Here is a 230,686-nt window from a genome sequence, read left to right on the forward strand (position 1 = left end):
ACGCAAAGATAGAAGAATATGCACGTGCGATGACTACACCGGAGTCAGAAGACGTTAAAGCTCTTGTAGCGTCTTCTGATGCAGAGTTGGAATATATCGACATGTTGAGCGGAAATTTGGTGGGTCAAATGTTGCGAATGCTGATTCAGGTAAGCGGAGCAAAGCGGATTCTGGAGATCGGAACCTTTACGGGTTATTCCGCTATCGTGATGGCAGAAGCTCTGCCTGATGACGGAGAAATCATTACGATAGAAATGAACATCCGCTATCAGGAGCTTGCGTCAAAGCACTTCCGGCAGTTTGATCATCAGAACAAGATAAAGCTGCTGGAAGGAAATGCCCGGGAATTGGTTTCGGGACTTAGTGGGGATTTCGATCTGATTTTTATTGATGCAGATAAGTTGAGTTATGAAGATTACTTCAGCCAAACACTACCGCTGTTAAAGCAGGGTGGACTCATGGTAGTAGATAACGTGCTGTGGGACGGAACGGTTTTAGATCCTGAAGATCACAAAGCACAAGCGCTGCATGAATTTAATAAGATAGTCTCACAAGATAATCGGGTAGAGCAAGTGCTACTCCCTGTTCGGGATGGGATTACTATTATCAGGAAGAAATGATTCCCGCACATAAAAAAAAGCCGGGAAATAATCGCTTAGATTCCCGGCCTTTTTAATAATTAACTAAGGGCTTTAAAGAGCTCTATACCACTGCAGGAATGGAAAGGGGAATGGTAATAACTCGCCTTCTGCTGCTACACCGGCGAAGCCAAGCTGGAATGCTTTCTGGGGTCCGGAATGTAATCTAACCGCGGGAATAATTAACGCGGCGGCTTCATTATTTTCCATGACTACGAAGGAATCGAAAACCAAGCTCACTCGATCACTAATTCGGTTCATTCCAGCTATGGAAAAAAGAGCTGAGCCGCCTGAACTTCCCGGGCCAAATACAGCTCCATAACCAACAGAAAGGGATATATTTTTATCCATTTCTCCTAAGGTAACTGAGCCAAATGGAAGAGCAATACCATAATCAGGTGATGCCCAAGAGCCGGTTCCTAAAAGGGTGCCTAATGCAACTCCGACATTATTCTTTTTCAAAAGGCTGTATTTTGCAGATCCAACAATCGGAGACCCGAACCAGGTTGTCATCAGGCCAACACCAAAGTCGTCACTGATGCCAAATTGAATATCCGGCCCATACAGGTTCCATATAATATAATTTTCACCTTTTGAAATGGGATTCGCGTTTGTGGAAATGTAATAACGGGTGGCAAAGGTATTTTCCCTTCTAAGGCGACCATCGTCAGTTATTTCCTCGCTGGTCAGCTCTCTCATTTCTTTTATTTCATGCTTGGGAATAGCTATTTCTCCGAGCTCTTTCGTTAACAGGATTACTTCCCGGGCATCCTGTGAAATGATTTGCCCGACATATCTTGACCCGTCATTTTTTATGATGAGGTATGTTTTTGTGGTCTCAGTCTCTGTTTGAGCCTGAATTTGAGTTGCTAATCCTACAAACAGAAAAAGTGAAAGAAAAGCGACCCACAGTTTAGATGATTTCATAATGTTCTCTGATTATTTTATTTGTACCTACTCAACCGACATTTTTGTACCGCTCGAGTTATTGTCAGTAACTTAAACGACCAGTAAATGTCATAAATTATGCAATGAATAAAAATAGCCGGACAAATTATATTTTATGAACACCAGCTCTCTCAAGGTATTGATAATTGGTAAAGTATGGCCGGAACCGGCTTCCTCGGCAGCAGGCTCGCGGATGATGGAACTGATCGAGGTGTTTCAGTCTGAGGATTGGCAAGTGACCTTTGCTTCAGCAGCTTCTGAAAGTCAATTTGCTGTAGATCTGAAATCGTGTGGGGTAGAATGTGCATCTGTAAGCATAAACAGCTCTTCCTTTGATCACTTTGCAGGTGAGTTAAATCCGGATATTGTGGTTTTTGACCGGTTTATGACTGAAGAGCAATTTGGCTGGCGGGTGGCGGAACAATGCCCGGGTGCCCTTCGGGTGCTTGATACCGAAGATCTTCATTTTTTACGGGAAGGCAGGTATCAGGCATGGAAGAAGGGTAAAGAGTTTGAGACTTCAGATCTGTTTAATGACAAGGCGAAACGAGAGATCGCCAGCATCCTTCGGTGCGACCTTTCCCTGATCATTTCCGAGTTTGAAATGGATCTTCTTGAGGAAACTTTCCGGATTGATAAACAACTGCTTCTGTATTTACCTTTTCTTCTCGATCAGATTTCCGAGAAAGGTGCAACAAATTGGGAGTCATATAATAACAGGGATTACTTTATTTCTATTGGGAACTTTCTACATGAGCCGAACTGGAATGCGGTGTTGTATCTTAAAGAAGAAATATGGCCTTTGATTCGGGCAGAAATACCCAAAGCGGAACTTCATGTTTATGGTGCTTATGCTTCACAAAAAGTAGATGATTTACATAATCCGGATGAAGGCTTTCTGATTAAAGGAAGGGCAGAAAGTGCAACGGATGTTGTGGGTGCCTCAAGGGTGTTGCTGGCACCGCTACGTTTTGGGGCCGGACTAAAAGGAAAACTAGTTGAAGCCATGCAATGCGGCACGCCCAGCGTGAGCACTACCATTGGCGCTGAAGGAATGAACGGAAATCTGCCCTGGCCCGGATTTATATCCGATGATCCGCAGGAATTTGCAGACCGTGCTATTCAGCTTTATAAGAACGAGGAGCTTTGGAAGAATAAGCAGGAAAAGGGCCTGGAGATTATCCATAGCAGATTTGATAAAGAGACTCATTCAGTCCGTTTGATCAAGAGGTTACAAGAAGTTCGAGAAAACCTGGAATCCCATCGTCACCAGAATTTTATGGGATCTATCTTACAGCATCATACGGTAGCCAGTACCAAATTTATGGGGAAGTGGATAGAGGCGAAAAACAGGATCACAGATTGAAGTATTGTTGGATTTCGCTGATTACTTCCGAGGCAGATAGTATTCTTCAAACTTTGATTTCGTGAACAGATACTTCAAGCTTAGGTAGTTCAATCTCAATGGTCCAATCTCTAATGGTTCAAGCGTCCGCTTGGACCTTTGGTTGTATCTAAAGCAGAGTACCAATCTCGACTACAGAATCAAATCAGTAAAGCTCATATTCCAGCAGCCGGGCATCGATGGTAGAGTTATAGAACTCAATACGCTGGTTGGTTCTCAGCCCGATGTGTTTGGCCAGATCAAAGTTTCCGGTAAAAACATATCCCCACCAACCGGTTGCTTCCTGCTTAAAATAATCGCCGATACCGGCATACACCGGCTCTAATTCTTTCTCATTTCCAATGCGATCACCGTAGGGAGGGTTTAACATAATCACTCCCGGGTCGCCCCCCGGAATTTCTGTTTCGCTGAAGTCACATTTTTTAACCTCAATCAAATGATCCAGTCCGGCCGTACGGGCATTCTTCCGGGTGGCATTCACCGCTCGTACATCGTGATCGGTGGCTATAATTCTGCCTTCAAAGTCTTTGTTCGACTTATTCTTTAAATCTGAGCGCAAATCATTCCAGCGGTCTTCATCAAAGCCGAGAATGTGTTTGATTCCGTAATTAGGCCTGAGCAGTCCCGGAGCTTTATTCAGGGCTTGCAGAGCCGCTTCAATGGCAATGGTTCCGCTCCCGCACATGGGATTGATAAAGTGATTGCCGGGTTTCCACTTACTGGCCAGAATCAGCGAAGCAGCCAGCGTTTCCTGCATGGGAGCAGTACTGGTTTCGGTACGATAGCCACGCCGTGATACGGATTCCCCGGAAGTATCCAGGTAGATCTGTGCCCGGTCGTTTTTCCAGAATACAAATACAACGCTTTTGTTCAGGTTAGGTCCTGAATCGGGTCGGGTGCCGGTTTTTTTCCGAATGCGATCCACGATGGCATCCTTCACCTTCATGTTGGCGAACTGCGTGTTGGTCACCGTCTTGTTTTTGATAAAGGAGGTAACACTTACATAGCCGTGCTTGTCGATATAGTCTTCCCAGGGAATTTTCACCAGCTCCCGGTATAGTTGATCTGCATTTTGCGGGCGGCAGTCTTTAAGCCTATAATGAACCCGATGTGCGGTTCTAAGCGAGAGGTTCAAAATCATACAGTCGTTCAGAGACCCCTCTGTTTCAATGCCTGCATGCCGGACTTTATGAATGGGGAATCCCAGATCTTCCAGCTCTTTTTTAAGATAAGGGGTGATACGCTTGGGGCAAGTGATGGAAATGGTGCTTTTTTGGGAAAAATCGGCCATAGTAATGTTTGGTGATTAAGAGCAGATATAAAAAATGGAGTCCTTCTCTCGAAGAACTCCATCAATTACGTTTAAAAGAAGCGAAATCAGTTTATGATTTCAACCAATTCGATATCAAAAGTCAGGTCTTTACCTGCAAGAGGGTGGTTTGCATCAATAATGATGTTTTCCTCTTCTACTTTAGTAATCTGTACAGGTACAGGCTGTCCGTTTGGTTGGTTCAGTTGAAGCTGCATTCCAACTTCAGGCTCAATATCTTCAGGAAGTTGTTCACGCTCAATAGTTACTTCCAGGTCTTCTCTGCGCTCTCCATATGCATCGGCAGATTCAATATTAGCTGTGGTCTTATCTCCAACTTCTAAACCAACAACAGCTTTCTCAAAACCTGGAATCAATTTTCCTTCACCCAGTGTTACTTCTAATGGGTCTCTTGATACAGAAGAATCAAAAACAGATCCGTCTTCTAATTTTCCAGTGTAGTGGACTTTTACGGTGTCACCGTCTTTTACTTTAGACAAAATAAATCGTTTTGTTTTAGTTTATAGTGATTAAGTGCCTAAAGATAAGGATATTTGAATACAATTGACGGCTATCGAGACAGGTTTTAATGATTGAAACAATTAGTAATATCAATGAGGTGCTTTCAGAGGCTGAAACTATAGCTATTATTGGCTGCTCAGAGAACGTCTATCGCACCAGCAACTACGCAGCTCGGTTTCTGCAGGAGAGAGGATATCGGGTGATACCGGTTAATCCGGGACCGGAAGAAATCTACGGAGAAAAATGCTACGATTCCCTCACCGACATACCCAAAGACATACAAATTGACATCGTGAATGTATTCCGCAATTCAGATTATGCTGCTGATGCAGCCCGTGATGTTGCCGAATGGAAAAAGCAAACCGGACAAAACCCTGTTGTATGGACTCAGCTTGATGTCTCATCCCCGGAAGCCGAGAAAATCGCTGATGAACAGGAGCTGCCGTACATCCGTAACAAATGCATCATGGTAGAGTGGGATCGGTATTTTAAGTGATTAGGTGATAGGGTGATAGGGTGATAGGGTGGTACGGTGATTATGGATTTTTTGTAAGGAATTTGGTTTTGGTTGCTCTTACTGTTCGAATAGCAACTAATTTTGTGTGATGAGATTTAAAGAATGGGAGCAAGAGGTGCCAAAAGAGATAAGGAATGACATAGTCTGGAGAATTGAGGCTTACCGGTTAGGGCTTTTTCTTTCTGATGTATGTTGGGAGGATTCTCATAAAATAATTGCACAAAAACGATTTGCGTTAGCAGACCAATTGTACAGATCTGTTGGGTCCATCAGTGCAAATATAACGGAAGGTTATTCAAGACTTTCGAATAAAGAAAAGGCTCGGTTTTGTGAGATAGCCCTAGGGTCAACAAGGGAGGCAAGAGACTGGTACTTCAAAAGCAGACATATCATTGGAGAAGAAGTATCACAAGCGCGAATTTATATGCTCACATCAATTGCAAAGTTGCTTCAAAAAATGATTTCAAATTATAGAACCCACTATTAAACCCGACATCACCCCATCACCTAATCACTTTATCACCATATCACTTCATATTCACAAACTGGAGGGGGACGCCGAAGTCTTTGGCTTTCAGGTTTTTGATAACGGCCTGTAAGTCGTCAATTTTCTTGCCAACCACACGAACCTGGTCTTCCTGAATCTGAGGTTGTACTTTCACGCCCATTCCTTTAATCTCTTTGGTGATTTTCTTTGCTGTTTCACGGTCAATTCCCTCTTTCAGCATCACATCCATTTTCAGGTGTCCCTGGGATGTTCCTTCCGGCTCTCCGTATTCCAGCACTTTAGAACTGATTCCCCGCTTTATAAAATTCTTGGCCAGCATATCTTTAACGGCTTCAAGCTTCATGCTTTCAGCTGCTACGAGGTAAATCCGGTTTTCCTTTTTATGAAATTCAACTTCGGTGTGGAGGCCACGAAAATCGTAGCGGCTGTTAATCTCTTTCAGGGTATTGTTGATGGCATTATCAACTTCCTGTGTATTTACTTTATTAACAATATCAAAAGAGGCCATAGGTATTCAGTTTATTATTTTTAAAAGGAGTGATGAAGTGATGAGTAGTTTATTTTAACTCACTTTATCACTCCAACTCTTCATATTCATCAAATTCGTCTTTCTCCAGCTTTTCGGCAATCTTTTCAGACAGAATTTTTTCTACAAACAGGTGATCTTCATTGGGGATCATAGTTTTAAAGCTGCGGATTTTCTCATCCCGCTTATATTCAATTTCAATAACGCCTTCAGAAAACCAGGAATAGGTAAAAAATTGTTCCCAGCTTATTTTACGATCCAGCAGTATTAACCCATTTTTTCTCAACTCCGGAACCAGCCGGATGGTAAAGCTGTAAGCCCCGATGGCGATGATGGATAGACCTGAAGTCACTCTAATGGGAGTGAAGGGAAGGTCCGAAAACAACGAAGTTCTTTGTATCCCAAAAAGGATAATACCTATAGTTACCATACTCGGGAAAATATCCGTCCAGAAAGAACGGTTCACATATACAATTTCACCACAATTAGTTTTTTGCTGAAATTGCTGAACGGCCGCTCCCATAAAAAACCCAAACAGTGAAGAATACACGTTGGCCATAACGGTTCCGGCAATGGCTTCCGGAAAGTACCCGATTTGGTGCATCCATTGAAGAATCAGGAAAAGGGTGAGTACCCCAATCAGGGTGTAGGATATATTTCTGGCCGTGAGTTGATCGAGATAAATGAGCCGTTTATAACCCAGCCAGGTACTGATGGCGGCTGTCGCAATTGCTGATACAACTATCCAGATCATTGGTTAATTTTGGTTAGATATTTAAACAGAAAATACAGATTTGATGGACGCATCCACAACGCCAACGGGCATTGAAGTTAGTAATAAAGATCAGGTTCTGGAAATTTCCTGGGAAGATGGACATACTACTGTTTTTCCACTATATGGACTCCGAAAAAACTGCCCCTGTGTGATGTGCCGAGGGGGACATGGAAGCATGGGCGACTTTGAGCCGGAAGCTTTTTTTGAAGAAAATCCTTCCCGCATCGAAATCCGGAACTTAGAACAGGTTGGGAATCATGCCATACAGATTACCTGGGGAGACGGGCATAATTCCGGGATGTATCAATGGAAAACCTTAAGATGGCTGGATCCCGAAAATCACCGGCCGGGTGACAACAAAGAATAGAAGAGACTACAATTTCTGAACCGCTTTCCTGAACTCTTTTTTAAGCAGGCTCTGAAAGTGATAAACTCCCTGTTCCCGTTTCACTGAAAATCGCCCCTGATCATAAGCGCTGGATTTAAGTCCGCGCTGAACGGCTTCGCATATCTCAACATCCTCAAGCTGAATATCGTGGCTGTATGCAATGTCTTCATCGATGAGACCTGAATTTTGCTTTGCCTGTACATTATCATAAAAATAGCTGAAGATGACTTTGCATTTTTTCGGTGATACCGGCACCACCTTGTTTATTTGTAACCGGCCGGGTAAAATGTTCAGCATCATATTGGGGAAGATGAAGTAGTAAAAGGCTTCTCCGCCGTCCTGAGAATACACACTTTCTTTGGCTTTAAAGGGACTGTGTTGCAGAGAATGCCACGTTTCCGTTTCAGTGACGTACGCTCGGTAGTCGAGCAGATTGGCGAGTTCAGGGTGCACAATCTGGATGTGATAACCTTCCAGGTAATTATCTACATATACTTTCCAGTTGCATTCTACATCATAAATGTGCTCCGAATGAAATTGCAATGCTCCCAGGTTAATAGGGGCAATTCGTTCTTCAATCCCTGATAAAAGAGAAGAAAGCTTCGGAGTTTGAGGGTTTATTTTTGCAAATATAAGTCCCTGCCAGATTTTGATTTCTACAGCTTCAAGCCCGAATTCCTTTTTATCAAACAGCTCAACCAGGTTCCAGTCAGGAATTCCACGGAGTGAACCGTCATCCAGATAGGTCCATCCATGATACTGACACTGCAAAACGGTTTTGGTCCCTTTTTTTACGGCAAGCGGTCCGCCACGATGCTTACACACATTGAAGAAAGCCTTTACCTCATGATCAGCGGTTCTAAAAATTAAAACAGGATTTTGGGCAATGTCGGTGGTATAGGTATCTCCGGGTTCCTGAATCCGGGCCTCGTGGCAAATAAACTGCCAGTGATTTTTAAACAGATGATCCTGTTCAAAGTCGAAGAACTCTGGTTCATAGTACCATCGGGAAGGAATAGTGCTGGCTCTCTCAATGGGTTCGATATCCAGATTTTCTTTGCCAAATAGATTTTTACTGTTTTTTGCCATCATCTGTTTAGAATAAATCTAAATAAAGGTTAATTTAGGGCTCATCAAATATATAACTACCAACAATAAAACCAATCTTATGAAATCCACCATTTTTTCTCTCGTTGCACTGGCAATGATTTTTGCTTCCTGTACGGGACAGGAAGAAGTAAATGTGTATTCAGCGCGTCACTATGATACAGATCAGGCGTTGTATGAAGAATTTACCGAGCAAACCGGAATTGAAGTTAACCTGATTGAAGGTGGCTCTGACGAGCTTATTGAGCGCGTGAAAAGTGAAGGAATTAATTCCCCGGCAGATATTCTCATCACTGTTGATGCCGGCCGGCTTTGGAGAGCCGAAGAAGCAGATATCCTGCAGCCGCTTGAATCTGAAACATTGGAAGAGCGCATTCCTTCTTCTTTCCGACATCCTGATGGACTTTGGGTAGGCCTTTCCAAGCGCGTGCGTGGACTAGTAGTTAATCCTGATGCCGTGGAAAATCATGAAGAACTTACCTATGAAGATTTAGCCGATCCAAGATTTGAAGGTCGTGTATGTATTCGATCTTCCAATAACATCTACAATCAGTCGCTGGTTGCTTCTATGATCGAAACTATTGGTGCAGAAGCTACTGAAGAATGGGCCGAAGGACTGGTATCTAATTTTGCGCGGGATCCCCAGGGTGGAGACAGAGATCAAATCAGAGGAGTTGCTGCCGGTGTATGTGATGTAGCGGTTGCTAATCACTATTACCTTGCCGTAATGATTACCGGCGATGACGAAGCAGACCTCGAAGCGGCTTCCAAGGTTGAATTTGTATTCCCTAACCAAGGAGAAGATGGGCGTGGATCTCACGTTAACATCAGCGGTGCCGGTATCCTGAAAAACGCACCAAACAAAGATAATGCGATTAAATTTTTGGAATACCTGACCACAACGGAAGCTCAGAAATATTATATCGGCGGAAACAACGAATATCCCATCAACGAGAATGCAGAGATTGCTGACGTTCTTAAGGAATTCGGGGAATTTAAAAGCGATGCGGTAAATGTATCCGCTTTAGGAAGAAACAACCCGGAAGCCATCCAAATTATGGACCGGGCCGGCTGGAAATAAACCGCCTTCGGAATAACGAATATTGAACAAGGAACATTGAATGTTGAAGTAAACACTTCGGGGTTTGGTGTTCCTTTTTTTGTTTGGTGAAAATCCGGAAACGATGCTTGCCTGATTGCATAGGAAGGTTCATCATTTCGTCTCGTTTTCTGCTCCGAGTAACTATTCGCTCAGCCGTGAACGGCATGCTTGTGTACTTGAATGCATGGTAATCACTACCAAATAGGGTACCACAATTCTTGATCTATTCCGGTACACAAGCATGGGGTTCAGCCCTGCGCTGCCTGCCAGATGTAAAACTTAAGACCCATCTTATCCATCATTCCGTTTCCCAAAATCAGGTATCTATGCAAGATAGGACAGAAACGGGGTGATGGATGTTTTGAATGGAGGCCGGAACGTTAAACGTTCTTTGTTCGCCATTCGGTGTTCGCTGTTCTACTGCGTTTCAGACTTCCGGGATTTGGCAATCGTACGGCTGATGATGATCACCGGAATAATCCCCACCAGCACAATCATCAAAGCGGCTCCGGCTGATTCTGCCAAGCGCTCATCGGAGGCATAGCGGTACACCTGAACGGCCAGGGTGTCGAAATTGAAAGGGCGGACGATCAGGGTAGCCGGCAGTTCTTTCATCACATCTACAAAAACCAGCAATCCGGCGGTAAGCAACCCTCCCGACATCATGGGGATGTGAATCTTCCGCAACACTTTACTAAAGGTATAACCCATTCCACGGGCGGCTTCATCCATGTTTGGGGTGATTTTTTCCATGCTCGCTTCAACCCCTCCAAACGAAACAGATAGAAACCGAACGAGATAGGCAAACACCATCGCAAAAATCGTCCCACTTAGTAGCAGGCCGGTTGAAAAGCCGAGGTTTTCTCTGAAGAAGGCATCAACGGAATTATCGAAAAGCCCGAAGGGGATAAGGACGCCAACTGCAATCACCGATCCGGGGATGGCATAGCCCAGCGAACTGATCCGGTTAAACAATTTGACGGGTTTTGTAGGGTTAAGTCGCGCCGAATAAGCCATGATAAGCGCAATGCCTACGGCAAGAAACCCGGTTATGGCTGAAACGGTAAAAGAATTAAAAGCCAGCTCAATAAATTCAAAATCAAGATGATTCAGGTTTGAAAAGAACATATCCAGCAGCAGTATTACCGGAAGTATGAATCCCGCTAAAACAGGCAGAAAACAAACCGTGAATGCAGTCCACGATTTAAAACCTTTTAGTTTAAACCGGTTTAGCCTTTTGAAACGACTGGAATTGGCTTTTTCATTACTGATTTTATTTCGAGACCAGCGCTCCAGAATGAGGAGTACGACAATAAAGCCCATCAAAAATGCTGCGAGCTGTGCTGCAGCAGGCCGTTCACCCAGCCCAAACCAGGTGCGATAGATGCCGGTTGTAAAGGTTTGAACACCAAAATACTGTACGGTCCCAAAGTCATTCAGGGTTTCCATCAGGGCAAGGGCGAGTCCGGCCGCAATACCGGGTCGCGCGACAGGCAGAGCCACTTTAAAAAAGCTTTGCCATGTGGAATACCCCATAATCCGGCTGGCTTCGAGGAGGGAGGTGGATTGTTCCAAAAAGGATGAACGCGCCAGCATATAAACATATGGATAGAACGCCAGCGACATAATCAAAACAGCTCCTTCAATAGAACGGATGTTTGGAAACCAGTAAGCATCAATCCCCAAACCAAAGAGGTTACGAATGGTGGTTTGCAGCGGACCGGCAATATCCAGAAAGTCGGTATAGATATAGGCCATCAGGTAGGCGGGAATAGCAAAAGGAAGGATGGAAGCCCACTCGAAGATCCTGCGTCCCGGAAATTCGCACATGGTAATCAGCCAGGCTGATGATACCCCAATCACAATCACCCCAAACGAAACGCCGAAAATAAGTAAGAGGGAGTTTTGGATGTAGTCGCCCAAAACGGTTTCTGCAAGGTGACTCCAAATCTCTCCTGAAGGAGTAAAAATAGAGAATACAACCGTGAGTATAGGTACGGAAATCAACAAAGCGATGACCATGCTGAAGATGGTCCACTTGGGAGATTTCTGCCTGATTTTGGAGGAACCGGGCCGCAAATTTTGAATAGTCGTATGTAGCGCTTTAAGCATGCCTTAAGATACGCTTATCTTAGCTTTTATCAGATGAGATTCCGAAATCATTTTTGAGAACAGATTGCGCTGCATTATATCCACACATCCCGTGAACACCGCCACCCGGAGGAGTTGAAGAGGAGCAGATGTACATGCCGTTGGCAGGAATTTTATAGGGATTCCATTTCAAAACCGGGCGGCCAAAAAGTTGTTTAAAAAACTGTGCTCCTCCATTAATATCTCCACCCACATAATTCGGATTGTACCGTTCAAATCCCTGGGCCGTCATGGTGTGTTTACTAATGATCGTATCTTTGAAGCCCGGTGCAAACCGCTCAATCTGGGTTTCAATTTCTTGTGTCATATCTTTGGTGGAACCGTTCGGCACATGGCAATAAGCCCAAAGCGTGTGTTTACCCTCAGGTGCTCTTGTATCATCAAATAGGCTGGGCTGTGATAACAGTACATACGGTTTATGGTGGTGTTTTCCTTCCCAAACGGCCTTTTCTCCTTCAGCTATTTCATCAAAGGTCCCGCCAAGGTGAAGCGTTCCGGCTTTCCTGCATTCCTCATTAAGCCAGGGAACCGGTTCTGACAACGCCCAATCCATTTTGAAAGCACCCGGCCCGTATTGGTATCGCCGAAGTTTATTGCGGTATGTTTTTGGGAGATGATCGCCGGCAATTTCAACAATTTGATGCGGAGTTAAATCAAAGAGAATGATTTTAGAAGAAGGAATATCAGACAGTGATTTTACTTCCGTATCGGTCTGAATTTCTCCGCCTTGTTTTTTGAAAAGGTTAGCCAGGGCGGTAGTCACAGAAGCCGATCCGCCTTTGGCGATAGGCCAGCCAACCGAGTGAGCAGAACTCCCAAGAACCAAACCAAAAGAAGCACTGAATGCTTTTTCAAGAGGAATGATGCTGTGCGCCGCACAACCCGCAAACAGGGCTTTGGCTTTTCGGGTTTTGAAAAGGGAGTTGCTCAGATGCCTGGCCGAGAACTGCCCGTACCAACCAAAACGAGCCATTAACAGCGGATGTTTGGGGATTCTCAGCGTTCCGAAAATATCCTCAGAAAGGTAATCCCAGTGGTCGACAAACTCGCTGAAAAGCCGGGTGTAGTTTTTCTGATCAGCTCCCAAAGACTCTGCTGTTTCTTCTAACGACCGATAGCAGACGGCCGCATCTCCTTCAGCCAAAGGGTGCGCATAGGGAATTTCGGGGTGAATAAATTCGAGCCCGTGCTCCCTCAGGTTCAAGGTGTTCAGGAAAGGGGAGCCGGCCGTTGTTGGTAAAACGGCCGCACAAATATCATGCAAAAAGCCCGGCTCGGTGATTTCCTGTGTTCGGGTACCACCGCCGATGGTCGGCTTGGCTTCTAAAACCAACACTTTCAATCCTTCCTGCGAAAGCCGAACGGCGGCGCTCAGTCCGTTTGGACCTGATCCGACAATGACGGCATCGTATTCTGGATTGGGTGTATTCAACGGTTATGGGTTTACTCTTTCCTCAGCCATTTTAAGGGCATCGTAGGCATTGATAATGCCGCCGGTTGCTGAAAGTTCAGAGAAATGAATGGGTTCATCGGATCCGGGCTTGTAAACCACCTGATCTACTTTGGTGACGGTTTTCAGCATAATTTCTTTAACCTCAGTAGCGGTTAATTCCGGGTAGTACGACATGATTAAAGCCGCAACTCCCGCTACCACCGGAGAAGCCATACTGGTTCCGCTTTCCATTTTATATTCATCATCCGGGTAGGTAGAATATACATCAACGCCGGGGGCAAAAAGATCAACGGTTTCTTTTCCATAGTTGCTGAAGCTGGCGACCAGTGTTGAATCGGACTCCCAGGAGGTAGCCCCCACACTCAGGTAGTTTTTGGCAAAACCGCCATTCTCGTAAAATCGGGTGGGGTAGGAGTCAGTGCTGTCCACATTGTCACTGCCATTACCGGAACCTGAAATCATCAGAACTCCCATGCTGTCGGCAAATTGCATAGCATCATCTACGTAAAATTTTTGAGGAGAATATCCTTTTCCAAAGCTCATATTAATGACATCTGCTCCGTTTTCGGCTGCATACCGGATGGCGTTGGCTACATCTTTATCACGCTCGTCACCATCGGGTACGGTTCGCAGTATCATCAATTCGATATCGGCAATTCCCATTGCACCCAGGTTGTTATCCCGAATGGCGCCTACAATACCGGCTACATGAGTGCCGTGCTCGCTGCCTGGACCGGTAACGTCATTGTTGCCATAAAACCGGTTGCTGAGGTCATCATAATCATCACCTACAATATCCCGGGGATTGAAATCGGGATTCAAACCGTAATCAGCTAATCCCTGCACATGCTCATAATAATCTTCAAGGTCTTGTATATCAGATTCGGTTGCGCCGTTGCTTTTCAGGTAGTTCATGATCTGCTTGGCTTGCTGAACCTGTTGGGTATCGCTTGATTTGATTTCCAGGTCTTTTGCACTTAACGAATCGATGTTGGACACCCCAAGTGCCTGCTTGGCAAACATGATGGCTTGTCTGGATTGGCCAACCTGAGTAAGTTCACGATCGTTTTGTTCTTTACGACGCTCAAAAGCAGCTTTTATCTCCTGGTAATAGTCAAATTCATCCTGATTTTCTTCAGCTACGGAGTCTTCACTCATTCCGGCATACTTATCACTAAGCTTGGCAAATAGCCGGGTAACTTCGTAAGTATCTTTATCAACATGGGTACTGTCGGGGCCTCCAATAAAATTCCAGCCGTAAATATCATCCACATATCCGTTTCCGTCATCATCGGCGTTATTGCCGGGAATTTCGTCCTCATTCACCCATACATTTTCCTGCAAATCCTCATGGTCGATATCGGTGCCCGAATCAATAATGGCAACAATCACTTTTTGCTTTGGCGATTTGCCGGCCAGGATATCAGCGTAGGCGCGTTCCACTCCGGTTCCGTAATAAGGAGTAGCGTCGGAGGGAGTGAGATGCCAGGTTTCCGTGGCGGTGATTTTCTCTGCTTCTGATTCAGAAACCATTTCTGTATCGGTTTCTTTCTCTGATGAAGAAGTAGTTTCCGTGGTTGATTTAGTTCCGGCACAACTCACGGTAAAGAGTGTGACAAAAAGAAGGGTGAAGAGCTTGGATGTAAGGTTCATAAAGGTATTGCTGTAGATATAATTGAATTTTGAATTAACAACGATCAGGAAGTCTGTTTCATTCTCAGGATCAGAGAATCTGCAACCACCGTTGACCCGATAATAAACGTCAATACCATGATACTCGCAACAGGTTCCCAAATAATGAAACCGCCGAAGGTACCTAACACAGCTCCCAGATACTGAATATACTGGAGCTGGTCGTTACTGGCGTTCTTAATCAATTGCTCGAGTTTCTTTTCATCATACTGGCGCAGATTGTCTTCAACCAGAGCGTGCACGTCAAGTTGGTTGATGAGTTTATACAACAGGTTGGTAACCATTTCTTCTATCACCGAACCGTGTTCGTCCAGTTTATCGGGAAGGTCATCCAGGAACACATCCATTTTATTAAGCCCGTTTTCGATACCGGTAGGGAGCTTAACCAGCGCACTTTCCACGAGGTCCTGCATTTCACGTCCTTTCAGAAAGCTATAGGCTTTGATGGCCACTTTCTCGAAGGAATTCTCATCAATGGCATCATCAATTTGTTGAATCAGTTTTTTAGCGATGGATGATCGCACTTCGGGGTCGGCAATCATTTCATCCACATAACTGACAACCAGGGCTTTCAGGTTTTCACGAAATTCGGGGTCGTCAATAATATTACGGACGTAAATGGTGGCTTTTTCACGGTACTTGGCAATAGCCTGAGACTCGTGAATTTTTCGCTTGATGATTTCCGGGTTAATCAGGTCTTCGGAAACAGCTCGGGCCAGTCGATAGGCAATACGGTCTTTTTGAGCGGGGATAAGTCCCTGCCCAAGAATAGGTCGCTTGTGAGTGGGCCTGAATAACATGGTGATAGCCAGCCAGTTGGTCAAAAAACCAATGAGCCCGCTAATACTGATAATTCGCAGCAATCCTTCAAAGGAAAAGGTATGTCCGAACAGTTCTGCCGACATTCCGTTGAAATCCCAGAAAAAAGAGGTAATAAATACAGCTAACAGCAGGTAAGGAACAGCGAAAAGCAGGTTCATTAACCACCGGTGTTCGGTTACTTTTTTTGGAGGGATGGCAAGTTCGCCCTTTTTTTCGGGCAGGGTAGAGTGTTTATCCACCTGATTGCGGATGAGCTCCCAGAGCCGGGAACCGTATTGCTTGCTTCGCTCTTTAATAATGTCTGTATTGTCCTGTTTATTCATCCGTAGTTTTGGACTGATGTACGCAGAAATTCCCTATTTGTTGGCTTCGGCAAGGGCTAAATATTTATTCTCAAGCTCGGTCATGGCCTCTTTTTCCTTATCTGAGGAATCTTCATAACCAATCAGGTGAAGGAGCCCGTGAATAAAAATTCGCTGAAATTCTCTTTCCACCGGTTCTTTGAATTCAGCTGATTGTTCAATAATTCTCGGAGCACAACAAAAAAGGGTGCCTTCAATGGCTTCATTACCTTTCGAGCCGGGCTCATCATCATACCGAAAAGAAATTATATCGGTAACGTAGTATCGGTTCAGGTGCTCTTTATTGATCCTGACAATTTCCTGCTCACTCACAAAAACAAGTTCAACCAGGGAGAAAGAGACACCTTCTTTATCTGAAATTATCTTCAGGATGGATTCTGCCTTCGAGCGGCTTAACGGAACCTTCTCATCGCTTTCATTAAAAAGTTGAAGGATGGAAGAATCTGTTTTCAAGTGGGTGGTTTTAGAAGGTGAAATCGTCGTCCATCGACTCGGTGAGGGAGAGGGCAATGCCACACATCATCAAATCTTCGGGAAGCTGGGTGAAGTCGCCGCTCAGGATGGAATGATCCACATTGGCGTATAAACTACAGCCGGCTGTTTTTTCAACAATAAGGCCCGATGTTTTTTCGCCGGATTTACCGAAGAAGGTAACCTGCTGAAGCATCTCACTGGCAACAAAAGCCGTACAGTTGTGAAGCTGTAAAAAGGTATTGTACGCATACACAGATACCATGTTCATCTGTTCGTCATTCACATCCAGCCCGAGATGAATTTCAAGGGCCAGTTTTCGAGGCTCTTCCTCATTTTTAACCTCGAACCTGAACACGTCGTTACCCAGGGGTTTTGGTTTGGTTCCCAAAACCTTACCGATGGCATCAATATTTTCTTTTGTAAACTGGTGAATCATAGCTGGCTCATTAATTGTGCCGAAATATACGGCACCTTCTCATAAGTTTAAATGAAAGAGTTAATCGATTCCGTAACGTTGAATTTCCTGCTCACTGGCTTCTTTTGTAGCCGGCATAGGAGGGAAACTGCTGCCCATCAACATATTTACTTCTTCAGAAAGCGCATTGGCTTCTTCGGTGTTGCCACCCTGATAATAAGTGTACTGAATTAATACCAGTGATTGACGTGCCGTTCGAACCGCAGTCAGGTATTGCTGAGCATCACTATTCAGCTGCTCCAGTTGCGGACGAATTTCACGCTGTGTGCGAATGTCGCCACGTGATTGTGCGCTTTGAAGTTGCTGATTCAGCTCGTTGAATTCAGCCTCTATATCAGAGAAACGATTCAGGTTCTTCTCAAGCTTTTCCTTGATGTCTTCTACAGCTGTACCGGCAAGACGCATGGCATCATCATGAAGATCAACCTGAGCGTATCTTACGGCATAAAGTAATTTAAGCGACTCATTGGTTTCCGAAGGACGGAAAGGGATTTTTTCTTCTCCCCACTTCAGCCAGTATTGAGCACTGTCAATCTTACCTTCCTCACGGTAGGTCATCGCCAGCGACATAAAGTTAAAGCGGTAGTTGCTGAGCATACGGCGGATGTTCTCATCGAAATAAACATCCGGGTTATTCCATTCGCGGAATTTGAAATTCTCAACACGATCGGTGAAGATTTTTGGATTGATGTGTCCTTCGCGTCCGGCTCCGAAATTTTTAGGAACTACGCGATAGGCTTTTCCTTCCGTTCGGAAGTAATCCTGCAGGTTAAGCTGGCTTTCACCGGAAACCGTGTTTGCAAAGTAAACAGGACGCAACCAGTTGTTGTTTTGCAGGATATCCAGAATCAACCGATCCTGTACCTGCAGGTAATAAATGCGGTCACCTTGTTGGTTTTGCCCGTAAAAACGGCCATTTAAATTCCATGTTACTTCATTATCGAGGGAATCAACCGGCATTTCGAAGTCAACACCTTTCTGCAAAAGAGGCAGAGAGGTATCCGGTTTAACGCCGATGGCTTCTTTGTAATTCATGTCTTCTGAAAATGCATTCTTCAGCATTTCCTTATCCACCGGGATGGTAATATCCTGTGGCTGCCACTGGCTGATGCCGGCGGTAACCCGGTCCACTTCCTCATCTGAAAGAGAGATAGGCAGCGGAGCTGATTCGTGCGACCATTGGTCTCTGAGCTGCTTAATATACCAGTCGGTATTCAACAGGCTCAGACAAACGATTCGCACATCGGTACGAACGCCTTCCACTTCCTGCGCATACCAGAGCGGGAAGGTGTCATTATCACCATTCGTAAATAAAATAGCATTTGGAGCTACGGACTCCAGCAGGTTTCGGGCATAGTCAGGAGCTACGTACCGGTTGCTACGGTCGTGGTCATCCCAGTTCTGATAGCCCATCCACACAGGGGAGGCAAGCAGGCATAAAACAACGGCTGCATATCCCAATATTCTGTTGTTGGCGTATTGTTTGATGAGTTCAATAATCCCTGTTACTCCAAGCCCGAGCCATATCGAAAAGGCAAAGAAGGAGCCCACGTAGGCATAATCCCGCTCACGCGGCTGATATGGAGGTTGATTCAGGAACACAATAATCGCCAACCCCGTGACAATAAAGAGTGCGAGTATAGCGAGTGCCCGTTTCCAGTCGGAGCTGAAGTGGAAAATCATCCCAAATAAACCCAGCAAAAACGGGATAAAGAAATAGGCATTGCTGGCGGGGTTATCGGGATAGGCCGGCTCCTCAAATCCGGACCGCCAACCCGTATCCTGAATATCAGCCTCACGACCTATGAAGTTCCAGTTGAAGTAACGGATGTACATGTGGTTAACCTGGTAATCCCAGAAGAAAGCCCAGTCAGAATTATAACGCCCGTAGTAATCAAGGTGATTGGGGGCCGGAGAATAACGGCGCGGGAAAAACTCTTCTTCAGAGCGGTCAATTTGTCCGGTTTGGTCGTTGTAATTGTTGCCCTTTAAAATAGGTGTAGCTCCGTACTGCTCACGCTTCAGATAACTGATAAAAGCTTCAACGGTTTCAGGGTCATTCTCGTCAATGGGGGGATCGGCGATGGAGCGGATCATAATCACGGAATAGGAGGAGAACCCGATCAAAATCATCGCGTAACTGATGGCAATGATATTAGCTATGCGCATTTTGTGTTTATGCGTGTAGTAAATAGCATAAGCTACAGCGGCCATAAACAGAAAGATGAACAACATGGGGCCGATAAGTCCATAGGATGCTTCATCCACACTGTTGGCCATGGTTGGAATCATCTGAATGGTAAACGGATACACCGAGAAGAAGGCGATGACGGCTCCAACACCCATCAATAAAAACGACTTCCACTCAAATTCCTTAAGCTTGAAGTACACTATCAGGGCTACAAAGAACAGGGCAAGCAAGTTCAAGAGGTGAACACCAATCGCTATACCAAACATATAGGCAATCAAAACCAGCCAGCGTTCATTATAAGGTTTGTCGAAATTTTCAGCCCACTTCAACGCCATCCAAACTACAATAGAGGTAAAAAACATGGACATGGCATACACTTCGGCTTCCACAGCGCTAAACCAGAAGGTATCGGTTACGGCAAAGGTGAGGGCTCCGACCAAAGCACCTCCATACATCCCGATTTTATCCATCATTTCCATGGAATCAGGATTACCTTTCCATTCGCGAACCAGGCGAACCACAATCAGGTACAAAAACATCACCGTGAAGGCAGATGTAAGCGCACTTATAAAGTTGATGCTAACGGCAATGTATTCAGCCGGCATAAACATGGAGAAAAGTCGCCCAACGATGGAATAAAAGGGAGCGCCCGGAGGGTGATTTACCTGCAAGCCGTGTGCAACGGCAATGAACTCACCGGCATCCCAAAAACTGGCGGTGGGCGCGAGGGTTAGCGTGTATATAACAAGTGAAACAAAAAAGGTAAAAAGAGCGAGATATCTGTTGGTCGTTTTATGATCTGAAAGCATGTAAAATTGGTTAGCTGCTCAAAAAAGTTTTTGGATATTCGTAGATAACATTTTATGATAGGCTCGCAATTATAAGCACAGCCTTATACTAATCAAAATGTAAGATACATAAGAATTTAAACTTCTCGCAGCTAAAACGGGAAAGTTCGAATCGTATTTTCAACTTTAAATATTTTTGCATGTCAGCGAATACAAAAGAACGTTTTTCTTCAAAGCTGGGATTGATTTTAAGCGTGCTCGGGATCGCCATTGGAACGGGTAATATCTGGCGGTTTCCCCGAATAGCAGCTCAGAACGGAGGAGAGGAAGGAGCCGGGGCTTTCCTCTTTGCCTGGATTTGCTTTCTGATCCTGTGGTCTATTCCCCTCATTATTGCGGAATATGGAATGGGGCGAAATGGCCGAAAAGGCGTGGTTGGTTCTTTTGTTGAACTTATTGGTGAGAAGAAAGGCTGGCTGGGTGGATTTGTAGGCTTTGTAGCCACAGCTATCATGTTTTACTACAGTGTGGTAGCTGGCTGGTGTCTGTACTATTTAATTACCAGCATCACCGAAGCCTTACCGGCAAACCTGCAGCAGGCCAATGCTATTTGGGATGGATTCCAGGGTTCCAGCTGGCCGCTTATTGCTCATGCCTTTGTGATGTGCGTGGGGGGCTTTATCGTTATTAAGGGCATTTCCTCCATCGAGAAAGTAAATAAAGTATTGATTCCTTCCTTGTTGCTGGTACTGATTGTTTCCCTGTTTAAAGCCCTTTCGCTTGAAGGCAGCGGACTTGGTATAGAATATCTCTTTACCCCGGATTGGTCAACATTGAAGAAGCCGGAGATCTGGCTGGAAGCACTCACACAAAATGCCTGGGATACCGGTGCTGCCTGGGGACTGATTTTGACCTATGCCGCATACATGCGCAAGACCGATGACGTTACCATTACTGCGTTCCAGACCGGAATTGGTAATAACATGGTTTCGTTGCTGGCGGCCATCATCATTTTCTCAACCGTGTTTGGTACGTTGAGCCCACAGATGGGAAGTGGTGAAATTCTGGATGTGATGAAGACCTCCGGACCTGCTTCAACGGGACTGACCTTTATCTGGATGCCTCAGCTATTTGCAACTATGGGAGGCGGAGGTATTTTTGCCATCCTGTTTTTCCTGGGTTTGACGTTTGCCGCTTTCAGTTCACTGATTTCCATGATTGAACTGGCTGTAAAAGTATTTGTGGATATGGGAGCCGAGCGAAAACGAGCTACTTTAATCATATGTGCTGCTGGTTTCGGATTCGGAATTCCTTCTGCGTTAAACCTGACATTCTTCGCCAATCAGGACTTTGTTTGGGGCGTTGGATTGATGGTTTCCGGTGCACTCATTTCCTATGCCGTCATTAAATACGGAACCCAAAAGTTCCGAGAAGAGCTTATCAATACAGAAGACCGTTCAACGACTTTAGGCTCCTGGTGGGAAATCTTCATCAAGTATGTGGTGCCGATTGAAGTGGTTACCCTGCTGGGTTGGTGGATGTATCTCTCTGCTACTACTTATGCTCCGGACACCTGGTACAATCCGTTGAGTCCTTTTTCTGTGATGACAGTTGTGCTTCAATGGGGGCTTGCGCTTCTTCTTGTGTGGTTTTTCCGCAAGCGATTGATGAAGAGCAATAAGTAAGTAAAAAGCCCCGAGACATTGCCGGGGCGTATTTCTTAGTTCGTTTCTTGTGAGTCGTTCTTTTTATTGCTCTTCATTTTGTCTATTGCGATAGGAATTATAAATAACGAGAACGCAATAACAACGACCACAATTGAAAACAGATCGATTTCCATCTTGATATAAATTTAAATATGAAATTGATTTTCATGAGCAACAGGCTCATGATTTTTGATAAACGAAACAGCCCTGGGTCGGGCCGATATCAGGATGGCTTATAGAAATGAGTGGAAAGGGAAGAGTAGTATTTTGTTGGTCTGACTTTCATCTATCAGGGCAGAGAATTTTAAATAGGTTGAATCGGGCGAACAACTGAAAGTGTGTTGACGAGAGGAGAAAGCAAGTAATTCGTGATCTTCTTCAGTATTAGAATCAGATAGCCGCTCCCTGAAACTACCCCCGCTCTCCCCAGATGCAGCTGATGAAAATAATAAAGCTTGACCGGATGCCCATGTATTCCCAAATTCAATACTTTCGGTTTGCTTTATTTCTACACTTGAGCTGGAATTGGTAGTACCGGCAAGGATTTGATTAATCCCGCTGTTAAGCAATACTACTAAAAAAGGAAGCAAAAATTTCATGCTCAAAATATACATCAATTTACCCTGAGAATTTGTACAAAAAGGGTGGGGTCAACTTCAGGATTTATAAATCATACCCGACTTCTGAATCCTTAATCGGAACCCAAACTTCTTCTTCTGCTTCGGGATCAGTGGGATCATAGTCTTCTTTCATGACTTCAAAATGAGGACGGTTATCCAGTTCGTAGAAGGTGCCCGGCAGCCATTCGCTGTGAATGTATTGACTGGTTTTTGGGAAATCGGAGGGCAGACCTTTATGGATGAACACGGCATATTTACCGCCGGCCAGTGTAAAATTCTCCATTCCATTTGTCAGTTCCCCAAAATCATTAACCTCCACAGCCGCCCACTTCTCGAAAGGGGTATCCGGAGTAAAGCTTTCTGAACTCAAATCATCATCAAAAACCTGCACCGAATATAAACCGGACCCGGTCATATTTTCTATTTGGTGGACATGAGGATGAAACGACTTCCACAACTCACCGGTCTGATCTTTAGCCAGAGAAGTGCGAATACGTTTTCCCACAAGTTTTATATCCGAGATGGTGACAATACGGGGTTCCTGCATAGCATTATTATTTAGGGGTGAGTGAGGAGGTGAATGATAAACAGGTATGCAGCCACAATTCTAAATCCTGATCTTTTTGTACTCCTTGTGGTGATACATAGATCATTCCTTTCATGGGCCGGCCGGTAAAATCCATTTTATGGGCATGAGGTTTAGAAAGACTTTCTTCATAACGGTCGGGACCCACTCTGGCCATAAGTTTATCGTTAACAATGCCAAATGCCATGTGACCGGAAACCATGAAGCAGAGCCCGCCAAACATTTTCTTCTCTACTACATTATTCTGATCCTGCAGCAGGTTCCGAATCCGCTCCGCTAAACCCTCGTCAAAAGCCATATTCTATATATGAATTACAAACCCAAAAGGAATTAGCGCAAATAATAGATTAGAAACAAGAGGGAATAGTCAGCTCTGATGCAAAACCTTTGGGTAAGAATAACTCACATTTATGAGGCATAAAGTGGTCATCCTGAACCTGAATAGTATGACTCAATCAAGGTAATCTTTCAATCCCTTTAATCAAGGTTCAAAAATTAAGGAACCTTGATTGGCTTGATTTAATGATTGCTATGATTGCTAATCAAAACGGGACAATGAAGAATTACTTACCCAGCATTTCTTGGTAAAGATTTTTAGCTATCGCTTAGATTCACGTTTACCACTCATGGGACCTAACCAACAAATAGCAGCTCACAACCTTTTCTGCCAATACCCCACATCCAGCCATTGCCCGAATTTGTACCCGATTTCTTTGAAATGTGCCACTTTCTCCATCCCAAACTTCTCGTGGAGGGCGATGCTGGCATCATTCGGTAAGGTGATGCCGCCAATGGCAAGATGAATATCCTTCTTTTGAAGTTCGGTGAATAAAGCCTGGTAGAGTTTGGTTCCCCATCCATTTCCCTGCCGGTTATGGTCCACATACACCGATATCTCTACCGAATGCCGGTAAGCAGATCGCTCTTTCCATTTGGTGGCATAGGCATAACCTACTTTCTTGTCCTGTTCTTCAGCAACCAGCCAGGGAAGTGCAGATGATTCTACTTTATGTATGCGGGATTGGATTTCTTCGGGGGTGATTTTCTCCTCTTCAAAAGTAACGGTCGTATCCAGTATGTAGTAATTGTAGATATCGGTTAAGGCATAAGTATCTTCAGGCTGAACAGGACGAATCATTATTCTTCAATTTCGAACATCCGCACGGCATTATCCCATAGAATGTCGTCTTTCTGGTTTTGACTTAGATATGGAGCTTCCCGTATGGTTTGCACCGATTTCCCGATGAGTTGCGGCCAGGCCATTTGCAGAGTGCCGAATAAAATTTTGTCGCTTCCTGCCGTAGCTACCGCCTCTTTTAATAACCGGTTGAAAAGTTCATCTCCCAAAAGCCAAACGGCAACGGAAGTTTCCATATACACATTGGGGTAAGTACTTAGCATATACAGACCCTCATCAAAAAAGGGCCAGCCCATATGCATCATCACGATCTGCAGGTCGGGAAAATCCATGACCACATCCTCGACCAGCAGCGGGTTGGCTGTTCCAATCCTGAAGGCCGGACTCAAGACTTGCTGAGGGTTTGGACCCGAAAAGCCGGTATGTATTAACACCGGAACTCCGTGCTTTTGCGCTACTTCGTAATAGGGATAGAGGTCAGGTGTATTAAGCGGAATCCCCTCATAAACAAGCCCGAGTTCTCCTAATGCTGCATATTTTCCTGAAAGTACATCTTCTTCAAACTGTCGTGCAGCCCCTGTATGATCTTCAAGTGATAAGTCTGGCTCATAAGAAAGCATAAATCGTTCTGGTTGTTCTTGGAGGAATGATTCTTTGTATACGCCATGGCTCAGCAATCCGTACCGGATGTTGTGAGCATCCATTTCTTCAAAACTCTGGCGGAAAAGTGCAGCACTGTCGGCCGCCATTTCCCCATATTTTTCCACCCGGTGAATACCATAATCAACATCCTTCATCGCTCTTTCAAACCAGGCAGGATTTACTCCCTGCATGGCCACATCGAAAACAGGGTCTTGCATATCAGGTGCTTTTTGGTCTTTAGAAATGCATCCCGAAACAAAGAAAAGGAGAGCAGTAAGAAGGAAATTTAGGTGAGAACTCATACAATTAATTTTCAGGGAAATAGCGAAATTATATCTTTAGAAACAAGAGGGTAAGGTCATAATCGGATGCATTCAAGCGGTATATTCGTTACCATAGTTTGATGGAAGAGCGCAAACCAAAACGATCTAAAAAGCCCTGGCCCACCAAAGATGCCATGGAGCAGGTATATCAAAAGAATTTATGGGGTGGAGGGCATGCGGATTTCTATTCCGGAACCGGTTCGCATCATCCCGAGTTGGTTGAACCTTATGTAGAGGCTGTGGCTTCTTTTCTGCTTTCTTTTGAAGAACCCCCGGTGGTTTGTGATATGGGATGTGGCGACTTCAACGTAGGCAAGGAGTTGGTAAAGCATACCAAGAAGTATGTGGGGGTAGATATCGTACCGGATCTTATTGAACGAAACAGAGAGAAATTTGAGGCCGACCACCTGGAATTCCGTTGTCTGGATATTGCCGAAGATGAATGGCCGCCGGCAGATTGTGTGATCCTAAGGCAGGTGTTGCAGCATCTTTCGAATGCAGAGATTCAGCGTATTGTGAGTAAGCTGTATAACTATGAGTATATCATTTTAACCGAACACCTGCCCGAAGGCGATTTTGAACCCAATAAAGACATCATTTCAGGTCAGGGAACCCGGCTAAAAAAGGGGAGCGGAGTTGATTTGTTGGCACTACCATTTAACCTTCGGGTTCAAAAAAAAGAACAATGGCTGGCTGTTCCCGCAAAGGAATGGGGCGGGGTTCTGGTGACTACGCTTTACAGAATACAGGCCGTGGCTCATGAGGGCAACTAGCCCTCTTTAGCCCTCGTCCAGCTGTCGGAGATGGATCTTAGCCCTCGTTCCCAACATCCCTGTTGGGAACGCCCGCCCGGACCTCCCGGTCCTGATTTAGAATTATTTTGTAAGGAGTTCCATTCTTAGCCCTCTAACTGTTAAAAAAGAAACAATGGGACGAAGCCGATACAAATTTTATGAATCACACTACCCGTACTTTGTCAGCAGCACCTTACTGGAAGAGCTTCCGCTATTTTCAAAACCTCAAGTTGCACAGGTATTACTTGAACAGTTTATGGTGCTGTAAAATATGAGGTCGGTTAAGGTATATGCGTATGTAATCATGCCTAATCATTTTCATGCGATGGTACAGGGAGAGCAATTATCAAAAAAGCTCAGGCTTACAAAATCCTATGCTGCGCGACAGATACTGGAGGTGTTAAAGAGGAATGGACATACCCGGTGGCTGCAGAAGTTGAAAGAATGCAAACGGTCTTATAAAAGACACCGCACCTTTCAAGTGTGGGAAGAGGGGCTGCATCCAAAGCAACTCAGTACGACGGTAATGATGGCTCAGAAGATTGCATACATTCATCAGAATCCTGTAAAGGCGGGTTGGGTGATTGCTCCGGATGACTGGAGGTATTCATCTGCAGGAAATTACCTGGGCTGGCAGGGATTGATTCCGGTTACCTTATTTGCTGGTTAAAGGTTTGGTTAGCTTACATGCTTTTGCACGGGCGGACCGGGTGGTCCACTATAGCATTCCCAACAGGGAAATATTATCCGAACGAGGGTATTATTAGGAAGAACGAGTCAAAACCGCTTTTGCAATCTTTTCTGACCCTTCTTATTCGGATAATACCCCGTTCAATTATAAGCGAAGGTGCGAAAAATCTTTCTAAAAGTACAAACCCATTATTTACAAGTGGCTGAAATGTAAAGGAGTAGGGTATGAGCAGTCTTTGATGGTAGGCAGGTGCTTTCGCTCGGAATGACTTTGGTGAAGCCGTAAGAGAAAGCTAATCTAATGTCATCCCGCGGCGAATGCCCGGGATCTGGTTGTATTACAAGTGCAGAAGCTTAAACATGATACCGGATTCCTGCCTTCGCAGGAATGACATGCTATTTATCCAAATGATACCGCAGCGCCATCTGTATGCAAATTCGAAGTTCTTTTTCTGGGAGTTCGGTATCGGCTGGTAAAAGAATGGCGCGGTTTCCCTCAAACTCAAGCTCATCACCAAACATGCTTCGGTAGGTTTCAATTAAAGAGGTATTACAGCTTACATACATCCCAATCTGATCCGGGCTTTTCTCTTTCCAGTCTATGCGTACGGTGGTTCCGCTCTTGGGTCGTTTGGTAAGGTAAGCCGGCTCACTCCATTTCAGCGTTTCCTCCAGTTCACCTACGCCCTCCGTGCTACCGGCCACCTCATAAATCAGCCCCCGCAACCGCTCCATCTTAACCCTGATATGCTCCGGGTACGCCTCAAACTTTTCCTTTACACCATTATCCATTTCCGGTCATTTTTAATCGCTAATCGTCACTGGTAACTGGTAACTGGTAACTGGTAACTGGTAACTGGTAACTGGTCACTGGTCACTGGTCACTGGTCCAACATCCCAAACTCATACTCCTTCGGCGGGTCCACACCCTTTAAATGTTCCACAAAATAATCCCAACGCTTTCGCATCATATAATCCTCGCTGTAATAGCCGTGTCCGCGGTTCGGAAACATGATCATGTCAAAGTCTTTGTTAGCTTCAATCAGAGCGTTTACGACCAGCAGTGTGTTGTAAGGAGGGACGTTACTGTCGAGCGTACCATGGGTGATCAGCAGCTTGCCTTCCAGGCTGTCGGCCAGTAATTGGTTGGCCTGATTGTCGTAGTTGGTGGACTGATCGTCAGTAGCTCCATCAATATTGGTGGCTTTAAGCAGTCCCTGCCATTTCTCTCCCCATGGATCGGCATAGTTTCGGTTGTCATGGTTACCGGCGCCTGAAACTGCGACATCATAAAAACCGGGATAGGCGAAAAGGGCACGGGTAGAGGCAAACCCACCTCCGGAATGACCGAAAATCCCCACACGGCTGATGTCCATCCAGGAATGACGATCACCAAGCTGTTCAATCATGGTAATTTGATCGGGGAGGCCATTGTCGCCCATGTTGCCATAATAGAAGTCATGAAATTCTTTAGAGCGGCCAGGCGTACCCATCGCATCCACTTCAACCACAATAAAGCCGAGTTCTGCCAGGGCTTGCTTATCGGAACGGGCGGCACGGAAAGCACGACTGCCTACGCTTCCGGTTTGCGGGCCGGGGTAAATGTAATTCAACACAGGGTACGACTCCGATGAGCTGAAATTGGACGGCTTATACATCAATCCGTATAAATCAGTGACCCCGTCTCTGGCTTTAACAGAAAACGGAACCGGCGGTACCCAGCCGTTGGCCTGCAGTTCTGAAATATCAGCGGATGCAAGTTCAACGAGCACCTCACCATCCATGTTTCGGATAACGGAAGTGGGGGGAGTGGTTGGGGTAGACCGGGTATCTACAAAGTAGTTTCCGGATTCAGAGACTTCGATTTCGTGATGCGCTTCCTCAGGTGTTAGCAGGCGGAGCTCGGTTCCGTCAAAGTTCACCCTGTAAAAATATTCGAAATAGGGATCGCCTTCCTCACGTACCGCACCGGTGAAATAGATAGTTCGGGAATCTTCATCCACGTGACGAACCTGATTCACATTCCAGTCTCCGGAGGTGATCTGGTTCTTGAGCTTGCCGGATTGAAGGTCATAGAGATATAAATGTCCCCAGTTATCCCGCTGTGAATACCAAATCACTTCTTTGCTTTCGTTCAGCACGTGCCAGTTCACCATGTCGTTACCGGATTCGAAAAAGGTGTCGGTTTCTTCAGTCAGCACAGACCGAACACTGCCGGTAGTTGGATTAGCGGTTTGAAGGTGTACATCCTGATGATCCCGGGATACAGTTACAAAAGCCAGCGTATTGCTGTCGTTACTCCATTCATTATCCAGGAAGGAACCGCTCCAGTCCGCAATATGATCGGTGATGGTTGAACGCTGAGGGTCAGGAGATTTGCGCAGCCTGACTACTTTCGGTGCAGGTTCCAGGTTAATAACCACCCGGTGAATGCGGAAAATTACACTGTCGCCCGGTAAGGGATATTTCCAGGCTTCCAGCTCAGGGTGGCCCACTTTTGTGGAAGCGAGGTACATTTCTCCAACTCCGCGTGCATCCTGTTGAAAGGTCGAAATTCGTTTTGAATCGGGTGACCATAACACCACAGGGCCGTCTCTTTTCACCCAACCGGCATTGTTGGTGGCGTAGCCGAAGTTCTCGCGGCCGTCATAAGTAAGCTGAGTAACCCGGTCGGTTTCGAGATTCCTCATAAAGAGATTATGCTCCCTGATAAACACCGATTTCTTTCCATCGGGAGAAACCGATTCATTCCAATAATTGCGCACCTCATCGCGGGTGACTTCACAATCGTAGCCTGTTAGTTCACACCGGTATTCTTTGCTGTCTGCAGAAAAAGTGATAGCTTCGCCACCGTCGGTAAAGTCAAAACTCCGGAAGGGCAGGTCAAGCGGTTCCACATCTTCGCCCATCATTCCTGATAAAACATCAGCAAGCCGGTCGTGGTCAAAGGCCCGTTCTTTGGTTCCGGCTTTGGGATCAGCCATCATAAATTCAGTTCCGTCCGCTAAAGAATGGCGGTAAATAAGGCGGTCATCATCCAGCCATTCCTCGCCGGCAATAGTTCCGTGAACCAGATCATTGGTATGTCCCGAAAGCATTTTCTCGGCTCTCTGGTAGTCTTCTTCGGAAACTTTTTCGGAGTAAATTTTACAGCCTGAAGCTATCAGTATTAAAGAGGACAGGAGAATGAGGAGGGGGAAAGAGCGATAGGGTAAAAATCTCATAGGGAAATTTAGTTGGTTGTGTTTGGTGTTGCGAATATAGAGAATCGTGAGATTTCTACAAGTAAAAGGTTGTGGTAACATTTGTTTGTAACAAAGAATCAAAATGCTAAGCTATTAAATGAAAGACCGTTGAAATGGGTATTTGTGACAAAATAGGTTGCCGGTGTTTTAGTCTTCCTGAAAATGCATAAGTTCAACCCATGAAATTTCTACGATCTATCTTCGATTTTTATCTGCAAAGCAGTATTCATGTAGGGCTTGCCGTAATGGCTCTTGCTGCGCTTTCGGTGATGCAATTTGGTTTTGTGCCGGAGCCAACGTTATTGCTTTTCATTTGGCTGGGAACCATCTGCGGGTATAATTTTGTGAAGTATGCCGGTATCTCAAATCGTCATCACCTGGAAATCACCAAGAACGTATTGTTGATCCGGATTTTTACGGTCTGCTGTTTTGCCGGATTCTTATACTTCGGCAGGTTGCTTCCGGTTTATATTTGGTACCCAACAGGCATCGTAGGAGTGCTTACCGTTTTATACACCGTACCGTTCTTCAGGCAAAAAAATTTGAGGAGCTTTAAAGGATTCAAAGTGTTGGTGATTGCGGCGGTGTGGGTTGGGTTTACCGTAGTTCTGCCACTTCAGTACCATTACATGAATTTTTGGAGTGAACGCGTACTTCTGCAGAGTACAGAGGTTTTCCTTTTTGTTATCGTGTTAATGTTGCCTTTTGAAATCAGAGATTTGAAATACGACAAACCCGGTCTTTCAACCATTCCTCAAATATTTGGGATTACGAAAACCAAGTGGCTGGGAACAGCTTTGGCGGGGGTTATTGCTCTACTTATTTACCTGCAGAAATATGTGTATGCTTCTTATCTGCCGGTGAATGTTTGTGTTTTAGGATTACTTCTTTTGGCAGTCTGGTTTAGCCGTGAGAATCAGGGGAGGTATTATGCTTCTTTTTGGGTGGAGAGTATTCCCATCATTTGGCTGGTTGCTTATATCACTATTTGATTGTAGCTATCAAAAAATATTTTTGATTACATCTGGATGGATATTGTCAATTTTTTTTAATGCATCCATTGCATAAAAAGAAGAAATAACCCCTGAAGGAATCATTGGTTCTATTGTCGGTCTGTTACCAGAAATATCAGGAATTCTTATTGGTTCCGTTTCCTTATTTAAATTGTATGGAATAGAGATTGCATTAAGGTAGTTCTTGTCAAAGTTAAATAGTTTTACTTGTCCTTCTTTCCAACTAACATTCCCTCCTTTAAGTAATGTTTCAAAAAAATCAAGCATATGTTTTGCTGTAGCATGATATTCATCATGCTTTTGATAATTCCTTAAGGTTTTAGTCACTTTGTCTTGATCTAAAACTAAAGTAACTAAAATACCCCCGCTTCCAATGTAGAGGTCAATGCCAAATGCTTGGGCTTTACACAAAATGGATTCATTACATATTTGCTCTGTAATCTTAAAAGCAGGCGTCTTGATGTCTTTGATGTTTGCTTCATCAAGCTTATCTAAGTTAAATAGCTCCTCACCTAGCTCTCTTATAAGAGAAAATTTCCAATCAACTCTTTTAGCGATTTCCTGTTCCGGAATATTCTCTTTGTTTTTTTTATCAATACCTGGTTGATATGCTCCACTTGGTATGGTCATTGTAAAGTTTGGATATTCAGCAACTGAATTATTCCGAAAAATGATTGGAATTCTGGGATTTGCAAACATTCCAGAATCATTCTTTTTAACCAGAATAGTACTTGTCTCAATGCCTGTTTTTAAAACTCTCTTTTTCAAATATTTCTTTATAACATCATGTCTTCTGGTATTACTATGCATTACATTTTGGCGGTAGGGAAGATTGAAAGCATCGTCATCCTTTATGACTATTTTATGTTCAATTTCATTTCTTATTACGCCACAGGTAGCCTGAAATTCGAAATAGCCACAATCATCGCTGGTAAGTAATTTAAGCGGTAACTCAAGATTTTCAGAATAATCATAAACTCTAAAAACAGTGCCATCATGGATGTTCTTTTTAGGATCTTTTTCCTGTTCCTGATAGTAAGTGATTACATTTTCATCGATTTCTAATTCATTCTTGTTTATATGACCTTTAATCAATTCTGTTGTCAGATCTTGATTTCCGGTTTCCCTGATAATTTGAAAAGGCACTCCGGTTGACCGATGATTTACCTCTGTCTTCCAAATGACAGTTTGATATTTTTTTTGCAAGTAACTAATGATATCGGAAAGTCTGTTAGAACGTATTTCTTCTGGAGCTTTCTCAAGTATAAACTTCATGAGTTCTACTCTGTCTAGTATCTCATGAGATCTTTTATTCTTTGCGGCAGACCTGATTGAATCCCAGTTTCTTGCAATAATCTTAGTTGCTCTTTTAATACCCTTTGGATCAGTTAATCGATATTCAGAATCGTTGTTATGAGTTTTGATAAGCTTTTTCTTCATTAGCTTAGGCAGTTCTTTCAGAATCTCCTGATCTTCATAGGATTCTTCATAGACATGTCTAGTAAGAACGTTTACTTTCTCTGCAATTTTTTTGTCAGTTTTAGCCTCGAGTATATAAATAGCCAGTAGAATATTATTCTCTAACGAATTCTGGAAAAATCCTCTTCTTTTGTCATTTTTTTCAGAAAGCCACTTAAAAAATTTAATCACATAAGGTATTACACCAATAATAGAAGCAATACTCGCAATTATACCCAGTATCCCTAGTAAACTCATTTTGTCCGACCGTATTTAAATTGAGTTAAACAGTAAATTTCTGCTGAAATAATTCAAATAATTTCTTATTTGCAAACCCAATCCAATCAATATCTAAAGATGTAGATAAATTATAATTAAGGTTTTTATCCTTAGGTGAACTAATAATGCAGCCTGCTTCTCTGGCTATCAAAAAAGTGCATAAATCGTAGGGATGGCAGCAAAGAATGTTATCAAGGTCATGTTGAGAAGAAATTGAGTTTCTTAAATCAGCTACCATGCGATATTTACCAGAAGCAAGAAGAAATATTTGTCCACCGGTGGATAAATATTGATCCGAAAAGACTAGTGCGTTTCCCTGTTCTTCTATTAAGACTTTAGAAAGAAACTGTTCTTCAATTTGAGATATGTGGGTTTTGGCTCCCGGAAAAAAATTAACGAAAACAGCATAGCCATGACTTAAATCGGCAGCCGAAGAAGAAGTTAGCTTCTTGCGGTCACTGACTGGTTCAAGCGTATTAGCATTATAAACTTCTTCGAATGCTCCTTTGTTCTTCTCAGCACTTACAAATGAGAATAAATCCTGTTTGATGACTGGTATTTCTGTCTGAATGGATAAAAAAATGTCTTCGAGGTTGGTTTCAGGTCCTTTATTAGGAGCAACACCGGTCAGTATCCAGGCACTTCTCTTGTCATACATTATCTCCCTTGTACCGTCAATAGGATCGATGATCAATTTATATTTCGGAGTAGTTCCTACCTTTGTAAATATTTTTTCACCAATTCCTTCGCCAACCAGTATACATCCACCGGGAAATGGATTTCTCTTGAAGAAATCTATTACAATATTTATGGCCTTTACATCGATAGAATAGGATATATCACCATGTTTGTGAATCCCATCTGTATCTTGTGAATTGTCTTGAAGGTTCAGATTATCCCGTAAGCTTGACAAAATCTCAAACTGAAGAAGTTTTATAAAACTAAATATTTCTTCTATATCATTATCATAACTCATTATGCAGGCACCCTTAATTTTAGCTTTGCTACGGCTTCAATGTGATACGTTTGAGGAAACATATCAACGGGCTGCACTTCTTCGATTTCATATACTTCTTTCAACTCTTTGAGGTCGCGGGCCATGGTGGAACTGTTACAGCTTACATAAACGATTCGCGGTACTTTCAGCTCGCAAAGTCGCTCTACCACATCGGGGTGCATACCTGCACGGGGAGGATCAGTAATCAATACATTCGGAGCTCCATATTCATCCACCACATCCTGGGTAAAAACATCTTTCATGTCACCTTTGATGAAAGAAACATTCCCGACTTCATTTTCTTTTGCGTTGAACCGCGCATTTTCAACGGCTACATCCACCAGTTCGATTCCTAAAACGTGTTTGGCCGGTTTGCTCATAAATAAACTGAGCGTTCCGACTCCGCAATACAGGTCATACACCACATCACCGTCTTCCAGTTCGGCATAATCCCGGGCAATTTCGTACAGCTTCTCTGCTTGTGCCGTATTGGTTTGGAAGAATGCATTGGGGTGAATCTTGAAGGTAAATTCCCCGATTTTATCGACAATGTAACCCGGGCCGTGTAGTACTTTCTCAAAACGCCCGACTGCCGTTGGGCTTTTCGTGTCGTTCACATTATTCACAATGGTGGTGATGAAGGAGAATTCCTCAAGCAAGGCTTTTGTCATCTTTTGCATTACCTCCTGATCATCCTGATACGTCACCAGGTTCACCATAAAGTCATCGGTGTGATGGGAGTTTCGGATCATCACATGCCGCATAAAGCCGGTATTTTCAAAGGTATCATACGGTTCAATGCCATGCTCAATGCAGTAGCTTCTCACAAAATCCAGAATCTCAAACGACTCTTTTACCTGCAGGTGACATTCCTTCAAGTTCAGGATTTTATCAAAACGCCCCGGGGCATGAAGTCCGGCTGCAAAGGCAGAATCATCCACATACTCATCGCTCCGGATTTCTTCTTCCGTGAGCCACCGGCGTGAACTGATGCTGTACTCCATCTTATTCCGGTAGTAGAATTCCTGATCGGCACCCACAGCTTCTTTGACGATTGAACCATCCAGCCCGCCAATCCGCTCGATGTGATCCCGAACCTGCTGGCTTTTGAACTCAATTTGTTTCTGGTAGGGGATATGTTGCCAGCTGCAACCGCCACACACTTTCGCATGCTGGCATTTAGGCTCAATGCGGTGTGGACTGGGTTCCAGCACTTCCAGCAGTTTTGCCTCCCGGTGTTTCTTTTTCTTTTTAACGATCCGGGCTTTTACTTTATCTCCCGGTGTGGTGCCAGGTACGAAAACGGCAAGTCCGTCCAGCTTTGCCAAACCCTTGCCTTTAAACGCCGCATCTATAATTTCGAGTTCTACTTCCTGACCTTTTTTAAGCGACATATTTATACTTTCTCTTCTCTGTTTGCTTCGTAATACGTTTGAAATTGAATGTTAAGGGCCAGCTGTTCACTTGAAACTTCGGCAAGTTTCCGGGCCGTTGTTTCCAGTTGACGTAAAGCGATATTGGTAAGTGTTTGCAAAAATTTAACGGCTATTTGAGGATGTCGGTCCCTCAGAACTTCAAAATCCGGTTTAAAAAATCCGAGCAAGTCACAATCGGTGACGCAACGTGCAGAAGATTTTCTCCTCAAATTATATCCAATGGAAAGCGCTCCGAAACTATCCGGCGATTCCAGCTCAAGTTCAGAAATAATATCCTCTGCTGTTTCCTCATCCGGGTTTCCAATGGTGAGTTGTATTTTCCCTTTTTCGATGAAGTACATGCCGGTGCCGGGATCGTTCTTGTAGAAAACGTATTCGCCCTCTTTGTAGCTTCGGCGGTGGCACAGTTGCAGAAACTCATAGCGTTCAGCCGGGTTGAGGTTTGCCAGGAACTTCGACTTGAAGACGATATTCGACTGATCTTTTAAGCGACTTAATTTATCAAACATAGCACCTTTGATTGAGGTTAAAAGGAGTGACCGATCCCAAAACTGAAATATAGCTGCTTGTTGTTTAACCAGCCATCCTGAAGGTCGTGCAGGCGGAAGGCAAAATCAAACCGAACTACCACATATTCCCAATCTAAACGTAAACCCGGTCCGCTGCCCACGGCAATTTGGTTATAAAAATTGTCAAAACGAAAACGACCTTGTTCCAGCCTGTCCTGGTTGTTTTCATCGCGGAAATCATTTTCAGGACCGTACCACACATTGCCGGCATCCACGAATAGGGCAGCCATCCAGTTGGCTCCCAAAAAATCACGGATGAAAGTCTGCCGTACTTCGCTAAAGGCAGCGAGTTTAATCTCACCGCCGGGAATGTTCACGTTGTCGGTAGAGATATCACCCGGCCCAAGCTGAAATGGAGCCCAGCCACGAATATCATTACTTCCTCCGGCAAAAAACCGACGGTTAAGCGGGATAGAGGTGGAGCCTCCGTAAGGTTGGGCAAAACCACCAAAAAGTCTCCAGGCAAAAACTCCGGAATTTGAGATGGTGATGTAGCGCCGATAATCCGCAGAAAGTTTTACAAAACGGCTGTAGCTTAAATCGTTATCACTCAAACCAAACAGGGAGGGGAGGTTGCCTTCCAGCGTGTCCGGTGTTGAAATATGATTGTCGATGAGGTAGGGGATATTTCCACCCACCGAAATGGAATACTCGCTGAAATACCCGCGATTTCTTTTTATAAGATCCGTGTTTTGGCTTCGGAATGTATATCGGATGATGGATGATACCTGCGGCTCAAAATCCTCCAGAATACGCTGCAGTTCAAAGGCATCCACGATAGTGCCATCCTGCAGGGTGTCGGTGCCAAATTCATTGCGAAGGTTTCGGATGTAGGCATCGGATGGGTTGGTATCCACCAAATCCAGTTCAATTAAGTCCAGGAAACTGGAATAATTAGGGGTGTGATTAACTTCATACCGCATGTTAAAACCCACGTCAGAGTTTATATCGAATAACAGCTGATCGGAACGACTATAGGATAACAAGTATCGGGTTACACCACTGGTAAAGCCCGGGCGGTTATCAAGAGTTCGGAATGGGAAGTTCAAGCGGGGAACTGAGTACTCGGCTCTCAATTCGTAGCTTCGGAATACGGAAGATTGAGTGGCAGTGGTGTCAATTTCTTCCAAAACAGCCGGGCTCACAAACTCGAAACTGGCATTGGCACCAATAATCAGGTTCTCTGCATTTCCGAATACATTGTTGTTGTTGTAATCGATTCCAAAACCGGTACCGTAACCATATCGCTTCATCCCAAACAGCTCGGTAGAAATACTGTGTTTGGTAAGGGTTTGAAGGTCAAAGTAGACCGGTATTTCTTCACGGCTGAAGTCCGGCAGGGCCTGGTTTTCGTTCTGCCCGAAGCGTTGTATGTAAAGCATCCCAAGATTCTGAAACTCATTAACCGTCTCCAGGTACAAGGAATGATTATAAATAGACCCCGGCTTAAACAGCAGCTGACTGGAAAGCAAGCTAAAGTGAGATTGCGTGCCCGGTTCTTTCTGCAGATATATCACATTCGAAGAATCCACGGTATGCGGAGGGCCGATCAGGGTATCTTTTTGGGTATAGTTGACGGGAGGTTCTTCGTCGCTTAAACGAACTCTTATGTTCCCAAAGCGGTAGATCTCTCCGGGATTCACCTGGTACAATACATCCAGCGTGTTGGGGGTTGTAGTGTCGGGTTTGACCAAAGCAATGACGGAATCCCGCTGAACAGAGGCATACCCATTATTTTTCAGGAAGGTGATGATCCGTTGCTGCTCATTACTGAGCTCCTGTGAACTGTACTGACGGTTTACACGGTAAGTGTTTTCATCAATACGTCCTTTGGTAAGGATGCTTTGTTCCAGGAAGTTCACCCTCTTTTGAGGATCTGAAAATCCCGGTATTCCCCGGTACGAAATGGTATTGATGAAATAAGGCTCACCTTCATCTATAATAAAAGAGACCTCAATTTTATCGGTCCGGTACTCTACAATGGTTGTATCTACCGCCACGTCCAGAAAACCCAGTGATTCATAATACAGGGCAATCCGCTCCATATCGTTGCCCACGGTTTGCAGATTCAGGTAGGCGGGGTCTTCACCAAACCTTCCATTCGACATGTTCCAGATAAAGTACCAGGGGGTAAACCGTGGTATTCCAAGGAATTCACGGTTGGTGCGGGTTCTCACCAGCGTTTCTAAGGTGCGGTCTTTGACGTTTTCATTTCCTGAAAACCGGATGCGGCGCACTACATCTTCGGTGTTAGTGCTTTCCTGGCTTTGTTGGGCATAAATTTCGGCAGGATGAATGATATCCACCCATGCAAAAATACATAGCAGAAATGTGATTCTAAGTAGGCTGTAGATAGATGCAAGCAAGGTAATACAGAAAAAACGGCTGATCTTTACAGAACAACCGCAGCCTCTGTTGAGGATTAGTTATTAAACGTCGTCGTAATCGAATCCTTCGTCTTCTTCATTATGAAAGAAGTCTTCTTTACGAATGTAATCGGGCCAGATATCTTCAATGCCTTCATATACAGGCTCTTCACCTTGTTCGATTTCTTCAAGCTCTTCGAGATTTACAATAACCTGGTTAGGCAAGCCATTGCGTTCTGCCCATTCAATAAGTTCTTCCCGGGTGGCCGGGAAAGGGGCATCATCTAAAGCTGCGGCTAATTCAACGGTCCAAATCATAGTTAAGTAATTATTTTAGAATGAATGAGTGTAATAAACACATGTGTTGATAAAACACAAGTGAATAAATAAAATTTTTGTTCCAAATTCGTGCCGAAAATATTGTTATCTTCGCACAAATACATCAACTAAATCCTGAGAGGATTATTTTATGTTTAACAGTTTAGGTGCACCTGAAATTCTCATTATTGCCATCATGGTTTTGGTACTTTTCGGAGCAAAACGCATTCCGGAATTGGCTCGTGGATTAGGGCAGGGAATTAAAGAATTCCGCCAGGCTTCAAAAGACATTAAAAAAGAAATTGAAGACAGTTCCCGCGATATAAATGATGCGGCTAATCACGAAGAAACCTCTTCTAAAAGCAAATAAACCCAGAAATTGAACTACATGACTATTACAGAGACTCGAGAAAAAGTCTTATCAGGAGAACTAAAACTTCGAGAACTTGTAGAGCAGTACAGAAAAGAAATTGAAGCCCGTAACTCGGAAATTAATGCCTATGTAGCCACCGATTTTGAGGGGGCTCTTGCCCGGGCCGATGAGGTTCAAAAAAAGGTTGATAACGGTACCGCCGGAAAGCTTGCCGGGGTGGTGATGGGAATCAAAGACGTGATTTCTGAGCGAGGAAAGAAGCTAACCTGTGCGTCAAAGATACTTGAGAACTTCGAAAGCGTCTATGATGCCACCGTAATTGAACGACTTCGGGAAGAAGACGCGATCTTTATCGGGCGACTTAATATGGATGAATTTGCCATGGGCTCCACTAACGAGTACAGCAATTTTGGTCCTGTTAAGAATCCCCAAAATACCGATAAAGTGCCCGGTGGTTCGTCTGGCGGGAGTGCAGCTGCTGTAGCTTCCGGAATGGCCATGACCACCTTAGGTTCAGATACCGGTGGTTCCATTCGTCAGCCGGCTTCGTATTGTGGTGTGGTTGGGTTGAAGCCTACCTACGGAAGGGTTTCACGGTATGGACTGGTAGCATTTGCTTCTTCATTTGATTGTATCGGTCCTCTGGCTAATTCAGTGGAAGACACCGCCCGCATATTGGATGTCATCGCCGGCTTTGATGAACGAGATAACACTTCATCTCACCGTGAGAAAGATGACTATGTGGGTGCGGTACAAAATCCGAACAAGAAAATTAAGATCGGTGTACCTGAGGAATTTTTTGGCGAAGGTCTTGATGCAGAGATTAAAAAAGGTATCGAAGAAGTACTGGATAAGCTGGAAGCAGATGGAGCCGATCTGGTTCCCATTCATCTGCCGCATACCAAGTATGGAATCGCCACTTATTACATTTTAGCCACTGCCGAAGCCTCCAGTAACCTGGCCCGGTATGATGGAATTCGGTACGGGCATCGCGCTGATAAGGATGAGATGCGTGATGAGCTCAAAAAAGAAGAGAAGGCTTTAAAAGAAGCATTCGAACAGGCCAAAGGCGAAGAAAAAATTGAGCTACAGGAAAAATTATCAAAGCTGGATTCTCCGCTCATTCGCTTGTATAAAAAATCCAGAACCGAAGGCTTCGGAACGGAAGTAAAGCGACGGATTATGCTGGGGACCTACGTATTGAGTGCGGGTTATTATGATGCTTACTACGGTAAAGCCCAAAAGGTGCGCCGACTCATACAGAACGATTATAAGGAAGCTTTCAAGAAAGTGGATGTAATCGTAAGCCCTACGGCACCAACCACGGCTTTCGACTTAGGATCTAAAATGGATGATCCCGTGCAAATGTACCTGAACGATGTATATACCATTACAGCTAACCTGGCCGGTATATGCGGAATCAGTGTTCCAGCGGGCACACACAGTAACGGACTTCCTTACGGCATTCAGTTTATGGGAGACAGCTTCCAGGAAACTAAGGTTCTGAATGCTGCACGACTTGTAGAACTCCAATCATAAAATTTTACCATACTTATGAACAGGCTGAAAGGTAAAACGGCAATTGTAACCGGGGCTACCGCAGGTATTGGTTACAAAACTGCGGAGCTTTTGGCTGAACAAGGGGTACATCTCGTAGTTACCGGTCGCCGTGAGGAAAGGCTGGAGGAGATCAAAGAAAAGCTCGAATCAGAGTATGAGGTAAAGGTTCAAACAGCCGCTTTTGATATACGTGATGCTGATGCCTGTCGGTCTTTTGTAGAATCACTAACAGCCAACATAGATATTCTGGTGAATAACGCCGGCCTTGCCAAAGGAACCGACCCGGTTTATGATGCGGAGTTTGATGACTGGAATACTATGATCGATACGAATGTCAAAGGACTGCTGTATTTGTCCCGGCTTATCATCCCGCAAATGAAAGAACGAAACACCGGGCATATTATAAATGTGGGTTCTACGGCGGGACATGAATCTTATGCCGGAGGAGTGGTTTACACCGCCACAAAACATGCCGTAAAGGCCATTACCGAATCGACCAAGAAAGACCTGCACGGGACAGAAGTTCGTGTGAGTATGGTGTCGCCCGGACTGGTGGAAACTGAGTTCAGCGAAGTTCGGTTTAAAGACGACAAAGAAAAAGCGGCAGAGGTTTACAAAGGAATGAAGCCGCTGGTTGCTCAGGATATTGCCGAAATCATCGTTTTTGTAGCGAACCGTCCGGCCCACGTGAATATTATGGACACCATTATTTATCCTACCGCCCAATCTTCAGCAACAATGGTACACCGAGATGTATAAATGGCTTTTCGTAGCTCTGGCACTTCTATTAACCGGCTGTTCAGATTCTGATAAATCAGGCCTTCAATTTTCCGAAAAAGGGCGAGAGGTTCCTGAATTCAATGCAGATTCCGCCTATAAGTTTGTTCAGCAACAGGTAGATTTTGGTCCCCGTGTACCGAACACGGAAGCTCACCGGCAAGCGGAGGCTTATTTTGTGGAGAAGCTCAAGGAATATGCCGGCCCCAATGCCGTTTTTGTTCAGGAATTTACTGCCGAGGGTTATGATGAACAGCTGGAACTTGGCAATGTGATCGCAGCTTTTAACCTAAGTGCCCGGGATCGGATAATGATCTGCGCACACTGGGATAGCCGTCCACGTGCTGATATGGACTCAACCCGACAAGATGAAGGCATAGTTGGTGCAGATGATGGTGGAAGCGGAGTAGCCGTTTTGCTGGAGCTGGCACGGATGTTCAGCGAGAATCCTCCGCCAATTGGAGTAGATATTGTATTGTTTGACGGTGAAGATTACGGAGAATCGGGAAGCCTGGAGAAATATTTCCTCGGTTCCCGGTATTGGTCAAACAATCCTCCGGTTCCGGGATACAGCCCCCGTTTTGGGATTTTATTGGATATGGTTGGAGCCGAGGGAGCTCAATTCCCAAAAGAGCGGTATTCACTGAATTATGCTCCAAATCTGGTGGAAGAGGTATGGAATATCGCTTCCGAGAAAGGCTACGAAGATTATTTTTTGAATGAAGAAGGCGCCGCTGTTTCCGATGATCATGTAATCGTGAATGAACAAGCCCGGATTCCCATTATAAATGTCATAAATCATAGCCGGACACCCCGGGGTAATGCGCAGTTTGCCCCTCACTGGCACACCCATAATGATAACATGGATATCATTAGCAGGGAAACACTGCAAGCGGTGGGTGATGTAATGGCTGAACTTATTTACAATCGATTATAATGGAATATGTTGAACTTCGGATTTCACTTAATGATGACTTTCACGAACTGCTGATCGCCGAACTTTTTGATCTTGATTTTGAAGGTTTTGAGCAGGATGATGATTTGCTCATTGCTACTATTCCCACTCAGCGGTTTGACGATTCCAAACGGGAGGAAATTGAGAAGCTGCTGATGAAATTCGGAGGGGAGTCATCCATTCTAAGCGAAAAAATTATACCCGATCAAAACTGGAACGAGACTTGGGAACGAACAATACAGCCCCAGGCTATTGGCCGGTTTTATGTGCATCCTACCTGGTCAACAACCGATGCCGACATCAGTGATAAAATAGAGCTGATGATTGACCCAAAGATGGCTTTTGGAACCGGCTATCATGCAACCACAAGGGTAATGCTGGAATGGCTCCCGGAGGTTATCAGTGAGGGGGACAAAGTACTTGACGCCGGAACTGGAACGGGGATTTTAGCTATTGCCGCGCTTAAACTGGGAGCTGAATCCGCCTTCGGTTTTGATATAGATGAGTGGAGCGAGACCAATGCAAGGGAAAACGTTCTTCTTAATAAAGTAGAGAACTTTGAAGTTAAACTTGGTTCCACAGAAGTAATTCCAAAGGGTGAGAAATTCGATGTGATTTTAGCCAACATCAATCGGAATGCATTGATTGAATTAATTCCTGAATTACTGGGCTTTTTGAATGAGGACGGAAAACTGCTCCTATCCGGGCTACTGGAAGAGGATGAGCCGGTGATGTTAAAACAAGAGGCTCTTGAAAAACTTACTCACCTTGATACCCGACGGCATAAAGAATGGATAGCTATATTATTTGAAGCATGAAAGCAGCGATAGACATTGGTACAAATACGGTTTTACTGTTAGTGGCTGAATATGAAAATGGGGTGATTAAAAATGTTCATGAAGAACATCGTGTGCCCCGCCTCGGGAAAGGAGTTGATGCCGATAAAAATATCAATGAAGCGGCTACCGAAAGAGTAATAGATGCCTTAAGTGCCTACCGGAAAATTTTAGCTGCCGACTTCCCTAAAGTAGATCAAATCATAGTTACCGCTACCAGTGCCGTTCGTGATGCCAACAACCGGGACGAATTTATGGCAAGGGTGAAAGAGGAAACCGACTTTGAGATTCGCTTGCTTTCGGGAAGAGAAGAAGCGGAGTGCACAGCTTCAGGAGCGTTATCGGTTTTGGAGATTCTAGAGGACGAAGAAACACTGATTCTGGATATCGGTGGCGGAAGTACCGAGATCGCTCAGGTTAAGGGTGGAAAGGTTCTGGACGGTCATTCTTTTGATATGGGCTCTGTTCGGTTTACGGAACGCTTCTTGTCCGGTAATCCGCCTTCCTCCGAAGAAATTGAGACTTGCAGAAAAAAGATAACCGAGTTATATAAGAGCAGGAAATTTGAGGTCAGCGAAAAAGTAAAAGCTGTGGGTGTAGCCGGAACGGTAACCACGCTGGCAGCCATGGCTCTGGATATCACAAATTACGAGCCGGAGAAATTAAACGGCTATTCCCTAAAGCTTGACACCGTTAGGCACTATATCGATATGTTTTCAGAGAATACCCATGAAGATATGCTGGCTCAGAATCCGGTTTTTCTAAAGGGCAGGGAAGATATTTTTATGGGAGGGATGCTGATTCTGGAAGGCTTTATGAAGCATTTTAATTTTGACGAACTTCTCGTTTCTACCGGAGGCATTCGTCATGGGGCAATTATAATGCTATAAAAAAAGCGCCCCTTACTGACAGGGCGCTTAATCTAGTAAGTAGCTTAATAATTAATTACCGCCGAGTGGGATACGCAGACCAGCAGCAATATTAACCTGATCAGCATCACCAATCACATATTTTAATTCACCAAACAATTTTCCGAAGCTCAGTGGGTAAGATGCTCCGCCTCCGATATTCAGACCCAGTTCACTGTCAGAGTCGCTTCCGCTTACATTAGGACCGCTGAAACTGGTATTAATTCCGAGAATATTAATTCCCGCCAGTGCATGAGCAGAAAACCCTGATTCTTCATCGGAATATAAACTGTAATGCCCGTTTACATTAACTTCCCAATAGGTTGCGGTGAATTCATTGCCACCACCCAAATCTGTATTATCTGGTAAGTAAAAACCAATATTGGCATTTATATCGATGTCGTCATTTATCATGTATGACCCGTCTGCTCTCAAACCAATTTGTTCGACTTCATCTCCATACATAAGCGCACCACCAACAGTTATCTGAGCCTGCGTGGTTTGGAATGTGGCAAATGTTAGTACCGCTGTAAAAATCAATAAAGTTGTTTTCTTCATGTTGATTGTTTTTTGTTAGAGTTGTTTAAAAGCTTAATTCTGCCGTAGTCAATAAGCTCATTATCATATGCGTGAAGTTTCAGAAAAAAGGTTCAAAAAAGACGTTTTCATTTGTCTCAGGCTTTGTATTTTAAGGGCTGAATAATTGTTGATATGTCTGAAGAAAATTCCGAAATCAAAAATACCTCACCGCGCGAAAATGCGTCTGCAAGTAGTCTCGAAGATGACAAATTTGTGGCGGAAGCATTAGCCGGTAAAGAAGATTCCTACAAAAAATTAGTAGATAAGTATCAGAAGCCCCTTTATTTCCATATCCGCAAAATGATTAAAGAGGTGGAGCTTGTTGAAGACCTGGTACAGGAAGTTTTCATGAAGGCCTTTCATAATCTTTCTTCATACAGCAACGAGTATGCATTCTCCACCTGGCTGTATCGCATTGCCACTAATCACACCATCGATTATTTAAGGAAGAAAAAGCTCCAAACGCTTTCCATTAACGAGCCTTACAAAACCAAGGACGGTGATATGGAAATTCAGCTGCCGGATGAAAGCTTTTCAACCGACACCCCGGTGATGAAGAAGGAGAGAAAAGCAATTGTTCAGCATGCAATCGAAAATCTCCCCGAAAAATATAAAGCCGTTATTGAAATGCGGCACATGGAAGAGAAGTCGTACCAGGAAATAGCGGACGTCCTGGATTTACCCCTCGGTACGGTTAAAGCCCATATCTTCAGAGCAAGGGAGCTGCTCTACAAAGCCCTGAAAGATAAAAGAGAGCAGTTCTAAATATTTCTGAGCCTTTTTCGGGCAATTTTACGCATAGGTAAGTGAACACCTAAACATAATTTCAGAACTATGCGTAATTCAAGAGTAATAACACTATTCTCGGTTGTACTTCTTTTTTCGTTTGCATTGATTTCCTGTGGGGACGATCCCGCTTCAGCGAATGAAGATCCCCCCACATTGCCTACATTTGAGAATATAGAGCCTGACCTTTCTTATTTCGAGTCAAACCAGCCTCAGCAAAGTAGTTCCAATTATTCAGAGGCCTATTACTACGGGCTGGGACTGGGTAGCATTGCCTTTACTTCACAAGCCTACGTCAGCTTCTTTTCGCTGGCAGATTCAGAAAATGCCGACTTTAAGAACGGTAAATGGGTTTGGGAATACAGCTATTCTTATGAAGGAGAGTCTGTATCTATAAAACTAACGGCCGAACCCGATGGTGACTTTATTAACTGGGAAATGCTTTGGTCTTTTGATGACGGGCAGGGTAATTCCATCACAGATTACTCAGTGGTAACCGGCCGTATAGCCTCTGATGGAAATTCAGGCAGCTGGACATTTAATACTCTAAACCCGGATACCAATGAAGAGGAGCCGATTCTTATTTCTGAATGGTCCACCTCCGGTGAGAATAATCTTGAAATCGAAACGGATTATTACGATTCGGGAAGTGTGGTAACTACCTATACCTATACTCAGAATGACAATGAATTCATGGTTTTCTTAAGCGATACGGATGAAGAAAACGACATCACTGTTTTCTGGGATGATGAGGCCATGACCGGTTACTACCAACTGGGATCGGACACTGCAAACAGATATTGCTGGGATAGTAATTATGAGGATGTTGCCTGTGGCAGCGTTGGGTATTAATGTACTTACCAGGTAGCTATAGGGCCGGCCGGTTTTTTAATCGGTCGGCTTTTTTAGTTTGAGATATTCCCCGAAACGATCTCCACGTTCGACTTAAACTTGTCATACTTGGCACGACGGATAGCGCTGCCTTCAAACGTCTCATCATATTGTTGGGGAGTCAGGTTTTCCCAGAAATCAAGATCTCTTTCTACCACATAATCTCTTGGGTACAGGTCTTCAAATTGCGCGGTTATCGATTTACTGTTCCAGGGACATACATCCTGACAGATATCACAGCCATACACCCAGTTTTCAATATCCGTTTGGTACTGCTTGTCTATTTCTTCTTTCAGCTCAATGGTCAGGTAGGAGATGCACTTAGTCGCATCCACTCTGTAAGGCTCATAAATTGCGTCTGTGGGGCAGGCATCAAGGCAGCGGGTACACGAGCCGCAATGATCGGTTACGGGGGAGTCGTAGCTCAATTCCGCATCAATGATCATTTCCCCAATAAATACAAACGAACCAATATCTTTATTCAGCAGGTTTGAATTTTTGCCGATCCAGCCCAGTCCGGCTCGTTTTGCCCAAACTTTATCCAGAACCGGGGCAGAGTCCACAAAAATACGTCCTTCAAGTCCGCCCAACAGTTCCTTACTGAAGTTAAAGAGTTTCTTGAGCTTCTTTTTCAGCACTTTGTGGTAATCACGTCCCTGAGCATATTTGGCAATCAGCGGTTCGTTCTTTTCCCCGATTTGTTGATGATGAGAAGGATGATAGTAGCTGGCTAAAACAGAAACTACGGTTTTTGAACCGGGAACCAACAGCGTGGGATCAACCCGTTTTTCAAAATAATTGCCCATCCAGTCCATGGTGCCATTACGATTCTGCTTGAGCCATTCTTCCAGCCGGCGGGCTTCGTGGGGGAGGTGTTGAGCTTCGGCAAATCCACAGGCATCAAACCCCAGTTGAAGGGCGTGCGAACGGATTTGTTCTGTGAATTTCTTCTGTTGAAGCATTCCGAATTATGTTTTTTCCGGAACCAGTTTCTCGCCTTTCCAGATTAAATTCTGAGTTTTACCATTTACCATCCTGACGGTTCGGGCGCGGTATTTCTTAACTACGGCATAATCGTGTGTTACCATTAAAACCGCCATTCCCCGGTTATTAATACTCCGAAGCAGCTCCATGATATCTTTGGTGGCTTTGGGGTCAAGATTTCCGGTGGGTTCGTCGGCAAGTAAAATTCGGGGTTCGTTAGCCAATGCTCTTGCAATAACAACGCGTTGTTGTTCACCTCCGGAAAGATCCTTCGGCATATGTTTTCTGCGGTGACTGAGCCCAACCATGGTTAGTACTTCAAGCACGCGCTGTTTAATAAACTTGGGTTTCTCTCCGGTTACCTGAAGGGCAAAGGCTACATTGTCGTGTACATTGCGATCTTGTAGCAGCTGGAAATCCTGGAACACAATGCCGAGCCGTCGCCGCAGCATGGGTACTTCCCGCTCGGATATTTTATTTACCGGGTATTCGGTTACACGTACCGTTCCGGTATCGGGTACAACATCCCGGTACAAAAGCTTCAGAAAAGAGCTTTTCCCGATACCCGTTGGACCAATCAGATAGGCAAATTCGCCATTATGAAGCTTGAAGTTAACATCATCCAATACCCTGGTATGATCATATCTCAGGGTTACATTTTTAAGTTCAATTACTGCTGTTTCTGACATCGAAGTACCATCGTTACGCGTGTGCTTTTTTCGTCTGCTTCCACCAAATCAAAACCCTCATATTTGGCTACCTGATGATAGGAGGTTTGTTCCAAAATTGATAGCATTTCCTTGAGTGAATAAATTCGCTGCTTGTGAATTTCATGATAACTTTCCAGAACGGTTTTGCCGTCGTCAGCCATCTTATCTATTTCAAATTCGTTAAAGTGAAAATGCTCTCCCGGTTCATACCGGCTTTCTCTGAAATATCGATAACTGCCAAAGCTTCCTTCTTCGTTGTTGAGGTAGTCAACAGCTTCCAGGGAGTTCTGCGGAGTGGAAAAGTCGAAGATCAATAATCCACCCGAATTCAGAATATCACGGCATCCATCCAGCATTTTGTGGATTTCTTCTTTGGAGTGAAGGTAATTCACACTGTCGAAAACCGAGAAGATAATATCATAAGTGTCTTCACTTCTGATGTCCCGGAAATCCATGGTATGGAAATCGACCATTACTTCCTGTTGGGCTGCTTTTAGTCTTGCCTTTTCAATCATAGCAGCAGAAAGGTCGGTAGCGGTCAGCTCATACTCATCAAGTTGAGCGAGATTCAGGGAAATAGCACCGGTTCCACAGGCAAGCTCCAACACATCAACGGGATCGGGGTGGTGAGTTTGGATTACTTCATCAATAAAATCTGCCCACATTTCGTAATCTACATCCTTCATCAGGGTATCGTAAAGCTCGGCCAATACAGTGTAGATGTTGGCTTTTTCAGTCTTCACTAATTCGTTTGTTTGCAAGTTCAACCGCCTGTTTATACGCTTCTTTAAAAGAAGATGGATTAGCAACACCTTTGCCAGCTATATCAAAGGCAGTGCCATGATCCGGAGAAGTGCGGATGATAGGAAGTCCGGCCGTAAAATTCACCCCTTTACCAAAAGACAGCAGTTTAAACGGAGCCAGTCCCTGATCGTGATACATGGCTAAAATCGCATCGTGATGTTTGTGGAGCTGTTGCCCGAAAAATCCATCAGCAGGGAATGGGCCATGAAGGGTTATATCCTTTCGTTCCTCTCTGATCATCTTGAGCGTTGGAGTAATAACGTCGATTTCTTCCTTGCCAATTACACCACCATCTCCGGCATGCGGGTTTAACCCAAACACGGCAATTTTAGGGTTGGTGATACCAAAGTCATGAATCAGGCTCGAGGAAAGAATCTTAACTTTTTCTTTGATGACATCCGGTGTGATGGCTTCTGAAACATCTTTAACCGGTATATGTGTGGTAGCCAACGCTACCCGCAGATCTCCGCTAACCAGCATCATCAGCACAGAATCGGTACCTGTTTGGGTGGCCAGGAATTCAGTATGTCCCGGAATTTCGTAACCGGCCAGGTTTACGGCCTCTTTGGATATGGGAGCGGTTACCATTGCATCTACCTCATGGCTCATGCAAAGATGAATGCATTGCTCAATAGATTGCATGGCTGCCTTTCCGCTTAGGGCAGACTGTATGCCCGGAGTCATTTTCAGATTATCCACAGCAAAGGTCAGAACGTTAATGGTTCCCGACTGTAAACCGGTGACGTCATCTGAATAATTAACATCTAAATCATAAGGAAGGTAGGAGAGAACGGATGTTATGATCTCTTTCGGGGAAATGATCACAGGAGTGGATGTTCCCAAATCCAAATCGGACAATGACTTCATGATGATCTCCGGGCCAATCCCGTTAAAATCACCAATCGAAATAGCTATGCGTGGAATTTCTTTATTAAGCATGACACGCCTAAAATAAGGCGATTAATGGGCAATACACAGCGTTATCGAGTTCCAACCAGCATAAAGTCGCCGAAGCCGGAAGTGGCCTCAAATACAAACGTTCGACTCGGGTACTTCCAAAGTTCAATGGTTTTTCCGCTTTCAGGAAACCGGCGTTCTTTTTCCGAGGGCGGCCCGTATTTGATATACACTTCACCCTGATCGCTTTCGTGACCCATGGGGTTTTCCTGGCTTCCAAACTCTTTAAAAGCAAAATCGATTCGGCGGTAGTATTCAGCCATTAACTCATTGTAAACCGTGTTAAGAGTTGGATCTTTGCTTTCCCAGAATTCCCTGAATTTTCGTTCTCGTTCACGGTTATTTCCACTGTTTATTTGCTTGAGTTCTTTCTCAGAAATAATGTATTTCAGATTATTAATGGCTACATCTAAATTGTATAAACTGGCAGGCATATTTGGCCAGTAGGACCGGAAAAAGGATCTTGCCACCGGTTCCTCTTGCCCTTCTTTGGTCAGTTTCAATAAATAGGGAGCATTCTCAAAAGTGCTTCCGGGAATAGATACCAGGGCGTAGGTATAGGGCTGATTGCCCTGAACGAGATTTAACGCCGGGTTTTGGGATTTAACAAGCTTGATCGTAGAATTTTGGAATACATCGTCAGACTTAAGTTCTGCGGAATAGATATTCTCAATGGAGGAGGTATCCCGTCGGGAAGTTTTTGCCTTATCAACTTTTATGGAATAGTTAGCAGAGCCGTCATAGCCGGGAATGCGGATTAGGGCAAGGAAGTCTTCCCCGAACAGCACATTTTGTTCCATGTTCATGAGCTCTAACCTGTTTCCATTCCGCTTCTTCACTAAAATGACTTCCCCGGTTTCTTTTGTAGATAAATCGGGCACATAAATTTCACGCCGTCGTGTATTTCGCTCATTTACTTCCTGCATCATAGCGAGCTGAAGAATGAAGTTGTAGTGACCGGGATTCAGATTGGTGGAAACTGAACCCGAAGCATACATTTTTGAGGATTGTGTTTGCTCAAAGTTGGAAGTGAACAGGGTGTCTTTCCACACATCCCGGGAAGCTGAATTAGCTGATGGATCCTCGCGACGGTTTAATTTCCCCTCAAAGATTTCCGTACTAAGCCTGATAGTGGAATAGAATTCAGCATTCTCCGGAGCCTTCAGGTTATGATTGAGCGGGATCTTTTTGAATGGGATAAAATCATTATTAAACCTGAAAATAAAGGCCAGGGTTGTTTTACCGTCTTCTCCGGGAAGGATAATATCTTCAATAAAAATGGTTGGGCTTTGCGACTGCATGACCAGCTGTCGGTAATTAACCCGTTGTGCAAGTATGGAGGTAGAAAAACCTAAAAGGAGAAGGATGGCTAAAAGTCGCTTACTCATGGAAGTCATTTTTTTGAATGATTTAAATCAATATCGGGGTTTACACATTAAATATAATCCCTATTTTCAACGCAGCATTCGAATCAACATTATACAAACAAAAAAGATAACAGAATATGAGCAGTGAATCTGGAAGCGCTACCAAACATTGGTTACATAAAATCATCGAAGAATTTGGAGAAATTGAAGACGAGATAAAGCTAGGTGGCGGACAAAAACGAATCGATAAAGAGCATGGTAAAGGAAAACTGACCGCACGTGAGCGGATTGAAAAGCTCACTGATGAGGATTCCCGCTTTTATGAACTTGGGCTTTGGGCCGGATACGAAATGTATGAAGAGCAAGGCGGATGTCCCTCAGGTGGGGTGGTAACCGGAATCGGGATGGTAAGCGGAAGAAAGTGCATGATTGTAGCCAATGATGCTACTGTTAAAGCCGGTGCCTGGTTTCCGATCACGGCCAAGAAGAACCTGAGAGCTCAGGAAATTGCCATCGAAAATCATATTCCGTTGATCTATCTGGTTGACTCTGCCGGGGTTTACCTGCCTATGCAGGATCAAATATTTCCTGATAAAGATCACTTCGGGCGAATGTTCAGAAACAATGCCATCATATCCGCAAAAGGGATTCCGCAAATTGCGGCTATCATGGGAAGTTGTGTGGCCGGTGGAGCTTACCTGCCTATTATGAGCGATGAAGCCTTGATTGTAGATGGTACCGGAAGTGTGTTTTTGGCCGGAAGTTATCTGGTAAAAGCAGCCATCGGGGAAGATGTGGATAATGAAACGCTGGGAGGTGCTACCACGCACACCGAAATTTCGGGAGTAACCGATTACAAGATGGAAGACGATGAAGAATGCTTATCGACCATCCGGGATTTGGTAGATAAATTTGGTCCTTTTGAAACCGCCGGCTTCAACCGAAAAGAGAGTAAAGACCCCAAACGTCCGGTCAGCGATGTGTTCGATATTATCCCGGAATCCAGAACCAGTCCGTATGATATGAATGATGTTTTAGACTGCATTGTGGATGAGGATAGCTTCACTGAATTCAAAAAAGGATATGGGCAAACGCTTATCACCGGCTTTGCGAGGGTGGATGGCTGGAGTGTTGGTATTGTTGCCAATCAGCGAACCGTTAAGCGAACCAAGAAAGGAGAGATGCAGATCGGTGGTGTTATCTACTCGGACAGTGCTGATAAAGCCGCGCGGTTTATAATGAACTGTAATCAAAAGAAGATCCCTCTGATTTTTTTGCAGGATGTTACCGGGTTTATGATTGGGAAACGAAGTGAGCATGGCGGCATTATCAAAGACGGTGCCAAAATGGTAAATGCAATGAGCAACAGTACGGTTCCTAAAATAACCATTGTGGTAGGCAACAGTTACGGAGCCGGAAATTATGCCATGTGCGGCCGCGCTTATGATCCCCGCTTTATGTACGCCTGGCCAACGGCCAAGATTGCTGTGATGAGCGGAGCGTCGGCCTCAAAAACCCTGATGCAGATACAGGTTGCAGCGATGAAGAAGAAAGGAAAAGAGGTGAGTGAGGAAGAACAGGAGCGGATTATGAAAGAAATCAGCGACCGTTATGATACGCAAACAGATGTCCGCTATGCAGCCTCACGACTATGGGTAGATGGCATTATAAATCCACTTGATACGCGCGACCGAATTTCTAAAGCGATAGAATGCGCCAATCTGAACCCTGAGATTGAGGAGTTCAAAACAGGGGTCATGCAAACCTAAAAAGTAGCCCACCAACCGGCCACTATAGCCAAACTAAAGCTGAGCAGAGTTCCAATCATAATATATTCGGTTTGTTTTCTCTGCTCGGCCTTTTGAAGGTCGCTGAATCTGAAAACCGATTTAGCTGCCAGCAAAAACCCGATGCCGCTCCAGTTGTTGGTAAGTATAAAGCCCAAAATCAACAAGCGCTCCAGGATGCCGATATACTCACCGGCATTTTCCAGTCCATTGTCATCTTGCGAAGGTTTTATTTCTTTTGATCGGGGCTGTGGTCCCCAGTCATCAGGCAAAAGTTGAGTAATAAGTATAGAAGCAGGCTTTGTTACAAATACGAAAGCCACGATCACCTTCCATTCTACCGAACCCAGGGATATCTCAGGAAAGTTAAAATTACTAATGACGAGAGTGGTAAGTGCAATAACCAATAAGTGGATCAACTGATCAAGGAAAAAAGATAACCGCTTCTTTTTAGCAAACGCTTTGATGGGATCAATCAGAATGTGTGTACCCCCAATCAAAAAAGCCAGGTACCAGAAAACCGAAAACCCGGCCATCCATAAAGCGCCAAAGGCGAGGGCTATATGAACAAAGCCGTGAAGGTACAGAGGACCTGCCTTCCATTTCTTTTGCCGTCGCTCTTCTATCCAGCGGGAGGGTTGAAGAAGGAAATCTCCGAGCAGATGAGCTAGAACCAGCATCAAAAATAAATCATCCATTATCACATGTATTTGGTTTTGGTTTCAAACCGGTTCAACAATAGTTCAAACTCATCAATATGAGCTCTTTTTTTTCGTTTTGATACAGCCGGCTGTGAAATATTCAGCTCTTTGGCAATCTCAGATTGAGTCAAATCCTCCATCCAGATGTACCATGCAATTTCAGCATCAGCCTGCGACCAGTTTTTGATGAACATATCCGCAAAGGTAAGGCTTACGTACATTTCGCTGTCAAAGTCAGCACTGTCGGACGATAAAGCAAGCCGGTCATCCGTATTTTTCATTTCATCGAGGGCGTGACCGGAACGGGTAAAAGCATCTCCGAACGATTCATTTACACTATTCTCCAGATAAGCATATTCTCCGATACCAATGGCAATGCGGGTATCCATTTTGAGACCGGTTTTGGTTGATTTAATAAGTCCGGCTCTTATAATAAAGGCAACTCTTAGTGCCTGCCGGGGATCATGGAGTCCAAGCTGGAATCCGTCTCCACGATGCATTTCCGCACCATTTCCTGTTAATTCAAAACGATCTTCTATACGCGCAAAAATCTCTTTCAGATCAGGAAGCCAGGTTTCTGAGCTGTCAGCTGAAGTCGAATAGACAATATCTCCCGTTAGCACTGCGATCATATCATTCCAAGAATTAATTCGATAAACATTACTTAATTAAGTTATAAATAGCAAATATAACCTAATTAAGTTAAAATAGACTTGCTAACTAACAGCAAGGCCACTGTTGCAATCAGGTCAGGCAGATGATATTATCAAAGAGACAGAATTCAACTCAACAAACCATTTTTTGAACTACGAGTTAACCAAAGAGTATAACCTGATTTTTCTGGGTGTAGAAGCCAGCTTTACATTAATCGACTTTCTGCTATTCTTTTCCAGCTTTTTATTAGGCTTTGTGTTTGCTCTGTTCTTCCTGATTTTTGCGGTGGCCGTACTCCAGAAAATTTTCTCACGGTATGAGTTTGAGTTTAACACCGATGAGTACACCATCACCAAGTATTATAAATTTTTCAGTTATTTCAGGTTCAGGTTGCGAACTATAAGTTTTGGGGAAGTGGAAGAATTTTTACTCTCCAATCATGAAACCGGGAAAGCCCTCTTCAGCAAGGGTATGGAGAATAAGGAGTGGTTTACCTTCGATATCATGACAGAAAATGGATATATCAGGTTGGTTAAGTCAGACAGGGAAGAGTTAGATGAAGTGTATGAGATTTTCCAGGAGCTGGAAGAAAAACTAGATATTTATTTCAAATTCAAAGTGGAATTTATAGACCACTGAAATGATTAGTGATTCATTATATATGTTAGCATAGCGAAAAGTTAAAACTCATGATATCACATACCCAGGTCATTATTTTACGGGTTATCGATTACCAGGAGTCGAGCAAGATTCTTACGGTACTTTCTGCAGAGCACGGCAAGATTGCCCTGATAGCTAAAGGAGCGAAGAAGCCAAAAAGTAAACTGGCAGGCATTCTCGAAATTGGCGCTGTTCTGGATGTGGTTTACTATTACAAACCGAACCGGGGCGTACAAACTCTTACCGAAGCTTCGGTTCAGTATTCAACCGATCGGTTTCGCAAAGACTTTGAGAAAGCGGCCATTTTATACTCCACCCTGGAAATTGTATCACAATTAGTTCACGATAATGAGGTTAACAAACCAGTATTTGAATTCAGTAGAAATTTTATTGAATGGCTGGGTGATTCCAAGGAAACTTATCCTTCCGTATTTGCGTACGTTCAGCTCCGTTTGGCAGAAATTTCAGGAATTGGTTTAATCAGTGGATTGACCGAGATTCCTGATCAGGCTTACTTGAATGTGTCGAGCGGAAAAATTTCGGAACAGTCGGAAGATGAATTGTCTTATAAACTTACAGCAGCCCAAACGCGGTTTTTAATTTTAGGAATGTCCACAAAAAGTAAGAATATTTTTAAAGTAGGTTTAGAGAATGGAGAGCTCAGGCAACTTGTTCACCATTTAGATGTTTATTTTAAATACCACATTGAAGGATATCAGGAACGAAGATCGGATTCCATTTTTGAACAGATGCTATAGGTGACACTATGAAACGTAAAGATTTAATACTCACTGCCATTTTACTGATAATGATCGGGATTACGGCTGGTACGCTTATCGCGTTATACACCATCAACGAAGAATTAGCTCCTCTGGCAGAAGTTCGGACTACTGAAATCACCCAAGGCAACGAACCTTTCATCACTGATGAAGAGCTGGAGGGTGCCGATGCCAGGTTCCTCTTCAAAAAAATTGCAGAAGAAGTCACGCCAACAGTTGTTTATATAGAAGCTATTGTTCCCATTGACGAAGCCGTACCTCAAGACGAAAACCACGAATTTGATGGGGAAGAAAATGATGGTGAGAGCATTTGGGATCGGTTGATGCCCCGCCGGGCCCGGACAGTGGGCTCGGGTGTATTGATTACCACCGATGGATATATACTCACCAACTATCACGTTATTGAAGGGGCGGTAGAGAAAGGGCTTAGGGTAGTATTAAATGACAAAAGAGAATACCCCGCAAAAGTAGTAGGCATTGATTCGAGTACGGATTTAGCGGTTATCAAAATTAATGGTGAGAATTTACCCAAGGTAACAATCGGAGATTCAGAGACGCTGGATGTGGGGGAATGGGTGTTGGCGATTGGAAATCCATTCAGGTTAAGATCTACGGTAACGGCCGGTATTGTAAGTGCCCTCAGCCGGGATGTGCAGATTATTGATGACCGAATGAGAATCGAAAGTTTTATTCAAACGGATGCCGCCATTAATAAAGGAAACAGTGGCGGGGCGTTGGTCAATACCAGCGGACAGCTGATTGGTATCAATACGGCGATAGCTTCTCAAACCGGCGCCTATCAGGGATATGGATTTGCGGTACCCAGCAACCTGGCGATTAAAGTAGCCAAAGACCTGATTGAATATGGGCAGGTTCGTCGCGCGCTATTGGGAGTATCTATCGCTGGTGTGGATTATGACCGAGCTATAGAAAAAGGAATGGAAACCGTAAGAGGAGTTGAAATACTGGGAACATCAGAAGAAGGGGCAGCATCCCAAGCCGGTATTATTCCGGGCGATGTGGTACTCAGCGTAAATGGGAAAGAAGTTTATGAAGCCAATCAACTTCAGCAACAGGTTGCTGTAATGAGCCCGGGAGAAGTGGTAACTCTGAACATTCTTAGGGATGGAAGAGAAATGGAAAAAGACGTAACGCTGAAGTTACTGGAGCCCGATCCCATTCCCGAAATATCGGCCAGCGAAATTCCGATTGATCCCCCTGAGATTCCGGAGGGTAATAACGAGGGGGTAATGTACCAGGAGTTTGATTTAGGATTCCGGGTGATGGCCCTTGCTAAAGCCGAAGATGTTCAGAAATTTGATTTAATCATTGATCAGGTTTACAAATATTCAGAGGCCTGGAACAGGGGACTTCGGCAAGATCAACAGATTATAAAAATAGAAGAAGAAAAGGTTGAAGATCTCTCCAGTTTAGAAGAACTTATGCGCCGATATTTAAATGAAAAAGGATCGGTGACGCTGGAGATCTTAAACGAAGAAGATGCCCGCGGTTTCATCGAGTTAAAAAGAAATTAAATGGCTCATTTTTTTAAGGTTTCAGTATTCATATCTGCTCTTTTAATTGGCTCTACAGCCTGTTCTTCCTCAGAAAAAGCTGCTTCTACATCATCACCGGCTATGTACCCGGCCTGGTACAGCACTGCAGCCTTTGACGCTTATTCTACATCTTTTCATGGTTTTGCCACTGCTATCTCAGCCGATTCTGTAGTAGCCATTGCAAACGCAGAACTCCAGGCCCGAACAAATCTTGAAAGTGCCATAGCCTATAAAATGGAAGAAGTGCGAACCGCATTGGAGGAGGAAGGTAATTCAACCGTAACGAATTCTGACTTTATACTCACCTTGCGTAACGCTCACAATCAGGTTCAGGAAACAGCAAGTCTTTCGAATGGGGCCTCCCGTTCGGATGAAGGCTACTACAGAGGGTATGCCAAAGTTTCGATTACCAAATCGGATTTTGATCAACTATTGAAATCAGCTTTTTCCGGAAAACCAGACTACTGGCAATTATTCAGCTCTTCTGCCGCTTATGCTGATGAGATGAATTAAGAGGTTTATTATTTACAAAATTTAGATCGGCCCGCCTTTTTTAATACCTAATTAATTCAGTTATTTCGGCACCTAAAACCATAATCAGTACAGGTGCTATGAGAAAACACATTCTATTATTGGCGTTGTTGTTCTTGGGTACGAGTATGCAGGCAACTTTTGCCCAGACTACACCCGCACACGCGCTAAAAAATATTACTATTCATAATGCTGATGGTTCTGTAACCGAGTCTGCCACTATTGTATGGCGAAATGGAGTTATAGAAGCTGTTGGTACCAACGTTAACATTCCTTTCGATGCTTTTGAGATAGATGGAGGAGACAGTCTCCATGTATATCCGGGCTTTATCGATGGATTTTCTATTTGGGGAAGTCCTGATTTGCCTCGAAATCTTGAAGAGCTTGATAATCCCGGCGACCCTCCCTATGACCGTGCCGGAATTCAACCCGAAAGGAAGCCAAGTCTCTTATTAAAAGAAGACAAAGCTTTTGAAGCAGGTATGAAAGCCGGTTTTACCACAGCAGCCCTTTATCCGAACGGCTATATGCTGCCCGGGCAGGTAGAAGCTTTTTACCTTGCACCTGAATCAGATAAGGTAAGTTTATTGAAGGAAAGCACGGCTCTTGCCGGTTCCTTTGATGAAGCTCCCGGTGGATGGGGCAACGGAGCCTATCCATCTACGATGATGGGAGTGATGGCTCAGTTCAGGCAGCTTATGTTTGAAGCCACGGCTCTGCAGCAGCACATCAAGTACTACTCTCAGAATCCTGAAATGCCGGCTCCAAACCGTGATAAAGTACTGGAAGCTTTATTTCCACTGGTAAATAAAGCAACACCGCTTTATTTCGAGGTGGATTCCAAAGAGCATATGGAACGGCTATTCAAATTACAGGATGAATTTGGGTTTAAAGCCGTCATTGTTTCCGGTAAGGAAGCCTATGCAAAGTCAGCTGAACTGAAGCGGAGAAATATTCCTGTACTGGCAAGTATCGATTTTACTGAAGCCCAGGAGTGGTACTCCAAGATGAAGAAAGCCGAAGAAAAATCGGAGGATGAAAAGGAAGACTCCGATGAATCTGAAGAGAAAGAAGAAGAGATTTCGGAAGAGGAACAGCAGTATCGTGATAAGCGACTGGCTGCATGGAAAGCTGAAGTCACGAACATCAGGAAGCTGATGGATGCCGGTGTATCTGTAGGATATGCTTCAGCCGGGCTTGAGTTGAAAGACCTTTCAAAAAACATAGAGATTTTAATGGATGAAGGCGGACTTTCTGAGGCTGATGTTGTCAAACTCATGACAATGAATACAGCTTCCATCCTTGGTTTAAACAACACATTGGGAAGTTTGGCTAAAGGAAAGAATGCCAGCTTCACTGTTTTTGATAAAGCCATGTCGGAAGATAAAGTTAAAGTGCTGCACAGCATTTCGAATGGCACTATTCACGAATTTAACGGAGAGTAAAGATGAAGAAACTAATTACACTTTTTGTGCTCCTTGGTTTCTGTATCTCAGCTGAAGCTCAGGAAAAAGGCTCGGTGCTGATACAGAATGCAACGGTTATCACGATTACTGCCGGAGATCTCGAGGATACGGATGTGCTCATTCGTGACGGTATTATTCGCGAAATAGGAAAAGACCTGCGTGCCCCCCGAGGCGTTGAAACTATTGATGCGTCCGGAAAATATCTGATGCCGGGTATTATCGATGCCCATTCTCACCTGAATGGAGTTGACATCAATGAAGGCCGAAATCCGGTTACTGCAGAAGTCACCATGGAAGAATCGGTAGATCCTAATGAAGTGGGAATCTATCACGCATTAGCCGGCGGTGCTACTTCCATTCACCTGATGCACGGCTCTGCAAATGTAATAGGAGGTCAGGGCGAAACGCTTAAACTTCGCTACGGTGCTTCACAGGAAGGCATGAAGTTTGAAGATGCTCCAAGAACCATCAAGTTTGCTTTGGGTGAAAACCCAACTCGTGTCCACGGACAGGGCAATGGCATTCAGCCCCGAACCCGAATGGGGGTTGAGCAGGTTATCAGAGGCCACTTCGATGAAGCGATCGACTACAAACGTAAACGAGAGGCTTACCTGAAGGCAAAAGAACAATACGACCGAAGAGGTCGTGGAACTCCTCCAGTGCCGGTAGCAAAAAACCTTCGGTACGAAGTGTTAAATGATATCATCGAAGGGGAGATTCTGGTTCATTGCCATTCGTACCGCTCTGATGAGATTCTCATGCTGATGCGTGTTTTCAATGATTATGGGGTTAAGAATTATACCTTCCAGCATGCCAACGAGGCGTTCAAGGTAGCACCTGAACTGGCAAAAAACGGAGCACACACTTCGGTATTCTCTGACTGGTGGGCGTATAAGTTTGAAGTGTATTATTCTACTGCTTACAACGCTTCTATTTTGAATGCCAATGGAGTGATTAATTCAATCAATAGTGATAACGATCAGTTGCTCCGAACGCTGAATCATGAAGCAGCAAAGGTAGTCCGATATGGAAATACATCCGTAAACGATGCCCTGAAAATGATCACCTTGCATCCGGCTATTCAACTGGGTATTGATGATCGTGTGGGAAGTATCGAAGAAGGGAAGCACGGTGATGTTGTAATCTGGGATGGACACCCTTTCAGCATTTACAGCAAGGCGGTAATGACTTTCGTGGACGGTAAAAAGTACTTCGATCTTGAAAATGATCCTGACGACATGCGTATCCAAATAAATCCGGGAACGGATTTTGAGGACGGTGCTAACCACCGCGAAATCATATCAAGACGAAAAGATGATTCCTGCCTGCAGGATGCATTCATTCTATTTCAAAACTAAACAGGAGACAGAATCATGAAGAAACTAAATATTTTTGTTTTTACAGTTGCTCTGCTGTTTGGATTGAATGCCACAGCGGAAGCACAAATCACCGAAAAACCTGAATTTGGTAAATTCGCCATTACAGGAGCCACCATTCATACCGTAACTAATGGAACCATTGAAGGTGGAGTCATTTTGATTGACGGAGAAAAGATTGTCCAGGTAGGTCAAAATGTGAAAGTAACCAATGATTACCAGCGTATTGATGCCTCCGGTAAACACGTTTACCCAGGGTTCATTGACGGCTGGTCAGCTTTAGGATTGGTTGAGGTTTCTGCTGTTGCGGTAACCGTAGATAACCGTGAATTAGGGCGTTTCAACCCCCATATGTATGCATTTACAGCCTTCAACCCGCATAGTGCTTCCGTTCCTGTAACCAGAGTGAGCGGAGTCACAACGGTGATGACCCACCCAAGTTCGGGAAGTATTGCCGGTAAAGGAGCGGTTATGGATTTGTGGGGATATTCTCCGGATTCAATGGCCGTAAAGAAAAGCGGTGCACTGATTCTCAACCTTCCATCTTCGCAAGGCGGAGGCTGGTGGGATGACCGGTCAGAAAAAGAGATCAGGAAACAATATGAGCAGAACATCAAAGAGATCAATGAGTTCATTGACAAAGCTAAATTCTATCATGAAATGATGGAAGCTTACAATGCAAATCCCTCTGGCAAAACAAAGCCTGACTTTGATCCGCGTATGCATGCCATGCAAGAGGTGCTTTCAGGAGATGTTCCGGTTGTGATTCCCGTAAATCGCGAGCAGGAGATACTTGATGCCATAGAATGGACGAAGTCTCATGAGAACATGAACTTTGTTTTTGCGGGCGTTGAAGAAGGCTGGCGGATAGCGGATGAAATTGCTGAAGCCGGCATCCCGGTTTTAACAACCACTCTTTACACTCCGGCCCGTGACTACGATAACTATCAGCGGCCCTATCAAAACCCCGGTTTGATGGCTGCAGCAGGAGTGAAGGTAGCTATCGTTTCTGATGACACAGAAAACTCCCGGAACGCGCCATTCGAAGCCGGATATGCCGCTGCATATGGCTTGGGCAAAGAAGAAGCGATCAAAGCTTTAACTATTAACCCGGCGGAGATTTTTGGCGTGGATGATGTACTCGGATCATTGGAAGCAGGTAAACAAGCGAACTTGTTCATCTCTGATGGCGACCCGCTGGAGCCTATGACCAATATTGAGCAAGTATTTATAAAAGGGTATAAAATCCCTATGACAAGCCGCCACACTCAGCTTTATGATGAATTTTTGAATCGTGATGCTGTGAATAAGTAAGCTTTTTAAGCTTTCGTTATAGTCTCCTTATGCCCGTTCCAAAATTTGGGACGGGCTTTTTTATATCATAGTCACTTATGAAGGTACTTTTTTATAAGGTTGATTTTGTTATTTTCTGCTGTTTAAAAATTCTAAGGGTGTTTTTTTACCACATTAAGTCTGATGAACGCGGATTGACATCCAATCCGGAGATTATTGGTTATCAGATTAATTCTGAAATGGAAGCAGGCATTGAGTATGAAATTGAAGGTTAGTAGTTTTTTCGCAGCTGTACTTTTTTTACTGCCGGTTTTGATATTTGCTCAACAGCGTACACCATCCATCAGCCTGCATGAAATTAAAAAGGAAATAGAGCAGCTGGAATCTCAGGATGATAAACTGAGAACCTATATTGAAATGAGTAACCGGTATTTCCGGAATGCTCCGGACTCATTGCTGGTCATTGCAGACGAAATTAATGGGCTCGAAGGTGTTGAAGGAGAAAAGAAGGAAGCATTTATATCATTTCTGAATGCAAATGCCTACAGGCTGATGAATGCTGATTCAGCTATTTTCTATGCATCCAAAGCGTCCGGCATCCTGCGGGAACTGAAGGAACACGATTCTTACCTGATGATGGAAAACCTTCAGGCTATGCAATACGCCCGAAAAGATCAGTACCTGGAAGCGGAGTCGTTATATCTGGATGCCATTACTTATCGGAGTGAACTTGAGGATCAAATTGAGTATCCCGTACAATTTTTCTATGGAAATCTCGGGAACTTATATGTTACCGTTGGGGCACATGATTTGGCGATAGAGATGTTTGAAAATTTTTTGGAATATGAAGACAGTCCCCCAAACCGATGCAATATCCTTTCTAAGCTGGCAAACAGCTTTATGGAGCTTGAAAATACGGACAAGGCCATTTCTACCTTAAGTCCATGCCTGGAGTACGAAAACCTGCCACCGCCTATAAAAGCTATAGTTCGTTCCAATTTAAGCACGATGTACAAACAAAAGAACGATATTGACCGTGCCACACAACTAATGGAAGAAGCTACAGCAATCAGTTCCCGGTATCGGATACCTAATATTGGGAACGGGCATTTATACCGTCTCGGTGAGCTTTATTTAGAGCAAGGAATGGTTACAAAAGCGGATTCTGTGGGAAATATCATAAACACTGCTCCGCCAACTGCTTTTTCCAGACCCAATGAGGACATTGTAAAGCATGAGTTTCTTTCAAGATTACATTTTGCCAAAGGGGATTATGAAAAAAGCCTGGAATATTCAGACCGGGCCATTGAATTGGCAAACACCCATAATCTCTTCCAAATGATGAGGAATGTTTATGCCCTGAAAGCCGAAGCCTATGAGGAAATGGGTGATCTGAATAATGCCCTTGTGAATGAGCGGCTTCAACGAAAGCATGAAAAAGAAGTTAACGACAGGAGGAAAGAGCGTAACGATGCCATGCTTTCTGTACGTTATCAGCTGCAGAATAAAGAAGCTCAGCTAATGGACGCCAACCTGGAGATAGAAAACATCAGGCTTAGAAATATGCTGATTATCGTCGGGTTGATATTGATTACCGGCTATATTTTCTATCGATACCGGTTGTACTATCTACTGAAGGAAGAGAAGACAAGGAATCAGATTGCGCGTGATTTACATGATGATTTGAGTGGGACATTGAGCAGTATCAGTTTTTTCAGCGAAGCGGCACATCGGGTCAATAAAGATCGGGGAGACTCCGAAAGGTTTCTCAATATCATCACCAAAAGTGCTGTTGAGGCCAAGGAAAAAATTAATGACATCATTTGGGCGATCGATCCATCCAAAGATGACTGGTCGGTATTTCTGAAAAAGTGCAAGCGCTTTGCCGCTGATGTGCTGGATAGCAACGACATTGAGTATAGCTTTGATATGGATGATGATTTCAGTTTCCCCGTAGAACTTCAATTTCGTCAGAATTTGTGGCTCATTTATAAAGAGTGTATTACTAACCTGAGTAAGCATGCCCAAGCCACAAAGGTTGAAATCTGCTTAAGAGAGAAAGGGGATCATGTGTTTCTTAGTATTTCTGATGATGGCTCCGGTTTTGATCAGGAAAGTCTGAAATAAGGCAATGGAATAGATAACATCCGGTATAGGGCTGAACAAATACAGGGTTCAGCCGATCTTAAATCAGCTCCCGGAGAGGGCACGAAATGGACCTTTACGTTCAGTTTATCCTGATAGTACCATAGAACTGCCTGATCAGGTAGTTACTTTTTCTGATTTAATGGCTATATAGCATTAAAAATCCGGCACATGATCAACATTGTAATAATCGAAGACAACAAGTATATGAGGGAAGGGTGGAAAACCATCCTCGACTTTGAGCAAGACTTGTGTGTAATAGCTGAGTATGAAAGTTGTGAAGATGCCTTTGAAGGTGCACAGCTTGCAAAAGCCAACGTTGTTCTACTTGATATTCAGTTGCCGGGGATTCATGGCACAGAAGGAGTGAAGATCATCAGGAACAAATTTCCGGAACTTTCTGTGCTGATGGTTACCATTCACGATGATGACGAACGTATATTTAAAGCACTCAAAAATGGGGCGATCGGCTACTTATCCAAGAAAATATCCCCTGATGAATTAATTGAGGCCGTTCATATTGCACAAAATGGTGGATCTCCCATGAGTCCGAATATTGCTCGAAAGGTCATCAATTCTTTTCAGGCTTCGGGAGACGTTGATATTGAACTCTCAGATACCGAGACTCAAATTCTCACCTTACTTGCTGAGGGCTGTTCCTATAAAGGCATATCCAAAGAGGTTTACCTCTCTGTTGATGGAGTGCGCTATCACATCCGTAATATTTACAATAAGCTGGAAGTGAGCAATAAAAGCGAAGCCGTTGCGAAAGCTCTTCGTGATAAACTTATTTGAAGCAAATCTTAGGTTTATTAAAAAAACCTAATAACTCGAATACTGCATAAGTATGTAGTGTTTGATGAAGAAAAAATATCGATCATAGTGTCGTATCAGAGTTAAAACTGGTTTGGGTTTTTCGGGGTACAATTTACCAAACCGAGTTTTTCTGATTTACTAACCTAAAGAACTGCTAAAGGCCTGTCTTTGAAATGACGGGCCTTTTTGTTTGTATAGCTTATCTATTAAAAGCAGTGAGGGTCAAAGAAAACTGAGTTCTTACCATCAGTTGCATTCATAACGGGCCGGCAATAGGTTGGTTCTTGCTACAATCACCCCGCCATTTTCTGATGTTATACCTGGATAATATTACCCTGATATAAAGACATAAAAAGGGCTGCCCGAAAGCAGCCCTTTAAAGTTACTATGTGTTTAACTAAACGCTGAGTTCTATTTGATCAGCATCAGTTTCTTCGTTTGAACGAAGTCACCGGCTACGATTCGGTATATATACATACCACTTGCAAGGGTAGCGGCATCGAACTGTACTTTGTACGTTCCGGCACTCTTACGATCGTTAACCAGGGTCATTACTTCCTGCCCAAGTGTATTGTACACTTTCATTATAACATCACTTGCTTCCGGGATGCCATATTGAATAGTGGTTGTTGGGTTGAATGGATTCGGGTAGTTCTGATCCATATGGAATTTTTCAGGAATAACGTTTTCCTCTTCATTCGAAGTAACGGTAGGGTCAATTCCAACAGTGAATGAAACCGCATTCGCCTGGTTGGAGGCTCTGTCCATGATACCGCCTTCGTGATAATTCTCGATTTCGAAATCATCTTCTCTACATACGGTTTCACATGTTTTCAGAGAATCCTCATCGAAAACAAAGTCACCGTTATGCACTACGAACTCGTAACCGGAAACTTCCAGTTCCTGATTAAAGACAACTTCGAAATACAAGCCCATTGAATCGCTTCGGCTTCCGTCGCCCATCATGAAATCACCTTCGCTATACTGCTTAAAGTATCGCTTGAAGACATCCTGACGGTAGTGCCATGTACCTGAGGCAGTATCATAGGCTCCATAACGCTTGTCAGGTTCAATCAGGTAAACATCTACAAAGATTTCGTCCAGAGCTACTCCGGATCCGGGCTGGTCGCCGGCCATTGCATCTCTTACTTTGAACGAAAGGGTGTTTTTATGACCGGATTGAATCATATCTACGAACTGAATATCCTGAGAAATTACAGGCTTTTTCTTATCAACTATGAAATCGTAGGTTACATCAAGGCGGTTGCCATTGTCGTTGGTTATTACAAACCGTACGGTATGCAGACCTTCATTTAGGTTCAGGTCTTCGATATCATAATCTGATTCAAGTCTGAGTCCGTTTTCTAATCCATCAGGGAAGTTAGTGTCATACTCCACAATTGAGCCATCAACTATCACCCAGTATTCATCAAAGCTATTTACTTTATCATCTGAAACGGTGATAGAAAGTAAATGATCTTCGTTTACATAAGGCGAATCACTGTCAATGGAAGTATTTACTACTCTCATTGACCCCGGATTATTGACAATTGCTCCTTCAAGTACCAGGGCAAATCGCATGGCATTGGTAGGGAGGTAGTCCATTGTGAAATGGAACATATTATTGTCAGTATCAATCTGCTTATCAAGAATACCCTGGAAGCTGATATCGGTGTCTCCTACATCGGTAAATCCAACGCAGAGGGCAGCGATTTCATCATCAGTGGATCCATTCTCATTAAGGTCCATGATGTCAGCCGGGTTGTAAGCAATAGAGAAGTTCACTCTACGTCCTTCACGTACAGCATTACTTGTAAATGAATTCAGGTAATAAGCCGTGCCGATCTGGCCGTATTGAGCTTCACTGTCGTGCGTAAAGAACAAACTTGAAGGATCTTCTTCAATCATAAGATTGGCATTTCTGTCAAGCGTATTCTCCTGTATGTCAATCATGAAGTTACCATCTTGCGAAGTAACTGTACCGCCATTTTGGGCAGCTACTCGCTGTACTTCAATGATTTCGCGTGTCATGATGGTTTCTCCGGTTGGTAGTACCGTAGTTACGTAAGCAAAAAACTTACCGCCACCGGTAATATCAATGTCATCATCCAAACGAATGGTATTTCCATCAGCTTTGAATCCAAGATAGTTACCATCTATTGCCTCAAGCGGGCTGGAAATTCCAAACCACTCTGTATCGGTATAACCGGCCCAGCGTGGGAAAATAGCCCATTCCAGATCATTTAGCGTAGAGAATGTATTCTCATCGGCTAAAAGGAACAGACTTACATTGTCGTTAGTATTGATTGGCGCGATTTCCACTCGTATGTCATTGATCTCACCTTTAGCTCTGTAGAGAGAAAGATCGATATCATCCGAGGTAATAGGGGTAAAAACGCCCTGCATTTGATTTACCTCAGGCCCGGCTTTAGCTCGTACATCTGAGCTTTCGGAATGGTTAATCATGATGGTGGTAGAGTTTTGATACTCTGACTCGTACAACTCTTCATTTTCACCGGCTGTTAATCGGAACATCAGGTTACCTAACGGTAACTGGAAATCTTCCAGGTTCATCATGGCTTGTTTGAAGCCATCATAACTTGCGCTGGTGTAATAATCGAAATCACCGTCTTCAATCACAGACACCTGCTCATAGGTAGCTCCACTATCGGTAGAAACTTCCAGAATGGCCGTTTGTGTATGTGGAGTAGCCTGTACGTAAATATCACCGTGTTCGTCACTTAAACCGGTAATGTGAGCTCTTGGACCAACAGCTGTAAACTCGACTGTTCCCGCTTCGTAGCGGTTTCCAAAGTCATCGATCAGGTACATGGTAAGTACATAAACAGCACCCGGATCTAAATCATCCACGTCCAGTTCATATGTTGCTCCGGCACCTGTCAGAGTGGCTATAGTTTGGTCCTGAGAAGAACGGAAGGCATCATAATCGCCCGGTTCTCTTGCAGCTCCTCTTCGGATATCCAAAACAGCCCGGTTGAAGTCGTTTTCTTCTTCATCCAGCTCAAAACCGATCGTTACCATACCGCTCCATACGTTGAAGTCTGTGAAAGACTGAGTACCCCAGTCATCAGAATTAACAGGAGAGGAAGGGTGCTCAATCGACATGCCGTTAACAGCAATGGTTCCGGACGGGGAGATATCGTCGTAGAAAACTTCGATAGTGGCTACCGCCATCGGGTCATCCATATTACCGGTGATATTCTGAAAAATTCCTGCGGAGTCAAAACCGACTGCACGGAAAGTAAATACCCCCTCCACATTGTCGATATCGAACAAGGTTTCCAGTGTAGCCTCATCTACATCGGTAGTGAAGATGCCATCCGTTGTTTCCACAATCACAGAATCAATAACAACCCAATTGGTGTCTGCGTCTTCTTCCACCATAGGGTTGGTGGCAACGAATTTACCTTCGAAAAGGGTACCGTAGGCATCTCCGCCATTTTCTGCTGATAACGTAATATCCTCGCTGCCGTGCAAGGTATTGTCCGGCTGTTCAAGAATAGCCACACGTTCGGTTGTGCCATTATGTGTGTTGTCAATACGAAGGGCATAGGAGGTATCCGCAACGGTTACCTGGGTGCCATCAAATCGATCATATTCAAAACCGTATGTGACGGTTCGGAGGAGGTAATCACCATCTGCCAAACCTGAAGTCAGGAATGGATAGGTATAATCACCGGCTCCATCCAGAGAATCTACTGGCAACGTCACCAGCTCAGAATAAGTAGTATCCGTTTCGGTATAGGTACCATACTGGATCATGACGCTGTCCACCAACTCGCGGTTGCTTTGCAGATCAAGGTCGAGCTCCAGCGTATCGCGAACGGTGTTATTGGCGAACCCGTCAAGTAAGGCTACCCAGGGTACTTCATTATTGAAGATCTGGATAGTTCCAACATTTGGAGTACCAATGTAGTTTTCATTCTCATTCCCAAATACATCGGTAAAGTTTACGGTTATATCACCTGATCCGGGAGTCAGATCCACATCTACGTCCATATCATTATCCGGGATTGCAAACTCTACAGTATAGGTATCAGATGTTTGAGCGGTTATTTCACCGACAATTATATCACCACCGTAATCTAATTCAAATTCGGCACCATCAGCGGCTATGTCATCCGCATAATGGGTGAATTCAAGCGTAAGAACTCCACCGGCATTAATCGGAGGGTAATTGCCATCGGCGTTATCGGCAAGGATGTCAATACCGTTTACTTCCGATAGAATATAGTCGGCCGATACGTTATCTACGTTGACCGGGAAGTACATAGGCATGCTGTTATTGCCCAGATTATCAGTAGAGATAACTCGGAATACGACCATGCCATCAAACAACTCATTGGTCAGATCTCCGTCATAATCCTCCGAGTCGAAAGCAAACCGGAAGGGATATTCGGTGAGAGAAGTTACATTGAAGAAGTTGGTGGTTGAATCAATAAGTACCCGTTGTACATCTACATCCAATTCGTTCAGATCATCATCTGTTGAGTTGAATTGAACTCTGGTGTTGTCACCGGTTATGTAGTCGGTTCCTCCAAAATCAATAGCATCAAGAAGAGCCATTGTGAGTGAGGGTGCAGTAGTGTCGTAAAAAACCGGATTGGCCCTGGTGTTAAATGTAGAACCATCGGCATCGGAAACGACCGCCCGCACATAATACATGCTGCCATCGATAAGTCCGAGGCTCGCCGGAGTATCAAACACATCACTAAGAACGGCATCATCCAGCGTGTAGGTTGTATCAATATTACCTGCACCAAAGTTTGGATCGGATGAAAGCTGAATGGTTGCTCCGGTGTATTCACCTTCTTTGTCCGGAGTAAGCTGAACTGTAAGATTATTGTTGAAAGCTGTATGCGGATAAGGCTCCATCAGGAAGTAGTCATCGGTATTGAAATCGATGATATCCACATTGTCGGTATCAGATCCGCTGTTTCCGGCAGCATCGGTAACCTCCAGTGTAATGTTGCCATTACTTTGAGAATAAGGCTTAAGGTTTACACTGAAGATAAATAAGGTATCTCCCTGAACGGTTAGCCGGCCGGCATCATCATGTTCCTGAATAGTGCCTGAGAAAAGATCGCCAAAGAGAGTTAAATCCACATTATAATCGTCTCTTAAGCTATCTTCGCTTAGATATGTATCTCGCACATCATAGATAAGGGTATTCACACCTGTATTCGCATTCGGAACAACATTAGCCGTAGGAGCGGCACCATCTATGGTTAGTAATTGTACGGTGGGTGCGGTGTTGTCATTAACAGTTGGAGAAACTTGTGCCTGAGTTTCATTACCAGCACCATCTGTAATATCAACATCAATAGTTGGCGATGTAGGTGAAGAAGGGACAAATTCTGTCAAATCAACCAAAAAAGTAAAGGTATAATCTAAAGAGTCATTTCTGGTGGTATCTACGAGAGTACCGGCATTGAAATGATCAGTTATTGATCCAACAGCATTGAATGTTGTATCAACACCATCTAAAACAGACAAGTCAAATACAAAATCATCATTAGAGTACTCAAGAAAATCATCCTGAACCTGTACCCTAAGAGTATCTCCTCCAATTCTTGGTTCATCATCTACCGAATAATTATCTAAAGTGATTGATGCTACAGTCGGAGCATCATCATCTATATAAATATCAACATAGATCTCTCCGTCAAGAACAGATGCATTATTCGGATCATTATCATCATCTATATAGGCTCTTGCCCGGATGGTATAGAAATTTGTGGCATTGGGAGCGAAAGTACCTTCATAGGTATTCTCAATCGCCAAACCTGTTGTTGAAAAAGATTCATTTGCAGCAAATGTATCATAGGCACCATCAGCATCAGTACCTTTTTGATATATCTGAACTGAATTTACTGTATCACCTTGAGCGAATACATCAACTTCGATGTAATCCAGGCTGTCGGTTAAAACGCCCGGATCGATGTCAAATTCAAATACCGTAGTACTTGTGCCGAGAATGTCAGCAGAATCTGGTGTAACAAATGTATCTTGAAAAACTCCACTTTGAGCATACGCATACTGCGTTCCCAAAAAGAGCATAAGAATTGCATACAGAAATGGTAGAAATCTGGATCTCATGATTACCCCTTGTATTATTTATTGTTTGTTTAGTAACCCCTAATCAGTTGAGATAAGCGTACCCACTTATTTATTCGCTCCCCGTAAAAATGACTAGATGTATTTAGTAAGTACCGAAAAAAAAATTAATTGATCACCGCCTGTTTATGCAGTTTTCAATTAAGAATGAGCCTAATGTGTGAATCTTATCTTAATGAGTCAAATTATATTTGTGTTACTGCTACTTCAAGTAATATAAAGCAGGAATCAACTTTGGGAACTCATGCATGTTTCTCTTTCTCTTGATTTATTGATGATTTACAGCTTACTTCAAACAACATACCTATGCGGTGTTTCGGGTGCGAAAATCTCGTTATTTCCTTTACATTTTTAATTTAAATCGGGTAAGCAATATGAAAGTAATACAAAAAGCATTTTTTGTGCTATTTATTTTGGGATGGGCATTTATTAATCGAGCTTCAGCACAATCAGAACCTGAATGTAAACAAGGTGTCAATACATGCATCAATAATAATTTGGATTATGATGTAAACGTATTTGTTGAGATTGATACCACTGCAAGACAAGGAGCGGGGCGACAACAGAGTCAGAGCAACAGAATTAATCACATTCCTAAAAAATCAAATATCCGATATGACCTTCAGAACCGGTTGCCAAAGGATGAAATAAAATTTGTGGTTGTACTTGATAGTGTCAAAATGGACAGTTCTAAAGCATTTGGAGTAAAAATAGCATTAGGCAAACCTGGCGATATAACTGGAACCAGAGGAAATATCAGGTTTAATATCCCACATCATTTTGAGTTTGGAAAATCTTCAGAAAGAGGAAAGTATGAGGCTGTGGTTCACTATAAAAAAATACATTCGGTAAAGCGTAATCAGATTGCTCCACAGCTTGCAGAAATAGCATTTGAGGAAAAATCATGCGAAATGAAAGATGGGGAAAGTTTTACATGTTCGGGATCAGGAAATAAAAGTCTCAACTTTACATCTAGAGATAGTGAGGACTTTATAGATTTTATTCTTCAAGAATATGATGAAGTGATAAATCATTATATAAAGTCATATTTCACTGATGTTGATCCGAATATTGAACACCCGGAAACTGATCCTGGAGGGGGATGAAAATAAGTAAGTTTATTTTTTTTCTTTCTCTAACAAGTTTGTCAATGTCCGGTTTAGTCCAATCTCAGGGATTACCGGACATTAACTTTTACGGTGTTGAAGACTTTCCGGGAAGCAGGCAAAACTGGGCAATGGCACAGGATAGTACTGGAACTTTATTTTTTGGAAATAGTTCAGGCATTTTAAGATTCGACGGTATTGAATGGACTTTTATCCATCTTCCGATCAATGATGTTGTACGCGCATTATTGAAAAGTACCGATGGAGACATCTATTATACTTCTTTAAATGATTTTGGGGTTTTGAAATCAGATTCATTGTCTAATTTTTATGCCGAAAGTTTTATTTCGAAGTTACCGGAAGATCAACAGACTGGCTTTGGTACTGTTTGGGATGTAAAGGAATATCAAGGCGCTATTTTCTTTCAGGCTGACCACCATATTTTTGTATTAGAGGGTGATTCTTTACGAGTAATTGAGTCTGACACTTACCTGAGACGCCTTCATTTTTTTGAAGACAAATTAATCACTACAAAGAGAGGAACAGGATTAGTCAGTGTAGAGAAAGATACACTATTGCCGATTTTAGAGCCGAATCCTTTTAGTGAAGTATCGCCCTATGTTGTAGAAAAAGTGGGTGATAATTATTTGTTTCTTAGCAGGGAACAAGGAGTACATTTATATACGGGTGGAGAATTTCGATTATTGAACAGCTCTTTAACAGATTCTCTTATTAAACATTGGCCATACCGGGCCACCAATATTAATGATAATGAAATAGCTGTTGCCACAGTTTCAGGGGGAGTCTATTTCATTGGTGAGGAGGGTAAAATAAATGATGTGTTCACAACTAAAGAAGGGTTGAATACCAATGTTACCTACGATGTTTTTTTAGATGATGAAGAAAATTTATGGGTTACACTAGATAACGGTTTATCTCACCTCTTGATAAATAAACCCAATTACAGGATTGATGAAAGAAAAGGTTATCAGGGTTTAAGTACAGGAATTATAGAGTTCCGGGGAAAATTATATGCGGGTACAACTGAAGGGTTATTTGAAATAGACTTTAACACTGGGGATATAAAAAAGCTCAATACACCTTTCACAAGAGTGATGAGTTTGAAAACAAACGGAAGTTCTTTGATAGTCAATACAGAGAATGGAATCTATTTTAAAGAAAACGAGAATTTTATAAATACGGGTATATCAGGAGTTCATAGTGTAAGATTAGATCCATCAGAAACAGACTTTTTTTACATTTCTCAGGGAAATTTGATATCCAAAGTGTTCTATTCCGGTTTAGAGAGCGAAATTTTTATAGAAGCTGATTCAGAGTACGATATCGAAGACTTTATTTTCTTTAATAACGAACTCTGGTACACTACAGCTGACAGGCAAATTTTTAGAAACAGAAACTTCAATAAAAAAAATACCAAGTATCTTGTGAGATTGGCTGAAAGGGGAGGGTTTGAATTCTTTGAAGTTTTAAAAGACCAATTGACAGTAGGCACCACGAATGGTCTTTTCTACTTTGACGAATCAGCAGATAAATTTAGAAAAGATTCGACCTTCAATGATATAGAGTTTGTAAGAGATCAAGTAAATGCATTCGAAGTTTGTGGGGCGGACTCGATTTGGTTCAGGGTGAATCGAAAAGTAAAACTTGCGACTCGAAAAGATGATAAATGGGAAACTATATCAACTCCATTTCAGTCAATAGGCTTTGAAGAAACTGTAAGTCATATTTCTTGCATCAATGATAAGGTTTGGTTTGGTACCTCAAACGGTATTGATATTCTGGAAATTAACTCGAAGAATGCGGTAAGTGCTTTCAAAACCAATATCACCGGTATTTACATCAACCGAGACTCGCTGATTTATGGAGGCTTCGGCGAACCGCAGCAGCCCATTGTTTTACCTTATGCCAATAACGAGCTCAGGTTTAGTTATGCAGCTGCCAGTTATGTGGCCCCTGACCGCAACCAGTACCAGGTGAAGCTGGAAGGATTTGATTCAGACTGGAGCACATGGACGTCCGAAACCCAGAAAGATTATACCAACATCCCGGAAGGGAAATATATGTTCAGGGTCCGCAGTAAGAATGTGTATGATGTAGCTGGGATTAGTGATGCTATCCCGTTTGAAATCCTCCCGCCCTGGTACCGAACCTGGTGGGCCTATTTGTTATACACGTTTACCATTGCCGGGATTTTATACCTGGCTTATAAAATCAGGATTAACCAGATTCTTCGGGTACAGCGAATACGGAATAATATTGCCAGCGATCTGCACGATGAAGTAAGCGCCACGCTTAGCAGTATCAGTTACTTTGCAGAGGCTATTAAAAGCGACAAACTGAAAAAAGACAAAAGTCGGTTTGTTAACTTAATTGCCAACAGCGCGGATGACGCCAAAGAAAAAATCACTGACATCGTGTGGGCTATAAACCCGGAGCATGATGATTGGCTGTCTTTTCTTTCAAAGTGCCGCCGTTTTACCTCAGACCTGCTGGAAAGTAAAGAGATGGATTACAGCCTCAAGATTGATGAGTTCATTCCCGGTAAGCTGGACATGCAATTACGTCAACATCTGTGGCTGATCTTCAAGGAAATGGTAACCAATGCCGTGCGTCATTCCCAAGCTACTCAGCTGGATGTAATCATGAAGTATGAAAACGGCGAGTTAAAACTGGTAGTTCAGGATAATGGAGAAGGTATGGATGTGGATAGCATTCGAAAAGGGAACGGGCTGGTAAACATCCACAAACGGGCTGAGCAGATAAACGGAGAGATCTCTCTGAAAACATCCGAAGGTTTCGGAACCCGATGGATGTTAAAAGTTCCTCTTTAACCAAGACCACATAAGTATGTAGTATGTTTTTCAGTGGAACGGGCTATATTTAAAGCAGTAAACATCTTACAAAGTAACAAGGGCTTATCGTGATAAAAGTTGGTATCGTAGAAGACAATGAGTACATGCGGGAAGGGTGGGAAACCTTCATCGATCATGAAAGGGATTTAACGGTAATTGGAAGTTTTGGTTCGTGTGAAGAAGCCTTTGAATCAGATGCCATCAATAAAGTGGATTTGATGATTATGGATATTGGTCTGCCGGGAATGACCGGCATTGAAGGAGTTAAGTACATGAGAGAAAATCATCCCGATGTGAATATCATTATGGCAACGGTTCATGATGATGACGACCACATTTTCGATGCTTTGAAAGCAGGGGCCGTTGGTTACCTGATGAAAAAAGTTACTCCTGACGAAATGGTTCATGCTATTCGGGATGCTCATGAAGGCGGTTCTCCAATCACCCCAAACATAGCGCGAAAAGTGATAGCCACCTTTCAAAAGGCAGCCGACCTGGAAGAGGAACTGTCGGATCGGGAAATACAAATCCTCAAAGAACTGGCTACAGGCCGCTCGTATGCCGCCATAGGGAAAAAGATATTCTTATCGGTGGATGGCGTCCGGCATCATATCCGCAACATTTACCAAAAACTGGAAGTGCATTCCCGTTCCGAAGCCATCGCCAAAGGTATTACCCGTCATATCATTGACCCTGACAACGACTAACAGCCCTGTATTCTGTCAGAACCACATTGTCATGCGGTTACATTTAGAGCATCCCTTTTTAGTTTGGGCGCAGTTAGTCCTTCCAGACTATACTAACCTAATACACTAAAGCTCTGTCTTTTGATAAAGACGGGGCTTTTTTAATTTCACATGCAGCGAAAATATCCCGATATTCAGCGCGAATTTCAGATGTACAAACCACGCAGCTTTTTATGAAAGATTTTATTCGCATCGCATCGGGACAAGGCTTTTGGGGCGATCTGCCCAACGCACCCGTCAATCAGGCAAAAAAAGGGCCCATTGATTACCTGGTGATGGATTACCTGGCGGAAGTAACCATGTCGATCATGCAAAAACAACGCATGAGAAATGCTGATTGGGGATATGCCCGCGATTTCGTGAATGTTGTGGAACAGGTTCTTCCTGAAATCAAAAACGATGGAATTAAAGTAATCAGCAATGCCGGGGGAGTAAATCCCATGGCTTGTAAGGATGAAATCCTGAAAGTAGCCAAAGAAAAAGGCTATACCGGCTTGAAAGTTGCCGTTGTAAACGGGGATGATATTCTCAGCAATATTGATGAATTGATAGCAGACGGCCATGAGCTGAAAAATATGGACGACGGGCGTCCTATTTCTGAAATAAAGGATGATCTGCTCAGTGCAAACGTATATTTTGGCTGCCAGCCTATCGTAGAAGCTTTAGAAGCCGGGGCTGATGTGATCATCACCGGAAGAGTAACCGACACCGGACTTACGCTCGCGCCCATGATCCATGAATTTGGATGGAAAGCGGACGATTTTGATAAAATGGCGGTAGGAACCATTGCCGGACATATAATAGAATGCGGAGCTCAGGTTTCGGGCGGTAACTTCACCGATTGGGAAAAGGTGGATGATTTCACAGATATCGGATTCCCCATTATTGAAGCCTATCCGAACGGGGATTTCTTTGTTACCAAGCATGAAAATACCGGCGGCCTTGTAAGTGAGATGACGGTAAAAGAGCAGTTGTTGTATGAAATCGGAGATCCTTCAGAATATATTACTCCGGATGTAATTGCTGATTTTACTTCCGTGAAGGTAGAAGAAACCGGAGCGAACCGGGTTAAAGTGACCGGTATCAAAGGCCGACCCGATACACCCACATACAAAGTTTCAGCAAGTTATAATGACGGATTTAAACTGTCCTCAACCTTGGTTTACTGCTGGCCGGATGCCCTAAAGAAAGCCATTAAAGGTGCTGAAATCCTAGAGAAAAGAGCCGAAGTACTTGGTCTCAATTTCGATGAATTCAACAAAGAGTACATTGGCTATAACGGAAACACAGAGGCTCCGGTCACGGAAGAAGCGCTTAATACGGAGTTCGATGAGATACAGATGCGGGTCTCGGTTTCTGGAAAAAGCAAAAATGATTTAAATCGCTTTGGGATGGAAATAGCACCCCTTATCTTAACAGGCCCAAGCGGTGTAACCGGTTTTGCGGGAGGTCGGCCCAAGGCAAGCGATGTGGTAGCTTACTGGCCGGCTTTGTTAGACAAGGATGCTGTGAGTCCTAAAGTCACCTTATTCGAAATTAAATAATTAATCATCATCAAAGCGCAAAATCTGACGGTTTTGTGCAAGAGTTAAAAAAGAAAAATAATGAAGATTGCGGTTATTGGAGCAGGAATCTCAGGATTAACAGCCGGACGAGAATTGGCAAATGCCGGCCACGAAGTTGTTGTATTTGAAAAGAGCGGAGGCTATGGAGGCAGGCTGGCTACTCGTTATGCCGGTAAAGATAATGCCCAAAAGCTGGATCACGGAGTATCATTCTTTACAGCTGAGTCTTCGGAATTCAAGAAACTGGTTACCGAACTGGCAGCGAAAGATATAATTACAACCTGGGAAGGAAGCTATGCTACCAGAAATGCAAACGGTAAGGTAACTTTTCGGGAGAATAATTCGCCTTATTACTACGCGCCCAAAGGAATGAACACCGTAGGCAAATATCTGGGAAGAAATCTCGATATCCGATTAAATGAAAAGGTGGGTGGGCTTACACATATTGGTGAAAACCGCCGCAAGAAGAAAAGCTGGATGCTGAATTTCCCCACCGCATTAACAGAAAGTGCGGATGCGGTTATCATATCAGCACCGGCCCGCCAGGCTTATGCACTCCTTAATACCACCATCGATGAAATCGAAACGCTGAAACTGGTTCGTGAAATTGATGAAGTGGAATACGAGTCTCAGTTTACTTTGATGGCCGGTTTCGAAGAAGCAGACATGCCTGAATGGAATGCGCTGGATTGTGAAGATGATGTAATTGAATTCATTTCCAATGAAACTACCAAGAGAAATGAGGGAGAGGTGAAAACACTGGTTGTTCATACTACCTCGGAATTTGCGAAGAAGCATATGCATGGCGACCGTGAAGTGGTTGAAGAGCTGATTACGGATAGACTGACAGAAATATTAGGAGGCTGGGCAGCCCTTGCTGACTGGAAACAAGTGCATTTTTGGAGATACAGCCGGGCTGTAAATCCGTTGCCGCACGACTTTATGGAAATTAGAGGAAACGACACTCCATTAGCTTTGGTTGGGGCTTATATGAACGGTAACACCGTTGAATCGGCATACCTTTCAGGTTTGAAACTCGGAAAACACTGGGTTCAGCAATTCGCCGAATAATTAAATTTAAAGCCATTAAACCGGATTAGGTTTGGGTGCTATAAAACAACTTAACAGGTACCTTAAAAAGTACAAGGGCACGATGATACTGGGCGCCCTCTTCCTGACTGCATCTAATGCATTTCTTGTTTGGATACCGGTGCTCATCCGGCAAACCATGGATGAAGTAGAGAGAATAGGAGCAGAGGGATTTGATGTACCCTCCAGCATTGTGCAAACCCTCTTTACCACCGAAGCGTCCAAGCTGCTAGCAACCAATTCCCTGATTCTTATTGGTGCGGTTGTGATGTACGGTATTCTGCTATTTGCTACCCGTCAAACCCTCATTGTTACTTCACGAAGGGTGGAGTTCGATATTCGCAACGATATAGTCCAAAAGCTGATGAAGCTCCCTCAGCGTTATTTTGCGGAGAACTCTTCCGGTGAAACCTATGTGCGGGCAACGGAGGATGTTGGAAAAGTCCGCGATTACTACGGGCCGGTTATCATGTATAGTATCAACACTATTACACGTGCCGGATTTGTATTGACCATGATGTTTCTGGTGAATCCAACTCTTACATTGTGGGCACTGATCCCGCTTCCGCTTATTTCAATTTTTGCTTACTGGATTACCGGGTTCATCCACACACATTCAACCATTATTCAGGAGCAGTATTCTTCCTTAGCCGGAAGGGCAAAGGAAACTTTTTCAGCCATCAGGCTCATAAAAGCGTATAACCGCATTGATAATGAGCAAAAGCTATTTGAGGATGAAAGCGAGAAATACCGGAAGAAAAAACTCCGGTTAGATATGATTGAGTCCATGTTTCATCCCGCGCTCAACTTCCTTATCGGGATCTCTTTACTTATTGTGATATGGAAGGGAGGGGAAATGGTGATTGCCGGAACAATTACCGTTGGTAATATCGCTGAGTTCTTGATTTATGTGGCCTATCTGATTTGGCCGGTTGCAGCTCTGGGTTATACCACCAATCGTTTTCAGCGTTCACTGGCATCCTGGAACCGTATTGAAGAGCTCATGAATGAACCGATTGAAATTAAGAGTTCGGACGATCAGATTGATCGTGAAATGGAAGGACATATTGAGTTCAAAAACATAGGTTTCAAATATCCGGATACCGATGAAATGGTGCTCAGGAATGTCAGCTTCGAGATTAAACCCGGGGAGAACATTGCCATTGTAGGCCGAACCGGTTCAGGTAAAACAAGTTTGGTGCAGCTGATCCCCAGACTTTTCGATCCCGTGGAAGGAGAAATTTTGATCGACGGCGTTAACTTGAAAAACTGGTCGCTTGGTCGTTTGAGGGAGGCCATTGGTTTTGTTCCTCAGGAAACATTTTTATTTTCGGACACCATCGGAGAAAATATAGCCTTTGGGGTAGATAACGCTTCGGATGAGCAGATTGAAACGGCTGCAGAAAAAGCGCAGGTTAAAGAGAATATTTTGGATTTTGAGAAAAAATTTAAGACTATGCTTGGCGAGAGGGGTATCACATTGTCAGGTGGTCAAAAGCAAAGGACAGCAATAGCAAGAGCACTGATTAAAGACCCCAGGATTTTAATTTTTGATGACTCACTGAGTGCGGTAGATACAAAAACAGAAGACGCAATATTAAAACACCTCAGGCAAGAGTTAAGCGGACGCACAACCATCATGATTAGTCATCGTATTTCCACTATAAAGGATGCCGACAAAATATATTACATAGAGGAAGGACACATTGTAGAGGAAGGCACACACGAAGAATTGTTGGCTAAAGATGGCAGATATACCGCTATGTACAACAAACAGATATTAGAACAAGAATTGGCAGAAATATAAGTTATCAACCGGGGCCAATTGTATGAAAGCAACGCCCCAATAAAGAAAACATACATTACGGGAGATCAGAAAAATGATTGTAGTACCTTTAGGAGTAGCTTCAGCAACCCCAACCGCTGTAAGACACTTACCCTCAGTAGCTTTATGGAGAGAAGGAAGTGTATTCCTTTTCGATTGCGGTGAAAATGCACAAATGCGCATGCTTCAGGCAGGGATAAAGCGTTCAAAAATTGAAGCCATTTTCATTTCACACTTTGACGTGGATCACTTTTCAGGCTTACTTGGCCTGTTGGCAACCCTTCAGCTTCAACGTCGGGATAAGCCCCTTACCATTGTTGGCCCGAAAGGCATTAAGGAATATGTGGAATGGAATCTCAAGTTCTCACAAATCGATCCGGTTTATGAAATCAACTTCCATGAAATTGAAGAAGATATTGAAGTGGACCGGGTATTTGATGCAGATGAGTACTATGTAGAAGCTCGTCCGTTGAACCATACCAAATTTTGTGTGGGTTTCCGTTTCCAGGAAAAAGATCGTCCCGGAAAGGTTGACGCCGATAAAGCAGAGAAAATGGGCATCTCCAAAGATGAGCAGTACAAAGCTCTGAAAGCAGGAGAGGATGTAACCCTGGAAGATGGCACTGTGGTGAAGTCTCATGATATTGTTGGACACCCGCGCCCGGGTGATAGCTTTGCATATGTAACGGATACGGAATACACACCCAATGCCGTGAAGCTGGCAATGAACACCAACATTTTATATCACGAAGCGACCTTTGGTAAAGACCTGGACGACAAAGCCCGTGAAACCGGTCACTCGTCAACAGCTGACGCTGCCCGGGTAGCAACAGAAGCACAAACCAAGCTTCTGGTAATTGGACACTTCTCTGCCCGATATACAAATGCACACGATTTACTTCAGGAAGCTCGTGACGGATTTTATCCGGCCTGGTTGGCTAATGAGTTACGTCCGATTTTTACAGATCCAACCCATGAGCGTGGAATTATTACGCCAAAGGTGGAGATCAACGAGCTGAATAAGAAGTCCGGTGGCGGCGGTAAAAATTACAAAGGCCGCAAGAGCAGCAAAGGCGGTGGGAAGAAGAATTTCCGAAGTCGAAAAGGCGGAAGTTCCAGCCGTGGAAAAAGCAGTTCGCGTGGGAACCGAAGCAGCAGCTCAAATCGTTCTAATAGCGGAAAAAGCAATTATAAGCGCAAAACGTACGGAAGCAGTACGTACAGCGCGAACATTAAAGACAAAAAAGACGACTCTGATTCAAGCTCAAGGCGGAAGATCACTCCGAGATCTTCCTATGATGACTTTGACAGATTCTAATCAACATAGCTTGTGAGCAATAAATCAAATTCTGAAGCCGTCGATACCACACTGATTCGGCGGCTTTATTTTTTTCTAAAACCCTACCGTTGGTACGTATTACTCGCCATTGGCCTTACGCTTTCGGCTTCCTACCTGGGGACTATCCGGCCCAAACTTACCCAAATAGCCGTTGATGAGTATATTGCTACCGAAGATTTTGAAGGTTTATGGTGGATTATCACGCTTCTGGCCGGGGCTTTGCTGGGTGAATTCATCCTTCTGGTTTTTAATACCTACCTGACCAGATGGTTTGGGCAAAATTCACTGTACTCCCTTCGTAATACGGTGTTCAAAAAAATACAGACGCTCAATGTTCAGTTCTTTGATAAAAATCCCATTGGCCGGCTAATTACCCGAACTACCAGTGATATTGAAGCCCTCAGTGAACTTCTTTCAGACGGTGTGGTTACCATAATCGGGGATATGTTTCGGATTATCTTCATCCTCTATTTCATGTTTAGCATGAACTGGGAGCTAACGCTCGTTACATTAACGGTACTCCCCATACTTTTCTATGCCACCTTTTGGTTCAAGGCCAAAGTCCGGGTTACGTTTCTGGAAGTGCGAGACAAAATCGCCCAGCTGAATTCTTTTGTCCAGGAACATATCAACGGGATGGATGTAGTTCAGCTTTTTAACCGGGAGGAAAAGCAGCAGGAAAAATTTAGAAAAATCAATGCTGGTCACCGGGACGCGTACATTGAAACCATTTTCTACTTTGCCATATTCTGGCCCATTGTTGAAGTAACAGCCAGTTTGGCTATGGCCCTCATTGTATGGTATGGTGGTGCGAGGGCGTTAATGGATGGGGTAACCTTTGGTGTGCTGGTAGCTTTCATTCAGTATGCCCGTCAGTTTTTCCGGCCTATTCAGGGATTGTCTGAGAAGTTTAATACGCTTCAATCGGCACTGGCTTCATCGGAACGCATATTCAGCGTACTGGATACGGAAACCAAAGTGAAGGAGACCGATAATCCCAAACAGATTGAGAATCCGCAGGGTAAAATTGAATTTGAAAATGTTTGGTTTAAATACAACGAAGATGAAGAATGGATTCTCAAAGACATTTCGTTTGTGGCTGAACCCGGAGATGATATTGCCCTTGTTGGCGCCACTGGAGCCGGGAAAACGACCATCATAAACATTCTTATGAGGTTCTATGATATCCAGAAAGGCAGCATAAAACTGGACGGAGTAGATATCCGAGATCTGACCCTTCATGATCTGAGATCGCATTTTGGGTTAGTGCTTCAGGATAATGCGCTGTTTTCAGGTTCCATACTGGATAACATCACTTTGGGACATCCGGATATTACCAGAGAGCAAGTAATTGAAGCCGCTCACAAAGTGGAGGCCCACCGCTTCATAGAAAAACTACCTGAAACATACGATTATGTACTGCAGGAACGGGGAGCTTCACTTTCAATGGGACAAAGGCAGCTAATTTGCTTTGTTCGTGCTCTGGTGTACGATCCTGAAATTTTAATTCTGGACGAGGCAACCTCCAGCGTGGATTCAGAAACCGAAGCACTGGTTACCGAATCGAGCCGCTTGATGATGGAAGGGCGAACTTCGATTGTTGTGGCCCACCGCCTGTCCACCATACAACATGCCGACCGCATTTTGGTAATGCATAAAGGGGTGATCAGAGAATCCGGCAGTCATCAGGAGCTTATCCTTCAGGAAAATGGTATCTATAAAAAGCTGTATGAGCTTCAGTATAAAGATCAGTTGGTGACCGGTTAACGATCCAACGGAACATCAGGTTTTATAAATTGTTCATAAATATAGGCGGTCGAAATAAGGCCGTAAATCACTCGAAAATTAAGCACGCGAATTTGTATTTTCAGAAAAACCAAAGGAGGTAATATTATGGCTGCTTCAAAGAAAAATTCTAAGACCAAACGCGATATCGAAGAGACTATTTATGACACTACGGAAGCTCTTCAGAATAAAGCAGAAGAAACATACGACGTTTTGCTCGATCGTTTAAAGTATGAGCGCGACGGCCTCGAACGAGAATTAAAGCATGAATACCGCAACGCCCGCAGATACGTACGTGCCCACCCGGAGCAAGGGTTAGGGATCGCATTTGTAGCCGGGTTGCTGGTTGGCGCGCTGCTTACCAGAGGCGGTAAATAAAATATATTCAACAACACAGATGGCAATAAATACAGATCACCTTAATGAACTCTACGAGCGTGTGGACGCGCTCAGGGGGTATCTTTGACTACGAAAAAAGAAAAGTCCGAATAATAGAACTTACCGAACAAACCCAGGATTCTAACTTTTGGAACGACCCGGATAAAGCTCAATCTGTAATGAAAGAGCTGAATCATGAAAAAAGCCTGGTGGAAGGCTGGGATAACCTGAATGACCTGCGTGAAAGCATTAACGTATATCTCGAATTTCAGGAGATGGGCGAAGAGGTGGAAGATGACCTGCAAGCTGAGTATAAAAAGCTTGAGAAAGCCCTGGAAGACATGGAGCTTCGCAATATGCTCAGTGGACCTGATGACCATCGTGATGCGATTGTCACATTCAACCCGGGAGCTGGTGGTACGGAAAGTCAGGATTGGGGTGAAATGCTCTACCGCATGTACACGCGTTGGGCCGACAAAGCCGGATTCAAGGTATCGGTTGTCGATTATCAGGATGGCGATGTAGCCGGACTGAAAAGTGCCACCATCGAGGTGCAGGGAGATAACGCCTATGGGTTTTTGAAAGCAGAGAGTGGTGTTCATCGCCTGGTACGGGTTTCTCCATTCGACAGCAATGCACGCAGGCATACCTCATTTTGCTCCGTTTTTGTAGCTCCACTGATTGATGATACAATCGAGTTAGATATCAACGAAAGTGATGTGGAGTTGCAGCGTTTCCATTCAAGTGGAGCCGGTGGGCAGAACGTTAATAAAGTAGAAACCGGAGTTCGGCTGATTTGGGAAGGTGAACTTTCAGACGGAAGGACCGAACGGGTAGTAGCTGAATGTCAGCAAGAGCGGTCTCAGCTTCAGAATCGTGAAAAAGCCATGGTTTTGTTGAAGTCCCGAATCTATGAGCTGGAAAAAGAAATTCAGGAAGCGGAAAAAGCAAAGCTGGAAGGTTCCAAAAGTAAAAACGAGTGGGGATCACAAATCCGCAGCTATGTTTTTGATGATCAGCGGGTTAAAGATCACCGTACCAACTACGAAACCAGTGATGTAAGTGGGGTGATGGATGGTGATCTGGATGAATTCATAAAAGCTTATCTCTTACAGGATGCCGAAGTTTAGCTACGATTTCCTGGTGATAGGCAGTGGAATTGCAGGGCTTAGCTTTGCACTGAAGGCTGCTGAACACGGAACCGTAGCCATCATCACAAAAAAAGAGATGATGGAAGCCAACACGGCTTATGCCCAGGGTGGCATTGCCGGCGTCCTCAACAAGAAAGATTCCTTTGAGAAACATATATCGGATACGCTGGAAGCCGGAGCAGGTCTGTGCAATCGTGAAGCTGTTGAATTAGTGGTTAAAGAAGGCCCGAGGCTTATTCAGGAACTGATTGATTACGGGGTTCAGTTCACCCATAAGAATGGAGAGCTTGATTTAGGCAGGGAAGGAGGTCACTCCGAAAACCGCATTGTCCATGCTGCCGATGCGACCGGTTTCGAGATTGCATCGGTCATGGTGAATCAGGCACGGAATCATCCGAATATTGAGATTTTTGAGCACCATTTTGCGATGGAGCTGCTGACCGAGCATCACCTGGGTCAAAAGGTGAAGACACTGGATAAAATCCATTGTTACGGGGCTTACGTGCTGGACGAAAAGGGAGACCAGGTAAAACGGATGCTCTCCAAAGTGACCATTTTGGCTTCCGGGGGTGCCGGTGAAGTGTACCTTCATACCACCAATCCACCGGTAGCCACAGGAGATGGAATAGCGATGGCGTACCGGGCAAAAGCACGAATCGAGAATATGGAGTTTGTCCAATTTCATCCTACCAGTTTGGCTGTTCCTGAAGCCGGTTCATTTCTTATTTCTGAAGCTGTTCGTGGTTTTGGGGGGATTTTGAGGAATTCGGACGGCGAGGCCTTTATGGAAAAGTATGATGACCGAAAGGAATTAGCACCCCGCGATATTGTAGCCCGCGCTATCGATGATCAGCTTAAGAAAAGAGGGGATGATCATGTTTTTCTGGATGTCACTCATTTGGATTCAGAGTCGCTCAAAGAAGAATTCCCAACTATATATGATACTTGCCTGAAGTATGGTATTGATATCACAAAGGAGCAAATTCCCGTGGTTCCTGCCACCCATTACACTTGCGGAGGCGTTGCCACTGATCTTGACGGACAAACTACCATAGAAAGGCTTTTTGCCTGCGGCGAAACAGCCTGTACGGGATTACACGGGGCTAATCGGCTGGCATCGAACAGTCTGTTAGAGTCACTCGTATTCGCGGACCAGGCATTTAAGCGATCTGTTCAGCTTTTTAAAGAGCTGGATTTGAACGATGAGATTCCCGAGTGGGATGAAAGCGGTACGGCCAATACCGAAGAGTGGGTGTTGGTTTCTCACAACCGGCAGGAATTGCGACAGGTGATGTGGAATTATGTAGGAATTGTTCGCAGCGACTTAAGGCTTGAAAGAGCTGCGCGGAGAACAGAATTACTTTACAAGGAAACGGAAGATTTCTATCACCGAACCAAGGTAAGTGTACCGCTATGTGAACTCAGAAACCTGGTGTGTGTGGGCTATCTGATTGTCAGATCAGCGATGCAACGCAAAGAAAGCCGGGGGCTGCATTACACAACCGACTATCCGGGAACCTCTGAACAGAGAATAACAACGGTGATTGATTAGCTTTTTTACTTGCCCTGAGAGTGAATAAATGTTTACTTCCGTTATGGATAGAAATAAACTTCTGGCACATCTGAAAAAAAGAGTCCAACAACTCTCTGGTGAGGAGCTAAACCTTGCCTCAATGTTTTTATACAATTGGACTAAGGGGCCATGGACTCCGGCTTCCCTGTCTGATGAACAATTATCTGTTCTTAAGAAAAGGGTGAAAGAATTTGAAGATGGTGAAGTTGAGCCGGTTTCAATGGAAGAAGTCTGGCAAAAGTTTGAAGAGAAGTATGGGTACGTCAGTGAAGGGAAAGAGTCATACGAAGCTGAAAGAGAAAGATATCTGCTCAATGAACTTACTGAAATGTTAGATCAAATCAGTACCCAAGACCTAACTTGTTTCGACATATTTCTTCGGAGTTATACAAGAAAAGATAATTTACAAACTCTTAGACCTGAAGAACGAGCATCTATTGAGAGAGGGTTGGAAGATGCCAAAGCCGGCCGGCTTACAGATGCATTTGAGTTCTTAAGGGCTAATGGCTGATATGACTTTTCTTGTTAAGCTTACCGATGAAGCCAAACAAAATTATACTCAAATAAAATACTATCTAACGCAGGAGTTTGGAGAAAACGTAGTCCGTGACTTCGCACAAAGGCTTGAGCACTGTTTTTCTTTGATAGGGAAGAACCCTCATTTATTTCCAATCTTTGATGAAAAGCTTGATATCAGACGAGCTGTGTTAAGTAAAGAAGTTTCTATCTATTATATCATCAAGGAAAGTGAAGTACATATTTTGAGTATTTTTGACAACAGAAAAGCTCCCAGGAATTTTTCATAATGATTAAAGCAGGCATAACCGGAGGCATAGGATCAGGAAAAACTACTTTTTGCAAGGAATGGGAAAAGCTCGGGGCTTTTGTACTGTTTGCGGATGATTTTGCCAAAAAGCTGATGCAGGAGGATGAGGAACTTCAGCATAAAATAAAGCAGGTTTTTGGGAATGAATCATATGATGCCAACGGAAACTTGAATCGCCCATATCTTGCTCAGGAATCATTTCAAAAGGGAAGGGTTGAGGAATTGAATAACTTGGTTCACCCTGTATTGTGGGACCGTGCCGCCGTACTGGCCAAAGAAAAAGAGCGCGAAGGTGTGGAGGTATTTGCCAAAGAAGCGGCTATACTTCTATCCAATGGCCGGCCCAAGGATTTGGATTATGTGATCATCGTAATGGCTGATGAGGACGAAAGAATAGAGCGGACTTTGGAGCGTGATCATGCAACGGAGCAGGAGATCAGAAACCGTATGGATAAACAACCTGATTTTGAATCATTGACGCACCTTGCTGATTTTGTAGTTTTCAATAACGGTTCTGAAGATGAGTTGAAAGATAAGGCGGTACAAATCTTGGAAGAGATTAAATCGGTTGGCTGATTAGAATTTCAAAAAACGGGAGATTTTCTCTCATAAACATTCTTATCTTTTAAAAAAGCGCTTCCAACAAGAAAAGAAATATGGTGAGTACAAAAGAATCCAGACTCGTAACCTTAGAAGAGTACATTATTCAATCTCAGAACAGGTTTCCGGGTGCAACAGGAGAACTTTCACAATTATTAAGGGATATTGGTCTGGCCGCAAAGATTATTTCCCGCGAAGTGAATAAAGCCGGTATTACCAACATCCTTGGCTACGAGGGGTCCACCAATGTTCATGGAGAATCGGTTAAAAAGCTGGATCTTTTTGCTGACCAACAGCTTATCTCTGCCCTCGATCGCTCACTGATCACGTGCATGGTGATTTCTGAAGAAAATGACGGCGTCGTGAAACTGGGCAGCAAAGGCGGGAAATACATTGTGTATCTCGATCCCCTCGACGGCTCCTCCAACATCGATGTGAACGTATCGATCGGGAGTATTTTTTCTGTCTATATGCGGGAGCCTCGATTTGATCCGGCTGTTCGTGAAGAAGATGCCTTGCAGGCAGGTGTACGTCAGGTAGCGGCCGGTTATGTGCTATACGGTTCCAGTACCATTCTGGCTTATACTACAGGACTGGGAGTATCGATTTTTACCTTAGACCCAAGCATCGGTGAATTTATATTGAGTGATCGTGGAATTAAAATGCCGGAACATGGGGCTATTTACAGCATCAATGAGGGAAGCTATAATTCCTGGGATGAAGGTCTTAAAAAATACATCAAATATTGCCAGGAGGAAGATTCTGAAACCAATCGCCCGTATTCGGCCCGATACATCGGCTCTATGGTGGCTGATATCCACCGAACGCTGATAAAGGGCGGGATTTTTATCTATCCTCACAGTAAAAGATACCCTAAGGGTAAACTGCGGCTAATGTATGAGTGTAACCCGCTAAGTTTTATTATTGAACAGGCCGGCGGTATGGCCACGGATGGACAAACGCGGATCATGGAATTACAGCCCAAAGCTATTCATGAGCAAACTCCAATTTACATCGGCTCAAAAAAGAATGTACAAACCGTGATGGAATTCCTGGAAGAGCACGCAACTGTTGAACAGTAGGAGTTTCTATTTGTAAAGGGCTGTACCCTTTTACTCATTAACTCTTAACCCTTCCAGAGTTAAACCCATATGCTCGAATCAAACTAATTGCGGTAACTCTGGAAGGGTTATAGTATAAAAAAGCTTTTTCTATTGGTGGGTTATTTGGAAAAAAGTTCGATGTATTCCAGTACGCAAGCGAGTCGTTCAGGGCATCACGTTTGGTAAATTTGAGTATAGTTCTTCCCATATCAGGTACTTTAAAGTTCATTCTTAATTCAGATTAATTATGAGAATCATAGCCATTCAAAAAGAAGCGCAAGGTCTTTCTAAGAGGGATTTTGTTCCTCATTTAAGGGACGAAGCCCGGCGGGGATGGGAGTTATATAAGGAAGGGGTAATCAGGGAAATGTATTTTCGGGATGATAAACCTGAAGCCGTGCTTATCCTGGAATGCAAAGATACTGAAGAAGCTGAAGAAAAACTTTCAACGCTTCCCCTTGTTCAAAAAGGACTGATTTCTTTTGAGCTGATTCCACTTCGCCCTTATCATGGGTATGAGCGGTTGTTTGAAAAAGAGTAGCCTGAAAACCTCTTAGAACCGAATTCGCATTCCTTCCTGAATATCGTTGGAAACGCAATACCCGCCATTGGTTTCAACCACAAACCTGGCAGGCTTTTCGGAAGGCAGCTGTTCACTGTTGAAAGGGGTGGTGTTATGATGAATTCTCACAATGGTGCTGTCGGCATTCACAAAAATGATATCGAGCGGTAGAGGAGTGTTAGCCATATAGAAGCTTCGAGGCGCTTCATTGGGGAAAATGAAAAGCATGCCGGCATCGGGAGCCATTTCGGTGACGTCCATCAGCCCTTGATTTCGCTCTTCAGGTTCATCAGCCAGAGCTACTTTCACCGTAGAAATCGCTTCACCCTCGGGGGTGAGAAAAGTAACCTCTTCCACTAAATCCAATTGCCTTCCCTGATTAGGAATTTCTTTCTTCTTGTTGGAATCTTTTTGGGAGCAGGAAAGCACAAATAGCGAGCAAAATATGGTGCAAAACAAGAGAGTTGACAATGAGTACTTCATGAATAATAATCAGGTTGGTGGATAAACTTGGTATGTGTCAGTTTTTAAGGCAGTCAGGAAATTAACTCCAAAAACATTGAATCAAAAATGAATCTATCTTCAATCGGTTTGTTTCATTGAAATTTAGACGAAATAGAGCTACCTTTGAAAAGCAGTGAGCGTCGCAAGGCACTCGCTTTTTTTTGTTTCAGAATTTGATAGAAATGCAAATAGATATCACCCAAAATATTATAGACTTAGCGGCTCCTCTTGCCGAGGAACACGATTTGTTTGTGGTGGATGTGGAATTAAAAACACATTCCGGTCAAACCGAAGTATGGGTTCTTTTGGACACTGAGAAAGGCGGAGTTAATATAGATCATTGCTCTGAAATTAGCCGCGAACTCGGATTTTTGATTGAAGCTCATGAGCTTTTTGATAAAAAATATCGGTTAAATGTTTCATCTCCGGGATTGAGTCGACCACTGAGCGATCTCCGGCAATACAAAAAAAATGAAGGCAGGGTGGCTACTATCAAATTTAAGAATACAGACGGTGAGTATAAAAAAATAGAAGGAGTCATCACCGGCATTGAAGACCAAGTGGTGGCTATAACGGATGAAGAAGAAGTAGAAACTCAGATCCCGTTCGACAACATCGTTGAAACCAAAATAATCCCCGTAATTTAATAAGCTATACTGATGCAGAACGAATTATCAAAACAGATTATCTCCTCGTTTGCTGAAATTGCACACGAGAAAGGCATTGAGCGTGATATGCTTCTTTCCATTCTGGAAGATGTTTTCCGTACCATGATTCGCAAGAAATATGAGTCGGATGATTCATTTGAGGTAATCCTGAATGCTGACCGGGGAGAGATACAGATCTTACACGTACAGGAAGTTGTTCCTGCCGATGAGCTCACCGATGAAGTTGCTGAAATTACCTTGGAAAATGCCCAAAAAGTAGATCCTGATATTGAGCTATACGACGAACTTGCTCAGGAAATTCAGATTACAGATTTCGGCCGCAGAGCCGTTACGATGGCCCGCCAGCAGCTGGCGCAGCGAATCCGCGAGATCGAGAAAGATAATATTTATGAAGATTACACCGATCGCGTTGGGGAAATTATTCTTGGTGATGTGTACCAGGTTCGCCACAATAAAGACATTCTTGTAAATCACAATGGAGTTGAGCTGCTGCTCCCCAAAAGTGAGCAGATTTATAAAGATCGATACCGCAAAGGTGATACAATCCGCGCAGTAGTGACGGGTGTTCATATGCGTAATGGTAACCCGACGGTGATTATTTCAAGGACTTCCGAATTATTCCTGGAGCGATTATTTGAAAACGAAATTCCTGAAGTATTTGACGGCATCATTGAATTGGTGCGAATTGCACGTGCACCGGGCGATCGTTCTAAAGTTGCTGTTCTCTCACATGATGAGCGCGTTGACCCTGTTGGCGCCTGTGTAGGGATGAAAGGAATTCGTATTCACGCTATTGTGCGTGAATTACAGAACGAAAATATTGACGTGATCAACTTCACCCCGGATAAGATTGACTTCATAAAACGTGCACTTCAGCCTGCAGAAGTATTGAAGGTTGAACTGAACGAAGAAGCCAAACACGCCAATGTACTGGTTCCGGCCGATGAAGTATCAAAAGCCATTGGTAAGGGAGGGGTTAACATTCGCCTTGCTTCCAAGCTGGCTGAGGTCGAAATCGATGTATATCGTGAAGTTGAAGCAGAAGATGATATCGATATCGACGAGTTTGAAGTTGATTTCGGAGCAGAAGTAATCCAGATGCTTCATGATATTGGCTGCGACACTGCACGCGCAGTTCTGGAGTTAGATGCAGATGAATTAGTAAGCAGAACGAACGAAGAAATAGATCCCGAGCTTGCTGAGAAGATTATGAGTGTAATTGCCTACGAATTCGAAGACGAGGCTTAAGTCGGCAATTCCATTTAAAAATTCTTAGTTTAACAAGCTCACATTCAAATATTCTATATGTCTAAAAGACCCAAACCATTATTTAAAGTAGCATCAGAGTTTAATGTATCTACACAAAGTATTGTGGATACCTTAAGTGAAGATGGTTTTGACGTAGCCAATCGTCCTAACTTCAAAATAACGCCTGAAATGTATGAGGCGCTGGATGAGGTGTATGGCGAAGACCGGGCAAAGAGTGCAGATCACGAAAAAGCCCGCGAAGAATATGAGAGTCGCCGAAGCCAGATGATGAACCAACGCAACGACAGCGTTACTCTGGACAACGTGTTGGAACCTATTGAAGATGAAGTAGGGTTGGAGCCGGAAGACGACGATACTGAAGACCTTGAGCCACAAGATGATGAAAGTGGTGATGAGCTTGATTTAGAGCCTATCGAAGAGGAAGATGAGGCGGATGAGCAAGCCGAAGAAGAAGCTGAAGCTAAGAAGAAAGCTGAAGCAGAAGCTAAGGCAAAGAAAGAGGAAGAAGAAGCAGAGGCCAAGAAGAAAGAAGAAGCTGAAGCTAAGAAAAAAGCTGAGGCAGAGGCTAAAGCCAAGAAAGAGGAAGAAGAGGCTGAGAAAGCTGAGAAGAAAGAAGCCGAAGCAGAAGCTAAAGAATCCGAGAAAGTGGAGGGTAAAGACGACGAGGACGACGAGGAAGATGAAGACACTGAATCCAAGAAGTCTGAAGATGATGAGGACGAAGAGGATGAAGATGTCATCCGCGGATCTGCCGGTAAACTAAAAGGAACTAAAGTATTAGGTAAAGCATCTTTCACTACCGAGCGTAAACCTCGTAAGAAGAGAAAGCGTCGTAAAGACCGTAAAGATGATTCTTCAAGCTCAAAATCTGATTCGGATAACAAATCCAAAAAGTCTCGCAAGAAGAGAAAGAAGAAGACAGAAATTGACGAGACTGATGTAGATAAGATGATGCGCGAAACCATGAAGAAGATGCAGTCTTCTAAAACCGTGGGGAGTAAGCGTCAGAAACGTCGTAGAGAGCGTAAAGAAGAACGTGAGGAGGAACTGCAAAAGCAGGCGGAACTCGAGGAGCTCGAATCAGATGTTGTCGAGACAACCGAGTTCATTACAGCTAATGAGCTGGCCGATCTGCTTGGTGTAGGTGTAAATGATATTATTTCGGTATGTATGTCTATCGGGTTGATGATTACCATTAACCAGCGACTGGATGCCGGTACCATCGAATTGGTTGCTGAAGAGTATGGTAAGGAAGTTAAGTTCATCGAAGCAGAAGAGATGGATGAAGACCTGACCATCCCTGAAGATGAGGAAGAAGATCTTAAACCACGTGCTCCGATCATTACGGTAATGGGTCACGTTGATCACGGGAAAACATCATTGCTTGATTACATCCGTGAAGAGAAAGTAGCAGCCGGTGAGGCCGGGGGTATTACCCAGCACGTTGGTGCGTATCAGGTAGTACATAATGATAACGAAATTACCTTCCTGGATACTCCGGGTCACGAGGCCTTTACCGCTATGCGTTCTCGTGGGGCACAAGCTACCGATATTGTAATTCTGGTAGTAGCCGCTGATGATTCCGTGATGCCGCAGACTATTGAGGCGATTAATCACGCGAAAGCAGCAGGCGTACCTATTGTTGTAGCTATTAACAAGATTGATAAAGAGGGAGTAAATCCCGATAAAATTAAAACGCAGCTTTCTGAGCACGACGTTATTGTTGAAGAATACGGCGGTAAGGTTCAGTATGCTGAAGTTTCGGCTCATACCGGACAGGGAATTGAAGACCTGCTCGAAAAAGTACTGATTGAAGCCGAACTGCTTGAATTGAAAGCGAATCCTGACCGACGCGCTGATGGTGTTGTACTTGAAGCCCGTCTGGATAAAGGAAAAGGTATTGTGTCCAACATCCTTGTTCAGGGTGGTACACTTCGGGTTGGAGACCCGTTTGTAGCCGGTCCTTGCTTTGGACGTGTACGAGCCATGGAGAATGACCGTGGCCAACGTGTGAAAGAAGCCGGACCATCTACCCCGGTACAGCTCATGGGCTTTGACGAAATGCCGCAAGCCGGTGATAAATTGATTGCCGCAGAAGACGAGAAACTGGCTAAAGAAGTAGCTAACGAGCGAATGCAAATCCGCCGTGAGCAAGCCATGCGAACAACCAAGCACATGACGCTGGACGATATTTCACGCCGACTTGCCCTTGGGGAGGTTTCCGAGCTGAATATCATTATCAAAGCCGATGTGGACGGTTCTATTGAGGCTCTTTCAGGTTCACTTCAGAAGTTGAGTACCGATGAAGTAGCGGTTAATATTATTCACACCGGAGCAGGAGCCATTTCTGAATCCGATGTGCTTCTGGCATCTGCATCCGATGCGATTATTATCGGTTTCCAGGTACGGCCAACTACAAGTGCCCGTAAACTGGCTGAGAATGAAGAGATTGACATCCGACTGTTCAGCGTTATTTATGACGCTGTTGATGAAGTTCGGGATGCCCTTGAGGGTCTGTTATCACCTGAGATTAAAGAGCAGATGATGGGTGTTGTTGATGTTCGTGAAACCTTCAAAGTTTCCAAAGTGGGAACCATTGCCGGTTGTTATGTAACTGAAGGTAAGATTGAGCGAAATAACCCAATCCGACTAGTTCGCGACGGTGTCGTTATTTACGATGGCGAAATTGATGCTCTCAAGCGTTTCAAAGATGATGTGAAAGAAGTTACGTCCGGCTATGAATGTGGTATCAGTATCCAGGGATATAACGACATCAAGGTTGGCGATCAGATTGAGAGTTACAAGATTACTGAGCAGAAACGTACTCTTGAAGATTCTGCCGGATAATCGATATCTGACGGAATTATAAGTCTAATTTTTTACTTACCTGATTATGGGTTTCAGACCAGAGCGATTGGCGGCGGTTATTAAGCGTGACCTCGGCCAAATTATACAGCGATCTTACCAGCCTAGCGGAACTTTTGTGACCGTAACCAATGTGGTTATGACCGATGATCTTTCCATTGCGAAGGTCTATTTAAGTGTGTTCTCACCCGGTCGCGACGATAAACCGGTATATGAATTTATTGACGAGCACATAGATCAGATTCGGTACGACCTGGCTTCCAAAATTAAGAACCAGGTACGTAAGATTCCTGAGCTCCATTTCTACGAAGACGATACTGCTGAGTATGTCAACAAAATGGAGCAGCTGCTTAAAAAGGTAGATATACCTGAAGAAGACCCTGACTCACCCTCCGAAGACTAAAAATGGCCCGAACTCTTCCTTTGGATGAAATTCCGGTTTTCGGTAAAAATAATTTACCGGATAAGGATACTAATTTATCTGACGGAGCTATTTTCCTGATCGATAAGCCCCTTGAGTGGTCCAGTTTTGATGTGGTCAAGTTCCTGCGAAAACGCATCCGTGTAAAAAAAGTAGGGCATGCAGGTACGCTGGATCCTCTGGCAACAGGAATGCTGATTTTGTGTTGCGGAAAGGCGACCAAATCCATTTCTATGATTCAGGATTTACCTAAAGTATATACAGGTGAAATCACCTTCGGTAAAGCTACAACTACCTATGATGCAGAGGGAGAAGTGACCGAAGAAGCTAGCTGGGATCACATCACCAAAGAGAAGATTGTTGCCGTTCTTGATAAAGAATTCACCGGTACGGTAGAGCAAATTCCGCCGATGTATTCAGCTCTTAAATATGGTGGCAAGAAGCTGTATGAGTTAGCCCGAAAAGGAGAAGAAGTGGTTCGGCTGCCACGGCAGGTTACTTTTCATGATCATGAGATCCTCAACTTTGAACCGCCCAGGCTTACCTTGAAAATTAAGTGCAGTAAAGGAACTTATATCCGGTCTTTGGCACGAGATTTGGGAGAAGCTCTTGGCTCAAAAGCATATCTGAGTGGGCTGGAACGAACGGCCATCGGCGATTTTTTAGTGGACGATGCGCTAACGCCTCATGAAATGGGAGATCAATTAAAAGAAATATGGCAGAGTTAATTGAACTGAAAAATATTACCCGTGATCCCAATACCGTAGTAACCGTCGGTACTTTTGATGGTGTGCATCAGGGGCACCGGGCACTAATGGAAGCGGTAGTTACCAAAGCCCGTGAACGAAATGCTCGTAGTGTGGTGGTCACGTTTGATCCTCACCCGAGAGAGATCATTAATCCGGGAAAAGAAGGAGTCAAGCTTCTTACAACGCTTAAAGAAAGAGCGGAGATTTTGGAAGATCTCGGCGTGGATGTATTACTGGTTATTCCGTTTGACCGGGATTTTTCCCTTCTATCATCCGAGGAATTTGTACGCGATATTATTTTCAGCAAAGTGGGCGTATCTGAGTTTGTAATTGGCTATGACCATCATTTTGGCCGCGACCGGAAAGGTACCATAGAGACTATAGAGAAGCTGGGGGAGGAGTTAGGATTTGATTCTTATGTGGTTTCAAAGCAGGAAATGGGAGACGTAACCATCAGCAGTACCGTAATTAGGAATACCCTGGCTGAGGAAGGCGATGTTAAACAAGCCGCTGAATATCTGAACCGTCATTATTTACTAAACGGAATAGTGATGCACGGGGATGAACGCGGCCGCACCATCGGTTACCCAACGGCCAACCTGAAGCCGGAACATGAGAATAAAGTGATTCCAAAAAACGGGGTCTATGCTGTCAAAGTTCGGGTGAATAAAAAATGGTATGGCGGAATGATGAACATCGGTGTTCGTCCAACTTTCGGGGAAGACCTGAGAACACTGGAAGTCAATATCTTTGATTTTGACCGGGAGATTTATGGAGATACGATACAAGTCCGGTTCATTGATCGCATTCGGGATGAGAAGAAGTTTGATGGGGTGGACGAGTTAAAAGCCCAATTGGGAGCGGACAAGCATACAGCACTGCAAATTTTATCAGACTGAATCAATTCGGGTATTACTACGTAGGTCTTGGTTAGCCCATTTTCTTTCAGGCGACTAAACCACAACCAATCCCGAACCCATGCGATTACTGATTACTATTCTTTTCCTTAGCCTTTCCACCACAGCTTTTTCCCAGCAATATATTGTTGATGAACTTGCCTCAGATATGGAAAGAAGTAAAGCCATGTCTCTTTCCTACATAGAAGCTATGCCTGCTGATAAATACAGTTTCAGACCTAATGAAGAAGTCCGCACTTTTGCAGAACAATATTTGCACCTTGCCCAAGGTCTTATCGGACTTTCATCAAATGGAACAGGTGCTGCGGGTATCTTTCCAGGAGAGAATCTGGAAGCAACCGAAGCTTATCACACCAAAGCCGAAGTTCAACGAATAGTTACTGTGAGTTATGATTTTGCCATAAACAGTATCAAAGAAATGGATGCCGATAAGTTAACGGAGATCGTACAAAGAGGACAATTTGAAGTAACCAGAAGAGGGTGGATTCACAAAGCACTGGAGCATAACACTCATCACAAAGGGCAAACAACTATTTACTTAAGAATGAGTGGGATTACGCCACCACAGTACCAGTTATTTTAACAGGCTTATTGAGTCTTTTTATATTCTTTGCCGTTTTTAAATACGGAGACCACGGTTCTGATATTTTCGATGTTTTCTAAGGGGTTACCAGATAGAACAACAAGGTTAGCTGTCTTTCCAATGGCTATAGAGCCGTGAGTATGCTCAATTCCAATGGCCTTAGCATTATTCAACGTTGCAGCTTTAATTGCATCTATATTTGACAAGCCGGATTTTGTAAGCAGGATGATTTCATCCTGTACCCATTTGATACTTAGGCTGAAATCGGTGCCTGCCGCTATTGTAACTCCATTTTGATAGGCTGCTTTTGTAATTCTGTATGCCCAATCGTTCAGAGCTTTCGGGTCGAGCCTGCCTGCTGCTCCTGACAGATGTTTAGTCGGATTCTCTTTTTGATTTTCTGAACTGATTATAGCCACCTCACTACGTTCTTGCGTTTCCCAGGCTGAAAGTGTTGGCTCAAAGATCACGTTTCTTGATTTCATTTCTTCAAACAAGGACAAAAACTCTGACGCTGTAGCATCGGTGTTTTTAAAGTCTTGAAGAGGTACAGATTCAAGAATGGCCTCATTGAAGGAGGCAGGCATATTCTCTTCCAATTCAAAAATCATTCCTACACTATGGGATAATACATCCACTTGAGCTTTGACAGCATCAGAAGGCCGGCTGGGAAATATGCTGGAATGACTCCACATTTTAAGCCCGTTTTCGCGGGCAATTTCACTTAGCTTTAATAATAATTCAGGATTAACATTTGAATAGACCTTCACCCCTGTTACCCCGGCTTCCTTGGCACTGATAACTACTCTTGTTAAATCAGTTTCTTCAGTAATCAGCCGCATCCAGGGAGCTGAACCCGGGTCAAAACCCAGTGCTGCAAATTTGGTTCTGGGATCTTTTAAGAAAGCTGGGCCAAATACATTTGCTGAGTAGTATATATCCGGACCCATTAGATTTCCCTTGCTGATTTCCTGATTCAGAGATTGGTACATTCTTGCATCTCCACCCATATCACGCACAGCAGTAACTCCTGAGTAAAGCAATTCCGATAAAATGTCATTGCGATTCTTTGGTCTGAAAAGGTGAACATGGGAATCAATTAACCCCGGGATGATGTAGCTTCCATTTACGTCAACTATGCGTTCAATCCATTCTAAACTCACAGAATCACTATGCAGAATTGATTTAATTATGCCATTCTCAATAAGTATGGTTCTGTTTTCAATTTGTTGAGAACGCTCAACATCAATTATTGTGGCATTCGTTATCGCAAAAGATTCCCCTGAACTTGTTTGAGAAATCACGCCATTAAAAAGAGTAGTAAAAAGTAGAAGTGTTATAGTAGCTATTGTCTTTTTCATTGTCCTGCTTTCCCGAATTTTTTTAACAACAGAATAAAATGAAGAAAGCGGATTCAATATCAAAGCAAAAAGATGGGTGCAGTTATACTTTATATGAACCACATTTTCTCTTCTGAGCAGGAAGTTTTTAAAGTTGCTCAATTATAAAAATAGGGCAGGATGATAATCCCTGCATTCTTAGGTTAAAAATCATACATCCAAACATTGTCCATTTCAACAAAAACCCCTATCTTTCAAAACTATAAATCGATTTATATAAGTACTAATTAAACCATTGCAATGAGCATAACCGCAGAAGAAAAGAAAGAAATCTTTAAGAAGTTTGGAAAAAGTGAAACCGATACGGGTTCCACAGAAGGACAAGTTGCCCTTCTTACCAAAAGAATTAATGACCTGACTGACCACCTGAAAGATAATCAACTGGATCACGCATCACGACGAGGATTGTTGAAAATGGTAGGTAAAAGAAGAAGGTTGTTGAACTACCTCATGAAAAACGATATCGAGAAGTACAGAGAACTTATCAAAGAACTCGGTATCCGTAAGTAAGTTTATTCGTTTAAAGGCTCCATTGTGGAGCCTTTTCTAATTTATCCTGCCGCTATTTTCCTATCTGTTATTGGCGGGATTTCGCAAATCAATAAAGACAAAGAAGACAAATGAAAGAAGAAATAAGAAGTGTAGAATTTGCACCGGGTAAGGTGCTTTCAGTAGAAACAGGCCGGATTGCCAAGCAAGCCGATGGCGCTGTAGTGGTTCGAATGGGTGATACCCAGGTACTTTGTACCGCCGTAAGTGCTAAAGAACCAAAACCGGGACAGAATTTTTTCCCATTAGTTGTTGACCACAGAGAAAGTTTTTCAGCCGGCGGACGTTTCCCCGGTGGTTTTATGAAACGTGAAGGACGTCCTTCAGAAAAAGAAATTTTAGCGAGTCGTCTCATTGACCGTAGCTTGCGTCCTTTGTTCCCAAAAGGATACTTATGTGAAACCCAAATCATCTCAAGCGTTGTTTCTTCAGACGGAGAAAACGATGGTGATGTTCTGGGTGGATTTGGTGCATCAGCTGCGCTACATATGTCCGACGTACCTTTTGACGGACCGATGGCTGAAGTTAGAGTAGGTCGCGTTGATGGCGAGTTTGTTATCAACCCAACCCTGTCTGAACTGGAGAAAAGTGATATCGACATGATTGTTGGTGGTACAGCCGACTCAGTATTGATGATGGAAGGAGAGATGGATGAAATCTCTGAAGATGAGATGTTAGGAGCTATTAAAGCTGCCCACGCTTCTATTATCACATTATGCGAATTTCAGGAAGAACTTCGTGAAGAATATGGACGCGAAAAAAGAGATTTCACTCCGGAATCAAATCCTGAAGAAATTGAGAATAAAGTCCGTGAATTAGCTACCGACAAAATTAAAGAAGTAGTTAACATCGGCCTTGGGAAAGAAGAATATTCTGCCAAGCTTCAGGAAGCCAAAGACAGCGTGATTGCTGAGCTTGAAGAAGAGTTTGAAGAGGAAATGGATGTCGTTAAGGATATTCTGAGTACTGTTGAGAAAGAAGAGCTTCGCAACATGATTCTGGAGAAAAAACGCCGAATCGACGGTCGTGCTCCTGAAGACATTCGCGATATCTGGACACAAGCCGGATACCTCGCACGTACACACGGTTCCTCTATTTTCACCCGTGGCGAAACACAGGCTCTTGTATCTGTGACCTTAGGTACCAAAAAAGATGCTCAGGCAGTAGATACTCTGTTCGATGAGGAAGAGAAGAAATTCTACCTGCATTACAACTTCCCTCCATATTCTGTAGGTGAAGCCGGTTTCCTGAGAGGTCCTGGCCGACGTGAAATTGGTCACGGTCACCTTGCCGAGCGTGCACTCCGTATGATGATGCCATCCTTTGATGACTTTGGATATGTAATCCGGGTTATTTCTGATATCACGGAATCGAATGGTTCATCTTCCATGGCTTCCGTTTGCGGTGGTTCTATGGCGCTGATGGATGCCGGTGTGCCTCTGAAAAAACCGGTTGCAGGTATTGCAATGGGTATGATTGTTGGAGAAAACAACTCTGTTGTTCTTTCTGATATCCGTGGTGAAGAAGATTTCATGGGCGACATGGACTTCAAAACAGCCGGTACCGCAGATGGTATCACGGCTTGCCAAATGGACATGAAAGTTAAGGGCATTTCTTTTGAAGTTATGGAAGAAGCCCTTAAGCAAGCTCATACCGGAAGAATGCACATTCTTGGCAAAATGGCTGAAACCATTTCAACTCCAAGAGAAAGCTTATCTGAATACGCACCTCAGTTTGTTAATATGACTATTGATGGCGACATGATTGGTGCTGTGATTGGGCCGGGTGGTAAAGTGATTCAGACTCTTCAGAAAGAAACAGATACTGAAATCTGGATTGAAGAAGATGATGAAACCGGCAAAGGTAAAATCACTATTTCAGCTGACAGCCTCGACAAAGCAAAAGATGCTGAAGACAGAATTAAAGCAATTACAGGTCAGCTTGAAGAAGGCGCGACTTATAAAGGTACGGTTAAAACCATCAAAGACTTTGGTGCTTTCGTAGAGATCGCTCCGGGACGAGATGGGCTCCTACACATTTCTGAAATTGATCACAAACATGTCAAAGATGTAACAAACTACATGAGTGTGGGCGATGAGATTGAAGTTAAGCTCCTCAAAATTGAGCCAGGCAATAAGCTTCGATTATCCAGAAAAGCATTGTTGGAAAACGACGAAGAAGAGTAAGTCTTTGCCAACAAAGCTGTTTATATTAGGCGCTCTTTCTTCGCGAAAGAGCGCCATTTTTTTGAGATTAAAATCGTGAATTAGAAGTAGAACTTTTCCAAAGTTAAGAGGATCGAAAAGGATAAACGATATCGTTGTAACATTGGAAAAGTTACTATAAAGAAGAGGAAGAGATAAAAGGATTGGAAAACGTGAAAGAAATTGATTTTGTAAGCAAGAGCACGCTGCCTAACGGACTTCGAATTGTTACCGAAAAGATTGAGTCTGTAAAAAGCGTATCGGTTGGAATTTGGGTAAAAACAGGAGGGAGACATGAAACAGCTAAACAAGCCGGAATTACTCACTTCCTTGAACACATGCTGTTTAAAGGAACTGATAAGCGTTCTTCTTTTGACATTGCGCTGAGTATGGAATCGGTAGGAGGATACCTTAACGCCTTTACTTCATCCGAATATACCTGCTATTACTCACGGTGTTTGAATACCCAATTAGATCGTGCACTGGATGTACTTTCCGATATGGTACTTCATCCCGCTTTCCCCGAAGAAGAAATTGAGAAGGAGAAGAAAGTGGTGATAGAAGAGATGAAGATGTACCGTGATTCTCCGGATGATTTCCTTTTTGAAGAATTCAATTCTAAGATCTTTAATGGACATGAATTAGGACGGCCGGTTTTGGGATACGAGGAAACGGTATCTGACTTTTCGCGCCAGGATCTTTACGATTATATGAAAGATCGATATTACCCGGGCAACTTACTGGTTTCAGTTGCCGGAAATGTAGATCACGACAAAGTAGTGCAGCTGGTTACTGAGTATTTCGAAAACCTTGAGGCCAAAGACCACGATGAATCGGAGCAACCACTGCCTGAGTTCAAACCGGAAGATGTCACGCTGACCAAAGCCATAGAACAAACCCATTACATTTATGGCCGCAGAGGGCTGAATTTTGATCACAAGGACAAATACCTGCTCCTTTTGGCGAATACTATTCTGGGTGGAGGAATGAGTTCCAGGCTGCATCAAAACGTCCGTGAGAAATACGGGTATTGCTACTCCATTCAAACTTTTAACCAGTCGTACACCGACACCGGGTTATGGGGAATTTATGTGGGAACCGATAAGGAATATGTTGATCACGTTCGTGAACTGATCAAGAAAGAACTCAAACAAATGCAGGATGAACAGGTTCCTGAAAAAGAGCTGGCCGAAGCCAAGTCGCAGTTAAAAGGGAAGTTGCTGCTGTCTCAGGAAAGTACCAGTAATCGCATGACCCGATTGGCTAAGAGCGAGCTATATTTTGGCCGATTTGTAACTTTGGACGAACTCGTTGAAAACATCGATTCGGTAACCGCAGAAGAAATTCAACGCTTCGTAAAAGACTTCTTCACTGAAGAAGATTTCATGGAAGCAATCCTGTTACCAGAGTAAGAATTACCTTTAGAATCACATTTAACATTTAGCATTTAATAATTCAAAATTTCCAATGACCTACATCAAGAAACTCGCAGATCACGTTGATAAAGAAGTAACCCTGAAAGGGTGGGTATATAATTTCAGAAGCAGCGGAAGTTTAGTTTTTATCGAGATGAGAGACGGAACCGGCATCACACAATGTGTGGTAGCTAAAGATGATGTTTCTGAATATGTATGGGAGGCAGCAACCTCTCTCAAACAAGAAAGCTCGCTGGAAGTGGTTGGAACCGTTAAAGCCGATGAAAGAAGTATTGGCGGCCACGAAATTCATGTATCAAATGTGAAGGTGTATCAGGTGGCGGAGAACTATCCCATCACCCCAAAAGAACACGGCGTTGAGTTTCTGATGAACAACCGCCACCTGTGGTTGAGAAGCCAGAAGCAGTGGGCGGCTATGCGTGTTCGGAATGAGATTATTTATGCTATCCATACTTTTTTCCAGAAACGGGATTTTGTGCAGATGGATTCTCCGATTTTTACCGGCAATGCAGCTGAGGGTAGTACAACCCTTTTTGAAACGGACTATTTTGAAGATAAAGCCTACCTGGCTCAAACCGGTCAGCTTTATGGCGAGGCCATGGCAATGGCTCACGGTCTGATTTATACTTTTGGCCCAACCTTCCGGGCAGAGAAGTCCAAAACACGCCGGCATTTAACAGAGTTCTGGATGATTGAGCCGGAAATGGCTTATTACGACCTGGATATGAATATGGATCTGGCCGAGGATATGATCAAAGCCATCGTATCTACCGTGCTGGAGAAGAGAAAGGATGAGCTGGAGATTCTGGAACGGGATACTTCATCCCTTGAAAAAACGGCCACTGAACCTTTCGAAAGAATGACTTATGACGAGGCAGTTAAAATCCTTAAGAGCGATGAAACTGCAGACATGCTGGATGAAATGGCTGAGTCGCGCAGACAGGAGCAGGTGGATCTCGAGAAAGAGTGGGAAGAAATTAAAAAAGAACACGGATCAGCTAAAAAGTGGCGTAAAGCCCAGATTGATCAGCGCATAAAAGAAATTTCAGCTCGCATTGATCAGATTGAAGAAGATCTTCGAAACATCCCAGGCTGGAAAGAATCGGCTCGTAACTTTGAGTGGGGCAATGATCTCGGTGGCAGTGATGAAACCGTTTTGATGATGCAATACGATGTACCCCTGATTGTAACACATTGGCCGGCTGAAATTAAAGCCTTCTATATGAAGCGAGATGACACCAATAAACTTGCTCTTGGAATGGATGTTCTGGCTCCTGAAGGATACGGAGAGATTATCGGGGGAAGTCAACGTGAGGACGATCTCGAAGTGATGGAAGAGCGCATCAAAGAAGAAGGGCTGGATAAAGAAGTATTTGAATGGTACCTCGACCTACGCCGCTTTGGCTCTGTTCCGCATTCCGGTTATGGTCTTGGTTTAGAGCGAACCGTAGCGTGGCTGTGTGGCTTATCTCACGTGCGTGAGACGATTCCATTCCCGAGAATGATGGGTCGGTTGACGCCTTAATTTCCTACATAAGAATAAACCCGGGCAGGACTGCTCACCAATTCTGCATCTTTCTTTAAAGCCGCTTGCAGCTGTTCGGGTACTATTTCTACGGCAATGCTTTGTACGTCGTCTTCTACCTGCTGAACCAGGACGATATTTCCCAGGATGACTGCAAACTCATCAAATTGCTTGAAAAACTGAACCAGATTATCTGCTGCGTTTTGCAGTGATGAGTTGGCATCAGTATTTCCTTTGTTGAGTAACGATGTTTCCAGGCTTTCTTTTCCTTTTATGTACAAATCCCTGATGTTATTTTCCGTGTCAGAGCTTTTTCTTACGTAAGTCAGTTTTTGGAAGAAGGAATCCAGTACCGGTTCGTCAAAGATTTCGAGTTCAAATCCAAGTTCCTGCATAAAGTTTTCGCAGGTTGACTTAATTTCATCAGCTTGATTTTTGTCCGTATCAGCAGAAGGAATTCCAATATATACGTTCCCTATAAAACGAGATTGAGGAGCTTTTTTCTCTTCCTGCCCAAAAGGAGAGGTGGTTTCAGATGCTTCTTTATCTTCACCGTTTGTCTCTGAATCCGAGATGGCTTCTTTTGCTTTCTTAACGGCCTGTTTGATTTCAGGACGCTTTGGCTCTTTGGTGAGCTTGGCGTTCATTACATCCACATCAGGCCCAACGCTTACAATCCCGATTACCTCAGCATCCTCGTTTACTGAAATTTTCTTGGAAAATATAAATCCATCAATCACAGCTGTGGATGTCACCTTAATATGATCTTTAATTCGGAGTTCTCCGGTAAAGCGCCCTTCAAGAATAGCTTCCTGTGCAACCACAGTCCCTGTTATTCGCCCGGTATCGGTTAGAATCAGTTTTCTCTTAGCATTAATATCGCCGTCTACAGTTCCGGCAATACGGATATCTGATTCTGTCTGAATGTTAGCTGAAACGCTGGTGCCCTTCGTAATATTAGTTACCGATCCCACCTTGTTTTGTTCGTCCACGAAATACCAATTAGTTAACCTTGATCGAATCCTTAAAATATTGAATACAGATCAATTTATTTATATAGAAAACAAAAAAATAAACCGGGTCTAAGTATTGGTTTCTTCTTTGTTTTTATCGCCAGCCCCTTCTTTTCTAACAATTTGTGAATCATTAGCAGGGATTGATACATTCGGGCCAACCTGAAAGGAACCTTTTACCTGTGCACCGTTCTCGATAGTGAGCTTTTGGGTAAATATTTTTCCATCAACAATGGCTGAGGCCCGCAGCACCAATGATTCAGTAGCTTTTACATCTCCGGATACGGAACCGGAAATATCGGCATAAGGGGAATGAATACTGCCATTCACTTTACCTGATTCAGTCAGCATCACTTTCTTTTTGGATTCAATCTTACCATCTACGGCGCCGGCAATACGCACGTCATCCTCACAAAACATATCGGCCGTTATTTCGGTGGACTTTGTAATGTAGGTGATGGAAGGGGCGGAACCGCTTTTGGAATTAGAGTTATTGTTCGATGTGTTTTTCACGGGGGTAGATTTTCTCTTAAGCATAGTAACTATTCCAACCATACACTAAGGTAAATGTTCCCGCATATCAATTAAGTTTTTGGTGCAATAAACAGACGAACGCGCAAACCTCTGTTGGTCTCTTGTAGGTTCTTTCTTCAAAAGAAAACACCATTTTGATAGTCATGATTTTGAGCTCAAAACCGAAGAAAAAATCAAAAAAATCCACAGTATCCGTTTTATCCGTGTTCCATTAACTAAAGCCGGAATAAGGAATACAGCACTAAAAAAACTCAAAAACAAAATGGAATTTGGTGCATGTTATTTGGAATTTCCACCGCGATGGCACGAAAACCAAACAGTAACCAGATTTATCAACAGGTAGTCGGAGAAATTAACTCCGGTAACCTCAAACCCATCTACTATCTATACGGGGAAGAGGATTTTTATCTGGACCAGCTGCTGGAACGGTTCTCGAAAATCATTCCGCCTGAGCAAAAAGATTTTAATTTCGATTTGCTATACGGACAGGAAGTGACGCCGGCACAAGCTCTTTCCATTGCCCGCAGCTTCCCAATGATGGCCGAACGAAGAGTCCTTATTATCCGCAACTTCCTGCAATTAAGTAAGGGCGGGAGTGAAGACGGCTCACCGGCGGGGCACATAAATGATTTTATCCCTTATATAGAACAACCCAATCCCTCCACAATCCTGGTTTGTTTTGATACAAAGAAACCGGCAGGAAACACCAACATCGGTAAGGCCCTGAAAAAAGATAAGAAGGTTGGGTTCCATGAATTTGAACGCATGGCCGATTACCTGATCCCGGATTGGGTGATTGATTGGGTTCGAAGCCATCATTCCAAAGAAATTGAGCCGGCAGCAGCCCAGTTGTTGTCTCAGTTTGTGGGTAATAACCTGCAGTTACTGTCCACAGAAATAGATAAAGTGTGCACTTTTGTGGACACTTCTGATACCGTTTCAGAGACCGATGTAAAAAAAATAATCGGCTCATATCGCGAATTTACTGCCATAGAGCTCAAAGAGGCCATTGTTAAGCGAAATCTGGAACAATCCTTATATATCTCGGAACAGATGTTGCAACACACTAAATCAGACACGGGAGAATTAATTCGTCTCGTGGGGTTCTTTAACAGTGTGTTTGTAAATGTCTGGCAGATTTTGAGGCTCTCCGAAAAGGGGTTTGCTAAAAATCAGATCCAGAGCGAGTTAGGGATCGGCAGCAGCTGGTACTTTAACAAACTCTGGGAAGATGCCTCAAACTTTCGCTACAGCGATATGCCCCGGATATTTGAAGCCTTGCTGGATGCAGATCGCTCCATCAAAGGGTTCAGCACTTTAGACTCCACTTCGATTTTATTCTTCCTGGTCAAGCGAATCATCGGGTAGTATCGATTCGCTCATCATAAGAATCGAAACTAAAATTGTGGAGTTTACTAATGGAAGCGTTTCAAGCGGCATCGGTCAAAAACTATGACGACGAAGATTTAATGGAGTATTTCCAAAACGGAAAAGAACTGGCTTTTAATGAATTGGTGTACCGGTACCAGGATCGTCTTCACAACTTTTTGTATCGCTATACTCATAACCATCAGGACTGTGAAGACCTGGTGCAGGAAACGTTCCTGAGAGTTCACAAGAGCAAGCATTCTTACGAGCGTATTGCCAAATTTTCGACCTGGATGTACACCATTGCGCTAAACCTTGCCAAAAGTTTGTATAAAAAGAAGCAACGAATGTATAAGGTGTCAATTCACAAAGATGAATCTGACCCCGATGATCGAGAGCTTCTCCTGGAGGATGCTACTATCCTTCAGGACGATGCTCTTCATGAGAAATTATGCATGGAGCAGTTGGAGAAAGCCCTGATGGAACTACCGGAAGATTTCCGCGAAGTAATCATACTCAGAGACCTTCAGCAACTTTCCTATGAAGAAATCTCTGATATCACGGACATCCCGATGGGAACCGTGAAATCACGAATTAACCGCGGAAGGGCTCAAATCCAGGCTTTAATCAAAGATTATGTGCAGCTGGGAACAAACGCCGCATAATTGAATTAAAGGGGAGTGAAGACTCATTTAGCAAACTCCCCTTATGGATAATTTTTTAGATAAAGAATACCATCCGGTAATAGAAGATTTCATCACCGATTATGTGGACGGTGAAATGGGCTCGGTCGAGAGAGCTACTTTTGAAGAAGTGCTGGTTCATGATGATGACCTTCGTGAACTGGCATTTTCTGCGAAAGAGGGAAAAAAGCTGCTTTCACAATTCAGGGAAGTGAAAGCCGGAGATGGTTTCATGGAAAAGCTGATAAAGAAAATCAGTTAATCAAAAGCTCAGGGATACACTTATTCCCGGAGCTTTTTGTTTTGGGAAATAAGTGGGAGCGAAGGTGAAAAAAGGCTTTTCATATTCACCATTGTACTCTCGTACATTCTCAGCTGATTTAAAATAATCGTATACCCAGCTGTAGAGAATAATTCCTGCTCCGCCGATTATCAGACTTTTCGGGAAAAAACCGATACTACGGTCTCCATCATCCGAATGAGGGGAAAAGATATATTCAAAAAGTCCTAAATAAGTTCCTACTACCATCAGTCCAAAGCCACCAGAACGGAGGCTTATTCCCTTAACTACAGATTCAAAGTTTTCGGCATATACGTTTCCTGCTGAAGGGCCAAAGACAATTCCTGTTGTAATCATGATAAAGCCGAAGTCTGATTTTCTGAAAACAGAACCAATCAAAATGGCTGTTGATGGAACAGCAACGGTTAACATTTTTGCTGTTTTTTCACTCTTAGGCTTAAATGATATTAATTCATCCGGATGAGGAGGGGGAATTTGATTAACACTGGGTTTTTCATCAACAAGAGGATTGTATTGTGCAGTTGCTAAAACAGGCAGAAGTATTGCAACAAGTAAAGGGATTATAAGTCTCTCCATAACATCACCATGTTGTTTAAATCATTACCAAGATATTAATTCACAGAAAAGAATCCACCCGGTAATAGAAGATTTCATCAGCGATTATATGGACGATGAAATGGGCTCGGTCGAGAGAGCTACTTTTGAAGAAGTGCTGGTTCACGATGATGACCTTCGTGAGCTGGCATTTTCTGCGAAAGAAGGAAAAAAACTGCTTTCACAGTTCATGGAAGTGAAGGCCGGAGATGATTTCATGGAAAAGCTGATGAAGAAAATCAGTTGATCAAAAGCTCAGGGATACACTTATTCCCGGGGCTTTTTCTTTTGGGAAATAAGTGGGAGCGAAGGTAAACTCCACAGGTTGCTTTTCCTCATTGTATTTTCTCACATTCGCCATGGAGTTGAATAGATCATAAAAGGTACTGTAAACAAGCAAAGCAGAACCTCCAAAGAATAGTGCAGCAGCAGTAATCTCGCTAAAGCCATCTAAGTCTTTTCTAACTCCACCATAAGGTTCATTGCCTAACTGATTTAATAAACCCATATAAGCACCAACAGTAATCATTCCTCCACTTATAGCTCTTGTTACAATACCTTTACCTACAGCTTTGGGATTTTCGGCGTACATATTTCCTGCGGATGGTCCGATGATAATCCCGCCTACGGCTAAAACCGCTCCAGGCATATTACTGTCATTTTTAAGTAAGGCCTGTCCGGCAATAAATGAAACAGTTGGTACCGCCGCTGACAAAAGAAATGCAACTCCTTCTTTTTTAGGTTTAAACTCCTCCGTGGAAAAGCGGATAAAATTTTTATCAATATTCGTATTGGTAGGTGAGGAAGTTGCTAATGGGTTGTATTGAGCAGCAACCACAGTGGGAATGAAAACGATGAGAAGAAAATGAAATGTAAATCTCTTCATAATAAGGCCTTACTGATTAAATGTTATTTAAGATATTAATTCACTGAAAAGAATCCACCAAATCCGGGAAATTATTGGATGGTGAAACTCTGCTTAAAATCACTTTACTTAGAGCCAATCATTAACAAAAAAATATTCCCTTGGCCTCAGGTTCAAAAAAAGTAATTTATGCCGCTCTCATCGGTAACGGACTCATTTCAATCACTAAATTTATCGCTGCTGTAATTACCGGCAGTTCGGCCATGATGTCGGAAGGGATCCACTCAGTGGTAGATACCGGAAATCAGGTTCTGCTGTTAATGGGATTGAAGAAAGCCGAAAAACCGGCCGACGCCGACTTTCCTTTTGGTCATGGTAAGGAAGTCTATTTCTGGAGTTTTGTGGTGGCTATAATGATTTTTGCAGTGGGTTCCGGTATTTCCATTTATGAAGGGATTCACAGCCTGTCCGATCCCCATGAAATCACCAACCCTATGGTGAATTACATTGTACTGGGGCTGGCCATGATTTTTGAAGCCTTCGCCTGGTATTTTGCCTGGAAAGAGTTTAATAAGACCAAAGGCGACCGAAGTTATTACGAAGCCGTACGCAAAGAAAAAGACCCAACTACTTTTGTGGTTCTCTTTGAAGACTCAGCCGCTATGCTGGGACTCATGGTGGCTTTCGTCGGGGTATTTCTTTCACAGTTGACCGGAATCCTCATTTTTGATGGAATTGCGTCTATCGTTATTGGGGTGATTTTAGGCGGAACTGCAATCTGGCTGGCCCATGAAACCAAAGGGCTCCTCATTGGTGAGAGTGCCGACCGTGAAATAATTGAAAGCATACAGAAAATGGGGAATACCATGGAGTCCATCCACATGGTGAAAGAGGTGCTGACGTTACACATGGGGCCTCAGTACATTTTGGTAACGATTAACGCTGATTTTGTATCTGAGTTGAATTCGGATCAGGTTGAGTGGGGTACGGCAGAACTATCTGCGGAGATTAAGAAAACGTACCCACGTGTGAAGCGGGTTTTTATTGAAGCTGAAGGGGATTCTAAATAAGTACAATAAAGAAAAAGATAATCTGCACACAAAGGGTGTAGAAGGAATAATTATAGTATCGGTATTTCTTGTTGGCTATAGAAGAAATTTCATAAATCTGATGGAGCAGGTCGCTTTGCAATTCTTCATCCGAAGCTTCCCGAAAATCAGCTGCATAGGCCGCTCGGTTCGGCCTTGAGATAATATCCTGATGATATACAAGCCTTGAGGTATCATCACCGCCGTGAGTGGTTTTTCGGGGTTTGATGGTCAGCGAGGCAAAAGCCAAAAAGAGCACAAAAGAACCCATAAACAAAATTTCGGAAATATTGATGGTTTCCAGCGTTTTGGATTCAGTAAGTATAAAAGTAGCAGCCACACTACTTACCAGGAATAAATACCGGATTTTGTTATCCGCTAATTTGATGAGCTCTTGTTGGTGAAGGAAAATATTCCAGCTGTAATTGAGTCGGTCAATGCTCTTTGTATTTTCCATAATGTTGGATCCCTGTTTAGTATTCAATGAGTTTACTAATCAACTTGTCCAGTTTTGAAAGGGCCATGTAGCCGTCTTCAAGTCCTTTATCGTGGGGGATGGGCATGTCTAAGGAAGCACAACGCATTACAGGTGCATCCAGCCATTCAAAACATTCCTCAGAAATAATGGCCGAAATTTCACTCAATGGCCCCAGCGTCAGTGAAGGTTCCTGCAACAGTAACACTTTTCCTGTTTTCTGAACCGATTCCCGAACAGCCTCTTTATCCAGAGGAAGGAGGGTGCGTAAATCAAGCACTTCCAGTGAAATACCTTTTTTGGTATATGATTCAGCCACAGAAAGTGCCCATTGAACACCCATTCCATACGTGATGATGGTTGTATCAGAACCCTCATTCCGGACTTTCGCTTTCCCGAGCGGTTCGTAGTTAGCGGTATCAGGGATGTGTGCCTTTAAGCTTCGGTATAGCTTTTTATGCTCAAAAAACAACACCGGATTCGGGTCGTGAAGGGAGCTGTACATTAAATTCATGGCATCTTCCACCGTGCCGGGCACCACAACTTTCAGCCCCGGAATTTGCATGAACCAGCCTTCAACCGATTGAGAATGAAAAGGACCGGCTCCAACGCCTCCGCCATGTGGCGCACGAATGGTGATATTTAGCGGTGGAGACCAGCGATAATGTGTTTTTGCGATGTTGTTTACAATTTGATTGAATCCACAGGAAATGAAATCGGCAAATTGCATTTCTACCACGGGTTTGAAATCTGCCAGCGCCAATCCCAGGGCAGCGCCTAAAGCACCGGATTCAATGATCGGCGTATTTCTGACTCTCTGATGCCCAAACTGCTCTAAAAAACCTTCCGTAATTTTAAACACGCCACCATACTCGGCAATATCCTGTCCCATGATGACGAACTTACTGTCTTCTTCAAAAGCTTGACGTAGTGATGCCTGAATAGCATCCACAAAGCGATGTTCGTAGGTAACACCGTCTTTATGCGGAGGGGGATCATCGGGCTGTGGGGCATACACTCTTTCAAGTTCCCGCTCTTCGTCAAATTCCGGATCAGGTGCTGCCAAAGCTTTGTTAAGATCCTCCTTAAAGGACTCGTCAATTTCTTTGGTAACCTTTTCAAGCTCGCCCTGGGTGAACAAGCCTTCGGATTCCATATACAGCTCAAACCGATGAATCGGGTCTTTTTCTGCCCAATTTTCAAATAATACATCCGGTACATAATGCGTCCCTGAAGCTTCTTCATGTCCACGCATACGAAATGTTTTGGCTTCAATGAGTACCGGTTCACCCTTTAATGCCAATTCCCTTGCCTTACCAACCGTATCCATGACCTCAAAGATATTGTTGCCATCAATATTGAAACCATGCATGCCATAGCCTTTTGCACGATCAGATAAATGCTCACAGGCAAATTGTTCGGAAGTCGGAGTTGAAAGTCCGTACCCGTTATTCTCAATAATAAATACCACCGGAAGTTTCCATACGGCTGCTAAGTTCAGGGCTTCATGAAAATCACCTTCACTTGTGGCGCCATCCCCACAGAATGAAAATGCAACCGATTTCTCATTCCTCATTTTCATTGCCAGGGCTAGTCCGTCAGCAACGGGCATCATGGCGGCCAGGTGAGATATCATCCCAATGATTTTGTGGTCGGGAATTCCAAAATGGAAGGAACGATCCCGTCCTTGCGTAAATCCGTCAGCCTTACCAAATAACTGGCAGAAAAGAGGGTAGAAGGGCACATTGCGGGCCGTAAAAACTCCCAGGTTTCGGTGCATGGGTAGGATATAGTCATCAGGCTCTGAGGAGAGTGAAACTCCAACCCCAACCGCTTCCTGTCCAATTCCCGAGAACCACTTGCTGATTTTATTTTGCCGGAGCAGCATCAGCATTCGTTCTTCGATGCGCCTGGGCAGCATCAGGTTTTTATAGATGTATAAAGCTGTTTCTGCAGAGATCTTTTTGTCAGTAATAGCCACGCAGTAAGATGATTAATTAGCAGGTTACCAACCCAACAGATAAGCAAAAATAAGCGGAGCTACAATAGTTGCATCAGATTCTATTATGAACTTTGGCGTGTCTATTCCAAGTTTGCCCCAGGTTATTTTTTCGTTGGGAACGGCTCCTGAGTATGAACCGTAACTGGTGGTGGAATCACTGATCTGGCAAAAGTAGGACCAAAGCGGTACATCTGATTTCCCTAAATCCTGCTCAATCATAGGTACTACACAAATGGGGAAGTCTCCGGCGATTCCACCTCCGATTTGGAAAAACCCAACCCCGTTGTCCGAATTATTCAGGTACCAATCAGACAAATACATCATGTATTCTATGCCTGACTTCATCGCGTTTGGCTTTGTGCGGCCCTCAATACAGTGAGAGGCAAAGAAATTACCGCAGGTGGAATCTTCCCAACCGGGAACAATCACAGGGATATTCTTCTCCGCAGCAGCCATAAGCCACGAATCTTTAGGATCAATCTGGTAGGAATCTTCAAGGTCTCCGCTTAAAAGCAGATCATAAAAATACTCATGGGGAAAGTGCCGGTTTCCTTCTTCTGTTGCCTTTACCCAGCGCTTCACCAAATGCTCTTCAATACGGCGCATAGCTTCTTCTTCGGGGATGCAGGTATCGGTGACGCGGTTAAAATGTTGATCGAGGAGCTCTTGCTCATCCTGTGGACTCAAATCCCGGTAATTGGGAATGCGTTTGTAATGATCATGAGCCACCAGATTGAATACATCTTCTTCCAGGTTAGCTCCTGTGCAGGTGATGATATGCACCTTATCTTCCCGAATCATTTCAGCCAGAGAAAGGCCTAATTCTGCAGAACTCATAGCTCCGGCAAGGGTGATCATCATCTTTGAGCCGGACTGTAGCTGATCTTCATAGGCTTTGGCTGCATCAACTACAGAAGCGGAGTTAAAGTGCCGGAAATGATGGGTTAGGAATTCAGAAACGGGTCCTTTGTTACTCATGAGTTAGAAAATTTATAGCTTAGCATTTTATAGAAAAGTTTGGCTGCCAAAAACTGCGGTGCTGACAGGCCTTCAATAGGGGCAAGTTCCACAATATCGAAGCCCAGTACATTTTTTTGCTGAAATACTTTCTTGAGATAACGGATTGTCGTGTTCCAGTCCAGCCCGCCGGGCTCTGGAGTTCCGGTTGCCGGCATGATGGAGGGATCAAATACATCAAGGTCTAAGGTGATGTACACTTTATCAGTAATTTTGGCAATAGAATCATCCATCCAGTCGGTCTGACCATACATATCTTCAGCAAAATAGCATTTATTGCGATCCAGGTATTTAAGTTCTTCCGAATCCATACTTCGGATGCCCACCTGAACCAGGTTTGCATTTTGGGACGCATCATATACTGCACAAGCATGATTATAAGGCGAGCCGTGAAATTTGGGACGCAGATCGGTATGGGCATCCAGCTGCAGGATGGTGATATCGGGGTGAGCTTCGTAAAAAGCTTTGATGATCCCGATGCTGACCGAATGTTCTCCACCGAAGAAGGTGAGAAATTTTTCTTTTGTCAGAAGTTCTTTTGTGCTCTTATAAACGGCTTCAAACATCGCTTCCGGGGAGGAATCCTCCAGTATAGGGTCGATGATGTGAACGCCTTGCTTATAGACCTCACTATCCGTCTCGATATCATAAATCTCCATGTTCTCTGCGGCATCCAGAAAGGCTTCAAAGCCCTGATCGGCTCCTTTCCCCCAGGTACTGGTTCCATCGTAAGGGATAGACTGTAAAAGTACGTTGGCCCGATCAAAGGCATTATGATTTCCTTCAATTCCAGCAAAAATTGGGTTATTCTTAGTCATTGTATCCCAGAATGTTAAGCATGTTATCTACCGTTTGTTCATCGCGATACACGTAGTCGAATAAATTTCCGTCTTCATCAATATCCACCACAATGTGCTTGGGCGAAGGGATGAGGCAGTGTTTGATGCCGCCATATCCGCTTATGGAATCCTGGTAGGCCCCCGTGTGGAAGAACCCAATGTAAAGCGGTTCGGAGTCATCATCCGAAAAAGTGGGGAGAAGTACCTGCTGGTTCAGCTCCTCAGAATTGTAGTAATCGGAATGATCGCAGCTGATACCGCCAATATTAATTCGCTTGTATTGGTTTTCCCATTTATTGAGGGGGAGAAGGATGAATTTTTCGTTGATGGACCAGGCGTCTGGTATGGTATTCATCAGGCTGTTATCAACCAGGTACCAAAGCTCGGCGTCATTTTGTTGTTTTTGTTCCAGCACCTGGAAGATGACCGCACCGCTTTCTCCAACGGTATATTTCCCAAATTCGGTATAGATGTTCGGTTCCTCAACGTTTTCATCCTTGCAGGCTTCCTGAATATTTCGCACAATTTCGCCGGTGATGTATTCATAGTCAAAATCAAAACTGAGGCTATTCTGGATAGGGAATCCACCCCCGATATTTAAAGCATTTACCGAGGGAGCAATTTTCTTGATTTTTGTGAACTGACTCAAAGCCTTCTTAAATTCATTCCAGTAATACATATTATCGCTTACGCCGGAATCCACGAAAAAGTGAACCATAACCAGTTCAACCTGGTCGTTGCCAATAATGCGCTCCTTTACAAAGTCAAGAATTTCACGCTTGTTGATACCCAATCTTGAGGTGTAATAAGCAGCTTTAGGGTCTTCCTCAATCGATATCCGCAATCCAATTTTGATGGGATGATCAAGGTTAAGCTCCATCAGCTGATCCAGCTCCCGGGCATTATCCAGCACACAAATCGAGTTTTTGAAACCTTCTTTATTGAGCCGGCCAATTTTTTTGATATAATCGTCGGTTTTATAGCCATTGTGAACAATGGTTTTATCATTTGAGAAAACCCCTTTGTTATACAGGTTTTCAATCAGGTCGATATCAAAAGAAGAAGAGGTTTCCAGGGAAACATTTTCTTTTAGGGCTGTTCTTACTACATGATTGAAGTGACAGCATTTGGTGCAATAACAAAACTCATAGCTGCCGGTGTAGTTGTTTTCAGCAATGGCTTTATTGAAATATTCCCGGGAGTGCTTAATTTTTTCTCTGATCTTGGGAAGGTAAGCCAGCTTAAAGGGGGTGCCATATTTCTCAATAAGATAGTGTAGATCTACATTGTTGAAATTCAGCGTGCCATCAACCAGACTAAAGCCGTTTTGTGGGAAGTGATAAGTCTGGTCAATAAGTTCGTGATAGGTATTTTTCATTAAATAATGTGGGATTAAGAACGAAAGAAGAAAATAATTGGACGACTAATATAAAATATATTTGACTGTATTTTTTTAGAACGAAAGCATGCCTTTCCATTCATCAAAGATGAAATTACGACTTTTTCAATGATTACTAAACGAAGAGGTCGTTTAATTTTTATTAAATAGAAAGTTTTAAAATGGGCTTTGTAAATATGAATTGAGGGATTTCGTGCCTATATCATCCAATCGATTCAATGCACAAGTTTAAAAAAGAGTGTAGATTCAGGCATGTCCTTGAAAACAGGTGTTACCCTTATATTTCTTTTAATCCCGGTTCTGGCGTTTACACAAAACCGATCTGCGGAATTTCGTGTTTACGAAAACGGGGAAGAAGTTGTCATTCCGGATAGTCTGGATGCGGAACTGGCTAAGAATTCAACTCAAATTGAGCAAAAACTTCTTCGATGGTTTGTCTCGGAGGGATTATTTGATGCGGCTGTGACATCAACTACCGATTCGACTGCACAGGTGACCAAAGGCTGTAAATATCGGCTCGACAAAATGAACGTGCTTTATTCCGGCCAGATTGACTCATCCTCAACAATTGAACCTGATAAGTTTTACACAGATCAGAACTTACGCGCAGAAATTGCTGAGCTTATTTATGGGATGGAAGAGGATGGATTTCCTTTTGCTGAAGCTATTATCAAGTCGATTACCCCCATAAAAGAAGAGTGTTTGGTTGATGTGGAAATTGAAATCCTAACCGGTGATAAAGTGACCCGGCCGGATATATACTTCTCCGGAGCAAGAACAAACTCACAGGATTACCTGAGAAAGATTTCGAGGTTTAATTCAAACAGACAGGTTTCACCTGATTATCTTCGTATTCTTCGCTCGAATTTGAATTCAAGTGGTCTTTTCAACGTCGTTGAACCGGCCCGTATTTATCTTCGTCAGGGGGAGCCGGTTATCGTTTTCAGCGTGGAGGAGCGGTCGCTGAACCAGTTTGATGGTTTACTCGGTTATGTACCTGATGCTGCCGGAAACGGGCAAATTGCAGGGGATGTGGAGCTGTCGCTATGGAATGTACTTACCCAGGGAAACGGCATTGATTTTCGTTATCAACGACTGCGACCGGAAACCAGTCAGCTGAATCTGAAAGCTTCTCAGGATTGGATAGGTGAAATTCCGGTGGGCATTTCAGCCGGAATGCAGCTCTACCAGAACGATACCACCTACCAAAGCCGGGATGTTGATCTGGACGGATACTACCTGGTGGGCTCAGGCGTAAAACTGATAGGAGGAGTGGGTTTCCAAAGTACTACGTCGGGCAGTAATCTGCCTCAGGTTGTGGAGCCGGATGGACAAAAAAGAACCGCCCGTTTAGGTTTTGAATTCACCAATGTAGATCGGTTCGATGTGCCGACCAAAGGCAGTTCTATTCGACTGATACTTGGTATCGCAAATAAAGATTTAAGCGATGATTCCCTCACGTCATTCACGCAAAATTCTCTTGAATTCACTGCCCGTAACTACGTACCTGTGTTTGATAAAAGCGTAATTGCCACTTCTTTACATGGCTTTTTGCTGGAATCTGATAAAGTAACCACCAACGACTTAATCCGGTTTGGAGGAGCAAATTCCTTTCGCGGCTATGCCGAACAGCAGTTCCGGGCCGGAACCATGCTTTGGGGAGATGTGGAGTATCGCTTCTTGTTGAACCGTAGATCGTTTTTGTTTGGTTTTGCTGCTGCGGGAGTTTTCGAACGACCGAAGTTGCTCACCGAAACAGATAACACCTTCCAAATAACAAAATACCTTTTCTCCACAGGTTTTGGGCTGAGTTACCAAACCCAAATCGGCCGATTGAAATTTACCTATGCTATTTCTCCAGAAGAGTCTATAGGCAATGGGAAGGTGCACTTTGGGATAAGGACGGAGTTGTAGATTATTATTAGCGAACGGTTTGGAGGTATTTCAAAAATAATTTCAGGCCCTTAGGCTTACTGGCTATTATGGTAATCCTGAAATTATGCTAATCAAGTTTTCATAATTCTGAACCTTGATTTATGGGATTGAAGAATTTGCTTGATTAAATAATAAGTATAGCATTTTGAGGAAGAGCTATCCCATAAATAATTGGTCCACATTTACCGATAAAAATTCTTCCTTCCGGTAAGCGTTGTTCTCTGAATAAGACCATTCTCTTCTGCGAAAATCCATTCTATCCGTCTCATCAGTGTTCGGCTATTGTTTGATTTTAAATTTCCGATAAACCAAAAAATCTATATCTATTCACTCATTTTTATTACTTTAAAGTGTCCATATAATCTGAGTGATATGAATAAAAAAGTAAAAGAAGTCACAGAAAAGTTAGAGGAACTTCCAAAAGAGGAGCGGGAGTCATTTGCTGCTTTCGTATTGGAGGAACTTGAAAGTGAAGAGAGATGGTCGCAATTATTTAAGAAGTCTGAATCGGTTCTTACTAATTTAGCCAACGAAGCTATCGAGGAATATCAAGCCGGTAAAACAAAGAAACTGGATCAAGACAAGTTATGATTTCCAGAACAACTAATAAGTTTTGGAAATGTTACGATCAACTTCCTCACAGTATTAAAGAAAAGGCGCAAAAAGCGTACCGATTCTTTGAAGAGAACCCCGCTCACCCCAGCTTAAGGTTCAAAAAAATCAATGAGGATCCTAAAGTATACTCTGTAAGGATAACAATAGATTATCGTGCACTCGGAGTAATGGAAAAAGATAAGATTATTTGGTTTTGGATTGGGTCTCACGATGATTATGAGGCACTTATAAATCAATTATAATTAGTAATTCAGATTCGGTTAATATCTAATCAAACTATCAGGCTTTTAAATTTATCCTCTCTTTGCCTGCAGTCAGCCCATTCAAAAAACCATCCTATTCTATCCTTGTCATCCGTGTCCCATTCTTATAAGTTGCTCAGCGGCTCAACAACCATTATATTCATTTCGAATTTATTGAATGCTTATAAAGAAAGACCGAGGGATGGGCCCGATGACGTCTTGGCAACCACTACTGAAAAGGGGCAGGTGCCAAATCCCACTAAGCACATAACTCGTTATGTGCTTAGAAAGATAAGCGAGCTAATCACTCACGCTCTTTCTGTATAAGCTAACCCAACATCGAAAGAGTGAATATAGAACAAGCATTACAAGACCGAATCCTGATTCTTGACGGAGCCATGGGTACCATGATTCAGCGCTATAAGCTGACAGAAGAGGATTTCCGGGGCGAGCAGTTCAAAGATCATGCAGACGACCTGAAAGGGAATAACGATTTATTAAGCCTTACCCGTCCGGATATTATTCAGGCCATCCATGAAGAGTACCTGGAAGCGGGAGCGGATATCGTGGAAACCAACACTTTCAGCGGAACCACCATCGCTCAGGCTGATTACAACCTGGAGCACATCGTGTATGAACTGAACCGGAAGTCGGCTGAAATAGCGAAGAAAGCCACAGGCAAATTCACCAGGCAAAACCCTGATAAACCACGATTTGTTGCCGGTTCGATGGGGCCAACCAATAAAACGGCTTCTATTTCGCCTGAAGTCACCGATCCCGGCTATCGCGCTGTTACTTTCGATGAACTGGCGGAAGCTTACAAAGAACAAGCCAAAGGACTTATGGATGGCGGTGCGGATTTACTACTTATAGAAACTGTTTTCGACACACTGAATGCCAAGGCAGCTCTCTTTGCGATACAGGAATTATTTGATGAACGGGGAGATAAGTTACCCATCATGGTTTCAGGAACTATTACCGATGCTTCTGGACGAACGCTATCCGGGCAAACGGTAGAAGCGTTTTTGATCTCTGTTTCACACGCTCCAATTCTTAGTGTTGGATTCAATTGCGCCCTGGGGGCAAAGCAACTACAGCCTTACCTCCAAAATTTGGCTGATAAATCAGATTTTTATGTTAGTGCCTACCCGAATGCGGGGCTTCCGAATGAGTTCGGGGAATATGATCAGGGGCCGGAACTAATGGGGCAGGAAGTGGAGAAATATTTGGAAGATAACCTGGTGAATATACTCGGCGGTTGTTGTGGAACGACTCCCGCACATATCTCAAAGATGGCTGAACTTGCCCGGAATTTTGAACCCAGAATTGTTAATCGCAAAAGCGCAAAGTTCGCAAAGGATATCAATTAAACATGGAGAATTCAGGCAGAAATATACACCTAACATACCAACCGGTAAGTAATCTTTTCGTTAATCCTTTAATCTTTGTGCAAGGCAGCGCGCTCTGCGATTAATTATGCAATCATTACCTCTAAAGTTAAGCGGACTTGAACCTCTGATCATAACAAAAAACTCCAATTTTGTAAATGTAGGAGAGCGTACAAATGTAACGGGTTCAAGAACTTTTCTTAATTACATAAAAAATAATGAATATGATAATGCGCTGAAGGTAGCCCTTGATCAGGTGCAGGGCGGGGCACAGATCCTGGACGTCAATGTGGATGAAGGAATGCTGGATAGTGCACAGGAAATGACTCACTTTCTGAACCTGATTGCCTCCGATCCGGATATTGCCCGAATTCCGATTATGGTGGATTCCTCAAAGTGGGAAGTAATCCTGGCCGGACTCAAATGCCTGCAGGGGAAAGGTGTCGTAAATTCTATCAGCCTTAAGGATGGTGAAGAGGAGTTCCTTCGCAGGGCAAAAATTATTCGCCGTTTTGGAGCGGCTGTAATTTGTATGGCTTTTGATGAAGAGGGGCAGGCCGATACTTTACCCAGACGTAAGGAGATCTGTGGGCGTGCATATAAATTACTGACGGAAGAAGTAGGATTTGATCAGTCAGACATTATTCTTGATCCGAACATCTTTCCTGTTGCAACAGGAATGGATGAGCATCGCCGGAATGCCATTGACTTTTTTCTGGCTGCCAAATGGATTCGTGAAAACCTCCCCGGAGCTCATGTAATAGGTGGGGTCAGCAATGTATCGTTCTCTTTCCGAGGGAATAACCGGGTTCGTGAAGCTATTCACTCCGCTTTTCTGTATCACGGCATTCAGCACGGTATGGACATGGGAATTGTGAATCCGACTCAGCTTGAAGTATATGATGATATTCCGAAAGAGTTGCTTGAACGAGTGGAAGACGTGCTCTTTGACAGAAGAGATGATGCCACCGAGCGCCTGCTTGAAATTGCCGAAGAATACAAAGGTGAATCTACCTCAACCCAAAAGAAAACCAGTGATGAATGGCGAAATAAGCCGGTTGAAGAGCGTCTGAGTCATTCACTGGTAAAAGGGATTAATGAATATGTGGAAGAGGATGCAGAGGAAGCTCGTGTGAAATATGGGAGTCCGCTGGAAGTAATCGAAGGCCCGCTTATGGATGGTATGAATGTAGTGGGCGATCTGTTTGGTTCCGGTAAAATGTTTCTCCCGCAGGTTGTGAAAAGTGCCCGGGTGATGAAGCAGGCCGTTGCCTATCTGACGCCATACCTGGAAGAGGAAAAGGCTAAAAATAAAGACACCAGTGAGCAACCCAAGATTCTTTTAGCCACGGTTAAGGGAGATGTGCATGACATTGGTAAGAATATCGTAAGCGTGGTTTTGGCGTGTAATAACTACAATGTGGTGGACCTTGGGGTTATGGTTCCGGCTGACAAGATTCTTGATGAAGCCGAGAAACATAATGTTGATGCCATTGGTCTAAGTGGATTGATCACGCCTTCGCTGGATGAAATGATCCATGTAGCCCGGGAGATGAAGAAAAGAAAGATGGATCTGCCCTTGCTCATTGGCGGAGCGACGACCTCACGACTCCATACGGCTGTTAAGATTGATCCAGAGTATGATGGCTCCATTATTCACGTACTGGATGCTTCAAGAGCGGTTTCGATTGCCGGAGACGTGATCAGTAAAAAACGTAGGAATGGCGTTCGGTTGGAGGTGAAGAAAGAGTATGAGGAACTTCGGAAACAGCATGAAAGCCGGCAGAACCGAAAAGAACTGCTCAGCTATGAAGAAGCTAAAGCCAACAAGGTTGATATTGACTGGGACGGTTATAAGCCTCCAAAACCCTCATTCTTGGGTACTAAGACATTTGAGGATTACCCGATTTCAGAGTTAAGGAATTACATTGACTGGTCTCCCTTTTTTAGGACGTGGATGCTTACCGGAAAATATCCGGATATCCTTAAAGATGAAGAAGTGGGAGAACAGGCACAGTCTCTTTTTGATGATGCTCAAGTACTCATCGATCGCATTGTGGAAGAAGATTTATTACAAGCAAAAGCTGTTATAGGCTTCTATCCTGCAAATAGTTACGGAGATGATATAAAGCTGTATGAAGATGAGAATCGATCTAAGCAGAAAAGCGCATTCCACTTTTTAAGGCAGCAAAGCAAGAAGAGAACGGGGCAATCCAATTCTTGTCTTTCGGATTTTATCGTACCGGAACAAACAGGAATCCCTGACTACATTGGGTTCTTTGCTGTTACGGCCGGGCTGGGTATTGAAGCCATCATCGATGAATACAAAAAAGTGAATGATGATTACAATGTGATCTTGGTTAAAGCTGTCGCTGATCGACTCGCTGAAGCATTCGCCGAACGGATGCATGAACGAGTCCGAAAAGAATTTTGGGGCTATTCAGACGAAGAGAACTTCAGTAATGAGGAACTAATCGCTGAATCGTATTCTGGAATTCGACCTGCGCCCGGGTATCCCGCCTGTCCTGATCACACCGAAAAACGCATTTTATTTGATTTGCTGGAGGTAGAAAAAAATGCAGAAATCGAACTCACCGAATCATTTGCTATGTATCCGGCATCCTCGGTAAGCGGTATTTACTTCTCTCATCCTGATTCCCGGTATTTCCGTGTGGGAAACATTGGTGAAGACCAGGTTATTGATTACGCTGAACGAAAATCATCTACAAAAGAGGAAGTCGAAAAGTGGCTTTCTCCAATTTTAGACTACGAGCCTACGAAAGAATGAAAGTAACTGAACACATTGAAAAAGCGAACGGTGATACGCTGTTCTCATTTGAAGTTTTACCGCCACTGAAGGGGCAAAATATCCGGTCCTTATTTGATCATATGGATCCGTTGATGGAGTTTAATCCACCTTTTGTGGATGTAACCTACCACCGCGAAGAGTTTGTGTACAAGAAGCGGGAAAACGGGCTTCTAGAGCGAAAAACAGTTCGTAAACGTCCTGGTACTGTAGGGATTTGTGCTGCCATTCAAAATCATTATAAGGTGGATGCCGTGCCGCATATCATCTGTGGTGGCTTCACTAAAGAAGATACCGAGAACGCACTGATAGACCTGAATTTTCTGGGAATAGATAATGTGCTGCTTATTCAGGGTGATACCCGCAAGCCGGAAAGGGAGTTCAAACCGGAGCCGGGCGGACATGCCTACGCATCAGAATTGATAGAGCAGGTAGTGGATTTGAATAACGGGGTTTACCTGGATGAAGAGCTGGAAAACGCCAAGCCCTCGGATTTCTGTATCGGGGTTGCCGGCTATCCGGAAAAACATTTTGCGGCTCCAAACATGCAAACAGATTTAAAATACCTGAAGCTGAAACAGGATATCGGGGGAGATTACATTGTTACCCAAATGTTCTTCGATAACAAGTGCTATTTCGACTTTGTGGAAAAATGCAGGGAAGCCGGTATCACCTTACCAATTATCCCGGGGCTAAAGCCTATTACTTCCAAAAAGCAGCTCACCATCTTACCTCAGCTCTTTCATGTGGATTTACCCATGGAGCTTTCCAAAGCCATTGAAGAGTGTAAAACTAAAGAAGAGGTTGTTCAGGTTGGGATTGAGTGGACCATTCAGCAGTCCAGGGAATTGATGGCGTTTGGTGTTCCCAGTCTCCACTACTATTCCATGGGGAAATCAACTTCGGTGTATGAGGTGGCTAAAGAGTTGTTTTGAGTACAGATTCAGGGATCGTGAGATTTCACAGATTTCTTTTATTCTTTTCTTATGGATCAGAACCAATTCCTGAGGGTTATAGTGATTATAGCTTCGATGTATTCCAGTACACAAGCATGGGTTTCAACCCTAGCGCTAAAATATTCCAAGGGGAAATCAACTTCGGTGTATGAGGTGGCTAAAGAGTTGTTTTAAACTAATCTGCTTCAATCTTCTGCTCCAGGCACTCTTCGATAAACCGATGAATGTTACCCATCTGCTTATGTCCCAGCTTTTGCCCGAAATAAGCAACCAGGTACAAGCTTAAAAACAACAGAAGTAAAACCGGAAACAGCCACAGAATGGTAGCCGGATTCCCCAAACTCCACAACGAAAGGCCTGCCATCAAAATAATCATAGTGGCAAAACCGATTACCGAGTAAAAGAAAACAAACATGGTCCACACCGATGGTTTAGGGCCGTATAATCCCCTCACCAAATTACCGTCTTCGTTTTCTTCCACGGTGATGGTGAGCTGTGGTGACCAAAAATGCTGGTCTTTATGAGGGGGATAAATAGTGGCAAAACCTTTGGTCGTTTGCCCTTCGCAGGCAGCATTATCGGAATTTAATTGGGCTCTGATTCGTCTATGGATGTCCTCGGAACTCAAGGCGGTTTTTACACGGATGCGGGGCCGAATTCTACGAAAATGTATCTGCTCATCCATGACCGGTCGGGTAGCTTAAATCCACTCTTGATCTTCTACAGCTACCGAACCTTCTGCCTTGGTTGAACCGGTGTGCAAAGTTGATTTAGATTCAATCAACATCACCCAGCATTCTTGTTCGGCAACAGGGAAGTGCTCAACCCCGGCCGGTACAATGTACAATTCACCTTCTTTGAGAATGACTTCTTTATTGTCTCTGAATTTAAGCTTGAGCTGTCCCTTAACGATATAGAATAACTCGTCTTCATGGTCATGGCTGTGCCACACAAATTCGCCTTTCAGCTTAGCCAGTTTGATATATTGATCATTCAACTCTCCGACAATCTTGGGTGTCCAGTACTCATCAAATAGCTTGAACTTATCAGTAAGGTTTACAGGTAGTTTCATTTCAGAATCTCAGCTAAAGTGCGGTTGAAGTTTTTTTCCAGTAGCGGTTCAAATTTGCTACCCGTCAGCATTTCGAACAGCTCGGCATACCGATGATAAACTTCCATACGGAATTCATCAGGGAGGTCGGGGAGGGTTTGTCCATCCAGTCCCTGAAAATCATGTTCCATCAACCATTCGCGTAAAAATTCTTTAGATAACTGTTTTTGCGGTTCGCCGTTAGCCTGTCGCTCCTCATACCCGTCTTTATAAAAATACCGGGAGGAGTCGGTGGTATGCACCTCGTCAATCAATGTCAGTTCGCCGTTATACAGGCCAAATTCATATTTGGTGTCTACAAGAATAAGCCCCTGTTCGGCTGCTACTTGGGTTCCGCGCTCAAACAGTCGGAATGCTGCTTCCTTGATTTCATTCCAAAGATCAGGTTCAACAATTTTGCGCGAAAGGATTTCATCTTCAGAAATATCCTCATCATGGCCTTCCTGTGCTTTGGTGGCCGGAGTTAGGATGGGGGCAGGGAATTTGTCGTGCTCTTTCAGTCCGTCGGGCATTTCTACTCCACAAAGGCTTCGCTCACCGGCTTTATACACTCGCCATGCATGTCCTGTCAAGTAACCGCGGACGACCACTTCTATGGGAACCGTTTCGCATTTTTTGGCGATGGTCACATTAGGGTGTGGAACGTCAATGATATGAGTGGCTACAATATCCTTTACCTTCTCAAAAGAAAAAGCCGCAAGTTGGTTTAGAATCTGTCCTTTAAAAGGAATAGCCTGCTTCATGATGTAATCAAAAGCTGAAATTCGGTCGGTAACCACAATTCCAAGCCTGTCATTTCCTAAAGGATACACTTCACGAACTTTGCCTTTGTATGGTTCGGGAAGTTCAGGTACTTCTGTTTGGGTGATGCAATGGTCCAGGGCTTCCCGGGTAGTAAAATCAGAACTCAACTTATTTTGCCTTTTTATTTTCTGTTGAACCTCGCGTAACCAGCACCGGATTTATAGTAGTTTGATATAACTCATCACCCGGCTTCTTGATGATCTCTGCCAACCGCTTGGTCGCCTGAACACCAATGGTATACATTTTCTGGTCAATGGTCGTCAGCTCAAGGTATTTACTTAGTTTGATGTTATCATACCCCATAATAGCCACGTCATCCGGAACTTTCATCCCAAGTTTTGATAGGGCATAAATAGCACCCACGGCCTGCGTATCATTCGAGCAGAAAATAGCATCCGGAAACTTACCCTGTTTATCAAATTTGTAGATGGCTTCGAAACCGGATTCTTCGGTAAATCCACCATGCTTGGTTGAATCTCCGCTCTTGAACAGGGATTTGTCAATCTTCATCTTATAATTTTTCAGGGCATCTTTAAAACCTTGAATACGTTGTAAGGATGCTCTCGACTCAACCACGCTGGTAATCATGCCTAATTTCTCAAAGCCTTGCTTCACCAGATGTTCTCCGGCCAGGTATCCACCCTTGTAGTCATTTAGCATAAAATAATCGTAGGAGGGATGGGAGGCATTCACCAACACAGCCGGGGTTCGGGTAGCCTGAATGAGTTTATGTACCTTATCGCTCACATCAATAGATAAAAGAATTACAGCATCAGCGGTACCCCGGTCAAAAAAGTTTTGAACGGCTTCTTCAGGCTCTTTCGACCCGGTGTTATACATAATGATATCAAGATCCATTTTCTTGATCTCATCTTTAACGCCTTTCAATACCTCATTAAAGTATGGTGTTGTAAAAGAGGGAACCGCAATAGCAAGCATCTGGGGCTCTTTACTGGCAAGCTTCCGGGCATTAACCTGCGGGCGAAAATTGAGGTCTTCAATGGCTTTTTCAACTTTCTCTTTCGTTACTTTCGATACATTCTCCGAACCGTTAAGTACCCTCGAAACGGTAGAAATCGCAACCTCCGCACGTTTGGCAACCTCATAAATTGTAACTTTTTTATTCATTGCATCTCAATTATTTAGCAGTATAAACTCGTATAGCTTAAAAGATAATAGAATAGAATTAACCCAATATAAACAAATAGAAGCCTGAAGTATAAACATCTTCTTTTGAAAATGTCATAATGGCTAAAAGATAAATATTTAATTACGGCGGGAACTTTTTCAGATTAATTAAAGCTTTAGCAGAAGAGAAAGAAATTATTATGATTACCAATATCTTCCGCATACCATATTATGTAATACGCCCGCTGTACGAGCGAACTTCATTCCACAAGTCTGTGATTGAAGATCTGCAAGACGATCAGCTAAAGGGAGCTTACTCCCATTGCAGGCGTATCACAAAAAAGCATGCCAAGACTTTTTATATGGCTACACGCTTTCTGCCAAATGAGAAGCAGCGGGGAATTTTTGCCATCTATGGCTTATGCCGGTATCTCGATGATTTGGTTGATGAAGCTGAAGATCTGATTCACAACCAAAGGATTACAGTAGATCAGGTGGATGAAAAGCTGGAGATGTTTAAACAACGCCTGATCGATGTGTATGAAGGAAGGATTGTGGACGACCCGATTCTTACCGCTTTTTCTGACACGCTCAAGAAATATCAAATTTCAATGGATCTCCCTTTTCTGCTGATGGACGGGGTGAAGACAGATTTAGTAAAAAGCCGATTCAAGGATTTTGAGGAAGTATATGATTACTCCTACAAAGTAGCCTCCGTAGTTGGATTGATGACCAGCGAGGTTTTCGGATATGTGGACGACAAAGCTTTGGATTATGCGGTTGATCTTGGTATTGCCATGCAGCTGACCAATATTTTACGTGACATTGGGGAAGATTTACGTCGCGGCCGCATATACATCCCGCAAAATGAGCTTGAGGAATATGGGATAAAGGAAGATGACCTGTTCTCTTATTCGCTCGATAAAAAATTCAAAAGCCTGATGGAATTCCAGATTAAGAGGGCACGGGAATATTATGCTAAGGCCGACAAAGGAATTGCACTGCTCTCAAGCGACAGCCGGTTGCCGGTATATCTCGCCCGTCACAACTATGGCCGCATCCTCGACAAAATTGAGCAGAACGATTACAATGTGTTTGATCATCGCGCCTTCCTCAATTACACCGAAAAACTCTCCATTTTACCCAAGGCTTTCATTGATTTGAATACAGCCGGTTAAAATCTGCTTTTTGCTTGGAGAATCTTTCCGTAAAGTCCTATCATTAGGCAAAAAGTAAACAGGATTTTATGGCGGATATAAAAAAAGTACTGATAGCTAATCGTGGAGAAATTGCACTTCGGGTAATTCACACCTGTAAAGAACTTGGAATAAAAACGGTGGCGGTCTATTCTCGCCCCGATGCCCATTCGCCACATGTGCTTCACGCAGACGAAGCGGTATTTATCGGGGAAGCTGCTTCCTCGGAAAGTTACCTGGTGATCGACAAGATTATTGATGCTGTAAAGCAGACCGGTGCCGACGCGGTGCATCCCGGGTATGGATTTTTGAGTGAAAACGCAGCTTTTGCAGAACGCTGTAAAAAAGAAAACATCATTTTTATAGGTCCTGAGCCCAAAGCAATCCGCCTGATGGGCGACAAAACCGAAGCCCGGGAATTGGTTACCCAAGCCGGAATTCCTACGCCTCCGGGACTTAAAAGTGAATTGAAGGATATTGAGGAAGCCCGAAGCGTAGCCGACGACATCGGCTACCCGATCCTGGTTAAAGCTGCCGCCGGTGGTGGTGGAAAAGGGATGCGCATCGTTCATAAGAAAGAAGAGTTTGAAGCGAGCATCAAAGCTGCAAAATCAGAAGCCCGAAATGCTTTTGGTGACGACCGTATCTACATAGAGAAATATCTCGAGGAACCTCGTCATGTTGAGTTCCAGATTATGGCCGACACTCACGGAAACGTGCTCCATGTGTACGACCGAGAATGCTCGGTTCAGCGTCGTCACCAAAAGGTAATAGAAGAAGCTCCATGTGCGCTATTGACTGATGAACTTAGGGCTGATATGGCCGAAGCTGCCATTGGCGCCGCCAAAGCCGTGGATTATGTGGGAGCCGGAACCATTGAATTCCTGGTAGATAAGCACCTCAATTTCTACTTCCTTGAAATGAATACGCGCCTTCAGGTAGAGCATCCGGTTACGGAAATGATTACAGGAGTAGATTTAGTTGCCCTTCAAATATTGGTAGCTGAAGGAAAAGAGCTTCCGATCAAACAGGAAGATTTAGCTATAAACGGGCATGCTATTGAGTGCAGGATTTACGCGGAAGATCCCACCGAAAACTTCCTGCCAAGTACCGGCCTTCTAAAGAAACACCGGGTACCTACCGGCTCAGGCATTCGCGTGGATGCCGGAGTGGAAGAGGGGCAGCAAATTACCATTAACTATGACCCTATGATTTCCAAGTTGAGTGTACACGGACCGGACAGGGAAATAGCCAGAAAAAGAATGCTCCGCGCGCTGGATGAATACGAGATTGCGGGATGCAGAACCACCATTCCGTTCTGTGAATTTACCCTTAAGCATCCGGCCTTCATTGAGGCAAAATATGATACACATTTTGTGCAGGATCACTTTAAGCCGGAAAACATGCAGGAAGATCAGCCTGCAGAGGATGTAGCCCTTGCCGCATCATTACTGAAATTCAAAAACCAATCAGAACCGGAGAGCGAAGCTTTGTTGGAGAACGGAACGGGAGAGTCGGCCCTTTGGTGGAAAAACAGAAAAGGAAACTAAGACATTGAATTCTACAGAAGAGAAGAAAAAGCTATTCAAGAAACTCGAAAACTTAGCTACAGAGAAGAGAAATTCGTCAACACTAGAAATTGACTTGGCTTCAGCCGGCGAAATTGCCCGATTGATAAATGCTGAAGACCAGAAAGTGGCCCTTCAGGTCGAAAAAAAGCTGGATGTAATTGCTGATGTCATAGAGTTGGTTAGCGATGCATTCCAGATGGGAGGGCGTTTGCTTTATTTCGGAGCCGGCACCAGTGGAAGGCTGGGAGTGCTTGATGCAGCTGAATGTCCGCCTACTTTTGGTACACCGCCTGAGCAGGTTGAAGGGTTTATAGCCGGGGGAGAAGCCGCTATGTTTGTAGCTCAGGAGGGTGCGGAAGATTCAGAGGAGATCGGAGCTGAAGCTGTTGAAGAGGCCAAAGTTGCTCCACCTGATGTAATTTGTGGTCTGGCGGCCAGTGGCCGCACTCCCTATGTACACGGAGCCATTAAAGAAGCAGCGAAGCGCGGATGTAAAACTATTTTGGTGACCACCGTGCCGGCCGAACAAATTGATCTTGATGTAGATTATCTGATTGACGTACCGGTTGGACCTGAAGTGATTATGGGAAGCACCCGTATGAAAAGCGGAACGGCTCAAAAGATGGTGCTTAATATGATTACAACCGGGGCGATGATCAGACAGGGGAAAATTTATGAGAACGTGATGGTTGATCTTATGCTTTCCAATAAGAAATTGGAAGAGCGTGCAAAACGCATCTTAATGATTTTCTCGGAAGTTGATTACGAAACCGCTGAAGCGCTTTTGAATGAGGCAGATGGGCATGTAAAAACGGCCTTATTGATGGCTTTGGGTAACCTTAATGCGGAGGATGCCAAAAAGCTGCTAAAACAAAACGACGGATTTGTTAGAAAAGCACTTTTAGGTATCAGTGAAGGATGATGAGACGGTTATTCAGCATCTGGGTATTCAGTTATTTTACGCTGCTTTTCCTTGTTTTTTTTGTCATCATTCTGGCTGTTTTTATCATCACATTTCCATTCGATAAATACAGGAAAGCCCCGAACTTCACCCTTTCGTTAATGGCCAGATGCATGATGAAAGCCAGCCCGGCCTGGAAAATGGAGTTTGAGGGAACCGAAAAATACGATCCGTCCGAGCCGACTATTTTTGTTTCCAACCACCAGAGCTTTCTGGATATGGCCTTTATCTATCATTTGCCCTGGAAAATGAAATGGGTTTCCAAAAAAAGTCTCACCTATATTCCCGTCATGGGCTGGCTGGTTTGGCTTACGGGACACCTCACGATCAACCGTTCAAGCAAAACCGCCCTGAAGAAACTTGATAATTTGGTTGAGCCACTGAAAGACCTGATACCGGTGATGATATTTCCGGAAGGAACCCGCACAATGGATGGGGAACTTAAACCGTTCAAGAACGGGCCGTTTCTTCTTGCAAAAGAATATGGTTTCAAATTACAGCCCATGGTAATTGATGGTGGTTTCGAGGCTATGCCATCCGGTTCAAAACATTTAAAACCAAATGTTCGGTTTAAACTTAGAGTACTGGATGCCCTTGATCCTTCTGATTTTGAAGATATGAGGGAACTAAAAGACCACATCAGATTGCTTATGCAACAACAGTTAACAGAACTCAAACCTACTTGATCGACAAATTTCGCGACATCTATTATGGTGAGCTTGAGCATGAACACCGTTTCATGTTATCACTGATATGTGCGGAATTACTGATTATCTGCTTGTTAAAGTTTTGGCCCATCCCGGAAGGTCCGCCTAAAGAATATGTAGACACCTTCACCGATGAAGTCATTTACGTGGAGAATTCAATTATCACTAAACAGACTTCAGCACCGGCTGCCCCCCCAAGACCGCGCGTTCCTGTTCCTGTACCAAACGATGAAGTGATAGAGGAAGAAATCGATTTTCCTGACTTCGAAGATCTGCTCTCAAAATATGAAGCGGACGGAGAGGAGGGATTTTCTGACGCTCAGGGTGAGGGGGAGTTTGTGGGCAGCCCCGAACAGCCAGCCGGTTTGGTTCGGATTGTAGAGCCTACCGTTCCGGAAGCTGCACAGAGAGCGAATATCAAAGCCCGTGTTAAGGTTACTTTTTTGGTAGGCACAAAAGGGCAGGTGGAAGACTATTATATCTCAGAAATACGAGTGTATGATAGAGAAGGAAATTATGAAGTGGTAAACCAAATAGGGTATGGGATAATGGAAGCCGTACTGCAGGCGGCAGCCAAGTGGCGTTTTACGCCGGCTAAAGACGATGGAAGGCCCGTTAAAACCTATGTTGAAAATAGTTTTAATATTGGCTTCTAAATACGTTGATATAGGGTATAAATACTTCTATCTTAGGCGCCCTTCGATAAGGCTTTTCATCTATTTTCAAACGGAGAGGTGCCAGAGCGGTCGAACGGGCTCGCCTGGAAAGCGAGTGTGCCCCTTCCGGGGTACCGAGGGTTCGAATCCCTCCCTCTCCGCATTAAGTACTATACAAACTGCTAGCCATTCACCCAGCGTTATTTTAATAAAGAAGAGGGATGAGAAGCCTGTCCCGCTTTTAACCCGGATTTAGAAAACGGAAACAGTCCTGCGGGAAATCCCTCCCTCTCCGCCATTTTTTCCCATCTGAACTCTTCTAAGCATAGTCTCCTTCCTCTAAAAATTCTTATACTTGCTTCATGAAAAGATTAGAGACGAAACACATCGATTTTTGGCCCGATGATGTACTACTCGGGGAAGCTGAAATTGGCGCTTCGGATTCCACAAACATCCTTAGTAAGGAAGAGTTGGAAGAGTATCAGGGGTTTGCCAGTGCCAACAGGAAAGCTGAATATCTGGCGGCTCGTCACCTGTTCAGACATCTGCTTCATAGTTTAAACATTGCACCGGACGAAGTTGACCTGGTAAAAGAAGAAATGGGGAAGCCATATGCCCAACATCACAACGAACTTATCTATGTGAGCTTTTCACACTCACCCCAAAAAGTGTACTGTGCTCTTTCACTCTCAATAAATATTGGCCTGGATGTTGAACTTGCAGATCGGAAAATCAATCCGGCAGTAGTAAAAAGAATATTGAACGATGAAGAGCAGGGGACATTGGCTTCAGAAGAACCGGTGAAATTATGGACCGTAAAAGAAGCCGCCGTTAAATGCCTGGGCACCGGGTTGAGAACCAATCTGAACGACCTCACTATATTAAAGAATCAAAAAAACCGCTTTTCTGTAAGATTTAACAATGATAAATTATTTGAAATTTGTAGTTTCAGGCTAACAAATCATCAGATAGCATTAGCTTATCAAAGCAAACATATTTGACTAAAAGCTCGGAAATATCATTTCTCCCGGTAAGAGGGAAGGTATCTCCGGGCTTTTTTGTTTATACAAACGAAATATCATCAGCACACAATTATGGATGTACAGAGCCTTACGCAGCATCAGATCCAGGAACACGTTAAAAATGCGAAGCACTTAAACACCAACGCCGAGCATGTTCGGATGCTGTTTGTCCCAAACAACATAGATGCACATAACTTCGGGGAACTTTGCACTATCTATAAAACCGTCGTTAATCAAACCTTCGATACGGTAGTTGTCATCGAATCCTATACCGGGCATTTGCAGAAAAAACTGGCCATGCCTTCCAATAAAGTGTTTGAAACCCGGTTTGGGGAAGTGCCTGTTAATGATTTTCTGAGAAATGAATTTTGTGATGAAGAGGACGATTTTTTTATCGCAGATGAAGGCTACAGCAAAGAAATGAGCCTGTACACACAGCTTCCGATTTTGCAGTCTTGCTTCTCGGATTTCGAAGTGGTGAGCTTACAAATTGGCGATTATGATCCGGCGATCATTCGTGAACTCGCTTATACATTGGATGAACTGCTGCTTAACCGAAACGCCCTTATCGTTTATTGTTGTGATGTGCCGGCTTCGAGCCCTGAAGAGCTGGAAAAACTGCGTTCATTGGTCGTTAACAACAAAGAGTCAGGCTTGATGCATTACCTGAACAGTAATGAGAAGACCGTGAAAGGAGCCCGTGCATTTATGAGCGGAATCCTGGTGGCCCGCTCCTGGGGTTATGATGTTGAATTCCTGGATCATATCGAATCTGCCACCAATATCTGTGGATATGCCAAGCGCACAGAACCTCAAATGGCCTGATTATGAAGAACCCCCGCATTACCATAATTGGACTGGGAAGCGTGGGAACAGCATTACTGAACGTGCTGACGAGATCAGGTTATGAGGTTATATCAGTTTTTAACCGTTCCGAAATAGACCCGGAATTAATCAGGAATTTCCCGGATACCTATTTCGGTAAAGGGATTCCCAATAATCAAAATAAACTCGGGGAACTGGCTTTTCTGACCGTTTCTGATGATGCGATTGACAGCGTGGTTACACAGTTATCAGAACGATGTATTGATTTGGAAGACAAAAGTTTGGTTCACTGCTCAGGCGTACATCCCTCAAAGATATTATTACCTCTTAGTAAGAAAGGGGCTTCCATTGCCTCATTTCACCCTATGAAAGCCATCACTCCTAAAACATCCTCTTTCGAAAGTACGTGGTTTGATGTTGAAGGGGATGGGGTGGCTATTCGACGCCTTAAGGATCTGGCTGATAGCCTAAGCGCTCATGTATTTAAGGTTGAACCGAAAGCCAAGCCATTGCTTCACGCTTCAGCTGTGGTTGCTTCTAATTACCTGGTAGTGTTGGCTGAACTGGTAACAAAGATCTCTGCATTGGGAGGCGTACCGGAAGATACGGCCCTGAAAGCCATTACCCCTTTGATGGAAAACACCCTTCGGAATGTAAAAGAGCTGGGGGTAACCGAAGCTTTAACCGGCCCCATTGCACGGGGTGATTTAAAAACGGTAAAACAACATGTGGAGAGTTTGGAAAATGCACCCGAACTGCTTTCTTTATATAAAACATTGGGAATTGAAGCCGTGAAAATTGCCGTGCGGAAAAACGGTGAAACAGATTCCCTGGAAGAAATAAGAAAGTTATTGTCGTGAGCTCGGATAAAGCCTCTGACTTTTACGAACGAGTGTATGAAGTGGTAGCCCGGATACCTCAGGGTAAAGTGACTTCTTACGGAGCGATTGCCCGATATCTTGGAGTGGAGTCCGGAGCAAGGATGGTTGGTTATGCAATGAATAACTACCGGAGCTATGACTTAGGTTACGAATTACCGGCACATCGGGTATTAAACAGATTGGGTCAGCTTACCGGTCGTGCTCATTTTGAAGGAGATACCATGAAAGAGCGACTGCAACAGGAGGGCGTTCAATTTAAAGAAGATTATACCGTTGATATTGAACACCACTTTTGGAATCCCATGGAATTATCTGAGAAAGTATGAAGACTGTAATAAGCAGTATTGTCCTGATATTGATGAGCCTGTCCTTTTCAGGTGATGAGATTCTTGTAGATGCTACAGCTGATCAAATTATGGCAAAGGTGGAAGAGTACAAAGGTGAGAAGCCGGTTTTGATGAATTTCTGGGCAACGTGGTGTGCTCCCTGCATCGAAGAATTTCCCTACCTGATGGAGCTTAATGAGAAATATGAGGGGGATTTTAAACTGATTTTTGTTTCCGGTGATTTCAGGGAAGCCCGCGATGAGGCTGAAAAATTCCTGAAGGAACAAGGCGTGGATTTTGAAACCTATTTTAAAGTGGGCAAAGACAATGAATTCATAACAACGATTTCTAATGATTGGACGGGTGCACTTCCTTTTACCATTGTGTATAATAAACAGGGAGAGGTAACGGCTTCATGGGAAGGAAAAGCTGAACTGGAGACTTTTGAATCGGAACTACTTAATGTCATAAATGAGGACTAAGCCATGAAAAAATTGATAAAATTTGTCACGGGATTTTCGGCCGTTTTGGTTTTAACCGCCTTTGCTCAAATGCAATCAACCAATAGTCTCGAAATTGGTGATAAAGCTCCCCAGATAAATCAGGAAGTGGAAGATACTTCGGGTAGAACACTGACATTGGCCGGAGTAGCCGGAGATAAGGGGCTTCTTGTGGTGTTTTCTTGCAATACTTGTCCATGGGTAGCTAAATGGGAAGACCGGTATAATGGCCTGGCCGCGCTTGCTGAAGCTAACGATATTGGGATGATCGCTCTGAACCCAAACGAGCGTATCCGAAACCGGGGAGAATCGATGGAAGACATGAAAAAACGTGCTCAGAAACAGGATTATGAATTTCCTTATGCACTGGATGAGAATCACGTGATTGCCGATGCCTTTGGGGCAACACGCACACCTGAAGTCTTTCTTTTTGATGAGAATTTAACGCTGGTATATCATGGGGCTATAGATGATAATGCTGATGATGCCAATGCAGTGGAGGCAACGTACGCCGCAGATGCTATAAATCAGCTTATGAGCGGAAATGAAATCAGTACAAAAGAAACCCGCTCGCTTGGATGTACCATAAAGCGAACCAAGTAATTTTACTGAAAAACCCGTAATTTTGAGCCACGCCACAACGTGGCTTTTTTTATTGAATGATATCTCTAATTAATGATATCAAAATTACAGACTATATAATGCCAACCTGGACGCTACATACAGAATTTAAATTTGATGCTGCCCATTTTATCGAAGGATATGATGGGAAGTGCGGTAGAATGCATGGGCATTCTTACAAAGTGAAGATGACGGCTAAATCCAATAAGTTAAATCCTTCCCAATATTTGGAAACCCCGGATATGGTATGCGACTTCAAAGAACTGAAGTGGGCAGCCAAAGACTCAGAAAAGGGTGGGTTTGATCATGGATTTTTAAATGAACTGATGCCCGAGAATACGACGGCAGAGCGGATTGCTGAATTCATCCACAAAGAAACCAAAAGCCGGATTCCCGGAGAAATTGAGTTAACAGTTACGGTTTGGGAAACAGAAACCAGCTGGGTAGAATACACCGATAAAGATGTTTAAAACCGAAAATCATAACAATCTGCTTACAGATGCAAAAGACTTCCTGGAAGTGGAATATCCGGTGATGGAACATTTTTATACCATTCAGGGAGAAGGAGCCCACACGGGCCGGGCGTCATACTTTATTCGTACGGCAGGTTGTGATGTGAATTGCTGGTGGTGTGACGTTAAAGATAGCTGGGAAGAGGAAGGACACCCTAAGTTAACGGTTGGTGAGTTGGTAGATGCAGCTAAAGAAAGCGGAGCACCATTTGTTGTGATTACCGGGGGAGAGCCTCTTTTGCATGATTTATTACCGCTTACCCTTGGGTTAAAATCAGCCGGATTGCAGGTTCATATAGAAACCAGTGGTTCATCCCCATTATCAGGGCAGTTGGATTGGATCACCCTGTCGCCCAAACGGTTCAAAAAACCCACCGAAGAAGTATTTGCCTATGTGGATGAACTAAAGGTGGTTGTACTCACTAATAAAGATTTAAAGTGGGCAGAAGAGAACGCTGAAAAATGCCCGGCAGGAACAAAGCTGCTGCTCCAGCCTGAGTGGGAGACTCCGAAATCCATAGATCTGATTGTGGACTATGTGAAGGAAAACCCGGAATGGGGTATTAGTCTTCAGACGCATAAATTTTTAAAAGTACCGTAACAGTACCATGTCATTCAGCAACCAATCGGTAATTATAACAGGGGGCAGTAAAGGGATAGGCCTTTCTATTGCCAGGGTGTTTGCACGAAAAACAAATCACTCCCTTGTCTTAATTGCCCGAAATGAACAAGAATTAGCCGAAGCTAAAGAGGAATGTATTTCGGCCGGAGCTTCGAGGGTTGAAACTCTTTCCCTGGATATCACTAATGAGGACAAGATAGGGGAGATCGATTTTGGGAAGCTCAATCCGGGCGTTTTGATTAACAATGCCGGTTCATTCTTATTTAAAAAATTGGAGGATACATCCAATGAAGAGTTTGTATCCCAGTTTCAAATAAATGCTGCCGGTGCATTTAATCTCACAAAAGCTGTACTTCCTGAACTGAAGAACAAGGAAAGGGGGTTAATTGTAAATATAAGCTCTGTGGGAGCTTTGAGGGGTTTAAAAGACAGTGGGGCATACTCTATGTCCAAACATGCCTTGTTGGGCTACACACGCTCTCTCAGAAAAGAATTGATGGGTACAAATGTAGCTGTTACGGCCATTAATCTTGGTCAGACATACTCAACATCCTGGCATGAAGTTGATATCGATCCCATCAAGCTTATTGATCCTGAAGACGTTGGAAGGCTCATTGTATCTCTTTCAGAATTGAGCAGCAGAAGCGTTGCCGAAGAAATTACCTTGATGCCTCAGGGTGGAGAGGTGGCTCCGATGTAACTATTTCTATACCTCAATTCCAGTCTCAAGTCTTGTGGTACCTGAATGATCGAATACTCAAATAACCCTTCCAGGGTTAAGGCAATGATCCTTATTAAGGCAAAGGGGTTTAACCCTGGAAGGGTTATAGGGGATAAATCGAATATGAAAAGTATTAAAACTTCCTTAATCTACATCCAACCTAATTTTTATTTCGTAGATTGATTCGAGCCCGGTTAGGCATTGCAAAAAAAGAACCAATACGGTAATTTTTTCTGCGAATATTAAAATTTTTTAATTATGTTTTGTAACAATTGAAAAATAGATCACTCTTGTGATCAAGAAAAAACCAAACAACACTAAATAATTTCTAATTTACTTTGATGCAGTTATTACTAAAATTTGTATCAGATAAATTGAAAACAGTTTAACAAACACAAAACAACACTACAATAGGAGATCATCATGGGTCAACAACAATTACTTCTTGTAATTCTCGTAACAATCATCGTAGGTATTGCGACGGTTGTGGCTATTAACACATTCGGATCAGCTGCTGATTCAGCTAACCTTGACGCAGTTCGTCAGGATATTGCTACATTCGCTTCTTCAGCACAGGGCTACTTTATGAAGCCTGAAATGCTTGGCGGCGGTGGCGGTGACTGGGAAGGTATTACCTTCAATACAGTTGCTTTCCCGGCTGACGAAATCGCTAACGGCGGTTTAACAGCAGTAAACGCTAACGGTGTATATACTTTCTCTGCACCTGGTGCTACTGACACTACCTTTACCCTTACTGCTTATCCTGCTAGCCGTATTGACGGACCGGTTACCTCTTCAGTTAGTTCTGCAACTGGTAACGGACCTCTTACTGCGGATATCGGACCAGGTGGTATTTCTTGGATTGAAAATGACTAATATAGATTAGAATCTATATCATTAGTTTACAATGAATGGCTCCTGAAAGGGAGCCATTTTTTTTACTCCACTCTTATTTTATTCGGAGGTCAAAATGGGAAAAAGAGAACTACTGCTGGTCATATTAGTTACTGTACTTGTTGCCATTACAGTTTCAGTAGCTTTTAACACGTTTTCCAAGGGAGAGCTAAATCCTAACAGGTCAGCTACGTTGCAGGGTATGTATGAAGCAATAGGTAGATCTGTAGCCTATTATGAGCGCCCAAGAATTCAGGGAGGCGGTCAGAATTCTTTTGAGGATGTTACTTTGAAAGATCTTTATCTGCAAAGTGAAAATGGTCATGGTACTTATACCATTTCAGACAGAACCTATAATTCATTTCGTTTAGTGGGAAGACCAACAAATACTGATATTGTATTAGAGGTCATGGTTTATGCGGATTCCACCGTATGGATTCAAAGATAATACTTCGTTTCTTTACTTACTTCTTAAACAGCTTGCTCTCAGGATTACCTCCTGATCTCAAATAAGCAATCAAGTCCCTAAGCTCATCTTCATTTAACGGGTTCAGTAAATTTGCCGGCATCTGAGAAATGCTCGATGGTTCTACGGATTGAACCTGATTCTTACTCACCATAATTGCTGATTGGTCCGGGTCTCTCGGATATATTTTAAGGGTATCTGTTTCTTCTACAACCAGCCCAAGGATCAATTCTCCGCTCTTCAGCTTTACTTCTGAGCTGCTATACTGATCTGAAATAAGTGAATTTGGGTTGATAATATCTTCCAGTAAAACAGAAACTGACGATCTAAGGCCGATGGTGCTTAAATCCGGCCCAATATTTCCACCATAGCCGTTAAATCGGTGACAGGAAGCACAACCGGTGGCAAAAAAAGCATTCCTGCCATTCTCGAAGTTCCGATCGGTGAGGTGATCGGATACAGCTACGATAGCTTCGTTTACCGTCCAGTCCCGCCCGGGGCCCTCCGGAGGTTGTACTTCAAAATCAGGTTCCGTTATTAAACTTACACCCGTAATACCTGCTACGGCATCGTGCTCTTCTTCCGAGGCGTTGCTCAATGCATCATCCCTGATCTTCCTCAAATATCCGGTATAGCTTGAACCGCCCATTTTTCCGGAAGCTTCATTGATGTAAGTGAAATATTCCCTTCGTTGCTCAATGGTCCACCCGGTTTTGAGGTTTCTGAGCATAAACAGGTATTCGATTTCCTGTACCGGCGGCGGATTTTGTTGCATTTTCTCGATGGTTCCGTCCGGATGATCAACAACGCCTAACCAGTTGGGTTTGGAATCTCGGGGCTTTGGGTTCTGTACTAAAGCCAGGGCTTTTTCAATCACTCTTGAGTCTTCCAGGTAAACCAGCAAACGTATCAGCTCTGTATTGAGTCGGGTATTTTCAGAGGGCAGAAGTTGCTGCAGTTTATCCGTTATTAATTCTTTTTGTGCATTATCCGGGTCTCCAAGACGCATGATAACCAGCGATAATGCCCGCAAGTATCCTAATTTCTGGTCTGGGTTGAAAGAGTCGAGGTTTGTCTCAATCAACGAGTTGATGGCGTCTTCTCTGTATATTTGAGAGTCAGATCTAGCCAAGGCAATCAACCCATTTATCTTAGCCCAGGGCTTATCTTCATTAAGAGCTTTGTTAGCCCATAAATTCACAGGTTGAGATTCTACCGCAACACGCGCTGCATAGCGTATAAACTGATCGTCAGAATCAAGGTGAGGCCAGGCTTCCTGAATAGCTTTAGGGTTTGTTTTACCATGAAATTGTTCCAGATTTTTACGAATCTGGCGAGCTTGTTTAGCCTCGGTATTATCAGGGTAGGGAGCAGGGTCCGTTGCTTCATCACCGGTATAAACTACCCGGTATAGTTTGGTGTCATTCGACCTTCCGCCAATGATGAAATACAGGGCTCCATCTTTACCAATTACAGCATCTGTCAAAGGAAGTGCATTGCCGGATAGAAATTTCTCTGCCCTGGCTTTATAAGTAGCACCATCAGGAGTTAGGTGGAAAGCGTATATGGTTCCGTATAACCAATCGAGTGCAAACAAAGCATGCTGGTATTTAGCCGGAAATTTAGCCCCTGTACCAAATAAAATTCCGGTGGGAGAACCACGACCGGTATTTAATGTGGGGGGAAGGCTGTCTTCATAATACTCTTTCCACTTCCCGCTACCACTTCGCCAGCCATAGTCACTGCCACTTGTAACGTGAATAAGCCTCGTTGGGCGGTACCATGGCATGCCTAAATCCCATTCCATATCGGAATCAAACGTGAACAACTCCCCGTGGGGGTTCACGGCTGCATCATAAGGATTCCTATATCCGATACTGAACATTTCCCATTTTGAAGCATCAGGGTTAATTTTAGCTATGTAACCACCGGGCGCATAAATACCGCGGGCATTACCTCTGATATCCCACATCCGGGGAAGCAATAAATCCTCATCCCAATTAGGCAAACGGCTGGAGTTTAGTTCGGGCTCCGGCGTGTAATTTCCGTTGATCACATATAAGTCATTATCTGTAGCGGTATTAATAACGCTGTGATTTCCATGCTCAGCCAGTTTGGCCGGTCCACCAAGAAATTCCAGAACATCAAACTGATCATCACCACGTTCATTACTCATTTTGAATATACCTTTGCCGCCAACATTGGCATACAAGTCCTGATTCTTCCAGGCAAAGCCATTTACCCCCGACAGAGGAATGGTAACCTCTTCAATTTCAACCTCAGGATTCCCTTCAGTCTCATTTAACGTAACCCGGTACATACCTTTATTACTTTGATCGGAAGCTATCAATCGGCCCTGATTATCAACGGTGAGGGCAATCCAGGTGCCATAGCTGCCTCTCGGAACTTCATACAGCAGTTGTGCTTCAAAGCCGGGTAATGTTTGAATTTCAGAACTGGCCAGGTCTTGTTGGTTTACCTCCGGCTGAGTCTGTTCTGTTTGCTGATCTGAGGATGAAGTGCAGCCTGTAATAAATAAAAGCGCGGCTGAAATGATAGTGAGGTAAAAACTTCGATTTCGTTGGTTAATGCTATGCATGCAGAGTTAATAAAGGGTAAAATTCTTGATGATTTACTTAGCTAAAGTACTAATAGTGCTCATAATTTCTTCAATTGGATATTTCGGAACTCAACTCTCATTGGAGGTCCCAGGTGAAGCTGAAATCCTAATTTGTTACCGGCAGAATTTGACACTCCATCACCCATCAGGATAGTCATAACCTGACCGTTTATAAGATGGATGATGGAATTCCCACGGGCTATGATATGATATTGGTTCCAGGCATTATCAGTGGTATCAATTTTTGATATCAATGATTCCTGCGTTCCGGTTCTTGCTAAAACTTCAGAAGAAGTACCGTTCGTTAGGTTCACAATTTCTCCACGGTTTGCTAAGGTAGCTCGGCCTCTTTCTTCATACACATTCCCGGTATATTTATGTGAACCATCAAAGTCAGCCTGATAACCACGAAGCATAAATTCTTTTCCTTCCACGGGTTCGCTTCGGTAGTTGATACCGCTGTTTCCCTTTTGTGAAATCCTGAAGTCGGCCTTTAGCTCAAAGTCATGACCGGTGTTACCTTCCCAAATAAAGAAAGTATTCTCAATCAGGATATTATCAGGGGTGATCTCACCAATTAAGACTCCATCCTCAAATCGCCAATATCCATCCTTTCCGCTCCATTGGTTCAGTTTGCTGTCCGTTAAGATGGTCTGGAATTTGTTGTCTCCACTGGGAGTGGGAGATTTTGATGGTTCACAACCGGTAAGCAGCAGTAGAATAACGAAAGGGAGTATGCAAGCTTTCAGATTCATAGAATGGGTAATGATGGCTATTTCAATTCAAACATTCGGATTCTTTTTTGTTCTTCAGAAACATCGGTAAAAGCTATAAGAATACCACGATCTGATGTAGTTATCTGTGGAAATCCTGTACTTCTTTTTCCTGAGATATTTGGAATGGAATATTGTTCTAGTGGTTCACCTTTTAGGGAATAAGAGGCCAGGTTTAGCTGCCCGGAATCATCAACTGAAGAAAGCCAGCTAACCCAGATTTTGTCATCATTCATTAAGATATCCGTTCTTCCTATTGCATGTTGGCCATCTACTGAAATCACGGTATCATAAGTTAGGCCAAAATCATTGGATATGCCGAGTTGTACTTTTGGCTGTCCATTTGCACCTGTGAACCAACTTGTGGCAACGATTTTATTATGTGCATCGATAGCAGGGCCGTTCACGGGACAAGCGGCTATTTCCCAATTATCTTTGTGCACAACCTTGGGTTCGCTCCATCTCCCATCCCTGAAAACTGAGGAATAAATATCACGAATTTCATCTTCCGTACGGTTTCGGTAGTTCACAATAAATCCGCTCTCCGTTTTAGCTAACGAGGTGTTGCAACAATCACATACAGAATCATCAATGAGGAATTTCTCTATGACTTGACCCTTTCTGTCAATAATGGCTCCACGTAAGGTCATGGCCTTGCTGAGATCTGCATATTCGTGATGATCTCGCCCGGCAGTCTTGCGGCCATCTAACCATACCGCCATGAAGGTGGAATCGGAAGCAGGAAGCATACTCAGGAATCCGTGCTCGGTTGCAGTTTCATCCTGATGAGGGATAGTTCTTTCCGTCCATTCGTTATTGAAAGCTGAGATATTAACATCATAGGCATACGTTCCACCGGGTTTTTTATTAAGCCAGTGAGCTGCCATCGGTTGTCCATCTTTTCCAATGATGGAAGGATAATCTGCCCAGTTTAGAAACCAGGTAGAATCATCTGAAATAATAGTAGGTTCAGACCATGTACTGTTCTCAAAAGAGGCGTATTTTAACTCCGCAAGTTGTTCTCTTTCTTCCACCCAGCTCATAAAAACAGTGCCGGTATTATCAGTGTATAAAGAGGGCAGGGAGCTATTATCACCGGCTACAGACGGTATCTCCTGAAGTTGTACGTCAGCAGTTTTGGAGCAACTGTTTGCCAGTAAAAGAACGCTAAGAAGGATCAGTAATCTCATGTTGTTTTGTATATAATTGATAGGCTAAGAATATACCTAATACATGCAGTAGTATAACAATTCCAAAATACCATAATGGTTCGGATTGATAAGAATTATAAAATTCCATGGCTCTCCACCCAATCAAAATAACGCCAAAAATCAGAGCATTAAGAAGGGTATTTTTATTGATTACCGTGAGGATTAGCATAGAAACAAGCCACGTACTTGTAAGTACAGATAGCAATATCACAACAATCCAAACGGTGGATGGCAAGTGTGAAATGCCATAAAATTGGAAATCAATGCGATGATAAAAGGTGATGATAAGCCGGGCAAACCCTTCAAAAAAGAGGAATCCGGCAAATCCTGATGTAATGGCCAAAAAAGATTTCATGAACGGTTTTTTGCTGTGGATTGTATGGACTTCCAAGTCATTAACCAAACTTTTTACGTGAGAACGACCAACGACCAACGACCAACGACCAACGACCAACGACCAACGACCAACGACCAACGACCAACGACCAACGACCAACGACCAACGACCAACGAATAACGAATAACGAATAACGAATAAAAACGAAATCATGCCAGAAGGACCGGAAATTTGGAGAGCAGCAGATAAAATCAGTGAAGCCATTACAGGTAAGGAAATCGAAGAAGTATTTTTTGCTTTTGAAGAGCTTAAACCATTTGAGCAAGAGCTACAGGGTTTAAAAGTAGATTCCATCACCCCAAGAGGAAAAGCCATTGTTACTTCTTTTGAGAACCACCTGAATCTATATTCCCACAATCAGCTTTATGGAAAGTGGATGATTGGGAAAGATGGGAGTGAGCCCGAAACTAATCGGTCGCTGAGAGTGGCGATTCATACTTCTGATTCATCGGCCTTTTTATATTCTGCCTCCGAAATTGAAATGCTTGAGGACGGCGAAGTGGAGGCCCATCCCTATATAAAGAAACTTGGTCCGGATGTGGTGCACCCTGAAACCACGTATGATGAAGTATTGCAGCGGTACCAAAGCAGTTCGTTTAAGAACCGAAAGCTCTCAACGTTGCTATTAGATCAGGGTTTCTTAAGCGGTCTTGGAAATTATTTGAGAAGCGAAATCTTATTTTGTTCAGGCGTTGATCCTGAGTTTAGACCCAGAGATTGTAGTGAAGATCAAATAGAAGCATTGGCAAAACATTCACTCGAACTTTCGCGCAGATCCTACAAAACCGGCGGACTCACAACCCCCGATGATTTGGTAAAGGCGCTGAAAGAGGAGGGAGCTTCCAGAAAGCAATACCGGCACTATGCGTATGGAAGAGCGGATAAACCATGCTACAAATGCGGCAAGGAAATACAGGTTATGGAAACCGGTGGTCGAAAGATTTACTATTGTGAAACCGAACAGAAAACTACGAATTAAATAGCTGTTCCGGGTGCAATATTGGTGCTAAACTTTGTATGTTTGGGCTCCTAAAAAACTAAAGAAAGTAAACATGAAAAAGATATTTGTACCTGTAATTTTGATGTTACTGTCCACTCCTTTGCTTGCCCAGGAAGCAGAGGTTATCCGGCTTTCGGAGCCGGTTCAGGAAACAGAAACGTATGAAGTATTTGGTTCTGAAGTAGAGCAATGGAAAGAGGTAACATCACTTGTTTCGCTAATTGAATCTGAGAAAGAGCTTTCAGGAGAGCAAGTAACGATAGAAACAGAAGTAGCTAAAGTTTGCCAAAAGAAAGGCTGCTTTTTTGTGGCTAATCAGGATGGCTACTCTGCGCGGATCACCTTTAAGGATTATGGATTTTTCATTCCAACAGATTCCCAGGGCAAAACCGTTACATTAGTAGGAACTTTTACCGTCAAAGAGCTTTCTGAGGATCAGGCTAAGCATTATGCTGAAGACGCAGGCGAAGATGCTGAGGCAATCAAAGGCCCTCAAAAAGAGTATTCTATTGTAGCTACATCCGTCATGATTCCTAAATCATAACATTAATTTTAGATATTTAAACTATTCATGCCAGAGAACGATTTTTTACAAGCTGAAGCGACTATTCATTCAACCAAGCAATTGATGGAATCTCCGGAAGTGGAGGCCATTGCCAAGAAAGTTATTGAAAAGCATAAACTCGAATTTGGCCCTGCTGAGATCGGCTATTTTCTTGTTTACCCGAATCTTTCCAAACAGCGGGCGGCCAAGTGTATGAAAGCCAGCCGCGAAGTAAAACATTATTCCGGTAATGACTACCTGATAGAAATATCCGGGGAGTTGTGGGATATGCTCGATAATGAAACGAAGGAGATGATGCTCTACCACGAGCTTCTTCATGTAGACCCGACTTTTAAGTCTAAGACTCAGGAGTGGAAAATGACCATCCGTAAGCCGGATTTTGCAGACTTCTACACCATCAATGATAAATTTGGGAACGAGTGGTACAAGACTATTCAGGCCACAGCTTCTTCTCTATACGATCTGGATCCACGCCAGGAGAGTAAAGTAAAATTGTAAGGGGATAATAGGTTTTAGGCGATAGGCTTTAAGTGTTAGGAATGAGCCTAACACCTAACACCTTGCCACTAAAACCTATCTCACCTCGTAGCCTTCTTTTTCCAGGATTTTCTTGATTCGATCGACATGATCTCCCTGGATTTCAATGGTCTTGCCTTTTATAGTACCACCGGTGCCCAGCTGGGTTTTCAATTTCTTCTCTAAATCTTCGATTACCTGAGGGTTGTGGGTGATTCCTCGAATAACGGAAACCTGCTTTCCTCTTCGTCCGGCCGTTTCCATTTTTACACTAACTTTCATTCTATACTTTGGTTTTTTTCCAATTTCCGCGTCGGAACAATATAAAGCCTATTACGCCCAATAGTGATTCCGCAACTACTATAGAGTAAAAAACTCCTTCTTCGTTCCATTCAAGCGTTATGGCGAGGAAGTAAGCAAGCGGGATTTCGATAAGCCAGAAGCAAATAAGGTTGATGAGAGTGGGCGTTTTAGTATCACCGGCACCGTTAAAGGCCTGAATAATCACCATCCCGAAAGCATACGCCAGATATCCATAACTCATAATACGCAGGCATTTTGAGCCAACAGCAATGATGGCGGCATCATCAGTGAAAATGCTCACCAGGTTTTCGGAAAATATCAGGAAGCAAACCCCGACCAAGCCCAAAAATATCATATTGATGATAGCCGATATCCAGGTTGATTTCTCTGCTCTTTCGGGTTGATTGGCTCCCAGATTTTGCCCCACAAGGGTTGCAGCTGCGTTACTCATGCCCCAGGAAGGAAGAATGGAAAATATTAGTATGCGAATGGCAATGGTATATCCGGCCAAAGCAATACTTCCGAATTCAGCAATAATCCGTACAAGACCAACCCAACTGGCCGTAGCAATCAAGAACTGCCCTATACCGCCAATTGAAACCCGAATCATCCTTTTAAGGATCTCTGTTTGGATAGATATATGCCTTCTTAGGATGATAATTCGTCCTTTTCCATCAAACAGGCGGTAGAACTGGTAACATACACCGATTCCTCGTCCTATGGTTGTTGCTACTGCAGCTCCTGCTATTCCAAGCTCAGGAAAAGGGCCGTAACCAAAAATCAGAAGTGGGTCTAATACAATATTGATTCCATTGGCAATCCAAAGCACTCTCATTGCTATGGCGGCATCACCGGCTCCACGGAAAATAGAGTTGATCACAAACAGGAACATAATGACCAAATTCCCGCCTAACATAATGGCTGTGTAGGAGGAAAGGTGAGTGGCTATATTCTCATTTGCCCCCATCAGCTGCAAAATTTCTTTTGCATAAAATATCCCTGTTAAGGAAATAGGAGCAGAAATAATCAAGCAGACAAAAATAGCCTGAACGGCTGACTTTGCGGCATCATCTTTATTCTTCTCGCCAATTCGGCGTGATATGATAGCGGTGGTGGCCATGCTGAAGCCAATGGCGATGGCATATACAAGGGTGAGAACAGATTCGGTGATACCAACGGCCGCGACAGCATCTGCGCCAAGCTTGGAGACAAAGAAAATATCGACAACGGCGAAAATGGATTCCATCATCATCTCCAGCACCATGGGGATGGACAGAATTAATATAGCTCTGCTAATATTTCCTTTAGTAAAGTCGAGCTCGGTTCCAGCCAGAGAGGCTTTTATATCAACCCATATTGAATTTGGGGAAGTTTCTGGCTGTATTTCGGACATAGACTAATGTGGACGAGGGGAAAGAAAGTGGGAACCGTGAACGTGCCAGTTCTGTACTTTCCAGGCCATCTTTTCAATAAAAGAGGAGGGGGCTTTAAATAGTACTACAGAGTCTGACTTTCTGACTACCATACGATCCAGTTGATCAAATTCTTTGAATTCAAGAACTACAGGTGCTTTAATCTTATCTACGTTTCTGAGAAAATATTTTTCCTGTGGGGAAGCATACTTCACAACAGATCCGGTAAATCCGGTATAGACGCCATTTAGCTGTTCTGCGTTCTTAAAGATGACAAGTGGCGCTTTTTCATCAATAGAAGAAAAACAGTCATTGATGTTGGTATAACTTTCTTCTTCATAAGGTGTTACAATTTCTGCCAAATCAATGACAACTGCTTCACCTATGATTTCTCTTTTAAGTTCATCAAGGGCGGCTTCGCGATTAGTGGTAAAAGGTCCTGCATAAACAATCAGTGTATGCTCAGAATCGCCAAGGTTTCTGAATTTTTTTAGAAACTCTTTGTAGTTCACACTGTTGTATTCAAAAGTATTCTTTGCGTCCATATTCGAAAACTGTACCTGATTATTGATGAGCTTCAAAGGTAGCGGTTAGAACGATTGTAAGAAAGGCTTAAAACAAAAAAAGTCCGCCTGTTTAGGGCGGACTTTGGATAAATACTCAGAATGTAAATTAATTGACACTTTTTCTTCTGGTACCTGATATACCTGAGTACGTTGTTGTTTGTCCAGAAGGGGTGGTAACACTAATTTTAATAGTTAGATCTGCAGGATCTGCGGACTCCTCATCTGTATCGCGAATGGAAAACTGGAATTCAGTTGCGCCTGGACCAGGATATAGATAATTACCCAGTGTAAAATCGGTATCCCCGGTAACTTCAATATCATCGCCACCATCAATCGATATCTCTGTTCCCGCTGCCATTGGATTGCCATTAAGGTCGGTAACAGTGTAGGTAAAACTCGCACCTCCATTCGGTTGAAGGTCAAAAGTTGTTGGGTTTGCTGATATGGATGCACTCGAAGTTGAAAATACAATAATTACATTCTTTTCAATTTCCTGGTTGTTTCCATTTATGGTTCTGGCTGTTACTGTAGCATAACCATCACGGCCCCCACTTCCAGCTACATTGTCAGTTGGGCGAGGATCACCGGAAATAAGGTTCACAGTAACCTCTCCATCATCATTCGTATTTCCTGCACCTGAACCCTGAATAATGCCACCTGTGGTTGTGAAATAAACGGCCGTTCCTGGTTTAACAGGGTTGCCAAATTGGTCACCGAGAATTACCGTTAAAGGATTTCGGTTTCCGTTTATCGACCAACCCTCGAAATTGTAATTATCTGCAGCAATACTAAAGTGATCTAAGTCGGGAAATCCCCCATGGATGGTAATAGCTACAGGTCTTGACCGGATTGTAAGCCCTACGTCTTCACGGACAATTTCTGCTTGTATCTGTACTACTCCAGCTATATTTCCACTATACAAATTTGATGTAACGGTTCCGTTAGCATTCGTTGTTGCGGTTACTGGAGTTATCCCTTCTCCTCCATTAGGGCCGGAGATAATTGAAAACGTTACTTCTTCAGAATTATTCAAGTCAAGGTTTCTTCCAGATGAATCCTGAACCTGAAAAGTAAAGCTGGTATTAACGATACCGCCTGTTTCTGCAATGTTAATTGTTTCTTCAGTAATCCCATCAAGAATTATGGATGCAGCACCAGCAGAAGGTCCGGCTACACCTCCGTCATCATCTCCATCATCGCCTCCGTTGTCAGAGGTTTCAGGATCTAATTGAAAATTGAAATTCGTAATGTTATCACCAGAAGCTACCTGTACACTACGGCTGTCTGATACATAATCGGTTGCAGAAGCAGCTAAGGTTATATCAGTAAGTTCTGAAACGTCAATATTGCTGAATGAGTACTGACCGACTGAATCTGTTCGTGTAAAGTCACTGAATTCCTGAGGACTTGTAATTTGTACGGTAGCGTTTGCAATCGCATTACCATTCACAGAGTTGGTGACAGCACCCTGGATTACGACAGACTCGTCATCATTAGAAGTACAACCAACAAAAAACTGAATTAATAAAGCCGTGCAAAGAAGTAGAGATATTTTACGCATAGTTTTTTCTTTTATAGAGAACTAAGGGGATACTAAGTTACAATAAAATTCATTTCAAGTTAGAAATACGTTATAAATGAGAAAGAGGAGAGAAGGAGTCAGGTAATCTTATGGAATCAAAAGCTTAGGCATTTATTGGGTCGGCTTTTTCGGTATTCAAATCAGGTTCGGGCACGTATTTCCACACTACATAGGCCATCAGAAGGATCATTGCAGTGCCCATCAGTGTATTGCTTACATACCCCTGTTGTACATAAAACGGGCCTGCTATAGAACCACCAACCCCGTATCCTACCTGACCGATAGCTACCAACAAACTCATTAAAGACCCTCTGTTGTCGGATTTTATAAGTTGTGTTGATAAGGCCTGAAAAGGACTGATTCTCATCGCTATGAGAACCATGGCTGCAAAAAAGATGAGGTAGGCTACCCAAAATTCAGATACTACATAGGTGGTAATACCCATCACCACAGAAAGACCCAGGCAGGAAATGATGATGATCTTCTTGCGTCCGATACGATCTGATATTTTACCTGCGATAGGGCCGGTAATCACATTTGCCACGCCTCCCACAAAGAAAAGAGTTGCTATAGCCTTGCCATCCACTCCAAAAGAGGTTTCAAGCCAGGTGGGCAGGTAAACCACGTACACCGAGATACTCAAAAACATAACCACATAAGCAAAAGCAACAGCTCGTACTTCACTCCGCTTAAGTAGCTCGTAATATTTTGAGATCGAACCTTTAAAGGTAACCCTGTCTTTTGACAGCTCTACATTTGGCTGCGGAACTTTAAATAAGATAAGGATGAAGGTTAGGGCCATGATACAACCAAAGAGTACAAAAGGAATTCGGAAGCCAAATAAATCAGCGAGCAGTGTTCCGATGGGAATTCCTAAAATTTGCCCCATGGCGATACCGCTCATGACCCAGCCATTGGCCCAGCCTCTTCTCTCGTAGGGGAAGTAATCTCCAACATAGGCAACGGCAGCACCACTTAGCACACCGCCTGCCATGCCCGCTAAAGCCCTAACGATCAGAAGTCCAATAAATGAATCCACTAATCCATGAAGAAATAGGAAGAAGGAAATGCCACCTGTTCCAATCAGCAAAATCTTACGGCGTCCGATTTTATCAGACAGAGGCCCCATTATAATGGCAAAAAGACCAACCATTACTGCGTAAACGGTAACGAGGTTGCCTAAAATTTCAAATGGAGTTCCCAGTTGTTCACTGATGCGGGGCAGAATGGGTGAAATAATCATGACCTGACTACTTGCTGCAAAAACAAGTAGCCAGAGGGCAAAAATAATAAGGTAAGGGTTGCCGTCTTGCTTCTTCGTCATTCTGAATTATTTGAACCAAGATAGAGTGCAGATTTATAAAAAACAGTAAATAATTTTATGAGCAGTTCGGCTATTTTAAAACGATAATTAATGTTTTCTGAAGAGGTGTCGATGAACAATCAAATCACTTTAAAAAATTCAAATATACTTTTTATAACATTATTCTTATTTCTGAAAAAAAAGTAGTTTATTGTAACAAATTAGGATATATATCATCATTAAAAGGCAACCCGGTGTCGCTTTATTTTCGTACTCGATAAAAGTGGTACTATATTTAAAAGTAAAATTAATTCAGACGCGTCGTCTAAGAACCGAGAAGGGTAATTTTTAGCATTATGGCACAATTCAGGCTAAAAGCGATTTCGCAAAAAGGTAAAGTAGTTCAAACTGAATTTGAAGCTGACAATAAGAAAGAAGCTCAACTTAAAGTAGACAGGCTTTCGAAGACCAATGGATTGAAGATCCAGTCGGTGGACGAGAAAGTGATGTTTATGTATAAAGTGCAGCGACCGGGAAAGCCGGTGGTTACAGGTGAGCAGGAAGCATACAGTAAAGAAGAATTAGAAAAAGCGCTCGTTAAGCTTGGCTATAAAGTTAAAAGCATCAATAAAAAGCTTTTCGACTTCAAAGGCGGAGTGCCTCAGCAGGAAGTTGTGACCTTCATCCGGCTATCTTCTGATTTGCTGCAGCAGCAACTTCCTTATGATGAGATCCTGAACCTGCTGTACGAAGATACCCAGAACAAGCGGATGAAAGAGGTAATTAAAACCATCCAGAAAGACCTGAAGGATGGTAAAGAAGGTTCTGAGGTGTACGGAAAGCATGAAGATGTATTCGGTAAGTTTGCGGCTTATATGTTAAGTGTTGCCTCAACCTCAGGTAATATGGCCCTTGTTTTTGAAAGTACCGCAAAATTTATGGAGAGGGACGCTGAGTTTAAAAAGAATATGCGCCGTGCCCTTATGATGCCTGCGGTTACCGTATTGGCTGTAATTGGGGTTGTTCTGTTTTATGTGGGATATATTTTCCCTGCAACGGCCGAAATGTTCCTGGAAATGGATATCGCTCTTCCTCCAATGACGGCCGCTACCCTCGAAATGAGTTACTGGCTGCGGGATAACTGGGTATTGATTGTACTTTCATTCGTTATACCTATTGCTGGTTTTATCTATTTTGTTCGAACACCAAAGGGGCAGCTCTTTAAAGATAAATATATTATACATTTACCCGTTTTGGGTGATTTATTGCATAAAACAAGTATTGAGATTTTTGCCCGGGTGTTTTACACTCTCTATAGTGGTTCAGGACAAAACATCGAAGTTATTAAGGTGGCTTCTGAAGCATGCAGGAACAAATACATGGAAAAGCAGATTAAAGAAGTCGCGATACGAAAAATGCTGAAGGATGGTGCCGGACTTATCGAGTCGATGGAGGCTACCGGTGTTTTTACAAATACAGCTTTAAGTAGATTCAGGCTGGGTGCTGAGTCGGGTGCTTTAAGGGAAAATGCCAAACAGCTGGCCGAGTACTACGAAATTCAAACCACCTATAAGATGCAGTCGGTAATTGATATGATTAATCTGTTTATCAATATGTTTATCATGGTTGCGCTGATTGCTATTACTGTTGTTTCTTCTGAATCAGCCGTAATTCAGCCGAATTCAGGTGTCTAAGAGTTTTAAATGGGAAAAATAAACATACGCAGACATATTGGGGATATCCTTGTAAACAAGGGTATTATCACTAAAGAGCAGTTGCAAAAAGGCTTGTCGATTCTCTCAGAAGAACCAAAAGAGAGCAACCGTAGGCTGGGGCAAATTCTTTCACAGGACCTGGGATTGAACCGGCACCTGATCATGAAGGAAATTGCCAACATCTATGCCTTCCGCGAGGTTTTGAAAGATGTAGATGAAATTCCGGGAGAGGTTCTCGATCATATCAAAGAAAACCTGGAAGATCTCCCCAAAGAGATTGTAGATGAACTGGTACACCATAAGGCTCTTCCGTATCAGAAAACCAAGAATTCCATTGTAATTGCTGCGGCAGATCCATCTGATCCTAACATTCAAAGTGTACTCAATAAGATTAATTTCAAGCAGACGGAGTTAGTCTATTGTAAATACGAGTCGATTGAAGACATCCTGTCTAAAGTTTACGAGCAAAAGAATGAATTCCTGGACCTGCTCGAAGAAATCGATTATGAAGAGCCTGATTTAGATAAGAATCAGGAAGAAATTGACGAAGAAGAGATTGATGCCGAGATCAATCAGAGTATGCTTAATTCTTTGGTGGAAGGGATGTTGGTAGAATCAGTTCGCCAGGGAGTTAGTGATATGCACATCGTGCCAAGTTCCCCAACCACCACGGATATCCGGTTTCGTGTGGATGGTAAATTACAGCTTTGGTATCAACAGAAGAATGTGAAGCCGGAAGCTATTTCAGCCGTTATTAAAGATAAAACCCGTAATGTTGATCGTTTTGAGCGGGATGCCTCACAGGATGGTTTTATTCAGCGGCAAATTGATGGCGTTGGGATTCGGTACCGGGTTTCTATTATGCCCATTGTTGGGAAGCAGTACGATCGGAAGTTTGAGTCAATTGTAATTCGGGTTTTGGATGACCGAAATGTAATTCGTGACCTGGATAAACTGGGTTTGCAGAAGCAGGCGAAAGAAAATTTCATAAAATCAATCCAAAAACCCTCCGGTATCGTAATTATTACGGGTCCCACGGGAAGTGGTAAATCAACTACGTTGGTAGCCGCCTTGTACTATGTAATTGATCCGACAAAAAATGTGCTTACCGTAGAGGAACCTGTGGAGTACATTATTGAAGGAGCTAGGCAGCTAAAGATCAGTAATCATATGACCTTTGATCAGTCGATCAGGGGTATTCTCCGGCATGACCCTGATATTGTACTTGTAGGGGAGATGAGGGATTTAAAGACCGCCGAAATTGCTATTAAACTGGCTAATACCGGTCACTTAACCTTTTCAACCCTTCACACCAATGATGCGCCCAGTGCAATTTCCCGTTTGTTTAAGATGGGGGTTGAGCCATTTTTGATTGCAAATGCCGTAAACCTGGTAGTTGCCCAGCGTTTGATCAGGCGGTTGTGCAGTAATTGCAAGGAACAGTTTACACCACATCCCGAGACGGCCAAGGGAATTGGTTTTACCGATAAAGAAATTGAAGAAACAACATTCTACAAAGCGGTTGGCTGCGAAAAATGTAATGAAACAGGCTTTAAAGGCCGTGCGGGTATTCACGAGGCCCTTTATTTCTCAAAAGAGATAAAGCAAATGATTCTGGATGCCGGTGGCGATATTGATGAAGGAGCTATCAAAGAGATGGCAATGTCGCAAGGTATGCTTACATTGCGCGGGTCTGGCCGGGAGCGTGTGAAAGAAGGTGTTTCTACGATCGAAGAAATTGTGGCTGCAACTATTGAAGATTAATAAGCGGAAAACTTGAAATTAAATATTAACTTAATGCATATTGCTGTTATGCCAGTAGTAACCATTACAGGGGTTTAGTATGAGTACTGAGATGTCAAATTCCGGCGATGAATTAATGACCGATTACATAAAGAAGTTTTTGAAAGAACCTCCGTTGCTTCTGAAAAACTTCCATTATGAGGACGTTCTGGAGTTCCTTCAGTTAGGGAAGGAAGAAAGGTTTCTGTCTGATGAAATTATTTTGAATGAGTCGGAATATGTTAATTCAGCCTATTTAGTAGCTGAAGGAAAAGTATGTATTTGGAAGGATAACATACAGTTAGCTACGTTGGGAGAAGGTAATTTTTTAGGGGAAACTTTCTTATTCAGTAAAAATAATAGAATGGCTAAGGTTACAGCTGAGGGCGATTGTGTGGTACTCAGATACGAGCGATATGAAGCCCTTAATTTTTTCAGGAAAAAACCCGAAAAGCTGTTTAATATCTTTACAAAAAATATCATCGAAATACAGCAGCGAAAAATAAGTAACATGAACGTTCAATTACTCAACTTAAAGAAGAGGTTATTGAACGATACCAATTGGTAATACTGTAAACATCATTGTACGGCAAATTGATAAATTGCAAGCACATAAGCTTGGATTATTAGTTTTTTTTAATTTTTTTCGTAACAATAGGCCTTTACAGGTATCCTGTTATTTGTCATCAACAAATTGATTTGGCTTTATTATGGAGGCGGCAACCAAGAAATCCGAAAAGCTATCAGAACTGGTTCAGCCGGTTATTGATCAATTACCCCGAACTTCCAGGGGAATAGATCGCCACGTCCAGTTGGGAAATGTGGTTGATAACCTGGGGGACGATCACCGGGAGAGTCTTTCGGATATATTAGACGGCTACCTGAAAAGGATGCTGAAGAATGATGCTTCTGATATTGATTTAGGTGGTCCTGGCTGTGATGGCAGGGTTTGGTACCGAATTTATGGTGACAAAAAACCTGCAAAAGTACCCGTAAGCCTATCTTTGGATGAAACGAATGTACTATTGCATAACGCTATTCTTCCATCCCAGAGAAAAAAGCTAATAGAAGACAAGAATCTTGACTTTTCTTATTCAATAGAGCTTGGAAACGGCAAACAACAGCGTTTTCGGGCCGATATGTATTTTGACCTGGAGCACCTTGCGCTCAACATGCGTAAGATTGACAATACCATCCGCCCATTTAAGAACCTGAACGTACATACAGAGGTAGCCAAAGCTCTCAGTTTAAAGTACTACAAGTACGGTTTAACGCTTATTACTGGTATTACGGGTTCCGGTAAGTCATCTACACTGGATACCATTATAGACGCCAACAATCGGACGGTTGATTCTCATATTGTAATTATAGCCTCTCCGGTTGAATTAATACACACACCCATCAAATCGGTGGTTCGACACAGGGAAGTAGGCCGGGATGTTGAATCTTTTAAAGAAGGTGCAGTGCAGGCTCTTCGTCAGGATCCGGATATTATTGTGATTGGTGAGCTTCGAGATCCCGAAACTATTATGACAGCCCTGGAAATTACTGATTCCGGTCACAAAACCTTCGGAACTCTTCACACATCATCAGCCATGGAGAGTATTGAGCGTATTTTGGGTGAGGTTCCAACAGAAGAGCAGAACAGGGTTCGGGTGAGGTTGGCTGATGTTTTGACGTGCGTTGTCAGTCAAAAACTGGTCCCCAGCCTGGATGGAAAACGAGTATTAGCTAAAGAAGTATTGATGGTAAACACTTCTGTCAGGGCAGCAATTCGCAATAATAATATAGGGGAGATCTATCAGATGTTGATGGAAGGCGGAGAAAAAGGGATGAATACGATGGAACAAGATCTTAAGAGGCTGTACACCGATGGTATTATTTCTAAAGAAAATGCACTAAATCACGCCAACAACAAAACTAAAATGGTTCAACTGCTAAGTGAAGTTAATTACTAAGGCTGAATATGTTATCTAATAAGACATATACCGGAATTGTTGTTGACGAAGAGTTTCTGAAAGTTGCCCGTATTAAAATTACCGGTAAACAGGTTTCGTTAGTCAGTTTGGACAAAGTGCGCCTGGTGGAGAGCCTTAAGGGCAAAGCTAAAGCTGCCAAAGAAGAAGAAACAGTTGATGTTTTTGACAGCATTGATGACAGCCTTGATGATGAAGATGTAATTTTTGGTCTGGAAGAAGAGGAAGAAGATCAAACCGAGGAGTTGGATTTAGATGCTTTTGAGGATGATCTCGATGACCTTGATTTTGATAATCTCGACGATTTAGAGGGTTCCGATGAGATCGTTGATACCGATATGGTCGACGAAACCGAAGCGGCGGCATCTAATGAACTGCTATTATATAACCTTTTAAGCTCTACAGATTCCAAGAGGGTGGATGTTGGTCTAAGTATCCCTGCCGGACAAACTATTTTCCAGATCCTTAAAGATGTTGACTTTTCCGAGACCAAAAAGAAAGACCTTCAGATTATCGTAGATGATCGTCTCGAAGCCCTTCATGGGGTATCCAAAGCCGAAGATTATTACTCATATTCGGTACGTGATGACGGAGCCCTGCTCCTTACCTCTATTGATGATGAGCCGGATTTACTGAAACTGATGAACCGAACCCGTGACATGTATCGCGGAAAATTGTTCATCAATGAGATCTTACCGGATGAAATTCTTCTATTGGGGCTGATCAGGGCAAATTATGAGCTTGAGATAAACAGTATTACCGGTGTGGTTCAGTTTGGTGAAAAGACCAGCAGAATCCTGTTTTTAAAAGGCTCTCAGCTATGGATTGTATCACCGATAATTACCGAAGGAATTAAGAATCCTAAATTTCTGAATACAATATTCAGTAAAATCCTTTTCCAGCTCGATACCGGTGAGGTTCCGAACCTTGATCGGCTTATCATATGTAATAATTCGCTGGGAGATGATGCAATCGAGTTCTTTGAGGAGCGTTTTCAGGATGTAAACGTTTCAGAGTTTGAATTTTCTGATGATTTCTTTGACGCCGAAGATATCAATCCTTCCTCCATTCCTGCTTTCACTACTGCAATTGGTGCTGCATGGTCGGCTTCCGGATTTCAAAAAGACAATTTCCCAAGCATTTCTTTCTTGCCTAGTTATGTAATAGACAGGCAGAAGATTTTTAAGCTGCAATGGCATGGATTTTTACTATTGCTTTTGATTTTGCTTACGCCAATTGTATCAAACCACTTTTATACTCAGAATGCGGTAGAAATAGATCGCCTGAGAAATGAAGTGAGCACATTAAATTCTCAAATACAATCGCTTGAGCCCACCGTTCAGCGTTATAATCAAATAAGTTCCGACTTAGAACAAATTCAGGCTAAGCTTGTGCTATTGAGTGAGCTGAACCAGGGAACCTTACGCTGGAGCAAGAACCTCGATCGAATTAATAGTGGGGTAGATGATGTAAACTCTGTCTGGCTCACTTCAGCTACCACTCTCCCAAATGGTGATATCGAATTAAGCGGATATGCTGTTTACAGAGAGCGAATAGCAGAGTTGGCGGATGTATTTGAAGATGCAACGCTTTTGAATGTTACCTCAGATCAAATCCGGGAACAGGATGTTTACAGCTTTACTTATGTTGTTTCAGAGTTTTTTGAGGATGAAAGCATTTACACCCCACAAAGTGTGCAGGGAATTGAAGAATTAATACAAGGGAACTAATAGTCAATTGTCATACGCGGTCCGAAATACCATCATTCTGTTAGTAACACTTACGCTGTTTGTAGGTGCTGCTTTCTCTTATATCAAGTTTTTCCAAATGTCTGAATTGCAAGAGCTTCAGACTTCGGTAACGGAAAAGCAAAAGGATTTTAACAGCAAGAAGGCTACCAGTGACGCCTTTCCGGCTTTAAATCAAAGATACCAACAGGCGCTTTCTATCATTGAAAATGCAGATAAATCCCTTTTTAAATCACCTAACCCAGATGATATTTACGATTATCTGAACTATATAAGTAATAGCAGTACATCGTCTAAAGTGTTTTTTGATTTTGTTTTCGTTGACTCCACAGCTCAGGATCAGTATGGAATTGTGAATGCTGAAATAAACGGATACGGCTCTTACACTAACTTCGTGAACTTTGTGAATAAGATTGAGAACAGCCAGCTGTTGAATAAAATCTCTGAGATTACACTCACACCGCCCAGCTCTAATCCTGAAGAGCTCAATGACATTACTTTTACTTTTATTTTAGAAAGCTATTACGAGCGCATCCCCATCCAGGATGGTTTGACACTGACCAGCCAGCTCACAATGGATGAACGCGTTTCAACATTTAACCCATTTTACCCACTTATACAGGAAGTAATTCCTCCTAATGATGATAATCTCATTAATGTGGAACAAAGCAGATTAATAGGCCTTACTGCATCGCGAATATTTCTCGTAGATCAGGGAGGAAACATAAATTCACTTAGAAAAGGGGATGAAGTGTACCTTGGTGAATTAGAATCTATAGACCTTAAAAATAAATCCGCTACTTTTAATCTAAACAAAGGTGGCATCACGGAATTGGTTACCTTGGAGATAGAGCGATGAAACCCATGAAAGCAACATTCTACACAAAAGGTTTTTTGTCATTAGTCCTTTTCGGCTTGGTAAGTTTACTACAACCGCAGCTTGTACATGCTCAGGTAGTCGATCCTCTAAAAGAATACACCAATCCGGAAGAGATCGTAGCTTTCGACAAAAGCACGACCTACAACGAGGCTATTGAGATAATTAATACCTTTGCCCAGGAATTTGAAAACAGGTTTATTGTTGACAATTCTGCTTACAGCGGAACCATTGGTGTGACGTTGCCAGCCATGCACTGGAAAGATGCGCTTCAATACATCATGCGGTTTAATAACCTTGAGCTGGAAGAATACGAAGACTTTTATGAAATAAATGTTCCGGCACCTCCTACTACTGGAACTACAACTCAGGCTTCAGGTGGGGGTTCTAACGCATCTCAGGGCCAACCTCCAACAGCTACAACCCGAACGCAGGAAGTGCGTATTAATGCTACATTTTTTGAAGGGAATAAAAGAGCACTTCAGGAAATCGGGATAGACTGGTCCACACTGACAAGTGACGTACCTGCTAATTTGGGAGATTTTGTAGGTGCTGATGGGAATCAAGGCATCCCATCTACCGATTTTAACGATCAGTTCGTATCCGTTAACTCCTACAACGCTGCCAGTGTTTCTCAGAATGCCTTTAACGCCCTTGTTAATTTAGGCGAAGTCGGTCCCGGAATCAGTGTACAAGCGTTATTCAGTGCTTTTGAGGCTGATAACCTTGGTAAGGTTTTGGCTACTCCATCTATTAAAGTAGTGGATGGCGAAGAGGGAAATATCCAGGTAGGGCAGGATTTCTCTATTAAACAGCGTGATATAGCCGGTAACGTGACGGATAACTTTATTAGTACAGGAACCATTCTTACCGTAACTCCTGAAATTATCAGTCAGGGCGACACCTCTTTTATCTATCTCTCGCTGGAAGTAGAACGTTCTACCGTTCTGCCCGATGTAGTTAGTACCATTGTAAACAAACAGGAAGCAACAACTTCAGCTATCCTGCTGAATGGCGAAGCAACCTATGTTGCCGGATTGTATCGAACGGAAGAATCTTCAGTGCGAAGGGGAGTTCCCATTCTCAAAGATTTACCGGGTTGGTTCTTTGGTCTCCGTTATTTATTTGGATATAACTCCAAAGACTATTCCGAGAATGAATTGATTATCATCGTGCAGGCTGAGTTGATTAAACCGGTTTCAGAACGAATTTCAGATCGCAAGCTTACTAAACGCGAAGTGCTGAACAATACCCGCGATGGTATGCGAACCGATTTAGACCGCGTGTTTACCACCGAAACGTTTGATATGCCCGTGGAGGAAGAAATAGCTGAGGCTCAGCAGGAAGAACAACCGGCCATGGACGATTCAACCCTTGCGGAAACGGACAAGGATAATACCCAGCCGGATACCATGACTGTTGAGGAACAACCGGTAGATGCCGAAGAAGAGGATGCACTTACGGATGAGCAACAGGAACTGGCTAAAGATTTAAGTATGCCTGTTGATAAGCCGGAATTAATGGTGGTTGTACCGAAGGCATTCAATTTGGATGAATATCTGGAGTACCAACAGAATGAGCAGCAAGTAGAGACCATGCAGGAAGAGACCTCCAATTTAAAATACTTTGTGATTGGCGGTTCATTTCTTGTTCCGGGTAATGCACAGAACTTTAAATCCACTCTTGAGCAAGAAGGCTATAACACACAAATCCTGTTTAACCCCGAAACCCGATTTAACTACGTAGCTTACGAAGGGTTTGCCGATTTCAATACGGCTGTTGAACGAACGCTTGAAATCAGGGACAGCTTTAACAGTGAAGCGTGGTTGTTTACTCTGAGAAACGGCAACAACCCGAATGCTGAGCGGGTTAACGGCAGCAGCGAATAAAAATAATCAGGAGTGAGCCTTCAGGTACTGAATTGAAACCCGGTTAAAAGCTTCGGGTCGCTCCACGTTGCAAACGTGCCCGCAATTTTCGATTACCTTGAGAGTAGAATTCTTGTGCTTTTCCACGATCTGTTTAACAGGAGGGAGAAACATATAATCTTCACTGCCCATCACGTATAGCATTGGGGATTCAACCTCTTTTTCTTTGAAGTACCGAAGGAGCGGATTAACTTCATTGGTAAGCTTAAACCATCGCAAAAATTCCTTCTGATATAATTTCTTCGCTTCTCGGATAAACAAGTTTCTGGATTTGGCGTGATGTTTCTTAGGCATAATAATCCAGGCAAACAGCTTGTATAACCACATGTAGGGGATGAACCGTTTGAACATGTGCCCGACAAAGACAAGAATTCTGGAGCGGACATTAAGCCGTGTGATGGCCCCACAAAGAATAGAAGATTTGACGCGATTGGGTGCAATTTCGGCAATAGTACGGATGATAATTGTACCAAGGGAGACCCCTATAAAATGAGCCTTTTCAATGTTGAGGTGGTCCAGCACATCCAGAATGTCCTGACTTATAAACTCAAATGAATAGTTCTCTTCATAATACTTCTGAAGCAGATCTTTTGACTTTCCATGTCCGCGCAGATCAACCATAAGCACATTAAAATGCTTCTTGAAATCCCTTAGCTGACTAAACCAGATAGATGAGCTTCCGCCGGCACCGTGCACAAACACGACCCAGTCTCTCTTTTCAGATGATTTATATTCTTTGTAGTACAACATATTTAATGGTACAAATATATATCAATTAAGTAAATATCTAAGCAACTCAAGCTGGCATGCAATTGAAATTAATCCTAATCCAGCCAGTAGCTCTTTATACGTCAGGGAAGCTGTTGATATAATCATTTATGATACGGCTCCTTTCCATAAACTAATTTTGATGATGTAGAGTTTAGATTTCTACCCAAACTGATACCTATATCCACTAACTAAAATCAGCATGACAAAAAGCCCTGTTTTTCTGAAAGAAATTGTTAATTTCTGCCCATGAATTTTCTACGGGCTATTATAAAATTATTCAGCTTTCTGGTTTCAACCTTGTTTTTCTATTCCCTGATTATGCTGTGTCTGTTTGCTTCGGTTGTTGGGTTGAACTATGAAAAATGCCGGGGGTATCTTCTTAGGAGCTGGGGTAAGGTGTGTTGCCGGATAATAGGTATACATATTGAAGTTAAGAACGATGCTCCTGAACCGCCATTTTTGTTGGTTTCCAACCATCTGAGTTACATTGACATTTTCGTGCTATTTTCGCAGTTAAGATGCCTTTTTGTGGCAAAGAGTGATGTAAAAGCCTGGCCGTTAATCGGTTTTATTATTAGAACATGCGGTATTTTATTTATTGACAGGAACAGAAAACGGGATGTAACCAGGGTCAACAAACTCATCTCTAAAAATATAAATACCAATCAGGGCATTATCATTTTTCCGGAAGGGACCACCAGTCCGGGTTACGAAATATTACCATTCCGGTCTTCATTACTGGAATACCCTGCGTCCCGGCAATTTCCTGTTTCTACCGTTGCCGTTTCTTACAGAACCGAACCGGAAGAAGCTCCGGCTTACGAAACCATTTGTTGGTGGGATGATACCCCATTCTTTGTACATTTCTTCAACCTGCTGAAACTAAAATCCTTTACAGCCGTTGTTAATTTTGGTCCGGATGAAATCACGGCCAACGATCGAAAAGTATTAGCTGAACGATTGAAAAGTGAAATTGAGGAACAGTTCGTACCCGTTATTTCTGAAACAGAATTTCTTGATCAAAACAGGGAATTCACACCCATTGCATTCTCTTAATTCCATGAGGAAACTCTGTTCGTGAAGCTTATTCATTTCTGCATATTTCTGATCTTAGTAGTGGGTACAACCGTTCCGGTCTCAGGCACTCCAAAGCAAGCCACTGACTCAGTTTTTCAAGATATGGGGGCTCCAGATACAACCGGGCAGCTTTCTGATACCTTAAAGCTAAAAAAGGACAGCCTTCAGAAGCTGGTGCCTTACCTGGATGACGTTGAGGCTGACTCGAAGAATAAGCTTTTAGTACTGTATATGTTAGCGATCATTCTGGCTACATTTATGAGTGAAGATCTTGCATGTATAGGAGCCGGACTGATGGCTGCACAGGGACTCATTGATTTCTGGCCGGCAGCCATAGCCGCAACAGCCGGAATTTATATAGGAGATTTCACCCTGTATTTTGCCGGTCGGTTAATGGGGAATGGTATTTTCAATATCCCGCCATTTAAATGGATGGTAAAAAAAGAAAATGTGTACAGTGCCGAAGCCTGGTTTGAAAAGAAAGGCCCTGTAATTTTAGTATTGAGTCGTTTTATTCCGGGAAGCCGGTTTCCGGTGTATCTGAGTGCCGGCATCTTAAAAACGGGATTCTGGACCTTCCTTCTATATTTTGGATTAACCGCACTGCTTTGGACGCCCACTTTTGTATGGCTTTCCGTGTTTGCCGGTAATGAATTGCTGCTTTTTTATGAAGCCTATGAAGAGTATGCCGTTTGGGCCGCGTTGGTCGTCTTTATCTTTATTCTTGTTCTGCTTAAATATTTGGTTCCGTTAATGAAGAAGAAGTTTGGGGTTTAAAACGGTTCTTTTCATCCAAAAAAAAGCCCGACTCTTTTCAGAACCGGGCTCTTCAGTTTAGTTTGCTTGAAATTAAACAGACTCAATAATTGAATTCAGGGTTTCGCTGGGCCGCATTCGATCATACACGATGTCACGATTTGGCCAGTAATATCCTTCAATTTCTTCCGGATTTCCCTGGGCAGCGATCAATTCTTCATTGATTTTAGCTTCATTCTCTTCAAGTTTATCGGCTACAGCTTTAAAACGCTCTGCGAGCTCAGCATCTTTGCTCTGGTTAGCCAAAGCCCGGGCCCAATACATAGCCAGGTAAAAGTGGCTGCCTCGGTTATCGTGCTCATTCACCTTACGGGAAGGTGACTTGTCGTTTTGAAGGTACCGGGTATTTGCTTCGTCCAGTGTTTCGGATAGTACCAAAGCACGGTCGTTATCGAATGTTTTGCCGAGGTGCTCGAGGGAAACGGCCAATGCCAGGAATTCACCTAACGAATCCCAACGGAGGTGACCTTCATCCAGGAACTGCTGAATATGTTTAGGAGCAGAACCACCGGCACCGGTTTCAAATAAGCCCCCGCCGTTCATAAGAGGAACGATGGAAAGCATCTTGGCGCTGGTTCCTACTTCCAGAATGGGGAAGAGGTCGGTGAGGTAATCTCGCAGCACATTTCCGGTTACAGAAATGGTGTCTTTACCGTCTTTGATACGCTCCAGAGTAAAACGCATGGCTTTAACCGGCGACATGATATGAATCTCTAATCCTTCGGTATCAAATTCAGGGAGATATGCATTCACTTTCTTAATAAGCTCAGCATCATGTTCGCGGTTTTCATCCAGCCAGAAAACAGCGGGAGAACCGGTTTCACGCGCTCTGCGAACAGCCAGTCCAACCCAGTCTTTGATAGGAGCATCTTTAGTCTGGCACATTCTCCAGATGTCGCCTTCTTCAACCGGGTGTTCTACAACGGTTTCTCCTGCTTTATTGACTACTCGCACAGAGCCACTCCCCGGAATCTCAAAGGTTTTATCGTGAGAGCCGTACTCCTCAGCTTTCTTAGCCATTAATCCTACATTAGGAACACTTCCCATGGTAGTTGGATCGAAAGCGCCGTGCTCTTTACAAAAATCGATTACTTCCTGGTAAATACCGGCATAACTGCTTTCCGGGATCACGGCTTTGGTATCCTGAGTTTCATCATTCTTATTCCACATCTGTCCGGAGGTTCGGATCATAGCCGGCATGGAGGCATCAATGATCACATCGCTCGGAACATGGAGATTGGTGATTCCTTTGTGGGAATTCACCATTGCCAGATCCGGTCCATTTTCATAGCATTTTTGAATGTCTTGCCTGATCTCAGCCTGCTTGTCTTCCGGCAGTTCCTTGATCTTTGCTTCCAGGTCTCCAAAACCGTTGTTGGGATCTACCCCTAATTCTTTGAGCGTTTTACCATGTTTCTCGAATACTTCTTTGAAATACACTTTCACGGCATGGCCAAAAATTATCGGGTCTGAAACCTTCATCATGGTCGCTTTCATATGCAGCGAAAAGAGCACGCCTTTTTCTTTGGCATCTTTAACTTCATTTTCAAGGAAATTAACCAAGGCTTTTTTACTCATAGCCGCAGCATCAATTACTTCACCGGGCTGAAGGGGAGTGCTTTCTTTTAATACCTGAACATTACCATCGGTATCCACAAACTCGATTCGGACATCATCGGCATCAGGTACGGTGACCGATTTTTCAGAATGAGCAAAATCATGGTCATCCATGGTAGCTACGTGTGATTTGGAATCAGAACTCCATTCACCCATGGAATGCGGATTATTTCGGGCATACTCTTTAACCGGCTTAGGGGCCCGGCGGTCGGAGTTACCTTCACGAAGAACCGGATTAACCGCGCTGCCTTTCACTACATCGTAGCGTTTTTGAATCTTCTTTTCTTCTTCGGTTTGAGGCTCTTCCGGGTAGTCGGGAAGGTCATATCCTTTATTCTGCAATTCCTTAATGGCTGCAACCAACTGAGGAATAGAAGCACTGATATTCGGGAGCTTGATGATATTTGCTTCCGGTTTCTTGGCCAGATCGCCCAGCTCAGCAAGTGCATCTGTAACCTGCTGATCTTCTTTCAAATAATCGGGGAAGTTGGCAAGAATACGTCCGGCAAGAGAAATGTCTTTGGTCTCTACATTAACTCCGGCTGCCTTGGTGAATGATTCAATAATAGGGAGGAAAGAATGGGTAGCTAAGAAAGGTCCTTCATCCGTTATGGTATAAAAAATCTTGGCTTTATCAGTGCTCATTTTTTAAATAAATGGTTAATGTTCAATAATTAAATGTGAAGATCGAAAAAATGGTTTCCGAAGAAAAATTCAGGGGCAGGGAGTTTACAAATTTTAGAAGCAAAAGAACATTCGAAAGAATATCGAACATTCAATAATGAAGTACACGGCAAGTACTTTAGCCCAGATTCATTATTCCTGATGGAATGTTCGATATTCACCCGTCAAATTCTGTATATTAGATAAGATTTGGCAACCACCTGCGTTAGCCATCCAAAGCCAATAAAATTGAGGTGTTGTTATGATCAGACCGATGTTCGGCTTCCGGCCTAAACCCAAAAAATTTGATTACCCGTTTCGCTATTACGATCCCGAAAAGGATGAAAAAGAAAAGCGCCGAAAGCGGATCAAATTTGAGACCCATACAAGACGAAGACCGGCACAATTTACCCGCGTGGTTTTTTACGCGGCATGCCTTGCCCTTATTGTTTATTTAATTTCACTTTAAAATACGTACAGACAACCATTGAGCGATACCCGGATTAGCGATTCCATTATACATCAGCTTCCCCCAGAAATAAGTAATAAAATTGCGGCCGGAGAAGTAATTCAACGCCCGGCTTCTGTAGTTAAAGAACTTCTCGATAACGCCATTGATGCCGGCGGTGATCAGGTAAAAATTCTTATCCAAAATGCCGGACGGACCCTGATCCAGGTTTCTGATAACGGGTGCGGAATGAGTAAGGAGGATCTCCCGCTTTGCTTTGAACGTCACGCTACTTCAAAGATTAATTCGGTTGATGACCTTTTTAAAATTCGCACGCTGGGTTTTCGGGGTGAAGCGATGGCTTCTATTGCATCGGTATCCCAGGTAACCGTTAAGACCAAGCGAGCCGGTGATGAAAATGGCTGGGAGTTTGAAGTTTGGGGCGGAGAGGAGAGGGAAATCAAACCCACTGCCATTGATAATGGAACAACTATTGCCGTTCGCAATCTCTTTTTTAATGTACCGGCCCGGCGACAGTTTTTGAAAACAGATGTGACTGAGCTCCGGCATATCCTGAGGACCATTCAATATGCTGCCCTGGCTAATACCGATGTGGCTTTTTATGTGGAAGCCGATGGCGATATCATTTATGATTTACCGGTTCAGGACTTGAAAGACCGGGTTACACAAATTTTTGGAAGTTCCTACAAAGCCAGCCTGATTGAGTTTGGGGAAGAAACCAGCTACGTGAAGATTCACGGCTTTGCATCCGATCCCAAGCTGGCCAAAAAAAGCCGGGGAGAGCAGTTCTTATTTGTGAACGGCCGGCCTTTTCAGCACCGGTACCTTACCCATGTGATATTGAGTTTGTATGATGCATGGACCCGCAATAATGAATACCCGTTTTATGCGCTTTTCTTTGATATTGATCCTTCCAAAGTAGATGTGAACGTACATCCTTCTAAAATGGAGGTGAAATTTGAAGACGAACGCAGTGTGATTCAGCTTGCACGGTCGGTAGTGAACCGGGCTTTGAATAAACATTTCCAGGTGCCCAATATTCAGCAGAATCAGGATGCTTTTTTAAGTGATGATCCGTCCAAAGGATTTGATTCAGGATTCAGTTTTAACAAGCCCCAGTCGTCCGGGCAAAGCGGAGGCGGATTTCAAATTCCATCCCGAATCAATAATCGCTCTTCCAATATTGGAGGGAGAGGGGATGAATTTGGAGAGAAATTGTATGGAGGCGGTTCACCACAACGACCCAACTACTCCGAAGCTGAAAACTTTGATCCTGCCGAGGATGAGCAGAAGAAAGTGACTCAGGAGAAGGGGTTCTGGCAGTTGCATAACACGTATATCCTCACTCAAACCCGAACCGGGCTTACGGTCATTGATCAACATTTGGCCCATAAGCGCATCATTTTTGAAAAGGCGATCAATGCCACTGAAGAAGCACTTCCAAGTACACAGCAGCTGTTATTTGCGCAAACTCTGGAGCTTTCTGCATCCGATTATACGCTCCTGAAAGAGCTGCATTCCATTATTCAGCGGATGGGTTTTTCCGTACAGCTGCTCAGTGGAAATACTGCGATGATCAACGGCGTTCCGGCTGATATTGAAATCGGGAATGAGGAAGAGGTGCTAATTTCGATGCTGCACCAGTATCAGGAGCTGGGCCAAAAGGTGAAGCTGGAAGCCCGGGAGAAGCTGGCCATCGCTTTTGCGGCTAAAGCAGCCATTCCCCGCGGTAAAAAACTCACCGAACAGGAGATGGAGGGACTCGTGGATCAACTTTTTGCCTGTGAGCAACCGTATCTGGATCCATTGAAGAAACCCACGATCAGCTACATCCCGCTGGATGAGATACAGTCGAGGTTTAGGTAGTTTGCGTCATCCTGATCCCGAATGCTCGGGAGAAGGATCTTGCCTTTTGCGAAGCATCGTATGTTTTCTTTAACCGGATTTTGCTACTAACCCTTTAGTGGCAAAAGTAGTCTTCCTAATCATTTCGTGGCAAAGATTCTTCGGGCGTACCCTCAGAAAGACTTAATGTTGTTTGTTGAGCCCCACAGAGGAACCAGTAAATGTCCCACGTCATTGCGAGGAGTTTAAAATATCGAATGTCGGGTTGGGGTGAATAACGACGAAGCAATCTCCCCGAATCGACCTCCCAAGTGGCTTAGGGAGATCGCGTCGTCGTAAAGCATAGAGGCAAAAACATCACCACCAAGCCTCCTCGCGATGACGTATTACAGTTAATCCTGGAAATCCTCTCCATCCTGAAAATCATGGTTCAAAACCTTCTTAACACTACCATTATTCGGTTCAGTAATAAATTTCTTATACTTATCGCTTTCTCAAGATTTAGATTGGTTACATGAATATTCTGGCGGTAGAACCATTTTATAGCGGCTCGCACAAGGCTTTTTTAAAAGGACTGGAAAAGCATTCCCGCCATAATATTATTCCCATCAAGCTTAATTATAAGGGGTGGAAATGGCGGATGCACGGTGACTCGGTTTCACTGGCTGAAATGACCAAGAAGGTGGATGAGAATATCAATCTGTTGCTTACCAGCAGCATGACTAATTTACCGGCGTTCATGGCGCTGACTAATCCCCGATTTGCTCACACACCGGTCATTATGTATATGCATGATAACCAGTTTACACGCCCCATTCCGGAAGGTGAGAGCAGAGATTTGACCTACTGCTATATTAACTATCTGAGCATGCTGGTGGCTGATAAACTATTGTTTTCTTCTCAGTTTCACCTGGATGATTTACTGGAAGCCCTGCCTAAATTTTTGGATAAGTTTCCGGATACCAATCAATACAATACCGTTGAACGTATTGCAAAGAAGAGTATCGTCATGCACCCGGGGCTGGATCTTTCCAGTTTTGACAAGCAGCCGGATACCCGGAATCAGAATGAAAACCCGGTGATTGTCTGGAACCAGCGCTGGCAGTTTGACCGGAATCCCGCCATGTTTTTCAGAGTGCTAAACCGGCTGAATGATATTGATCTGAAATTCGACCTGATTTTAGCAGGGGATACTCAGCACGAAAAGCCCGAAGAGTTTGAGAAAGCCTGGCAGCGGTTCGGGCAGCAGATCACCCATTTTGGGTATGTGGATGACAAGGAAAATTACAGCAAACTACTCCATTCTGGTGATATTGTGGTTTCTACAGCCAGTTATGAATTTTTCTGTGTGGCTATAATGGAAGCCATTTATTGCGGCTGTCATCCGCTGGTACCCAACTCATTGCACTACCCGGAACTGATTCCACAAAGCCTGCACGACCCGCTTTTACATGCCCCGGTTTTATATGAAACGGAGGACGATCTTTTTCATCACCTAAAAGATTTGCTGACCGGTAAAACCAAATCCCTGCCTAAAAATTCCCTTCAGAATATTAACCGACACCTGGACTGGAAGAAGCGGATCAAAGATTTTGACCAGCTTTTTGATGAAGTGGTTGAGGCTAAGTGAAATCGGCTTTGGTAGGGGTTTACTTATCAACCAATGGGAGTCATCCTGAGCGAAAGAAAGCAGAATCAGGATTAAGATGTTAATCGCGAAGGATCTAAGCCAGAAAAATTTGGCAGGCATTTCGTGGCTAAGATTCATCGCTCCGCTCTGAATGACTTTATCCTCGTTCCGCCGCTCTGCTGCGCAACGCATGATGGAAGCTCAGCTTCCTGCTCTTTCTGGTTAATGTGAGGCAGAGCCTCGTTAGGGTATTCCGGAGCGGAGCACCGGAACGAGTTAAATGATCCTGCTTGACAGCCTTTGCTTCTCGGTCTGACGGCTTAAAGTCCGTCTGACCGTTGCTATTCTGCTTAGCAGGCCCATTCAGACAATCCATCAGACGGGTAATCCGTCAGATGGATCTCATATCCTTATCAAGCATCTAAATTAGTTCCTGTCAAAGAATCTTAGGGAGTACCTTCAGAGTGAATTCGGATTCTTAATTAAAACGGGGCGTCTTCGTCGGGGGCGGGGCTGTGTGGCATGGGAGGGGCGTCGTTTCCGCCGCCATTATTACCTCCACCATCACCAAGAAAAGGATCGTTATTCTCAGCTGAGGTGAGATTCTCAAACCGGGCGTAATCTTTCACAAAGTACATCATCTTGCTGCCAACCGGTCCGTTACGCTGTTTCCCGATGATCACCTCGGCAATACCCGCGGTTGATTGTCCTTCAGCGGTGGTTGTAATACCATAATATTCTGGACGATAGAGGAACATTACAATATCGGCATCCTGCTCAATAGAACCTGACTCACGAAGGTCAGATAGCTGCGGACGTTTATCTCCACCACGCTGCTCAACTGCACGTGAGAGCTGTGAAAGTGCAATTACAGGGACATCCAGCTCTTTGGCAAGACCTTTTAGTCCACGTGAAATGGAGGCGATTTCCTGCTCACGACTTCCGATGTCTTTGGCGTTCGACTGCATCAGCTGGAGGTAATCAATTACGATGAGTCCGATACCTTTTTCACTTTTCAGTCGCCGGCATTTAGTTCTCAACTCCATGAGGCTGATACCGGGTGTGTCATCAATATAAATTTCTGCACTAAACAGGCGACTGGCTGCATCAATCAGCTTGCGGAAGTCCTCATCTTTTAGGGTACCTTTTCGGGCTTCATCAGCACGAACGCGGGCTTCCATAGTTAATAAACGCTGAACTAAAGACTGATTAGACATCTCCAAACTGAAAAGGGCAATCGGGGTTCGGAGTTTTTCATCCGGATGCATAGCGGCGTTACGAGCAGCGGTTAATACAAAAGCGGTTTTACCCATCGAAGGTCGGGCTGCTATAATAACGAGATCTCCTTTTTGCCAGCCGGCGGTCATGTCATCAACGGCAAGTCCGGACGGTACCCCGGTAATTCCATAATCTTTACCACGAAGGTCTTCCAGGTAGGAGAGCGTATCCTTCAAAAGCTTTTCAACCGGAACGGCAGAACTTCGGCTTTTTTGGTTGGAAAGGTCAAAAATGCGCTGCTCGGCGGTATCCAGCACATCGTATGCATCGCTGGTGGTGTCGTAGGCATCTTTGATGACATCGTTACTTGCCAGGATCAGGTTCCGTTTGATAGCTTTCTCAATAATGATCTGAGCATGATACTCGATGTTAGCCGAAGAACTCACAGACCGGGTAAGGTCAGATAAATAGGTTGGGCCGCCACAAGCATCCAGCAGGTTGTTGTCTTTGAGCTCGGTTTCTACCGTGAGCAGATCCAGCGGATTGTCCCGCTCATACAGATTAGATAGCGTTTCAAAAATATGGCGGTTGGCGGTTTTGTAGAAATCGGTGGGCTTCAACATTTGGAGAGCAATGGTAGCCGCTCCGTGTTCAATCAGCATGGCACCTAATACGGCTTCTTCAACTTCTACGGCCTGGGGAGGAACACGCCCGCCTTGTTCCAGAACTTTATCATCATTCTTATAATTGTTGCCGTAAGATCCGTTCTTTTTTGCCATGATTGAAACTGAAAACTAAAGGGTACTGCTGAAATCCGAACTTCGAAAATAGGTATAATATGAAAGCAAAATGAGATTCTTTTTAAACAATTTTTGAACAGGGTTATCCACATTGCGTTAATTAATCGGTACTCAATTTGGAGTAGATGTCAATGTCGATATAGCGCCCGTTTTTTATCTCTGCATTTCGCATGGTTCCTTCGAAGGTGAAGTTGAGTTTATCGAGCGCTTTTTTGCAGTTTGTGTTTTGGCTCTCTACAAATCCTTCAATGCGGTGGAGGTTCAATTCTTCAAACCCATGTTTAAGAATGACCGGGATCGCTTCGCCCATAAAACCGTTTCCCCAAAATTCAGGCAGCAGCCAAAATCCAAATTCTGCCTTTTTATGATCCCGTTCGATATCGTTAAGTCCACCCGCGCCAATAAACTTCCCTGAACCCTTCAAGCAAATAGCCCACCATGCACCGGTTTCATTTTTTTCGTGATCAGCAAACCATTTCATTTGCTCTTTGGCTGACTCCCTGGTCTCAAAACTGATGCCGTAATACTTAATGATGTCCGGGTTGGATAGACCTTTAAACACATTATCGAGGTCGCTTTCGGTAAAGGAGCGGAGAATAAGTTGTTCAGTTTTAAGGGTGGGAATCATGTGGCTTGTTAGCTTTGATTAATAAAGTAATAATATATAATGCATAAACTTTAAACATTGTATATTTGGCCCGATATTTCTGTTAAGGACTATTCAAGAGAAGCTTTAGTCATCACGAGATTGCTGATAATATTTTAAACTAAAAATATCTTCCTTTAGGTTTGAAGTTCTTTAACTACTTTCTGTTCCGCTTTTTACTTTTTGTATTGATGCTGTTTGGGCCCGTTAACCTGGCGGCCCAATTCTACCCGGCAAAAACATATTCCATTGTAGATGGATTGCCCTCCAATGCCATCTATGATGTTGTTCAGGCAGATAACAGCGTTATGTGGTTTGTTACATCCAAAGGTGTTACAACCTATGATGCACACGAATGGCAGGTATTTCCGGATAGTTTGCAGTTACCCACTTACCTGAGTACCAAAATTGTTAAAAGCAGTGACGGACATATTTGGGTTGCAGGCAAAAACGATACCGAATATGTCATTAAGCTTTTTGATGACCAGAAGTGGAGTACCATTGCATTTCCTGAAACCTGGAGAGAGAAACAGTCTGCTTTTTCGTTTGAAGTTATGACGACCGGAGATCAACATAAGATCGTATTGGCCGGTATGCGGGAAGTGCATCTATACTCTACAGAAACCAAACAGTGGAAGCAGCTTACATTTTCCGGAGGGATTAATCCTGCAATCAATTCTACAGTTAATATCGAAGACCGTGTCTATATAAACACTCGGAAAGGACAATTTGCTATAGAAAATTGGGAGATTGTCAGAAGTGAATACGCGCCTTATTTCCATGAATTTCAGGATGTACTCACGGTTACAAAGAAAGACAGCATTCTGTATGTATTAGGGTTCGATTGGCTGGCAAAAATTGAGGATGATAATTTTAAGCTGCTTTCAGACAACTTGGGTATAAAAGTTCGCTCTACCTATAACCGCCATTCTTTAGTGATTGATCAACGCAACAGGATTTTCTTCAGCAGTAACTCACGTGTAATGCAATTTAACAGCGTGACGGGCAAAACCATACCACTTGAAGTGAATGGGCGCACCAATAATATCTTCTCCAACAAACTGTACCTGGATAAAGAACAAAATATATGGTCGGTTGATAATCGGGGGTTGTTCAAGTTTAATATCCTGAATTTTAAAAGTTATAACAGAGATTCCGGACTTGCTGAAAATGAGGTAAGCGCCATTTTTGAAGCAACTGATGGTACGCTATATATAGCTAACCCTTCTCACCTTCATGTTTTGGAGGATGGGCAAATATCCAGGCAATATTCACTCAAAACAAATCAAGACAGGCCAACTCGGTTATCGCAAATAACAGAACATTATGATGGTTCTCTTTATTTAGCGGCTGGTGCTGCAGGTTTATACCAACTAAAGAACGGAGCATTATCGCCAGTATTTGAAAGTCATTCCATCCAATATGTTACGGGAGTACAAAGCTTTGATGGGCATATTTATTTCTCCAATTCGGAATTCATTTACCGAATAGAGGAGGATGGTACATTCTCAAAATTGAATGAAGAGGCCTTTTATTACATTCGCAACATTGTTGAATTAGATGAAGATAAATTGGCTTTTCTTAGTGCACGGGAAGGTTTGTACCTCTACAAAGATGGAGAAGTAACGAACTACAATTCAGGCCTGATTAACTACAATAACATCTACGATGCTGTTTATTGGCAAGATCGCCTGTTACTTGGTACTTCAGCCGGATTAGCCACTCTGGATGGAGATCAGATCACTCCATTTCAAATCAGTAATTTTGATGATGTGGTCTTTTCTTTACTGGTTGACCGAAAAAGTCAGTTGTGGATTGGTACTTTTAACGGAGTGTTTAAATGGGATGGCCAAACTCTGGAGCAATTTTCGGTGGCACAGGGACTGACAGGAAATGAAATCAACAGGAATGCTTTAATACAGGATAAAGAAGGCGATATTTGGATTGGCACCGAACTGGGAGTGAGCGCTTACGATGAGGACGAGGATATGTCGGCCGAGAAAGATCCGGACTTATACTTTACATCCGTTCGTACTGAAGATAATCGTGAATTGACTTTAGCTACTTCCCCTGAACTTGCATACACTCAGAATACGCTAACGTTCCGGTTCAAGGGAATCTCTTTCCTATATAATGACCGTATTTTTTACCGCTACCGGCTTTCGGGATTGGAGGACGACTGGAATTTCTCTAACAATTTTAGCAATCCCGGTGTCACCTACCGAAACCTCGATTCAGGCTTTTACACCTTTGAGGTGCAGGCACGGAATGAAATCAGCGACTGGAGTGAATCCAGGGAATTTACCTTCACCATTGCAAAGCCTTTTTACAGTACCTGGTGGTTTTTTGGTTTAGCCGTCATTTTGTTCGCTGTGATTATATACATAGCTCTTCGTTTGCGCTATCTGTATTTGATTACCAAGCAAAAAAAGCTGAAGGAAATGGTTGAAGATCGAACCCGAAGTATCACCGACAAGAACCTTCAGATCAAATCAAAAAATGAAGAACTGCTTCAGGTTAATAAAGAACTACATGAAAAGACGGACTCACTGAATTCGGCTTTAAATAAATTAGAAACAGCACAGGTTAAACTTGTTCAAAAAGAAAAAATGGCTGCTTTAGGGGTTTTAACAGCCGGTGTAGCTCATGAAATCAACAACCCTGTCAACTATATTAAATCTGCTTCAGAGCTCATCAGCCAGATGATAGAAGAGGAAGACGATAAACTGGTTATCGAAGAGAAAGAGGTTTTTCAGGAAGTGTTCAAAACCATTGAAATTGGTGTAGGGCGCATTGTGTCAATTGTAAGGAGTCTGAGTTCATTCAGCAGAACGAATGAGACTGACAAAGGTGACTGTGACATCAATAGTATTTTTGACGAGTGTTTGCTGATTTTGAAAAATGAGTACAAAGGCCGCGTAGATATTGTGAAAGACTACAGCGAGAAGGCGGTCACCATTCAGGGCAATGAAGGCAAGTTATATCAGCTGTTCACTAATATCATTATGAATGCCATCCAGGCCATAGAAGGAGAAGGGGTTGTTTCTATAAAAACTTGGAATAAAGATCATACCGTTTATATTGAAGTGAAGGATACCGGGAAAGGGTTTGACGAAACCGTAAAAGAGAAATTGTTCGATCCCTTTTTCACTACAAAAGAACCAGGAAAGGGTACCGGATTAGGTTTATCCATTGCTTATAACATTGTGGAAGAACACAACGGTGAAATTCATTATGATTCAGCTCCCGGTGCAGGGACTACCGTAACCGTTAAATTCCCTGAAAAGCAGGTTAATGATGTCGTCTAAACCGTCCATACTGTATGTAGATGATGAACACATCAATCTTTTCTTATTTGGCAGGTTGATGGATAAATACTTTAAAGTTATTACGGCTATATCAGGGCCCGAAGGTTTGCAAAAACTGGAGAATAACCCTGAAATTAAATTGGTTATTACCGATTTAAGAATGCCGAAAATGGATGGCTTGGAGTTTGTCAAAAAAGCAAAAAGCCATTTTGGAAACATCCCTTATGTGATTTTATCCGGCTTCGAGAAAAGCGATGAGGTCAAAGAAGCCATTGATGAAGGTTTGGTACAGGAATACATCCAAAAACCGTATAGTTCTGAAGTAGTAGCAAACCGGATCATGGAATGTATTTCAAACTGATGATCAGGGTTGCCCACCCAATTCATCGTATCTTTTTCTGAGCAATTGCACATCTTCCCAGGTAGGCCGCTTGTACTTTTGGTTATAGAGCAAGGCTGCCGGGTGATAGGTAACCATCAGTTCCCGCCCATGAAATTCATGGAATGTGCCTCTCAGATTACCCAAAGAAGTTTCTTTATCCAGCAGGGTTGTTGCTGAGATCCTTCCCACACATAAAATGAGCTTCGGATCTATCAGTTCAATCTGCTTAAGCAGGTAGGGCAGGCTTCGCTGACGTTCTTCCGGTTCCGGGTCCCGGTTATCAGGCGGGCGGTGTTTTAAAATGTTGGCAATATAAATATCAGACCGTTCGAAATTGATGGCTGCCATTATTTTATCCAACAGCTGCCCGGCCTGGCCCACAAAAGGCTCTCCTTGTTGGTCCTCGTTGTAACCAGGAGCTTCTCCAACAATCATCAGGTCGGCTTTAGGGTTGCCTACACCAAATACAAGATTGGTACCTTCCAGGTCTGTTTTCAGTTCTTCAGCTTCCTCACAAAGCGCTTTAAGTTCATCGAGCGTAGAGCATTCCTCAATGAGTTCTGCGGGTGATTTCTGAACCTCAATTTCCGCTTTGTTTTCTTCAGAAACTTCGGCCTGTTGCTGATTCTGTGGTTCAGATTTATAGGGCGTATCCGGCTCTTGAACCTGTTTATTTTCAATCTCGGATTTGTCCTCCACCTGCACGGAAAAATCACCATACATTTCCCGTTGTTGTTGAAGAAAACGGGTGGCTTTTTTTAAAAATTCTTTAGGGTCGTCCATGAATTAGCTGTTAAAACGATTTTTTACCATTGACTAAGATAAAGCCTGCTCACCACAATTTCTCCAACATTGCATACAGAACTACTCCGGCTGCCACCGATACATTCAGGGAATGCTTTTGCCCAAACTGTGGAATGGCCACAAAGCAGTCGATATGGGGAAGCAGTTCATCATCAATTCCGGTGACTTCATTCCCCAAAACAATACAGATTTTATCGTATGATTTCGGATCAAAATCAGGCAGGGAAACACTATCTGTGGTTTGTTCCAGTCCGGCTATATAGTATCCTTCTTTTTTCAGCTTTCTGATAGCCTCAGTGCCTTCCTCCACATACGACCACTCCACAAATTCCTCAGCTCCGATTGCTGTCTTATTGATTTCAGGCCGGGGTGGAGTGGGAGAATAACCGGAAAGCACAATCTCTGAAACCCCAAAAGCATCTGCTGAACGAAATATTGAACCCACATTGTGCAGGCTCCGGATATTATGAACCAGTACCTTTAAGCTGCTCAGCTTTTTGGGAGCTGTTCTGGAGAGGTTCTCCTTAAGAATTTCTTTCGTAGTTAGTTTGTTCAAAGCCAGTGAATAGTTTAAAATTTCTTCAGAAAAAGCCTCATTACACACTAATGATTGTTTAACTTTGAGGCCAACATTATCCGCACAAAATATCATTGTTCAGGCATCATTGCATTAATTCATGAAACAAAAGAGAAGCGCAGCGCTCATCTTCATTTTTATTACGGTATTGGTGGATGTAATCGGCCTGGGCATCATCATACCGGTAATGCCGGCTCTCATAATGGAGCTTACAGGCGGTGGATTAAGTGAAGCTTCGCTATATGCCGGCTGGATTACCTTTACTTATGCGGCAACTCAATTTCTGTTTGCCCCTGTAATTGGCGGGCTCAGCGACCGGTTCGGCAGAAGGCCGGTTCTGTTATTCTCATTGTTGGGTTTTGGATTGGACTATATCCTGCTCGGTTTTGCGCCCACCATCGTTTGGTTGTTCATTGGGCGGTTTCTGTCCGGGATTACCGGAGCGAGCTATACCACAGCCAGTGCATACATTGCGGATATCAGTCCGCCCGAAAGACGGTCACAAGACTTTGGTCTGATCGGCGCCGCTTTTGGCTTAGGATTTATAATCGGGCCATCTGTGGGGGGTATTTTAGGCGAATACGGAGCAAGAATTCCGTTTTTTGCTGCAGCAGGACTGGTGTTAGTAAACATGATGTACGGCTATTTTGTACTTCCTGAATCTCTTTCTAAAGAAAACCGGCGACCATTTGACTGGACAAGGGCCAATCCGTTCGGTGCGCTCAAGCAAGTAAAGAAGTATCCCAAAATTGCGAGCCTGGTCGGAGTTTTCTTTTTGGTTTATGTAGCCAATCACGCCACACAAAGTACGTGGACCTATTTTACGATGGAGAAATTCAGCTGGAGCGAAATGAGGGTGGGACTTTCTCTGGGAGTAGTGGGTTTATCAGTTGTGGCTGTACAGGGAGGATTGATCAAAGTGGCTATTCCCAAACTTGGCAACAACCGGACGGTTTATTTTGGGTTGATGATGTACGTGCTTGGTTTTCTCGGCTTTGCCTTTGCCAATCAGGGGTGGATGATGTTTGCGGTGATTGTTCCGTTCTGCGTAGGCGGATTAGCTACACCGGCTTTGCAGGGCATTATTTCTAATGAAGTCCCGCAAAATGCTCAGGGTGAATTACAGGGTGCGTTAACCAGTCTCATTAGCTTTTCGGCTATCTTTGGTCCGCCTATGATGACGAATCTGTTTGGGTATTTTACTTCAGATATAGCTCCGTTTTACTTTCCGGGGGCACCTTTCTTTCTTGGAGCGGTTTTGGTGACTGTAGCTATTCTTTGGGCTACAAAGTCGTTAGGTATTAAAGAAAAGATAGTGGTGTACGGGGATGACTAACTCATGCGCTGTGGTCGGAATAATCGGATAGTCTTGAACCCTCATCACTGTGATCCTGCTTTCTGAGGGCAGCTTTAACGGCTTCGTGGACGGTGCTGTAAATTCGGTCACTTTTCACAAACGCACCTATTTCTGACCGGCGTATTACATCTCTCACCGGTCCGATTAATCCTGATAAATACAGCTCTATGCCATATTTGTTGAGTGTTTCGATGATCATCATCAGCGTATCCATAGCTGAAACATCCAGATCTCCTATGGTGCTGCCATCTATAATCACATATTTGGGAGAGGTGTTTCGGTTCATGCTTTCTTCCAGAATGTAATTCTTGAAGAATTCGGCATTCACAAATGAAAAAGAAGCATCGATACGGAGAATGAGGACGCCCGGAATCTTTTTGGCGTTATCGAAACGTGAGATGTTTTTAAAATCGCGGGTGCCGGGAATTAATCCGAGCTCTGCAACCGTAGGCTTGCTCATTTTGATGAGTAGAGCCAGTACCGAAGCAATAATGCCAATAATAATGCCTTCCTGAATCCCAATAACCAATACGCTGGCAAAGGTAATAAAAGCTACCACTGCGTCTCTGCGCTTGGTATTAATCAGGAACCGCAGTTCTTTAATGTCAATCAAGCTGCTCACTGATACCACGATAATGGCCCCAAGCAAAGGTTCGGGGAGCACCTCAAAAAGAGAGGTTAAAAACAGGAGGGTTAGCAAAATGAGTATTCCTGCAAAAATATTATTGATGGAAGTTTTAGCTCCGGCCTGTTCGGCGATGGCTGACCGGGAAAAACTGGAAGAAACCGGCAACGATTGAAACAATCCCCCCACGATATTACTGCTTCCGATCGCGATGAGTTCCTGATTGGGGTTTACGGTATAGCCGTGCTTTCGGGCAAATGATTTTGATAGAGATGCTACGGTCATAAACTGAACAAGTGAAAGCGTTAAAGCATTGGGCAACAGTGATTTTATCTCCTCATAACTGGTGTTGTGAAGAGCAAAATCAGGAAGTCCGGAAGGGATATCTCCAATTTGAGAAATACCGAAATCAGCAATGTTTACAAAAGAAACAACCAGTATGGTAAGCACCACCAGAATCACTGACTCCGGCAGATGGGAGTAGAACCTTTTCATCCCCGCTAAAAAACAAATAAACGCAATAGACAGAGCCAAAGATGGAGTATGAACCTGGTCTAAATGACCGGACAGGTGATAAAAAATCTCATGAATATACTGGGTGTTTGGAATGTCAATATTTAGGAGCGTTCCCATCTGGCTGGCAATGATGATAATGGGGGCTGCTATGGTGAACCCGGATATGACCGGCCTCGAAAACAGGTTGAAGGCAAAGCCAAGCTTAAATACCCCCATCAAAACCTGTAATATCCCGGTCAGCACGGCAATCATAACGGCGAGAATTGCCTTTTGAGTGAGATCATCTCCGGCAAGAATGCCTAAACCTGCTGCCAGAATAAGCATGTCGATGGCTACCGGTCCGATTGAAATATGTCGGGAGGTCCCGAAAAGCGGATAAATGAAAAGCGGTAGCAGCCCGGCATATAGTCCATAAATTGGGGGCACACCGGCGATAACTGCATAAGCCATGCCCTGAGGAATCAATACAACACCTACGGTAGCTCCGGCCACAATATCGTTTTTCAGCTTGCTGATATCGTAGTTGCTGAGTACCTCGAGAATGGGTAAGTATTTTGTAAGCAATTTCTTCATTTGTTAAAACGACCAAAATAACGGGATAGCAAAGGTACCGATAATCCAGAACAAGAGGTTAAGCGGGGTTCCGACTTTTACAAAGTCCATGAATTGATACTGCCCCGGGCCAAAAATCATGGTATTGGTTTGGTAACCAATGGGCGACATAAAACTAAGCGAAGCAGCCATGGTCACAGCCACCAACAGAGGTTCTGCATTCACGCCAATGCTGGTGGAGGCTTCAATGGCTATGGGGGCGAGCAGTGCGGCTGTAGCCTGGTTGGAAATCAGGTTGGTGAGCATCATGGAGAGAAAGAAAAAAGCGGAAAGAACAGCTGTTGGACCAAAAGCCTCAAGGTTTGTGATTACGGTATCTGCCAATAGCTGTGCGGCACCGGTCTTTTGCATGGCCACTCCAAGGGGCAGAACCCCGCCCAGAAGAAAGATTACTTTCCAGTTGATGCTTTGATAGGCCTCTTCGTTGGTCAGGCAGCCCGTCAATATCATCAGGATCACTCCGCAAATTGCACTTGCTACGATGGGCAGCAAACCCAAAGCAGCGGTCCCAACAACTCCAAGAATAATGGCAATAGCTACAGGAATTTTGGATTGGTTTAAATCCGGAATGTCAATTTCGGTTGCAAGTACGAATTCTTCTGCCGTTTTAATGTCATTCACCCGTTCCTTTTTAGCATAAAGCAAAACAGAAGTTCCGCTTTGCAAGCGAATATCGGATAGTTTATCCTGCTGAACTTTTCCTTTTTGCCGGATTGCAAGAACCTGGGCTTCATATAACTTATAGAATTCAATATCACGCAAGGGCATTCCGTCATAAGAAGATTCCGGGGCAATTACCGCCTCAATCAGCTGCGCATTACCCATCTCAAAATCTTTATCTTCCCAGTGCTCGGAAGGTTTTATGAGCACATCCTCACGATTCAACAGCTTATTAATCTCCTTTACGCTTCCGCGAATTCTCAGCACATCTTCAGCTTCCAGGGTAATACTTTCACGGTCTGTTTTAGAGGTTCCATCTTTATCAAAAACTTCAACGATATCGAGGTCCAGGTCCTGGATAAGCTTGGTATTCTTTAGAGGAGTATCCACAAAAGGGGACTGGGCATTCAGGATAACGTCAGTAAGGTAACTCTGCATTTCGAAGGTATCGGTCAGCTCCTGGTCTTTGCGCCGCTCAGGAATCAGGTTGATTCCCATGGTGAACAGATACAGAAATCCGGCTGCAAAAAAGATGATGCCGACCGGGGCAAATTCAAACATTCCAAAACCGGCCAGCCCGTTTTCGGTGGCTATGGAATCTACCAGTAGGTTTGTGGAGGTACCGATGAGTGTACAAACACCGCCGAACATCGCTGCAAAAGACATAGGCATCAATAATTTTGAAGCACTTTCCCCCAGGTCTTTGGAAAGCCCGATAATCACCGGAATAAAAATAGCTACTGCTGCCGTATTATTAATGAAGGCAGATATAACTCCGATGGTCATCATTATTATGAAAATGGCCATGCGGTAATTGAGTTGACTAAGCTTAAAAAACCAGTCACCAACAATATTAAGGGCTCCGGTACGCCTGAGTCCTTCGCTGAGAATAAACATACAGGCAATGGTAACCGTAGCCGTGTTGCTGAATCCGGACAGCCCCTCAGCTGGGGTTAGAATGCCGGATACAACCAATGTAGCAAGAAGAATAAGGGAAGTTACATCAAACGAAATCCGCTTATTCACAAAAAGGAATACAGCTAAAACAATGAGGCTGTAAACGAACCAAATTTCAAGTGAAATTCCGAACATCAGCTATATAATATTGAATTAGTTGACGGAGCCTTAGTGGTTAAATAATAAGACACATATCTCATAACTTACTTAATATTACAAGTTCAAAGAAAAAATAGTTTGAATTGTTATATTGAAAACAATGATGGATATACATCCGTTAACATCTTATTTTAGCCTGTTGATGAACAGAAATAGAAAGGCGTCTGCCGGTGGTGGATGGCTTTTTTTATTTAATGAAACCGAACAAAAGAAGAGATTATGAGCAAAGTTCAATACCTCACACAAGAAGGTTACGACAAATTGGAAGCGGAACTGAAAGATCTTAAAACCCGCGGACGACGAGAGATTGCAGAAGAGATAGCAGAAGCCCGGGCTAAAGGGGATTTGAGTGAGAATGCAGAGTATGATGCCGCTAAAGAGGCACAGGGGCACATGGAAGACCGTATCACCAAGCTTGAGGATGCTCTTGCAAACGCCCGGGTATTGGATAAAAGTGAGCTTGATCTTTCCAAAGTGAGGGTGCTTACAACCGTTACCATCCTGAATAAGAAAATGGGCAAGGAGATGAAGTACACACTCGTTTCTCCTAATGAAGCTGATTTTGCAGCCGGTAAAATTTCAGTTGACTCTCCGATAGGACAGGCTTTAATGGGGCGTGAGATTGGTGAAACGGTAGAAGTAGAAGTGCCTGCCGGTAAGCTCGAACTGGAAGTGAAAAATATCGAAATCTGATTTCACCCACCTTCCCATGAAAAAGCTCATTGATGTGTATCCGTATAAGATAAAGGGAGGGCAACCTCTTTTCCTGATCTTTAAGCGGTCTTCCGAAAAAATCTACGGAAATCAATGGCGCATGGTAGGCGGTAAGGTGAAAGAGGGGGAAACAAGCTGGGAGGGAGCCCTTCGCGAACTCAAGGAAGAGACCGGGCTTTCTCCGGTGAAATTCTGGACCATACCTTCAGTAAACCAGTTTTATGAGGCTAAATCAGATTCTGTACATGCCATACCGGCTTTTGCAGCTGAGCTGAGTGGAAACAAAGAAATTAAGCTTGATGACGAACATTCTGAATATAAATGGGTTAGTATTGAAGGTGTGGAGCCTTACATAAGCTGGCCGGAACAGCGCAGACTCATGAAGATGATGCACGACATTTTAACTGATCAATTCCTTCAAATACTTCCAGAGTGGATAATAGATATTTCTTAATCACCCTTCTTTTTGTTTTGATTCCCGGAGTGCTTTTTGCTCAGAACGACAAGTATAAGCTGGAATTTGCTCCTGATCTCTGGTATAACAGCGTAGATGGTATTCGCGTTGGTGCGCGTGTGTTGGGGGATATGGAAGGCACTTTTCAGGATGGACCTCACCGACTGGATGCCGGAATGTGGCTGGGAACCAATTTCCCCGATCAGCCGGTGTCGTACTATGTGTCATTCACCGAGCCTGTTCCTGCGCTTTCAGAATTTGGGGAAGAATTTAATGTACAGCTGATCAGCAGCATCAGAACCGGATACAACCGTCATGGAGTGGCCCTTAATAAGCGCTTTCAGAAAGGGTTTGATGAACTGCGGCATCAGGAAATCAGGGTAAGTGTGTTCCAGGAAAAAGCTGCCGAAAATGCCTACAGGCTTAATGCATTTCAGGAAACCGACTGGAAAACGCTGGCCGGAATTGAATTTCGAACCAGCGGATTTACAAGTCTTGGTGCGCTTAAGACGTATCTTTCTTTTCAGCAGAATGTGAATCCGGCTTCCGGAAATTTTTCATTGGGAAGTGCTGAAGTAAAGCACCAAACTGAATTAGGGAAAGGGTTCGGTTTAAATCTCAGGGCATTTGGAGCCTTGGTCAGTTCCGATGCTCCCTTTGAATATAATTACAGTATGGCTAACAGAGCGCCCATATCCTGGTTGAATAATGGGGTAACAAGGGCCAGTGGTACAATCCCGGATCTATTTTTTGAAAATGGGCTTGTTCAGATAGCAGGTGGATTTAATCTCAGAGGATACAGTAAAGCATCTTTTACCAGCTCTGGTGGAAATAAAGATTATACCATTAGTTATTTAGGGACTTTGGATAAAGGTTTCTCAGTGAATACAGAACTGATTTTCCCGAATTACCTGAACTCTTTGTTAGACCGCTCTATTCTTGGAGATTTTGTTCACCTTAAATCCTACTTATTCCAGGATGTGGGAAGAGTAAGTGGAATCAGAATTGAAGATGATATCTCTCTCGACTTTGAACAAACCGTTGCTGATGCCGGAATTGGACTCCAGTTTTCAATTAATATTCCGGATTGGCTAGGCAAAGACCGGGGATTCGCCATCAGATATGAGGTTCCACTATGGCTATCAGATCCTGGAAACGGAGAAGAATCCTTTAAATTTCGTAATTTGATCGGCATCGGAGCAGTAATTTCACTTTAACTCATTTATGAAGACCCTTGTAATAAACTGCGGCAGCTCATCCATAAAGTATCAGCTCATTAACACAGAGAATAAAGAATGTCTTTGTAAGGGGTTGGTAGAACGAATTGGTGCCGTTACCTCCATTATCAAGCAAGAGTTCAAGGACGAAAAGCCGCTCAAAAAATCCATGGTGATTGAGAACCATGCGGCTGCGCTCAAGAAGATTATGGAACTGTTGATTGAAGCAGATAACGATTACCTGCAATCGCTTGATGAAATTGAGGCTGTAGGCCACAGGGTTGTGCACGGAGGAGAAACGTTCAAGGATTCTGTGCTTATTGATGAAGACGTGGAAGAGGCCATCCAACAGGCTTTTGACATCGCTCCATTGCACAATCCTCCAAACCTGGAAGGGATTCGTGCTGCCAAGAAACACCTGCCAAATGTGCCGCATGTTGCTGTGTTTGATACGGCTTTTCATCACTCTATACCGCAGCACGCTTATCTATATGGAATCCCAAACCGGCTATACCGGCGGTATAAGATCAGGAAGTACGGCTTTCACGGAACCTCTCACTATTATGTGAGCCGTCAGTATCACAAAATTTCAGGTAAACCAAAGAAGGGTTCTAAAGTTATTACCTGTCATTTGGGAAATGGGTGCTCGGTCACAGCCATAAAAGACGGAAATTCATATGACACGAGCATGGGATTCTCACCGCTTGAAGGGCTGGTAATGGGAACCCGAAGCGGAGACATCGATCCCTCTATCTTGTTCTACCTCATAGAGAAAGAGGAATTATCTCTTGCAAATGTTCACGCATTGCTAAATAAACATAGTGGACTTTTAGGGCTCAGCGGATATGCAGCCGACATGCGGGATTTACTGGATGAGGCTGAAAGCGGTGACCGAAGAAGTAACGAAGCCATTGATGTATTTTGTTATCGGGTTAAAAAATATATCGGTTCGTATATTGCGGCACTGAATGGGGTGGATGCCATTATTTTTACCGGGGGAATTGGTGAGAATGCAGCCCCGATTCGAGAAAAAATATTGGACGATATGCAGTATGCCGGCATCGAAATTGACGGTGAAAAGAATGGAAATCTGAATGGTGATACCAAGATCAGTTCGGATACTTCCAAGGTTGATGTTCACGTTATTCCAACAAACGAAGAACTTGTGATAGCCATAGACTCGGCTAAAATTGCCACGGCTTCAAAACAAACTCCATGGGCATAAATAAACCTTTTATTCTTTTTATAGCCTTGATTTCAGCGTTGCTGTTTCAGGGTTGTTCCAGTACCAGCTGGGTAGTGGTAGATGATCAGGCTTTGGATATAAATGATTATGAGTTGATCTCGTCCCGGTACTACCTGGAAAGCACCAACGGGATCACCCCAAACCAGCCGCTCATTCATTTTGACCTGAAATCGATTAACACCTATGAGTATGCGGAAAGGGTTAAAACGGAGCGCTACATTCAGCGGTACAGGCCAAGGATTGGATATGTTTTGTTGGGTGCTGCCGGAGCCGGGCTTTCGTATTATGCAGCTTTTTCTGACCAACTGCTGGATCGACCAACCGATGAACAGCGGTACGCCCTTATGGGAGCCGGGACGTTACTAACCGGCTTGTCTTTTTTGAATATGAAACCGGTTGGTGAACCGACAAAGACAGGGGAGGGCCGGCTTTTACGACAAACCGGAACTGCTACTGAAATTGATACCACCAATGCCCGACCCTACAACACCGACAATCCGGGCATGCGAATATCGTACAATAACCGGGTGTTGGTTGAGAATGTAGAATGGGATTTTAACGGTGGTCGGATTTCCATAAATCTTGCCGAAGAAATAGATGCCGGGATATTTGGGGAAAACCCTGCCCACAACCTTGTAGTTGAGGCCTTTTATGATTCTCTTTCTCAAAGAAAAGAAGTCCCTGTTCCGTCTGTATTTGAACAGTTTGTGGTGGTGGATGTTCAGATAACCGCCCTCAGAAATGAACCGGAATCGAATCCGGGAAATATTTTGACCGACCTTGCCGAAGGCAGTCAGCTTAAACTGGTATCTGAAGAAGGAGATTGGTACAAAGTGTTGTATGGTATTTCCGAGACCTGGGTATCTGCCAACGATGTACGCATGATTTGGCGTCCTTCTGAATTCGCATCCGATCTTTCGGTGATAGCCATCCCTAATGTTCCTTTTGGTTCAGTTGATGTGGAGCGGAACATTCCGGTATTGGGGAGAAGCTCTCTCAACTCCGGGGCTTTTATATTATCCAATAACCAGTACGAGGGGGAGCTGTCGGAACGTATCTATGGACAGCGTGATACCAAGTTGATGGAAGAGTATTTCATACAGGGATTTGGGGTTCGCAGTACCCGGGTAATAAAAGCTATGAACGCCACCAGTGATCTTATGGTCGAAAGAGCCTATTCCCGGCTGGCAGCCACCCTGAGTGATAGCCGCCACAACCTAAATGTATATATAAATGGATATGCTGAAATCAGGGACGGACTGGTCTATCTTTTGGGAAGTGAATTAAATGATGACGGTGAATTTCAGCTGATAGATCTTCAAAAACTGTTTCGGGCATTTAATAATCTGGATCTGAATTCTATAAAGGTTTTTGCCGACCTGGATATTCTTAACGATGACGGTTCAACACAGGCTCTTGAAGACCTGGCTTCCATCATAACAGAGCGTAATTTTGCATCCGCAGTATTTTTTGCATCCCGCCCCGATCAGCGTTCCGGTATTTTTTCTTCTACCAATGGAGAACAAAACCGCCACAGTATATTTACCTACTACCTGGCTGAGGCAATTAAGCAGCGAAATATGTCGATGAATGCCATTTATGGACATCTTGAGCGGAATGTGCCTTTTACCTCACGAAGCTTGTACGAGCGGCCTCAGAATCCATTGTTTTTTGGGAACAGAGAGCTTGAGCTTCTGAACTGATGGGACTTGTTTACATCTTTCTGAGTATTTCCTGTTCGCTGACTATTGCTCAGATCCTTAAGCTTGCGGAAAACAGAAAACTGAATGTGCTCAAAATCCTGGTGTGTAATTACCTTGCGGGATTTCTGATTAGCCTGTTCAACTCTGCTGAATTTGAAGTATTCCCTGAAGTTTCACCGGAACCGGGCATCTGGCTTGTTATCCTGGCCGTAGTTCTGGGTATTGTTTTTATCGCCAACATGGTGGTTTACAGTCGCTCTATTGACCGGGTAGGAATGGGAGTCAGTATCGCTGCCATGCGGATGTCGCTTATATTCCCGATCGCCGTTAGCCTTTTCGTTTTTGGGGAAGCCATTGGAGGACTAAAGTATTTCGGTATTGTTCTGGCCTTGGGTTCTTTGTTGTTGATGGTGCCTCGTATCAAAACAAAAAGTATCTCCGGTTTTTCTGATGCCTGGCTTCCGGTTCTGATTTTTATCATGACCGGAATGGCCGATACCGGACTGAAAGTGTATGAACAAGTGTTTTCAGAACAGATATCAGAAGACCTTTTTGTATCAGGAATCTTCTTTTTTTCCTTTTTGGTGGGGTTGGGAATCCTTTTAAAAAGAAAAGAGATTCACTTTACCTTCACAGAAATCGTGTATGGTATTGCAACAGGTGTTGTAAATCTCTATTCATCCATCTTTTTGATTTACGCATTAAAACTGATGCCGGGATCTATTGTGTTCCCGTTGGTGAATGTAAGCCTGGTTGTTCTGGGAACCTTGATAGGCATCGGAATCTGGAAGGATAAACCCTCCGTTAAACAGTGGTCAGGTTTGGCCATAGCGGTAATTTCAATCATTTTATTAGTAGGATAATGGACATAATCGAAGACATACGCAGTCGATCTGAATCATCATTGAGAACAATCGTTTTCCCCCGTTCTTCGGACCAGCGAGTCATAAAAGCGGCGGAATACCTGCAGAAAAATAAACTCGCAAAACCGATTCTGATTCAAAACGAGGGAGCCGGGATTCTGGAAAGCCTTAATTTCATAGATCCTGTTTCGGATGAAAATCTAAAAAAATATGCCCGAGCGTTTTATGAACGAAGAAAGCATAAAGGCATAACGGAAGCAGAAGCTATTGATGTGATCAAGGATCCGCTGTTTTTTGCTGCGGCCATGGTTGCGGCCGGTGATGCGGATGGATGCGTTGCCGGTTCGGTATCCACAACGGGAGATGTATTGCGGGCAGCTATACAAACCATAGGTCTCAAGCCGGGCTCCAACGTGGTATCCAGTGTTTTCTTGATGAGCTTTGATGATGGAAGGGTGTTTACCTACGGAGATTGTGCCGTAGTCCCTTATCCGAATGCGGAACAGTTGGCCACTATTGCAATGGATTCGGCTCAAACTCACAAAAAAGTAACCGGTCACGATCCGCGGGTGTCCATGCTTTCCTTTTCAACAAAGGGCAGTGCCCAGCATGAGCGCATTGACCTGGTTCGGGAAGCTCTGGAAATCGTGAAGTCTCACAATCTCGATTTTCCCATAGATGGTGAACTGCAATTTGACGCTTCCATCATCCCAGAAATCGCCAAACGTAAAGCTCCCGACTCTGAAGTAGCCGGAAAAGCGAATGTGTTCATCTTCCCAAACCTGGATGCCGGGAATATTTCCTATAAAATCACCGAACGATTGGCCGGGGCCACCGCTACAGGTCCCATCATTCAGGGACTGGCAAAACCCATGATGGATTTATCGAGAGGTTGCTCCTGGGAAGATATCGTAAACACCGCTTGTGTTTGCTCTTTGATGGGCAGTAATTAATCGAGGCACTATTTTTGAACCTTGATTTAAAGGATGGTTGGATTACCTTGATTAGAAACTAACCGAGTCATCCTATTCGTAAGAAAGTAGAAGCAGGTTTAGGATGCTTACCGCGAAGGATCTTAGTCAGAAAATGCTTGGTAATCATTTCATGGCAAAGATTCATCGCTACGCTCTGAATGACTTTGGTGGAGACAGATTATTCACTACCACAAATACCAATCCCTGGCTCGCAATTACTTACCGTTTCAAACCTATTCATTCAATAGAGATTCTCAATCATTTCAGATTTAGTTAAGAAAGGGAGATTTCGTATATTTGTACTCAATCTAAATAGGCCTGCAAAACAGCGAACTTAAACTTGAGAAAGGTTGTTTTTCAGGCGGAATCAAGAAGCAAAATTTTAAGACCAAATAACTAATGAGCGAAACGCAAGCGTTAGAGTCAATGATTGGGGAAGAGTACAAATATGGCTTTTCCACCGATGTTGAATACGAAGATTTTCCAAAGGGACTTAACGAAGATATCATCCGCGAACTATCTGCTCGAAAAGAAGAGCCGGAGTGGATGCTTGAGTTCCGTTTGAAGGCTTATCGGGCGTGGACTGAAATGGAAGAGCCGGATTGGTTCAATGCAACCTATGAAAAGCCTGATTTTGAGAATATCCAGTATTACTCAGCTCCCAAAAATAAACCCAAACTCGACAGCCTGGATGATGTAGATCCAAAAATTCGTGAGACTTACGAAAAATTGGGAATACCGCTGGAAGAACAGAAACAACTGGCAGGTGTAGCCGTTGACGCTGTGTTTGACAGTGTTTCCGTTTTCACCAGTTTCAAAGAAAAATTAGCCGAAGCCGGTGTAATTTTCTGCTCTATTTCAGAAGCCATCAAAGAATATCCTGAGTTGGTCAAAAAATACATGGCTTCTGTAGTGCCAATTCGAGATAATTTTTATTCAGCATTGAACTCAGCGGTATTTTCAGATGGATCTTTCTGCTATGTGCCGAAAGACACCGTGTGCCCAATGGAGCTTTCTACTTACTTTCGGATTAATAATATGAATTCCGGACAGTTCGAAAGAACCCTGATTATTTGTGAAGACAATAGTCATGTGAGTTATCTCGAAGGCTGTACAGCCCCTATGTTTGATGAGCATCAGCTACACGCAGCGGTTGTTGAATTGGTGGCGATGGAAAACGCTGAAATCAAGTATTCCACTATTCAAAACTGGTATGCCGGAGATGAAGATGGAAAAGGCGGTATTTATAATTTTGTGACTAAGCGAGGAGCTTGCCGCGGTGACAACTCCAAGATCAGCTGGACTCAGCTTGAAACAGGTTCTGCAGTAACCCTTAAATATCCAAGTGTAATTTTACAGGGCGATAACTCCATCGGTGAGTTTTACTCGGTTGCTGTGACTAACAAGCGTCAGCAGGCTGATACCGGTACCAAAATGATTCATATTGGGAAAAACACCAAGAGTACAATTATTTCGAAAGGTATTTCTGCCGGACATTCACAAAACAGCTATCGTGGGGAAGTTAAAATCTCCAAGAAAGCAGATGGTGCGCGTAATTATTCAGTGTGTGACTCGATGTTGATCGGGCAGACATGCGGTGCGCATACATTCCCTTATATCTCTTCTCAGAATCCTACTGCAAGTGTGGAGCACGAAGCTTCAACTTCACGGGTAGGGGAAGAGCAGATTTTCTACCTGATGCAACGAGGCATTAGTGAGCAGGATGCCATTTCCATGATTATTAATGGATTTGTGAAAGAGGTACTGAAAGAACTGCCGCTTGAATTTGCTACCGAAGCAAACGCTTTGTTAGATGTTAAATTGGAAGGAAGTGTAGGGTAAAACCAGTCGGCCTGGCTACGCACGCTCTGCGTTGTAGCGTTTGGCGACGACGCAGAGCGCCATCACCAGTGGCGAAGTCATTCAGAGCGATAGCGATGAATCTTCACAAGTCCGGCATGATAAGGATGATCAAAACGACAAAGAACTTAAATCAAAAAAAAGAAAAGAACGATAACGTGTTAGAGATTAAAAATTTACATGCCTCAGTAGAAGGCGAAGAAGAACAGATTCTGAAGGGTGTGAACCTGAAGATCAATAAAGGTGAAATCCATGCCATTATGGGACCGAACGGCAGCGGGAAGAGTACGCTGGCCAAAGTTGTTTCAGGTCACCCGGAGTATGAAGTAACCGAAGGCGAAATCCTTTTTGAAGGAGAAGACATCACCGAAATGGATGCCGATGAACGAGCTCACCTTGGGCTGTTTCTGGCATTTCAGTATCCGGTAGAAGTTCCCGGGATCACCAACAAAACCCTTCTTCGTGAATCCTACAACACGATAGCCCGCGAAAACGGCCGGGAAGAACTTGATCCGATTGAATTTGAGGATTACCTGAAAAGTCGCCTCGAAGTCATCGATATGAAAGATGAATTCCTCGAGCGAAGCATCAACACCGGATTTTCTGGTGGAGAGAAGAAGAAGAATGAGGTATTCCAGATGGCCGTGCTGAATCCAAAGCTGGCTTTTATGGACGAAACCGATTCAGGCCTTGACATTGATGCTCTTAAAATCGTGTCTGACGGCATCAACAAAATTGCCGGACCGGAAAACGGAATTGTATTGATTACTCATTACCAGCGTCTGCTGAATTACATCACCCCGGATTACGTCCATGTAATGATGGGTGGTAAAATCGTCAAATCAGGCGACAAGAATCTTGCTCTCGAACTTGAAGACCAAGGTTACGACTGGTTAGAAAAAGAATTTTCCCTAAATGGAGAGGCTCAGTAATGAGTGTAGCAGTAAAAGAAAAAGAAACCATTTTAGACTTTCTGGACGGCAATTTTGAAACGGTATCCAATGTTTCAGCCATTGCCGGATTGAATGAGAAAGGAGCAGGGAATATTTCTGAATTCCCATTTCCAACCAAAAAGGACGAAGACTGGCGATTCACGGATCTGAAATCAATCAGCCGAAGTCATTTTGTACCGGTTTCAGAAGCCGGAGCAGTTTCTCCGGGTGATATCAGTGAATACTACCTGCCGGAAGCCGCCAACAGCCGATTGGTTTTTGTGAATGGCGAATTTGATGGCGATTTGTCTTCAACTTCCGACATCCCTGAAAACGTAATTGTTGGCACACTGGCCGAAAACGGTGATTCTGACATCATTGAAAAACATTTGGGTGCATACACTAATTACGACGAAGATCAGGATGTATTTGCAGCACTGAACGACGCAAATTTCAAAGACGGTGCTTTCATTTACGTTCCTAAGGAAACGAAAGTAGAAGTTCCGATTCATATTCTGAATGTATTTACAGACGCTGAGAAAGCTTTTTATGCTACTCCACGCGTATTGTTTGTGGGAGAAGCTTATTCCAAATCAACGATTGTTGAAGAGCACGTGGCACTGGTTCAGAATGAATACCTGAACGTGACCGTGAATGAGTTTAAGCTGTTTGAAGGAGCGCATGTGCACCATGCACGCATTCAGCGCGACAGTAAGAAGGCGAATCATATTTCCCGCCCGATTGCTCACCTTGATAAATACGCTGAATATCACTCATACACTATTTGTTTGGGTGCAAAATTGTTCAGAAATGACCCACGTGTTGTTCAGAACGATGAAGAAGTCGATTTCACAATCGATGGCCTGGTGCTGATTGATGGCGAGCAAATTGCCGATACGCATTCAGCAATCGATCACAGACACTGGCATGCGAAAAGCCACCAGCTTCATAAAGTAGTAGTGAACGACAAAGCACATTCCATCTTTAACGGTAAGATTTTTGTTCGGGAAGATTCTCAGAAAATCGATTCTTTCCAGGAAAACCGAAACTTGCTGTTATCTGTTGATGGTACGGTTCACACCAAGCCACAGCTTGAGATTTTTTCAGATGACGTGCTCTGCTCTCACGGTGCAACCATTGGTCACCTGAATGAAGACGAGGTATTTTACCTCCACAGTCGCGGGCTTACTAAAAAGAAGGCACGCGAATTACTGGTTTACGCTTTCACTCTCGAAAGTATCGAGAATATGGAAGTGGAATCGGTGCATAAATTATTATTAGATGAAGTAGTCAAATTCACCAGCCGCGACGAGGAATTTGTTTCGGTAGGTGAGTAAGAATTACACACCTTGCTCTGATGCTCAGCATCGGAGCTTAATTGGTGCCGACGCAGAGCGTCGCCACCAGTAGATTATTTGTAAATGGAAGAAGCACTGAAACAAGATACCGCCACATTAACTACGGATTGGGAAGCCATCCGAAATCAATTTCCTGTGCTTAAGCGGGAAGTGAAGGGGAATCCTTTGGTGTATCTTGACAACGGTGCTTCCAGCCAGATGCCACAGCGTGTGATTGATCGCATCAACGATTATCATTCCAATGAACATGCAAATGTTCACCGCGGAATACACACCTTGAGTCAGGAGGGAACGGATGCTTTTGAAGCAGCCCGGACCAAAGTAAAAGATTTCATCAATGCCCGTCATCTGGAAGAAATCATTTACACCACCGGAACTACCGACTCCATCAATCTGGTAGCCAACAGCTATGGGCGAAAGCATTTCCGGGAAGGAGATGAAATCATCCTTTCCGCCATGGAGCATCACGCCAATATTGTACCCTGGCAAATGGTGGCAGAGGAAACGGGAGCCAAGATCAAAGTCATTCCGATGACTGACGAAGGCGAGTTGGTGATGGAAGAGTTTCATAAACTGCTTTCAGATCGAACCAAGATGGTTGGGGTTCTTCATGTTTCGAATGCATTGGGAACTGTTAACCCGGTAGAGGAGATTATTGAAGCGGCACACGCCAAAGATATTCCTGTTTTAATTGACGGAGCACAAGCTGTTCCTCATGCCGTAGTTGATGTTCAGAAACTGGACGTTGATTTCTATGCCTTTTCAGCGCATAAAATGTGCGGACCAACCGGATTTGGCATCTTTTACGGCAAAAAAGAACTGCTGGAAGATATGCCTCCATATCGTGGGGGTGGCGACATGATTGATAAGGTGACTTTTGAAAAAACCACCTGGAATGATCTGCCACATAAGTTTGAAGCCGGTACTCCGCCTATTGCTGCCGGAGTTGGTTTTGCTGAAACCATCGACTTCCTGAATGAAGTCGGGATGGAGAACATCGCGGCCCGTGAAAAGGAATTACTGGATTACGCCACAGCTGAACTGAGTAAGATAGATGGACTTAAAATCGTCGGTACAGCAAAGAATAAGGCGTCCGTGATTTCGTTTTTACTGGAGGGTATTCACCCAACCGATGCAGGTACCATTCTGGATCAAAAAGGCATTGCCGTACGAACCGGACATCATTGTGCACAGCCCATTATGGATCATTTTAACATTCCGGGCACTGCACGGGCATCTATTTCCTTCTACAATAATAAAGAGGATGTTGATCGCTTAGTGGAAGGAATCAAATACGTAAAAGAATTTTTCTAAAAACAAACGAGAATCGAGATGGCAAAAATTAAAGAAATAGAACGCACACCGAATCCTGATGCCATGCGCTTTGTATTGGCTGAACCGCTAACCAACGGCACCACCCGTTCGTTCGAGAACGCGGCTGAAGCTGAAGGCGATGAACTGGCCTCGGCACTGTTTGCAATCGATAATGTGATTAACGTGTATTATGTAGATAAGTACGTAACCGTTACGCAGGATGGAAAAGCGGTTTGGTCTGAATTGCTGCGAAAGCTTGCTCCTCCAATTCGGGAGGCCGAGCCAGACAATCATGAAGAAGATGATTCTGAAGTACACGTAAGTAAAGAGGCCCAGGAATCTGATGATCCACGCCTGCAGGAAATCAACCGCATGCTGGATGAGCAAGTTCGTCCTTATTTGCTGGCTGATGGTGGCGGACTCAAAGTATTGGGTCTGGAATCAAACCGACTAAAAGTACACTATCAGGGAGCTTGCGGAACCTGCCCAACAGCTACAACCGGAACGCTATATGCCATCGAAAGTATGGTGAAGCGTATTGATCCGGAAATTCAAGTTGTTTCAGTCTAAAGGAAAAAAGGAAGCATTATTATGGAAGAGCTTTCCATTACAGACCGAGCTACTGAGCGGATTAATCTGATCCGAAAGGAGCAAAATGTACCGGATGATGCCTACCTTCGGGTAGGTGTGGTAAGCGGTGGCTGCTCGGGGCTAACCTACGATCTGGAATTCAATTCTGATGTTCAGCCGGAGGAAAACGATAAAATCTTTGATGTCGACGGCCTTAAAGTGCTGGTCGATATGCGCAGTTTTCTCTATTTGGCGGGAACTGAATTGGACTACACAGAAGGACTAAACGGACAGGGTTTTCATTTCAAAAATCCAAATGCTTCGCGTACCTGTTCCTGCGGAGAATCTTTCTCTATTTGAAATTATAAATGATGAATGTTGAATTTTGAATTCCAATCTGGTCATTCAAAATTCAACATCTCCAATTCAAAATTTCTATGTCAGAAGAAACCATTGTAAACCGGGTTCAGCAAAATACCAAGCTTGTTACGCTGGATTTGCAGAAATTCCACGACGATACGCCCATCGAAGAGCTGGATATCAAACAGTTTCTGTTTCAGGAATTGATGCTGAAGGAAAAAGACTTCCGGGAGCAGATTAAGGAATTCGACTGGTCGCAATATGAGGGAAAATACCTAACCGTTTATTGCAGCACCGATGCCATTATTGCTCCATGGGCCTGGATGCTTATAACTTCTTATGCTTCTGAGTTTGCCAAAGAAGTATTCAAGGGTAGAAAAGAAGCCTTTCAACACCAGTTATATCAGAGAGAGCTCGATAAATATGACTGGGATCAATACGAAGACAAGTTTGTACTGCTAAAAGGATGCGGAAAAGTACACGTACCTGATTCCATTTACATGCTGGCTACCAATAAGCTAATGAAGAAGGCTAAAAAAATTATGTACGGGGAAGCCTGCTCGAACGTGCCGGTTTGGAGAGGGTGAAAATAGATTTCTTGGGTAGTCTCTTAATTTTCTTTGCTGATTAAAGGGAATTTTTCGGGATGTTTAATGGACTCCAAATGCAGGTCGACATCCAAATCAGGCCAGTAAAAATGTTCTTCGGAGGGGGTTTCAATATTTAATACTTCACCAATTTTGGCATTCTTGAACCAAGGAAATTTATCGTAATCAAGGAAATACTCTTTTCCAATATGATAGATCCATATGCCATGTGAAGAGACATTGGTGACTTCAGTTCTATTCTCTGAAGTGACTATTCCAGCTTTCTCTGATTTCATCTTCGTGTTTGATTATTTGTTCAAGTATCTCTTTGATTTGTTTGGAACTAAGACCGTATGAAGATTGAAGTTCAATATCTGGTTCTAACCAAACTTTTGCTTCACCTTCAGCATGAATTACGTGAATATGTATCCTATCTTCTTCCCGTGAAAAGAAAAAGAAACGGTATCCTTTAAATCTGAATACTGTTGGACTCATATATTAATCTAACTTCATTAACCTAACGAATCAAGCATGCAGATATTAGTCATTATCACTTCCTTATCAGCTATTCATTTCTGAGCCCAAAGCTGATTGATTTCAAGTTTTTCCAAAAAATCATGTAGATTTATGACACATTGAAATAAATTCTAATGACTCAATACAAATACACCGCATATTTTGAGAATGAAGTTCTAAGGAAAAGACCTTATTTAAAAAAAGAGTGGTGTATTGAAGTTGTTAATAATCCCGAGAAAATTGAAAAACAGGAGGATAACAGGTTCAGGTTCTGGGCTAAAATTTCAGAATTGGATAATCGTTATCTTAGAGTTATTACATTGGAAGACAAGAAGACCATTCATAATGCATTTCCAGACAGGAGATTTGAGCCATGAAACTTAATTATTATCCGGAGACAGATTCTCTTTACATTGATCTTTCCTCAAAGCTTAGTTCATACACGGAAGAAGTTTCGGAAGGTATCCATATAGATTATGATGATGAGAATAATATTGTTGGAATTGACATCGATAATGCCAGTAAAAAGCTGGATATGAATGAAATTTCAGTTTCAAAGCTTCCTAATTTAGAAACGGCTAAATGATAGCTTTAATAACCGGTACCTCTCGCGGAATTGGAAAATCCATCGCTCGAAAATTATTGAATGAAGGGCATGAAGTAATAGGCACATCCCGATCAACGAATCATGAATTCCCGAATAACGAAAACTACCGGCACATCGCCTGTGATTTATCCAAGCCCAATGAAGTTGAAAAGCTTAAATCGGTATTTCAGGAAGCCGAAATACCTGAAGTACTCATAAACAATGCCGGAATGTTTGCTGAAGCGGATTTTGATATTTCTGATGATGAATGGCTGGCTAATTGGGACTTGACGATGCAGGTTAATCTTCGTTCGGCCGGACTCATTTCGAAATGGGCACTTAATGCCTGGAAGAAAGCCGGGATAGATGGAAGGTTGATCAATATCTCATCCAGGGCCGGAACGCGAGGGGATACGCAGGAATACGCAAGCTACGCTGCCAGTAAGGGAGGAATGACCGCATTCACCAAAAGTATCGCCCGCAGTTTTGGGAAGCATGGAATCACCGCTTATACCATCGCACCCGGTTTTGTAAACACCGATATGGCTCAGGGCTCCATCGAAGTGTATGGAGAGGATTATCTCACTAAAGATTTAGCTCTGGATTCCATCGCTCCTCCGGAGCAGATAGCGGAAATCAGTTATTTGCTTGCCTCAGGAAAACTTAAGCATGCCACCGGGCAAACTTTTCACATTAACTCGGGAAGTTACCTGGTTTAACAGACGTCGTTGTCATGCTGAACTTGATTCAGCATCTGAAGCAACCAAATGCTGCAACTACGCCTCTTCAGATTCAGCATCAGGTAGCGGAATAACGACCTACTTTATAAAAACGTCATTGCGAGGAGTATAGATCTTTGATTCTATTTAGTAAGTATTACGACGAAGCAATCTCCTAATAAAGTACACCATGCAGATTAAGGAGATCGCGACGTCGAGAGCCTTAATCAGTCTTTACTAGTTAGGAGGCTCCTCGCGATGATAATCAAAAATAACTATTGGGATTTGGTACTTGTTTTTTGGAATTTCTGCCATGACCGACATCAGAGACCGAAAAAAAGACCACGTTGAGCTAGCCGTAACCGAAGGCACCCAATACGATCAGCCTTCCGGGTTTGAACGCTACCGTTTTATTCATAACGCACTTCCGGAAGTCAATTCTTGTGAAGTGACTACCGAAGCTTCATTGTTGGGACGAACCTTCAGTATGCCTCTTTTCATTTCTTCTATGACGGGTGGTTATTCTGAAGCAGGTCCGGTTAACGCTGTCATTGCCGAGTTTTGTGAAGCGGAAAACCTGCCCTTTGGGGTAGGGAGTCAACGGGCTATGCTGGAAGATGAATCCCTGACAGAAACCTTTTCTGTAGTCCGGGAAAAAGCCCAAAATGCTTTTATATGTTCAAATATCGGAGGCGCACAACTCATTGGTGGGCTTGATACTAAAAGGCTTACCCAACTTGTGGATTCGATTCAAGCTAATGCCATAATTGTGCATCTGAATCCGCTGCAGGAACTGATGCAGCCGGAAGGTGATCGTGATTTTAAAGGAATTATGGATGGTATTGAACAGCTGGTTAAAGACACCCAGTTACCGGTAATTGTGAAAGAAACGGGTGCGGGAATTTCTGAACATACTGCCCGCAGATTGTTAAATGTTGGGGTGAATGTAATTGATGTAGCGGGTGCCGGAGGAACAAGCTGGGCAAAAGTCGAGAACTTCCGTTCGTCCAATCAATCCGCTAATCATGGCTTTGATGAGTGGGGAATCCCAACGGTGGAATGCATTCAGCAGCTGAGTAAACTGGAATGGGAACAAAGTTTTGAAATTATAGCATCGGGTGGTATCCGTTCAGCTTTTGATATCGCGAAGTCGTTGTGTTTGGGGGCGCATTTTGCGGCAACGGCACAACCAGTCATCAAAGCAATAAAAAACGATGAGTACACCGGGCTTGAAAAGCTTTTAAACCAATGGAAACAGGATTTAAAAACCATCTTGACGCTTCTTGGATGCACAAGTGTACAGGAATTATCCGCTTCTCATCTTCAGGAAATGAAATAGAGATCCGGGCGATTGAGAACTAACATCGTCCCTTAATTTCCTTATATTCAGTTTATTCATCTACAAAAAGAGCATTGAGTAACAAGAATCTCCAACAACAATTACTGGAAAAGATTGAAACCGGGCTAAAGGACCTTCACTTTCCGGATCATCCCCAAACTCTTTACGAGCCTTGCCGGTATGCCTTATCGGTTGGAGGGAAGCGGATTCGACCCATGCTCACACTGCTTGCTAACGGATTATGTGGGGGTGATTTGAATGATGCTTTACCTGCCGCTCTTTCTGTAGAAATACTTCATAATTTTACCCTTGTCCACGATGATATTATGGACAGCGCAGATACCCGACGCGGTGAACCCAGCGTATTCAAGAAATGGAATGAAAATATTGCCATCCTTTCCGGAGATGTGATGTTTGCCGATGCCTACCGGCAGCTCAGTTACTACGGTACGAATGAAAGTTACTCCAAAGAAGAGTTTGCGGCTGTACACTCAGTTTTTTCCAAAGCTATTGTTACGGTTTGTGAAGGTCAGGCACTGGATATGGAATTCGTTGATCGAACAGACGTAAAGCACAACGAGTACCTGGAAATGATAGCCGGAAAAACAGCGGCTTTGCTGAGCGGAGCCCTTGAACTTGGGGCAATCTCGGCGCATGCTTCTTCTGAAAAGAGAGAAGAGCTGGCTGAGTTAGGATATGAGATGGGTATTGCCTTCCAGATTCAGGATGACTTGCTTGATGCTACCGCCGATCCGGAAAAGTTCGGAAAACGTCCGGGCGGAGATATTTTTGAGGGAAAGAAAACATATCTTACCATCCTTGCGTTAGAACGGGCGAATGCTGAGCAGTCATCTCTCATTCAGGAAACGCTGAATGCAGAAAATCCCGCTCCGGAACATGTTGATGAAGTTCTGGGAATAATGTCGGACCTGGATGTACTGGATGATGTTGCCGCCGAAATTGATCAGCATTACAAAAAAGCGTTTCAGTTATTAAATAAATTTGAATCTTCTGATTACAAACAAGAGCTTGAAAAACTTCTTATCTTCTTACAGAATCGTGACCATTAAATCACAAAAATTATACTCAATGCGCAGTAAACTACTTGCAGTTTTAGCTTTCTTATTCATCTTCTCGGCCTGTAAAAACGACCGGCTTATCAAAAGGGGAGACTCTGTTGAAGTGGCCTATCAAAAAGCGATGGCTTTCTATGAAGAAGAAAATTACAGTGAGGCCGCAAACGCCTTTGATACCGTTACAAGGGTAGCCAGAGGCACCGAATACGGGCAGGATGCTCAATACTATCTTGCCGAAAGTTACTACAAAGATAAGCAGTTTTTACTGGCTGCCAGTGAGTACGACCGATATATTAGTTATTATCCACAGGACGAACGCCGCCCACAGATCGAGTTTAGAGCAGCAATGTGTTACTACAAACTCAGTCCGCGTTACAAACTGGATCAGAACCAGACCCGAAAAGCCATTGAGCGATTCCGCCTGTTCAATAATCGCTATCCGGATCATGAAAAAGTACAGGAAGCTGCAGCACGTATTGATGAACTCAGAGAAAAGCTGGCTCACAAATCCTACGAAGCAGCACGGTTTTATGTGCGCACCGAACAGTATAAAGCAGCCACTATTTACCTGGATAAAACCATTGATCAGTTTCCGGAATCAAAGTGGGCCGAACAAGCATTGGTTGATCAAATTCAAACCTACATCAATTACGCCGATAACAGTGTTATAAACCGACAGGCTGAGCGTTACGGTAAAGCCATTGAAAACTACGAGAAGTTTCTGCAACTGTTCCCTGAAAGTAAGTTCCGTGAAGAAGTCGAAAACTATCATGATGAAGCGGTAAGAAAACTGGCTGATGTTCGAAGCGGCGGAAGCAGCCAAAGTGAGGTTGCTGACTCAGGACAGGATTAATGTCGGGGCGGATTGGTTTATTTGGAGGTACTTTCGATCCGGTTCATAACGGACATATTTCCATTGCGCAATCCTTTCTCCAATCAGACTTAATAGATGAGCTTTGGGTTTTGCTGACTCCATACCCACCTCACAAAACCCGGGAGATCCAGACGCCTTACGAGATCCGACTGGAGATGCTGGAAAAAGCTTTTTCGGGGATAAGAAACTTGTCCATCAAGACTATTGAAAACGAACTGCCTAAGCCTTCCTATAGCGTTCAGACCATTCGATACTTAAAGGAACACCTGCCCGATAACACTTACTTTTATTGTATGGGGGAAGACAGCCTGGCTAAGTTTCACACCTGGAAGTATTATGAGGAGATACTTGACGAATGTGAGCTGCTGGTCGCCCAACGACCCGGTGAGACTCACAAAGACGTTGAAGATAAGATTTTACAGCGCACCCACTTTGTGGATCATACGCCCCTCGATGTATCTTCATCCGGAATCAGAGAAAAAATAACAGCCGGAATTTCTATCACCGATCGGGTGCCGGAAGAAGTCGTAAAAGTAATTGAAAAAGAGCAGTTATATAGCTAACTACTGCCATTCATAAATCTGTTTATAATGGCATTTACCCGAAAAGACTTTCTCAAGGCAACCGCACTCGCTTCATTTACAGGAGCAGCAATTGGGCTTGCAGGCTGTGAAACAAAAGCCGCTCCCGGTTCAACCCAAAAAATTAAACCGAAAGCATTAAAAGCCGGTGATACTTTGGGACTTGTAGCTCCCGCAAGCCCCATTTACGAATCCTCCGTATTTGATGAGATGCTGACGAACCTGCAGGACCTGGGTTTTAAACTTAAACTGGGGGAGCATGTGCGAAACCAAAGAGGATATCTGGCCGGGACCGATCAGCAGCGAGCTGATGATTTGATGAATATGTTTCGGGATCCACAGGTGGATGGAGTTATGTGTATTCGCGGGGGGTGGGGATGTAACCGTATTTTGCCTTTGCTGGATTACGATGTATTCAAAAATAATCCCAAAGCATTCTGCGGGTTTAGTGATATCACTTCGCTGCATATGGCTATGTATCAAAAAAGTGACCTGATTACTTTTCACGGACCGGTGGGGAAGTCTAACTGGAATCCATTCACAACCAACGCTTTTAAAAAGATAATCTTTGATGGAGAAACACCCACTTTTGAAATCCCCGCTAACGATAAACGAAATTTTGTAATAACTCCGGGTACCATTGAGGGTAAGCTGCTTGGAGGCAACCTGTCGGTATTGGTTTCTATGATTGGGTCTGATTATTTGCCGTCCTTTGAACATGCTATTCTGTATCTGGAGGATGTGGGAGAGAGCGTGTACCGAATAGACCGGATGCTGACTCAACTTAAACTGGCCGGTATTCTTGACCAGATTTCAGGATTCGTATTTGGGAAATGCACCGATTGCGATGCCGGGGATAACAGCCTTACGTTACAACAGGTTTTTGATGACCACATCAAACCACTCGATATCCCGGCTTTTTACGGGGCTATGATCAGCCACGAGGACGATAATATAACCCTGCCGGTTGGTTTGAATGCCGGGATTGATGCAACAAAGAAAACAATCCACGTATCAGAACCGGCTGTTGTTTGATCGAATAAAATTTCAATTTGTATGCAATCTGGTACAGATAATGAGTTGTAAATCCTGCTTTTCCGGGTTGATTGTGTTCCTGTTCCTGTTGATTCCGGGAATGAATGTACTTGCACAATCCGGGACTTTATCAGGCTTTGTGTACGATGCTGAAACCCGGGAATCCCTTCCGTATGCAAACATCATCGTGGAGGGGACAAGCAAAGGAACCTATACAGCAAGTGACGGCTCTTATACCATAAAGCTGGATACCGGCACTGTTCGCATTCGCTATCGTTTTATCTCATTTCGCGATACCGTAATTCAGTTTCACATTCAGAGCGGCAAAGAGGTTCAACAGGATGTGTACTTAAGGCCTGATCTCACATCCATGGAAGTTACAGTAAGTGCCGACCGGGTGGCCCGAAAGGTTCAGGAACTGGCCCGCCTGCGTGATCAGCAGAATTCGAACCTGAACTCCTACAAAGCCGAAGTGTATAAGCTGGCCATTCTCAGCAATGTAAATAAGGGCTTTAATTATGAAGATGCCGGGGAGGACGATTTGGAACCTATCGCATTCTCAGAACGAAAGTCAGAGATTAGGTACACCTCTGATCCTGAGCGATATTCTGAGACGCTGGAAGCAAACAGGGCAAGCGATAACTTTTTTAGTGAATATGATTTTTTTTCGACCGGAGGGGCTCCGCTAAATCTGAATTCGGATGAGGTGGTTCTGAGTATTCTTTCTGAAGGCATGTCCGTGGTTGGTCCGATTTCCGATAAGGCCGGGCGATTCTATGAGCTATACGACGAAGAAGCAGACAGCAGCTGGCCGGAAGGTACCATAGAGATTTATTTCGAACCAAAAACCGATAACCGTCCGCTTTTTGAAGGTCAGGTTTGGTACGATGAAGAACAATCGGTGATTCTGGGGATTGATGTAACGCTCAACGAATATGCCGAAACCAATTCCGGAACCTTTAAGATTTCTGACCTGAGATATCAGCAGAGCTATAAAAAAGTAGGGGATTTCTGGCTGCCTGAGAAAACCGAGCTTTCGGCAATGCTGCAGTTTATCACCTCCAAAGACCGCATTTACTATCACGATGAATGGACGTGGGACAATTACGAACTTAACGCCCGAAGCGTAGATCCCCAGCAGATAGAACTCAATACAACCAACATTTTACAGGATGCTCACAAACGGCAACAGGCTTATTGGGATACGCTGTCGAATAGGGAGCAAAATGACAATGCACGTCTTCTGGGTGAGGCAACAGAATACGAGGAAGACCGGGCAATGGTAAAGGTCGGGATGTCGGCCATGCGTACATTTTTTCGGCTTCCGTATCAGCTGGAGCGGTTTTACATGACGAACATAAGCGATATTTACCATTACAACCGGGTGGAAGGGAATTACCTTGGGCTTGGTGCACGCACTCCGGTTCATCCCGATTATGAATACCGGGCAATAGGTGGATATGGATTTGGTAATCAATCCTGGAGCTATGAACTGAGTGGGTATCATTTTTTTGGTAATTCATTTGTAGCCCCTGAAGGCAGCTATCACAAACAGACCCTGCCTCAGTATCAGGATTACGAATATAACCGAACTCCACTGGATTTCTTCGAAGCCCGCCAGACCATGTATGCCTTAACAACCGGAACTTCAGGTAATAACTATTTTGAGCGGGAGGGATACGAAGCCGGACTCCGATTTCGGTTTGGAACAGAATCTTTCCTGCGAACGCTCTACCTGGATGAAACACATCGCTCGCTCACAGCTACCAGTAGTTTCAGTTTGTTCGGGGATGGATTAACTCCGGAGGAGTTTACCAATAATGACCCGATATTTCCTGCTCAGGAGGGCACGATCAAAGGATTATACCTTCACCTTCATCATGATACCCGGCAATACCTGAGAACACAGTTCCTCAGAGATTATAACATTCGTGCCTTTGGGTGGTTGACCGATGCCGTACTTGAAAAAGGCATCAGCAGTTGGGGGAGTGATTTTGACTACAATCGATATCGGGTAGGCTTGAAATTTTATTGGCCGGTATTTTCATCTCACTTCTTTCAAACCGATATCATAGTTGGCGCTTCGGATGCAGGAGTTCCCAATCAGCGATTGTTTACTTATAACGGATATGTACTGGATGATTATGTAAGATATAAGCCATTTAACACCATCGATTACAGGGAGCCGTTGGGGAATCGCATTTCACAAATTAAAGTCCGATACAAATTCGGTAGTTCACTCACCCGCAGTATCCCCATCAATTTTATTCAGAAGAGCGGGATAAAAATTTCCACCGTGCTGACAGCTGGTGTTATTGATCAAACTTCCAGCCTGGAGCCTCTGCTGCCGTATTCAGGATCTAAAGCCCAGGCAGAGATCGGTATTGCAGCTTCCAAAATATTCGGGATTTTATACGCTGAAGTGAGTAAGAAACTGTACGGCAAATATGGAAATTCCATTGGCTTTTTGATTCTGTTTTAAAGCACTTTGTCACAAAAACAAAATTTTACGGGATAAGCAGTAACTAATTGCTTTAATTCCGTAGGTAAGCATTTCTAACTACAATAAATCCCTTATACCTATGAATACGATTAAATCCATAAGATGGACACAGATTCCATTTTTCCTGTTTTTGGGGCTTTTCTCGGTTCAGAGTGTGCATGCTTCTATTTTCGAGGTACGGCAAGACACTACTGAAACGGATACGACAGAAATCCCAAAGGCTGACAACGAACTCCAGATGAAACCCGGGCGCATTATTGAATTTAATACCACCGAAGGTACCTGGATGTCGCTGGACATCAGCCCGGACGGTCAACATATTGTTTTTGATTTGATGGGGGATATTTATCGTATTCCTGCATCCGGAGGGGAGGCTGAACAGCTTACCGATGGAATGGCCTTTGATACTCATCCGCGTTACAGCCCCGATGGCAAGTACGTTTTGTTTACTTCGGATGCTTCCGGTGAAGAGGATTTATACTACGTGGAAGTAGCCGACACTTCCGAAATCACCCAGATTACCAAAGGCGGAAACACCCGATACACCAATGCCGACTGGACCCCCGATGGCGAATATGTGATTGCCTCAAAAGGTGGATTAACACCCAAACTGTGGCTGATTCATAAAGAAGGCGGAAGTGGTACTGCTCTTATTGGTGAGCCAAATGGTCTTAAAATTATTGATCCGGCTATTTCACCGGATGGGCGTTATGTGTATTTCTCTCAGCGCAACGGTCCATGGAACTACAATGCGCAGCTGCCTCAGTATCAGATAGCACGATACGACCGGGAAGATGGCTCACGCAGAACCATCACCTCACGCTATGGATCCGCTTTTACACCCACACTTTCTTCTGATGGGAAATGGATGGTGTTCGGTTCCCGGTATGAAGATAAAACCGGTTTGGTAATCCGAGACTTGGTAACCGGTGATGAAAGATGGCTGGCATACCCGGTTCAAAGAGATGAGCAAGAGTCTATTGCTACGATGGGTGTATTGCCGGGAATGACCTTCACTCCGGATAATAAGAATCTGCTAACCTCATATGGCGGAAAGATATATAGCATCAATATTGAAAGCGGAGAATCTAAAGAAATTCCGTTTGAAGTAAATGCTCATCTTGAAATGGGGCCGGAAGTATTCTTTAAATACCCGGTGGATGACAGTAAGGAAATGCTTGCTACTCAAATTCGAGATGCAGAGCCTTCTCCAAACGGGAAGCAGCTCGCTTTTACCGTACTTGATAAGCTCTACATTCAGGATTTACCCGATGGAGAACCTAAGAGACTAACCAATTCCAATCTTATTGAAGCGCAGCCAACCTGGTCGCCCGATGGCCGTTGGATTGTGTATGCCACTTACGATATGGAAGACGGCGGAGCCTTGTACAAAGTAAACCCGAATGCACGGCGAATTCGACCTGAAAAGATTACCGAAGACCCGGGTATTTACAGTGAACCGGCCTGGTCACGATCCAGCAACCGAATTGTAGCTCTGAAAGGGGATAACCGAAGTTATGATCGTTCAACCGGTCCTTTTGCATTTGGCTCTACCGAAGATCTTGTTTGGGTTTCTGCAGATGGCAGTTCCAACAACTTTATTGCCAAGAGCAGCGGACGTTCGAACCCTCATTTTGTTAAATCCAATGACCGTATTTATCTGAACCGCGGCAATGGTACCTTGCTTTCTATCCGTTGGGATGGAACCGATGAAAAGGAGCATGTTCGAATCACCGGGATCACCACAGCTGGGTTTGGCAACATGGGTGTAAATTATCCAACTCCCGAAATGCTCCATCCTGAAGAAGCCGCCAAAGAGAATAATCCGCCCTCCAATGCCAGCTTTATAGCGATGGCCCCGGAAGGAGATCAGGCTATGGCGCTCATCAACAATGATATTTATGTGGTCACCGTGCCTAAAGTAGGGGGCGATACTCCGCGAATATCGGTAGCCAGAGCGGCAAGCGCGGCTTTCCCTGCCAAGAAGTTGACGACCATTGGCGGGCAGTTTCCTCATTGGTCGGATGATGCCGGTAAAGTGCACTGGTCGATAGGTAAAGGCCATTTCATTTATGATCTGAAAGCATCTGAAGCCTACGAAGACAGCGTGGAAGCAGCCAAGAAGGCCGAAGCCGAGAAGAGGAAAGAGGAGGAGAAAATGAAGAAAGACGACGACTCCGATGATGGTGATGATTCCGGCGATGCTGATGAAGAAGCGGAGGAGGAAGAAACCGATGAAGAGAAAGAAGAGAAGGAAGACGAAGGGTATAAACCGGAAGAACTCAGCATTGAGGTATCCATTACCCGCGATATTCCTGAAGGAACCATCCTGCTTCAAAATGCGCGTATTATTACTATGAATGGTGATGAAGTAATTGAAAACGGCGATGTCCTGATTGAAAACAATCGTATTGTGGAAGTGGGAACTAATCTTACCGCTCCAAACGGAGCAGAAACCCGTGATCTCAGCGGAAAGACCATTGTACCCGGTTTTGTAGATACTCATGCTCATTTATGGGCCTCATGGGGCATCCACAAGCAAAGGTTCTGGGGCTATGCCGCTAACCTGGCGTATGGTGTAACCACTACCCGTGATCCCCAAACTGCTACCACCGATGTACTCACCTATTCCGATATGGTGGAAACCGGAATGATGGAAGGACCACGCGTGTATTCAACCGGACCCGGACTTGGCTTCTGGGCATACAATATTCAAAGCCTGGAACATGCCAAAAACGTGATGAAGCAGTACAGCAAGTACTACAACACCAAAACCATCAAGATGTATTTGGCCGGGAACCGCCAGCAGCGGCAATGGATTCTGATGGCAGCTAAGGAGCTGAGCATCATGCCAACCACCGAAGGTGCTCTCGACTGGAAACTGAATATGACGCAGCTCATTGATGGTTACCCGGGGCATGAGCATTCCTTCCCGGTGTACCCGATTTACAAGGATGTGATAACTACTACAGCCGAAGCCCAAATGGCGGTTACCCCGACATTGTTGGTAGCCTATGGCGGTCCGTGGGCCGAAAATTATTTCTATTCCCGCGAGAATCCGTTCTTTGACGAGAAGCTGCGCACCTTCACACCGTATGAAGAGCTGGCTTCCAAGTCACGCCGTCGTCCGGGCTGGTTCCATGACGATGAACATGTGTTCCAGAAACATGCGGAATTTCAGAAAGACCTGAAAGAAGCCGGTGGACTTTCAGGAGTGGGAAGCCACGGTCAGTTGCAGGGACTTGGTTTCCACTGGGAGCTGTGGGCCATGGCAGCAGGAGGGATGAATAACCACGACGCCCTTCAGGTAGCCACCATTGACGGTGCCACCGCCATTGGCCTGGATGGTGATTTAGGGTCTATAGAAGCCGGTAAACTGGCGGACCTGATCATTCTGAATGAAAACCCGCTGGATGACCTCAGAAATACCAATACCATAGAGTGGGTTATGAAAAACGGTCGCCTGTATGATGGCGATTCGCTGGATCAGCTCTATCCAATACAGGTTAAAGCAACTCCCTATGAGTGGGAATTCCCGAACCCAACGCAGATGATGCTCCCCGGAAAAGAATAATTGTTCGTTAATGGGAAATCGTTATTCGTTATTATATAACAGATTATCCCGATTAAACGAATAACGAAACACGATCAACGAAAAAAGGCTCCTTCGGGAGCCTTTTTTGTTTACCTCATCATTAATCCAAAAACCATTTCTGGATAAAGTCATTCCTCGAAGGTAGGAATCTGGTTGCTTTAATTAAGCTCAGTGTTTTTACTGTGAAGTTTCTGCTGAATAAAGAGTCATGATCAGTAGTAGTTAAGAGTAGGGGATATCATTCGAAGATGTTATCTGTAATTATTGTTCACTGAAATTCTTGATGACATATCTGAATGGATATCATAGGCTTGTCAATAATTGATTTGTACTTTTATATAGAATTTTCACACCTTCGTACATTCTAAATAATTATATGTTAGGCAAACAAGAAGTCGGGTAGAAATTTTTTAATACAACAAAATAATATGGCGAGTAACGAAAGCTTCTTTTCAAGAAATCAAGACTCAATTAATGCTGTTGGACATACTCTTAACGCACTACAAAATGCAAACATAAGAGATAACCAAAAGAAGATTGCAAAATTAAGTTTGATAAACGCGGCTTTACAAAAAGAGAATCTTGAAATAAATAAACAAAAAGTAAACCTGCTTGAAGATCAAAAAAAGTATTTTGAAGACAAGAAGAGAGAAGAAAAACAAAATGCATTTATAAAAAAATTAATGCTTCGTACAGGTCCAGAATTAGAAGATTTATCAGCATCCATCAATACCGGTAAAGACGATAAAGATCTTTATGAAAATTATTTAGATGGGAAATTCATGCTTCGATTTATGAAAGATAATCGCGGATTAATTGAAGACATTAATTATCAGCGTTTAATAAATGATCAAGAAAAAAATCTATCAAAATTTTCTACAGAGTTAAATCTTAAATCAAAAACCTTTAAAGAATTAGTTTTTCAAGTTTTACAGGATAATGTAGAATGTCTTTATGGTTTAAATATTTTTTATGAAGCTAACCATGAAGGAAAAAATTTAGAAAGTGAAAGCTTACATGAAGCGAGTAAAATTATTTTTGAATTGCATCAGGACCCCGTTAAATCGGCAATTATCTCTGAATCATTAAGAATAATTGATAAAGAATCTCTTGACCTAAGCGGTATAAATTTTGAAGCTGAGTTCATAAAATATGCAATCAGTACCACAGGGAATATTAGTAATTATCAGTTCTACAAAGAACATGTTATTGACCAAATTGAGTCTTTAAAAAATCAAATTCAGAATAATGCCAAAAATGAACTCCGTGATTATTTAAAATCTAAGTCTGTAGATATACCCTCATTCAAAAGTCACGCTAATTTTACAGATACTAAAATTGAAAAAGTATTATCACTAACCAAGGAAATTAGTTCTTTTTCTGAAAAAGATAATTTCACTGATGAAATTGGAAGTGATGATGTTTTTGGCCCATCATTTTTCCTAGATCACTATATGTTGTTTATCTATAAAGAAATACATCCATATTTTTGGTTGGATATAGAAAAAGTGAAAGAACGGCTTAATAGTAATTCAGATAATATGATAGAAAATCTTAAATCTATTACAGGATTAAAAATAACTTCGGCCAACTTACCATCCAAAATTGAGTATTTAAAGAAACAGATTAAAACTTGGGAAGAAAAATATCCAGAGAACCATTTTTTTAAAAGACATAGGGTGGATAGTCAAAATCAAAGCTCTAGTTGTTTTGTTGTAACAGCAGCTACTGGATCTTCAAATAACATAATTGTAAATGATTTTAGAGAATATAGGGATGAAACTTTGATAAAAAGTTTTGCAGGCAGAATTTTTATTTCAATTTATTATCGAATTGGGCCATATCTAGCAAAAACTATAAATAGCAGTAATACACTTAAAAATGTTACTCTTAAATATTTTTTAATGCCTATTCATACTCTAATAAAAAAGAGCTGAAATCTTATATCCTTCTTAAACTTAAATATAAATTTGATTATGAGTTCTCAAAATAAGAATGATTTATTAGTTCAACTTAAGAGGGCAAAAAGTTTAGCTAACGTTCAATTATTTACCATTGAACTTCAAATTCGACGTTTACGGGATTTTGAACCAGAAGATGAAAAGTTTGTTCTTCGTTGGTGGTCAGATTTACAATTTCTAATTTTGTCACTCACTGGCCTTAGACGTGCTGCTTCAATAGCAAATTCAAATCACAAAGTTGCACAAGCTATCAATGAATTTGATAATAACCTTTCGGGATTAAAAGAAATGCGTGATGTTACTCAACATGTTGATGAATATGCTGTTGATAAATCAGGGCGACATAACAAAGACATAAATCGTAAGATGCTAGAAGTTGGTTCATGGAATGATCCTATTTACGAATGGTTGGGTAAAGAGTTAAATATTGACATAGCTTATAAACAATCAATTAAGCTATTTAAATCTATACAGGAAGCTTTTAATACGACAAGAAATGAAATCGAGTAAGAATTTAAGATCAGATGGAAATAGACCACCAAGAATTTTACATGAATTTAGATACACACTTGCAAGAGGTTTATAAAAAATATAAGAATAATCCGCAGCTTGAAAACGGTTATACTTATGCATCTTACATTAATAGAGTTTTACGTGAAAATGTGACCTTAGAATCTCAGTATGAAGATGAAATCCGACTTCTTGATCGTTTAACAGATGTTTATGCTACAAAAAAAGATCTTACTGTATATCGAACATGCTGCGATTATACTTTCGAAAATTATATAGATAATAATGACGTATTTACTTACCCAATGTTTATGTCCGTTAGTATTTACAAAGAATATGTAGCGAAAAAATTCAGTGAGCAAGATTGTAAGAATTGCTTGTTGGAAATTACTTTACCAAAAGAAACAAAATTAGCTCCATTAGAAGGACAACCAGGCGAAACAAAAGAAGAACAAGAGTTACTGTTACCGAGAAACACTAAGTTTAAAGTTATAAGCAAAGATAGAATTAGTGAAGATGAGGTTGAAATTCTAATTGGGAAATCACCATTTAAAATAGAATTCAGTTACTTTTTTAAACTACAGAAAATCAAGTAGTGTTTGCCTAACAACCGCATTAACGGCGGACGCAGACGTGGCTTTGATTAAATTTATTGCCAATGATTGTTCAAATGAGTAGCCTTTTAAAAAATCATAATCCCTGCGCCGGTTATGCGGCAGACCGTTATACACCTTTGACGCGATTATGACATTTTATTGTCATCTAGATGACGTATCAAATCAGCTGATAAATCATGATATTTACATAAAGTTGTAACCAGATAAATAATAGAGATCATGCAACTGGATAATGCCAAACTAAAACAGCTTAGAGAATCAAATGCCTGGAGTCAGTCCCACCTTGCTGAAGTAAGTGGAGTTAGTATGAGAACCATTCAAAGAATTGAAAAAACAGGGGCTGTATCACCAGAATCAGCTAAATGTATTTGTGCTGCTTTTGATATTCAATTTGATGAGCTTTCCGTAAATGATAATTATCAGAAATCAGAGCCTTCACTTGCAGATTTACTGAAATTTAAAGTCATGGATATAGATAAAAAAGCAGCTCTTGTACCATTTATAGTTGCGTTCATTATAGCTTATGGTTTTGCATTTTCTATGGGTGTTGAGATATAGGTGTATAACATCTTTAAAAAGGACATTGTCAAGAGCACATAGTTTTCCCACCGTAGATAGTACGTTCTTGTGATATCCATCAAAGGTCGTGTATTTGTTCCACCACTAATGGCATGGTCGGTTAGGCGGCTCAATAAATCGATTCTTCTTTAGTTGTATTGTAAGTACATTGTAATTATCTTTGTATAGATATTTACAAATAATCAAAGCTATGAAAACCAAGATAATTCGTATCGGTAATTCCCAGGGAGTTCGAATTCCCAAACCCCTGATCGAAGAAAGTGGGATTACTAAAGAAATTGAAATGATTCTCAGAGACAATGAAATTATTCTTCGGCCTGCTGATATGACTCGAAAGGATTGGGAAGCGTCTTTCCAAAAAATGGCGGAACAAGGTGATGATGTTTTATTAGATCAAAAAGAGATTGAAAAACCTTCAGACTGGGATGAAACTGAGTGGACATGGTAAAAGTAAAGCCAGTTAAAAGGTTTGAAGTTCATCTGATTTCACTTGATCCCACCAAAGGTTCTGAAATTAAAAAAACTCGTCCCTGTTTGATCATATCTCCTGATGAAATGAACAAGCATATCAGAACAGTGATCATTGCTCCAATGACATCTACCATTAAAAATTACCCAACGCGAGTCACTACTACATTTCAAGGCAAGAAAGGACAAATTGTATTAGATCAGATTCGAACAGTCGATAAAAGCAGATTGATTAAAAGCCTTGGGACAATTAGTTCTTCGGCCGAAGAAAAAGTATTGAGTACATTACAAGAAATGTTTGCCCCATAAATTCCCCACCTAACAAGGCGTTTTAAATCGGACGCGGACCTGCCTCAGCCGGCAGGCAGGCGGAATTCGATGGAGCTTGATTGCCAGAAATTAATTTCGCTACTTCAACCAAATCATAATCCCCGCGCCGCTTAAACGCCGGGTCGTTACACCCCAATTTTAAACCTTGCCAACTCTAAACCCAAATGAGGTAGTCATGCGAAATCCATTCTTACACGGTGTTGGGGGAGGTGGTTAAACCTTTTCGAGGTTCCTGCGTAGGCAGCCGTTTCTATCATCACAAAAGAAAGACATGAATAAAGCATTAGTATTAGGCGCCAGCGGTGCCACCGGTCGTTTATTGGTGAAATTGTTGCTGAACAAAGGGGTACAGGTAATCGCTTTAGTCCGGAAAGAGGGATCTCTCGCTAACATCATAGATTCCAATGGGCGATTAGATATTGTGGAAGCGGAAATATCAACCATGCAGGATCAGGAGTTAGCGCAATTACTTGCCGGATGCACTGCTGTATTTTCGTGCCTGGGCCATAATCTTACCCTGAAGGGCATATATGGGCATCCCCGGCGGTTAGTCACCGATGCGGTTGCTAAAGTGGCCAGGGCCGTGGAGCTGGTTCAGTCAGATCACCCAATCAAAATGGTTTTGATGAATACCACCGGCAACAGCAATCGGGATATACCGGAAAAGCCACCGTTTTCTCAAAGACTGGTTGTTGCCTTATTGCGGCTCATTCTGCCACCTCATGTGGATAATGAACAGGCAGCAGATTTCCTTCGAGTCCAGATTGGTCAGGATCACCATAAGCTGGAGTGGGTGGCTGTGCGACCCGATGGCCTGATTGATGAGGAGCAAGTCAGTGACTATGAAATTCATACTTCCCCGATCAGAAATCCCATTTTTGATGCCGGACAAACCAGCCGAATCAATGTAGCCAACTTCATGTCGGAGTTAAGCCTTGATACAGACTTATGGAATACCTGGAAAGGGCAGATGCCGGTTATTTATAATCGCACGCAGGTGTAGTATGATATGAATTGCGATTGATCGATGGACCGAATGATCGATTTGCGATCTGTATGACTGGAAGCTTGAGCTTTGGGACTTTGAAGGAGATTTTATACAAGTAAATAGTAGTAATCGTCTCAAAAAGCCAATCCTGAACATCCTTAAATCCCATAAATCAAGGTTCACAACCGAATGCATGAATAGGATAATAAAGTCTAATTACCGCCCATTTCCCCATTCATATGATCCATTACCTGACCAAAAAGATAAGCCCCGGCAACTATCCGGGGCTTTTACCATTTTAGAATTAGGATTGTACTTAGCTCATAGGTACAGTACCCGGAGCAATTTGACTTCGGAAAATGGCTTTTCCATTTGGAGTGGTTACAAGGGTCCCTGGTTTTGAAAAGTAGATCACACCCTCTATTAGAACAGGAACAACATAGGTTCTTACAGCCGTAGCTTTTTTGTTATTACCACCCAGGCAAGAAGTATCAACCCCGGTAAATTTTACAGCTACGACTCCGCCGCCATTATTGGCGATCGTTATATGAGTGTCGAATGTAACATAAGTGACCCCATTACAGGTAAATTGATACCCATTTACATCATGCAATACCAGAGCTTGTGCAATCACATTACCAGATATGCTTTGCAGGAAAATGATACAACCTGCGATGATTGCCAGCTTTTTTAGATTAGCTTTCATGTTTTGTGGATTTAGTTATTGTTATCCTAAGCATCTCACAATTGCTTTATCTTTTAAAGCAATAGACTGCTATAAACCCACTTTAGTCAAATTAAGGCTTAATATCTATGCCGGTACCCAATTTTAATATTTACCGGTATCTGAGAGTCAAAACAAGGCCAACCGCTCGCAGTTGTAGTGTGGTATGAATTGCGATAGATCGATGGACCGAATGATCGATTTGCGATCTGTATGATTGGAAGCTGGAGCTTGGTGATTAGGAGTAGGTAAGGGGAAAAGAATAAAATCCTGCTCATCCAACAAATAGTAGTAATCGTCTCAAAAAGCCAATCCTGAACATCCTTAAATCCCATAAATCAAGGTTCATAACCGAATGCATGAATAGGATAATAAAGTCTAATTACCGCCCATTTTTCCATTCATATGATCCAATACCTGACCATCTTTAGTGTAATATTCTCTCATTAAATCGGCAGTAAGGCAGGAGTGGATAGGGAAGACTTGAATGGTTTCACCAACTTTGAGTTTACTAAATACATCGGGACTACATTGAATGATACCGTGTTCCTGGGAAAGGCTTTTCACGTAGGTTTCTTCCGATAAATATTTAAGCATGGGTTCACCATAACTCAGGTAATCATCAATCTGAACCGAATCTTTAGAGAAATGCACGGCTCCGCCATGAATAAGCACCTGATTTCGGTCGCTGAACGTTTCAATAACGGGGCATTCCATATACACCGCAATTTCATTGGGAGAGCAAGAGCCGATCTGAACCTGCATCCAGTCGTAAAACACAAAGTTACCCGGACTTATCTGGGTGGACGGACCAAAATCATTGAGCACGCTGCAGGAGGGCGTATCTCCAAAGCAAATGGTAAGATCGGGGAAATGCTCCCTGAGCGCCTCCAGTTTTTGAAGGGCTTCTCTGCTTATTTTCTCAACTTCATCTTTAGACCGCGCCTTGTAGGTATGCCCGGCATGGCAATAGAACCCCGCCGGGTAGCAATGATCAGAACCTTCGATAGCATTAAGCAGTGACTTAATCTTTTCCAATTCTGAAACCGGGACACCGCTTCGTCCATAATCGGGATCAATTTCAATATAAAGGCCGAGTTCATTATCCAGTTTTTGGTCGATTTTTTGAACCACTTCCTCAGAAATAACCAGCGTTTTTATCGAACCATTGGCGGTGATTTTATTATAGTATTCATGAGCTAAGGCATTGGCAGGGAATGCAATAGTAATATCATCCCATCCATCATTTAGAAAGTATTCAGCCATTTTGATCGAGGAAACCGTGATTCCGCTTACCCCATATTCTCGAAATATTCTTCCGATAGCTTTGGATTGATGCGTCTTAAAGTGAGGACGAAACTCAACTCCGGCTTTTTCAGCTTTTGAAGCCATGCGGGCAATATTCGACCGAACGATGTCGAGGTCAACGTAGAGAGTAGGAAAAGGCTGCATCTGATAGGTGCTAGTTTTTTGAGTTGAGTCTTTTTTGGAGGATAGTTTTTCTTTCCGACTCACTCAAACCATCCTCAAAATCAAAAAGAGCCTGTTCCCAGGAACCATAAACAGGGTTTGGGAGGATAAACCAGCGTCGGCCAAACCAATCGCTGTTTTCCTGTACCAGGCCGGCTCGCTTTTTCTGTGTAATACCTTTTGCAGGGAGGAAATCATTTAAATCATCTCCTATAACCATTACCACACGGTAATTTTCTTCTACTTGCTGGCGGCGTTCGGTTTTAGAGGAGTTCCAGCCGGGTTCCTCACCGTTTGTCATGATGTTATCTATGGAATTAGAAACGGGGAATCCTTCTTCAATCAGGTTTTTGCGCGTTGCTTCTTCTACTTCATAATCACGGTTGGTGATATAGAAAATGGTTACGCCACGGTCGGCTGCATAATTGGCAAATTCCACCGCTCCGGGCACGGCCTCGGCTTTGGCTTCCTTACACCAGGCGTTCCAGTCTTCGATATTGAAATCTTTTCCCTGCTTTATCATCCGCGCCTGAATTGGGGAGTTGTCGAGTACTGTTTCATCCACATCCATGATTATAGCGGGAGGCAGCGACATAAAATTGTCGTCCTCTTCCTGATTCAAAGAAGCCGTCCAGAATGAATCTTCAAGTGGAAGGGGAAGGGTTCGCATGGCCGTGGCGTACGTCTGCATAGCAATGGCATCATACTCAGCTGCATTTTGAACCCACAATGTGGCTTGAGTGGTGGGATCATCATTAATCGTACTTTGTTGAACGGTACTGCAGGAAGCAAGGAAAAAGGCAGAAAGGATCAGTGCGTGTTTCAGGTAGTGCATAAAGGATGTTTCTTTGAACTTTTTGCCAAAGATAGGAAATCGAAACCAGAGCTAAACAATTTTAAATGGAAATGTGATAAGGGGAATAAAACCTGTATTTTTGGGGATCCTATGAACACATCCAACCAACAAATTATTGGCCGTATTGAACTGGTGAATTTACCGGAGTGGAATTTTACCGATCTGGAAGCCAAAATTGATACCGGGGCTTTTACATCAAGTCTGCACTGCCACCATTTGGAGCCTTTTGAAAAGGAGGGGGAGCCCTGGATTCGATTTTATATGCTCGACCCTGACCACGAGGCCTATAACGAGCAGATGCTGGAAATGCCGGTTTTTGATAAGCGGGAAGTTAAAAGTTCGAACGGGGATACCGAACTCCGGTATTTCATCCGGACCAAGATTGAGTTTTTCAGAGATGTTTATTCCATTGAATTCTCTCTTACTGATCGCTCAGCCATGAAATATCCGTTACTCATCGGAAGAAAATTTCTTAAAAAAGGGCCGTTTATGGTGGATGTAACACGCAAAAACCTTTCAAAGACTATAAAGAACAAGGACTCTTAAATAATGAGAATAGGAATTCTTTCCAGAAATAAATCACTGTACTCTACATCGCGATTAGTAGAAGCTGCCGAGGAAAAAGGGCATGACGTAGAGGTTATTGACCACCTGAAATGTGACATCGTGATAGAGCAGGATAACCCCAAGATATATTATAAAAGTGAGAGGATTGATTACCTGGATGCCATCATTCCGCGCATCGGGGCATCGGTAACTTTTTACGGAGCGGCCGTGGTTCGCCAGTTTGAAATGATGGAAGTATTCAGCGCGGTACATTCCCAGGCACTTGTTCGGTCCAGAGATAAACTGCGAAGCCTGCAGCTTTTGGCCAGTTCAGGCGTTGGCTTACCAAAAACCGTGTTTACGAATTACTCCAAAGAGGTGAAAAAGCTTATTGAGTCGGTAGGCGGGGCGCCTCTTATCGTGAAGTTATTGGAAGGTACACAGGGGCACGGTGTGGTGCTGGGGCCGACCAAAAAGGCCGCCGAATCTATTATTGAAGCTTTTCATGCCATGAAAGCCCGTGTGATTGTTCAGGAATTTATTTCTGAATCCAAAGGTGCTGATATCCGGGCTTTTGTGGTAGATGGTAAAGTGGTTGGCGCTATGAAACGGCAGGGTAAAGAAGGGGAATTCCGGTCCAACCTTCACCAGGGGGGAAGCGGATCCCTAATTAAGCTCACCAAAGAGGAAAAGGAAGCTGCTCTGACAGCAGCAAGAGCCATGGACCTTCAAATTGCCGGGGTTGATATGCTTCAATCCGATCGTGGGCCTTTAATTTTAGAAGTGAATTCTTCCCCCGGGCTTCAGGGAATAGAGGTAACCACTAAAAAAGATATTGCGGCAACCATCATCAGCTATATCGAAAAAGCGGTTGAAGAGCGTAAGAAGAACCCGGCCCGCAAGAAAAAAGCGAAGAAGCATGCCTGAGTTTATTACCATTAATAAGCAGAAAATCGGGCTTGGGGAACAAAAGATTGTAAATCTTAACATCGCCCGGCTGCCAACTTACACCAGCATCGATTTACCCGTGTTGGTTTATCGCGCGCCCAAAGACGGACCGGTTTTGTTACTTACCGGAGGTCTTCACGGTGACGAAGTAAACGGGGTTGAAATTGTTCGGCGCATGATTGAGCGCGAGATCGTTATTCCTGAAAAAGGAACGGTTATCGCCATCCCGATTGTGAACATTTATGGCTTTATTCAGAACTCCCGGGGTTTGCCGGACGGGAAAGATATCAATAGAAGTTTTCCCGGAGCAAAAGGCGGTTCACTGGCTAAATTGCTGGCTCATACCTTAATGAAAGAAATTATTCCGGAAGTGGACTGTGGCATTGATTTCCATACCGGGGGTGCAGCACGGGCCAATTATCCTCAAATACGGTGTTCATTCAAAATAAAAAGAGCCAAAGAGCTGGCTACAGCTATGGGCGCTCCGGTTATGATGCATTCTTCGCTGATCTCCAAATCATTCCGGAGTGCGGCTCATAAAAAAGGAAAAGAAATTCTTGTTTATGAAACCGGGGAATCTCTTCGCTATGACGAAACCGGAATTGAAGAAGGCATTGAGGGCACTCAAAGACTCATGAAGTATCTGGGTATGATTACGAGTGCTCCGGAGCCAAATGAAACAAAAGTATTCAACAATTCTACATGGATACGAACCAAAAATGCCGGGTTATTTATCACCAAAGCTGAACTTGGGGAAGAGTTCAACAAACGACAAGTCCTGGGATCTATTAAAGATCCGTACGGGGAATTGAACTCCCGCGTTGTGGCTCCTCATGACGGCATGGTAATCGGCCTAAATAACTGTCCTGTAGTAAATAAGGGCGATGCCCTCATTCATTTTGCATATAACAAATAACGAACAAATACTGTGGAAATAGATTTATTATTTACCGCCATTAAGCCTTCCGATTGGAAGAGTGTATCCGATAACGGCAGCTTTAGTCCAGACTCCATTGAAGAAGCCGGGTATGTGCGATCTTTTACCGGAGAACATGCCGAAAAAGTAATCAATCACTACTTTGAAGGTGAAGAAAAACTGCTGTTGATTGTATTGGATCCGCTTCGCATACAGACGCCCATTAAGCACATCAAAGAAGACGGTTTCAGCTTTACAGCTATACAGGGAGCGGTTTCTATTGATGCCATTATCGACAAAATAAAGCTGAGTTCTGATAAAAAAGGAAAGTTCTCGCTTAACGTTAAACACTTCGATTGAGCAACGACCCGTCATATTGCTTCATCATTAATTGTGCTTCCAATGCATTTCGTGCTGAAGCTTTTTTCAGGAGTAAAGAAGCGGAGCTTGCGGATAAGTTTCCCGGGACTTCTTTCAAATACATAAGGAAAGATGATTCCATTGCTGAAATTGTCCGGGACAAGTCTGCGGAACATTCCCATATCATTGCTTGCGGTGGAGATGGTACCGTAAACCGGGTGGCTAACGGACTGATTGGCAGTGACAGTAAACTTGGGGTAATACCAATTGGTAGTGGAAATGATTTTGCACAGAGTATTGGCCTGAACCATGATTTTGATAAGAATATTCGAGTGTTGAACCAGGAAACAACTAAACGAATTGATGTAATCAAGAGCGAATGGGGCTTTTTTATAAATACTTTCGGGATTGGCGTTGACGGGCTCACAAACTACTATGCATCTAAATCCGGCTATGGGAGTGGTTTTTTGCGTTACTTTTTGGGTGGACTGAACGCTTTATTCACATCCGAGCCCTTTAGAGCGAAAATTTCGATTTCCGGCCGTAATGATGCCATTGAACAAAAGGTGTGGATGGTGGCCGTGGCTAATGGGAAATCTGAAGGAGGGAAGTATCAAATTTCTCCGTCTTCTATTAATTCTGATGGTAAAGTTGAACTTATTGTAGTGAAGGCGGTTTCCAGAATCCGTTTAATTCTGGAGTTCCTCAAGCTATCCTTTGGTTTTTCCTTCAACAAGAAGATAGCAGATGAATATTCATTTACGGATAGCGTAATCATAAGCACAGACCGTTTGCTTAAGTCTCATGCAGATGGTGAACAAGTACCGGAAACCAACCATCACGTGTTTGAAGTTTTACCGGGAGCGTTAGAAGTAATTGTAGCTTCCTAAAAGTTCAGAAAAGCGCTTCATTAAATCTTCACTATTCCTGACTACTCTTAGGTAACTTCTAAATGGAAAGGAGGATACTATGAGAGGTCCGGTTAAAATAATCGATCGCAAAAATGATCTGAAACAAGGCTATTTAATCCGTCTGGAAATTGGCTTCATACTTTCGCTGCTCATTTTTATTTCTGCATCAAAACTAACAATTAAGCCTTCCGGAAACAGCGATATCGCAGTGGTTGATAAGCAAGAGGTTGTGTTTATGGAAGAAATCGTTCAAACAAAACAAGAAGTTAAAGCACCGCCACCACCAAGACCGATGATTCCTGTTGAAGTTCCCAATGATGAAATCATAGAAGATGAACTCATTGATCTTGATGCGGAACTGGATATGGATGCGGCCATCATGGAATTGCCACCTCCGCCGCCAAGAATGATTGAACAAGAGGAAGAAGAAGAAATCTTTGTGGTAGTAGAACAAATGCCGGAATTGATCGGAGGACTTGCCGCTGTTCAAAAGCATATAACTTATCCTGAAATGGCCCTTAAGGCCGGTATTGAAGGACGTGTTGTAGTTCAATTCCTAATCGATAAAGAAGGAAATGTTATTGACCCGGTTGTTGTACGCGGAATTGGAGGTGGCTGTGATGAAGAGGCTCTTAAAGCAGTGAAGAAAGTAAAATTCAAACCAGGTAAACAACGCGGACAACCCGTTATAGTACGCTACAGCTTACCGGTTGCATTCCGGCTTCAGGAAACAAACAGCTGATATTTTATCAAACCGAATAACTAAAATTGTAAGTGGGTAAAAGGAGTCTTGGGCAGAAATGTTCAGGACTCTTTTTCTGCGAGTCGGTTGATGGTGCTTTTTAGTTCGTCAAAACTGACGGGCTTTATCAGGTAATCAACAAAATCGGTGGTTTTTGCTCGCTCGCGATTTAAAGGATCAGAATTACCCGTGATGTAAATAACAGGTACGTTGTTTGATTTTTCGCGAAGGGCAGTCATTGCATCAATACCGTCAACTTCATCCTCAAGCATGATATCCATTAAAACCAGATCGGGATTGAGAGCATCGATCTTTTCAATAGCTTCATGACCTTTAGTAATAATTTCCAAAACCTCATAGTTCAGCCGCTCGATCATTTTAGAAAGAAGCAGGGACAAAACTTTATCGTCTTCAACAATAATAATTTTCATATCGCGAAAGATAGTTGATTTATATTAACTCAGCCAACTTAGTTATCGACAAAGTAAGAAGATTTTATAAGGCCATAGTAATTATAATATCGTAATACTATAGGATAAGTCATATAATTTATATTATGTAAAGTAATATTAATTTACTAAAACTACCTTCTTCCCTATACATATATTTTCTTCTAAGAAATCAGATCTAATTAAAATGAAATGCTATTAGTTTAGTCCGGCCAGTACTTCCTGAACTTTGGACAGGTTCGGTATTTTGCCTGAGTCTTCCAGTATTTCCTGGTGGGCTACTCTTCCCTCTTTATCTATTACAAATACCGACCGTTTGGATACGCCTTTCATTCCGAAGTAATCATCATACAATGAGTCGTACTTTGCGCTTACTTCTTTATTGAAGTCGCTTAGAAGCGAAAAGTTCAGATTGTTTGCTTCTTTGAATGCCTTTAAAGTGAAAAAACTGTCAATGCTGATAGCCAGAACTTCCGCATCCAAGGAATTATAGATTTTAAGATTGTCTCTTGTTGAACAGAGTTCTTTGGTACATACTCCGCTAAAGGCTAACGGGAAAAAAAGCAGAACTACGTTTTTATCTCCTTTAAAATCGGATAACGATACGTCTTTGTTGCTTGTGTTTTTCAGGGTGAATTCCGGGGCTGTGTTCATGCACGTTTATTATTACTGGTTATTGAAATCTTCGCTCTTGATAAATCGATAAGTCATAAAAAGAATTCCCACAGAAAGTAAGATTTCTGTAATCCAGATCAATTCAGGAGCCGTTCGGTTAAATACGAGCCAATATCCAAGGTATGCTATTCCAATACAGCTCAAACCGATGATGTAGTACCTTCTGCGGCGTTTGCGAGCCTGATTTATGGTGAAAACAAGAACGGTAACCGTAAGCGCCCCGCCCTGGTAAATGGCATTAATAAGGTCTTTTATAACCGTAAAATCGATGATGAGCGGAAAGAAAAGAAAACTTACAAAGGGTAATGCGGTCAGATACATCGGAAAGCGGGCAAATATAGGCTTCGACTCCCTGATGAGTACCAGAAGTCCGCTTATATAAAAGGTAACTGCTACCAGTTTCCCCCATTGAAAAAGGTTAATTGGTGCCTCCACTTGGAAAAGATCAAGCAGGTACGGAATGGATATGAATAAGGCAGCCAGGCTAAAATAAAGGTCCAGCATGGTTCTGCGCTGAATAAATCGCTTCAATAACAGGAAGCTAACTGTTCCGAAAGAAAACGATACAACTAAATCAATCCATTTAGCCGGTTCCATCAGCTTTCGGGATTTCTGCTTTCCAGCTCCCGCTGCATCTGCTTACTGTTTTGATAGGTAAGTACGAGATCAGCTATTTCCTTTAATGTAGCCCGTTCTTTACGCACCATTTGATTGGTAAACTCATACAAAGAAATAGTTTGCCTGCCTTTGGTAATCTCTCTCTCCCAATCAATTAGGTTTATGTTCTTAATCAGGTTTAAGATAGCAACCCGGTGTTTTGAAATTTTATAAAGCAGTTTCTGAATATCTTTAGCCAGCTCCTCATCTTTCTCAAAAGTCTCTTCCGGATCGGTGTAAGCATTCAGGTTGATAGGCCTTACGCTTTTAAATGCATCCTCAATCACTTCCCGATAATAATTTTGCTGGGCGTGATCCAGGAACATCAGGATTTCAGCGATGGAGCGTCTTCCGGGAGGAGTTTCATCATAAGGAACAGAATCAATTACATATTTGAGTGCTTCAGCCTCATGTTCAAGGTAAGCTACATCATCAATAAGGGAATCAATCTGGCTCTGTTTTATATCCATCTTGTAAGAGTAATTAGGTATTCCAGCTGGAAGATGCCGGGGTTGAATCATTTTTTTCCTGCTGCTCAATCATATCAACCAAAGACAATCCCGTGTTCCAGTCTTTGTCTCTATCTCTTACGGAGTGAATGTTATTTTCTTCCTGGAAATCCCAGAATGAACCAAACTGACGGTTCCTATAATTCTTCAGATACTCAAGACGATCGGCTACGTCTTCTTTAGGTACAAGTAAACGCTCTTTATCATAGATGGCATCTTCTCTGGACTCAAATACAATATCGTAATCCTTACTCATCACGATAGCTTCTTCGGGGCAAACTTCTTCGCAATACCCGCAATAAATGCACCGCAACATGTTAATTTCGAAAAAGTCAGGATACCTCTCCTTCTCATCTTCGGTCTCTTTGGCTTGCATGCTAATGGCAAGCGGCGGACAAGCACGGGCGCACAGCCCACAAGCTACACAACGCTCTTTGTTGTGGTCTTCAACCAAAACCGGACGACCCCGGAAAATTGCCGGTGGATCCCATTTCTCTTCCGGATAATTGAGCGTAAATGAGGGCTGAAACATTTGTTTAAAGGAATACCACATTCCCTTCAATATCTCAGGTAGATACAGTTTCTCAAGAAAATTGAGCTTTCGCTCATTCTTATAATTATCGCTTAGTGCGTTTACTGTAGGTTTTTCGAGATTCTTAGCCATTCAATTCGAATCGTTTTCGTGTCTGTATTAGCACTCAAAAATAAACCATTGTTGGGTTAGCATCAAAGTTATTTATGAGCTTTTCTATTTTATTTTTGGCGGAAAACCATGGTAATCGGAACGCCCAGGAACCCAAATCGTTCCCGAATTTTATTTTCAATGTACTTGCGGTAATTCGGGGGCAGTTCGTGTGGACTGTTCATGAAAAACTTAAATACCGGTGGATTGCTTTTAACCTGAGTAGCATAAGTGATTTTTAACTGCTGTCCCCTTTTCATAGGCAGGGGTTTCTCTCCCAGCATTTGCTCCAGGAAGTCATTGAAGTCCGGGGTGGAAATTTCTTTTCTGCGTTCGGCTATTACTTCATCAGCTACATCCAAAACGCGGTGAATCCGGGTTTTGTTCAGCGCGGAAATAGTCACGATTGGGACATAATAAAGCTGAGGAACCGAAGTGTAAATATAATCCTCAAACTCGCGTACGGTATTTGTGTCTTTTTCAGGGACCAAATCCCATTTGTTGAGAACGATAACCAAGCCTTTGTTAAATTTCTCCGCTTCTCGGATTACCCGTTTATCCTGAGCATCAAAGCCTTGCATCGCATCCACAATAAGAATGGCTATATCACACTCGCGTATGGCCCGATCGGTACGGATGGTGCTGTAGAACTCAATGTTCTCCTTTACTTTGGTGCGTTTACGCAGTCCGGCCGTATCTACAAGCAGGTATTCTTTGCCGTCATATTCCAGGTTACTGTTGATGGAATCGCGGGTAGTTCCGGCAATGTCGGTAACAATAGCCCTTTCGTCATTGAGTAAAGCATTAAACAAACTGCTTTTCCCTACATTTGGGCGACCGATAAAAGCCAATTTTGGAATATCATTCTCTTCTTCCGGCTCTTCTTCTTCCGGCAGTAATTCCACAACCCGGTCCAATAAATTACCGGTTCCCGTTCCGTTGATAGAGCTCACAGGAAACAGATCTTCAATGCCAAGTTCATAAAACTCGGTGGAGTTCATGCGTCGTTCTTCGTTATCAGCTTTATTACTAACCAACAATACGGGTTTATCCTGCTGACGCAATAAATTGGCTACAGCTTTATCGAGGGTGTTGATGCCATCCTTCACATCAACCACAAATAAAATAACATCAGATTCTTCGAGCGCAATGTGCACTTGTTCGCGGATTCCCACAACCATGACATTCATTTCGTCAGGAAGGTATCCTCCGGTGTCAATTACGGTGAAGTCGCGACCGTTCCAGAACGACTCTCCGTAGTGTCGATCCCGGGTTACACCGTACTCGTCGTGAACAATTGCTTTACGGGTTCCGATGAGTCTGTTAAATAATGTGGATTTACCAACGTTGGGGCGTCCTACAATGGAAACTACTGGGAGCATTTTAAGTCTTAGATTCTTAGATTAAACAAGCAATAAAGGTACGCATTATTCAGCACTATATTAACTATGCTTCAAAGCTTTTATGACAATCTCGGCTTCTTCGGCGCGCTCATTACCGCGTTCTCTCTGTTTATCTTTTTCATTTTGTGGATAGCGGGAATCGCAGGTATATCTCTCCCCTATGACGGCGGCCAAAAGAAAGGCAAAGACTGGCAGATTATATTAGCCGTTTTATTCCCACCCTATCCGGTTATCTGGTTAATTGTGGACATGTACCTGCAACGTAAATATATGCGTGAAGAGGAAAATTAAGCTCAGCTCTGATTAAAAAGGAACCACAGCTTGTACTCTATAGTACATATCCGATTTAGTATCGGTGAATAATTGTTGAGCCGGTTGAGCGACTCCAAAAGCGTGAGAAATGGATAACCCGGCTATGGAAATTTCATTTTTCAGTTCTGCTCCTGCTCCCCATCGTTGAATGGTTCCGGTTGCACCGGATTCTGAACGAGCGTCCCAGACAATCCCGCTGTCCGAAAACAGTGAAATGCTTACTCCTCCCAGTCGAACGAATCCCAATATCTGCGTCTGTAACGATGGTATAAATGGGATTCGGTATTCAATACTACCAAAAGCTACCTGTTTGCCGGTTACAAATTCCCGATATCCCCTGATTCGCTCATTATCACCAAAGAGCTGAAGTGGAATATCATTGGGCAGACTAATATCAACATTATCGTACCGGGAAAAGCCAATATAATTTTGAGGCAGATTATTGCCCCATTGAGATTGAAACCTTACTTCTAAAAAGATCCTGTTCAACCCAAGAAAAGGCTGAACGGTATAGCCATGAATATCAGAAGTCAGCGTTCGGGTATCCGATCCAAGAATTTTCTCGGAACCTTTTACGCTTAACCGAAGTCCGGTTCCATCCAGCGGATGGTAGCTGTTATTTTTCCAGGGACGCTGTTTCTTGATTTGCCAGCTTAGCTGAAGGTCTGTAACCGTTGCATTTTGCGGAGTAGCGAGATTCGGGTTTGATGTGAACCGGTTTTCTCCCATCGGATCAGTTGAATAATGCCGGAACCTGGCCGACCAGCTGCTGTATTGATAGGAAGAAGAAAAAACATCCAACGGCCAGTTTATGGCAATATCTGCTCCGGTGTACTCCTCAAACAGGAATTCTTCACCATAATACTGACCATTCTCCGGTATTTGGTATACCGAAAAGGTCAGTGTTGGGTAAAGCTGGTTATTGATATAGGATAGCGCCCCATAGGATTTATCCAGCGGGTCAGGAATGGAAAGCCAGCCTCCGCCTGAAATGGTATGTTTAGCCAGCGGTTCGGTCCAGTTAGAGGTTGCAAATATCCCCCAGTCGTTTGCATCGGAATAATAGGGAAAGCCAAAAGAAGCAACGTGTGTCAGATTTTGAAATGCATTGTAGGAATACCGGTCGGTAATTAAATCAGGATTTGGTTTAATATCTGAGGGAATTTCATTCGTTGGGGACTGAAGCCTCCAGCTGGCATAGGTTTGCGGAAGATTCAATTCCGGCTGATAGACTTCCCGTCCGGCAGAAACGAAATGCAATTTATCCTGTGTGCGGGTTTCTGAAGCCCCTATAACCAAATGCTCTTCACCGGTTGAGTCAAAATCAGCAACCCAGCCAAAGACTTCCCCTCCTGTAAACAGATTGGTAAACCGGGATTCAACACCGGATTCAAAATCATAAATAAAAACATTGGGGACTTCATCTCTCAAGGAAATGTAGGCTATTTTACTGCCGTCCGGACTTAGAATGGCCTTTCGGTTATCAACTTGTTCCGGGTCTATGGTTTTCTCTGATCTGGTTTTGGGGTCAATGAGGACCAAATTTCGATCTCCGGCATCAGTAAACCTGTGAACCAGCCAGGCATTTTCTTGTTCAATCCATAGGGGCCACAAGAGCTGAACATCCCCTGAGTAATCGGTCAGCTTCTCCTCTTTTCGGGTTTCCAGGTTCATTACAAACAGATTTCCGGTTCCTCCTTCATTGACGATATACCCAATTTGATTTTGGGATGAACCTGCAGCCGGGAATTTGGCTTTTCGGTTAACGGTAAGCCGGGTTTCTTTCTCTTTTTCTAAATCATACAAAAATACATCGTTGATCAGTGAAGAATGCTTCCCTCTTACCATTCTTGAATAAAGAAGGCGTTGTGGGTCCAGCCAGTTCAAATCAGAATTAATGGCTCCTTCCCCAATCAGTGTGTTCTGCCTGGATGAATCAGTTGAAGTGACGTACAACCTGCGTACCGGTCGGGACATGGACGTGAGAGACAGAACAGCCAGCAGGCTGTCATCTGGGCTTACTGCGGCATCAAAATAAAATTGTCCGGGAAAGCTGAATTCATCTGCATGGAGTGAATCGGTACGCTCCATTTGGGACGCAACCGTATTGTAATACACATTTACATGCTTTTGCCATCTGTCATAAAATCCGCTATAACCTCCATCTACTGTTTCTTCAAAGGCACTGCCAAAATCATGATACCTGATCAACCCAAACAACTTTTTTCGATGCTGCAACAGGTTTGCAAGAGAAGTATCACCATACTGCTCAGCAAAATAGCGCAGCTGTGAATTTCCCAGGGCATAAAGCAAACGTCCGTCCTCAATGGACTGACC

General features: G+C 43.4%; 215 protein-coding genes, 1 tRNA gene and 1 riboswitch (2 of these 217 only partly in view). Of the genes, 137 read left to right on the forward strand and 79 right to left on the reverse strand.

Features of this window, described 5'->3' with window-relative positions; all coding sequences use genetic code 11:
- Positions 1-620, forward strand: partial view of an O-methyltransferase gene (locus JJ941_RS03930; protein WP_290962370.1) — the 3' portion only. 40 nt of this gene lie to the left of the window's left edge; only the last 620 of its 660 coding nucleotides appear in the window; its start codon lies off the left edge, out of view; it ends in the stop codon at positions 618-620.
- A 72-nt stretch (positions 621-692) separates the two neighbouring features.
- On the opposite strand, the gene JJ941_RS03935 is transcribed toward JJ941_RS03930, so the two are convergent.
- Positions 693-1,565, reverse strand: a complete 873-nt coding sequence (locus JJ941_RS03935) for a hypothetical protein (protein WP_290962371.1) — start codon at positions 1,563-1,565, stop codon at positions 693-695.
- 136 nt (positions 1,566-1,701) lie between these two features.
- On the opposite strand from JJ941_RS03935, the gene JJ941_RS03940 reads away from it, so the two are divergent.
- Positions 1,702-2,952, forward strand: a complete 1,251-nt coding sequence (locus tag JJ941_RS03940; RefSeq protein WP_290962372.1) for a glycosyltransferase — start codon at positions 1,702-1,704, stop codon at positions 2,950-2,952.
- Positions 2,953-3,136: 184 nt separating this feature from the next.
- Here JJ941_RS03940 and JJ941_RS03945 read toward each other — a convergent pair whose 3' ends face one another.
- Both JJ941_RS03945 and JJ941_RS03950 read right to left on the reverse strand, forming a co-directional pair.
- Entirely contained in the window at positions 3,137-4,282 is a 1,146-nt protein-coding gene (locus tag JJ941_RS03945; RefSeq protein WP_290962373.1) for a class I SAM-dependent RNA methyltransferase, read from the reverse strand.
- Positions 4,283-4,368: 86 nt separating this feature from the next.
- Positions 4,369-4,800: a peptidylprolyl isomerase gene (locus JJ941_RS03950; protein WP_255135426.1), complete on the reverse strand. Its 432-nt coding sequence runs from the start codon at positions 4,798-4,800 to the stop codon at positions 4,369-4,371.
- An 89-nt stretch (positions 4,801-4,889) separates the two neighbouring features.
- Between JJ941_RS03950 and JJ941_RS03955 the strand changes: the two genes are divergently transcribed.
- Both JJ941_RS03955 and JJ941_RS03960 read left to right on the forward strand, forming a co-directional pair.
- The gene (locus JJ941_RS03955) at positions 4,890-5,318 is read left to right on the forward strand and encodes a CoA-binding protein (RefSeq protein WP_290962374.1); all 429 of its coding nucleotides are present in this window, start codon (positions 4,890-4,892) and stop codon (positions 5,316-5,318) included.
- A gap of 109 nt (positions 5,319-5,427) precedes the next feature.
- Positions 5,428-5,826, forward strand: coding sequence for a four helix bundle protein (locus tag JJ941_RS03960; RefSeq protein WP_290962375.1), 399 nt, complete (start codon positions 5,428-5,430; stop codon positions 5,824-5,826).
- A gap of 40 nt (positions 5,827-5,866) precedes the next feature.
- On the opposite strand, the gene JJ941_RS03965 is transcribed toward JJ941_RS03960, so the two are convergent.
- Positions 5,867-6,355, reverse strand: a complete 489-nt coding sequence (locus JJ941_RS03965) for a YajQ family cyclic di-GMP-binding protein (protein WP_290962376.1) — start codon at positions 6,353-6,355, stop codon at positions 5,867-5,869.
- A 67-nt stretch (positions 6,356-6,422) separates the two neighbouring features.
- Positions 6,423-7,127 carry a hypothetical protein gene (locus JJ941_RS03970; RefSeq protein WP_290962377.1) on the reverse strand — a complete coding sequence of 235 codons (705 nt, stop codon included), beginning with the start codon at positions 7,125-7,127 and terminating at the stop codon, positions 6,423-6,425.
- A gap of 43 nt (positions 7,128-7,170) precedes the next feature.
- Between JJ941_RS03970 and JJ941_RS03975 the strand changes: the two genes are divergently transcribed.
- The gene (locus JJ941_RS03975) at positions 7,171-7,515 is read left to right on the forward strand and encodes a DUF971 domain-containing protein (protein ID WP_290962378.1); all 345 of its coding nucleotides are present in this window, start codon (positions 7,171-7,173) and stop codon (positions 7,513-7,515) included.
- Positions 7,516-7,521: 6 nt separating this feature from the next.
- Here the strand turns inward: JJ941_RS03975 and JJ941_RS03980 are convergent, their stop codons facing one another.
- Entirely contained in the window at positions 7,522-8,628 is a 1,107-nt protein-coding gene (locus JJ941_RS03980) for an SRPBCC family protein (RefSeq protein ID WP_290962379.1), read from the reverse strand.
- A gap of 76 nt (positions 8,629-8,704) precedes the next feature.
- Between JJ941_RS03980 and JJ941_RS03985 the strand changes: the two genes are divergently transcribed.
- Positions 8,705-9,724, forward strand: a complete 1,020-nt coding sequence (locus tag JJ941_RS03985; RefSeq protein WP_290962380.1) for a Fe(3+) ABC transporter substrate-binding protein — start codon at positions 8,705-8,707, stop codon at positions 9,722-9,724.
- A gap of 438 nt (positions 9,725-10,162) precedes the next feature.
- Here the strand turns inward: JJ941_RS03985 and JJ941_RS03990 are convergent, their stop codons facing one another.
- From JJ941_RS03990 to JJ941_RS04020, 7 genes are read right to left on the reverse strand one after another with little or no spacing between them, the layout of a single operon-like run.
- On the reverse strand, positions 10,163-11,857 hold the full coding sequence (locus JJ941_RS03990) for an iron ABC transporter permease (RefSeq protein ID WP_290962381.1): 1,695 nt from the start codon (positions 11,855-11,857) through the stop codon (positions 10,163-10,165).
- Between the two features lie 19 nt (positions 11,858-11,876).
- Entirely contained in the window at positions 11,877-13,328 is a 1,452-nt protein-coding gene (locus JJ941_RS03995; RefSeq protein WP_290962382.1) for an NAD(P)/FAD-dependent oxidoreductase, read from the reverse strand.
- 3 nt (positions 13,329-13,331) lie between these two features.
- Positions 13,332-15,002 (reverse strand): S8 family serine peptidase, encoded by a 1,671-nt coding sequence (locus JJ941_RS04000; protein ID WP_290962383.1) that lies wholly within the window; start codon positions 15,000-15,002, stop codon positions 13,332-13,334.
- Between the two features lie 44 nt (positions 15,003-15,046).
- Complete coding sequence (locus JJ941_RS04005; RefSeq protein WP_290962384.1) at positions 15,047-16,186, reverse strand: DUF445 family protein; 1,140 nt, start codon at positions 16,184-16,186, stop codon at positions 15,047-15,049.
- Positions 16,187-16,219: 33 nt separating this feature from the next.
- Entirely contained in the window at positions 16,220-16,678 is a 459-nt protein-coding gene (gene ybeY, locus JJ941_RS04010; RefSeq protein WP_290962385.1) for an rRNA maturation RNase YbeY, read from the reverse strand.
- Between the two features lie 10 nt (positions 16,679-16,688).
- A complete protein-coding gene (locus JJ941_RS04015; RefSeq protein WP_290962386.1) occupies positions 16,689-17,135 on the reverse strand; it encodes a hypothetical protein in 447 nt (148 codons plus the stop codon).
- A gap of 60 nt (positions 17,136-17,195) precedes the next feature.
- Positions 17,196-20,174 carry a DUF2723 domain-containing protein gene (locus JJ941_RS04020; RefSeq protein WP_290962387.1) on the reverse strand — a complete coding sequence of 993 codons (2,979 nt, stop codon included), beginning with the start codon at positions 20,172-20,174 and terminating at the stop codon, positions 17,196-17,198.
- 179 nt (positions 20,175-20,353) lie between these two features.
- Between JJ941_RS04020 and JJ941_RS04025 the strand changes: the two genes are divergently transcribed.
- Positions 20,354-21,838: a sodium-dependent transporter gene (locus JJ941_RS04025; protein ID WP_290962388.1), complete on the forward strand. Its 1,485-nt coding sequence runs from the start codon at positions 20,354-20,356 to the stop codon at positions 21,836-21,838.
- 254 nt (positions 21,839-22,092) lie between these two features.
- On the opposite strand, the gene JJ941_RS04030 is transcribed toward JJ941_RS04025, so the two are convergent.
- From JJ941_RS04030 to JJ941_RS04050, 5 genes are all read right to left on the reverse strand, one after another.
- On the reverse strand, positions 22,093-22,458 hold the full coding sequence (locus JJ941_RS04030; protein WP_290962389.1) for a hypothetical protein: 366 nt from the start codon (positions 22,456-22,458) through the stop codon (positions 22,093-22,095).
- 64 nt (positions 22,459-22,522) lie between these two features.
- The gene (locus JJ941_RS04035; RefSeq protein WP_290962390.1) at positions 22,523-23,026 is read right to left on the reverse strand and encodes a GyrI-like domain-containing protein; all 504 of its coding nucleotides are present in this window, start codon (positions 23,024-23,026) and stop codon (positions 22,523-22,525) included.
- A gap of 7 nt (positions 23,027-23,033) precedes the next feature.
- On the reverse strand, positions 23,034-23,363 hold the full coding sequence (locus JJ941_RS04040; RefSeq protein WP_290962391.1) for a TfoX/Sxy family protein: 330 nt from the start codon (positions 23,361-23,363) through the stop codon (positions 23,034-23,036).
- A 354-nt stretch (positions 23,364-23,717) separates the two neighbouring features.
- Positions 23,718-24,203, reverse strand: a complete 486-nt coding sequence (locus JJ941_RS04045) for an arsinothricin resistance N-acetyltransferase ArsN1 family B (RefSeq protein WP_290962392.1) — start codon at positions 24,201-24,203, stop codon at positions 23,718-23,720.
- A complete protein-coding gene (locus JJ941_RS04050) occupies positions 24,203-25,147 on the reverse strand; it encodes an amidohydrolase family protein (RefSeq protein ID WP_290962393.1) in 945 nt (314 codons plus the stop codon). The genes JJ941_RS04045 and JJ941_RS04050 overlap by 1 nt, the downstream gene beginning before the upstream one ends.
- A 101-nt stretch (positions 25,148-25,248) precedes the next feature.
- Between JJ941_RS04050 and JJ941_RS04055 the strand changes: the two genes are divergently transcribed.
- Both JJ941_RS04055 and JJ941_RS04060 read left to right on the forward strand, forming a co-directional pair.
- Positions 25,249-25,941, forward strand: a complete 693-nt coding sequence (locus JJ941_RS04055; protein WP_290962394.1) for a class I SAM-dependent methyltransferase — start codon at positions 25,249-25,251, stop codon at positions 25,939-25,941.
- A 292-nt stretch (positions 25,942-26,233) separates the two neighbouring features.
- Entirely contained in the window at positions 26,234-26,632 is a 399-nt protein-coding gene (locus tag JJ941_RS04060; protein ID WP_290962395.1) for a transposase, read from the forward strand.
- 416 nt (positions 26,633-27,048) lie between these two features.
- Here JJ941_RS04060 and JJ941_RS04065 read toward each other — a convergent pair whose 3' ends face one another.
- The gene (locus JJ941_RS04065; RefSeq protein ID WP_290962396.1) at positions 27,049-27,444 is read right to left on the reverse strand and encodes a DUF1801 domain-containing protein; all 396 of its coding nucleotides are present in this window, start codon (positions 27,442-27,444) and stop codon (positions 27,049-27,051) included.
- Positions 27,445-27,533: 89 nt separating this feature from the next.
- Positions 27,534-29,876 (reverse strand): DPP IV N-terminal domain-containing protein, encoded by a 2,343-nt coding sequence (locus JJ941_RS04070; protein WP_290962397.1) that lies wholly within the window; start codon positions 29,874-29,876, stop codon positions 27,534-27,536.
- Positions 29,877-30,076: 200 nt separating this feature from the next.
- Here JJ941_RS04070 and JJ941_RS04075 point away from each other — a divergent pair, with 200 nt between their 5' ends.
- A complete protein-coding gene (locus JJ941_RS04075; protein ID WP_290962398.1) occupies positions 30,077-30,889 on the forward strand; it encodes a hypothetical protein in 813 nt (270 codons plus the stop codon).
- Between the two features lie 9 nt (positions 30,890-30,898).
- Here JJ941_RS04075 and JJ941_RS04080 read toward each other — a convergent pair whose 3' ends face one another.
- The 6 genes from JJ941_RS04080 to JJ941_RS04105 form a co-directional block, all read right to left on the reverse strand.
- Positions 30,899-32,626: a hypothetical protein gene (locus tag JJ941_RS04080; RefSeq protein WP_290962399.1), complete on the reverse strand. Its 1,728-nt coding sequence runs from the start codon at positions 32,624-32,626 to the stop codon at positions 30,899-30,901.
- A 25-nt stretch (positions 32,627-32,651) separates the two neighbouring features.
- Positions 32,652-33,623, reverse strand: coding sequence for a hypothetical protein (locus tag JJ941_RS04085; RefSeq protein ID WP_290962400.1), 972 nt, complete (start codon positions 33,621-33,623; stop codon positions 32,652-32,654).
- Positions 33,623-35,038 carry a 23S rRNA (uracil(1939)-C(5))-methyltransferase RlmD gene (rlmD, locus tag JJ941_RS04090; RefSeq protein ID WP_290962401.1) on the reverse strand — a complete coding sequence of 472 codons (1,416 nt, stop codon included), beginning with the start codon at positions 35,036-35,038 and terminating at the stop codon, positions 33,623-33,625. Before rlmD ends, JJ941_RS04085 begins: the two co-directional genes overlap by 1 nt.
- A gap of 2 nt (positions 35,039-35,040) precedes the next feature.
- Complete coding sequence (locus tag JJ941_RS04095; RefSeq protein ID WP_290962402.1) at positions 35,041-35,589, reverse strand: cyclic nucleotide-binding domain-containing protein; 549 nt, start codon at positions 35,587-35,589, stop codon at positions 35,041-35,043.
- Between the two features lie 17 nt (positions 35,590-35,606).
- Positions 35,607-37,955, reverse strand: a complete 2,349-nt coding sequence (locus JJ941_RS04100) for a BamA/TamA family outer membrane protein (protein WP_290962403.1) — start codon at positions 37,953-37,955, stop codon at positions 35,607-35,609.
- A gap of 123 nt (positions 37,956-38,078) precedes the next feature.
- Positions 38,079-38,333, reverse strand: coding sequence for a DUF2795 domain-containing protein (locus tag JJ941_RS04105; RefSeq protein ID WP_020402200.1), 255 nt, complete (start codon positions 38,331-38,333; stop codon positions 38,079-38,081).
- Positions 38,334-38,484: 151 nt separating this feature from the next.
- Here JJ941_RS04105 and JJ941_RS04110 point away from each other — a divergent pair, with 151 nt between their 5' ends.
- Genes JJ941_RS04110 through JJ941_RS04135 form a run of 6 tightly spaced genes read left to right on the forward strand, consistent with a single transcriptional unit; the run spans position 38,485 to position 43,724 of the window.
- Entirely contained in the window at positions 38,485-38,703 is a 219-nt protein-coding gene (locus JJ941_RS04110) for a twin-arginine translocase TatA/TatE family subunit (RefSeq protein WP_255135462.1), read from the forward strand.
- An 18-nt stretch (positions 38,704-38,721) separates the two neighbouring features.
- Positions 38,722-40,245, forward strand: coding sequence for an amidase family protein (locus JJ941_RS04115; RefSeq protein ID WP_290962404.1), 1,524 nt, complete (start codon positions 38,722-38,724; stop codon positions 40,243-40,245).
- A gap of 15 nt (positions 40,246-40,260) precedes the next feature.
- On the forward strand, positions 40,261-41,025 hold the full coding sequence (locus tag JJ941_RS04120) for an SDR family NAD(P)-dependent oxidoreductase (RefSeq protein ID WP_290962405.1): 765 nt from the start codon (positions 40,261-40,263) through the stop codon (positions 41,023-41,025).
- Positions 41,018-41,980, forward strand: coding sequence for a M28 family peptidase (locus JJ941_RS04125; RefSeq protein WP_290962406.1), 963 nt, complete (start codon positions 41,018-41,020; stop codon positions 41,978-41,980). Before JJ941_RS04120 ends, JJ941_RS04125 begins: the two co-directional genes overlap by 8 nt.
- Complete coding sequence (gene prmA / locus JJ941_RS04130; RefSeq protein WP_290962407.1) at positions 41,980-42,816, forward strand: 50S ribosomal protein L11 methyltransferase; 837 nt, start codon at positions 41,980-41,982, stop codon at positions 42,814-42,816. The genes JJ941_RS04125 and prmA overlap by 1 nt, the downstream gene beginning before the upstream one ends.
- Complete coding sequence (locus JJ941_RS04135) at positions 42,813-43,724, forward strand: Ppx/GppA phosphatase family protein (RefSeq protein WP_290962408.1); 912 nt, start codon at positions 42,813-42,815, stop codon at positions 43,722-43,724. The genes prmA and JJ941_RS04135 overlap by 4 nt, the downstream gene beginning before the upstream one ends.
- A 51-nt stretch (positions 43,725-43,775) precedes the next feature.
- Here JJ941_RS04135 and JJ941_RS04140 read toward each other — a convergent pair whose 3' ends face one another.
- Complete coding sequence (locus JJ941_RS04140; RefSeq protein WP_290962409.1) at positions 43,776-44,300, reverse strand: hypothetical protein; 525 nt, start codon at positions 44,298-44,300, stop codon at positions 43,776-43,778.
- 153 nt (positions 44,301-44,453) lie between these two features.
- Between JJ941_RS04140 and JJ941_RS04145 the strand changes: the two genes are divergently transcribed.
- Together JJ941_RS04145 and JJ941_RS04150 are read left to right on the forward strand one after the other, a co-directional pair.
- Complete coding sequence (locus JJ941_RS04145; RefSeq protein WP_290962410.1) at positions 44,454-45,086, forward strand: sigma-70 family RNA polymerase sigma factor; 633 nt, start codon at positions 44,454-44,456, stop codon at positions 45,084-45,086.
- A gap of 69 nt (positions 45,087-45,155) precedes the next feature.
- Positions 45,156-45,959, forward strand: a complete 804-nt coding sequence (locus JJ941_RS04150; protein WP_290962411.1) for a hypothetical protein — start codon at positions 45,156-45,158, stop codon at positions 45,957-45,959.
- A gap of 53 nt (positions 45,960-46,012) precedes the next feature.
- Here the strand turns inward: JJ941_RS04150 and queG are convergent, their stop codons facing one another.
- The 5 genes from queG to JJ941_RS04175 are packed head-to-tail and all read right to left on the reverse strand — an operon-like array spanning position 46,013 to position 50,841.
- Complete coding sequence (gene queG / locus JJ941_RS04155) at positions 46,013-46,960, reverse strand: tRNA epoxyqueuosine(34) reductase QueG (protein WP_290962412.1); 948 nt, start codon at positions 46,958-46,960, stop codon at positions 46,013-46,015.
- A gap of 6 nt (positions 46,961-46,966) precedes the next feature.
- On the reverse strand, positions 46,967-47,671 hold the full coding sequence (gene ftsE, locus JJ941_RS04160) for a cell division ATP-binding protein FtsE (protein WP_255135475.1): 705 nt from the start codon (positions 47,669-47,671) through the stop codon (positions 46,967-46,969).
- A complete protein-coding gene (locus JJ941_RS04165) occupies positions 47,653-48,435 on the reverse strand; it encodes a class I SAM-dependent methyltransferase (protein ID WP_290962413.1) in 783 nt (260 codons plus the stop codon). Before JJ941_RS04165 ends, ftsE begins: the two co-directional genes overlap by 19 nt.
- Positions 48,425-49,435: a 4-hydroxythreonine-4-phosphate dehydrogenase PdxA gene (gene pdxA / locus JJ941_RS04170; protein ID WP_290962414.1), complete on the reverse strand. Its 1,011-nt coding sequence runs from the start codon at positions 49,433-49,435 to the stop codon at positions 48,425-48,427. The genes JJ941_RS04165 and pdxA overlap by 11 nt, the downstream gene beginning before the upstream one ends.
- Positions 49,436-49,476: 41 nt before the next feature.
- Positions 49,477-50,841 (reverse strand): GWxTD domain-containing protein, encoded by a 1,365-nt coding sequence (locus tag JJ941_RS04175; RefSeq protein WP_290962415.1) that lies wholly within the window; start codon positions 50,839-50,841, stop codon positions 49,477-49,479.
- 116 nt (positions 50,842-50,957) lie between these two features.
- Here JJ941_RS04175 and JJ941_RS04180 point away from each other — a divergent pair, with 116 nt between their 5' ends.
- Positions 50,958-52,589, forward strand: coding sequence for an acyl-CoA carboxylase subunit beta (locus JJ941_RS04180; protein ID WP_290962416.1), 1,632 nt, complete (start codon positions 50,958-50,960; stop codon positions 52,587-52,589).
- Here the strand turns inward: JJ941_RS04180 and JJ941_RS04185 are convergent.
- Together JJ941_RS04185 and JJ941_RS04190 are read right to left on the reverse strand one after the other, a co-directional pair.
- On the reverse strand, positions 52,586-53,305 hold the full coding sequence (locus JJ941_RS04185) for a DUF3307 domain-containing protein (RefSeq protein WP_290962417.1): 720 nt from the start codon (positions 53,303-53,305) through the stop codon (positions 52,586-52,588). The genes JJ941_RS04180 and JJ941_RS04185 overlap by 4 nt on opposite strands.
- 2 nt (positions 53,306-53,307) lie before the next feature.
- The gene (locus tag JJ941_RS04190; protein ID WP_290962418.1) at positions 53,308-53,940 is read right to left on the reverse strand and encodes a SatD family protein; all 633 of its coding nucleotides are present in this window, start codon (positions 53,938-53,940) and stop codon (positions 53,308-53,310) included.
- Positions 53,941-54,109: 169 nt separating this feature from the next.
- Between JJ941_RS04190 and JJ941_RS04195 the strand changes: the two genes are divergently transcribed.
- The 9 genes from JJ941_RS04195 to JJ941_RS04235 all read left to right on the forward strand — a co-directional run bounded on the left by JJ941_RS04195 (position 54,110) and on the right by JJ941_RS04235 (position 64,563).
- On the forward strand, positions 54,110-54,601 hold the full coding sequence (locus JJ941_RS04195) for a hypothetical protein (RefSeq protein WP_290962419.1): 492 nt from the start codon (positions 54,110-54,112) through the stop codon (positions 54,599-54,601).
- Between the two features lie 50 nt (positions 54,602-54,651).
- Positions 54,652-55,380: a DNA repair protein RecO gene (gene recO / locus JJ941_RS04200; RefSeq protein WP_255135484.1), complete on the forward strand. Its 729-nt coding sequence runs from the start codon at positions 54,652-54,654 to the stop codon at positions 55,378-55,380.
- An 8-nt stretch (positions 55,381-55,388) separates the two neighbouring features.
- Entirely contained in the window at positions 55,389-56,936 is a 1,548-nt protein-coding gene (locus tag JJ941_RS04205) for a trypsin-like peptidase domain-containing protein (RefSeq protein WP_290962420.1), read from the forward strand.
- Positions 56,937-57,470 carry a hypothetical protein gene (locus JJ941_RS04210; RefSeq protein WP_290962421.1) on the forward strand — a complete coding sequence of 178 codons (534 nt, stop codon included), beginning with the start codon at positions 56,937-56,939 and terminating at the stop codon, positions 57,468-57,470. It begins immediately after the preceding gene.
- 98 nt (positions 57,471-57,568) lie between these two features.
- Positions 57,569-58,933 carry an amidohydrolase family protein gene (locus JJ941_RS04215; protein WP_290962422.1) on the forward strand — a complete coding sequence of 455 codons (1,365 nt, stop codon included), beginning with the start codon at positions 57,569-57,571 and terminating at the stop codon, positions 58,931-58,933.
- A 2-nt stretch (positions 58,934-58,935) separates the two neighbouring features.
- Positions 58,936-60,312, forward strand: coding sequence for an amidohydrolase family protein (locus JJ941_RS04220; RefSeq protein ID WP_290962423.1), 1,377 nt, complete (start codon positions 58,936-58,938; stop codon positions 60,310-60,312).
- A 15-nt stretch (positions 60,313-60,327) separates the two neighbouring features.
- Positions 60,328-61,644 (forward strand): amidohydrolase family protein, encoded by a 1,317-nt coding sequence (locus tag JJ941_RS04225; RefSeq protein ID WP_290962424.1) that lies wholly within the window; start codon positions 60,328-60,330, stop codon positions 61,642-61,644.
- A gap of 237 nt (positions 61,645-61,881) precedes the next feature.
- On the forward strand, positions 61,882-63,750 hold the full coding sequence (locus JJ941_RS04230; protein WP_290962425.1) for a histidine kinase: 1,869 nt from the start codon (positions 61,882-61,884) through the stop codon (positions 63,748-63,750).
- A gap of 189 nt (positions 63,751-63,939) precedes the next feature.
- The gene (locus JJ941_RS04235) at positions 63,940-64,563 is read left to right on the forward strand and encodes a response regulator transcription factor (RefSeq protein ID WP_290962426.1); all 624 of its coding nucleotides are present in this window, start codon (positions 63,940-63,942) and stop codon (positions 64,561-64,563) included.
- A gap of 432 nt (positions 64,564-64,995) precedes the next feature.
- Here JJ941_RS04235 and JJ941_RS04240 read toward each other — a convergent pair whose 3' ends face one another.
- Positions 64,996-70,704, reverse strand: coding sequence for a T9SS type A sorting domain-containing protein (locus tag JJ941_RS04240; RefSeq protein ID WP_290962427.1), 5,709 nt, complete (start codon positions 70,702-70,704; stop codon positions 64,996-64,998).
- Positions 70,705-71,096: 392 nt separating this feature from the next.
- Here JJ941_RS04240 and JJ941_RS04245 point away from each other — a divergent pair, with 392 nt between their 5' ends.
- From JJ941_RS04245 to JJ941_RS04320, 16 genes are all read left to right on the forward strand, one after another.
- Entirely contained in the window at positions 71,097-71,828 is a 732-nt protein-coding gene (locus JJ941_RS04245; RefSeq protein WP_290962428.1) for a hypothetical protein, read from the forward strand.
- A gap of 44 nt (positions 71,829-71,872) precedes the next feature.
- The gene (locus JJ941_RS04250; RefSeq protein ID WP_290962429.1) at positions 71,873-74,680 is read left to right on the forward strand and encodes an ATP-binding protein; all 2,808 of its coding nucleotides are present in this window, start codon (positions 71,873-71,875) and stop codon (positions 74,678-74,680) included.
- Positions 74,681-74,769: 89 nt separating this feature from the next.
- A complete protein-coding gene (locus JJ941_RS04255; protein WP_255135498.1) occupies positions 74,770-75,408 on the forward strand; it encodes a response regulator transcription factor in 639 nt (212 codons plus the stop codon).
- Positions 75,409-75,620: 212 nt separating this feature from the next.
- Positions 75,621-76,991: an acyclic terpene utilization AtuA family protein gene (locus tag JJ941_RS04260; RefSeq protein ID WP_290962430.1), complete on the forward strand. Its 1,371-nt coding sequence runs from the start codon at positions 75,621-75,623 to the stop codon at positions 76,989-76,991.
- Between the two features lie 60 nt (positions 76,992-77,051).
- A complete protein-coding gene (locus JJ941_RS04265) occupies positions 77,052-78,083 on the forward strand; it encodes an FAD-dependent oxidoreductase (RefSeq protein ID WP_290962431.1) in 1,032 nt (343 codons plus the stop codon).
- Positions 78,084-78,165: 82 nt separating this feature from the next.
- Positions 78,166-79,908 carry an ABC transporter ATP-binding protein gene (locus JJ941_RS04270; RefSeq protein ID WP_290962432.1) on the forward strand — a complete coding sequence of 581 codons (1,743 nt, stop codon included), beginning with the start codon at positions 78,166-78,168 and terminating at the stop codon, positions 79,906-79,908.
- A gap of 73 nt (positions 79,909-79,981) precedes the next feature.
- A complete protein-coding gene (gene rnz, locus JJ941_RS04275) occupies positions 79,982-81,244 on the forward strand; it encodes a ribonuclease Z (protein WP_290962433.1) in 1,263 nt (420 codons plus the stop codon).
- Positions 81,245-81,256: 12 nt separating this feature from the next.
- On the forward strand, positions 81,257-83,032 hold the full coding sequence (locus tag JJ941_RS04280) for an ABC transporter ATP-binding protein (protein WP_290962434.1): 1,776 nt from the start codon (positions 81,257-81,259) through the stop codon (positions 83,030-83,032).
- A gap of 126 nt (positions 83,033-83,158) precedes the next feature.
- A complete protein-coding gene (locus tag JJ941_RS04285; protein WP_255135504.1) occupies positions 83,159-83,428 on the forward strand; it encodes a hypothetical protein in 270 nt (89 codons plus the stop codon).
- 19 nt (positions 83,429-83,447) lie between these two features.
- Positions 83,448-84,558, forward strand: a protein-coding gene (gene prfB / locus JJ941_RS04290) for a peptide chain release factor 2 (RefSeq protein ID WP_290962435.1) whose coding sequence is annotated in 2 segments (ribosomal slippage) — positions 83,448-83,513 and positions 83,515-84,558 — 1,110 coding nt in all. Because the reading frame shifts where the segments join, the coding sequence is not laid out codon by codon here.
- A complete protein-coding gene (nadB, locus tag JJ941_RS04295) occupies positions 84,545-86,131 on the forward strand; it encodes an L-aspartate oxidase (protein ID WP_290962436.1) in 1,587 nt (528 codons plus the stop codon). The genes prfB and nadB overlap by 14 nt, the downstream gene beginning before the upstream one ends.
- A 43-nt stretch (positions 86,132-86,174) precedes the next feature.
- Complete coding sequence (locus tag JJ941_RS04300) at positions 86,175-86,663, forward strand: hypothetical protein (RefSeq protein WP_290962437.1); 489 nt, start codon at positions 86,175-86,177, stop codon at positions 86,661-86,663.
- Complete coding sequence (locus tag JJ941_RS04305) at positions 86,656-86,958, forward strand: type II toxin-antitoxin system RelE/ParE family toxin (RefSeq protein ID WP_290962438.1); 303 nt, start codon at positions 86,656-86,658, stop codon at positions 86,956-86,958. Before JJ941_RS04300 ends, JJ941_RS04305 begins: the two co-directional genes overlap by 8 nt.
- Entirely contained in the window at positions 86,958-87,554 is a 597-nt protein-coding gene (coaE, locus tag JJ941_RS04310) for a dephospho-CoA kinase (protein ID WP_290962439.1), read from the forward strand. Before JJ941_RS04305 ends, coaE begins: the two co-directional genes overlap by 1 nt.
- A gap of 80 nt (positions 87,555-87,634) precedes the next feature.
- A complete protein-coding gene (gene fbp, locus JJ941_RS04315) occupies positions 87,635-88,660 on the forward strand; it encodes a class 1 fructose-bisphosphatase (protein WP_290962440.1) in 1,026 nt (341 codons plus the stop codon).
- 268 nt (positions 88,661-88,928) lie between these two features.
- On the forward strand, positions 88,929-89,222 hold the full coding sequence (locus JJ941_RS04320) for a hypothetical protein (protein ID WP_290962441.1): 294 nt from the start codon (positions 88,929-88,931) through the stop codon (positions 89,220-89,222).
- Positions 89,223-89,234: 12 nt separating this feature from the next.
- Here JJ941_RS04320 and JJ941_RS04325 read toward each other — a convergent pair whose 3' ends face one another.
- Positions 89,235-89,726, reverse strand: a complete 492-nt coding sequence (locus JJ941_RS04325) for a DUF192 domain-containing protein (protein ID WP_290962442.1) — start codon at positions 89,724-89,726, stop codon at positions 89,235-89,237.
- Positions 89,727-89,929: 203 nt separating this feature from the next.
- Here JJ941_RS04325 and JJ941_RS04330 point away from each other — a divergent pair, with 203 nt between their 5' ends.
- The 7 genes from JJ941_RS04330 (at position 89,930) to JJ941_RS04360 (ending at position 97,219) form a co-directional block, all read left to right on the forward strand.
- Positions 89,930-90,394 carry a ribosome maturation factor gene (locus tag JJ941_RS04330; RefSeq protein ID WP_255135512.1) on the forward strand — a complete coding sequence of 155 codons (465 nt, stop codon included), beginning with the start codon at positions 89,930-89,932 and terminating at the stop codon, positions 90,392-90,394.
- Between the two features lie 12 nt (positions 90,395-90,406).
- Complete coding sequence (gene nusA / locus JJ941_RS04335) at positions 90,407-91,663, forward strand: transcription termination factor NusA (RefSeq protein WP_255135513.1); 1,257 nt, start codon at positions 90,407-90,409, stop codon at positions 91,661-91,663.
- Between the two features lie 57 nt (positions 91,664-91,720).
- On the forward strand, positions 91,721-94,531 hold the full coding sequence (gene infB, locus JJ941_RS04340; protein WP_290962443.1) for a translation initiation factor IF-2: 2,811 nt from the start codon (positions 91,721-91,723) through the stop codon (positions 94,529-94,531).
- Positions 94,532-94,577: 46 nt separating this feature from the next.
- Positions 94,578-94,952 carry a 30S ribosome-binding factor RbfA gene (gene rbfA, locus JJ941_RS04345; RefSeq protein ID WP_255135515.1) on the forward strand — a complete coding sequence of 125 codons (375 nt, stop codon included), beginning with the start codon at positions 94,578-94,580 and terminating at the stop codon, positions 94,950-94,952.
- A gap of 2 nt (positions 94,953-94,954) precedes the next feature.
- Entirely contained in the window at positions 94,955-95,698 is a 744-nt protein-coding gene (gene truB / locus JJ941_RS04350) for a tRNA pseudouridine(55) synthase TruB (protein ID WP_290962444.1), read from the forward strand.
- Positions 95,686-96,618, forward strand: a complete 933-nt coding sequence (locus tag JJ941_RS04355; RefSeq protein ID WP_290962445.1) for a bifunctional riboflavin kinase/FAD synthetase — start codon at positions 95,686-95,688, stop codon at positions 96,616-96,618. The genes truB and JJ941_RS04355 overlap by 13 nt, the downstream gene beginning before the upstream one ends.
- Before the next feature lie 79 nt (positions 96,619-96,697).
- Positions 96,698-97,219: a DinB family protein gene (locus JJ941_RS04360; protein WP_290962446.1), complete on the forward strand. Its 522-nt coding sequence runs from the start codon at positions 96,698-96,700 to the stop codon at positions 97,217-97,219.
- Positions 97,220-97,224: 5 nt separating this feature from the next.
- Here the strand turns inward: JJ941_RS04360 and JJ941_RS04365 are convergent, their stop codons facing one another.
- Positions 97,225-98,580 (reverse strand): amidohydrolase family protein, encoded by a 1,356-nt coding sequence (locus JJ941_RS04365; protein WP_290962447.1) that lies wholly within the window; start codon positions 98,578-98,580, stop codon positions 97,225-97,227.
- A gap of 279 nt (positions 98,581-98,859) precedes the next feature.
- Here JJ941_RS04365 and rpsO point away from each other — a divergent pair, with 279 nt between their 5' ends.
- From rpsO to JJ941_RS04385, 4 genes are all read left to right on the forward strand, one after another.
- On the forward strand, positions 98,860-99,129 hold the full coding sequence (gene rpsO / locus JJ941_RS04370; RefSeq protein ID WP_255135520.1) for a 30S ribosomal protein S15: 270 nt from the start codon (positions 98,860-98,862) through the stop codon (positions 99,127-99,129).
- Positions 99,130-99,239: 110 nt separating this feature from the next.
- Positions 99,240-101,354 carry a polyribonucleotide nucleotidyltransferase gene (gene pnp / locus JJ941_RS04375; RefSeq protein WP_290962448.1) on the forward strand — a complete coding sequence of 705 codons (2,115 nt, stop codon included), beginning with the start codon at positions 99,240-99,242 and terminating at the stop codon, positions 101,352-101,354.
- Between the two features lie 191 nt (positions 101,355-101,545).
- The gene (locus JJ941_RS04380; protein ID WP_290963140.1) at positions 101,546-102,784 is read left to right on the forward strand and encodes a pitrilysin family protein; all 1,239 of its coding nucleotides are present in this window, start codon (positions 101,546-101,548) and stop codon (positions 102,782-102,784) included.
- A 55-nt stretch (positions 102,785-102,839) separates the two neighbouring features.
- Entirely contained in the window at positions 102,840-104,333 is a 1,494-nt protein-coding gene (locus JJ941_RS04385) for an asparagine--tRNA ligase (protein WP_290962449.1), read from the forward strand.
- On the opposite strand, the gene JJ941_RS04390 is transcribed toward JJ941_RS04385, so the two are convergent.
- Together JJ941_RS04390 and JJ941_RS04395 are read right to left on the reverse strand one after the other, a co-directional pair.
- On the reverse strand, positions 104,330-105,325 hold the full coding sequence (locus JJ941_RS04390) for a polymer-forming cytoskeletal protein (RefSeq protein ID WP_290962450.1): 996 nt from the start codon (positions 105,323-105,325) through the stop codon (positions 104,330-104,332). The two genes, JJ941_RS04385 and JJ941_RS04390, sit on opposite strands and share 4 nt — an antisense overlap.
- 90 nt (positions 105,326-105,415) lie before the next feature.
- Positions 105,416-105,859, reverse strand: coding sequence for a polymer-forming cytoskeletal protein (locus tag JJ941_RS04395; RefSeq protein ID WP_290962451.1), 444 nt, complete (start codon positions 105,857-105,859; stop codon positions 105,416-105,418).
- 321 nt (positions 105,860-106,180) lie between these two features.
- Between JJ941_RS04395 and holA the strand changes: the two genes are divergently transcribed.
- The 3 genes from holA to JJ941_RS04410 are packed head-to-tail and all read left to right on the forward strand — an operon-like array spanning position 106,181 to position 108,193.
- Entirely contained in the window at positions 106,181-107,248 is a 1,068-nt protein-coding gene (gene holA / locus JJ941_RS04400; protein WP_290962452.1) for a DNA polymerase III subunit delta, read from the forward strand.
- Positions 107,249-107,298: 50 nt separating this feature from the next.
- Positions 107,299-107,913 (forward strand): sigma-70 family RNA polymerase sigma factor, encoded by a 615-nt coding sequence (locus JJ941_RS04405; RefSeq protein WP_255135526.1) that lies wholly within the window; start codon positions 107,299-107,301, stop codon positions 107,911-107,913.
- A 43-nt stretch (positions 107,914-107,956) separates the two neighbouring features.
- Positions 107,957-108,193: a hypothetical protein gene (locus tag JJ941_RS04410; protein WP_290962453.1), complete on the forward strand. Its 237-nt coding sequence runs from the start codon at positions 107,957-107,959 to the stop codon at positions 108,191-108,193.
- Here the strand turns inward: JJ941_RS04410 and JJ941_RS04415 are convergent, their stop codons facing one another.
- Positions 108,194-108,808 (reverse strand): hypothetical protein, encoded by a 615-nt coding sequence (locus JJ941_RS04415; RefSeq protein ID WP_290962454.1) that lies wholly within the window; start codon positions 108,806-108,808, stop codon positions 108,194-108,196.
- An 88-nt stretch (positions 108,809-108,896) separates the two neighbouring features.
- Here JJ941_RS04415 and JJ941_RS04420 point away from each other — a divergent pair, with 88 nt between their 5' ends.
- Positions 108,897-109,073, forward strand: a complete 177-nt coding sequence (locus JJ941_RS04420) for a hypothetical protein (RefSeq protein WP_290962455.1) — start codon at positions 108,897-108,899, stop codon at positions 109,071-109,073.
- On the opposite strand, the gene JJ941_RS04425 is transcribed toward JJ941_RS04420, so the two are convergent.
- Entirely contained in the window at positions 109,074-109,712 is a 639-nt protein-coding gene (locus JJ941_RS04425; RefSeq protein WP_290962456.1) for a hypothetical protein, read from the reverse strand.
- Positions 109,713-109,852: 140 nt separating this feature from the next.
- Between JJ941_RS04425 and JJ941_RS04430 the strand changes: the two genes are divergently transcribed.
- Complete coding sequence (locus JJ941_RS04430) at positions 109,853-110,761, forward strand: cation diffusion facilitator family transporter (protein WP_290962457.1); 909 nt, start codon at positions 109,853-109,855, stop codon at positions 110,759-110,761.
- Here the strand turns inward: JJ941_RS04430 and JJ941_RS04435 are convergent.
- Genes JJ941_RS04435 through JJ941_RS04455 form a run of 5 tightly spaced genes read right to left on the reverse strand, consistent with a single transcriptional unit; the run spans position 110,754 to position 116,490 of the window.
- Positions 110,754-111,236: a Pycsar system effector family protein gene (locus tag JJ941_RS04435; RefSeq protein ID WP_290962458.1), complete on the reverse strand. Its 483-nt coding sequence runs from the start codon at positions 111,234-111,236 to the stop codon at positions 110,754-110,756. The two genes, JJ941_RS04430 and JJ941_RS04435, sit on opposite strands and share 8 nt — an antisense overlap.
- Positions 111,237-111,252: 16 nt before the next feature.
- Entirely contained in the window at positions 111,253-113,235 is a 1,983-nt protein-coding gene (locus tag JJ941_RS04440) for an alpha-ketoacid dehydrogenase subunit alpha/beta (RefSeq protein WP_290962459.1), read from the reverse strand.
- 24 nt (positions 113,236-113,259) lie between these two features.
- Positions 113,260-114,234 (reverse strand): deoxyhypusine synthase family protein, encoded by a 975-nt coding sequence (locus tag JJ941_RS04445; protein ID WP_290962460.1) that lies wholly within the window; start codon positions 114,232-114,234, stop codon positions 113,260-113,262.
- Positions 114,231-115,091 carry an agmatinase gene (gene speB, locus JJ941_RS04450; protein ID WP_290962461.1) on the reverse strand — a complete coding sequence of 287 codons (861 nt, stop codon included), beginning with the start codon at positions 115,089-115,091 and terminating at the stop codon, positions 114,231-114,233. The genes JJ941_RS04445 and speB overlap by 4 nt, the downstream gene beginning before the upstream one ends.
- On the reverse strand, positions 115,084-116,490 hold the full coding sequence (locus JJ941_RS04455; protein ID WP_290962462.1) for an arginine decarboxylase: 1,407 nt from the start codon (positions 116,488-116,490) through the stop codon (positions 115,084-115,086). Before JJ941_RS04455 ends, speB begins: the two co-directional genes overlap by 8 nt.
- 273 nt (positions 116,491-116,763) lie before the next feature.
- On the opposite strand from JJ941_RS04455, the gene JJ941_RS04460 reads away from it, so the two are divergent.
- The 5 genes from JJ941_RS04460 (at position 116,764) to JJ941_RS04480 (ending at position 124,432) form a co-directional block, all read left to right on the forward strand.
- Positions 116,764-118,425 carry a BamA/TamA family outer membrane protein gene (locus tag JJ941_RS04460; RefSeq protein WP_290962463.1) on the forward strand — a complete coding sequence of 554 codons (1,662 nt, stop codon included), beginning with the start codon at positions 116,764-116,766 and terminating at the stop codon, positions 118,423-118,425.
- Between the two features lie 393 nt (positions 118,426-118,818).
- Positions 118,819-119,037 (forward strand): hypothetical protein, encoded by a 219-nt coding sequence (locus tag JJ941_RS04465; protein ID WP_290962464.1) that lies wholly within the window; start codon positions 118,819-118,821, stop codon positions 119,035-119,037.
- Between the two features lie 445 nt (positions 119,038-119,482).
- Positions 119,483-119,601: riboswitch (SAM riboswitch) on the forward strand.
- Positions 119,602-119,650: 49 nt separating this feature from the next.
- The gene (locus tag JJ941_RS04470) at positions 119,651-120,673 is read left to right on the forward strand and encodes a homocysteine S-methyltransferase family protein (RefSeq protein ID WP_290962465.1); all 1,023 of its coding nucleotides are present in this window, start codon (positions 119,651-119,653) and stop codon (positions 120,671-120,673) included.
- Between the two features lie 106 nt (positions 120,674-120,779).
- Complete coding sequence (gene metH / locus JJ941_RS04475; protein ID WP_290962466.1) at positions 120,780-123,479, forward strand: methionine synthase; 2,700 nt, start codon at positions 120,780-120,782, stop codon at positions 123,477-123,479.
- Positions 123,476-124,432, forward strand: coding sequence for a methylenetetrahydrofolate reductase (locus JJ941_RS04480; protein WP_290962467.1), 957 nt, complete (start codon positions 123,476-123,478; stop codon positions 124,430-124,432). Before metH ends, JJ941_RS04480 begins: the two co-directional genes overlap by 4 nt.
- A gap of 196 nt (positions 124,433-124,628) precedes the next feature.
- Here the strand turns inward: JJ941_RS04480 and JJ941_RS04485 are convergent, their stop codons facing one another.
- From JJ941_RS04485 to JJ941_RS04500, 4 genes are read right to left on the reverse strand one after another with little or no spacing between them, the layout of a single operon-like run.
- Positions 124,629-125,138 (reverse strand): hypothetical protein, encoded by a 510-nt coding sequence (locus tag JJ941_RS04485; protein WP_290962468.1) that lies wholly within the window; start codon positions 125,136-125,138, stop codon positions 124,629-124,631.
- Positions 125,139-125,153: 15 nt separating this feature from the next.
- Positions 125,154-125,525: a cupin domain-containing protein gene (locus tag JJ941_RS04490; RefSeq protein WP_290962469.1), complete on the reverse strand. Its 372-nt coding sequence runs from the start codon at positions 125,523-125,525 to the stop codon at positions 125,154-125,156.
- A complete protein-coding gene (locus JJ941_RS04495; RefSeq protein ID WP_290962470.1) occupies positions 125,522-126,475 on the reverse strand; it encodes a phosphoribosylaminoimidazolesuccinocarboxamide synthase in 954 nt (317 codons plus the stop codon). Before JJ941_RS04495 ends, JJ941_RS04490 begins: the two co-directional genes overlap by 4 nt.
- A gap of 1 nt (position 126,476) precedes the next feature.
- Positions 126,477-127,496: a LacI family DNA-binding transcriptional regulator gene (locus JJ941_RS04500; RefSeq protein WP_290962471.1), complete on the reverse strand. Its 1,020-nt coding sequence runs from the start codon at positions 127,494-127,496 to the stop codon at positions 126,477-126,479.
- Positions 127,497-127,696: 200 nt separating this feature from the next.
- Here JJ941_RS04500 and JJ941_RS04505 point away from each other — a divergent pair, with 200 nt between their 5' ends.
- The 17 genes from JJ941_RS04505 (at position 127,697) to JJ941_RS04585 (ending at position 139,959) form a co-directional block, all read left to right on the forward strand.
- The gene (locus JJ941_RS04505; protein ID WP_290962472.1) at positions 127,697-128,674 is read left to right on the forward strand and encodes a squalene/phytoene synthase family protein; all 978 of its coding nucleotides are present in this window, start codon (positions 127,697-127,699) and stop codon (positions 128,672-128,674) included.
- 68 nt (positions 128,675-128,742) lie between these two features.
- Positions 128,743-130,242: an acetyl-CoA carboxylase biotin carboxylase subunit gene (gene accC / locus JJ941_RS04510; protein WP_290962473.1), complete on the forward strand. Its 1,500-nt coding sequence runs from the start codon at positions 128,743-128,745 to the stop codon at positions 130,240-130,242.
- Positions 130,243-130,246: 4 nt separating this feature from the next.
- Positions 130,247-131,185 (forward strand): N-acetylmuramic acid 6-phosphate etherase, encoded by a 939-nt coding sequence (gene murQ, locus JJ941_RS04515; RefSeq protein WP_290962474.1) that lies wholly within the window; start codon positions 130,247-130,249, stop codon positions 131,183-131,185.
- Positions 131,182-131,910: a lysophospholipid acyltransferase family protein gene (locus JJ941_RS04520; protein WP_290962475.1), complete on the forward strand. Its 729-nt coding sequence runs from the start codon at positions 131,182-131,184 to the stop codon at positions 131,908-131,910. Before murQ ends, JJ941_RS04520 begins: the two co-directional genes overlap by 4 nt.
- A complete protein-coding gene (locus JJ941_RS04525) occupies positions 131,907-132,587 on the forward strand; it encodes an energy transducer TonB (protein WP_290962476.1) in 681 nt (226 codons plus the stop codon). The genes JJ941_RS04520 and JJ941_RS04525 overlap by 4 nt, the downstream gene beginning before the upstream one ends.
- Positions 132,588-132,659: 72 nt before the next feature.
- Positions 132,660-132,748 (forward strand) — tRNA-Ser (locus tag JJ941_RS04530).
- 201 nt (positions 132,749-132,949) lie between these two features.
- Positions 132,950-133,588: a 4'-phosphopantetheinyl transferase superfamily protein gene (locus JJ941_RS04535; RefSeq protein ID WP_290962477.1), complete on the forward strand. Its 639-nt coding sequence runs from the start codon at positions 132,950-132,952 to the stop codon at positions 133,586-133,588.
- A gap of 93 nt (positions 133,589-133,681) precedes the next feature.
- The gene (gene amrB, locus JJ941_RS04540; RefSeq protein WP_290962478.1) at positions 133,682-134,434 is read left to right on the forward strand and encodes an AmmeMemoRadiSam system protein B; all 753 of its coding nucleotides are present in this window, start codon (positions 133,682-133,684) and stop codon (positions 134,432-134,434) included.
- A 2-nt stretch (positions 134,435-134,436) separates the two neighbouring features.
- On the forward strand, positions 134,437-135,294 hold the full coding sequence (locus tag JJ941_RS04545; RefSeq protein WP_290962479.1) for a Rossmann-like and DUF2520 domain-containing protein: 858 nt from the start codon (positions 134,437-134,439) through the stop codon (positions 135,292-135,294).
- Positions 135,291-135,641 carry an MGMT family protein gene (locus tag JJ941_RS04550; protein WP_290962480.1) on the forward strand — a complete coding sequence of 117 codons (351 nt, stop codon included), beginning with the start codon at positions 135,291-135,293 and terminating at the stop codon, positions 135,639-135,641. Before JJ941_RS04545 ends, JJ941_RS04550 begins: the two co-directional genes overlap by 4 nt.
- Positions 135,638-136,123 carry a TlpA disulfide reductase family protein gene (locus JJ941_RS04555; protein ID WP_290962481.1) on the forward strand — a complete coding sequence of 162 codons (486 nt, stop codon included), beginning with the start codon at positions 135,638-135,640 and terminating at the stop codon, positions 136,121-136,123. Before JJ941_RS04550 ends, JJ941_RS04555 begins: the two co-directional genes overlap by 4 nt.
- Positions 136,124-136,126: 3 nt before the next feature.
- Positions 136,127-136,744, forward strand: a complete 618-nt coding sequence (locus tag JJ941_RS04560) for a thioredoxin family protein (RefSeq protein ID WP_290962482.1) — start codon at positions 136,127-136,129, stop codon at positions 136,742-136,744.
- A gap of 98 nt (positions 136,745-136,842) precedes the next feature.
- Positions 136,843-137,232, forward strand: a complete 390-nt coding sequence (locus tag JJ941_RS04565; RefSeq protein ID WP_349294203.1) for a 6-carboxytetrahydropterin synthase — start codon at positions 136,843-136,845, stop codon at positions 137,230-137,232.
- Positions 137,225-137,875, forward strand: a complete 651-nt coding sequence (locus JJ941_RS04570; protein WP_290962483.1) for a 7-carboxy-7-deazaguanine synthase QueE — start codon at positions 137,225-137,227, stop codon at positions 137,873-137,875. The genes JJ941_RS04565 and JJ941_RS04570 overlap by 8 nt, the downstream gene beginning before the upstream one ends.
- A 7-nt stretch (positions 137,876-137,882) precedes the next feature.
- On the forward strand, positions 137,883-138,596 hold the full coding sequence (locus JJ941_RS04575; protein ID WP_290962484.1) for an SDR family oxidoreductase: 714 nt from the start codon (positions 137,883-137,885) through the stop codon (positions 138,594-138,596).
- 507 nt (positions 138,597-139,103) lie between these two features.
- A complete protein-coding gene (locus JJ941_RS04580; protein ID WP_290962485.1) occupies positions 139,104-139,493 on the forward strand; it encodes a hypothetical protein in 390 nt (129 codons plus the stop codon).
- 94 nt (positions 139,494-139,587) lie between these two features.
- Entirely contained in the window at positions 139,588-139,959 is a 372-nt protein-coding gene (locus JJ941_RS04585; RefSeq protein ID WP_290962486.1) for a hypothetical protein, read from the forward strand.
- A gap of 16 nt (positions 139,960-139,975) precedes the next feature.
- Here the strand turns inward: JJ941_RS04585 and JJ941_RS04590 are convergent, their stop codons facing one another.
- The 4 genes from JJ941_RS04590 to JJ941_RS04605 are packed head-to-tail and all read right to left on the reverse strand — an operon-like array spanning position 139,976 to position 145,131.
- Entirely contained in the window at positions 139,976-142,576 is a 2,601-nt protein-coding gene (locus JJ941_RS04590; RefSeq protein WP_290962487.1) for a c-type cytochrome, read from the reverse strand.
- Between the two features lie 59 nt (positions 142,577-142,635).
- Positions 142,636-143,352, reverse strand: a complete 717-nt coding sequence (locus JJ941_RS04595) for a DUF1080 domain-containing protein (protein ID WP_290962488.1) — start codon at positions 143,350-143,352, stop codon at positions 142,636-142,638.
- Positions 143,353-143,369: 17 nt separating this feature from the next.
- Positions 143,370-144,560, reverse strand: a complete 1,191-nt coding sequence (locus JJ941_RS04600) for a hypothetical protein (protein WP_290962489.1) — start codon at positions 144,558-144,560, stop codon at positions 143,370-143,372.
- Positions 144,538-145,131 (reverse strand): hypothetical protein, encoded by a 594-nt coding sequence (locus tag JJ941_RS04605; RefSeq protein ID WP_290962490.1) that lies wholly within the window; start codon positions 145,129-145,131, stop codon positions 144,538-144,540. The genes JJ941_RS04600 and JJ941_RS04605 overlap by 23 nt, the downstream gene beginning before the upstream one ends.
- On the opposite strand from JJ941_RS04605, the gene nei reads away from it, so the two are divergent.
- The 3 genes from nei (at position 145,130) to JJ941_RS04620 (ending at position 147,041) form a co-directional block, all read left to right on the forward strand.
- The gene (gene nei, locus JJ941_RS04610) at positions 145,130-145,957 is read left to right on the forward strand and encodes an endonuclease VIII (protein WP_290962491.1); all 828 of its coding nucleotides are present in this window, start codon (positions 145,130-145,132) and stop codon (positions 145,955-145,957) included. The two genes, JJ941_RS04605 and nei, sit on opposite strands and share 2 nt — an antisense overlap.
- Positions 145,958-146,030: 73 nt before the next feature.
- Positions 146,031-146,522, forward strand: coding sequence for a DUF4920 domain-containing protein (locus JJ941_RS04615; protein WP_290962492.1), 492 nt, complete (start codon positions 146,031-146,033; stop codon positions 146,520-146,522).
- Between the two features lie 27 nt (positions 146,523-146,549).
- Positions 146,550-147,041, forward strand: a complete 492-nt coding sequence (locus JJ941_RS04620; protein WP_255135566.1) for a putative metallopeptidase — start codon at positions 146,550-146,552, stop codon at positions 147,039-147,041.
- A 75-nt stretch (positions 147,042-147,116) separates the two neighbouring features.
- On the opposite strand, the gene JJ941_RS04625 is transcribed toward JJ941_RS04620, so the two are convergent.
- The 5 genes from JJ941_RS04625 to JJ941_RS04645 all read right to left on the reverse strand — a co-directional run bounded on the left by JJ941_RS04625 (position 147,117) and on the right by JJ941_RS04645 (position 152,246).
- Positions 147,117-147,341, reverse strand: coding sequence for a translation initiation factor (locus JJ941_RS04625; protein WP_255135567.1), 225 nt, complete (start codon positions 147,339-147,341; stop codon positions 147,117-147,119).
- Position 147,342: 1 nt separating this feature from the next.
- Complete coding sequence (locus JJ941_RS04630) at positions 147,343-148,755, reverse strand: MATE family efflux transporter (protein ID WP_290962493.1); 1,413 nt, start codon at positions 148,753-148,755, stop codon at positions 147,343-147,345.
- Between the two features lie 3 nt (positions 148,756-148,758).
- Positions 148,759-149,319 (reverse strand): hypothetical protein, encoded by a 561-nt coding sequence (locus JJ941_RS04635; RefSeq protein WP_290962494.1) that lies wholly within the window; start codon positions 149,317-149,319, stop codon positions 148,759-148,761.
- 127 nt (positions 149,320-149,446) lie between these two features.
- Positions 149,447-150,901, reverse strand: coding sequence for a hypothetical protein (locus JJ941_RS04640; protein WP_290962495.1), 1,455 nt, complete (start codon positions 150,899-150,901; stop codon positions 149,447-149,449).
- Between the two features lie 124 nt (positions 150,902-151,025).
- Positions 151,026-152,246 (reverse strand): MFS transporter, encoded by a 1,221-nt coding sequence (locus JJ941_RS04645; protein ID WP_290962496.1) that lies wholly within the window; start codon positions 152,244-152,246, stop codon positions 151,026-151,028.
- Between the two features lie 335 nt (positions 152,247-152,581).
- Here JJ941_RS04645 and JJ941_RS04650 point away from each other — a divergent pair, with 335 nt between their 5' ends.
- From JJ941_RS04650 to JJ941_RS04680, 7 genes are all read left to right on the forward strand, one after another.
- Positions 152,582-153,919, forward strand: coding sequence for a type II secretion system F family protein (locus tag JJ941_RS04650; protein ID WP_290962497.1), 1,338 nt, complete (start codon positions 152,582-152,584; stop codon positions 153,917-153,919).
- Positions 153,920-153,928: 9 nt separating this feature from the next.
- Complete coding sequence (locus JJ941_RS04655; protein ID WP_290962498.1) at positions 153,929-155,704, forward strand: ATPase, T2SS/T4P/T4SS family; 1,776 nt, start codon at positions 153,929-153,931, stop codon at positions 155,702-155,704.
- 79 nt (positions 155,705-155,783) lie between these two features.
- Positions 155,784-156,290 carry a cyclic nucleotide-binding domain-containing protein gene (locus JJ941_RS04660; protein ID WP_255135574.1) on the forward strand — a complete coding sequence of 169 codons (507 nt, stop codon included), beginning with the start codon at positions 155,784-155,786 and terminating at the stop codon, positions 156,288-156,290.
- Positions 156,291-156,432: 142 nt separating this feature from the next.
- Complete coding sequence (locus tag JJ941_RS04665; RefSeq protein ID WP_290962499.1) at positions 156,433-157,680, forward strand: ATPase, T2SS/T4P/T4SS family; 1,248 nt, start codon at positions 156,433-156,435, stop codon at positions 157,678-157,680.
- A gap of 8 nt (positions 157,681-157,688) precedes the next feature.
- Entirely contained in the window at positions 157,689-159,428 is a 1,740-nt protein-coding gene (locus JJ941_RS04670; protein ID WP_290962500.1) for a hypothetical protein, read from the forward strand.
- Positions 159,429-159,435: 7 nt separating this feature from the next.
- Positions 159,436-160,305: a type 4a pilus biogenesis protein PilO gene (gene pilO / locus JJ941_RS04675; protein ID WP_290962501.1), complete on the forward strand. Its 870-nt coding sequence runs from the start codon at positions 159,436-159,438 to the stop codon at positions 160,303-160,305.
- Between the two features lie 5 nt (positions 160,306-160,310).
- On the forward strand, positions 160,311-162,212 hold the full coding sequence (locus tag JJ941_RS04680; RefSeq protein ID WP_290962502.1) for a type II and III secretion system protein: 1,902 nt from the start codon (positions 160,311-160,313) through the stop codon (positions 162,210-162,212).
- Between the two features lie 6 nt (positions 162,213-162,218).
- On the opposite strand, the gene JJ941_RS04685 is transcribed toward JJ941_RS04680, so the two are convergent.
- A complete protein-coding gene (locus JJ941_RS04685) occupies positions 162,219-163,001 on the reverse strand; it encodes an alpha/beta hydrolase (protein WP_290962503.1) in 783 nt (260 codons plus the stop codon).
- A gap of 267 nt (positions 163,002-163,268) precedes the next feature.
- Between JJ941_RS04685 and JJ941_RS04690 the strand changes: the two genes are divergently transcribed.
- Both JJ941_RS04690 and JJ941_RS04695 read left to right on the forward strand, forming a co-directional pair.
- Positions 163,269-164,078 (forward strand): 1-acyl-sn-glycerol-3-phosphate acyltransferase, encoded by an 810-nt coding sequence (locus JJ941_RS04690; RefSeq protein WP_290962504.1) that lies wholly within the window; start codon positions 163,269-163,271, stop codon positions 164,076-164,078.
- A gap of 123 nt (positions 164,079-164,201) precedes the next feature.
- The gene (locus tag JJ941_RS04695) at positions 164,202-164,876 is read left to right on the forward strand and encodes a DedA family protein (protein WP_290962505.1); all 675 of its coding nucleotides are present in this window, start codon (positions 164,202-164,204) and stop codon (positions 164,874-164,876) included.
- A gap of 72 nt (positions 164,877-164,948) precedes the next feature.
- Here JJ941_RS04695 and JJ941_RS04700 read toward each other — a convergent pair whose 3' ends face one another.
- The gene (locus JJ941_RS04700; RefSeq protein WP_290962506.1) at positions 164,949-167,177 is read right to left on the reverse strand and encodes an NADP-dependent isocitrate dehydrogenase; all 2,229 of its coding nucleotides are present in this window, start codon (positions 167,175-167,177) and stop codon (positions 164,949-164,951) included.
- A 505-nt stretch (positions 167,178-167,682) separates the two neighbouring features.
- On the opposite strand from JJ941_RS04700, the gene mutL reads away from it, so the two are divergent.
- Both mutL and JJ941_RS04710 read left to right on the forward strand, forming a co-directional pair.
- Positions 167,683-169,530 carry a DNA mismatch repair endonuclease MutL gene (gene mutL, locus JJ941_RS04705; RefSeq protein ID WP_290962507.1) on the forward strand — a complete coding sequence of 616 codons (1,848 nt, stop codon included), beginning with the start codon at positions 167,683-167,685 and terminating at the stop codon, positions 169,528-169,530.
- Positions 169,531-170,023: 493 nt separating this feature from the next.
- Positions 170,024-171,139, forward strand: coding sequence for a DUF3524 domain-containing protein (locus JJ941_RS04710; protein ID WP_290962508.1), 1,116 nt, complete (start codon positions 170,024-170,026; stop codon positions 171,137-171,139).
- A 482-nt stretch (positions 171,140-171,621) separates the two neighbouring features.
- Here JJ941_RS04710 and dnaB read toward each other — a convergent pair whose 3' ends face one another.
- Together dnaB and JJ941_RS04720 are read right to left on the reverse strand one after the other, a co-directional pair.
- Entirely contained in the window at positions 171,622-173,136 is a 1,515-nt protein-coding gene (gene dnaB / locus JJ941_RS04715; protein ID WP_290962509.1) for a replicative DNA helicase, read from the reverse strand.
- A gap of 121 nt (positions 173,137-173,257) precedes the next feature.
- The gene (locus JJ941_RS04720) at positions 173,258-173,785 is read right to left on the reverse strand and encodes a GNAT family protein (RefSeq protein ID WP_290962510.1); all 528 of its coding nucleotides are present in this window, start codon (positions 173,783-173,785) and stop codon (positions 173,258-173,260) included.
- A 161-nt stretch (positions 173,786-173,946) separates the two neighbouring features.
- Here JJ941_RS04720 and JJ941_RS04725 point away from each other — a divergent pair, with 161 nt between their 5' ends.
- Both JJ941_RS04725 and JJ941_RS04730 read left to right on the forward strand, forming a co-directional pair.
- Complete coding sequence (locus tag JJ941_RS04725; protein ID WP_290962511.1) at positions 173,947-177,111, forward strand: ATP-binding protein; 3,165 nt, start codon at positions 173,947-173,949, stop codon at positions 177,109-177,111.
- Entirely contained in the window at positions 177,098-177,472 is a 375-nt protein-coding gene (locus JJ941_RS04730) for a response regulator (protein ID WP_290962512.1), read from the forward strand. Before JJ941_RS04725 ends, JJ941_RS04730 begins: the two co-directional genes overlap by 14 nt.
- Before the next feature lie 3 nt (positions 177,473-177,475).
- On the opposite strand, the gene JJ941_RS04735 is transcribed toward JJ941_RS04730, so the two are convergent.
- Positions 177,476-178,276: a uracil-DNA glycosylase gene (locus JJ941_RS04735; RefSeq protein ID WP_290962513.1), complete on the reverse strand. Its 801-nt coding sequence runs from the start codon at positions 178,274-178,276 to the stop codon at positions 177,476-177,478.
- Between the two features lie 49 nt (positions 178,277-178,325).
- Positions 178,326-178,853, reverse strand: coding sequence for an RNA methyltransferase (locus tag JJ941_RS04740; RefSeq protein WP_290962514.1), 528 nt, complete (start codon positions 178,851-178,853; stop codon positions 178,326-178,328).
- A gap of 121 nt (positions 178,854-178,974) precedes the next feature.
- On the opposite strand from JJ941_RS04740, the gene JJ941_RS04745 reads away from it, so the two are divergent.
- Positions 178,975-180,210, forward strand: coding sequence for a TCR/Tet family MFS transporter (locus JJ941_RS04745; protein WP_290962515.1), 1,236 nt, complete (start codon positions 178,975-178,977; stop codon positions 180,208-180,210).
- Between the two features lies 1 nt (position 180,211).
- On the opposite strand, the gene sulP is transcribed toward JJ941_RS04745, so the two are convergent.
- Both sulP and JJ941_RS04755 read right to left on the reverse strand, forming a co-directional pair.
- Positions 180,212-181,945, reverse strand: a complete 1,734-nt coding sequence (sulP, locus tag JJ941_RS04750) for a sulfate permease (RefSeq protein WP_290962516.1) — start codon at positions 181,943-181,945, stop codon at positions 180,212-180,214.
- A 3-nt stretch (positions 181,946-181,948) separates the two neighbouring features.
- A complete protein-coding gene (locus JJ941_RS04755) occupies positions 181,949-183,736 on the reverse strand; it encodes an SLC13 family permease (RefSeq protein ID WP_290962517.1) in 1,788 nt (595 codons plus the stop codon).
- 243 nt (positions 183,737-183,979) lie between these two features.
- Here JJ941_RS04755 and greA point away from each other — a divergent pair, with 243 nt between their 5' ends.
- The 14 genes from greA to JJ941_RS04825 all read left to right on the forward strand — a co-directional run bounded on the left by greA (position 183,980) and on the right by JJ941_RS04825 (position 197,912).
- Entirely contained in the window at positions 183,980-184,453 is a 474-nt protein-coding gene (greA, locus tag JJ941_RS04760) for a transcription elongation factor GreA (protein WP_290962518.1), read from the forward strand.
- A 16-nt stretch (positions 184,454-184,469) separates the two neighbouring features.
- Positions 184,470-184,928, forward strand: coding sequence for an NUDIX domain-containing protein (locus JJ941_RS04765; RefSeq protein WP_290962519.1), 459 nt, complete (start codon positions 184,470-184,472; stop codon positions 184,926-184,928).
- Complete coding sequence (locus JJ941_RS04770) at positions 184,907-186,145, forward strand: hypothetical protein (protein ID WP_290962520.1); 1,239 nt, start codon at positions 184,907-184,909, stop codon at positions 186,143-186,145. The genes JJ941_RS04765 and JJ941_RS04770 overlap by 22 nt, the downstream gene beginning before the upstream one ends.
- Positions 186,146-186,152: 7 nt before the next feature.
- Complete coding sequence (locus tag JJ941_RS04775; protein ID WP_290962521.1) at positions 186,153-187,370, forward strand: acetate kinase; 1,218 nt, start codon at positions 186,153-186,155, stop codon at positions 187,368-187,370.
- On the forward strand, positions 187,361-189,094 hold the full coding sequence (locus tag JJ941_RS04780) for an SH3 domain-containing protein (protein WP_290962522.1): 1,734 nt from the start codon (positions 187,361-187,363) through the stop codon (positions 189,092-189,094). The genes JJ941_RS04775 and JJ941_RS04780 overlap by 10 nt, the downstream gene beginning before the upstream one ends.
- On the forward strand, positions 189,094-189,957 hold the full coding sequence (locus JJ941_RS04785) for a hypothetical protein (RefSeq protein ID WP_290962523.1): 864 nt from the start codon (positions 189,094-189,096) through the stop codon (positions 189,955-189,957). Before JJ941_RS04780 ends, JJ941_RS04785 begins: the two co-directional genes overlap by 1 nt.
- Complete coding sequence (gene pta / locus JJ941_RS04790) at positions 189,957-190,910, forward strand: phosphate acetyltransferase (protein ID WP_290962524.1); 954 nt, start codon at positions 189,957-189,959, stop codon at positions 190,908-190,910. Before JJ941_RS04785 ends, pta begins: the two co-directional genes overlap by 1 nt.
- 420 nt (positions 190,911-191,330) lie before the next feature.
- Entirely contained in the window at positions 191,331-192,773 is a 1,443-nt protein-coding gene (gene sufB / locus JJ941_RS04795) for a Fe-S cluster assembly protein SufB (RefSeq protein WP_290962525.1), read from the forward strand.
- A gap of 125 nt (positions 192,774-192,898) precedes the next feature.
- Positions 192,899-193,723: a Fe-S cluster assembly ATPase SufC gene (sufC, locus tag JJ941_RS04800; RefSeq protein ID WP_255135606.1), complete on the forward strand. Its 825-nt coding sequence runs from the start codon at positions 192,899-192,901 to the stop codon at positions 193,721-193,723.
- Entirely contained in the window at positions 193,723-195,060 is a 1,338-nt protein-coding gene (gene sufD, locus JJ941_RS04805) for a Fe-S cluster assembly protein SufD (RefSeq protein WP_290962526.1), read from the forward strand. Before sufC ends, sufD begins: the two co-directional genes overlap by 1 nt.
- 84 nt (positions 195,061-195,144) lie before the next feature.
- Complete coding sequence (locus JJ941_RS04810) at positions 195,145-196,395, forward strand: cysteine desulfurase (protein WP_290962527.1); 1,251 nt, start codon at positions 195,145-195,147, stop codon at positions 196,393-196,395.
- Between the two features lie 18 nt (positions 196,396-196,413).
- Positions 196,414-196,965: a NifU family protein gene (locus JJ941_RS04815; protein WP_255135609.1), complete on the forward strand. Its 552-nt coding sequence runs from the start codon at positions 196,414-196,416 to the stop codon at positions 196,963-196,965.
- Positions 196,966-196,986: 21 nt separating this feature from the next.
- Complete coding sequence (locus JJ941_RS04820; protein ID WP_255135610.1) at positions 196,987-197,325, forward strand: iron-sulfur cluster assembly accessory protein; 339 nt, start codon at positions 196,987-196,989, stop codon at positions 197,323-197,325.
- A 77-nt stretch (positions 197,326-197,402) separates the two neighbouring features.
- Positions 197,403-197,912, forward strand: a complete 510-nt coding sequence (locus JJ941_RS04825) for a DUF2480 family protein (protein ID WP_290962528.1) — start codon at positions 197,403-197,405, stop codon at positions 197,910-197,912.
- Between the two features lie 23 nt (positions 197,913-197,935).
- On the opposite strand, the gene JJ941_RS04830 is transcribed toward JJ941_RS04825, so the two are convergent.
- Together JJ941_RS04830 and JJ941_RS04835 are read right to left on the reverse strand one after the other, a co-directional pair.
- Positions 197,936-198,208: a DUF2442 domain-containing protein gene (locus JJ941_RS04830; RefSeq protein WP_290962529.1), complete on the reverse strand. Its 273-nt coding sequence runs from the start codon at positions 198,206-198,208 to the stop codon at positions 197,936-197,938.
- Positions 198,168-198,407: a DUF4160 domain-containing protein gene (locus JJ941_RS04835; RefSeq protein ID WP_290962530.1), complete on the reverse strand. Its 240-nt coding sequence runs from the start codon at positions 198,405-198,407 to the stop codon at positions 198,168-198,170. The genes JJ941_RS04830 and JJ941_RS04835 overlap by 41 nt, the downstream gene beginning before the upstream one ends.
- Before the next feature lie 155 nt (positions 198,408-198,562).
- Between JJ941_RS04835 and JJ941_RS04840 the strand changes: the two genes are divergently transcribed.
- From JJ941_RS04840 to JJ941_RS04920, 17 genes are all read left to right on the forward strand, one after another.
- Positions 198,563-198,805, forward strand: coding sequence for a hypothetical protein (locus tag JJ941_RS04840; protein WP_290962531.1), 243 nt, complete (start codon positions 198,563-198,565; stop codon positions 198,803-198,805).
- On the forward strand, positions 198,802-199,014 hold the full coding sequence (locus JJ941_RS04845; protein ID WP_290962532.1) for a DUF2283 domain-containing protein: 213 nt from the start codon (positions 198,802-198,804) through the stop codon (positions 199,012-199,014). The genes JJ941_RS04840 and JJ941_RS04845 overlap by 4 nt, the downstream gene beginning before the upstream one ends.
- Complete coding sequence (locus JJ941_RS04850; protein ID WP_290962533.1) at positions 199,011-199,733, forward strand: SDR family oxidoreductase; 723 nt, start codon at positions 199,011-199,013, stop codon at positions 199,731-199,733. Before JJ941_RS04845 ends, JJ941_RS04850 begins: the two co-directional genes overlap by 4 nt.
- A gap of 313 nt (positions 199,734-200,046) precedes the next feature.
- Entirely contained in the window at positions 200,047-201,072 is a 1,026-nt protein-coding gene (fni, locus tag JJ941_RS04855) for a type 2 isopentenyl-diphosphate Delta-isomerase (protein WP_290962534.1), read from the forward strand.
- A gap of 74 nt (positions 201,073-201,146) precedes the next feature.
- Positions 201,147-202,142, forward strand: a complete 996-nt coding sequence (locus tag JJ941_RS04860; RefSeq protein WP_290962535.1) for a polyprenyl synthetase family protein — start codon at positions 201,147-201,149, stop codon at positions 202,140-202,142.
- 19 nt (positions 202,143-202,161) lie between these two features.
- Positions 202,162-203,001 carry an outer membrane protein assembly factor BamD gene (bamD, locus tag JJ941_RS04865; RefSeq protein WP_290962536.1) on the forward strand — a complete coding sequence of 280 codons (840 nt, stop codon included), beginning with the start codon at positions 202,162-202,164 and terminating at the stop codon, positions 202,999-203,001.
- Positions 203,001-203,585 (forward strand): nicotinate (nicotinamide) nucleotide adenylyltransferase, encoded by a 585-nt coding sequence (gene nadD, locus JJ941_RS04870; protein WP_290962537.1) that lies wholly within the window; start codon positions 203,001-203,003, stop codon positions 203,583-203,585. Before bamD ends, nadD begins: the two co-directional genes overlap by 1 nt.
- A 27-nt stretch (positions 203,586-203,612) precedes the next feature.
- On the forward strand, positions 203,613-204,638 hold the full coding sequence (locus tag JJ941_RS04875; RefSeq protein WP_290962538.1) for an LD-carboxypeptidase: 1,026 nt from the start codon (positions 203,613-203,615) through the stop codon (positions 204,636-204,638).
- Between the two features lie 40 nt (positions 204,639-204,678).
- Positions 204,679-207,120, forward strand: coding sequence for a DUF5686 and carboxypeptidase-like regulatory domain-containing protein (locus JJ941_RS04880; protein ID WP_290962539.1), 2,442 nt, complete (start codon positions 204,679-204,681; stop codon positions 207,118-207,120).
- A 100-nt stretch (positions 207,121-207,220) separates the two neighbouring features.
- Complete coding sequence (locus tag JJ941_RS04885) at positions 207,221-210,715, forward strand: amidohydrolase family protein (protein WP_290962540.1); 3,495 nt, start codon at positions 207,221-207,223, stop codon at positions 210,713-210,715.
- A gap of 449 nt (positions 210,716-211,164) precedes the next feature.
- Entirely contained in the window at positions 211,165-212,673 is a 1,509-nt protein-coding gene (locus JJ941_RS04890; protein ID WP_290962541.1) for a CFI-box-CTERM domain-containing protein, read from the forward strand.
- A gap of 39 nt (positions 212,674-212,712) precedes the next feature.
- Positions 212,713-213,207 (forward strand): hypothetical protein, encoded by a 495-nt coding sequence (locus tag JJ941_RS04895; protein WP_290962542.1) that lies wholly within the window; start codon positions 212,713-212,715, stop codon positions 213,205-213,207.
- Positions 213,208-213,248: 41 nt separating this feature from the next.
- Positions 213,249-213,803 carry an ADP-ribosyltransferase gene (locus JJ941_RS04900; RefSeq protein WP_290962543.1) on the forward strand — a complete coding sequence of 185 codons (555 nt, stop codon included), beginning with the start codon at positions 213,249-213,251 and terminating at the stop codon, positions 213,801-213,803.
- 240 nt (positions 213,804-214,043) lie between these two features.
- Entirely contained in the window at positions 214,044-214,382 is a 339-nt protein-coding gene (locus tag JJ941_RS04905; protein ID WP_290962544.1) for a helix-turn-helix transcriptional regulator, read from the forward strand.
- Between the two features lie 211 nt (positions 214,383-214,593).
- Complete coding sequence (locus tag JJ941_RS04910; RefSeq protein WP_255135628.1) at positions 214,594-214,851, forward strand: AbrB/MazE/SpoVT family DNA-binding domain-containing protein; 258 nt, start codon at positions 214,594-214,596, stop codon at positions 214,849-214,851.
- Positions 214,845-215,180 carry a type II toxin-antitoxin system PemK/MazF family toxin gene (locus JJ941_RS04915; protein ID WP_290962545.1) on the forward strand — a complete coding sequence of 112 codons (336 nt, stop codon included), beginning with the start codon at positions 214,845-214,847 and terminating at the stop codon, positions 215,178-215,180. Before JJ941_RS04910 ends, JJ941_RS04915 begins: the two co-directional genes overlap by 7 nt.
- 292 nt (positions 215,181-215,472) lie before the next feature.
- Positions 215,473-216,204 (forward strand): NAD(P)-binding oxidoreductase, encoded by a 732-nt coding sequence (locus JJ941_RS04920; RefSeq protein WP_290962546.1) that lies wholly within the window; start codon positions 215,473-215,475, stop codon positions 216,202-216,204.
- Between the two features lie 301 nt (positions 216,205-216,505).
- On the opposite strand, the gene JJ941_RS04925 is transcribed toward JJ941_RS04920, so the two are convergent.
- The 3 genes from JJ941_RS04925 to JJ941_RS04935 all read right to left on the reverse strand — a co-directional run bounded on the left by JJ941_RS04925 (position 216,506) and on the right by JJ941_RS04935 (position 219,218).
- Positions 216,506-216,895 (reverse strand): hypothetical protein, encoded by a 390-nt coding sequence (locus JJ941_RS04925; RefSeq protein ID WP_290962547.1) that lies wholly within the window; start codon positions 216,893-216,895, stop codon positions 216,506-216,508.
- A 396-nt stretch (positions 216,896-217,291) separates the two neighbouring features.
- Complete coding sequence (locus tag JJ941_RS04930; RefSeq protein WP_290962548.1) at positions 217,292-218,365, reverse strand: alanine racemase; 1,074 nt, start codon at positions 218,363-218,365, stop codon at positions 217,292-217,294.
- Positions 218,366-218,375: 10 nt separating this feature from the next.
- Positions 218,376-219,218, reverse strand: coding sequence for a 5'-nucleotidase, lipoprotein e(P4) family (locus JJ941_RS04935; RefSeq protein WP_290962549.1), 843 nt, complete (start codon positions 219,216-219,218; stop codon positions 218,376-218,378).
- A 111-nt stretch (positions 219,219-219,329) separates the two neighbouring features.
- On the opposite strand from JJ941_RS04935, the gene JJ941_RS04940 reads away from it, so the two are divergent.
- The 6 genes from JJ941_RS04940 (at position 219,330) to JJ941_RS04965 (ending at position 223,662) form a co-directional block, all read left to right on the forward strand.
- A complete protein-coding gene (locus JJ941_RS04940) occupies positions 219,330-219,785 on the forward strand; it encodes a RimK/LysX family protein (RefSeq protein ID WP_290962550.1) in 456 nt (151 codons plus the stop codon).
- A 3-nt stretch (positions 219,786-219,788) separates the two neighbouring features.
- Positions 219,789-220,712, forward strand: a complete 924-nt coding sequence (gene rimK / locus JJ941_RS04945) for a 30S ribosomal protein S6--L-glutamate ligase (RefSeq protein WP_290962551.1) — start codon at positions 219,789-219,791, stop codon at positions 220,710-220,712.
- Complete coding sequence (locus tag JJ941_RS04950) at positions 220,705-221,649, forward strand: succinylglutamate desuccinylase/aspartoacylase family protein (RefSeq protein WP_290962552.1); 945 nt, start codon at positions 220,705-220,707, stop codon at positions 221,647-221,649. The genes rimK and JJ941_RS04950 overlap by 8 nt, the downstream gene beginning before the upstream one ends.
- A gap of 12 nt (positions 221,650-221,661) precedes the next feature.
- On the forward strand, positions 221,662-222,009 hold the full coding sequence (locus JJ941_RS04955; protein ID WP_290962553.1) for a DUF952 domain-containing protein: 348 nt from the start codon (positions 221,662-221,664) through the stop codon (positions 222,007-222,009).
- Complete coding sequence (locus tag JJ941_RS04960; RefSeq protein WP_290962554.1) at positions 222,006-222,899, forward strand: diacylglycerol kinase family protein; 894 nt, start codon at positions 222,006-222,008, stop codon at positions 222,897-222,899. The genes JJ941_RS04955 and JJ941_RS04960 overlap by 4 nt, the downstream gene beginning before the upstream one ends.
- 79 nt (positions 222,900-222,978) lie before the next feature.
- On the forward strand, positions 222,979-223,662 hold the full coding sequence (locus JJ941_RS04965) for an energy transducer TonB (RefSeq protein ID WP_290962555.1): 684 nt from the start codon (positions 222,979-222,981) through the stop codon (positions 223,660-223,662).
- 62 nt (positions 223,663-223,724) lie between these two features.
- Here the strand turns inward: JJ941_RS04965 and JJ941_RS04970 are convergent, their stop codons facing one another.
- The 6 genes from JJ941_RS04970 to der form a co-directional block, all read right to left on the reverse strand.
- Complete coding sequence (locus tag JJ941_RS04970; RefSeq protein WP_290962556.1) at positions 223,725-224,093, reverse strand: response regulator; 369 nt, start codon at positions 224,091-224,093, stop codon at positions 223,725-223,727.
- 216 nt (positions 224,094-224,309) lie between these two features.
- Positions 224,310-224,765 (reverse strand): redoxin domain-containing protein, encoded by a 456-nt coding sequence (locus tag JJ941_RS04975; RefSeq protein WP_290962557.1) that lies wholly within the window; start codon positions 224,763-224,765, stop codon positions 224,310-224,312.
- A 12-nt stretch (positions 224,766-224,777) separates the two neighbouring features.
- Positions 224,778-225,383, reverse strand: coding sequence for a hypothetical protein (locus JJ941_RS04980; protein ID WP_255135644.1), 606 nt, complete (start codon positions 225,381-225,383; stop codon positions 224,778-224,780).
- The gene (locus JJ941_RS04985) at positions 225,383-225,913 is read right to left on the reverse strand and encodes a hypothetical protein (protein WP_290962558.1); all 531 of its coding nucleotides are present in this window, start codon (positions 225,911-225,913) and stop codon (positions 225,383-225,385) included. The genes JJ941_RS04980 and JJ941_RS04985 overlap by 1 nt, the downstream gene beginning before the upstream one ends.
- A 13-nt stretch (positions 225,914-225,926) precedes the next feature.
- Positions 225,927-226,616 (reverse strand): NADH-quinone oxidoreductase subunit I, encoded by a 690-nt coding sequence (locus JJ941_RS04990; RefSeq protein ID WP_255135646.1) that lies wholly within the window; start codon positions 226,614-226,616, stop codon positions 225,927-225,929.
- Between the two features lie 89 nt (positions 226,617-226,705).
- Entirely contained in the window at positions 226,706-228,016 is a 1,311-nt protein-coding gene (gene der, locus JJ941_RS04995) for a ribosome biogenesis GTPase Der (protein ID WP_290962559.1), read from the reverse strand.
- A gap of 66 nt (positions 228,017-228,082) precedes the next feature.
- On the opposite strand from der, the gene JJ941_RS05000 reads away from it, so the two are divergent.
- Entirely contained in the window at positions 228,083-228,328 is a 246-nt protein-coding gene (locus JJ941_RS05000; RefSeq protein ID WP_290962560.1) for a hypothetical protein, read from the forward strand.
- 12 nt (positions 228,329-228,340) lie between these two features.
- Here the strand turns inward: JJ941_RS05000 and JJ941_RS05005 are convergent, their stop codons facing one another.
- Positions 228,341-230,686, reverse strand: the 3' portion of a protein-coding gene (locus JJ941_RS05005; RefSeq protein ID WP_290962561.1) for a BamA/TamA family outer membrane protein. The gene runs 585 nt beyond the window's last position; only the last 2,346 of its 2,931 coding nucleotides appear in the window; its start codon lies off the right edge, out of view; the stop codon is at positions 228,341-228,343.

The sequence above is a fragment of the Gracilimonas sp. genome (assembly GCF_017641085.1).
GTDB lineage: Bacteria > Bacteroidota > Rhodothermia > Balneolales > Balneolaceae > Gracilimonas.

Bases quoted from the DNA above. Each gene is read 5' to 3' on its own strand.
- JJ941_RS03935 (WP_290962371.1), bottom strand. From the start codon at position 1,565: ATGAAATCATCTAAACTGTGGGTCGCTTTTCTTTCACTTTTTCTGTTT.
- JJ941_RS03940 (WP_290962372.1), top strand. From the start codon at position 1,702: ATGAACACCAGCTCTCTCAAGGTATTGATAATTGGTAAAGTATGGCCG.
- JJ941_RS03945 (WP_290962373.1), bottom strand. From the start codon at position 4,282: ATGGCCGATTTTTCCCAAAAAAGCACCATTTCCATCACTTGCCCCAAG.
- JJ941_RS03955 (WP_290962374.1), top strand. From the start codon at position 4,890: ATGATTGAAACAATTAGTAATATCAATGAGGTGCTTTCAGAGGCTGAA.
- JJ941_RS03960 (WP_290962375.1), top strand. From the start codon at position 5,428: ATGAGATTTAAAGAATGGGAGCAAGAGGTGCCAAAAGAGATAAGGAAT.
- JJ941_RS03965 (WP_290962376.1), bottom strand. From the start codon at position 6,355: ATGGCCTCTTTTGATATTGTTAATAAAGTAAATACACAGGAAGTTGAT.
- JJ941_RS03970 (WP_290962377.1), bottom strand. From the start codon at position 7,127: ATGATCTGGATAGTTGTATCAGCAATTGCGACAGCCGCCATCAGTACC.
- JJ941_RS03975 (WP_290962378.1), top strand. From the start codon at position 7,171: ATGGACGCATCCACAACGCCAACGGGCATTGAAGTTAGTAATAAAGAT.
- JJ941_RS03980 (WP_290962379.1), bottom strand. From the start codon at position 8,628: ATGATGGCAAAAAACAGTAAAAATCTATTTGGCAAAGAAAATCTGGAT.
- JJ941_RS03985 (WP_290962380.1), top strand. From the start codon at position 8,705: ATGAAATCCACCATTTTTTCTCTCGTTGCACTGGCAATGATTTTTGCT.
- JJ941_RS03990 (WP_290962381.1), bottom strand. From the start codon at position 11,857: ATGCTTAAAGCGCTACATACGACTATTCAAAATTTGCGGCCCGGTTCC.
- JJ941_RS04000 (WP_290962383.1), bottom strand. From the start codon at position 15,002: ATGAACCTTACATCCAAGCTCTTCACCCTTCTTTTTGTCACACTCTTT.
- JJ941_RS04005 (WP_290962384.1), bottom strand. From the start codon at position 16,186: ATGAATAAACAGGACAATACAGACATTATTAAAGAGCGAAGCAAGCAA.
- JJ941_RS04015 (WP_290962386.1), bottom strand. From the start codon at position 17,135: ATGATTCACCAGTTTACAAAAGAAAATATTGATGCCATCGGTAAGGTT.
- JJ941_RS04020 (WP_290962387.1), bottom strand. From the start codon at position 20,174: ATGCTTTCAGATCATAAAACGACCAACAGATATCTCGCTCTTTTTACC.
- JJ941_RS04025 (WP_290962388.1), top strand. From the start codon at position 20,354: ATGTCAGCGAATACAAAAGAACGTTTTTCTTCAAAGCTGGGATTGATT.
- JJ941_RS04030 (WP_290962389.1), bottom strand. From the start codon at position 22,458: ATGAAATTTTTGCTTCCTTTTTTAGTAGTATTGCTTAACAGCGGGATT.
- JJ941_RS04035 (WP_290962390.1), bottom strand. From the start codon at position 23,026: ATGCAGGAACCCCGTATTGTCACCATCTCGGATATAAAACTTGTGGGA.
- JJ941_RS04040 (WP_290962391.1), bottom strand. From the start codon at position 23,363: ATGGCTTTTGACGAGGGTTTAGCGGAGCGGATTCGGAACCTGCTGCAG.
- JJ941_RS04045 (WP_290962392.1), bottom strand. From the start codon at position 24,203: ATGATTCGTCCTGTTCAGCCTGAAGATACTTATGCCTTAACCGATATC.
- JJ941_RS04050 (WP_290962393.1), bottom strand. From the start codon at position 25,147: ATGAGTTCTCACCTAAATTTCCTTCTTACTGCTCTCCTTTTCTTTGTT.
- JJ941_RS04055 (WP_290962394.1), top strand. From the start codon at position 25,249: ATGGAAGAGCGCAAACCAAAACGATCTAAAAAGCCCTGGCCCACCAAA.
- JJ941_RS04060 (WP_290962395.1), top strand. From the start codon at position 26,234: ATGAGGTCGGTTAAGGTATATGCGTATGTAATCATGCCTAATCATTTT.
- JJ941_RS04065 (WP_290962396.1), bottom strand. From the start codon at position 27,444: ATGGATAATGGTGTAAAGGAAAAGTTTGAGGCGTACCCGGAGCATATC.
- JJ941_RS04070 (WP_290962397.1), bottom strand. From the start codon at position 29,876: ATGAGATTTTTACCCTATCGCTCTTTCCCCCTCCTCATTCTCCTGTCC.
- JJ941_RS04075 (WP_290962398.1), top strand. From the start codon at position 30,077: ATGAAATTTCTACGATCTATCTTCGATTTTTATCTGCAAAGCAGTATT.
- JJ941_RS04080 (WP_290962399.1), bottom strand. From the start codon at position 32,626: ATGAGTTTACTAGGGATACTGGGTATAATTGCGAGTATTGCTTCTATT.
- JJ941_RS04085 (WP_290962400.1), bottom strand. From the start codon at position 33,623: ATGAGTTATGATAATGATATAGAAGAAATATTTAGTTTTATAAAACTT.
- rlmD (WP_290962401.1), bottom strand. From the start codon at position 35,038: ATGTCGCTTAAAAAAGGTCAGGAAGTAGAACTCGAAATTATAGATGCG.
- JJ941_RS04095 (WP_290962402.1), bottom strand. From the start codon at position 35,589: ATGTTTGATAAATTAAGTCGCTTAAAAGATCAGTCGAATATCGTCTTC.
- JJ941_RS04105 (WP_020402200.1), bottom strand. From the start codon at position 38,333: ATGATTTGGACCGTTGAATTAGCCGCAGCTTTAGATGATGCCCCTTTC.
- JJ941_RS04110 (WP_255135462.1), top strand. From the start codon at position 38,485: ATGTTTAACAGTTTAGGTGCACCTGAAATTCTCATTATTGCCATCATG.
- JJ941_RS04115 (WP_290962404.1), top strand. From the start codon at position 38,722: ATGACTATTACAGAGACTCGAGAAAAAGTCTTATCAGGAGAACTAAAA.
- JJ941_RS04120 (WP_290962405.1), top strand. From the start codon at position 40,261: ATGAACAGGCTGAAAGGTAAAACGGCAATTGTAACCGGGGCTACCGCA.
- JJ941_RS04125 (WP_290962406.1), top strand. From the start codon at position 41,018: ATGTATAAATGGCTTTTCGTAGCTCTGGCACTTCTATTAACCGGCTGT.
- prmA (WP_290962407.1), top strand. From the start codon at position 41,980: ATGGAATATGTTGAACTTCGGATTTCACTTAATGATGACTTTCACGAA.
- JJ941_RS04135 (WP_290962408.1), top strand. From the start codon at position 42,813: ATGAAAGCAGCGATAGACATTGGTACAAATACGGTTTTACTGTTAGTG.
- JJ941_RS04140 (WP_290962409.1), bottom strand. From the start codon at position 44,300: ATGAAGAAAACAACTTTATTGATTTTTACAGCGGTACTAACATTTGCC.
- JJ941_RS04145 (WP_290962410.1), top strand. From the start codon at position 44,454: ATGTCTGAAGAAAATTCCGAAATCAAAAATACCTCACCGCGCGAAAAT.
- JJ941_RS04150 (WP_290962411.1), top strand. From the start codon at position 45,156: ATGCGTAATTCAAGAGTAATAACACTATTCTCGGTTGTACTTCTTTTT.
- queG (WP_290962412.1), bottom strand. From the start codon at position 46,960: ATGCTTCAACAGAAGAAATTCACAGAACAAATCCGTTCGCACGCCCTT.
- ftsE (WP_255135475.1), bottom strand. From the start codon at position 47,671: ATGTCAGAAACAGCAGTAATTGAACTTAAAAATGTAACCCTGAGATAT.
- pdxA (WP_290962414.1), bottom strand. From the start codon at position 49,435: ATGCTTAATAAAGAAATTCCACGCATAGCTATTTCGATTGGTGATTTT.
- JJ941_RS04175 (WP_290962415.1), bottom strand. From the start codon at position 50,841: ATGAGTAAGCGACTTTTAGCCATCCTTCTCCTTTTAGGTTTTTCTACC.
- JJ941_RS04180 (WP_290962416.1), top strand. From the start codon at position 50,958: ATGAGCAGTGAATCTGGAAGCGCTACCAAACATTGGTTACATAAAATC.
- JJ941_RS04185 (WP_290962417.1), bottom strand. From the start codon at position 53,305: ATGGATGATTTATTTTTGATGCTGGTTCTAGCTCATCTGCTCGGAGAT.
- JJ941_RS04190 (WP_290962418.1), bottom strand. From the start codon at position 53,940: ATGATCGCAGTGCTAACGGGAGATATTGTCTATTCGACTTCAGCTGAC.
- recO (WP_255135484.1), top strand. From the start codon at position 54,652: ATGATATCACATACCCAGGTCATTATTTTACGGGTTATCGATTACCAG.
- JJ941_RS04205 (WP_290962420.1), top strand. From the start codon at position 55,389: ATGAAACGTAAAGATTTAATACTCACTGCCATTTTACTGATAATGATC.
- JJ941_RS04210 (WP_290962421.1), top strand. From the start codon at position 56,937: ATGGCTCATTTTTTTAAGGTTTCAGTATTCATATCTGCTCTTTTAATT.
- JJ941_RS04215 (WP_290962422.1), top strand. From the start codon at position 57,569: ATGAGAAAACACATTCTATTATTGGCGTTGTTGTTCTTGGGTACGAGT.
- JJ941_RS04220 (WP_290962423.1), top strand. From the start codon at position 58,936: ATGAAGAAACTAATTACACTTTTTGTGCTCCTTGGTTTCTGTATCTCA.
- JJ941_RS04225 (WP_290962424.1), top strand. From the start codon at position 60,328: ATGAAGAAACTAAATATTTTTGTTTTTACAGTTGCTCTGCTGTTTGGA.
- JJ941_RS04230 (WP_290962425.1), top strand. From the start codon at position 61,882: ATGAAATTGAAGGTTAGTAGTTTTTTCGCAGCTGTACTTTTTTTACTG.
- JJ941_RS04235 (WP_290962426.1), top strand. From the start codon at position 63,940: ATGATCAACATTGTAATAATCGAAGACAACAAGTATATGAGGGAAGGG.
- JJ941_RS04240 (WP_290962427.1), bottom strand. From the start codon at position 70,704: ATGAGATCCAGATTTCTACCATTTCTGTATGCAATTCTTATGCTCTTT.
- JJ941_RS04245 (WP_290962428.1), top strand. From the start codon at position 71,097: ATGAAAGTAATACAAAAAGCATTTTTTGTGCTATTTATTTTGGGATGG.
- JJ941_RS04250 (WP_290962429.1), top strand. From the start codon at position 71,873: ATGTCCGGTTTAGTCCAATCTCAGGGATTACCGGACATTAACTTTTAC.
- JJ941_RS04260 (WP_290962430.1), top strand. From the start codon at position 75,621: ATGAAAGATTTTATTCGCATCGCATCGGGACAAGGCTTTTGGGGCGAT.
- JJ941_RS04265 (WP_290962431.1), top strand. From the start codon at position 77,052: ATGAAGATTGCGGTTATTGGAGCAGGAATCTCAGGATTAACAGCCGGA.
- JJ941_RS04270 (WP_290962432.1), top strand. From the start codon at position 78,166: ATGATACTGGGCGCCCTCTTCCTGACTGCATCTAATGCATTTCTTGTT.
- rnz (WP_290962433.1), top strand. From the start codon at position 79,982: ATGATTGTAGTACCTTTAGGAGTAGCTTCAGCAACCCCAACCGCTGTA.
- JJ941_RS04285 (WP_255135504.1), top strand. From the start codon at position 83,159: ATGGCTGCTTCAAAGAAAAATTCTAAGACCAAACGCGATATCGAAGAG.
- nadB (WP_290962436.1), top strand. From the start codon at position 84,545: ATGCCGAAGTTTAGCTACGATTTCCTGGTGATAGGCAGTGGAATTGCA.
- JJ941_RS04300 (WP_290962437.1), top strand. From the start codon at position 86,175: ATGGATAGAAATAAACTTCTGGCACATCTGAAAAAAAGAGTCCAACAA.
- JJ941_RS04305 (WP_290962438.1), top strand. From the start codon at position 86,656: ATGGCTGATATGACTTTTCTTGTTAAGCTTACCGATGAAGCCAAACAA.
- coaE (WP_290962439.1), top strand. From the start codon at position 86,958: ATGATTAAAGCAGGCATAACCGGAGGCATAGGATCAGGAAAAACTACT.
- fbp (WP_290962440.1), top strand. From the start codon at position 87,635: ATGGTGAGTACAAAAGAATCCAGACTCGTAACCTTAGAAGAGTACATT.
- JJ941_RS04320 (WP_290962441.1), top strand. From the start codon at position 88,929: ATGAGAATCATAGCCATTCAAAAAGAAGCGCAAGGTCTTTCTAAGAGG.
- JJ941_RS04325 (WP_290962442.1), bottom strand. From the start codon at position 89,726: ATGAAGTACTCATTGTCAACTCTCTTGTTTTGCACCATATTTTGCTCG.
- JJ941_RS04330 (WP_255135512.1), top strand. From the start codon at position 89,930: ATGCAAATAGATATCACCCAAAATATTATAGACTTAGCGGCTCCTCTT.
- nusA (WP_255135513.1), top strand. From the start codon at position 90,407: ATGCAGAACGAATTATCAAAACAGATTATCTCCTCGTTTGCTGAAATT.
- infB (WP_290962443.1), top strand. From the start codon at position 91,721: ATGTCTAAAAGACCCAAACCATTATTTAAAGTAGCATCAGAGTTTAAT.
- rbfA (WP_255135515.1), top strand. From the start codon at position 94,578: ATGGGTTTCAGACCAGAGCGATTGGCGGCGGTTATTAAGCGTGACCTC.
- truB (WP_290962444.1), top strand. From the start codon at position 94,955: ATGGCCCGAACTCTTCCTTTGGATGAAATTCCGGTTTTCGGTAAAAAT.
- JJ941_RS04355 (WP_290962445.1), top strand. From the start codon at position 95,686: ATGGCAGAGTTAATTGAACTGAAAAATATTACCCGTGATCCCAATACC.
- JJ941_RS04360 (WP_290962446.1), top strand. From the start codon at position 96,698: ATGCGATTACTGATTACTATTCTTTTCCTTAGCCTTTCCACCACAGCT.
- JJ941_RS04365 (WP_290962447.1), bottom strand. From the start codon at position 98,580: ATGAAAAAGACAATAGCTACTATAACACTTCTACTTTTTACTACTCTT.
- rpsO (WP_255135520.1), top strand. From the start codon at position 98,860: ATGAGCATAACCGCAGAAGAAAAGAAAGAAATCTTTAAGAAGTTTGGA.
- pnp (WP_290962448.1), top strand. From the start codon at position 99,240: ATGAAAGAAGAAATAAGAAGTGTAGAATTTGCACCGGGTAAGGTGCTT.
- JJ941_RS04385 (WP_290962449.1), top strand. From the start codon at position 102,840: ATGACCTACATCAAGAAACTCGCAGATCACGTTGATAAAGAAGTAACC.
- holA (WP_290962452.1), top strand. From the start codon at position 106,181: ATGGCACGAAAACCAAACAGTAACCAGATTTATCAACAGGTAGTCGGA.
- JJ941_RS04405 (WP_255135526.1), top strand. From the start codon at position 107,299: ATGGAAGCGTTTCAAGCGGCATCGGTCAAAAACTATGACGACGAAGAT.
- JJ941_RS04410 (WP_290962453.1), top strand. From the start codon at position 107,957: ATGGATAATTTTTTAGATAAAGAATACCATCCGGTAATAGAAGATTTC.
- JJ941_RS04415 (WP_290962454.1), bottom strand. From the start codon at position 108,808: ATGGAGAGACTTATAATCCCTTTACTTGTTGCAATACTTCTGCCTGTT.
- JJ941_RS04420 (WP_290962455.1), top strand. From the start codon at position 108,897: ATGGACGATGAAATGGGCTCGGTCGAGAGAGCTACTTTTGAAGAAGTG.
- JJ941_RS04425 (WP_290962456.1), bottom strand. From the start codon at position 109,712: ATGAAGAGATTTACATTTCATTTTCTTCTCATCGTTTTCATTCCCACT.
- JJ941_RS04435 (WP_290962458.1), bottom strand. From the start codon at position 111,236: ATGGAAAATACAAAGAGCATTGACCGACTCAATTACAGCTGGAATATT.
- JJ941_RS04445 (WP_290962460.1), bottom strand. From the start codon at position 114,234: ATGAGTAACAAAGGACCCGTTTCTGAATTCCTAACCCATCATTTCCGG.
- speB (WP_290962461.1), bottom strand. From the start codon at position 115,091: ATGACTAAGAATAACCCAATTTTTGCTGGAATTGAAGGAAATCATAAT.
- JJ941_RS04455 (WP_290962462.1), bottom strand. From the start codon at position 116,490: ATGAAAAATACCTATCACGAACTTATTGACCAGACTTATCACTTCCCA.
- JJ941_RS04460 (WP_290962463.1), top strand. From the start codon at position 116,764: ATGTCCTTGAAAACAGGTGTTACCCTTATATTTCTTTTAATCCCGGTT.
- JJ941_RS04465 (WP_290962464.1), top strand. From the start codon at position 118,819: ATGAATAAAAAAGTAAAAGAAGTCACAGAAAAGTTAGAGGAACTTCCA.
- metH (WP_290962466.1), top strand. From the start codon at position 120,780: ATGCAATCATTACCTCTAAAGTTAAGCGGACTTGAACCTCTGATCATA.
- JJ941_RS04480 (WP_290962467.1), top strand. From the start codon at position 123,476: ATGAAAGTAACTGAACACATTGAAAAAGCGAACGGTGATACGCTGTTC.
- JJ941_RS04485 (WP_290962468.1), bottom strand. From the start codon at position 125,138: ATGGATGAGCAGATACATTTTCGTAGAATTCGGCCCCGCATCCGTGTA.
- JJ941_RS04490 (WP_290962469.1), bottom strand. From the start codon at position 125,525: ATGAAACTACCTGTAAACCTTACTGATAAGTTCAAGCTATTTGATGAG.
- JJ941_RS04500 (WP_290962471.1), bottom strand. From the start codon at position 127,496: ATGAATAAAAAAGTTACAATTTATGAGGTTGCCAAACGTGCGGAGGTT.
- JJ941_RS04505 (WP_290962472.1), top strand. From the start codon at position 127,697: ATGATTACCAATATCTTCCGCATACCATATTATGTAATACGCCCGCTG.
- accC (WP_290962473.1), top strand. From the start codon at position 128,743: ATGGCGGATATAAAAAAAGTACTGATAGCTAATCGTGGAGAAATTGCA.
- JJ941_RS04520 (WP_290962475.1), top strand. From the start codon at position 131,182: ATGATGAGACGGTTATTCAGCATCTGGGTATTCAGTTATTTTACGCTG.
- JJ941_RS04535 (WP_290962477.1), top strand. From the start codon at position 132,950: ATGAAAAGATTAGAGACGAAACACATCGATTTTTGGCCCGATGATGTA.
- amrB (WP_290962478.1), top strand. From the start codon at position 133,682: ATGGATGTACAGAGCCTTACGCAGCATCAGATCCAGGAACACGTTAAA.
- JJ941_RS04545 (WP_290962479.1), top strand. From the start codon at position 134,437: ATGAAGAACCCCCGCATTACCATAATTGGACTGGGAAGCGTGGGAACA.
- JJ941_RS04555 (WP_290962481.1), top strand. From the start codon at position 135,638: ATGAAGACTGTAATAAGCAGTATTGTCCTGATATTGATGAGCCTGTCC.
- JJ941_RS04560 (WP_290962482.1), top strand. From the start codon at position 136,127: ATGAAAAAATTGATAAAATTTGTCACGGGATTTTCGGCCGTTTTGGTT.
- JJ941_RS04565 (WP_349294203.1), top strand. From the start codon at position 136,843: ATGCCAACCTGGACGCTACATACAGAATTTAAATTTGATGCTGCCCAT.
- JJ941_RS04570 (WP_290962483.1), top strand. From the start codon at position 137,225: ATGTTTAAAACCGAAAATCATAACAATCTGCTTACAGATGCAAAAGAC.
- JJ941_RS04575 (WP_290962484.1), top strand. From the start codon at position 137,883: ATGTCATTCAGCAACCAATCGGTAATTATAACAGGGGGCAGTAAAGGG.
- JJ941_RS04585 (WP_290962486.1), top strand. From the start codon at position 139,588: ATGGGAAAAAGAGAACTACTGCTGGTCATATTAGTTACTGTACTTGTT.
- JJ941_RS04590 (WP_290962487.1), bottom strand. From the start codon at position 142,576: ATGCATAGCATTAACCAACGAAATCGAAGTTTTTACCTCACTATCATT.
- JJ941_RS04595 (WP_290962488.1), bottom strand. From the start codon at position 143,352: ATGAATCTGAAAGCTTGCATACTCCCTTTCGTTATTCTACTGCTGCTT.
- JJ941_RS04600 (WP_290962489.1), bottom strand. From the start codon at position 144,560: ATGAGATTACTGATCCTTCTTAGCGTTCTTTTACTGGCAAACAGTTGC.
- nei (WP_290962491.1), top strand. From the start codon at position 145,130: ATGCCAGAAGGACCGGAAATTTGGAGAGCAGCAGATAAAATCAGTGAA.
- JJ941_RS04605 (WP_290962490.1), bottom strand. From the start codon at position 145,131: ATGATTTCGTTTTTATTCGTTATTCGTTATTCGTTATTCGTTGGTCGT.
- JJ941_RS04615 (WP_290962492.1), top strand. From the start codon at position 146,031: ATGAAAAAGATATTTGTACCTGTAATTTTGATGTTACTGTCCACTCCT.
- JJ941_RS04620 (WP_255135566.1), top strand. From the start codon at position 146,550: ATGCCAGAGAACGATTTTTTACAAGCTGAAGCGACTATTCATTCAACC.
- JJ941_RS04625 (WP_255135567.1), bottom strand. From the start codon at position 147,341: ATGAAAGTTAGTGTAAAAATGGAAACGGCCGGACGAAGAGGAAAGCAG.
- JJ941_RS04630 (WP_290962493.1), bottom strand. From the start codon at position 148,755: ATGTCCGAAATACAGCCAGAAACTTCCCCAAATTCAATATGGGTTGAT.
- JJ941_RS04635 (WP_290962494.1), bottom strand. From the start codon at position 149,319: ATGGACGCAAAGAATACTTTTGAATACAACAGTGTGAACTACAAAGAG.
- JJ941_RS04640 (WP_290962495.1), bottom strand. From the start codon at position 150,901: ATGCGTAAAATATCTCTACTTCTTTGCACGGCTTTATTAATTCAGTTT.
- JJ941_RS04645 (WP_290962496.1), bottom strand. From the start codon at position 152,246: ATGACGAAGAAGCAAGACGGCAACCCTTACCTTATTATTTTTGCCCTC.
- JJ941_RS04650 (WP_290962497.1), top strand. From the start codon at position 152,582: ATGGCACAATTCAGGCTAAAAGCGATTTCGCAAAAAGGTAAAGTAGTT.
- JJ941_RS04655 (WP_290962498.1), top strand. From the start codon at position 153,929: ATGGGAAAAATAAACATACGCAGACATATTGGGGATATCCTTGTAAAC.
- JJ941_RS04660 (WP_255135574.1), top strand. From the start codon at position 155,784: ATGAGTACTGAGATGTCAAATTCCGGCGATGAATTAATGACCGATTAC.
- JJ941_RS04665 (WP_290962499.1), top strand. From the start codon at position 156,433: ATGGAGGCGGCAACCAAGAAATCCGAAAAGCTATCAGAACTGGTTCAG.
- JJ941_RS04670 (WP_290962500.1), top strand. From the start codon at position 157,689: ATGTTATCTAATAAGACATATACCGGAATTGTTGTTGACGAAGAGTTT.
- JJ941_RS04680 (WP_290962502.1), top strand. From the start codon at position 160,311: ATGAAAGCAACATTCTACACAAAAGGTTTTTTGTCATTAGTCCTTTTC.
- JJ941_RS04685 (WP_290962503.1), bottom strand. From the start codon at position 163,001: ATGTTGTACTACAAAGAATATAAATCATCTGAAAAGAGAGACTGGGTC.
- JJ941_RS04690 (WP_290962504.1), top strand. From the start codon at position 163,269: ATGAATTTTCTACGGGCTATTATAAAATTATTCAGCTTTCTGGTTTCA.
- JJ941_RS04695 (WP_290962505.1), top strand. From the start codon at position 164,202: ATGGGGGCTCCAGATACAACCGGGCAGCTTTCTGATACCTTAAAGCTA.
- JJ941_RS04700 (WP_290962506.1), bottom strand. From the start codon at position 167,177: ATGAGCACTGATAAAGCCAAGATTTTTTATACCATAACGGATGAAGGA.
- JJ941_RS04710 (WP_290962508.1), top strand. From the start codon at position 170,024: ATGAATATTCTGGCGGTAGAACCATTTTATAGCGGCTCGCACAAGGCT.
- dnaB (WP_290962509.1), bottom strand. From the start codon at position 173,136: ATGGCAAAAAAGAACGGATCTTACGGCAACAATTATAAGAATGATGAT.
- JJ941_RS04720 (WP_290962510.1), bottom strand. From the start codon at position 173,785: ATGATTCCCACCCTTAAAACTGAACAACTTATTCTCCGCTCCTTTACC.
- JJ941_RS04730 (WP_290962512.1), top strand. From the start codon at position 177,098: ATGATGTCGTCTAAACCGTCCATACTGTATGTAGATGATGAACACATC.
- JJ941_RS04735 (WP_290962513.1), bottom strand. From the start codon at position 178,276: ATGGACGACCCTAAAGAATTTTTAAAAAAAGCCACCCGTTTTCTTCAA.
- JJ941_RS04745 (WP_290962515.1), top strand. From the start codon at position 178,975: ATGAAACAAAAGAGAAGCGCAGCGCTCATCTTCATTTTTATTACGGTA.
- sulP (WP_290962516.1), bottom strand. From the start codon at position 181,945: ATGAAGAAATTGCTTACAAAATACTTACCCATTCTCGAGGTACTCAGC.
- JJ941_RS04755 (WP_290962517.1), bottom strand. From the start codon at position 183,736: ATGTTCGGAATTTCACTTGAAATTTGGTTCGTTTACAGCCTCATTGTT.
- greA (WP_290962518.1), top strand. From the start codon at position 183,980: ATGAGCAAAGTTCAATACCTCACACAAGAAGGTTACGACAAATTGGAA.
- JJ941_RS04765 (WP_290962519.1), top strand. From the start codon at position 184,470: ATGAAAAAGCTCATTGATGTGTATCCGTATAAGATAAAGGGAGGGCAA.
- JJ941_RS04775 (WP_290962521.1), top strand. From the start codon at position 186,153: ATGAAGACCCTTGTAATAAACTGCGGCAGCTCATCCATAAAGTATCAG.
- JJ941_RS04780 (WP_290962522.1), top strand. From the start codon at position 187,361: ATGGGCATAAATAAACCTTTTATTCTTTTTATAGCCTTGATTTCAGCG.
- JJ941_RS04785 (WP_290962523.1), top strand. From the start codon at position 189,094: ATGGGACTTGTTTACATCTTTCTGAGTATTTCCTGTTCGCTGACTATT.
- pta (WP_290962524.1), top strand. From the start codon at position 189,957: ATGGACATAATCGAAGACATACGCAGTCGATCTGAATCATCATTGAGA.
- sufB (WP_290962525.1), top strand. From the start codon at position 191,331: ATGAGCGAAACGCAAGCGTTAGAGTCAATGATTGGGGAAGAGTACAAA.
- sufC (WP_255135606.1), top strand. From the start codon at position 192,899: ATGATCAAAACGACAAAGAACTTAAATCAAAAAAAAGAAAAGAACGAT.
- sufD (WP_290962526.1), top strand. From the start codon at position 193,723: ATGAGTGTAGCAGTAAAAGAAAAAGAAACCATTTTAGACTTTCTGGAC.
- JJ941_RS04810 (WP_290962527.1), top strand. From the start codon at position 195,145: ATGGAAGAAGCACTGAAACAAGATACCGCCACATTAACTACGGATTGG.
- JJ941_RS04815 (WP_255135609.1), top strand. From the start codon at position 196,414: ATGGCAAAAATTAAAGAAATAGAACGCACACCGAATCCTGATGCCATG.
- JJ941_RS04820 (WP_255135610.1), top strand. From the start codon at position 196,987: ATGGAAGAGCTTTCCATTACAGACCGAGCTACTGAGCGGATTAATCTG.
- JJ941_RS04825 (WP_290962528.1), top strand. From the start codon at position 197,403: ATGTCAGAAGAAACCATTGTAAACCGGGTTCAGCAAAATACCAAGCTT.
- JJ941_RS04830 (WP_290962529.1), bottom strand. From the start codon at position 198,208: ATGAAATCAGAGAAAGCTGGAATAGTCACTTCAGAGAATAGAACTGAA.
- JJ941_RS04835 (WP_290962530.1), bottom strand. From the start codon at position 198,407: ATGAGTCCAACAGTATTCAGATTTAAAGGATACCGTTTCTTTTTCTTT.
- JJ941_RS04840 (WP_290962531.1), top strand. From the start codon at position 198,563: ATGACTCAATACAAATACACCGCATATTTTGAGAATGAAGTTCTAAGG.
- JJ941_RS04845 (WP_290962532.1), top strand. From the start codon at position 198,802: ATGAAACTTAATTATTATCCGGAGACAGATTCTCTTTACATTGATCTT.
- JJ941_RS04850 (WP_290962533.1), top strand. From the start codon at position 199,011: ATGATAGCTTTAATAACCGGTACCTCTCGCGGAATTGGAAAATCCATC.
- fni (WP_290962534.1), top strand. From the start codon at position 200,047: ATGACCGACATCAGAGACCGAAAAAAAGACCACGTTGAGCTAGCCGTA.
- bamD (WP_290962536.1), top strand. From the start codon at position 202,162: ATGCGCAGTAAACTACTTGCAGTTTTAGCTTTCTTATTCATCTTCTCG.
- nadD (WP_290962537.1), top strand. From the start codon at position 203,001: ATGTCGGGGCGGATTGGTTTATTTGGAGGTACTTTCGATCCGGTTCAT.
- JJ941_RS04875 (WP_290962538.1), top strand. From the start codon at position 203,613: ATGGCATTTACCCGAAAAGACTTTCTCAAGGCAACCGCACTCGCTTCA.
- JJ941_RS04880 (WP_290962539.1), top strand. From the start codon at position 204,679: ATGAGTTGTAAATCCTGCTTTTCCGGGTTGATTGTGTTCCTGTTCCTG.
- JJ941_RS04885 (WP_290962540.1), top strand. From the start codon at position 207,221: ATGAATACGATTAAATCCATAAGATGGACACAGATTCCATTTTTCCTG.
- JJ941_RS04890 (WP_290962541.1), top strand. From the start codon at position 211,165: ATGGCGAGTAACGAAAGCTTCTTTTCAAGAAATCAAGACTCAATTAAT.
- JJ941_RS04895 (WP_290962542.1), top strand. From the start codon at position 212,713: ATGAGTTCTCAAAATAAGAATGATTTATTAGTTCAACTTAAGAGGGCA.
- JJ941_RS04900 (WP_290962543.1), top strand. From the start codon at position 213,249: ATGAATTTAGATACACACTTGCAAGAGGTTTATAAAAAATATAAGAAT.
- JJ941_RS04905 (WP_290962544.1), top strand. From the start codon at position 214,044: ATGCAACTGGATAATGCCAAACTAAAACAGCTTAGAGAATCAAATGCC.
- JJ941_RS04910 (WP_255135628.1), top strand. From the start codon at position 214,594: ATGAAAACCAAGATAATTCGTATCGGTAATTCCCAGGGAGTTCGAATT.
- JJ941_RS04915 (WP_290962545.1), top strand. From the start codon at position 214,845: ATGGTAAAAGTAAAGCCAGTTAAAAGGTTTGAAGTTCATCTGATTTCA.
- JJ941_RS04920 (WP_290962546.1), top strand. From the start codon at position 215,473: ATGAATAAAGCATTAGTATTAGGCGCCAGCGGTGCCACCGGTCGTTTA.
- JJ941_RS04925 (WP_290962547.1), bottom strand. From the start codon at position 216,895: ATGAAAGCTAATCTAAAAAAGCTGGCAATCATCGCAGGTTGTATCATT.
- JJ941_RS04930 (WP_290962548.1), bottom strand. From the start codon at position 218,365: ATGCAGCCTTTTCCTACTCTCTACGTTGACCTCGACATCGTTCGGTCG.
- JJ941_RS04935 (WP_290962549.1), bottom strand. From the start codon at position 219,218: ATGCACTACCTGAAACACGCACTGATCCTTTCTGCCTTTTTCCTTGCT.
- JJ941_RS04940 (WP_290962550.1), top strand. From the start codon at position 219,330: ATGAACACATCCAACCAACAAATTATTGGCCGTATTGAACTGGTGAAT.
- rimK (WP_290962551.1), top strand. From the start codon at position 219,789: ATGAGAATAGGAATTCTTTCCAGAAATAAATCACTGTACTCTACATCG.
- JJ941_RS04950 (WP_290962552.1), top strand. From the start codon at position 220,705: ATGCCTGAGTTTATTACCATTAATAAGCAGAAAATCGGGCTTGGGGAA.
- JJ941_RS04965 (WP_290962555.1), top strand. From the start codon at position 222,979: ATGAGAGGTCCGGTTAAAATAATCGATCGCAAAAATGATCTGAAACAA.
- JJ941_RS04970 (WP_290962556.1), bottom strand. From the start codon at position 224,093: ATGAAAATTATTATTGTTGAAGACGATAAAGTTTTGTCCCTGCTTCTT.
- JJ941_RS04975 (WP_290962557.1), bottom strand. From the start codon at position 224,765: ATGAACACAGCCCCGGAATTCACCCTGAAAAACACAAGCAACAAAGAC.
- JJ941_RS04980 (WP_255135644.1), bottom strand. From the start codon at position 225,383: ATGGAACCGGCTAAATGGATTGATTTAGTTGTATCGTTTTCTTTCGGA.
- JJ941_RS04985 (WP_290962558.1), bottom strand. From the start codon at position 225,913: ATGGATATAAAACAGAGCCAGATTGATTCCCTTATTGATGATGTAGCT.
- JJ941_RS04990 (WP_255135646.1), bottom strand. From the start codon at position 226,616: ATGGCTAAGAATCTCGAAAAACCTACAGTAAACGCACTAAGCGATAAT.
- der (WP_290962559.1), bottom strand. From the start codon at position 228,016: ATGCTCCCAGTAGTTTCCATTGTAGGACGCCCCAACGTTGGTAAATCC.
- JJ941_RS05000 (WP_290962560.1), top strand. From the start codon at position 228,083: ATGCTTCAAAGCTTTTATGACAATCTCGGCTTCTTCGGCGCGCTCATT.